The 230,686-nt window shown below is 71.6% G+C and carries 173 protein-coding genes, 1 tRNA gene and 1 pseudogene (2 of these 175 only partly in view); 91 read left to right on the top strand and 84 right to left on the bottom strand.

What is annotated here, in order from left to right; all coding sequences use genetic code 11:
* Positions 1–478, bottom strand: the 5' end (the start) of a protein-coding gene (locus I3V78_RS25475; RefSeq protein WP_204491036.1) for an adenosine deaminase family protein. The gene continues 998 nt to the left of window position 1, outside the view; 478 of the gene's 1,476 nt are visible here — the first part of the coding sequence; it begins with the start codon at positions 476–478; the stop codon falls past the left edge of the window.
* Positions 479–1,036: 558 nt separating this feature from the next.
* Here I3V78_RS25475 and I3V78_RS39455 point away from each other — a divergent pair.
* Both I3V78_RS39455 and I3V78_RS25465 read left to right on the top strand, forming a co-directional pair.
* Entirely contained in the window at positions 1,037–2,563 is a 1,527-nt protein-coding gene (locus I3V78_RS39455) for a hypothetical protein (protein WP_239576597.1), read from the top strand.
* 321 nt (positions 2,564–2,884) lie between these two features.
* Positions 2,885–4,132: a hypothetical protein gene (locus tag I3V78_RS25465; RefSeq protein WP_239576595.1), complete on the top strand. Its 1,248-nt coding sequence runs from the start codon at positions 2,885–2,887 to the stop codon at positions 4,130–4,132.
* Positions 4,133–4,202: 70 nt separating this feature from the next.
* On the opposite strand, the gene I3V78_RS25460 is transcribed toward I3V78_RS25465, so the two are convergent.
* Complete coding sequence (locus I3V78_RS25460) at positions 4,203–6,260, bottom strand: membrane dipeptidase (RefSeq protein ID WP_204491035.1); 2,058 nt, start codon at positions 6,258–6,260, stop codon at positions 4,203–4,205.
* 327 nt (positions 6,261–6,587) lie between these two features.
* Between I3V78_RS25460 and I3V78_RS25455 the strand changes: the two genes are divergently transcribed.
* Both I3V78_RS25455 and I3V78_RS25450 read left to right on the top strand, forming a co-directional pair.
* Positions 6,588–7,070, top strand: a complete 483-nt coding sequence (locus I3V78_RS25455; RefSeq protein ID WP_204491034.1) for a hypothetical protein — start codon at positions 6,588–6,590, stop codon at positions 7,068–7,070.
* A gap of 34 nt (positions 7,071–7,104) precedes the next feature.
* Positions 7,105–7,761: a 2-hydroxychromene-2-carboxylate isomerase gene (locus I3V78_RS25450; RefSeq protein WP_204491033.1), complete on the top strand. Its 657-nt coding sequence runs from the start codon at positions 7,105–7,107 to the stop codon at positions 7,759–7,761.
* Here I3V78_RS25450 and rph read toward each other — a convergent pair.
* From rph to I3V78_RS25435, 3 genes are all read right to left on the bottom strand, one after another.
* Entirely contained in the window at positions 7,758–10,352 is a 2,595-nt protein-coding gene (gene rph, locus I3V78_RS25445; protein ID WP_204491032.1) for a rifamycin-inactivating phosphotransferase, read from the bottom strand. The two genes, I3V78_RS25450 and rph, sit on opposite strands and share 4 nt — an antisense overlap.
* A gap of 490 nt (positions 10,353–10,842) precedes the next feature.
* Positions 10,843–11,964 carry an ABC transporter substrate-binding protein gene (locus I3V78_RS25440; RefSeq protein WP_204491031.1) on the bottom strand — a complete coding sequence of 374 codons (1,122 nt, stop codon included), beginning with the start codon at positions 11,962–11,964 and terminating at the stop codon, positions 10,843–10,845.
* 99 nt (positions 11,965–12,063) lie between these two features.
* A complete protein-coding gene (locus tag I3V78_RS25435; RefSeq protein WP_204491030.1) occupies positions 12,064–14,781 on the bottom strand; it encodes a GH92 family glycosyl hydrolase in 2,718 nt (905 codons plus the stop codon).
* A 170-nt stretch (positions 14,782–14,951) separates the two neighbouring features.
* Here I3V78_RS25435 and I3V78_RS25430 point away from each other — a divergent pair, with 170 nt between their 5' ends.
* Both I3V78_RS25430 and I3V78_RS25425 read left to right on the top strand, forming a co-directional pair.
* Complete coding sequence (locus I3V78_RS25430) at positions 14,952–15,311, top strand: hypothetical protein (protein ID WP_204491029.1); 360 nt, start codon at positions 14,952–14,954, stop codon at positions 15,309–15,311.
* Positions 15,312–15,416: 105 nt separating this feature from the next.
* Positions 15,417–17,063: a DUF4394 domain-containing protein gene (locus tag I3V78_RS25425; RefSeq protein WP_239576593.1), complete on the top strand. Its 1,647-nt coding sequence runs from the start codon at positions 15,417–15,419 to the stop codon at positions 17,061–17,063.
* 48 nt (positions 17,064–17,111) lie between these two features.
* Here I3V78_RS25425 and I3V78_RS25420 read toward each other — a convergent pair whose 3' ends face one another.
* The 5 genes from I3V78_RS25420 to I3V78_RS25395 all read right to left on the bottom strand — a co-directional run bounded on the left by I3V78_RS25420 (position 17,112) and on the right by I3V78_RS25395 (position 24,791).
* Positions 17,112–20,516: a LamG-like jellyroll fold domain-containing protein gene (locus I3V78_RS25420; protein WP_239576591.1), complete on the bottom strand. Its 3,405-nt coding sequence runs from the start codon at positions 20,514–20,516 to the stop codon at positions 17,112–17,114.
* 125 nt (positions 20,517–20,641) lie between these two features.
* A complete protein-coding gene (locus I3V78_RS25410; protein WP_239576589.1) occupies positions 20,642–21,283 on the bottom strand; it encodes a hypothetical protein in 642 nt (213 codons plus the stop codon).
* The gene (locus I3V78_RS25405; RefSeq protein WP_204491027.1) at positions 21,280–22,392 is read right to left on the bottom strand and encodes a hypothetical protein; all 1,113 of its coding nucleotides are present in this window, start codon (positions 22,390–22,392) and stop codon (positions 21,280–21,282) included. Before I3V78_RS25405 ends, I3V78_RS25410 begins: the two co-directional genes overlap by 4 nt.
* Positions 22,393–22,412: 20 nt before the next feature.
* A complete protein-coding gene (locus I3V78_RS25400; RefSeq protein WP_204491026.1) occupies positions 22,413–23,498 on the bottom strand; it encodes a hypothetical protein in 1,086 nt (361 codons plus the stop codon).
* Between the two features lie 6 nt (positions 23,499–23,504).
* Positions 23,505–24,791 (bottom strand): glycosyltransferase family 2 protein, encoded by a 1,287-nt coding sequence (locus I3V78_RS25395; RefSeq protein ID WP_204491025.1) that lies wholly within the window; start codon positions 24,789–24,791, stop codon positions 23,505–23,507.
* A gap of 364 nt (positions 24,792–25,155) precedes the next feature.
* On the opposite strand from I3V78_RS25395, the gene I3V78_RS25390 reads away from it, so the two are divergent.
* Positions 25,156–27,855, top strand: a complete 2,700-nt coding sequence (locus I3V78_RS25390) for a galactose oxidase-like domain-containing protein (protein ID WP_204491024.1) — start codon at positions 25,156–25,158, stop codon at positions 27,853–27,855.
* Positions 27,856–28,010: 155 nt separating this feature from the next.
* Complete coding sequence (locus tag I3V78_RS25385) at positions 28,011–28,721, top strand: 4'-phosphopantetheinyl transferase family protein (protein WP_338023744.1); 711 nt, start codon at positions 28,011–28,013, stop codon at positions 28,719–28,721.
* A gap of 4 nt (positions 28,722–28,725) precedes the next feature.
* On the opposite strand, the gene I3V78_RS25380 is transcribed toward I3V78_RS25385, so the two are convergent.
* Entirely contained in the window at positions 28,726–29,481 is a 756-nt protein-coding gene (locus I3V78_RS25380; protein WP_204491022.1) for a thioesterase, read from the bottom strand.
* A gap of 96 nt (positions 29,482–29,577) precedes the next feature.
* On the opposite strand from I3V78_RS25380, the gene I3V78_RS25375 reads away from it, so the two are divergent.
* Positions 29,578–30,543: a hypothetical protein gene (locus tag I3V78_RS25375; RefSeq protein ID WP_204491021.1), complete on the top strand. Its 966-nt coding sequence runs from the start codon at positions 29,578–29,580 to the stop codon at positions 30,541–30,543.
* A 20-nt stretch (positions 30,544–30,563) separates the two neighbouring features.
* Complete coding sequence (locus tag I3V78_RS25370) at positions 30,564–31,931, top strand: TAXI family TRAP transporter solute-binding subunit (RefSeq protein WP_204491020.1); 1,368 nt, start codon at positions 30,564–30,566, stop codon at positions 31,929–31,931.
* Positions 31,932–31,938: 7 nt separating this feature from the next.
* Here I3V78_RS25370 and I3V78_RS25365 read toward each other — a convergent pair whose 3' ends face one another.
* From I3V78_RS25365 to I3V78_RS25340, 6 genes are all read right to left on the bottom strand, one after another.
* Positions 31,939–32,901 carry a Ppx/GppA phosphatase family protein gene (locus I3V78_RS25365; protein ID WP_204491019.1) on the bottom strand — a complete coding sequence of 321 codons (963 nt, stop codon included), beginning with the start codon at positions 32,899–32,901 and terminating at the stop codon, positions 31,939–31,941.
* Between the two features lie 189 nt (positions 32,902–33,090).
* A complete protein-coding gene (locus I3V78_RS25360; RefSeq protein WP_204491018.1) occupies positions 33,091–34,470 on the bottom strand; it encodes an SET domain-containing histone-lysine N-methyltransferase in 1,380 nt (459 codons plus the stop codon).
* Positions 34,471–34,558: 88 nt separating this feature from the next.
* Positions 34,559–35,644, bottom strand: coding sequence for a hypothetical protein (locus I3V78_RS25355; protein ID WP_204491017.1), 1,086 nt, complete (start codon positions 35,642–35,644; stop codon positions 34,559–34,561).
* 50 nt (positions 35,645–35,694) lie between these two features.
* On the bottom strand, positions 35,695–37,713 hold the full coding sequence (gene mdoH, locus I3V78_RS25350) for a glucans biosynthesis glucosyltransferase MdoH (RefSeq protein WP_204491016.1): 2,019 nt from the start codon (positions 37,711–37,713) through the stop codon (positions 35,695–35,697).
* Between the two features lie 18 nt (positions 37,714–37,731).
* Positions 37,732–38,247, bottom strand: coding sequence for a hypothetical protein (locus tag I3V78_RS25345; RefSeq protein WP_204491015.1), 516 nt, complete (start codon positions 38,245–38,247; stop codon positions 37,732–37,734).
* The gene (locus I3V78_RS25340) at positions 38,235–39,734 is read right to left on the bottom strand and encodes an OpgD/OpgG family glucan biosynthesis protein (RefSeq protein ID WP_204496795.1); all 1,500 of its coding nucleotides are present in this window, start codon (positions 39,732–39,734) and stop codon (positions 38,235–38,237) included. The genes I3V78_RS25345 and I3V78_RS25340 overlap by 13 nt, the downstream gene beginning before the upstream one ends.
* A gap of 548 nt (positions 39,735–40,282) precedes the next feature.
* Here I3V78_RS25340 and I3V78_RS25335 point away from each other — a divergent pair.
* Positions 40,283–40,771 carry a response regulator gene (locus tag I3V78_RS25335; protein ID WP_204491014.1) on the top strand — a complete coding sequence of 163 codons (489 nt, stop codon included), beginning with the start codon at positions 40,283–40,285 and terminating at the stop codon, positions 40,769–40,771.
* On the opposite strand, the gene gloA2 is transcribed toward I3V78_RS25335, so the two are convergent.
* Positions 40,761–41,177 (bottom strand): SMU1112c/YaeR family gloxylase I-like metalloprotein, encoded by a 417-nt coding sequence (gene gloA2, locus I3V78_RS25330; RefSeq protein ID WP_204491013.1) that lies wholly within the window; start codon positions 41,175–41,177, stop codon positions 40,761–40,763. The genes I3V78_RS25335 and gloA2 overlap by 11 nt on opposite strands.
* 128 nt (positions 41,178–41,305) lie before the next feature.
* Here gloA2 and I3V78_RS25325 point away from each other — a divergent pair, with 128 nt between their 5' ends.
* Positions 41,306–42,769 (top strand): HAMP domain-containing methyl-accepting chemotaxis protein, encoded by a 1,464-nt coding sequence (locus tag I3V78_RS25325; protein ID WP_204491012.1) that lies wholly within the window; start codon positions 41,306–41,308, stop codon positions 42,767–42,769.
* Positions 42,770–42,803: 34 nt separating this feature from the next.
* Here I3V78_RS25325 and I3V78_RS25320 read toward each other — a convergent pair whose 3' ends face one another.
* The 4 genes from I3V78_RS25320 to I3V78_RS25305 all read right to left on the bottom strand — a co-directional run bounded on the left by I3V78_RS25320 (position 42,804) and on the right by I3V78_RS25305 (position 46,300).
* Complete coding sequence (locus tag I3V78_RS25320) at positions 42,804–43,445, bottom strand: HAD-IA family hydrolase (protein ID WP_204491011.1); 642 nt, start codon at positions 43,443–43,445, stop codon at positions 42,804–42,806.
* The gene (locus I3V78_RS25315; RefSeq protein WP_204491010.1) at positions 43,442–44,551 is read right to left on the bottom strand and encodes a class 1 isoprenoid biosynthesis enzyme; all 1,110 of its coding nucleotides are present in this window, start codon (positions 44,549–44,551) and stop codon (positions 43,442–43,444) included. The genes I3V78_RS25320 and I3V78_RS25315 overlap by 4 nt, the downstream gene beginning before the upstream one ends.
* The gene (locus I3V78_RS25310; RefSeq protein ID WP_204491009.1) at positions 44,548–45,126 is read right to left on the bottom strand and encodes an LOG family protein; all 579 of its coding nucleotides are present in this window, start codon (positions 45,124–45,126) and stop codon (positions 44,548–44,550) included. The genes I3V78_RS25315 and I3V78_RS25310 overlap by 4 nt, the downstream gene beginning before the upstream one ends.
* Before the next feature lie 208 nt (positions 45,127–45,334).
* Positions 45,335–46,300 (bottom strand): aldo/keto reductase, encoded by a 966-nt coding sequence (locus tag I3V78_RS25305; protein WP_204491008.1) that lies wholly within the window; start codon positions 46,298–46,300, stop codon positions 45,335–45,337.
* A gap of 86 nt (positions 46,301–46,386) precedes the next feature.
* On the opposite strand from I3V78_RS25305, the gene I3V78_RS25300 reads away from it, so the two are divergent.
* Both I3V78_RS25300 and I3V78_RS25295 read left to right on the top strand, forming a co-directional pair.
* On the top strand, positions 46,387–46,911 hold the full coding sequence (locus I3V78_RS25300; protein WP_204496794.1) for a metal-dependent hydrolase: 525 nt from the start codon (positions 46,387–46,389) through the stop codon (positions 46,909–46,911).
* A 127-nt stretch (positions 46,912–47,038) separates the two neighbouring features.
* The gene (locus I3V78_RS25295; RefSeq protein WP_204491007.1) at positions 47,039–47,920 is read left to right on the top strand and encodes an efflux RND transporter periplasmic adaptor subunit; all 882 of its coding nucleotides are present in this window, start codon (positions 47,039–47,041) and stop codon (positions 47,918–47,920) included.
* 59 nt (positions 47,921–47,979) lie between these two features.
* On the opposite strand, the gene I3V78_RS25290 is transcribed toward I3V78_RS25295, so the two are convergent.
* From I3V78_RS25290 to I3V78_RS25280, 3 genes are read right to left on the bottom strand one after another with little or no spacing between them, the layout of a single operon-like run.
* On the bottom strand, positions 47,980–48,636 hold the full coding sequence (locus I3V78_RS25290) for a hypothetical protein (protein WP_204491006.1): 657 nt from the start codon (positions 48,634–48,636) through the stop codon (positions 47,980–47,982).
* A 32-nt stretch (positions 48,637–48,668) separates the two neighbouring features.
* Entirely contained in the window at positions 48,669–49,550 is an 882-nt protein-coding gene (locus I3V78_RS25285) for a helix-turn-helix domain-containing protein (protein ID WP_204491005.1), read from the bottom strand.
* A gap of 29 nt (positions 49,551–49,579) precedes the next feature.
* Complete coding sequence (locus tag I3V78_RS25280; RefSeq protein ID WP_204491004.1) at positions 49,580–51,229, bottom strand: Ig-like domain-containing protein; 1,650 nt, start codon at positions 51,227–51,229, stop codon at positions 49,580–49,582.
* Between the two features lie 139 nt (positions 51,230–51,368).
* On the opposite strand from I3V78_RS25280, the gene I3V78_RS25275 reads away from it, so the two are divergent.
* Positions 51,369–53,795: a carbohydrate binding domain-containing protein gene (locus I3V78_RS25275; protein ID WP_204491003.1), complete on the top strand. Its 2,427-nt coding sequence runs from the start codon at positions 51,369–51,371 to the stop codon at positions 53,793–53,795.
* 27 nt (positions 53,796–53,822) lie between these two features.
* Here the strand turns inward: I3V78_RS25275 and I3V78_RS25270 are convergent, their stop codons facing one another.
* From I3V78_RS25270 to I3V78_RS25245, 6 genes are all read right to left on the bottom strand, one after another.
* The gene (locus I3V78_RS25270) at positions 53,823–56,090 is read right to left on the bottom strand and encodes a peptidase domain-containing ABC transporter (RefSeq protein ID WP_204491002.1); all 2,268 of its coding nucleotides are present in this window, start codon (positions 56,088–56,090) and stop codon (positions 53,823–53,825) included.
* On the bottom strand, positions 56,042–56,977 hold the full coding sequence (locus I3V78_RS25265) for an efflux RND transporter periplasmic adaptor subunit (protein ID WP_204491001.1): 936 nt from the start codon (positions 56,975–56,977) through the stop codon (positions 56,042–56,044). Before I3V78_RS25265 ends, I3V78_RS25270 begins: the two co-directional genes overlap by 49 nt.
* A gap of 147 nt (positions 56,978–57,124) precedes the next feature.
* Positions 57,125–57,325, bottom strand: coding sequence for a hypothetical protein (locus I3V78_RS25260; RefSeq protein ID WP_204491000.1), 201 nt, complete (start codon positions 57,323–57,325; stop codon positions 57,125–57,127).
* A gap of 177 nt (positions 57,326–57,502) precedes the next feature.
* On the bottom strand, positions 57,503–58,423 hold the full coding sequence (locus I3V78_RS25255; RefSeq protein ID WP_204490999.1) for an MsnO8 family LLM class oxidoreductase: 921 nt from the start codon (positions 58,421–58,423) through the stop codon (positions 57,503–57,505).
* Positions 58,424–58,428: 5 nt separating this feature from the next.
* Positions 58,429–59,655, bottom strand: a complete 1,227-nt coding sequence (locus I3V78_RS25250; RefSeq protein WP_204490998.1) for a lanthionine synthetase C family protein — start codon at positions 59,653–59,655, stop codon at positions 58,429–58,431.
* A gap of 193 nt (positions 59,656–59,848) precedes the next feature.
* A complete protein-coding gene (locus I3V78_RS25245) occupies positions 59,849–60,592 on the bottom strand; it encodes a dienelactone hydrolase family protein (protein ID WP_204490997.1) in 744 nt (247 codons plus the stop codon).
* Between the two features lie 153 nt (positions 60,593–60,745).
* On the opposite strand from I3V78_RS25245, the gene I3V78_RS25240 reads away from it, so the two are divergent.
* The 3 genes from I3V78_RS25240 (at position 60,746) to I3V78_RS25230 (ending at position 63,449) form a co-directional block, all read left to right on the top strand.
* A complete protein-coding gene (locus tag I3V78_RS25240) occupies positions 60,746–61,840 on the top strand; it encodes a caspase family protein (protein WP_204490996.1) in 1,095 nt (364 codons plus the stop codon).
* A gap of 115 nt (positions 61,841–61,955) precedes the next feature.
* Entirely contained in the window at positions 61,956–62,600 is a 645-nt protein-coding gene (locus I3V78_RS25235; RefSeq protein ID WP_204490995.1) for a TetR family transcriptional regulator, read from the top strand.
* A gap of 42 nt (positions 62,601–62,642) precedes the next feature.
* Positions 62,643–63,449, top strand: a complete 807-nt coding sequence (locus tag I3V78_RS25230; protein ID WP_204490994.1) for an SDR family NAD(P)-dependent oxidoreductase — start codon at positions 62,643–62,645, stop codon at positions 63,447–63,449.
* A gap of 12 nt (positions 63,450–63,461) precedes the next feature.
* Here I3V78_RS25230 and I3V78_RS25225 read toward each other — a convergent pair whose 3' ends face one another.
* Complete coding sequence (locus tag I3V78_RS25225) at positions 63,462–64,391, bottom strand: peptidylprolyl isomerase (protein WP_204490993.1); 930 nt, start codon at positions 64,389–64,391, stop codon at positions 63,462–63,464.
* 220 nt (positions 64,392–64,611) lie between these two features.
* Here I3V78_RS25225 and I3V78_RS25220 point away from each other — a divergent pair, with 220 nt between their 5' ends.
* The 5 genes from I3V78_RS25220 (at position 64,612) to I3V78_RS25200 (ending at position 110,694) form a co-directional block, all read left to right on the top strand.
* Positions 64,612–65,433 (top strand): peptidyl-prolyl cis-trans isomerase, encoded by an 822-nt coding sequence (locus I3V78_RS25220; RefSeq protein WP_204490992.1) that lies wholly within the window; start codon positions 64,612–64,614, stop codon positions 65,431–65,433.
* Between the two features lie 102 nt (positions 65,434–65,535).
* Positions 65,536–67,167, top strand: a complete 1,632-nt coding sequence (locus tag I3V78_RS25215) for a trypsin-like serine peptidase (protein WP_204490991.1) — start codon at positions 65,536–65,538, stop codon at positions 67,165–67,167.
* Complete coding sequence (locus I3V78_RS25210; RefSeq protein ID WP_204490990.1) at positions 67,164–97,268, top strand: Ig-like domain-containing protein; 30,105 nt, start codon at positions 67,164–67,166, stop codon at positions 97,266–97,268. Before I3V78_RS25215 ends, I3V78_RS25210 begins: the two co-directional genes overlap by 4 nt.
* Positions 97,265–98,113, top strand: a complete 849-nt coding sequence (locus I3V78_RS25205; protein WP_204490989.1) for a peptidylprolyl isomerase — start codon at positions 97,265–97,267, stop codon at positions 98,111–98,113. Before I3V78_RS25210 ends, I3V78_RS25205 begins: the two co-directional genes overlap by 4 nt.
* Complete coding sequence (locus tag I3V78_RS25200; RefSeq protein WP_204490988.1) at positions 98,110–110,694, top strand: RHS repeat-associated core domain-containing protein; 12,585 nt, start codon at positions 98,110–98,112, stop codon at positions 110,692–110,694. Before I3V78_RS25205 ends, I3V78_RS25200 begins: the two co-directional genes overlap by 4 nt.
* A gap of 424 nt (positions 110,695–111,118) precedes the next feature.
* On the opposite strand, the gene I3V78_RS25195 is transcribed toward I3V78_RS25200, so the two are convergent.
* The 3 genes and pseudogenes from I3V78_RS25195 to I3V78_RS25185 form a co-directional block, all read right to left on the bottom strand.
* A complete protein-coding gene (locus tag I3V78_RS25195; RefSeq protein ID WP_204490987.1) occupies positions 111,119–112,369 on the bottom strand; it encodes a hypothetical protein in 1,251 nt (416 codons plus the stop codon).
* A gap of 251 nt (positions 112,370–112,620) precedes the next feature.
* Positions 112,621–112,743 (bottom strand): annotated as a pseudogene (locus tag I3V78_RS25190) (LysR family transcriptional regulator); the annotation flags it as partial.
* Between the two features lie 64 nt (positions 112,744–112,807).
* Complete coding sequence (locus I3V78_RS25185) at positions 112,808–113,449, bottom strand: TetR/AcrR family transcriptional regulator C-terminal domain-containing protein (RefSeq protein ID WP_204490986.1); 642 nt, start codon at positions 113,447–113,449, stop codon at positions 112,808–112,810.
* 79 nt (positions 113,450–113,528) lie between these two features.
* On the opposite strand from I3V78_RS25185, the gene I3V78_RS25180 reads away from it, so the two are divergent.
* From I3V78_RS25180 to I3V78_RS25170, 3 genes are all read left to right on the top strand, one after another.
* Positions 113,529–115,001, top strand: coding sequence for an FAD-dependent monooxygenase (locus I3V78_RS25180; RefSeq protein WP_204490985.1), 1,473 nt, complete (start codon positions 113,529–113,531; stop codon positions 114,999–115,001).
* Positions 115,002–115,050: 49 nt separating this feature from the next.
* Entirely contained in the window at positions 115,051–115,563 is a 513-nt protein-coding gene (locus I3V78_RS25175) for an FxsA family protein (RefSeq protein ID WP_204490984.1), read from the top strand.
* A gap of 309 nt (positions 115,564–115,872) precedes the next feature.
* Positions 115,873–116,304 carry a nuclear transport factor 2 family protein gene (locus I3V78_RS25170; protein ID WP_204490983.1) on the top strand — a complete coding sequence of 144 codons (432 nt, stop codon included), beginning with the start codon at positions 115,873–115,875 and terminating at the stop codon, positions 116,302–116,304.
* A gap of 61 nt (positions 116,305–116,365) precedes the next feature.
* Here the strand turns inward: I3V78_RS25170 and I3V78_RS25165 are convergent, their stop codons facing one another.
* Both I3V78_RS25165 and I3V78_RS25160 read right to left on the bottom strand, forming a co-directional pair.
* On the bottom strand, positions 116,366–118,897 hold the full coding sequence (locus I3V78_RS25165; protein ID WP_204490982.1) for an ABC transporter permease: 2,532 nt from the start codon (positions 118,895–118,897) through the stop codon (positions 116,366–116,368).
* The gene (locus tag I3V78_RS25160) at positions 118,894–119,607 is read right to left on the bottom strand and encodes an ABC transporter ATP-binding protein (RefSeq protein ID WP_204490981.1); all 714 of its coding nucleotides are present in this window, start codon (positions 119,605–119,607) and stop codon (positions 118,894–118,896) included. Before I3V78_RS25160 ends, I3V78_RS25165 begins: the two co-directional genes overlap by 4 nt.
* Positions 119,608–119,698: 91 nt before the next feature.
* Between I3V78_RS25160 and I3V78_RS25155 the strand changes: the two genes are divergently transcribed.
* The 12 genes from I3V78_RS25155 to I3V78_RS25100 all read left to right on the top strand — a co-directional run bounded on the left by I3V78_RS25155 (position 119,699) and on the right by I3V78_RS25100 (position 131,903).
* On the top strand, positions 119,699–120,364 hold the full coding sequence (locus tag I3V78_RS25155; protein WP_204490980.1) for an arylesterase: 666 nt from the start codon (positions 119,699–119,701) through the stop codon (positions 120,362–120,364).
* 147 nt (positions 120,365–120,511) lie between these two features.
* The gene (locus tag I3V78_RS25150) at positions 120,512–123,286 is read left to right on the top strand and encodes an AbfB domain-containing protein (protein ID WP_204490979.1); all 2,775 of its coding nucleotides are present in this window, start codon (positions 120,512–120,514) and stop codon (positions 123,284–123,286) included.
* A 69-nt stretch (positions 123,287–123,355) separates the two neighbouring features.
* Positions 123,356–124,411: a hypothetical protein gene (locus I3V78_RS25145; protein ID WP_204490978.1), complete on the top strand. Its 1,056-nt coding sequence runs from the start codon at positions 123,356–123,358 to the stop codon at positions 124,409–124,411.
* Positions 124,393–125,667: a hypothetical protein gene (locus tag I3V78_RS25140; protein WP_204490977.1), complete on the top strand. Its 1,275-nt coding sequence runs from the start codon at positions 124,393–124,395 to the stop codon at positions 125,665–125,667. The genes I3V78_RS25145 and I3V78_RS25140 overlap by 19 nt, the downstream gene beginning before the upstream one ends.
* Positions 125,664–126,275 carry a methyltransferase family protein gene (locus I3V78_RS25135; protein ID WP_204490976.1) on the top strand — a complete coding sequence of 204 codons (612 nt, stop codon included), beginning with the start codon at positions 125,664–125,666 and terminating at the stop codon, positions 126,273–126,275. The genes I3V78_RS25140 and I3V78_RS25135 overlap by 4 nt, the downstream gene beginning before the upstream one ends.
* Before the next feature lie 6 nt (positions 126,276–126,281).
* A complete protein-coding gene (locus I3V78_RS25130; RefSeq protein ID WP_204490975.1) occupies positions 126,282–127,262 on the top strand; it encodes a fatty acid desaturase family protein in 981 nt (326 codons plus the stop codon).
* On the top strand, positions 127,259–128,488 hold the full coding sequence (locus I3V78_RS25125) for a CapA family protein (RefSeq protein ID WP_204490974.1): 1,230 nt from the start codon (positions 127,259–127,261) through the stop codon (positions 128,486–128,488). The genes I3V78_RS25130 and I3V78_RS25125 overlap by 4 nt, the downstream gene beginning before the upstream one ends.
* A gap of 2 nt (positions 128,489–128,490) precedes the next feature.
* Positions 128,491–129,108, top strand: a complete 618-nt coding sequence (locus I3V78_RS25120; protein ID WP_204490973.1) for an iron-containing redox enzyme family protein — start codon at positions 128,491–128,493, stop codon at positions 129,106–129,108.
* 377 nt (positions 129,109–129,485) lie between these two features.
* Positions 129,486–129,785: a hypothetical protein gene (locus tag I3V78_RS25115; protein ID WP_204490972.1), complete on the top strand. Its 300-nt coding sequence runs from the start codon at positions 129,486–129,488 to the stop codon at positions 129,783–129,785.
* Between the two features lie 121 nt (positions 129,786–129,906).
* On the top strand, positions 129,907–130,032 hold the full coding sequence (locus tag I3V78_RS39975; protein WP_275583503.1) for a hypothetical protein: 126 nt from the start codon (positions 129,907–129,909) through the stop codon (positions 130,030–130,032).
* Between the two features lie 241 nt (positions 130,033–130,273).
* The gene (locus I3V78_RS25105; protein ID WP_239576583.1) at positions 130,274–130,618 is read left to right on the top strand and encodes a hypothetical protein; all 345 of its coding nucleotides are present in this window, start codon (positions 130,274–130,276) and stop codon (positions 130,616–130,618) included.
* Positions 130,619–130,745: 127 nt separating this feature from the next.
* Positions 130,746–131,903, top strand: a complete 1,158-nt coding sequence (locus I3V78_RS25100; RefSeq protein ID WP_204490971.1) for a hypothetical protein — start codon at positions 130,746–130,748, stop codon at positions 131,901–131,903.
* Between the two features lie 239 nt (positions 131,904–132,142).
* On the opposite strand, the gene I3V78_RS25095 is transcribed toward I3V78_RS25100, so the two are convergent.
* Positions 132,143–132,748, bottom strand: coding sequence for a hypothetical protein (locus tag I3V78_RS25095; protein ID WP_204490970.1), 606 nt, complete (start codon positions 132,746–132,748; stop codon positions 132,143–132,145).
* Between the two features lie 619 nt (positions 132,749–133,367).
* On the opposite strand from I3V78_RS25095, the gene I3V78_RS25090 reads away from it, so the two are divergent.
* A tRNA-Arg gene (locus tag I3V78_RS25090) sits at positions 133,368–133,441 on the top strand.
* A 12-nt stretch (positions 133,442–133,453) separates the two neighbouring features.
* Here the strand turns inward: I3V78_RS25090 and I3V78_RS25085 are convergent.
* The 4 genes from I3V78_RS25085 to I3V78_RS25070 all read right to left on the bottom strand — a co-directional run bounded on the left by I3V78_RS25085 (position 133,454) and on the right by I3V78_RS25070 (position 135,877).
* Entirely contained in the window at positions 133,454–133,675 is a 222-nt protein-coding gene (locus I3V78_RS25085) for a hypothetical protein (RefSeq protein ID WP_204490969.1), read from the bottom strand.
* An 84-nt stretch (positions 133,676–133,759) separates the two neighbouring features.
* Positions 133,760–134,230: an SMI1/KNR4 family protein gene (locus I3V78_RS25080; protein WP_420840428.1), complete on the bottom strand. Its 471-nt coding sequence runs from the start codon at positions 134,228–134,230 to the stop codon at positions 133,760–133,762.
* 14 nt (positions 134,231–134,244) lie between these two features.
* Positions 134,245–134,793: a hypothetical protein gene (locus I3V78_RS25075; protein ID WP_338023742.1), complete on the bottom strand. Its 549-nt coding sequence runs from the start codon at positions 134,791–134,793 to the stop codon at positions 134,245–134,247.
* A 217-nt stretch (positions 134,794–135,010) separates the two neighbouring features.
* Positions 135,011–135,877: an MBL fold metallo-hydrolase gene (locus I3V78_RS25070; RefSeq protein ID WP_204490966.1), complete on the bottom strand. Its 867-nt coding sequence runs from the start codon at positions 135,875–135,877 to the stop codon at positions 135,011–135,013.
* A 142-nt stretch (positions 135,878–136,019) separates the two neighbouring features.
* On the opposite strand from I3V78_RS25070, the gene I3V78_RS25065 reads away from it, so the two are divergent.
* The 3 genes from I3V78_RS25065 to I3V78_RS25055 all read left to right on the top strand — a co-directional run bounded on the left by I3V78_RS25065 (position 136,020) and on the right by I3V78_RS25055 (position 140,042).
* Positions 136,020–136,937: a LysR family transcriptional regulator gene (locus I3V78_RS25065; protein ID WP_204490965.1), complete on the top strand. Its 918-nt coding sequence runs from the start codon at positions 136,020–136,022 to the stop codon at positions 136,935–136,937.
* 91 nt (positions 136,938–137,028) lie between these two features.
* Positions 137,029–138,354, top strand: coding sequence for an NAD(P)/FAD-dependent oxidoreductase (locus I3V78_RS25060; protein WP_204490964.1), 1,326 nt, complete (start codon positions 137,029–137,031; stop codon positions 138,352–138,354).
* A 17-nt stretch (positions 138,355–138,371) separates the two neighbouring features.
* Complete coding sequence (locus I3V78_RS25055) at positions 138,372–140,042, top strand: aminotransferase class I/II-fold pyridoxal phosphate-dependent enzyme (RefSeq protein WP_239576581.1); 1,671 nt, start codon at positions 138,372–138,374, stop codon at positions 140,040–140,042.
* Positions 140,043–140,126: 84 nt separating this feature from the next.
* Here the strand turns inward: I3V78_RS25055 and I3V78_RS25050 are convergent, their stop codons facing one another.
* Positions 140,127–140,864: a class I SAM-dependent methyltransferase gene (locus tag I3V78_RS25050; RefSeq protein WP_204490963.1), complete on the bottom strand. Its 738-nt coding sequence runs from the start codon at positions 140,862–140,864 to the stop codon at positions 140,127–140,129.
* 134 nt (positions 140,865–140,998) lie between these two features.
* On the opposite strand from I3V78_RS25050, the gene I3V78_RS25045 reads away from it, so the two are divergent.
* Positions 140,999–141,913 carry a DODA-type extradiol aromatic ring-opening family dioxygenase gene (locus tag I3V78_RS25045; RefSeq protein WP_204490962.1) on the top strand — a complete coding sequence of 305 codons (915 nt, stop codon included), beginning with the start codon at positions 140,999–141,001 and terminating at the stop codon, positions 141,911–141,913.
* Positions 141,914–141,929: 16 nt separating this feature from the next.
* Here the strand turns inward: I3V78_RS25045 and I3V78_RS25040 are convergent, their stop codons facing one another.
* From I3V78_RS25040 to I3V78_RS25020, 5 genes are read right to left on the bottom strand one after another with little or no spacing between them, the layout of a single operon-like run.
* Positions 141,930–142,826, bottom strand: coding sequence for a LysR family transcriptional regulator (locus I3V78_RS25040; RefSeq protein ID WP_338023741.1), 897 nt, complete (start codon positions 142,824–142,826; stop codon positions 141,930–141,932).
* Positions 142,827–142,836: 10 nt separating this feature from the next.
* Entirely contained in the window at positions 142,837–143,520 is a 684-nt protein-coding gene (locus I3V78_RS25035) for a histidine phosphatase family protein (RefSeq protein WP_204490961.1), read from the bottom strand.
* A 1-nt stretch (position 143,521) separates the two neighbouring features.
* Positions 143,522–144,595: a phosphotransferase family protein gene (locus I3V78_RS25030; protein ID WP_204490960.1), complete on the bottom strand. Its 1,074-nt coding sequence runs from the start codon at positions 144,593–144,595 to the stop codon at positions 143,522–143,524.
* 8 nt (positions 144,596–144,603) lie between these two features.
* On the bottom strand, positions 144,604–145,425 hold the full coding sequence (locus tag I3V78_RS25025; protein ID WP_204490959.1) for an SDR family oxidoreductase: 822 nt from the start codon (positions 145,423–145,425) through the stop codon (positions 144,604–144,606).
* Between the two features lie 5 nt (positions 145,426–145,430).
* On the bottom strand, positions 145,431–146,666 hold the full coding sequence (locus I3V78_RS25020) for an acyl-CoA dehydrogenase family protein (protein WP_204490958.1): 1,236 nt from the start codon (positions 146,664–146,666) through the stop codon (positions 145,431–145,433).
* Positions 146,667–146,760: 94 nt separating this feature from the next.
* Here I3V78_RS25020 and I3V78_RS25015 point away from each other — a divergent pair, with 94 nt between their 5' ends.
* The gene (locus I3V78_RS25015; protein ID WP_204490957.1) at positions 146,761–147,669 is read left to right on the top strand and encodes a LysR family transcriptional regulator; all 909 of its coding nucleotides are present in this window, start codon (positions 146,761–146,763) and stop codon (positions 147,667–147,669) included.
* A gap of 37 nt (positions 147,670–147,706) precedes the next feature.
* Complete coding sequence (locus I3V78_RS25010) at positions 147,707–148,714, top strand: Ig-like domain-containing protein (RefSeq protein WP_204490956.1); 1,008 nt, start codon at positions 147,707–147,709, stop codon at positions 148,712–148,714.
* 16 nt (positions 148,715–148,730) lie between these two features.
* Here the strand turns inward: I3V78_RS25010 and thiD are convergent, their stop codons facing one another.
* Positions 148,731–149,531 carry a bifunctional hydroxymethylpyrimidine kinase/phosphomethylpyrimidine kinase gene (thiD, locus tag I3V78_RS25005; RefSeq protein ID WP_338023740.1) on the bottom strand — a complete coding sequence of 267 codons (801 nt, stop codon included), beginning with the start codon at positions 149,529–149,531 and terminating at the stop codon, positions 148,731–148,733.
* A gap of 85 nt (positions 149,532–149,616) precedes the next feature.
* Between thiD and I3V78_RS25000 the strand changes: the two genes are divergently transcribed.
* From I3V78_RS25000 to I3V78_RS24935, 14 genes are all read left to right on the top strand, one after another.
* Complete coding sequence (locus tag I3V78_RS25000; RefSeq protein WP_239576579.1) at positions 149,617–150,915, top strand: CCA tRNA nucleotidyltransferase; 1,299 nt, start codon at positions 149,617–149,619, stop codon at positions 150,913–150,915.
* Between the two features lie 58 nt (positions 150,916–150,973).
* Positions 150,974–152,020: a tRNA 2-thiouridine(34) synthase MnmA gene (gene mnmA, locus I3V78_RS24995; RefSeq protein WP_204490955.1), complete on the top strand. Its 1,047-nt coding sequence runs from the start codon at positions 150,974–150,976 to the stop codon at positions 152,018–152,020.
* A gap of 153 nt (positions 152,021–152,173) precedes the next feature.
* The gene (locus I3V78_RS24990; RefSeq protein ID WP_204490954.1) at positions 152,174–153,058 is read left to right on the top strand and encodes an SPOR domain-containing protein; all 885 of its coding nucleotides are present in this window, start codon (positions 152,174–152,176) and stop codon (positions 153,056–153,058) included.
* Positions 153,059–153,070: 12 nt separating this feature from the next.
* Positions 153,071–154,270, top strand: a complete 1,200-nt coding sequence (manA, locus tag I3V78_RS24985) for a mannose-6-phosphate isomerase, class I (RefSeq protein ID WP_204490953.1) — start codon at positions 153,071–153,073, stop codon at positions 154,268–154,270.
* Between the two features lie 166 nt (positions 154,271–154,436).
* Positions 154,437–154,628, top strand: a complete 192-nt coding sequence (locus I3V78_RS24980) for a ribbon-helix-helix domain-containing protein (protein ID WP_204490952.1) — start codon at positions 154,437–154,439, stop codon at positions 154,626–154,628.
* Between the two features lie 29 nt (positions 154,629–154,657).
* On the top strand, positions 154,658–155,617 hold the full coding sequence (locus tag I3V78_RS24975) for a UDP-glucuronic acid decarboxylase family protein (RefSeq protein ID WP_204490951.1): 960 nt from the start codon (positions 154,658–154,660) through the stop codon (positions 155,615–155,617).
* A gap of 71 nt (positions 155,618–155,688) precedes the next feature.
* A complete protein-coding gene (locus I3V78_RS24970; protein ID WP_204490950.1) occupies positions 155,689–156,615 on the top strand; it encodes an SDR family oxidoreductase in 927 nt (308 codons plus the stop codon).
* A gap of 123 nt (positions 156,616–156,738) precedes the next feature.
* Positions 156,739–158,550, top strand: coding sequence for a translation elongation factor 4 (lepA, locus tag I3V78_RS24965; protein WP_204490949.1), 1,812 nt, complete (start codon positions 156,739–156,741; stop codon positions 158,548–158,550).
* A 3-nt stretch (positions 158,551–158,553) separates the two neighbouring features.
* Positions 158,554–159,792, top strand: a complete 1,239-nt coding sequence (gene lepB / locus I3V78_RS24960) for a signal peptidase I (RefSeq protein WP_204490948.1) — start codon at positions 158,554–158,556, stop codon at positions 159,790–159,792.
* Between the two features lie 109 nt (positions 159,793–159,901).
* Positions 159,902–160,795: an aspartate carbamoyltransferase catalytic subunit gene (locus I3V78_RS24955; protein WP_204490947.1), complete on the top strand. Its 894-nt coding sequence runs from the start codon at positions 159,902–159,904 to the stop codon at positions 160,793–160,795.
* Complete coding sequence (locus I3V78_RS24950; protein ID WP_204490946.1) at positions 160,792–162,096, top strand: dihydroorotase; 1,305 nt, start codon at positions 160,792–160,794, stop codon at positions 162,094–162,096. The genes I3V78_RS24955 and I3V78_RS24950 overlap by 4 nt, the downstream gene beginning before the upstream one ends.
* A complete protein-coding gene (carA, locus tag I3V78_RS24945; RefSeq protein ID WP_204490945.1) occupies positions 162,096–163,214 on the top strand; it encodes a glutamine-hydrolyzing carbamoyl-phosphate synthase small subunit in 1,119 nt (372 codons plus the stop codon). The genes I3V78_RS24950 and carA overlap by 1 nt, the downstream gene beginning before the upstream one ends.
* Before the next feature lie 14 nt (positions 163,215–163,228).
* A complete protein-coding gene (locus I3V78_RS24940) occupies positions 163,229–163,912 on the top strand; it encodes a DUF7986 domain-containing protein (RefSeq protein WP_204490944.1) in 684 nt (227 codons plus the stop codon).
* Between the two features lie 188 nt (positions 163,913–164,100).
* Entirely contained in the window at positions 164,101–164,244 is a 144-nt protein-coding gene (locus I3V78_RS24935) for a hypothetical protein (RefSeq protein WP_204490943.1), read from the top strand.
* 22 nt (positions 164,245–164,266) lie between these two features.
* Here the strand turns inward: I3V78_RS24935 and I3V78_RS24930 are convergent, their stop codons facing one another.
* From I3V78_RS24930 to I3V78_RS24910, 5 genes are all read right to left on the bottom strand, one after another.
* On the bottom strand, positions 164,267–165,031 hold the full coding sequence (locus tag I3V78_RS24930; protein WP_239576577.1) for a hypothetical protein: 765 nt from the start codon (positions 165,029–165,031) through the stop codon (positions 164,267–164,269).
* A 123-nt stretch (positions 165,032–165,154) separates the two neighbouring features.
* A complete protein-coding gene (locus I3V78_RS24925; RefSeq protein WP_204490941.1) occupies positions 165,155–165,895 on the bottom strand; it encodes a hypothetical protein in 741 nt (246 codons plus the stop codon).
* 156 nt (positions 165,896–166,051) lie between these two features.
* Positions 166,052–166,858, bottom strand: a complete 807-nt coding sequence (locus I3V78_RS24920) for a hypothetical protein (protein WP_204490940.1) — start codon at positions 166,856–166,858, stop codon at positions 166,052–166,054.
* A gap of 49 nt (positions 166,859–166,907) precedes the next feature.
* Positions 166,908–167,423, bottom strand: a complete 516-nt coding sequence (locus I3V78_RS24915; protein ID WP_338023739.1) for a hypothetical protein — start codon at positions 167,421–167,423, stop codon at positions 166,908–166,910.
* A gap of 243 nt (positions 167,424–167,666) precedes the next feature.
* Positions 167,667–168,800, bottom strand: a complete 1,134-nt coding sequence (locus I3V78_RS24910; RefSeq protein ID WP_204490938.1) for a hypothetical protein — start codon at positions 168,798–168,800, stop codon at positions 167,667–167,669.
* Positions 168,801–168,953: 153 nt separating this feature from the next.
* On the opposite strand from I3V78_RS24910, the gene I3V78_RS24905 reads away from it, so the two are divergent.
* Positions 168,954–169,223 (top strand): hypothetical protein, encoded by a 270-nt coding sequence (locus tag I3V78_RS24905; protein WP_204490937.1) that lies wholly within the window; start codon positions 168,954–168,956, stop codon positions 169,221–169,223.
* A gap of 6 nt (positions 169,224–169,229) precedes the next feature.
* Positions 169,230–170,003, top strand: coding sequence for a hypothetical protein (locus I3V78_RS24900; protein ID WP_204490936.1), 774 nt, complete (start codon positions 169,230–169,232; stop codon positions 170,001–170,003).
* Here I3V78_RS24900 and I3V78_RS24895 read toward each other — a convergent pair.
* The 12 genes from I3V78_RS24895 to I3V78_RS24840 form a co-directional block, all read right to left on the bottom strand.
* Positions 169,998–170,471, bottom strand: coding sequence for a hypothetical protein (locus tag I3V78_RS24895; RefSeq protein WP_204490935.1), 474 nt, complete (start codon positions 170,469–170,471; stop codon positions 169,998–170,000). The genes I3V78_RS24900 and I3V78_RS24895 overlap by 6 nt on opposite strands.
* Positions 170,468–171,400 carry a COG1470 family protein gene (locus I3V78_RS24890; RefSeq protein ID WP_204490934.1) on the bottom strand — a complete coding sequence of 311 codons (933 nt, stop codon included), beginning with the start codon at positions 171,398–171,400 and terminating at the stop codon, positions 170,468–170,470. Before I3V78_RS24890 ends, I3V78_RS24895 begins: the two co-directional genes overlap by 4 nt.
* Positions 171,400–171,915 carry a phage tail protein gene (locus I3V78_RS24885; protein ID WP_204490933.1) on the bottom strand — a complete coding sequence of 172 codons (516 nt, stop codon included), beginning with the start codon at positions 171,913–171,915 and terminating at the stop codon, positions 171,400–171,402. The genes I3V78_RS24890 and I3V78_RS24885 overlap by 1 nt, the downstream gene beginning before the upstream one ends.
* Positions 171,902–174,490, bottom strand: coding sequence for a putative baseplate assembly protein (locus tag I3V78_RS24880; protein WP_204490932.1), 2,589 nt, complete (start codon positions 174,488–174,490; stop codon positions 171,902–171,904). The genes I3V78_RS24885 and I3V78_RS24880 overlap by 14 nt, the downstream gene beginning before the upstream one ends.
* Positions 174,490–174,924, bottom strand: coding sequence for a GPW/gp25 family protein (locus I3V78_RS24875; RefSeq protein WP_204490931.1), 435 nt, complete (start codon positions 174,922–174,924; stop codon positions 174,490–174,492). The genes I3V78_RS24880 and I3V78_RS24875 overlap by 1 nt, the downstream gene beginning before the upstream one ends.
* Positions 174,921–175,259 (bottom strand): hypothetical protein, encoded by a 339-nt coding sequence (locus I3V78_RS24870; protein WP_204490930.1) that lies wholly within the window; start codon positions 175,257–175,259, stop codon positions 174,921–174,923. The genes I3V78_RS24875 and I3V78_RS24870 overlap by 4 nt, the downstream gene beginning before the upstream one ends.
* A complete protein-coding gene (locus tag I3V78_RS24865; protein ID WP_204490929.1) occupies positions 175,259–176,734 on the bottom strand; it encodes a phage baseplate assembly protein V in 1,476 nt (491 codons plus the stop codon). Before I3V78_RS24865 ends, I3V78_RS24870 begins: the two co-directional genes overlap by 1 nt.
* Positions 176,731–177,468, bottom strand: a complete 738-nt coding sequence (locus I3V78_RS24860) for a CIS tube protein (protein ID WP_204490928.1) — start codon at positions 177,466–177,468, stop codon at positions 176,731–176,733. Before I3V78_RS24860 ends, I3V78_RS24865 begins: the two co-directional genes overlap by 4 nt.
* Positions 177,468–177,671 (bottom strand): hypothetical protein, encoded by a 204-nt coding sequence (locus tag I3V78_RS24855; RefSeq protein ID WP_204490927.1) that lies wholly within the window; start codon positions 177,669–177,671, stop codon positions 177,468–177,470. Before I3V78_RS24855 ends, I3V78_RS24860 begins: the two co-directional genes overlap by 1 nt.
* 628 nt (positions 177,672–178,299) lie before the next feature.
* Positions 178,300–178,788, bottom strand: a complete 489-nt coding sequence (locus I3V78_RS24850; protein WP_204490926.1) for a phage tail protein — start codon at positions 178,786–178,788, stop codon at positions 178,300–178,302.
* On the bottom strand, positions 178,781–179,995 hold the full coding sequence (locus I3V78_RS24845; RefSeq protein WP_204490925.1) for a phage tail sheath C-terminal domain-containing protein: 1,215 nt from the start codon (positions 179,993–179,995) through the stop codon (positions 178,781–178,783). Before I3V78_RS24845 ends, I3V78_RS24850 begins: the two co-directional genes overlap by 8 nt.
* A 1-nt stretch (position 179,996) precedes the next feature.
* Positions 179,997–180,680 (bottom strand): carboxypeptidase regulatory-like domain-containing protein, encoded by a 684-nt coding sequence (locus I3V78_RS24840; protein WP_204490924.1) that lies wholly within the window; start codon positions 180,678–180,680, stop codon positions 179,997–179,999.
* Positions 180,681–181,020: 340 nt separating this feature from the next.
* Between I3V78_RS24840 and I3V78_RS24835 the strand changes: the two genes are divergently transcribed.
* Positions 181,021–182,208, top strand: coding sequence for an RICIN domain-containing protein (locus I3V78_RS24835; RefSeq protein ID WP_204490923.1), 1,188 nt, complete (start codon positions 181,021–181,023; stop codon positions 182,206–182,208).
* Positions 182,209–182,321: 113 nt separating this feature from the next.
* Here the strand turns inward: I3V78_RS24835 and I3V78_RS24830 are convergent, their stop codons facing one another.
* Together I3V78_RS24830 and I3V78_RS24825 are read right to left on the bottom strand one after the other, a co-directional pair.
* A complete protein-coding gene (locus I3V78_RS24830) occupies positions 182,322–183,977 on the bottom strand; it encodes an NHL repeat-containing protein (RefSeq protein ID WP_204490922.1) in 1,656 nt (551 codons plus the stop codon).
* Positions 183,978–184,023: 46 nt separating this feature from the next.
* On the bottom strand, positions 184,024–184,668 hold the full coding sequence (locus I3V78_RS24825; RefSeq protein ID WP_204490921.1) for a TetR/AcrR family transcriptional regulator: 645 nt from the start codon (positions 184,666–184,668) through the stop codon (positions 184,024–184,026).
* A gap of 133 nt (positions 184,669–184,801) precedes the next feature.
* Here I3V78_RS24825 and I3V78_RS24820 point away from each other — a divergent pair, with 133 nt between their 5' ends.
* The 3 genes from I3V78_RS24820 to I3V78_RS24810 all read left to right on the top strand — a co-directional run bounded on the left by I3V78_RS24820 (position 184,802) and on the right by I3V78_RS24810 (position 188,951).
* Entirely contained in the window at positions 184,802–185,743 is a 942-nt protein-coding gene (locus I3V78_RS24820) for an efflux RND transporter periplasmic adaptor subunit (protein ID WP_204490920.1), read from the top strand.
* Between the two features lie 108 nt (positions 185,744–185,851).
* The gene (locus tag I3V78_RS24815) at positions 185,852–186,715 is read left to right on the top strand and encodes an efflux RND transporter periplasmic adaptor subunit (protein ID WP_204496789.1); all 864 of its coding nucleotides are present in this window, start codon (positions 185,852–185,854) and stop codon (positions 186,713–186,715) included.
* The gene (locus tag I3V78_RS24810) at positions 186,705–188,951 is read left to right on the top strand and encodes a peptidase domain-containing ABC transporter (RefSeq protein WP_204490919.1); all 2,247 of its coding nucleotides are present in this window, start codon (positions 186,705–186,707) and stop codon (positions 188,949–188,951) included. Before I3V78_RS24815 ends, I3V78_RS24810 begins: the two co-directional genes overlap by 11 nt.
* Positions 188,952–188,975: 24 nt before the next feature.
* Here I3V78_RS24810 and lanKC read toward each other — a convergent pair whose 3' ends face one another.
* From lanKC to ubiE, 12 genes are all read right to left on the bottom strand, one after another.
* A complete protein-coding gene (lanKC, locus tag I3V78_RS24805; protein WP_204490918.1) occupies positions 188,976–191,768 on the bottom strand; it encodes a class III lanthionine synthetase LanKC in 2,793 nt (930 codons plus the stop codon).
* A gap of 271 nt (positions 191,769–192,039) precedes the next feature.
* Entirely contained in the window at positions 192,040–192,216 is a 177-nt protein-coding gene (locus I3V78_RS24800) for a hypothetical protein (protein ID WP_204490917.1), read from the bottom strand.
* Positions 192,217–192,466: 250 nt separating this feature from the next.
* Positions 192,467–193,867, bottom strand: a complete 1,401-nt coding sequence (pyk, locus tag I3V78_RS24795) for a pyruvate kinase (RefSeq protein WP_204490916.1) — start codon at positions 193,865–193,867, stop codon at positions 192,467–192,469.
* Positions 193,868–194,070: 203 nt separating this feature from the next.
* Positions 194,071–194,811: a bifunctional nuclease domain-containing protein gene (locus I3V78_RS24790; RefSeq protein WP_204490915.1), complete on the bottom strand. Its 741-nt coding sequence runs from the start codon at positions 194,809–194,811 to the stop codon at positions 194,071–194,073.
* A 119-nt stretch (positions 194,812–194,930) separates the two neighbouring features.
* Positions 194,931–195,278 (bottom strand): hypothetical protein, encoded by a 348-nt coding sequence (locus tag I3V78_RS24785; RefSeq protein ID WP_204490914.1) that lies wholly within the window; start codon positions 195,276–195,278, stop codon positions 194,931–194,933.
* A gap of 164 nt (positions 195,279–195,442) precedes the next feature.
* On the bottom strand, positions 195,443–196,744 hold the full coding sequence (locus I3V78_RS24780) for a citrate synthase (protein ID WP_204490913.1): 1,302 nt from the start codon (positions 196,742–196,744) through the stop codon (positions 195,443–195,445).
* An 87-nt stretch (positions 196,745–196,831) separates the two neighbouring features.
* Positions 196,832–198,103: a 3-phosphoshikimate 1-carboxyvinyltransferase gene (locus I3V78_RS24775; RefSeq protein ID WP_204490912.1), complete on the bottom strand. Its 1,272-nt coding sequence runs from the start codon at positions 198,101–198,103 to the stop codon at positions 196,832–196,834.
* The gene (locus I3V78_RS24770; RefSeq protein WP_204490911.1) at positions 198,100–199,170 is read right to left on the bottom strand and encodes a 3-dehydroquinate synthase; all 1,071 of its coding nucleotides are present in this window, start codon (positions 199,168–199,170) and stop codon (positions 198,100–198,102) included. The genes I3V78_RS24775 and I3V78_RS24770 overlap by 4 nt, the downstream gene beginning before the upstream one ends.
* Positions 199,167–200,186 carry a chorismate synthase gene (gene aroC / locus I3V78_RS24765; protein WP_204490910.1) on the bottom strand — a complete coding sequence of 340 codons (1,020 nt, stop codon included), beginning with the start codon at positions 200,184–200,186 and terminating at the stop codon, positions 199,167–199,169. The genes I3V78_RS24770 and aroC overlap by 4 nt, the downstream gene beginning before the upstream one ends.
* Positions 200,183–201,439: a shikimate dehydrogenase gene (locus tag I3V78_RS24760; protein WP_204490909.1), complete on the bottom strand. Its 1,257-nt coding sequence runs from the start codon at positions 201,437–201,439 to the stop codon at positions 200,183–200,185. The genes aroC and I3V78_RS24760 overlap by 4 nt, the downstream gene beginning before the upstream one ends.
* A complete protein-coding gene (locus tag I3V78_RS24755) occupies positions 201,436–202,044 on the bottom strand; it encodes a shikimate kinase (RefSeq protein ID WP_204490908.1) in 609 nt (202 codons plus the stop codon). Before I3V78_RS24755 ends, I3V78_RS24760 begins: the two co-directional genes overlap by 4 nt.
* Entirely contained in the window at positions 202,025–202,714 is a 690-nt protein-coding gene (ubiE, locus tag I3V78_RS24750) for a bifunctional demethylmenaquinone methyltransferase/2-methoxy-6-polyprenyl-1,4-benzoquinol methylase UbiE (protein WP_204490907.1), read from the bottom strand. Before ubiE ends, I3V78_RS24755 begins: the two co-directional genes overlap by 20 nt.
* A 313-nt stretch (positions 202,715–203,027) precedes the next feature.
* Here ubiE and I3V78_RS24745 point away from each other — a divergent pair, with 313 nt between their 5' ends.
* The 6 genes from I3V78_RS24745 to menE are packed head-to-tail and all read left to right on the top strand — an operon-like array spanning position 203,028 to position 210,373.
* The gene (locus tag I3V78_RS24745; protein WP_204490906.1) at positions 203,028–204,329 is read left to right on the top strand and encodes an isochorismate synthase; all 1,302 of its coding nucleotides are present in this window, start codon (positions 203,028–203,030) and stop codon (positions 204,327–204,329) included.
* On the top strand, positions 204,322–206,094 hold the full coding sequence (gene menD, locus I3V78_RS24740) for a 2-succinyl-5-enolpyruvyl-6-hydroxy-3-cyclohexene-1-carboxylic-acid synthase (protein WP_204490905.1): 1,773 nt from the start codon (positions 204,322–204,324) through the stop codon (positions 206,092–206,094). Before I3V78_RS24745 ends, menD begins: the two co-directional genes overlap by 8 nt.
* Entirely contained in the window at positions 206,085–206,951 is an 867-nt protein-coding gene (gene menH / locus I3V78_RS24735) for a 2-succinyl-6-hydroxy-2,4-cyclohexadiene-1-carboxylate synthase (protein ID WP_204490904.1), read from the top strand. Before menD ends, menH begins: the two co-directional genes overlap by 10 nt.
* A complete protein-coding gene (locus tag I3V78_RS24730; RefSeq protein ID WP_204490903.1) occupies positions 206,948–207,865 on the top strand; it encodes a 1,4-dihydroxy-2-naphthoate polyprenyltransferase in 918 nt (305 codons plus the stop codon). Before menH ends, I3V78_RS24730 begins: the two co-directional genes overlap by 4 nt.
* A 4-nt stretch (positions 207,866–207,869) precedes the next feature.
* The gene (menC, locus tag I3V78_RS24725) at positions 207,870–208,910 is read left to right on the top strand and encodes an o-succinylbenzoate synthase (protein WP_204490902.1); all 1,041 of its coding nucleotides are present in this window, start codon (positions 207,870–207,872) and stop codon (positions 208,908–208,910) included.
* Positions 208,907–210,373: an o-succinylbenzoate--CoA ligase gene (menE, locus tag I3V78_RS24720; RefSeq protein ID WP_204490901.1), complete on the top strand. Its 1,467-nt coding sequence runs from the start codon at positions 208,907–208,909 to the stop codon at positions 210,371–210,373. The genes menC and menE overlap by 4 nt, the downstream gene beginning before the upstream one ends.
* On the opposite strand, the gene I3V78_RS24715 is transcribed toward menE, so the two are convergent.
* On the bottom strand, positions 210,357–210,734 hold the full coding sequence (locus tag I3V78_RS24715) for an STAS/SEC14 domain-containing protein (RefSeq protein ID WP_204490900.1): 378 nt from the start codon (positions 210,732–210,734) through the stop codon (positions 210,357–210,359). The two genes, menE and I3V78_RS24715, sit on opposite strands and share 17 nt — an antisense overlap.
* A 212-nt stretch (positions 210,735–210,946) precedes the next feature.
* Between I3V78_RS24715 and I3V78_RS24710 the strand changes: the two genes are divergently transcribed.
* Complete coding sequence (locus tag I3V78_RS24710) at positions 210,947–212,020, top strand: PilT/PilU family type 4a pilus ATPase (RefSeq protein ID WP_204490899.1); 1,074 nt, start codon at positions 210,947–210,949, stop codon at positions 212,018–212,020.
* Between the two features lie 4 nt (positions 212,021–212,024).
* Here I3V78_RS24710 and I3V78_RS24705 read toward each other — a convergent pair whose 3' ends face one another.
* Both I3V78_RS24705 and I3V78_RS24700 read right to left on the bottom strand, forming a co-directional pair.
* Positions 212,025–212,624 carry a hypothetical protein gene (locus I3V78_RS24705; RefSeq protein ID WP_204490898.1) on the bottom strand — a complete coding sequence of 200 codons (600 nt, stop codon included), beginning with the start codon at positions 212,622–212,624 and terminating at the stop codon, positions 212,025–212,027.
* A 15-nt stretch (positions 212,625–212,639) separates the two neighbouring features.
* Positions 212,640–213,002, bottom strand: a complete 363-nt coding sequence (locus I3V78_RS24700) for a cupin domain-containing protein (protein ID WP_204490897.1) — start codon at positions 213,000–213,002, stop codon at positions 212,640–212,642.
* A gap of 138 nt (positions 213,003–213,140) precedes the next feature.
* On the opposite strand from I3V78_RS24700, the gene I3V78_RS24695 reads away from it, so the two are divergent.
* Both I3V78_RS24695 and I3V78_RS24690 read left to right on the top strand, forming a co-directional pair.
* Complete coding sequence (locus I3V78_RS24695) at positions 213,141–213,470, top strand: PilZ domain-containing protein (RefSeq protein WP_204490896.1); 330 nt, start codon at positions 213,141–213,143, stop codon at positions 213,468–213,470.
* 66 nt (positions 213,471–213,536) lie between these two features.
* Complete coding sequence (locus tag I3V78_RS24690) at positions 213,537–214,133, top strand: hypothetical protein (RefSeq protein WP_204490895.1); 597 nt, start codon at positions 213,537–213,539, stop codon at positions 214,131–214,133.
* A 66-nt stretch (positions 214,134–214,199) separates the two neighbouring features.
* On the opposite strand, the gene I3V78_RS24685 is transcribed toward I3V78_RS24690, so the two are convergent.
* Positions 214,200–214,955 carry a hypothetical protein gene (locus I3V78_RS24685; protein WP_204490894.1) on the bottom strand — a complete coding sequence of 252 codons (756 nt, stop codon included), beginning with the start codon at positions 214,953–214,955 and terminating at the stop codon, positions 214,200–214,202.
* A gap of 306 nt (positions 214,956–215,261) precedes the next feature.
* Between I3V78_RS24685 and I3V78_RS24680 the strand changes: the two genes are divergently transcribed.
* The 17 genes from I3V78_RS24680 to rsmI all read left to right on the top strand — a co-directional run.
* Positions 215,262–215,930, top strand: a complete 669-nt coding sequence (locus tag I3V78_RS24680) for a class I SAM-dependent DNA methyltransferase (RefSeq protein ID WP_204490893.1) — start codon at positions 215,262–215,264, stop codon at positions 215,928–215,930.
* A 126-nt stretch (positions 215,931–216,056) separates the two neighbouring features.
* The gene (gene icd / locus I3V78_RS24675) at positions 216,057–217,352 is read left to right on the top strand and encodes an NADP-dependent isocitrate dehydrogenase (protein WP_204490892.1); all 1,296 of its coding nucleotides are present in this window, start codon (positions 216,057–216,059) and stop codon (positions 217,350–217,352) included.
* 22 nt (positions 217,353–217,374) lie between these two features.
* Positions 217,375–218,310, top strand: coding sequence for a malate dehydrogenase (gene mdh / locus I3V78_RS24670; protein ID WP_204490891.1), 936 nt, complete (start codon positions 217,375–217,377; stop codon positions 218,308–218,310).
* A 261-nt stretch (positions 218,311–218,571) separates the two neighbouring features.
* Positions 218,572–220,449 carry a succinate dehydrogenase flavoprotein subunit gene (sdhA, locus tag I3V78_RS24665; protein WP_204490890.1) on the top strand — a complete coding sequence of 626 codons (1,878 nt, stop codon included), beginning with the start codon at positions 218,572–218,574 and terminating at the stop codon, positions 220,447–220,449.
* 17 nt (positions 220,450–220,466) lie between these two features.
* Complete coding sequence (gene sdhB / locus I3V78_RS24660) at positions 220,467–221,300, top strand: succinate dehydrogenase iron-sulfur subunit (RefSeq protein ID WP_204490889.1); 834 nt, start codon at positions 220,467–220,469, stop codon at positions 221,298–221,300.
* Between the two features lie 246 nt (positions 221,301–221,546).
* Positions 221,547–222,710, top strand: a complete 1,164-nt coding sequence (sucC, locus tag I3V78_RS24655; protein WP_204490888.1) for an ADP-forming succinate--CoA ligase subunit beta — start codon at positions 221,547–221,549, stop codon at positions 222,708–222,710.
* Between the two features lie 24 nt (positions 222,711–222,734).
* Positions 222,735–223,634 carry a succinate--CoA ligase subunit alpha gene (sucD, locus tag I3V78_RS24650; RefSeq protein WP_204490887.1) on the top strand — a complete coding sequence of 300 codons (900 nt, stop codon included), beginning with the start codon at positions 222,735–222,737 and terminating at the stop codon, positions 223,632–223,634.
* Positions 223,635–223,673: 39 nt separating this feature from the next.
* Entirely contained in the window at positions 223,674–224,117 is a 444-nt protein-coding gene (gene ndk / locus I3V78_RS24645) for a nucleoside-diphosphate kinase (RefSeq protein ID WP_204490886.1), read from the top strand.
* A gap of 154 nt (positions 224,118–224,271) precedes the next feature.
* Complete coding sequence (gene rlmN, locus I3V78_RS24640; protein ID WP_239576574.1) at positions 224,272–225,435, top strand: dual-specificity RNA methyltransferase RlmN; 1,164 nt, start codon at positions 224,272–224,274, stop codon at positions 225,433–225,435.
* Between the two features lie 88 nt (positions 225,436–225,523).
* The gene (gene rpsP, locus I3V78_RS24635; RefSeq protein WP_204490885.1) at positions 225,524–225,778 is read left to right on the top strand and encodes a 30S ribosomal protein S16; all 255 of its coding nucleotides are present in this window, start codon (positions 225,524–225,526) and stop codon (positions 225,776–225,778) included.
* A 25-nt stretch (positions 225,779–225,803) separates the two neighbouring features.
* The gene (locus I3V78_RS24630; RefSeq protein WP_204490884.1) at positions 225,804–226,082 is read left to right on the top strand and encodes a KH domain-containing protein; all 279 of its coding nucleotides are present in this window, start codon (positions 225,804–225,806) and stop codon (positions 226,080–226,082) included.
* Positions 226,079–226,624, top strand: a complete 546-nt coding sequence (gene rimM / locus I3V78_RS24625; RefSeq protein ID WP_204490883.1) for a ribosome maturation factor RimM — start codon at positions 226,079–226,081, stop codon at positions 226,622–226,624. The genes I3V78_RS24630 and rimM overlap by 4 nt, the downstream gene beginning before the upstream one ends.
* Positions 226,624–227,358: a tRNA (guanosine(37)-N1)-methyltransferase TrmD gene (trmD, locus tag I3V78_RS24620; RefSeq protein WP_204490882.1), complete on the top strand. Its 735-nt coding sequence runs from the start codon at positions 226,624–226,626 to the stop codon at positions 227,356–227,358. Before rimM ends, trmD begins: the two co-directional genes overlap by 1 nt.
* Before the next feature lie 124 nt (positions 227,359–227,482).
* Positions 227,483–227,884 (top strand): 50S ribosomal protein L19, encoded by a 402-nt coding sequence (gene rplS, locus I3V78_RS24615; RefSeq protein WP_204490881.1) that lies wholly within the window; start codon positions 227,483–227,485, stop codon positions 227,882–227,884.
* Positions 227,885–227,988: 104 nt separating this feature from the next.
* Positions 227,989–229,938, top strand: coding sequence for an ATP-binding protein (locus I3V78_RS24610; protein WP_204490880.1), 1,950 nt, complete (start codon positions 227,989–227,991; stop codon positions 229,936–229,938).
* A gap of 35 nt (positions 229,939–229,973) precedes the next feature.
* Positions 229,974–230,336 (top strand): YraN family protein, encoded by a 363-nt coding sequence (locus I3V78_RS24605; protein WP_204490879.1) that lies wholly within the window; start codon positions 229,974–229,976, stop codon positions 230,334–230,336.
* Between the two features lie 12 nt (positions 230,337–230,348).
* Positions 230,349–230,686, top strand: partial view of a 16S rRNA (cytidine(1402)-2'-O)-methyltransferase gene (gene rsmI, locus I3V78_RS24600; RefSeq protein WP_204490878.1) — the 5' end (the start) only. 493 nt of this gene lie beyond the right edge of the window; the window shows 338 of its 831 coding nt (coding positions 1–338); its start codon is at positions 230,349–230,351; its stop codon lies off the right edge, out of view.

Genomic DNA, 230,686 nt, shown 5'->3' with positions numbered 1-230,686 from the left:
CCACCCGGGTGTTGGTGGACGCCACGTCGTCGAAGTACAGGAAGGTGTCGAAGAACTGCTGATCCGGCGGGGGCTGCGACGCGCCGTGGTTGCTGAAGTCCTTGCTGGACCAGCGCTGCAGCAGGGTGCGGTAGGCCTGCTCGTCCGCGATCACGTCCTGGGCGCTGACGCAGCCCTTGGCGTCCGGGCGATGCTTCTGGATCCTGGAGGTGGTCTTGTCCACGCAGTAGCCCTGCGTGTCCACCCACTCGAGGTACTGCTCGGCGTAGATGGCGCCCGAGTAGTGGTGGTGCAGGTCTCCGCCCTTGGGCATCAGGGTCATGAACAGGGACAGCTCGGCGAGCTTCGGCTCGGCGCCCGACACCAGCGACGCGAAGTGGCGCTTGGTGGTCGCCTCGTTGTTGGCCGCCCGCGCGGTGGGGGCGAGGACACCCGTGGACAGCAGGGGGAGGAGCAGCAGGGACAGCGGCTTGTGCATGGACATTCTCGGCGGGATGAGGCGCGGGGAGGGCAGGGGCCCCATTCGCGCGGTCACTTCCCACGAGAGCAAGCGGGATGCCAGCCGCGTCTTCCCCGGGCCCCCTCGTCGGCCCCCGGGGAGCGCGCGGGGCTGACGTGTCGGCGCCGCGGGGCGGATGTGTCAGCGGGTCAGGCGGACACGTCACGGGCCGCGGGGCTCGCTCCAGCCCGCGGGCGTTCCCATCGGAGCCCATGCCGTTAGACGGCCTCGCGGGCCTGGCACGGGAACCGCGGGGCGCTCGTGCGCGCGCGTTTTCTCAAGAGGGACCCCGGCCGCGCCGCCGAGCCTCGTCCCGCTGGTGACTCCACTCATCAGTGGTGACTCGACTCTCCCCGCCCCCTGGTGAGCCCCGTCACCAGTCGGACCCTCCCGGGGGCCCTTCCTCGCGCCAAACACTTGAAAAGACAGGGATTTCGTGGGCGCCAGGGCTTGGCACGCGCGCTGCAATAACCCTTCTCCAACAAGGCGTACTCAGAAACCCCTTCTCTTCTTCCCCTTCCTTCCGGAGCACACGTCATGGGCATCAAACTCGGTGGTGCGAGCAACCTCTTCAAGGGCGGCAGCAACAAGGTTCCCGATTTCAAGCCCAGCACGCCCAAGCCGGATGTGAAGCCCCAGTTCTCGCCCCGCCCGGACATCAACGGCAACAAGCCGGGCGCCAAGCCGGACGTGAAGCCCCAGTTCTCGCCCCGCCCCGACATCAACGGCAACCTGCCCAGCCAGAACCGCCCCGGCTTCTCCCCGGACAGCCTCAAGCCCAGCGGGCTGGGCAACCGGCTGGGTGGCGCGGTGGATGCCTTCGGCGGAGTGGCCCAGGGCGTCGCCGGGCTGGCGGGCGCGGGCCTCGATATCGCCTCCACGGCGGCCATGATGGCGCCCCAGATGATGGGCCCCATGGGTCCCATGGGCATGGCGCAGCAGATGATGCCGCCCCAGCTGATGGGCCCCCAGATGATGCCCCCCATGATGGACCCCATGGCGCAGCAGCTGATGGGCCCCCAGATGATGGCGCCCCAGATGATGCCCCCCATGATGGACCCGTACGCCGGGGGCCTGCCGCCGGAGCTGGGTGGGGCGCAGATGATGGACCCGTACGCCGGGGGCCTGCCGCCGGAGCTGGGCGGGGCGCAGATGATGGACCCCTTCTCGAGTGGCGGCATGCCCGCCGAGCTCGCCAACCCGGCGCCCCGCGGCGCCCCGATGGGGTTCGACACCATGCAGCAGGGCAAGCCCGCCGAGCAGGCCAAGCCCGCCCAGGAGGCCAAGCCCGCCGAGCCGCAGGCGCCGCTCGCCGAGGACGGGACGCCCATTCCCCAGGCCACGGACAAGCGGCCGGAGGGTGACAAGCGCTCGGCCAAGGACATCGTCAACGACACGCCCGCGCTGGCCAAGCTCGGCCGTCAGAAGGACATCAAGTTCGACGAGCTGTGCAAGCAGACCGGCGTGGATCCCAAGCTCGACCTGAAGGACGCGAAGCAGAACCCGGACGCCGTCTACCGCCTGGCCAAGGTGCTGGAGTTCATCGACAGCTCCAAGATCTCCGACGGTGGCGAGCGCACGGGCAAGGTCCAGGGCGGCAAGGGCGACGGCAACATCGAGGGCATCACCAAGGACGGGGACGCCCGGCACGGCACCGAGGCCGGCATGGTCAAGGACTTCGCCGAGAAGGGCTACGCCTCCCTGGGCTCGGATCACCGCCTGCCGACCACGTCCGACACCCACGTGAAGAAGGACGGCGGCAACAAGGACAACTTCCAGTGGTTCGCGGGTGAGGCGGGCAAGCACCTGTGGTTCATGCCGGGCGTCAGCAACGTGCTGACCGGCATCGGCAACTCCGAGGGTGGCGCCGGGGGCGCGATCCTGGGCGGCCTGGGCGGTGTGGTCCAGACCTGGAAGGGCGCCGCCGAGGGCCTGATCGGCGCGGTGGGGACCGGCAAGATCAACCCCGCCTCCGCGCTGCTGGGCGCCTACACGGGCGCGCTGGGCCAGACCGAGGCCGCTCCCCAGGAGGTGAAGGATCTCGTCAACATGCTGCCCTTCTGAGCCGGGTCGCCGAGTGAGCTGAGCTGAACCGAGAGGGTCCTCCACACGGAGGGCCCTCTCGTCGTTTTTGGTGCGCCCTCGGCGCGGCGTCCCGGTCGACTGGTGACAGCGCTCACCAGTGGTGACTCGACTCCGCCCCGCACCTGATGTGCCCCGTCACCAGCGGCGCCCCGCGACACGCCATTCCTCGAAGCAAACCCTTGAAAACACAGGGAATCAGCAGGGGCAGAGGGCTGGCACACGCGCTGCAATAACCCTTCTCCGTCGCAGCGTCCTCGCGAACCTCTTCTTCTCTCGAACCTCTTTCTTCCGGAGCACGTCATGGGCATGAAAATCGGTGGTGGCAGTCTCTTCAAGGGTGGCGGCAGCAAGGTTCCGAGCTTCAAGCCCAGCACGCCCAAGCCCAGCACGCCCAAGCCGGACACCAAGCCCAGCACGCCCAAGCCGGACGTGAAGCCGGACAGCAAGCCCCAGTTCTCGCCGCGTCCCGACATCAACGGCAACAAGCCGGGTGGCAAGCCGGACGTGAAGCCGGACAGCAAGCCCCAGTTCTCGCCGCGCCCCGACATCAACGGCAACAAGCCGGGCGGCAAGCCGGACGTGAAGCCGGACAGCAAGCCCCAGTTCTCGCCCCGTCCCGACATCAACGGCAACACGCCGGGTGGCAAGCCGGGCGCCCCGAACGCCAAGCCCGAGTTCTCGCCCCGTCCCGACATCAACGGCAACACGCCGGGCCTGAACCGCCCCGGCTTCGACCCGAGCAACTTCGCCCCCAACATGCCCAACAACCCCCTGTCCAACGGCCTGGGCGGCCGTCTGGGCGGCGCGGTGGATGCCTTCGGCGGCGTGGCCCAGGGTGTCGCCGGGCTGGCCGGAGCGGGCCTCGATATCGCCTCCACGGCGGCCATGATGGCGCCCCAGATGATGGGCCCCATGGGTCCCATGGGCATGGCGCAGCAGATGATGCCGCCGATGATGGACCCCATGGCCGCCGCGGGCTTCGGCGGGGCGCCGATGATGGACCCCTACGCCGCCGCGGGCGGCCTGCCCCCGGAGCTGGCCGGGGCGCCGATGATGGACCCCTACGCCGCCGCGGGCGGCCTGCCCCCGGAGCTGGCCGGGGCGCCGATGATGGACCCTTACGCCGCCGCGGGTGGTCTGCCGCCCGAGCTGGCCGGGGCGCCGATGATGGACCCCTACGCCGCCGCGGGCGGCCTGCCCCCGGAGCTGGCCGGGGCGCCGATGATGGACCCCTACGCCGCCGCGGGCGGCCTGCCGCCCGAGCTGGCCGGTGCGCCGATGATGGACCCCTACGCCGCCGCGGGTGGCCTGCCCCCGGAGCTGGCCGGTGCGATGCCCTCGGCCCCCAGCGCGGGCGCCGGTGGCCCGTCCGGTCTGGGCGGCCTGCTCGACACGGTGGCCAACGCCGTCTCCACCGTGACCCAGATGGCCGAGGCCGTGACCGGCCTGATGAACCAGGTCGGTGGTGGCGCCGCCAGCGTCGTGCCCTCGCTGCTCAACGCCGCGCTGCCCCAGCAGCAGGACACGCAGCAGACCTCGGTGTTCTAGGCCAGGTTTGACGCCGCGCCACGCCCCGCCGACCCGAAGAGGGGTCGAGCGGGGCGTGTGCTTTTGGGGATCACGGCACGCTGGGGCCTCGGGCCTCGGCGCGCTCCCACACCTGGAGGTAGCCCTCGGCCGAGTTCATCAGCGCCTCCAGGTCCTGACCGCGCAGGCCCTGACGGCGCAGGTCCGCGATGAAGTCCGGGAGCAGGCCGACGTGAGCCAGGCCGTCCTCGTTGATGTCGAAGACCTTGTTGCCCACCGCGCTGCGCTCCAGCTTGGTGGGGCTGTTGTCCACCGCGATGCTCAGCGGGTAGCGCGTGCGGGCCACCTGGGGGGCCGAGCTGCCGCCGTGGCAGGCCTCGCCGCCGAAGCGCGGGCCCGGCAGGCCGGCCAGTCCGTTGAAGTCCGTGCCGAAGCCCACCGACATCCCGGGCAGCTGCTGCGTGAGATAGAGATACGCCTGCGCCCAGCTCTGCGAGGTGTTGCCGCACTGGTGCTCCACCACCGGCTGGCCCGTGCCGCGCCAGGTGGGCACCTCGTCTCGCGAGCCCTGCTCCACGATGAGCGACACCATGCCGCCCACGTCGCGGATGCGCTGGAGCTGCTCGGCCTTGAGACTGCCCTCGTGACGCTTGCCCCCGCGCGCCGTCTCGAACAGCGTGGTGTGGCCGCTCACCACCGGGTAGCCGTGGGGCGCCACCATCGCCAGCGTGTCGTCGAAGGCCCGCTTGGACATGTGGTCGATGTCGATCAGCATCCCGCGGCGCATCATCCCGCGCACCAGCGTGCGGCCCAGGGGGGTGAGCCCCTGAGCGCCACAGATGGGGGCCTTGGTGAGGTCGCGCTTGTACTCGTAGCCCTCCTGGGAGCAGTCGCGCGAGTCCCCCTGGGTGATGAGGTTGGTGAGCGCCGGGCCGCCGAAGGCGTTCTGCTTGAAGTGGATGGGGTAGAGGTGGCGCAGGCCCATGGCCTGGTAGTGATCCAGCCGCGCCTCCACATAGGCGGCGGTGCACGCGCCGTCGCGGCGACAGTCGAAGAGGTAGTCCACCTCGGCGCCGAGCACCACCGCGAGCTTGCCCTGGGCGATGACGGCCCGCGCCTCCGCGGGCGACTTCACGATGCGGTACCACCCCCGGCCCGTGCCCCCGGCCTTCGCGTCGACCGCGGCCTGCATGGCATAGGCCTCGGCGATCTGCAGGTCCACCGCCTCCATGTCCTCGCCGGTGCGGCCCGGGGCCTTCTCCGCGTAGATGGGGGCGCCGAGCAGGTCCTGGTTGTTGACGGCCAGCATCACCATCAATCGCAAGCCGCCCTGCACGGCGCGCAAGAGCCAGTCCTCGTACATGGACTGGTGCGTGTAGCTGTTCCAGCGCGGCCAGCCATCGAACTGGGGATAGCCGCCCACCTTGTGGCCCACGCCGCCCGAGCCATAGCCCAGGGTCGCCATGATGGTGCCGAAGGAGTCGCGGGTGCCTCCGGGCCCGTGGACGCTGTCACACCAGGGCAGCACGGAGGACAGGGGACCGTACGCCTTGCCGAAGAAGGCCTTGCCCCCGAAGGCGAGGTTCGCGAACTGGTGCGAGTGCAGATCCGCGAAGCCCTTCGCGGGCGCCTTGCAGTAGCAGGTGACGGCAAAGTCGCCCTGGTCGGCGGCCACGTCGTCGCAGGACACGCAACTGCCCGCGTGGGGGCCGCTCGTCACCTGGCCCTTCACGCACGCGCCGCGCTGTCCCCAGGCGGCGTCCCGGTTGGCGCAGAAGGCATCACAGCTCACGGCGCCGGTGTTGCTGGGCTTGGTGAAGGTGCCCGCGGGAAGGGTCGAGCTGCACTCCGTCACGGGGGTGCAGGTGGTGTCGACCACCTCGAACTCGCCCCACATGCCCGCGGTGCCCTTGTTCACGCAGCGGGTGGGGCGCAGGAAGGTGTAGCCCGAGACGGTGGCGCCCGTGGCCTGACAGGCGCTCTCCCACGAGGTGTTGCTCGGCACGTTCATCAGCTGCGCCGAGTGTTGGCGCCGGCCCGAGTCCGTGCAGCGGTCCTTCTGGAACGTGCCCCACGAGGCAGCGGCGAGCGCGGGTGAAGCGGTCCACAGCATCCACCCCAGCAGGGTGAAGCGAAGCAGGTGTGTCATGTCGGGTGACTCCGAGGTTGTGTGTCTGCCAGCCCCGCGGCGGGCGTCCACCAGCGCGGGCCGGAGTCAGGATGCGCCGGGTCAGCGCGGCCCCGCCAGCAGGGACGCGATCTCGTGGACCGATTCGGAGGGAAAGCGCTGCTCGGCAAGCCGGGAGCGCGGGACGAGTCGGCTCGCGGGCGCCACCTCGCGGGGGACGGGGGGCGACATGCGGCGGCGCAGCGTAGCAGCTCCCCCTGACAGCGCAGGGGCGGAGTCGAGCGTCGAGCAAGCGGGTGCGGCCCGACGGCTTGCCCTCGCCGCGCGCCCCACGTATGACCAATGCCCATGAGTGACGAGCGCACGCCCACCGAACCCGAGGTGATGGAGCCCACGTTCTGGCGCAAGAACGGCTGGTCGGCCCGGGTCATCAAGAACGAGGACGACGACGGCTGGGCCGTGGAGATCCGCAAGCAGGGGCTCTCCGAGCCCGTGCTGATCAGCCCGTGGGTGATGGGCCGGGACAAGAAGAACCCCAAGCCCTTCGACGCGACGGCGTTCGCGACCTTCGTGAAGACGGCCTCGGAGGTCCTCGACCGCTCGGCGCGGCAGCGCGAGCAGTCCATGGTCAAGAAGCTCTCCATCGCCTGGGAGGGCCTCTGGTACGAGGTGCGGCTCGAGCTCGTGCCGGACGAGTACGACCCCCACGCGCTGCTGTCGGCCATCGACGATGCGGGCGCGACGGTGGCGAAGCATCGCGTGGCGGCGAACTTCAAGTTCACCCGGGACTTCGCCAACCAGTGGGTGCGCGGCGGGTTCTCGGAGCCCTGAGCCAGGCCGTCCCGCCTGATAGACTGCGGAGCCGATGAGCCCCGCGCCCCTCCGCTTCTTCTTCGATTACGTCTCGCCGTACGCGTACCTCGCCTGGACCCAGCTTCCCGCCCTGGCCGAGCGTCATGGCCGCGCGCTGGAGGCCGTGCCGGTGCTCTTCGCGGGCGTGCTCAACGCCCTGGGCACCGTGGGTCCGGCCGAGGTGCCCGCCAAGCGGTTCTACCTCTACAAGCACACCCACCGGCTCGCCCATGACCTCGGCGTGCCCTTCGCCTTCCCCTCGGCGCACCCCTTCAATCCGCTGCTCGCGCTCCGGGTGACGGCGGCGGTCCGGGAGTCGGACGCGCGGAGGCGGCTCGTCTCCGCGCTGTTCTCGGCGGCGTGGGCGGGCGGGGGAGGGCTCCAGGAGCCCGAGCGCGTCGGCGCCTGCGTGGACGCGGTGGGGCTGGAGGCCCCGGCGGTGCTCGCCGCCGCGGGGACGCCGGACGTGAAGGATCAGGTGCGCCGCGACACCGAGGAACTGCTCGCGCTGGGGGGCTTCGGCGTTCCCACGGTCCTCGCGGACGGGGAGCTCTTCTTCGGCGTCGACTCCCTGGGCCACCTGGAGCGCTTCCTGCGCGGGGAGGATCCGCTCTCGCCCGAGGAGCGCGAGCGTCTGCGGACCCTCCCCATGGCAGCATCCCGCCGCTAGGACAGAAGCTCCACGTACCCGTCCGTTCCATGCACGCGGATGCGCTGCCCGTCCTGGATTCGCCGGGTCGCCTGCTCCACGCCGACGACGGCCGGCAAGCCGTACTCCCGGGCAATCACCGCGCCATGGGTCATCAGTCCGCCCACCTCGGTCACCAGCGCCTTGATGGACACGAACACGGGTGTCCAGCTGGGGTCCGTGAAGGGCGTGACCAGGATGTCGCCCTCGGCCAGCTCCGCGTCGGCCATGTTCAGGAGGACGCGCGCACGGCCCTCCACCACGCCCGTGGAGACCGGGAGCCCGACGAGGGCCCCGGCGGGGAGATTGGCTCGCTTGTAAGCCCCCGCGACGATCTCCCCCTCGGACGTGAGGACCCGGGGGGGCGTCAGCTTCCGGTGGCGTTCGTGCGCGTCCTTCCGATCTCGGATGCGCTGCCCATCCAACTGATGCGTGCGCACCACCTCGCGCAACTCCTGGAGGGTGAGGTAGGCGATGTCTTCCGGGTCCTGGAGCACGTGGGCCTGGACGAGCCGCTCGGCTTCCTTCCACAGGGCCTGCTTGTAGAGGAAGTAGCGATTGACGATGCCGTACTTCGGATACTCCCGGTAGCCGATGAAGTCGCGGAGCCGACGGATCATCCGGTGCGCTTCCTCGGCTTTGGGCTGCCCATCCGGAAGCGCCTTCAATCGCGCGAGCAGCTCCTGCTCCTTCTTCAAGGCCTCCTGCCGTCCCTGCTCGAACTTCCGGCCGCTGGCCCCGGGCTCGAAGGTCTTGATGTTGCCGAGGATCAAGGGGACGAGGGTCGTGGGGCTCTCGCGCCACCGCGTCCGCGTCACGTCGATCTCCCCGACGCACCGCATGCCGAACGTGTCGAGGAAGGCGGAGAGGGCATCGTGGGCAACCTGTCCCCCCTCCAAGGGGAGCAGACCCTCCAGGAAGTCTTCGTCCTTCGCGGCGCGCAGATACGCGATCACCTCCGGATGCGGCCGGATCGCGTCCGCGACGTCCAGGAGCGCCAGCCCCATCTCCGAGGTGATGTTGTTCGGCACGGATTGCGAGAGCGTGTCCGCGGCGTTCTTCTCACCCAGCCACGCCAGCATCTTCTCGTTGAGCCAGGAGGACGCGTTCATGGCCGCCAGGAGCACGCGGAAGATCCGAGGTTCGAGCAGGTTCTTCCTCAAGTGCTGAACGTCCTCCAGGATGAAATCCATCAGCTCCGTGCCGGATTTCGTCTGGATGTCTTGCTTCAGCGCTTCGATCGACGCCCGACTGTGCGCGATCAACTCGGCGACGATCGCTGGCTCGTCGTCGACAGGCGGGGGAGGACTCCCGGGCGGCATCCCGGGCTTCGCTGGGGCGGGCGCCGGTGCGATGAAATCGCCCCGCGCGATGAGGGTCTCGAGGGCATCCTTGATGAGCGGATCGGAGCGGCCCATGGCATCCAACAAGGCGCCCCGGCTCGTCGGTGAAGCCAGCTCCTTCGAGATCTCGACGAACAACCGTCCCCCCGCCGCGTACATGGGGCGCGCGGCGGTCAACTGGAACAAGGACAGCCCCAAGGGCTTCATGGGGTCGGTCATCATCTGCTGATGGCCCACGGAGATGAAGACGCGGTTGCCCGGCTCACCCACCTCGGGGATGGGGTACAGGGTCGTGATGGGCCGACTCTGGACGATGAAGAACGCGTCGTCGACCAGACACCACTCGATGTCCTGGGGCTGACCGAAGTGCGCTTCGATCCGCCGACCCAGGCGCTCGAGCCGCACGATCTGCTCGTCCGTCAGCACGGGGCTGTCGCGCCGCTCGGGCTCGAGTTCCCGTTCCTGGGTTCCGCCACCCGTCAGGGCCCACGTGGCCAGCGCCTTGGTGGCGATCGTCTTCTGGGTGACCTGGCCGTCGCGGACCTTGTAGCCATCGGCGTTCACCCGGCCGGAGACCAGCGCCTCCCCGAGACCGAAGCCCGCGTCGATGGAAGACACCTTCCGGTTCGATGTCACGGGATCGGCCGTGAACAAGACCCCGGCCGCCTGGGGGAGGACCATCTTCTGCACCACGACCGCCATGTGGACCTTGCGGTGGTCGAAGCCGTGGCGGAGGCGGTAGGCGACCGCGCGCTCGGTGAAGAGCGAGGCCCAGCACCGGCGGACGTGCGCCAGGACCGCCGACGCGCCGATGACATTCAGATAGGTGTCCTGCTGGCCCGCGAAGGACGCCGTTGGCAGATCCTCCGCCGTCGCGCTGGACCGGACGGCGCAGGCGGTGTGCTCGCCCAGCCGTGAAAGGGCGCGGGTGATGGCGTCCTGGACGTCCCCGGGGATGGGCGCGCTTTCGATGATCGTGCGGAGCTCCGCGCTGAGCGCCCGGAGGCCCTCCCGGTCTTCCACGCTCAGCCGTGACAGCTGCTCGAGCCGTTCGCCCAGCGACGGCACTTCCTCCAGGTGTCGCTTGAAGGCCTCGGTCGATACGCAGAAGCCCTCCGGTACGCCGACGCCCTCCAGCCTGGACAGCTCGCCCAGGCTCGCGCCTTTCCCTCCAACCTCCCGGAGATGAGTGCGGTCGACCTCCTGGAAACCGAGCACGTAGGAACGCATGCGGCACCTCCCTTATCGAAGGGCACCACTATAGGCTCGCCCGTCCCGGAGAGAACGCATGCGCTACGAAGAGGCCTGGAAGGAACAACGACGGCGTGGACGGGTCTTCCTCCTGTGCTGGATAGGGGGCCCGCTCGGTGTACTTCTCGGGTACGCCTTCGTCGATGTGGTGATTGGCCGCTTCCTGAGTCCCCCGCGGAGAAAGAGTTTCGGGGACACGGCCCTTTTCGTCCTTGCACTGACATGGGGGCTGGGAACGGCGTTCGCGCGCTTCAGGCACGCGGACTGGCCGTGCCCCCGCTGCGGACAGTCCTTCGAGCTGAGAGGGACGTTCAGCAATCCACTCACGTCGCGCTGCCTCCACTGCGGCTTGCCCAGAGGCGCCTCGGAGTCGGATGCGAAGTGAATGTCTTGTGTGATGCGCTCCCGAATAGCCCGAGAGGGTTGGGGGAAGCGGCCCCAGCCGGGCGTGTCGGCCGGGGCCTGTTTCTCAGAGGCCGGCGGCGGCGCAGGCGGCCTTGTAGTCGCCCTCGCAGATCTGCGCGACCGTCCAGAAGCCGTCGGCCACCACGGTGCTCTTCACGTTGTCCTTCGTCACCACCTGCGAGGGCAGCAGGATGGAGGGCACGTCCTTCATGCCGTTGTTCACCTGGCCATTCACCCGGCCCTCGGGAGGACGGCCGTCGCGCATGAGCGCCACGGCCACCTCGGCGGCGATCTCTCCCTCCAGCTTGAGGGCCTTGTAGACGGTCATGTACTGGTCGCCCGCGAGGATGCGCTGGATGGCGGCCAGCTCCGCGTCCTGGCCGGTGACGGGGGGCAGGGGCTTGAGGCCCGCGGCCTTCATCGCCGCGATGGCGCCGCCCGCCGTGCCGTCATTGGCCGCGTACACGCCCGCGATCTTGTCCTTGCCCAGCCGCGTGAGGGCCTGCTCCATCTGCTGCTGTGCCTTGTCCGGGCTCCAGTCCGGCGTGTCGTACTCGGCGGCCACCTTCAGGCCGCTCGGGTCGATCACCGCGTGTGAGCCGGACTTGTACAGCCGCGCGTTGTTGTCGGTGGGCGAGCCGTGGATCATCACGATCTGCCCGTCGCCCTTGCCATCGGCCTTGAGCTTGTCCGCGAGCGCCTGGGCCTGGAGCTTGCCCACCTGCTCGTTGTCGAAGGAGATGTAGTAGTCCACGTCCGCGTTGAGGATGAGGCGCTCGTAGCTGAGCACCGCCACCTTGGACTGACGTGCGCGCGCGACGATGGCCGCCGCCGAGGCCGAGTCCACGGGGTCCAACACCAGCACCCGGGCGCCATTGGTGAGCGCCGCCTCGGCCTGGTTCTGCTGCTTGGCCGCGTCCTGATCCGCGTTGCTGTAGAGGATCTCGCAGGTGGGGCAGAGCTCCTTCACCTTGCGCTCGAAGTGCGGCCGGTCATGGCTCTCGTAGCGCGCGGTCTTCGACTCGGGGAGCATCAGGGCGATCTTCCCGCCCGAGACCGGCTTGGCGGCGGCGGCCTCCGGGCCTCCCTTGGCCTCGGGCGGCGTGTCCCGCTTGCAGCCAGGAGCGAGGAGCATCAGCGCGGCGAGCAGGCCCGCGGTACGCGAAGCAGACAAGGATGGGGTCATGGCCCGGCATCCTGGAGGCGGCGCTGGAGCAGTGACAAGTTTTCGGGTGGCTCCGGCGCCGTCTGACACGACGCGGCACCGGAGCCCCGGGACCGCCCACTACCGGCCGAGCAGCTCCCACTCCGCCAGTTGCGTGTTCACGTCGCCGTGGTTCTCGGTGACCTGGAGGCGGTACTGCGAGTAGGACAGGGTGTTGGTGATCGCGAACGCGCGGGTCTGGTAGCGCCACGGGAAGTCCTGTCCGGTGCGCGTGTCCAGGGTGGTCCAGGTGGTGCCGTTGTTGGAGCCCTGGAGCGTCCAGCTCTTCGGGTCGCGGCCGGGGAAGTCATTGCCGGACGTCAGGGTGTACAGCTTCACCGTCTTGGCCGCGGGCAGGTGGATGGCGATCCACGGCGTGTTCTGGAAGGCGAGCCACTTGGTGCGCGAGTTGTTGTCGAACGCCTCGACGATGCCCTCGCCACTGGCCGAGTTCTCCCCGCTGGCGGACACGGTCCCCGTGGAGGCGACGTCGACGAGCGGCTGGGCGACGGCGCTGCCCGAGGTCTGGGAGACGGGCACGTCCGTGGCGCCCGAGCCCCACGTGGACGCGGACGCGCCCATGGTGAAGCTCAGCGTGGCGCCGTTGGCCAGGGACGTGTGGGGCAGGAAGTTGCGCGTGGAGACCATGCCGTTGACGGTGGCGCTCTGGACGTAGCGGTTGGTGTCGCTGACGTTGGGCGCGGTGATGACGATGTCCTTGCCGTTCTCCAGGTGCACCGTCATCTTCGGGAAGAAGGGCGCGCCCACGGCGTACTCGGGCCGGCCCATGCTCACCGGGTAGAAGCCCATGGCGCTGAAGAGATACCAGGCGGACAGCTCGCCGTTGTCCTCGTCGCCCCGGTAGCCATCGCCCGTGCCCAGGCCCGCGTCGTACTGGGTGTTGAGCACGTCGCGCACGCGCTGCTGGGTGCGCCACGGCGTGCCCGCGTAGTTGTACATGTAGAGGCTGTGGTGCACGGGCTGGTTGGAGTGGCCGTACTGGCCCATGTTCACGTCATAGGCCTCGAGCATCTCGTGGATGACGCCGCCGTAGCAGCCCACGTCGTAGTCCCGGGACGCGGAGAACATGGCGTCCAGCTTGTTGGCCAGCCCCGCGCGGCCCGAGTAGAGGTTGGCGAGCCCCTGCCCGTCCTGGGGCACGAGCGTGCTGTAGTGCCAGGCGTTGCCCTCGGTGTACTCGCAGCCCCAGCGGTGGGGTTTGAAGTCCGCGTCCGACGTGCGCCACGTGCCGTTGCTGTTCTTGCCCCGGAAGAAGCCCACCGAGGGGGAGAACAGGTTCACGTAGTTGAGCGAGCGGTTGAAGAAGTACTGGGCCTCCTCGGTCTTGCCGAGGGCCTGGGCCATCTGGGCGATGCCGAAGTCGTTGAGGTAGCCCTCCAGGGACCACGAGGTGGACTCGCCGACGACGTCCTGCGGCGTGTAGCCGAGGAACACGGAGCGCTCCATGCCCTTGCGGCCCTTGGCGCCCTCGGAGCTGTAGGTGGTGGCGTTGCGCAGCATGGAGTCATAGGCCGCCGCGGCATCGAAGCCGCGCACGCCCTTGAGCCACGCGTCCGCGAAGATCACGTCCGAGTTGGTGCCCACCATGATGTTGGCGTAGCCGGGCGCGGACCAGCGCGTCACCCAGCCACCGTCCTTGTAGCCGTTGACGAAGCCCTGGAGCATCTCGCCGGTGAGCGTGGGCATGAGCAGGGCGTACAGGGGCCAGGTGGTGCGGTACGTGTCCCAGAAGCCGTTGTTGACGTACACCTTGCCGGGCTTCACCGGGTGGCCGCTCGCGTAGGGCGACGCGTAGCTCGGGGTGCCGTTCACGTTCTCCCAGGCGGAGTTGGGGTAGAGGAACGTGCGGTACATGTTGGAGTAGAGGATCGTCTTCTGGGCCTCGGTGGCGCCCTCGACCTCGATCTTCCCGAGCAGCGCGTTCCAGGCCGTCTGGGCCTCGGCCTTGACGGTGTCGAAGGACTTGGTGCCAATCTCCTGCGCGAGGTTGGACTGGGCCTGGGCCACGCTGATGAACGAGGTGGCCATGGACATGGTCACCTGCTCGCCCGCGGTGGTGTTGAAGCGCACCCAGGACGTCACCGCGCGCTGGCCGCTCACGTTGAGCGCATCCGCGAAGGGCTTGCTGAACTTCGCGTAGACATACATCCGGGGCGCGGGGCCCCAGCCCGTCGCGTGGTCCACGTAGCCGGAAATGACGTTGTTGGCCCGGTCGATGGACACCGAGCCGTTGAGCCCGTTCACCGAGTCGAACAGCAGGTAGGACGTGGTGCCGGGGAAGGTGAAGCGCCAGGAGGCCGCGTGGTCGGTGGGCGCGATCTCCGTCTGGATGCCATTGTTGAACTTGACGCCGTAGGCATGCGCCCGCGCCGTCTCGTTGGCGTGGCTGAAGGCCGCGGCCCGGCTCGCCCGGTCCACCACCACCGAGCCCGTCTGGGGCATCACCTGGAACGTCTGCCGATCACCCATCCAGGGGCTCGGCATGTGGCTGAGGGTGAAGGCCTGGATGGACGTGCGGCTGTAGTCGTAGATCCAGCTCGTGGAGTTCGCGTCCGTCATCGGCGTCCAGAAGTTGAAGCCGAAGGGCACCGCCGTCGCCGGGAACGTGTTGCCGCGCGAGTACCCGCCGCCGGAGTGACTCCCGCGCAGCGTGTTCACGTAGTCCGAGGGCAGCGCGGCCGCGTCCTGTGCCCAGAGCGGCGAGAGGCACAGCGCACCCACCAGCGTCAGGCCATGAGAACACCGGGAGACGACCCGTCTGGGATTGTTCCGTTGCATCCAGTCACCACCTTTCATGTCACCGCCAGGAATTGAAATTCCGGCTTAACATGAATTCCAGGAGTGTCCTCCGGGATTCCGGTGGCGCTCCGCGTCAACCCGAGGGCATTGGATCTTTCAGATGCCAATGAATCAAGGCGCGGGTGGGGCGGTTGGTCTAGGACGAGCGGATGACCCACCCATCCCGTTGCCTCCGCCTGTTCGCGGTGAGTGTGCTGCTCGCCTGGACTGGCTGTCTTTCCATGCCCGTGATGCCGACGGCCTCACCCGCGGCGCAGGAGTCGGCGCCCGCCGCGCCGCGCGTGAGCTTCCTGCAGTACTACGCCTCGGGGATGGTCGGCTGTCCGCCACCGGAGGTCGTCATCGACCAGGACACGTGGGGAAAGGGCCTCATGACGGTGGCCACCTTCGTCGCGGAGTGCCGGGGCCACCGCTTCTTCTGCAGCTACAGGACCCTGGACGACGTGTACTGCCACGAGGAACTCGCCCCCATCGCCCCGAGCCCCGCGAAGGCGCCTGAAGGCTCCTGACGTCCAGTGACGGACAGGTTCCGATTCATTGGGCCGCGTATGAATCCGGCCAGCGCCTGTCCGCGTAGGGGCTCCCGAACGCCAACCTCGTGGAGCTCCATGTCCTTGAATAGACATCCTCGCCCGCTCATCGCCGCGCTCACCGCCCTGTGCCTCACGGCGTGTGGCCCCGAGACGGACACCCCCGCGCCCCAGCCGCCTCCGACCGAGCCGCCCGCGACCCAGCCGGTGGAGGTGGGGGACGTCGTGGCCCTGACGGCGTCCGGCAAGCTCGTGTCCTTCAACCGCGCGACGCCCGCCACGCTCGTGGGGAGCATCGCGGTGACGGGGCTGCCCGAGGGCGAGTCGCTGCTGGGCATGGACTACCGCCCCGCGGACGCGCGGCTCTACGGCCTCACGAGCGGGGGGAAGATCGTCGTCCTGGCGCCGGAGACCGGAGTGGCCACCGTGAAGTCCACGCTGGCCGCCATGAGCGGGGATGACAAGCCGTTCACCGCCTTGAGCGGAACGGCCTTCGCCGTGGACTTCAACCCGGTGGCCGACCGGCTGCGCGTGGTGAGCGACACCGGGCAGAGCCTGCGCATCAACGTCGACACCGGGAGCACCATCACCGACGGCGACATCAACGGCGGGGGCAGTGGGACGCGGGTCTCCGCGGCGGCCTACACCAACTCCTTCCCGGAGACGGTCAGCACCCGGCTCTTCGTGCTGGATGTGGTCACCGACAGCGTCTACCTCCAGGATCCGCCGAACAACGGCACGCTCTCCACCCCCGTCGCGCTGGGCGTGGATGCCTCGGCGGTGGGCGGCTATGACATCGACGCGCGCACCAACACCGGCTACGCGGCGCTGACGGTCGGTGGCACGCAGCGGCTCTACCGCATCGCCCTGGACAAGGCCCCGGCGGCGGCCTCCGAGCTCTCCGCCATCGGCGAGGACGAGCCCCTCAAGGCCCTGGCCCTGCGGCAGGCGAGCGGAGCCGCGCTCATCGGGCTGACCACCGACAACCGGCTGGTGCGGGCGGCGGTCTCCGCGCCGAACACGCTGCTGGCGACGGTGAACGTCACGGGCGTGCCGGCGGGGGAGACGCTGCTGGGCATCGACGTGCGGCCGTCGAACGGACAGCTCCACGCCCTCTCGTCCGCGGGCAAGCTCTACACCCTGGATGCGCGGACGGGCGTGGCCACGCAGAAGGCCACCCTGAGCGCGGACGCCGCCGACACCACCGCGCCCTTCGCGGGCCTGGCGGGGACGCACTTCGTCATCGACTTCAACCCCGTGGCCGACCGGCTGCGCGTGGTGAGCGACACCGGGCAGAACCTGCGCATCAACGTGGACACCGGCGCGACGACGACCGATGGCACCATCAACCGGGAGTCCGGTGAGGCGCTCGTCTTCGGCGCGGCCTACACGAACAGCTTCGCGGGCACCTCGGCGACGGTGCTGTTCGACCTGGAGCGCAACGGCAACGGGCTCACCCGGCAGGAGCCGCCCAACAACGGCGCGCTGGTGAACGTGGGCGCGCTGGGCGTGACGTGGAAGGGCGCGGCGGGGTTCGACATCGCCGGCGGGGACAATGGCCTGCCGCTGGTGGCGGGTCGCACGACGGACAGCGGGCCCTTCGCCCTCTATCAGGTCAACCTGCTCACGGGCGCCGCCACCTTCTTCCCGCGCACCGCCACCACCGCGGAGCAGGCGGCCATCGGCGGCGCTGCGGGACCGGACCTGCGGGACATCGCCCTCGTGTACTGAGCCGAGGAGGGGCGGCGGGCGTGCGACTCCCGCCGCCCCTCCCGGGGCCTACTTGGGCACCGAGGTGTACAGGGCGTTCACCTCGCTGTCGCTGAGCGCGCGGCTGAAGACGCGCACCTCGTCGACCGACCCCGCCCAGAAGTCGACGTTGGTGCCGTTGTACTTGGCGCGGCCGATCGCCAGCGGACCGGTGCTCACCAGGGCCTCACCCGCGGTCGTGGCGGCCACCCGGGCCCCGTCGACGTACAGACGGATCTCGTTGCCAGCGCGCGCGCCGACCAGGTGGTACCAGCGGCCGAGCACGGGCGTCATCGGGTGCCGGGCGCGGTTGCCGCCGGGCGTGCTGAAGGCGAACGCGCCCTGACCGTACTGGAGGTAGAACGGGTTCTCCGTGCGGCGGCCGTCCTGGCTGGCTGCCGAGGCGTAGTTGCCCGGCAGCTTGTCCAGCGTCACCCACGCGGAGATCGTGTAGTCCTTCTGGGTGTCGAGCACCGGGTAGTCGGTCTCCGCGAAGTCGCCGTTGCCGCTGAACTTGACCGCGCTGCCGCGCACGCCTTGCACCCAGGCGGGATTGCGGTTGAAGCGCATGGGGCTGTTGCCCTCGGAGTCGTTGGCCACCGAGCCCCCGTCCTCGTCGAGCGTCCACGTGCCCACGCCGGGGAACGTCACGTTCTCGCCCGCCTTGGCTCCGGCGGCGATCACCTCGCGGTTGATGGCGCGCACGGGCTCCAGCTCCACCTTCATCACGCGCCGGTCGTAGGTGTAGAGGCCGTTGAGCTCGTTCTCCACGTCGGTGACCTGCGTGTAGACCGAGCCGGACATCTCCGCCTTGGCGGCGGCCAGGTAGTAGGTCCGCGTGTTGTCCACGTACTTCGTCGTCAGCGCCGCCTTGTCGGCCACGCCGCTGTAGATGACCGTGGGGGCGCCTGGCCACTGGTGGCCCGGCATGCGCAGGGTGAAGCCGCCGTGCTCGCCGTCCATGGCCACGCGCGTGGCGTCCGGGTAGGGCGCGGCGTTGTTGCCGTAGTCGTGGTGGTCGATGACGTCACCCTTGCCGGAGTCGCCCAGCGAGTCGCAGCAATTCACGCCACTGTGCGCGTTGACCCACCGCGAGGGATCCTTCGCCTTGACCTGCTCGGCGAGCGCACCCGTCTCGGTCTGGTCCCACTCGCCCCAGCCCTCGTTGAACACCACCCAGCCCACGATGGACGGCGCGTTGTGCAACTGCGTCATCATCGCGAGGCTCTCGGGGATGAACGCCTCCTTGTACGCATCCCGGGCCGCGGCGTCCTGGCGGTTGAAGAAGCCGGAGACGAAGTCCTGCCACACCAGCAGGCCAATCTTGTCCGCGTGGTGGTACCAGCGCAGCGGCTCCACCTTGATGTGCTTGCGCACGGCGTTGTAGCCGAAGTCCTTCTGCACCTGCAGGTCCCAGCGCAGCGCCGCGTCGGTGGGCGCGGTGTAGATGCCGTCGGGCCAGTAGCCCTGGTCCAGCAGCGCGAGCGAGAAGACGGGCTTGCCGTTGAGCATCAGCTTGGGGAAGCCGCCCACCTTCTGGATGGAGACCGAGCGCATGCCGAAGTAGGAGGTGACGCGGTCGGTGCTGGTGCCGTCGGTGAGGGTGACCTCGAGGTCATAGAGGAAGGGATCCTCCGGCGACCACAGGCGCGGCGAGGGCACGGGGAGCGACAGGGTGTCCTTGGCCTCGCCGGAGATCCGGCCGACTTCCGTGGTGCCGATGCGGGCCACGGCGGTGACGGTCGCGCTGCTCGAGGTGGAGGTGACCTTGAGGGCGAGCGTGCTCGTCGTGAGGTTCGGCGTGAGCACGAGGCCGTCGATGGCCGTGGTGGGCACGGGCTCCATCCACACGGTCTGCCAGATGCCCGAGGCCGGCGTGTAGAAGATGCCGCCCGGCCGGCGCGTCTGCTTGCCCGTGGGCAGGTTGGGCCCGGTGATGTCGGTGACCGCGACGACGAGCTCCTGCTCCCCCGAGGCGTTCAGGGCGCTGGTGGCGTCGGCGGTGAAGGCGGTGTAGCCGCCGGTGTGCTCGGCGACCTTCTTGCCGTTGACCCACACGCGCGCGTGGTAGTCCACCGCGCCGAAGTGCAAGAGCAGCCGCTGACCGGAGCCGACGCTCCAGTCCGCGGGCACGGTGAAGAGCCGACGGTAGAACATGTGGTCCTCGTGGCGCTCCAGCCCGGACAGCTGGGACTCCACGGGGAAGGGCACCACGATGCGCTCGGCCAGCGTCTGGTTGAACGGCGGCGCCACGCTCGCGCTCGCCGCGCCGGCGAACTGCCACACGCCGTTGAGGTTGCGCCACTTCTCGCGGACCTGCTGGGGCCGCGGGTACTCGGGCAGCGGGTTGCTCGGATCCAGCTGGTCGGCCCACGGCGTGCGCAGCCGCTGGGTGGACGTGTTGCGCGCCTGGCGCACGATCTTCGGCACGGCCTCACCGCCCACGGCCAGGCCACCGGTGCCGGCATAGGTGACGCGCACGCGCTGGTTGAGCTGGATGGGCTCGGTGAGGGTGACTTCCACGACGGTGTCGTCGGTGGGGGAGATGCGGGCCGAGGTCAGCGGCATGTCGGTGCTGTCGGCCTCCACCGTCAGGTGGGGCAGGGGCGTGCCGAGCGCGGTGACCTTGGACTTGAAGTCGAGCGCCAGCTGGCGGCCGTCCGGTCCGACGGTGAAGTTGACCGGGTAGACCTCGAAGCCCACGGGCGGGGTGAAGGCCGTGGTCGGGACGATCTGCTTGGCGCGGGTGGCGCTCGACCAGCGCAGGAACATGTTCGCGCCGCCGCTGTCCTGGAACAGCTCCATGCGGAACTCATGGGGCTCGCCCGCGACGAGGCGCACCACCTGGCTCGTCTGCTCCACGTCCCAATCGCCCACCCAGTGGTCGATGACGGCCGTGTTGTCCAGGTACATCCGGAAGCCGTTGTCGCCGATGGCGTAGAACGTGTAGTCGCCGGTCTCCGGCGCGGTGAGCCGGCCGGTCCACCGGGCGGTGGTGTCCACGGTGCGGCCGTTGGCCGCCTGGAACGTGGCCGTCAGATCCTGGAAGTCGATGTTCGGCTCGAGCGTGACCGTGCCGAGCTGGGCGAAGTCCCGCTTGCCGGGCGCCGACATCCGGAAGTACTCGCCCATGAGGCCGTACACCTGCTCGGACTCGGGCGGGGTGCCACTGTCCGGCGTGGAGCCGCCATCGGGTGTGGAGCCACCATCGGGCGGGGTGCCACTGTCCGGCGTGGAGCCGCCGTCCGGCGTGGAGCCGCCGTCCGGCGTGGAGCCGCTGTCCGGCGTCTCCGTCGGGGTGCCGCTGTCCGGCGTGGAGCTGCCGGGAGGCGTGGGTTCCGGCTCTGGATCCGAACAGCCGGTCAGGGGATGAATCAAGACAGCGGAGAGCAGCAACAAGAGCAGGCGATGAGACCTGAACCCGGGGCGTGACATAGCGTCCCTTCTGGGGCTTGGAATTGTCTGGGGGGGTAAGGCTTCGCAGGACTTAGACGGCGAAGGACGTGATGTCCACGAGGAAGGACACCCACACGCGGCGCCTCCTCGCCTGGCCACTGCCACTAGGGCGTGGCGCGCAGCTGCACGTCGAAGCGGCCATTGTCCGAGCGCAAGCCCACGGGCCCATCGAAGGCGAACGCCTCGGCGGGCAGCGGCCCTTCCCAGACACGGACGCCATCCACGCACACGCGCAGGCGCGTGCCCCGCAGCTCCGCGCGCAGGGTGTGTGCCACGCCCGTCTGGAGTTCGGGCACGGTCTCGCGGTGCTCGGGTTTCACCGTGAGATAGCCGTGGTTGTCGCAGTCGTCCGAGCGTGACTGTCCGGGATTGGACTTCACCGAGACCACGAGGCCCGCGACGGGCGCGAGGCGCCACATGACATAGACGACGTTGCAGCCATCGCGGGCGCGCAGCTTGAGGCCCACCTGCCGGCGCTGCTCGCCGGAGAGCAGCGCCCGCTGCCGCGCCGAGGGGCCCAGGTAGGTGAGCCGCAGCTCCGCCACGCGCAGGCCCTCGCGCCCCGTGGCATCCACCGCGCGCACCTTGGGCTCCTCGATGCGCTGGCGTCCTCCGGACAGCGGCTCCAGGCGTCCCTGGGTCACCCGGAGCCGCGAGACGGGCGGGGGCTCGCGCGCGGCGTCGGGGGAGGTCGGCGCGGCCAGCAGCAGCCCCCCCAGCGCGAGCAGCGCGGGCGCGAGGCTCATGGGGCCTCGCGCTCCAGGAAGTGGCCCACCGCCTCCACGCGGGCCTGGAGCCAGGCCTGTTCGGCGCGCAGCCGGGTCCACTCCAGCCGCAGGTAGTCCCGGTAGCGGCGCACGCGCACCGTCTCCAGGCCCTCGATCTCCCGCAGCTGGGCGTCCAGGTCCTTCGTCAGCACGTCCACCTCCGCCAGGCGCGTGCGCTCCGCGGCGTGGGTGGCCCGGAGCTCGCGCAGCAGGCGCGAGGTCTCCTGGCTCACGCCCACCAGGTCCTCGTCCAGGGCGCGCTGGCGCCCCTCGCGGGCCTGGTCGTTCGCCGCGGACTGGACGAGACCCCCCAGGCTGTAGCCCACCACCAGCGCACCGGACACGGGCAGTGCCTGGGGCGTCTGGAGCAGTTCGTCGTAGCCGCCGCGCACGCGCACACTCCACGCCTGGGCCGAGCGCAGCGAGCGCTCGCGGGCCTCCAGGGCATCGTCCGCCTCGCGCAGCCGTCCGAGCCACTCCCCCAGGGCCCGCTCCTCGGAGCGGGGCAGGGCGGAGAGCCGTTCGCGCTCCCGCCGCGTCTCGTGCGCCAGCGCGGTGAGGGCATCCAGCCGCAGCCGCAGGGCGTTGAGCTCGGAGAGGGTGGCGAGGCCCGCCTTCACGTCCGCGTTGAGACCCGCCAGGAGCTTGCCCGCGTCGGGCAGGGACTCCTCGAGGATGCGGGCGCGCGCGTCCAGGGCGGCCTCCAGGCCCACGTCCCGGCCCCGCAGGAGCGCGAGCCTGAGCCCCGCGAGCGCCTGGTGGCGCGCGCACTCCGCCTCGGCGCGGCCCCGCAGCGTCAGCCCCCGGTAGAGACCCACCACGTCGTAATCCAGGCCCGCGGACAGCCGGGGCGCGGGGCGGCCCAGGGGCAAGGACGCCGTGCCCGAGAGATCTCCCGCGTTCACCACGCCCGCGCTGGCGAACACCTGGGGCGCCATCAGCAGCGCGGACTCCGCGCGCGCCACGCCCCGGACGAAGGCACAGTGGCCCGGCTCCTGGCCCTCCCGTCCGGACTCCTGGGCCTGGACCGCGCCCGCGCCGAGTCCCACCGCCACGCTCCCCACCCACGCCCATCGCCGCACTCGCATCGTCCCTCTCCCGCCCGCGCTCACAACATCAGGGGCGCGCGCCCCAGGTGCAGCAATTCCTCGCGCGCCCAGCCCTCGTCCGACAGCTCCAGCTCCACCATCACCCCGCGCATCACCGTCTGACGCACCGGGTGCTTGATGCTCACTTCACCGCGCAGCGCGTGGCCCACCTGGCCCACCTGCTCGCACCACAAGAGCTTGAACTCGCAGCGGTAGATGGCCGTGCCGGCCGCCGCGTTCTCCAGGTTCTCGTAGGGCACGAAGCCCACCGTCAGGCCGCGCTCGATGGCCTCGAGCCAGGGCGAGCCGCGGATGGAGGCGAGCAGCGTGTCGTAGCGCGCCACCGCCTCGTCCAGGGAGCGCACGGAGGCCTTGAGGTGCAGCCGCTCGCTCTCCGCGTGCTTCACCTCCAGCACCGAGCGGGTGTACTCGCGCTCCATGAGCAGCACCTCCGCGGTGAGCCCATCCGACTTGCCCCCCAGCGAGGCGTCGAAGCCCTTGAGCTCGCGCTGCAGCTGCTCGAACTTGTTGTGCAGCTCGGCGACGCCCTGGGTGAGCGACAGGTTGCTCTGCGCCATCTGGGCGAGCTGGTGCGTGGCGTTGAGCCGCTCCTCGCTCTCCACCATGCGGGCGTTGTAGAGCGACTCGGTGCGGCCGCGCGCCATGTCCGAGTAGGCCAGGTTCGTCTCGGAGATCTCCCGCGCCGTCTTCTTGTACATGCCGCGCAGGGACGCCAGCTGGCGCAGGGCGTTGGAGCGCGCCCGTCGCTCGCTGCCGAGCGTGGCCCGGAAGCGCTCCTGGAAGTCCTTCTCCGCCTGGAGCAGCCGGTCCGCCTGCTCCAGGCGCGTCTGCACCTCGCGGCGCTCGGTGAGCAGCTTCTCGCGCGCGGCCTCCTGCTGCGCCAGCTGCGCGTTGAGCTGGAGGATCTGCGTGTCCGTGGAGGACACGACGGTGGGCGCGAGCCACGAATGGCTCACGAAGAAGAAGCACTGCACGGCCAGGTAGGACACGAGCCCGAGCAGGATGAGCGCGAGCAGGACGGTGCCCATGGCCTTGTAGATGTTGACGATGAAGGTATTGAGTTGATTGGCGATGCGCTGATTCATGATGCGTTACCCCCCGCCCACGGCTTGCGTGGGCAGATGTGGAAGACGATGGGTGCCGGAGGTGGCCGACACGGACGGAGCGGGCGTGGGGGGCGTGACGGGGGTGGGCGTGGGCGCGGGGGCGGGCTTGCCGCGGGTCTCCCAGCTGCCCGAGTCCAGGGTGAAGAGGGCCAGGGGCGTGAGCAGCGCGTAGGTGATGGGCATCATGAAGGCCATGGGCAGGAAGGACAGCGTCGGCACGCGCATCTCCGGCGGCAGGTTGCGCTTGTCCACGCGGTAGATGACGCCCATGAAGCCCATGATGAGCATGTGCAGGAAGAGCACCTCCCAGAACTGCCCGTTGATGATGTTGTGCAGGATGGTGAGGGGATAGGACAGCAGCAGCGCGAGCTGCGACACGTAGTGGATGCAGACCACCGGGTGCAGCCGCCAGGCGTGGCTCAGGCCGCAGAGCATGTCGACCAGGTTGGAGCGCCGCCAGCGCAGCTGCTGGGACACGTAGCCCGCGAGCGTGGCGGGCGCCGCCGTCTGACACCACGCGGACGTGGTGTAGACCGTCTCGTAGCCCGCCTTGACGATCTGCCGCGTGAGGAAGCGGTCCTCGCCATACTTGATGGGGATGCCGGCGATGTTGCGCGCCTCGAGGATGGGCTCCAGCTCCAGGAGCACGTGGCGCCGGTACGCGGTGAGGCATCCGGACAGACACAGCACCGAGCGGAAGCCGCGCTCCAGGTCCTTGAGCCACTCCTGGGCGAAGTAGAACTTGATCTCGATCATCCGCGTGAGCCAGTTCTCGTTGCGGTTGGTGACGAACGTGCGGCCGCCCACCGCGGCGATGCGCGGGCTGGTGAAGCGCAGCACCAGCTCGCTCACGGCGCTCTCGTGCACCACCACGTCCGAGTCCACCGAGACGATGATCTCCGCGTCGGCCTCGCGCACCGCGCGGGCGATGCCCTTGCGCTTGCCCATGTTGTGGGGGTTGCGCATCACCGTGACGTGGGGGTGGCCCTCCGCGGCGCGCAGCGCCCAGGCGTGGCTGTCATCCGTGGAGCAGTCATCCACCACCCGGATGCTCAGCTTGTCCGCGTCGTAGTCCTGCGCGAGCAGGCTCTTGACCGCGTGGAAGATGCCCTCGCCCTCGTTGAAGAGGGGAATCACCACGCACACGGTGGGCTTGTAGTCCGGGTCCGTGCCATCCATCCGGTTGCCGCGGAAGCGCTTGAGCAGCGGTCCCAGCACGTACCGGTTCATCATCACCAACAGCACCAACAGATGAACTGGAAAGAGTTCCATATCCCCGTCGGCGAGACGTGGTCCCGGGCCCTGCCACCCACACGTGTTCCGTGCGGGGTGCCCCCCGGTCCTTGTTGCCCGCCTTCCCCCCCTCGGCTCCCCACGCCCCCGAGCAACCGCCCCTCGTGAACGCTTGGAACGGGCCTGAAACTCAGCCCGTGACACCCTTTGGACAATGACCTTGGGGGGTGGTGGGTCTGCCCGGCTCCGACTGCGCGGTCCCCCTTCACTGTGGGATGGAGGGACACTTTTCCATCAGGGGGTGTCGTGCGCCCGCCACGGGGACACGACCCTTCGCCAACTTGGCAATAGGGCCATGAACCCTACGTTCAGCGGCTGTAACCAAAGCGAAGGGGATGGGAACATGGGGGGAGCATTCGTGAGGGCGTGGGCGAGGGGTGCGCTCGTGGTGACGGCCTCGCTGCTGGCGCGGGAAGCGAAGGCGGATCCATCGCTCGTGGGAGAGTGGTCGCAGGTGGCGACCTTTCCCATCTCCGCGACACACATGCACCTGCTGCCCACGGGCAAGGTGATGTTCTATGGAGAGTTCGAGGAGGGCGTCAAACCGCCACAGTTGTGGGATCCCGCCACGGGGGGACTCACGCCCATGCCCACGGCGGACTACAACATCTTCTGTTCGGGCCACTCGTGGCTTCCGGATGGTCGGCTGCTGGTGACGGGCGGGCATGTCGAGTCGCACGTGGGGCTGCCCCATACGAGCATCTTCAATCCCTACACGCTCAAGTGGACGCGCGGCCCGGACATGAATGACAACCGCTGGTACCCCACCAGCACCGCGCTGCAGAACGGCCAGGTGGTGGTGTTGTCCGGCGAGACGCATGCCGCGGGCAGCATCAACCCGCTGCCCCAGGTGTGGCAGCCGGAGTCGGGCACGTGGCGCGACCTCACCACCGCCGTGCGCGATCTGCCCTACTACCCGCGCATGTTCCTGTCGCCCACCGGCAAGCTCTTCTTCGCCGGGCCCCAGCGCGCCAGCCGCTGGTTGGATCCCGAGGGCACGGGCACCTGGTACGACGGGCCGCGCAGCGACTTCAACGGCCGCTCCTATGGCTCGGCGGTGATGTATGGCTCCAAGGTGCTCATCATGGGGGGCGGCTCGCCGCCCACCAACACCGTGGAGGAGATCGACCTGGCGTCGCCCACGCCCACCTGGCGCGCGCGCGCGCCCATGAAGTTGGCCCGGCGGCAGATCAACGCGACCCTGCTGCCCGACGGCAAGGTGCTGGTGACGGGCGGCAGCGGGGGCCGGGACTTCGATGACGACACCCAGCCGGTGAAGGTGCCCGAGCTGTACGATCCGGAGACCGACACCTGGACGACGTTCGCGCCGGCGTCGGAGTACCGCGGCTACCACTCCACGGCGCTGCTGCTGCCGGACGGACGGGTGCTCAACGCCGGTGGCCGCAAGCGGCGCACGGTGGAGATCCTCTCGCCGCCCTACCTCCACAAGGCGGGCGCGCCGCGGCCCACGATCGAGTCCGCGCCGCCCGCCCTCGCGCCGGGTGAGGACTTCTTCCTCCAGACGCCGGACGTGCAGCGCGTCGCCCAGGTGACGATGCTCGCCCTGGGCTCGGTCACCCACGCCTTCGACCAGAACCAGCGCTTCCTGCGGCTGGCCTTCACCCCGACGGAAGGCGGCCTCACCGTGAAGGGGCCGGGCGACAACTTCCAGGCGCCCCCGGGGCACTACATGCTCTTCGTGGTGGATGACCGGGGCGTGCCCTCGGTGGGGCAGATGGTGCGCGTGGTCACCGCGGTGCCCCGCGCGCGCAAGCAGATCTCCTTCAGCAGCGCGTGGAAGTACGACGACCGGGGAATCGACCACGGCACGGGCTGGCACGCCCCGGACTTCGATGACTCGGGCTGGAAGAGCGGGCCGGGCCAGCTGGGCTATGGCGACGGGGACGAGGGCACGGAGCTGCGGCCCGGCGCGCCCTCGGTCTACTTCCGCAAGAAGATCACCCTGGACAGCCCCGTCACCGCCGCCACGCTCGAGGCGCTGTATGACGATGGTGTCGCCGTGTGGATCAACGGCACGCTCGTCTTCTCGCGCGAGATGGGCAATGGGTTGGACTTCGGCGTCTGGGCCACGGCCTCGGTCACCAACGCCCATGCCCGCGCCGACGTGCCGCTCGAGCCCAATCCCTTCCGGGTGGGCGAGAACGTGATCACCGCCATGGTCAAGCAGGTGTCCGCCTCCTCGCCGGATCTCACCTTCGCGCTGTCCCTGGACGTGGAGCAGACCGCCACGCCCCTGCTCGACTCGGTGATGCTCACCTCGCCCGATGGCGGCGAGGTGTTCGAGCCCGGGGCCTCCGTGCCCATCACCTGGTCCAGCGTGGGCCACCTGCCCGGGGTGAACCTCGAGTACTCCGCGGATGGCGGGGCCACCTGGACGGAGATCGCCACGGGACTGCCCGACACCGGCGTGTTCTCCTGGCGCGTGCCCAACCTGAGCACCTCCACCGGGCTCCTGCGGGTGTCGCGTCTGGGCAGCCCGGGCGTGTCGGACGTGAGCCAGCGGCCCTTCACCGTCCGGCGCTCGCAGAGCATCGTCGCCATTCCCTTCCACTCCACCTGGCGCTACCTGGACACGGGCGCGGATCCGGGCGTGCAGTGGTCGCAGAAGGTCTTCAACGACACGGGCTGGAAGAGCGGCGCGGGGCAGCTGGGCTACGGCGATGGGGACGAGGCCACGGTGCTCCAGGTCGTGGCCCCGGCGCAGACGAGCGTCTACTTCCGCAAGAAGCTCCTGGTGAATGGCACCATCACGGACGCGCACCTCAACGTCCTCTTCGATGACGGCATCGTCGTGTTCGTCAATGGCACGCAGGTGTTCGCCCGCAACGTGGACAAGGGCATCGAGCACGACAAATACGCGAGCGCCTCCACGGAGAACGAGCTCGCCGGAGGCGCCATCCCCGCCAAGGTGTTCGTCCAGGGGGAGAACACCGTCGCGGTCATGGTGAAGCAGGCGGGAGCCACGTCGCCCGACCTGTCCTTCGACCTCGAGCTGCACCTGAGCTTCGTGCCCAACGAGTGACGTGGCGGGTGCTGGCGCGCCCGGCCGTGACGCGGTAGGGGATGGGCACTACCCCCGTCCCCGTCATGATCCCACCCGACGACCGCCTGCCGCCAGAGCCCCTCGGGCTCCCTCGTGCCGATGAAGTCCACCTCTGGGTGGTGGAGCCGGAGGCCGTGACCGAGCCCCGGCTGCTCGCCGCCTACCGGGAGCTGCTGTGCGAGGACGAGCGGGAGCGACACCTGCGCTTCCGCTTCGAGAAGCACCGCCACCAGTTCCTCGTGTCCCATGCCCTGGTGCGCGTGTGCCTGTCGCGCTACGCGCCGGTGCCCGCGCGCGACTGGCGCTTCCAGCGCAACGCCTACGGACGCCCGGAGATCCTCGTGCCCCGGGGCCTGCCGCCCCTGCGCTTCAACCTGTCCCACACGGATGGCATGGCGGTGTGCGCGGTGGCGCTCGGGGTGGACGTGGGCGCGGACGTGGAGCACGCGGCGCGGCCCGGGCAGACGGTGGAGCTGGCCGAGTCCTTCTTCGCGGCCTCGGAGGTCCAGGCCCTGCGCGCGCTGCCCCCGGAGCGCCAGCGCGAGCGCTTCTTCGACTACTGGACGCTCAAGGAGTCCTACATCAAGGCGCGGGGCGCGGGGCTGAGCCTGCCGTTGGATCAGTTCGCCTTCCACCTGGAGCCGGGACGGGCGCCCACCATCTCGTTCGACGCGCGGATGAAGGACGACCCCGGGGCCTGGCGGTTCGTGCAGGTGCGCCTGGGGATGGATCACCCGGCGGCGGTCGCGGTGCGCCGGGCGCGGGAGCTGCCGTTGACGGTGCGCTGCCAGCGCACGGTGCCCCTGGGGCTGGACGGGCCCGCGTGGTTCGTGCGGGCCGGGTGAGGCGTCAGGAGGCCAGCTCGGGGGCCCAGCGCGTGAGGTCCTCGCGCAGGGCCTCCAGCAGGGGCACGCGCTCGGTGCGCAGGAAGAAGTGCTTGCCGGCGAAGTGGCGGGCGCGGAACTCCCCCGTCGTCAGCTCCCGCCAGCGCTCCAGGTCGGCGATGGAGACGTGGGAGTCCTCCAGGCCGCCATAGGCCACGATGGGGACACGCACGGGCGTGGCGGGCAGCACCGAGTCCGCGAGGGCGAAGTCCGCGCGCAGGGTGGGCAGCACCATCTCCATGAGCTCCTTGTGGGCGAAGAGCTCGGCCGGGGTGCCCTCGTACGCGCGCAACAGCTCGATGAAGTCCTTGTCGTTGAGGTTGCCCCGGGACATGCGCTGCATGTGCGGGGCGCCGCCCGCGGCCACCACCAGGCCGAGCGGCAGCGGCTCGCCCCGCGCCTGCCAGCGCTGGGTGAGCGCCAGGGCGATGCGCGTGCCCATGCTGTAGCCCATGAGCACGAAGGGCTTGTCCAAGAGCGGCCGCATCTCCGGCTCCAGCGCCTCCACCAGCCGGGCGATGTCGTGCACGGGCTTCTCGAGGATGCGCCGCTCACGGCCCGGCGGCTGGACCGACACCAGCTCGACCGTGGGGGGCAGGGCGGCGCTCCAGGTGTTGTAGATGGACGCCCCTCCGCCCGCGTAGGGAAAGCAGAAGAGCCGCAGGCGCGCCTGGGGGTTGGCCTGACGGAAGGGAAACCAGGACGGAGGAGGGGGAGGCACGGGAGTATGGATACCGTGATTTTCCTCCGTCTTCCCTGAATTTAAGTGCCGCGGGCCCGTCCAGCCTCCGAGTTGTTTGAGCTCCCGAGGTCGCCCATGCGCCGCTCCCTCCGTCTGTTGTCCTCCACGCTGCTCGCGGGCCTCTTCCTGACGGCCTCCCAGGCCGAGGCGCGCTTCGGCAAGCGCTCCGCCCCCGAGTCCTCGTCGAGCGAGGACCGCTCGGAGCGGGACACGGACAAGGGCCGCGACTCGGACGCCCACGACGCCTCCGCCGTGGACGACAGCACCCACGACGCCACCCCGGTGGACCGCTCCCCGCCCTCCCGCCGTCCCGCGCCCTCGCGGCGCCCTGACCGCTCCGAGCCCTCCCAGCGCCCCGCGCCCCGGCCCGCGCCGTCCCGCGGGTACTACACGGAGCCCTACACGGAGCCCTCCTACGACGACACGGAGGAGGAGGTGTACTACCCGGCCCCCGCGAGGCCCCTGGCGCCGCTCCCGGACGGTCCCGCCTATGGCTCGGAGGCCTACCGGTCCCGCCGCTCCAAGAACTTCCAGGTGGGCTACGAGGGCCAGCTCTTGCCTGGGGGCCGCGCCTCCGGCTTCCACCTGGGCGTGGAGGGCGAGTCGGTGGGGGCCATGCTCCGGCTGAGCGCCCTGGCGTTGCGCCCGGACGATGGGAGCCTGGGCGAGGATCGGATCTCCGTGGTGGGCCTGCACATGACCTGGGCCGCCTTCCAGGGCCGGAGCGGACGGGTGCGGCTGGAGGGCGGCCTGTCCATCGCCCGGGCGCCCGACGTCACCTTCGTGGGTCCCAGCCTGGGCCTGTCCTCGGAGTACTACCTGCTGGACTCCCTGGCGCTGGAGGGCCGCGTCCACGTCACGCCGGTGCCCTACCGGCAGCTCGACGCGGCGGCCGGCGCGGTCTGGTACGTGCTGGGCAATGTGATCGCCCTGCGCGGCGGGGTGCGCACGCTGGTGCTGGACGACGCGGGCGCGGTGGATGGTGTCGTCCACCGGGACGTGCTGCCGGGGCCCTATGTGTCCATCGGCCTCGCCCTCTGAACTGTGATAGGCCGCGCCCCATGCGGGGAATCCGGGAACGATTCAAGGAGCAGCTTCAACGCAACCAGCGGCGCGATCTGTGGATCATCCTCGCGCCCTCGCTGTTGCTGGTGGGTCTGGCCTTCGCCACCACCTTCTATTTCATCAAGCCCGCGCCTCCTAAGACGCTGGTGATCGCGGCGGCCCAGGACGAAGGCGGCTTTCGCTACTACGCCCGGCGCTACCAGGAGATCCTCGCCCGCGACGGCATCACCCTGGAGATCCGCGGCACCCAGGGCTCGCTCTCCAGCCTGGGCCTGCTCGCCGAGGAGCGGGGTGGGGTGGACGTGGCGTTCGTGCAGAGCGGCGCCTCCGCGGCGGGCGGCAAGGCGGCGAACGTCGTGTCGCTCGGCGGGCTCACCCACATCCCCCTCTGGGTCTTCTACCGGGGCGAGCCCATCGAGGACCTGCGGGAGCTGCGCGGCAAGCGCATCGCGGTGGGCCCCGCCGAGAGCGGCACCCATGCCCTGGCCCTCACGCTGCTGCAGGCCAACGGCGTGGAGAAGGAGCCCACCCAGCTCTTGTCGCTCGAGCGCGACGAGGCCCTCGCCCGGATCAAGAAGGGCGAGCTCGACGCGGTGTTCCTCGTGGCCGCCGCCGAGGCGCCCTTCCTCCAGAAGCTCGCCGCCGAGCCCGACCTGCGGCTGCTGAGCTTCTCCCGGGGCGAGGCCTATGCGCGCCGCTACCCGTACCTGTCCCGGCTCACCTTGCCCCGGGGGGTGCTCAACCTCGCGGCGGACGTGCCCTCGCGGGACCTGGTGCTGCTCGCGCCCACGGCGAGCCTGGTGGCGCGCGAGTCCCTCCACCCGGCGCTCGCCTACCTGCTCTTGCGCGCCGCGAGCGAGGTGCACGGGGGCGCGGGGCTGCTGGATCGCGCCGGGGAGTTCCCCACCGGCAACGCGACCGAGTACCCCCTGAGCAGCGAGGCCCGCCGGTACTACCAGTCCGGACCGCCCCTGTTGCAGCGCTACCTGCCGTTCTGGGCGGCCAACCTGGTGGACCGGCTCTGGCTGATGCTCGTGCCCCTCATCGCCGTGCTCGTGCCCCTGGGCAAGGCCGTCCCCGCCCTGTACGAGTGGCGGGTGCGCTCGCGCATCTTCCGCTGGTACGCGCGGCTCAAGGAGATCGAAATCCAGATGGAGGAGAAGCCCGAGCGGCCGATGCTCCAGGACATGCTCAAGCGGCTGGACGAAGCCGAGTACGCGGTGAACCGCATCCCCATGCCGCTGTCCCACGCGGAGAACCTGTACTTCTTCCGCGAACACCTGGACATCGTGCGCCGACGCATCCTGCGGCGCCTGGACGAGGGCGCGGAGGCCCCCGCGCCGGGCGCGTCCCTGGTGAGCTGAGGGGCCTTCAGCCCACGGCGAGCGTCCCGAGGAAGCCGGGCAGGGCCCTCGGGGGCGTGGTGCCCAGGCCGGCCGAGAACAGCTCCACGAGCATGCCGTCGCGCAGGCCCCGCTTGATGGCGCTGATGCCCTGCAGGCCGAGGTGCCGCATGCTCTCCTCCAGCAGGAGCGCGCCCGCGACGATGACCTCGGCGCGCCGGGGCTCGAAGTGCTCGCTCCGCTCGCCCGGCGACATGGCCGCCAGCGCCTCCACGGCGTGGGTGAGCTGATCCGGGGTGGCGTAGCTGTCGCCCTGGGCCGCGAAGCGCACCACGGCGCGGATGGTCCCCGAGGAGCCCAGGGCCACCGGGGGCAGATCCATGGCCGCCACGGGGAAGGCCGCGTGCAGCCGCTCGCGCACGGCGCCGCGCATGCGCCGCAGCTGGAAGGGGGTGACCTCGCCCGCGGTGTCGAACTGCTCCGTCAGGCGCACCGCCCCCAGGGGCAGGCTCCAGAGGCCCTCGGGACGCTGGCCGGTGGCGAGCACCACTTCCGTGGAGCCGCCGCCCAGGTCCATCACCACCGAGCGCGTGCGCGGCAGGGCGCGGTTGAGCACCCCCAGACAGATGAGCCGCGCCTCGTCCTCTCCGCTGATGATCTCCAACTCCAGGCCCGCCTCGTCCCGCACACGCTGGAGGATGTCCGAGCGATTGCCCGCCTCGCGCATGGCGCTGGTGGCCACCGCGCGCACCCGGGCGCCATGGCGACGGCTCAGGGTGGCGTAGCGGCGCAGGGCCCCCACGAGCCGATCCGCCGTCTCCCGGGGCATCACCCCGTGGGTGAAGACGCCTTCGCCCGGACGCACGGCGTCGCGCTCGCGCAGGAAGGTCTCCAACGTGCCATCCGCCTCCGGACGGGCCAGATCCATCCGGACGGCGTTGGTGCCCACGTCGATGGCGGCGAAGACAGGCCGGCGGGTCGAAGAAGCCATGGTCGAAGAACCCTCGGGTGAGAGGCGATGCGCTCTACCTGCTCGTCAAACTAAAGGGCCTTTGTGACAGCGCCGTGGAGGAACACCGCTGTTCACCCAAAGTTTGCACAGCCCTTCCCGAGGGTTCACCGGAGGCCCGTCCACCGAGCAACCAGGCGTCCTGCCTTCGCCCGTCATGTCACGGGCGTGTCACGCCGTGGGGGCGCCGCGCACGAGCTCGAGCAGGGTCTGGCGTGCGTAGCCGTCGTACCAACCCCAGGGCGAGGCCGTGGCCGCTGCTTGACGCTCGAACTCCTCGCGGGGCAGCCGCAGCAGCGCCTGGGCCGTCTGGGCGAAGCCGAGGTAGTCGCGCAGCACGCGCTTCTCCTCGCGCCGCACGAGCAGACAGTTGCGCGCGTTGGCGCCGAGGGAGTCCTCGCGCAGCCGCCGCTCGTCCTCTTCGAAAGAGGTGTCGAAGCCCGCGAGCCGCGCCTCGCACGCCGCCGCGAGGGCCTCCATCACCCGCGCCTCGTTGGGCACGCCGAGGGGCTCGATCGTCTTGGCGCCGCCGATGAGCCGGTTGGCGAGGATCATGATCTCCTCGGGCGTGGCGCGCGCCACCCGGAGGAAGGACAGCATCAACTGGGTGGACGCATTCGCCACCTCGCGCGGCACCTTGAAGGGCCGGAACGCGGTGGGCGAGGGCAGCGCCAGGAGGGACTGCTTCATGGCCCCCAGCGCATCGCCCTCGGGCAGGCCCAGGGAGAGGAACACCTCGTCGCGCTCGTTGTGCTCGGTCACGAAGCCGAAGTGCAGGAGCATGAGATCGTTGCTCTTGGCGCCATAGCTGTCGTGGACCTCGAGGCCCGCGGCCACGGCGTTCTGCGCCGTCATCTCGAAGAAGCGGCCATCCTCCGACGTCTCCCAGAGCACGTCCGGGGGCCGCCGGTGGTTGAGCATGTCCGCCAGGGGCACGAGACACGGGCCCTTGAGCCCGCCCTTCTTCACACCGAACAGGCGCGAGGAGACGGACAGGCGCGCCCAGACGAACTCCCCGAGCGTGAAGCGCTCGTAGCCGGGCACCTTCGCGCACAACTGCTGGTAGTCGTTCTGGAGCGACTGCGCCTGGAACTCCAGGAGCGTGAGCACCAGCGAGCCCTGGAGCAGGGCGCGCTCGGCCTCGCCGTAGAAGAGGGGCAGGTGGGGGAATGCCTCGGGAAGGCTGTCGAGGAAGGGCGTCCAGAAGGAGCCCTCGCGGTGCTTCTCCTGGAGGAGGAAGGAGGCGAGGTACAGGTCCTCGTTGTCCGGGTTGAGCCCGGCCTGGACCGCGCGGCCGATCTCCGAGGTGCGCGCGAGCTCCAGGGTGAGCATGTGCGAGTGGGGGACCTGGAGGACGACCTCTCCCGGGGCGATGTCCGTCGCGGCGAGGACCGAGCGCTCGCCATTGTCCTGGCGGACAACACGCAGCTTGGGGAAGCGGGCGCCGCCCTCCTCGAGCCAGCGCAACAGGTTGGACAGCTTGCGCTCCGAGTCCTCGGGGGCGGTTCTCAACTCGGCGGAGGCGGGGGCGGTCGGAGGGGAGGCGCTCATGGGCCGCGGACGCTACTCCAGTTCGAGCTCATAGCGTTGGTCGAGCTCGACCTCGCGCACCCCGCTGTCCTCACCGGCTCGTGCGGATTCACTCCGGTCGGTTCGCCACGAGGTGTTGGCCATGGGTCCGCCACCACGCGCGCCAGCGCGGCCGGACCTGATTCCAAAAGGCCTGCTCATCCCCGGCCAGGGCGATCCCAATCCCTCGCAGTTCGTCACGCAGCTCCACGTCCGGTCCCGTCCAGTGGGGCTCCGCGGGGAAGGGCGCGAGCCAGACCCGCTCCGCCACGCGCGTCTCGGCCGAGAGGTAGGCGGGGTCCTGAAAATCATCGGCCCAGTCGTGCGAGAGGTTGCGCTCCAGTCGCTGGGCATACCGGGCCATGGGCAGCCGGAGCCACTCCCATTTCGGCGGGAGGGGATCGTTGGGCGCGTCCGATCGGATGATCCGGATGATGCGCTCGTTGAAGTCTCCGTAGACCGGGACCTCGCTGACATCATCCTCGAGCCGGGCCAGGGCATCCCGGCCGGGGCGCAGGCGGAGGGCATCGGTCAGGGCGATGCCCGCGAGCCGCTGCTCGGGCGTGCCGGTGAGGAGCAGGTGCTCGAGCGCGGGCAGGGCCAGCCCGCCCAGGGGCTTGAGTTCCTCGCGAAGGCGCAGCAGCCGCCAGTCCCGGAGGAGCAGGGTCGGGGGCAGGGCGCCCTCGGCGCAGCGGGAGGCGTAGCGCGTCGCCTGGAGCGCCAGGCCCGGCCCCGTCTCGCGCCACGCGGCCACGAGCCGGTGGCCCTCGTCGACCTCGGGTTGGCTCAACTCCGCCAGCCGGGGATGGGCGAGCAGCCGCTCCACCCGCGTACCGTGCAGCGTCAACAGCCGCAGGAACTCCCGCAGGTAGCCGCGCTCGTCCTCGTTGTTCCCGGCGCTGAGCGCGAGGTGGTCCACCTGGGCGAGGAAGCCGGGCGGCAGCCACTCATGCGCATGAGGCAGGAGCCGCACCTGGGCCTCGGCGCGCTGTCCCGGTTCGGGCGCGAGCAGCCAGAGCAGCAGCGTCTCCGGCGTCTCCTGGCCCTGGGCGGGCTGGATTTGCTCCAGGGGAGGCAGGTCCTCGGCCATGGCCCGCTCCGGGCCGAGGAGCGCGACCCCGAGGACGAACAACCACTTGCTCGAAGCGGACGCCATGCTTCCTCGCGGGCTCGGACGGAGGCCGCGAAGGCTAGCACGGCCCGGCTTCAGGCGTCCGCGTAGCGGCCCCGCGCCTCCACGAGCGTGTCCGCGTCGAGCAGCACCGCCGTCTTCTCCTGGGCGGACAGCTCGGCGGGGACGCCCTCGAACAGCTTGCGGCGGGCGGCGGCCAGCACGGGGGCGGGCGCCTCGCCGCCGGAGGTCTCCAGCAGCGCCAGGTGCAGCGCGTGGGCGCGGGGGTCCTTGAGCACGTGCTCCAGGCCGTCCGTCACCGGCTCCAATTCCCGCTCGGCGAGTTCCTGCGCCCGGGTGAGGACCGCGGGGGGCGTGGTCTCCTCGGGGATGAGGAACAGGCCGAGCCGCTCCATCCATGCGCCCAGGGACGCGCGCGAGGTCCACACCGACAGGGGAATGGAGAGCATCAGCCCGGTCACCACCGGCGCCAGCCAGCCCAGCAGGCCGGGGTTGAGCACGAACACGAGCGCGGCCACGAGCGCGCCCACGGCCGTGTGCACCGCGTGGCGCCGCGCCGCCTCCGCCCAGGGCAGGGCCTCGTCGTCGCGCTGCTGGCTCGACCAGGACACGCGGTAGCCGAGGATCGTTCCGAAGACGAAGTGGGACTGGAAGAGCATCATCACCGGCGCGAGCAGCGTGGACACGGCGCTCTCCAGCAAGACGCTCAGCACCAGCCGCGCCCGGCCGCCCATGCGCGCCACGAGCGCCCCGTCCGTCAGGGCGAGCACCAGCCCGAAGGCCTTGGGCAGCATCAGCATGCCGAGCGACACCGCCATCAGCCGCAGCGCGCCGTGGTGGTCGAACTGGGACTCCTCGGCGAAGGGGGCGAAGCGCTCGATGAGGTCCTCCGCGCCGAGGAGCTGGTCGTGCACCGTGGCGAGCAGGCCAGCGCCCAGGAACAGCAGCCACAGGGGCGAGGCCACGTAGGACATGACGCCCATGAGGAAGTGGCCCCGGCTCGACGGGTGCAGCCCGCCCGCGACCACCAGCCGCAGGTGCTGCAGGTTGCCCTGGCACCAGCGCCGATCGCGCTGCGCGTAGGCCAGCAGATGGGGCGGGCTCTGCTCGTAGCTGCCGCCCAACTCCGGCACCAACCACACCGTGTAACCCGCGCGCCGCATGAGCGCCGCCTCCACGAAGTCATGGCTGAGGATGTGGCCGCCGAAGGGCTGCTGTCCGGGCAGCACCGGCAGCCCGCAGTGCTCGGTGAAGGCCGCCACGCGCAGGATGGCGTTGTGGCCCCAGTAGTTGGACTCGCCGAGCTGCCAGGCCGCCGCGCCCGCGGCCACCAGCGGCCCGTACACGCGGCCGGCGAACTGCTGCAGCCGGGCGAAGAGCGTGGTGCCGCCCACGCACAAGGGCGGCGCCTGGAGGATGCCCACGCGCGGGTTGAGGTCCATCAGGCGCGCCATGCGCACCAGCGTGTCCCCCGCCATGAGGCTGTCCGCGTCCAGCACCACCATGAAGTCGTAGCGGCGGCCCCAGCGCTCGCAGAAGTCCGCCAGGTTGCCCGCCTTCTTGCCCGTGTTGTCCGAGCGCCGGCGGTAGAAGATGCGCCCCTGGCCTCCCACGCGGCGGCACAGGTCCGACCACGCCAGCTCCTCGGCCACCCACGCCTCGGCGCGCGTGGAGTCGCTGAGCACGTAGAAGTCGAAGGCCTCCAGGTGGCCCGTGGCCGCCACGGACTCGTACGTGGCCTGCAGGTTGGCGAAGACCGAGGCGGGGTCCTCGTTGTGGATGGGCATCACCACCGCGGTGCGGCGCGCGAGCGGGGCCGCTTCCTCCGCGGGCTCCGGCCAGCGCAGGCCCGGGGGCCTCCGTCCAGACACCGACTGGACGAAGCCCGCCACGGCCGCCCAGAAGGAGAGGGCGATCCACGCGAAGCACAGGGTGAAGAGCCCCAGCATCGCCCACTCGGGCACGGACGTGCCCTGGGCGCTGAGCAGCCGCGACATCTCCCACGTCGCGGCGAGGGTCGACAGCGCGGCCGGAACGAGGACGCCCGCCCGCCGGAGCCCGGCCGTCGTGGGCGAGAAGGAATGCGCGTGCATGGGGACTCCGGAAGGGGCCTAGCGGGAAACGGAGACGTCGGGCGTGCCCACGGCACGCCACCCGAAGCGGCGCAGCAGCTCGCGCAGGGGCGAGAGCACCACCTGCTGCTCGGGCATGGTCGTGGGCATGGGGCGCGGCGCGGGCACCGGCACCGCGTCGCGCAAGACGCGCACCTGCTCGAGCGACAACGCGCCCAGGCCCTGCGTCACCGCCCGCGCGCCCCAGCGCGCGCCGTCACTCAGCACGAACGCCGCGCGGCCCCGCGCCAGGGGCGAGCCCTGACCGCCCACGAGCGCCGGGCCGAGCACCGCCATCAGCCAGCCCTCCATGCGCACCCGGGCAAGCACCAGCGCCTCGTGCGGCTCCACACCGGGGCGCGTGTCGAGCGCCCAGTCGGCCAGGCGCGACAAGTCCTCGGGCGCGCTGAAGCCGAAGGAGCGGAAGAACCCATCGAGCGCCGCGCGCGTCCCGGCGGAGACGGCGTGCAGGGACGGGGAGGTGGAGGTGAAGGTCTGCGTCATCACGGCGTCCATGGATAGCTCCAGGTCTCGGTCAGGGTGTCGGATCCGCTACGAAGGAAGCAGCGCAGCTCGGCGGGCGTGTGGCCCTCCGGCACGAGCTCGAAGGTGGCGCGCCAGCCTCCGGTCATCTCGTTGCGCTGGGTGATGGGGTGCACGATGCGGCCCGAGGTCGTGGAGACCACGGCCTCCACGGGGGCCTGCGTCGGGGTGCCCTCGCCCGGGGAGAAGTCGAGCACGAAGCGCCGGGCGCCCGGCGTGCTGCCCGGGGCCACGCGCGTGGCGGTGGCGAGCGCCTCGCGCGCCCGCTCGGGCGAGCCGCTGCCCCAGGTGAGCTTCCATCCCAGGCGCAGCGTGGTGCCCGCGGTGACGGGCGTCTCGGGCACCCAGTAGGCGACGATGTTGTCGTCGAACTCCTGGTGCGAGGGAATCTCCACGAGCTGCACCGCGCCCCGGCCCCAGTCGCCCACCGGCTCCACCCACACGCCGGGCCGCTTGTCGTAGCGCGCCTCCAGGTCCTCGTAGGAGCGGAAGTCCCGGTCGCGCTGCATCAGCCCGAAGGCGTGCAGGCCGTCCACCTGGAAGCTGGACACGCTCAGGTGGGAGGGGTTGCGCAGCGGGCGCCACAGGTGCTCGCCGTTCTTCATCCACAGCGCGAGCCCGTCCGAGTCGTGCACCTCCGGCCGGAAGTCCTCCAGCGTGCCCCGGTCGTTCTCGCCGAACAGGTACATGCTCGTGAGCGGCGCCACGCCCAGGCGCTTGATGGCCTTGCGCGCGTGCAGCTCCGCGTCCACCTCCATCACCGTGCGCTCGCCCGGGACGATGACGAAGCGGTAGGCCCCGGTGACGCTCGGGCTGTCCATCAGCGCGTGCACCACCACCCGATCCGCCCCCGCCGTCGGCTTCTCCAGCCAGAACTCGCGGAAGACGGGGAACTCCTCGCCCTCGGGCAGCGCGGTGTCGATGGCGAGGCCGCGCGCGGACAGGCCGTACACACTGCCGCGGCCCAGGGCGCGGAAGTAGCTGGCGCCCAGGAACGCGACCAGCTCGTCGTAGTAGTCGGGCCGGTTGAGCGGATGGGACAGCCGGAAGCCGGCGAAGCCCGCGATGGGCGCCGCGGGCAGCTCCTTCACCAGCGGGCCATAGCTGAAGAGCTCCGGCGAGAAGCGGATGGGCTCGGCGCGGCCCGCGTCCACCTCGTGCATCGGCACCGGCGACGTGTAGTAGAAGCCCGGGGCGAAGAACTGCGCCTGGAAGGGCACCCCCGCGTCACGCCAGCGCGCCCGCTCCGGGCGGAAGCGGATGTCGCGGTACTGATCATAGGTGAGCTGCGCGTAGGCCGGGGGCAGCGAGGCCACGGGCTTCTGGTAGGGGGTGCGCGCGAGCACGCGGGCCCGCTCGCGCACCGTCTCCGGACCAAAGGGCGCCGTGGTGGCCCGGGGGCCGGCACACGCCGTCAGCGTCCACATCAGTCCCAGCGCACAGGCGCCTCGCGCCCACATCGTTGACCTCACCTCGGCGCTCCTCCTGGAAAAAGGGTGTCGATGGACCGACCCGCGCCGGGGCTAAGCAGCCCGCGTGCCAAGCGGCCGGTTTGCCCCGGGTCTCCAGGAGTTACGCGGGTTTCCCCCACGGGACGTGCGGCAACTGGTTGGCGTTCAAACGATTTGGCGCACTTGCGGTGAGGTTGGGCCGAGCCGGTCCCTGGCGCGGCGCGGCAGGGTTGGGGAGCAGAGGAACAGGCGCGAACCGGGCCTTGTCCGTTTGCTCCACATGTCCGGTGGCCGACACGTGAGGGCATGTCGTCCAAGAGACGATACGGCGACGCGGCCCGAGCGCCCTCCCGTTGGCAAACAGGCCCGGCGTGACGAAGTAGGGGGTGGGAGGCGTCAGGGGCATGTGGCGGAATGCCTCATGCGGCGGCCCGCCCCGCCCCACTTCATTCGTCGGCCCTCCGACAATAGAGGTGTCCTTCCTCGGGCCGCTCGTGGGAAGATACGTGGAACGCAACGGCACGACTTCTGCTAAACCGGTTCATCGGAAGGACTCCATGGCCGTCACGCATTCGCCTCCGGTGTCAGCGCAGAACAAGAACGCCTCGGGCTCACGCGCGGAGCGTCGGCCGCGGCGCGATGGTGTCGACGGCGGGCCGCCCCGGGTGGTGGTGATGGAGAACCTGCGCGAGCGGGGCCACTTCCTGCACGAGCGGCTCACCCAGGAGCGCTTCGAGGTGGGGCTGCTGGAGGACGGGCCGGACGCGCTGCGGTGGCTGTCGGAGAACCTCGCGCGGCGCACCGAGGTGGACCTGCTCGTGTGCAACGCGCGGATGCTGGGCGACGCGGGCCTGGCGCTCCTGGAGCGCTGGTGCCAGACGCACCCCCAGGTGTCCGTGCTGCTGGTGAGCGCCTTCACCAACGCCAAGCTCCGCGCGCGCATGGCGCGCATCCCCGGCGGCGTCGTGTTGGATCAGGACTTCTCCGTGGAAGACGTGTGCGCCACGGCGGTGTCGATGGTGGCCGAGTCCTCGCTCACCTCGTAGTGGGCTCTTCGCCCATCTCGTAGAGCTCCAGCGGCAGGCCGTCTGGATCCGCGAAGAAGGTGAAGCGCCTGCCCGTGTGCTCGTCCACGCGCACCGGCTCGGTGGGCACCCCCCGCCGGTGGAGCTCCGCCACCACGGCGTCGAGCACCGGCACGGCGAAGGCCAGGTGCCGCAGACCGCGGGCCTCGGGCCGGGTCGCCCGGGGCGGAGGGTCCGGGAAGGAGAACAGCTCCAGTTGCACGCCCGGGCTCACCTCCAGGTCCAGCTTCCACGAGTCGCGGGCCTCCCGGTACACCTCCCGGACGACGCGCAGGCCGAGCACCTGGCTGTAGAACGCCTTGGAGCGGGCGTAGTCCGAGCAGATGAGGGCCACGTGGTGGAGGGCGGGCAGCAGCGGCGGCGTCATGCCTCCAGCCTGACAGGCGCCGCCCGGCACGGCCAGGGGCAGTGAGTCCGTGGAGAAAGGCGGGCACTCACGTAGACTGGCGCCGCGCAGCCGGGGCGGAGCGTTCCCTCGGCCGAGGAGACCTGACGATGTTCTCGAGATGGACCGTGGGCCGGCAGTTCCTGGTGGGCTTGTTCCTGTTGGCGTTGATGATTGGCACCTTCGTCTACCTGACCCGCATGCGCGTGCAGGCCTTCTCCGGCGCGGCCACGCTCGTGTCCACGAGCCAGAAGACGCTGCGGCAGCTCGAGCGCATCCACTCCAAGTTCAAGGACGCGGAGAGCGCGCACCGCGACTACCTCCTGACGGGCGGAGAGGCCGCGGCCCTGTCCTTCCAGCAGGCGCGCGCCATGGTGGACACGGAGCTGCAGGCGCTCACGTCCTCGCCGGACCCCGAGCACCAGAAGCGCATCACGGCCCTGCAGGAGACCGTCGCCCAGGAGCTCAAGCGGATGGACGAGAGCCTCGAGGCGCGGCGCGTCCAGGGCTCGCTGGACTCGCCCTCCGCGAGCAACGCCCAGAGCCGTCAGCGCCAGGAGCGCGTGCGCGAGGCGGTGGGCAAGGCGCGCGAGGCGGAGGAGGCGGTGCTGAGCAAGAACGAGCTGCAGCAGGAGGAGGAGCTCAAGGCGTTCGGCACCTTCTTCTGGATCGACGGGCTCGGCATCATGCTCGTCATCACCACCACGGCGCTGCTCATCGGCCGGGCCCTGGAGCGCAAGCTGCAGACGGCCATCTCCCAGGTGCAGAACTCCTCGGCCGAGCTGCACTCGGCCGCCACCCAGCAGGTGACGGGCGCGCGCGAGCAGGCCTCGGCCACCACGGAGATCTCCACCACCGTGAAGGAGCTCCTGTCCACCTCGCGGCAGATCGCCACCAGCGCCCAGCAGGTGTCGCGCGTGGCGGACGAGACCGCGGGCGCGGCGCGTCAGGGCAATGACACCGTGCAGCGCTCCCAGGAGGCCATCGACGCGGTGCGCCGCCAGGTGGACTCCGTCGTCACCCACATGCTGGAGCTGGGCAAGCGCTCGCAGGAGATCGGCGGCATCCTGGACATCATCAACGAGCTGAGCGAGCAGACGAACATCCTCGCCATCAACGCCACCATCGAGAGCGCGGGCGCGGGCGAGCACGGCCGCCGCTTCGCCGTGGTGGCCGAGGAGATCCGCAAGCTCGCCGACCGCGTGGGCGGCGCCACCAAGGACATCCGCGCCCTCATCGACGAAATCCGCGCCGCGTCCAACACCACCATCATGGCCACGGAGGACGGCTCCAAGGCGGTGCAGAGCAGCGCCAAGCAGTTCTCCGAGGTGGCCGGCAGCTTCCGGCGCATCTCCGAGCTGGTGCGCACCAACCTGGACGTGGTGCGGGAGATCGAGCTGAGCACCCAGCAGCAGACCACCGCGGTGGAGCAGGTGAACATCGCCATCCTCGAGGTGGCGCAGACGGCCCAGCAGTCCGAGGTGAGCTCCTCGCAGACGCTGCAGACGGCCAACCGGCTCTCGCAGCTGTCCCAGCAGCTCACCGCCATCCTCGACGCGCGCACCTCGGCCTGAGGCGCGCGGGAGGGGGGGGCCCCTCGAGGGGCCCTCAGTCGGCCAGCAGGGCGGTGAGGTCGCGCATCACGCCCTCGCCGCCCGGGCGTTTGCCCGCCCGGTCCAGCAGCCAGGCGCGCATGCCCACCCGCCGCGCGCCCTCCACGCAGTCCGGACGGTCATCCACGAAGAGGCAGTCCTCGGGCCGCTGGCCGAGCGCGCGCGCCATGGCCAGGTAGGTCTCCGGCGCGGGCTTGGAGGCGCCCAGCATGGCGGCGGACAGGGCCGCGTCCAGCAGCGGCGTGAGGCCCAGCCACGCCAGCGAGCCCGGCAGATCGAAGAGCGCGAAGTTGGACAGCACGCCCACCCGGTAGCCCTGGCGCCGCGCCCGCTCGATCGCCGGCCGCGCGTCCGCGAAGAGCCGCAGCGTGCGGCACGGCTCGAAGCGCAGCAGCCCCGCGCGCGCGTCCGCGTCCAGGCCGTGCGCGTCGCACAGCTCCTCCCAGAAGGCGTTCCAGAAGGCCCGCTCGCTCGTGGCGCAGGTGACGCGCCGTCCGGAGCGGGGCGCCCAGTCACGCAGGTGGGTGCCGAGCTGCTCCAGCCCGAAGGGCAGCAGGTGCCCCAATTCCTGGCGCACGCCCTCCAGGTCGAACTCGGCCAGCACCCCGTCCCGATCGAAGATGACCGCGCCCGTCACGCCGCCTGCTCCAGGCCCTCCAGGGCGCTCTCCAACTGCTCCTCGGTGAAGAGCGTGTTGCCCGCGCAGCGCCGCAGCCGGTCCATGCAGGTGTGGGTCATGTCCCGCATGAGGGGCCGCAAGGAGGGCGGGGCGGTGGCCACGCACTCGCGGTAGTCGTCGATCATCAGCTTCACGGTGCCGGGGATGCCCACCTCGCGCATGGCCTGGTAGAGCGGCTGGTAGAGCCGCTCGATGGTGGGCTGGGTGTGCGCGGGCATCTTGTGCACCGCCATGGCGGACGAGCCCGTCATGGCGCGGCACACCCGCCACAGGTTGGCCACGTCGGCGCGCAGCGCCGGGTAGCGCGCGAGCGTCACCATCAACGGCCGCGTCACCGTGCCCATCAGCACGTCGTCGTTCTCGCCGTCGGCGCGCCGGTCCTCGAGGATGCTCACCAGGTCATCCACGTCCTGGAACACGCGCGAGAAGGCCTCGGCCATGGGCAGGGGCGTGGGCGGGTGGCCGTTGAGCAGCAGCGCCGCGTCCATGCAGTAGCACACCGCCACGCGCGTCTCCTCGTAGCGGTTGTGCAGCCAGCGGTCGAACATGCCCTCCAGCGGGTAGAGGTTCTGCTTCTCCCAGAGCTGCCGCGCGTACAGCTCGGTGGTCAGGTGCAGCATGCCGTCGAGCAGGCGCGGATCCACGCGCGCGGCCATCTGCGCGGACATCGCCCCCAGGGCCCCCACGAAGGGCGTGGCGCTGATGTCGCCGAAGCGCAGCGCGAACGTGCGCCGCCCCGAGCGCATGGGCGTGCGGTCCACCGTGTCGTCCACCGTGGCGCACGCCTCCATGCACAGCATCATCGCCGGCAGGTAGCGGCGGTGCGCGGCCTGGATCCCCCCCGAGGCCTCCGCGAAGGCCAGGAAGATGAGCGGCACCAGCAGGAACGACGGCTGGGCGTTGTCGCGCACCACCGTGTCGTAATAGGGCCGCAGCGCCTCGGGCACCTCCAGCCCCTGGAGCACGTGGCGGGCCTCGTCGATGAGCGGGGCGAAGCGCTCCTGGCGGCGCGCGAAGATGCCCTGGAACATCTTGGGGTATTGCAGCGGCGGCAGTTCACTCATGACTGGACCTCGTCGCCCGCGGGCGGGGGCGGAGTGGCCACCCCCAGCGCGCGGAGGACATCCTCGAGCCGAGACGTGACGGTGAAGAGCGTGTCGGCACGCGCGTGCGCGAAACCCTGACGGGTCATCTCCGCGACGAGTGCCACGAACGGTTGGTAGAAGCCCTGGGTGTCGAGCAGCACGATGGGCTTGTCGATCATCCGCATCTGCTTCCAGCTGATGATCTCCAGCATCTCCTCCAGGGTGCCGTAGCCTCCCGGCAACACCACGAAGGCGTCGGAGCGCTCGGCCATGCAGCGCTTGCGCTCGTGAAGGTCTTCCGTCCAGATGAGCTCGGTGAGTCCCCGGTGGGCCACCTCGTAGCGCTCCAGGCCCCGGGGCATCACCCCCACGACCCGGCCGCCCCGCGCCAGCGCACCATCCGCCACCGCGCCCATCAACCCCACCCGGGCACCGCCGTACACCACCTGCAGGCCGCGCTCGGCCAGGAGCGCTCCCAGCTCGGAGGCCACCTTCATGTGCTCCCCATGCACCCCCGGAGCGGAGCCACAAAACACGCAAACGGAATTCGTCATGAGTCCCACGTCAGGAGCCCGTCATCGCGGGCGGCGCTCGATTTTCTCCAGATCGGCACTGAACCACAACGGGCACCTCCCCGAGCCGACGCGACAGGTCGTCTCCCGTCGTGCGGATGACACGTGCGCCGGGGTCCACGCGAGGAGTGAAGGGCTTATCCACCTGGGGTGCCTCCAGGCGGTCGGCTCCCTGGTCTCCCGCCCCGCGCTACAGGTAGCCGCGCGACAGCTCCTCGAGCCGGCGCGACTGCTCGGGCGTGAGCGTGAAGCCCATGGCGCCCACGTTCTCCTCGGCGTGGCGCCGCTTGGTCGCGCCGGGGATGACGACCACCGTGTCGCCGTGGAACGTGGCCAGCCAGTTGAGCGCCACCTGCGACGAGGTGACGCCATGCGCCTGGGCGCACGCGCGCAATTCCTCGATGAGCGGGCGGCTCTTCTCCATGCCCGAGGCCCGGAAGGCCGGCAGGTACTTGCGCGGGCCCACGCGGCTCTTGATGAGCGAGGGATCCTCGTGGAACTTGCCCGACAGCAGGCCCTGCGCCAGCGGCGAGTAGGCGATGATCGTGATGCCCAGCTCCTTGGCGGCCGCGAGCACGCCGTTGGACTCGATCTTCCGGTCCATCAGGCTGTAGCGCATCTGGTTGGACACGAGCGGCACGCCCCGGCGCGCGAGCGCGGCGTGCATGGCGCGCATCCGCCTGGCGGAGAAGTTGCTCACCCCCACCGTCTTGATCTTCCCGGCCTCCACCAGGTCCGCCATGGCGTTGGCCTGGGCCTCCACCGTGGCGAGCGCGAAGGGCTGGTGGATTTGGTGCAGGTCGATGGGGTAGGGGTTGAGCGCCGCCAGCCGCGCCCCGATGGTGGCGCCGATGCTCGCGGCGGTGCGGGGAAAGGGCTGCCACTTGGTGGCGACGACCACGTCCCCGGGCTTCTTGCCCAGGCGCGACAGCGCGGCGGCGAGCGCCCGCTCCGAGCGGCCATCGCCATAGGCCTCGGCGGTGTCGAACCAGTTGATGCCGCCCTGGAGCGACGCGTCGACGATCTCCTCGACGAGCGGCGCGGGCAAGGTCTCCCAGAAGGCACCCACCAGGCCGGAGCCCTCGGAGAACTGCCAGCACCCCAGCCCGATGGGGGAAATCTCGACGTCCGACCGACCCAGTCTTCGCAAGTTCATCGCGTGTTCCTCTCGCCGGGGACTCTCCTCCGCTTCGTTGGCGCGGGCAACAATCCGGAGGCGCGCTCCGCGCTATGCTCGACACCATGAACCCCATCGTCCACGCGGAGCTGTCCTGGTTGTTGGCCCAAGGCCTGCGCGAGCGGCGGGATCGGGTGCTCGTCACGCTCGCGGGACTGGCGCCGGACCTCGATGGCTTGTCCCTGCTGGGCGGCGTGGACCTCTACGGCCAGTACCACCACGTGCTCTTCCACGGCTACGTGGGGGCGCTGGTGGTGGTGGGCGTGTGCACCGCGCTCGCGCGCCAGCGCCTGGCGGTGGGGCTGCTCGCCGCGCTCGCCTTCCACCTGCATCTGGCGTGTGACCTGGTGGGCAGCGGCCCGGGCTGGCCCATCCACTACTTCTGGCCCACGTCCATGCACGAGTGGTTCTGGTCGGGCCAGTGGAACCTGGCCTCGTGGCAGAACAGCGTCATCGGCATGGCGGCCACCTTCGCCTGTCTCGCCTGCGCCCTGCGCTGGCGCCGCACCCCCGTGGAGCTCGTGTCCGTGCGCTGGGACGCCGAGGTCACCCGGGCCCTGCGCGCGCGGGTGCTCGGCGAGACGTCCTGAGCCGTTTTTCCGAGCCGTCTTCGCGCCCGGCCGTGGACATGTCCCTTGGCCCGGAGGGCAGGGTTCGGGTTCCCAACGGTGGTGCCAGATTCCCAGCTCTTGAGAGGGCGGAGGGAATTCCATCGTGATGCGACGCACCATCATCCTCGTGGGCTGGATGGCCGGGAGTGCCCTGGCCGCGGAAGTACCGCGCGCGGCCTCGGCACCGGGGCCCGTGCCCGTCCGGCCCCCGCGGGCCGCGCCCTCGCTCGTGGGGGTGGTGTCGGCGACGCAGGCGCTGGATGTGCTCGCCCAGGTGGAGGGCCGCCTGGAGTCGCTCGACGTGCACCTGGGCGAGCACGTGGAGGCCGGACAACTGCTGGCCTCGCTGGACACGCGCACGCGCCAATGGGAGCTGGCGTCCCACCAGGCGCAGGTGCGCGCGGCCGAGGCCGAGCACCGGCGCTGTACCCTGTTGCTCCAGCAGGCCCGCCAGTTCCTGGAGCGCCAGCGCCAGGTGCGCCAGTTCACGGCCGCCGAGGAGTACGAGAAGGCCCAGCACGCCGTGTCCCTCGCCGAGGCGGACGTGGCGCTGGCCAGGGCGCGGCTCGGCGCGGCGAAGGCGGAGGCGTCCCTGGCGCGCGAGAACCTGGAGCGGGCGAGCCTGCGCGCGCCCTTCCGGGGCGTGGTGTCCGAGGAGTACCTGCAGCCCGGCATGGTGGCGGGCCCCACCACGCCCATTGTCCGGCTGGTGAGCGAGGACCGGCTCTTGCGCTTCGCCATTCCGGAGGCCTGGGTGGGCGCCATCCGCCCGGGGCACGAGGTCTGGGTCCGCGTGGAGGGCGCGCCGGCCTTCCGGGGCGTGGTGGAGCGCATCTCGCCCGAGCTGGATGCGACGTCACGTCAGCTCAAGGCCGAGGCGCGCCTGGACCTGCCCGAGCGCGCGCGGGAAGCGCTGCCCCTGGGGGCGGTGGTGCCCGTGGAGTGGGCGCCCCCCACGCCCACCGGCGCCCTGTCTCCGGGCGATTAGGCGTGCACCGCGCTGCACGCGCCTGTGCAGCGCGGTGCGGCGTCCTGCACAGGCGCGCTCTAGAAGCGTCCGCCGAGCCCGAGCAGCGCGCCCTCGCGGGACACGGACACGAGGGGCTGGAAGCGGGGACGGGCGAAGTCCACGGACGCGGGCGGGGTGCGCTGGGACAGCTCGTAGCCCACCACGCCGCCCGCGATGCCGAGCACCCAGGGCGTGTAGGGCGATTGGAGGATGGAGCTGCCCCGCCGGGAGAACGGCAGTCCGGCGGCGACGCCCACGCCCGTGCCGAGCATCGCGGCCCACAGCCGGCCGTCTCCGCCCAACAGCTCGCCGCCGCCCCAAACGCCGAGGGGGTAGCCCACCAACAGGCCCGCGGTCCCGCCCAGGACGGACGCGGCCCCCGCGCCACACCCCAGGACCCCAGAGCCCACGCCCGTGGCGTAGCAGAACGCGGCGCCTCCGAGGTAGCCGACGAGGCCCGCGCCCAAGGCCGTGAGGCCGCCGCCCCCCAGCTCGCCCAGGATGCGCACGCTCCGGGGGGCTCGCCAGCGCGCGGAGGGCGGGGGCGCTGGGGCGGGGACGTCCTGCTCCGTCACCGGGTCCGCGGACAGGAGCCGCGCGCGCAGGGGCGCATCCTCGGCGGCGAGGCCCGCTCCGGGCGCGAGCAGGACGAGGGACAGCACGACAGCGGGGAACGACAGGGGAGGGCGGGTCATGCCTCGCCCGATTGCAATCGGAGGACCAACCTTCACGCCTCGGGAGGAGCTTCGCCTCCGGTGCCGTGGCGGTAGCGGGCGCGCCACGCGGTGGGCGTGACGCCATGGGCGCGCCGGAACAGCCGGATGAAGTGGGTGGCATCCGCGTAGCCCACGCGCTCGGCGATGACGGCGACGATCTCATCGCTGTGCAACAGCCGCCGCCGCGCCTCGCTCATGCGCCCGGAGATGATCCACTCCTGCACCGAGCGCCCCGTGGCCCGCCGCACCGCCGTGGTGAGGTGCGCGGGCGAGCGGTGCATCGCGGCCGCCACGTCCCGGGGGGACAAGGGCTCCAGGCAGTGCCGCTCGATGTAGCGCAGCGTCTCGGTGACGAGGCCATCCGCCGCGCCCGAGCGCGCCTGCCAGTCGGCCGCCCGGGACACCTCGGAGATGATGAGCGTGAGCAGGCTGCGCTCCACGGCGGGCGAGGCGCCCCCGTCTCGCTCGGACTCGTCGCGCAGCTCCTCGAAGAGGTGCTCGAGGAAGGCGCGCCGCGGCTCGGGGATCTTCACCACCGCCGAGGCCCCCGAGCGCACGTGCTCGAAGGGCGTGAGCAGCTCCGCGCTGGCCTCGTCGGCCAGCAGGCACACGGGACAGAAGCCCAGCATCCAGAACTCCGGCTGCTGGACGTCCAGGTGCCGGTGGGGCTCGCCCGCGGGGATGAGCAGCACCTCACCCGCCTGGAGCGTGAAGTGTCCCCGCTGCTCGAGCGTGGTGGTGCCCGCGGTGCAGTAGCCGAGCACCGCGTAGTCGTGCGTGACGGCCCGGGGCGCCGGCTCGTGGGCCTTGTGCAGGGCCCAGCGCGACACGAAGACCGGCCGGCCCTTTCCTCGCGCGTCCTCGATCCGGATGCCCCTCTGTCGCTCCGCCATGCGCCTCCTTGGGTCCTGCCTGTATACCCCTAGAAGTTGGGGACCCAGAGGTCGTCGGACAGGACGATGGGACGGCCCCGGGCATCGAACTCCAGGGCCACCGGCTTCCACGAGCCGCACTTGACGGCCCCGGACAGATCCTCCCACGCCGCGCCCGTCCAGCGCAGCACCTGGAAGACCGCGACGTCACTCACGCGCCGGTGCACCAGGACGACCAGCGCGCCCGTGCGGTCGCGCCGGAGCACCGACAGGTCGGCGACCTCCCGCAGGTCCGGGAGCGGCGCCCACGTGCCCTGCTCGAGGCGCACGACATGCAGCGTGGTGCCCTCCAGCCAGGCCACCACCGGCAGCCCCGCGGCATCCAGCGTCAGCTCGAAGGGCGGGGTGTCGAGCGGCGGGGGTCCGTCCGTCCACACCGGCGCGCCCAGCGGCGCCCAGTCCGAGCCCGTCCAGCGCGACAGCTTCAAGGCGGTGCCCTCGTTGGCCACGGGACGCTCGACGCGCGCGATGACCGGGGCGTCGTCCGCGCCCAGGGCGAACTTGAACCCCACGACCGGCGTGTCCAGCGTGCCCAGGGAGGTCCAGGCGCCGTCCCGCCAGCGTTGCACGCGCGGCATGTTCCGCCCCAGGAAACGTCCGTCCTCCCACTCCGTCTGGGTCCAGGCCAACACGGGCGCGCCCGTGGAGTCCAGGAACAGGTCGACGAGCCGCGCGTCCCTGCGCTCCGGCCCCAGGGGTTCCCAGGCCGAGCCCGTCCAGCGCTGCGTGGTGGTGGTCTGGCTGTGGCCCGTGTGCGGTGAGGCGCTCTCCGCGAAGAGCGCCAGCACCGGGAGGCCGACGCCATCGAACTGGAGCACGGCCCGGGCGGTGTCCCACAAGGCTTGCGCGCCGGGCGCGGGCGCGAACAGGGGCTTCCAGAGGGCACCCGTCCACCGGCGGACCACCACGTTCAGCGACCCATGCGACGGCTGCTGCACCATCACGGGCGCGCCCGTGGGGTCGAGCGCCATCCCTTGAACGTTGAAACCGTTGTCCAGGCGCAACATCGACGTGACGCGCCACGTCCAGGCTTCCGTGGGCCGCACGAGCGCGTTGCCCGCCCGATCCGTGAGGCCCGCGTCCAGGCGCAGCGTCAGGGAGGCCGGTGCGGTGAGCACCGCGGGATGCACCTTGAGCACCGTGTTGTCCTCGGCGAGCGCCCAGGTGGACTCCACCGGCTGGCCGTCCCGCTCGAGCCGCACCGTCTCGCGCGTGAAGGACTCCGGACGCATCGCCTCGGAGAAGCGCACCTCGAAGTCCGCGCGCACGGAGACGTGGGTGTTCACCGGGTCGGGCGTGAGCTTGATCACCCGAGGCGCGGTCCGGTCCACGATCACCTCGTGGCCCAGGCTGAAGGCCTCCTGCTTCTCGCGCCGGGCCCGCGCGGTGAGCACGTAGCTGCCCTCGGGCAGCGCGCGCATGTCCCAGTCATGGGTGTACGGAGCGGACAGGGGGGTGAGCAGCGCGCCGTCCACCCACAATTCGACCTCTTCGGGCTGCCCGGTGGTCTTCACCTGGACGGTCACGGTGTCGCGGGTGGAGGTGGCGTGCTCGGGGGTGACGAGGGTCACGCTCAGGCCGGGGTCACAGCCCCCGACGAGGACGAGCAGCGGGAGCAACCAGGAGCGGAGCGGGCGCATGCCCATGACGATAGAGCATTTCCCACACGCTCCGTCTCGGGGAGGCCTTTCAAACCGGCTGCGTCCTGGGATATCCCCCGGTCCCGGCGTGAAGTCATTTCATGCCCAAGGTTCACTGTATTCCGAGAGGTCGTACGACATGACGTGGACGAGGAAGAGCACCTGGACGCGGGGCGTGCTGGGCGCGGCGCTCTGGGCGCTGCTGGGGGCGTGCGGCAACACCGAGACGCCGCCCCCCGGGCCCGAGCAGCCCGGACCCGAGCAGCCCGGACCCGAGCAGCCGCCCGTGGTTCCCCTGTGCCAGGCGGCGCCGCCCGCGGAGCCCCCGCCCTTGCCCCCGCTCATGATGGCGGGACAGCCCTACTCCCTCACGTGGGAGGACGACTTCGGCGGCCCGCTGGGGGAAGGCCAGCCCCGCGACTTCCTCAACAAGGACTTCTGGGTGAAGGAGAACCTGGGCGTCAACAACGAGCAGCAGGCCTACACCAACCGCGAGTGTCCGGATCATCCCAACGACTGGAACTACTGCGTGGAGAACGGCCGGCTCACCCTGCTGGCGCGTGAGGAGCGGCTGGACTGTGTCGTCTGGCAGCAGTGCACCCAGAGCAGCGATTGTTTCAACGGCGGCACGTGCGCGAACACGGGCTACTGCCTGAACGACCGCAACAAGAACGGCGTCTGGGACCACGAGGAGTGCGCGGCCTTCAACGGCACGGGCAACGCGCCGCAGAACGATCGGCTCTACACCTCGGGCCGCATCAAGAGCGACGAGCGGGTGGAGTTCCGCTACGGCTACGTGGAGTTCCGCGCGCGCATGCCCTTCGCGGACCTGCCCGCGGGCGCCACGCCTCCGGGCGGCCTGTGGCCGGCCATCTGGATGCTCGGGGCCAACGGCGCCATCACCAATGGTGGCCGCGATGACAGCGCCGACTGGCCGATGATCGGCGAGGTCGACATCATGGAGTACAGCCAGATCAAGGAGAACAAGGCGCTCTACGCGCAGAACGACTCCATGGGGCTCAACGTCCTGTGGCGCGAGAAGCCCGAGGCGGGCGACGCGGCGGCGCGGCCGGGCGCCTGGGAGCCCAACGCGTGCAGCTCCTGGCCCAACGGCGGCGATGCCAAGTGCGACGGGGACGTGGGCGGCGCGCGCGCCACCTGGAACGGGTTCGCCATCGACTACCACCAGTGGCACACCTGGGGCTTTCTCTGGGACGAGAAGGGCTTCCAGATCTACGTCGATGACCTGCCGCAGAACGGGGGCACGCCCGTGGCCCGCTTCTCCATCGGGGATGGTGCCACCGAGTTCAACCAGCCCATGTACCTCATCCTCAACAACGCGGTGGGCGGCACGCTGGGCTGCACCGGTTGGGACTACCGCACCTGCACGACCAGCGCCGAGTGCGCCAACAACGCGGCGTGTGTGGGCGGCCGGTGCCAGGAGACCGCCAGCACGTGCGTGAACGTGGACTGGGCCACCCAGGGCGCCATGGCGGGGCTCGAGGTGGACTACGTGCGCTGGTTCCACCGCGACGCGGGCTATCCCCAGACGCCCGCGGCCGCGTGCCAGGACGGGGATGGGGATGGCCAGCCGGACAACCTCATCCAGAACTGCGGCTTCAACGAGGACTTCACCTCGCACCGCACGGACCTCTTCTTCGAGGGCGGCGGGGGCCTCACGGACGTGGTCGACGAGGGCGGCGAGCACGGACATGTCCAGTGGGTGCGCGTGGACAACAGCGGCCGCGAGAGCTACAGCGTCCAGGTGCGTCAGGAGCCCATCACCCTGACGGCCGACACCACGTACGCGTGGAAGGTGGACCTCAAGTCCAGCACGCCGCGCACCGTGCCGGTGAAGATCGTCCAGGCCCACGAGCCCTGGACGATCATCGCCGCGCTCGACTGCGAGGTGGACTCGGTCTGGACGACGTGCGCCGCGCCGAACTTCACCGTGCGCACCACGGACACCTACAAGTTCGAGATCGACCTGGGCACCTACGCGGGCACCTACAGCAACACCGAGGCCTACATCGACAACATGTACCTGGGCACGGTGGCGCGCTCCTGCCAGGCGGACTGCACGGGCAAGCTGTGCGGTGACGACGGCTGCGGCGGCACCTGCGGCACGTGCCGCGCGGGCACGTCCTGTGGCGAGTGGGGCCAGTGCGTGGCGCCCTCCGCGGAGAGCCTGCGGCCCAAGCGCCTGGAGGCCGAGGCCGCCACGCTCGTGGGCGCCAAGGTCGAGGCCGACGAGAACGGCGGCGCGATCGTCACGGACTTCAAGGGCGGTGACTCCATCTGCTGGAGCGGCGTGGACCTCACGGGCATCACCCACGTGACGGCGCGTGTGGGCTCGGCCCACGGCCAGGGCCAGGCCCGGGTGCGCTTCAACGACACGGAGCTGTGCTCGCTGCTCCTGGCGGAGGCCACGGGCGGCTGGACCAGCGCGAACCTCACGAACGTGCCCGTGGCCCTGTCGGCCAGCGGCACCGGCACGCTGTGCCTCGTGGGCGTGCCGCACCCCGAGGGCGCCATCTTCTCGGTGGACTACCTCGACCTGCGCTGACGTCGCTCGAAAAGAGGGAGCACCCCGTCAGCCCGTGGGGGCGGCGGGGTGCTCCTGGGCGGAGACCAGCCCGAAGTAGTGCCCCCGCAGGGCCATGAGCTCCGCGTGGGTGCCTTGTTCCACCAGGCGGCCCTTGTCCATCACCAGGATGAGGTCCGCGTCCTGGATGGTGCTCAGCCGGTGGGCGATGACCACCCGGGTGCAGCGCAGCCGCTCGAGCGCCTCCTGCACGGCGCGCTCGGTCTTCACGTCCAGGGCGTTGGTCGCCTCGTCGAGCAGCAGGATGGCCGGGTCGTGCACGAGCGCGCGGGCCAGGGCGAGCCGCTGCCGCTGCCCGCCGGAGATGGAGCCGCCCATCTCGCTGAGCAGGGTGCTGTACTGCATGGGCATCGCCATGATGTCGTCGTGCACCTGCGCGCGCCGCGCCGCCTCGATGACCGCGTCCAGGGACAGGTCCGTGTCGTGGTAGGCGATGTTGCGGCGGATGTCGCCGCGAAAGAGCATGGGGTTCTGCATCACCACGCCCATCTGTCCGCGCAGGTCGTACAGGTCCAGCTCCACCAGGGAATGGCCGTCGTAGCGGATGGCGCCCTCGCTGGGCAGGTAGAGCCCCAGCAGCAGGTGGGCGAGCGTGGACTTGCCCGCGCCCGAGCGGCCGACGATGGCCACGAACTGCCCGGGCCGCACCTGCAGGGACACGTCCTTGACCACCAGCGGCGCGAGCGGCCCATAGCGGAAGGAGACGTTCTCCAGGGCGATGCCCCCCTCGAGCGCGTGCGGCCGTCGCGGCCCCCCGGGTGCCTGCTCCGGTGGCGCCTCCAGCACGTCGTCCACGCGCTCCAGGTAGCTGCCCACCAGTTGCAGCCGGAAGCACGCCGCCACCAGGCTCGCGATGGGGGTGAGGAAGCCCACGCCCAGGGCGTTGAGCGCCAGCATCTGCCCCAACTGGAGGTGCTGGTGGAGCACCTGGAGCGTGCCCGCGAGCAGCAGCACCAGCGGGGAGATCATCCGCAGAGCGCCGTTGAGCGCCTCCACGCTGGCCTCCAGCCGGCCGCGCTCCAGGGACACGTTGAGCGTGTCCACGTAGAGGTTGGACCAGTGCTGCACGCTGCGGCCCTCCACGCCCATGCCCTTGATGGTCTGGATGCCCGTCATCATCTCCACCTGGTAGTTCTGGGCAGCGGCCGAGACCTCCAGATCCTTGGCGAGCAGCTCCCGCTGCCGCTCGCGCGCCCCCAGGAAGACCACGACCTGGAGCGCGGCGAGCCCCACGGCGAGCAGCCCCATCTGCCAGTTCATCGCCAGGAGCACCACGAGGTAGAGCGAGGCGAGCGAGCCGTCCAGCACGGCGGAGAGGGCGCCCGAGGTGAGGATCTCCCGGATGGTGGTGTTGCTGTTGAGCCGGGCGATGAGATCCCCCGTGGAGCGCACGTGGAAGAAGGAGAAGGGCAGGTGGATGAGGTGATCCAGGAAGCCGATGGTGAGCCGGGCATCCAGGTGCGTGCGCAGGTGCAGGAGCAGGTGCGTGCGCACGAGCAGGGAGAGCACCTGGAAGACGAGCAGCACCGCCATGCCCGCGCCCATCACGGCCAGCAGGGACGCGTCCCCGGTGGGCAGCACCTGATCCACCACGGCGCCGGTGAGCACGGGCAGCCCCAGCGCGAGCACCTGGAGCAAGAGGGACGTGAAGAGGATGCGCCCGAGCAATGGCCGCGATTCCAGGAGCAGCCGCAGGTAGCGGTGGGAGCCCCGGGGCGCGTCCCCCGTCTCGAAGGTCTCCGTGGGCTCGAAGACGAGCGCGATGCCGGTGAAGGCCTTGCGGAACTGCTCCAGCGTCACGTAGCGCCGGCCATGCGAGGGATCCAGGATCGTGACGCCCCGGCGCGTCCTCCCCTCGAAGACGACGAAGTGGGCGAACTCCCAGTGGAGGATGGCCCCCATGGGCAGCAGGTGGATTTCCTCCACGTCCACCTGGGCCGCGCGTCCCCTGAGCCCGAAGGACTGGCCCGCGGTGAGGATGGCGCGCGCGCTGACGCCCTCGGTGCTCACCAGGCCCGTGACGCGCTGGACCTCGTCCAGCGTCATCTTCCGGCCCCAATAGCCGAGCACCATGGTGAGGCACGCGGCGCCACAGTCCACCGCCGTCACCTGGGCCACGAAGGGCAGCCGCCGACCCCTCCACCGCTGGCCCAACGCGCGCAGCGCGGGATACCGCTCGAGCAACGAGGAGAAGGAGAGGGTGTCCGTCACGGGGTCCCCCACAGCGCGTCGAGCGCCGGGATGAGCAGCATCCATCCACTCCGGCTGCGCACCTGGACGCGTCCGGTGCCCACCATGCCGGTGTAGTACTGGAACGAGTCCCCGTGCGCGCGCAGGCCCGCGTCCGGCAGCCGCGCCTCCACGCGCACCATGGGCCCGTCGATCTTCAGGATGTCCCCGAGCGCCGCGCCCAGGTAGCGCCGCACCTCGGTGGGGCCGAGCAGCTCGTCGCTCACGGCCGTCACGGTGACGTCCTGATAGAGGTAGGAGAAGCCCTGCAACTCCAGGCGCAGGGGCTGGCCGGGCTTGAGCCGGGGCCGGTACTGGCCCGGCACGAGCAGGAGCGCCTTCACCTCGGTGTCCTCCTTGGCGAGCGTGGCCACCACCTCGCCCGCGCCCAGGTACTGGTTCTCGTGCACCCGCACCTCGCGCACCACGCCGTCGAAGGGCGCCACCAGGGTGCGCTCGGAGACGAGCGCGTCGTTCAAGTCCAGTTGGGCGCGCAGCGTGCCCAGGGACTGGCGGGCCGTGGCGTTGAGGGGATCCGTGAGCCGCACCGCGAGCTGGGCGCGGTACTCCTGCGCCACGCGCTCGCGCTCGGCCGTCTCGCCCCGGGCGTACAGCTGCACCAGCGGCTCGCCGGCGCGCACCCGCTGCCCCCGCTGCACGTGCACCCGGCTGATGCGTCCGCCCGCCGTGGCGGGGATGTCCTCCACGCCCGCCACCTGGATGAGCAGGGGCCCTTGCGCGTACTCGTGCACCCGCACCACCGCGAGCACCACCGCCGCCGTGAGCGCGAGCGCCACCAGGTTCCAATAGGTGAAGCGCACCCAGAACGGCGTCAGCTTGAGCAGACTGCCCTTCTCCTCGCTCAAGGTGTAGTGCTCGAGCGCTTCCCGCCGGAACAGGTCTCGCGGTGTCATGAAATCCGTGAGGGTTTGAGGGATGTGTCAAGACAGCGAGAGGGACGACCTGCCGGTCATCCCTCATGGATGGCTTTCAACTCGACTTCATGACTCCGGGGAGGTGTTCTCCCCGGGATTCATCGCTGCTCCGCCTTCGTGTCGGGCTCAGTCGTTGTCGTTGTCGTGGCCCGTGGTGTTGCAGCCGCCGCCGCGGGTGAAGAGGCACTGGCAGCGGCCCTTCTTGTTGCCACCCACCACCCCGTCGAGGAGATCCAGCTGGCTGTCGTCCAGCGTGCGCAGCGTCTCCTTCTTGAAGGACAGCTTCAGGGTCTGGGGCTCGGTCTGGGTCTTGGTGTCGTCGCTCATGGTCTTCTCCGTGTTCGCTTTCGCGCCGGTCAGTAGGAGGTTTGTCCTCATCGCCGCCGGTGAAGGAATATTCGTGACGGCACACGGATTCCTGAACCCGTCCCGAGAAACCATTGCCCTGACAATTTCCATTCTCTTGGAAAGGTGTCTGGGATTTCTCGGGGACCGAGCCTGACTTCACGCCGTCTGTTGGAGCGGGGGCGCCGACGTGGTCAGTCCCAGCGCGGCCGACAGCAGCCGGTAGCAGCGCAGCCGCGAGGCGCTGTCGGGGGCGCGGTCGTGGAAGACGAGCTCGTCTGTCTGGTAGCGGTGGGCGATGGCCTCCAGCTTCTGGCGGCACTGCTCGGGATTGCCCACCACGGACAGGTGGGGCGCGGCGTTGCCCACGTGCTCCACCGCGAGCGCCCGGGCCTCCTCCTCCGTTTCCGCGCACAGGCCACTGACGGCCACCACCAGCTCCGGCCGCGCCAGCCACCGGTTGGAGCGGAACGCGTCCAGGTAGCGCGCGGCGATGCTCGGATCGTCCTTGCTCTGGGCATGGGCGAGCGAGAAGCCGAAGCTGGCGCCGTGCTCGGCCGCCAGGCGCGCGGTCTCGGGACGCGACAGGCCCAGCATCCAGAAGGGAGGGGCGGGCGTGCCCAGGGGCTGGAAGGCCGGCGCGACCTCGCCCCGCATGAGCGAGAGCAGGTGCAGGGTGCGCTGGGCATGCGCCTCGCGCACCTCGGCCAGGGGCGGGCCCCCGTCGCGCAGCGCCGCGACCACGTCCGGCGCGGCCTCGCCCCCGCCCACGCCCAGGTCGATGCGGCCCGGGAAGAGGGACTCGAGCAGCCGGAACGCCTTGGCCACGCGCAGGGGACTGTGCAGCTTGAGCAGCATGCCCGCCACGCCCACGCGGATGCGCTCGGTGGAGCCCGCCACCAGCGGCACCATCATGTCGGGCGCGTGTTGCGCGTACTCCAACTCGTGGTGCTCGGCCATCCAGAAGCGCGAGTAGCCGAGCTTCTCCGCCTCCTGGGCGAGGAAGAGGGTCTCGTGGAGACTGTGAAAGGGTTTGAGCCCTTCACGCATCGGACAGAAGTCGAGGATTCCCAGGCGCATGGGCGTCAGACCTCCGGGGGGGTGGGGGGAGAGTCGAGGGAGAAGAGGAAGGTCTCGTCCCAGTCGGGGGGCTGGTCCGTGGCGGCCGCCATCAGCATCAGCGCGATGCCCGCGGCGCCGAACTGCACGTCGGTGACGGGGGCGTTGGGATCCTGCTCGTGGCAGTACCCCCCGGGGCCGACGCCCGGCCGGCGCAGGGCCAGCGTGTGTTCGATCCACCGCCGCGCGGCCTCCCCGAAGACGGACTGCCCGGTGGCCTGGTACAGGCGCAGGAAGACGTGGGCGGTGCCCGCCGTGCCGCAGCACAGGTTGGCGCTGGGGTGCGAGGGCGCGCGCTCCAGCGCCTCCAACGCCACGCGCGTGGCCCAGTCCAGGGTGCGCGCCTCCCACGCGGCGTCCTTCCAGGTATGCGCCGCCCACCACAGGGCCGCGGTGATGCCGGGGTTGCCCACGCACCAACTGAAGCGCGTGTCCGTCACGGGCTCGGCGCCGTTGAGGTAGTGCGGAAAGCGCGGGTGGCCCGGCGCGGCGTGGTTCGCCACCCACCGGAAGCCCTCCTCCAGCAGGGGCCGCGTGTGCTCGCGCGACACGCCATGCGCGTGCGCCAGGCTCAACAGGCACAGGGCGCCGGGAATCCCGTGCGCCAGGCCCATCGTGTAGAGGCCCTGGGGGAAGGTGGCGTCCGCGCCGTAGAGCGACCAGCGGCTCGGGGGCATGGGCCAGGTGGCGCCCAGGGCCGAGCGCTCGGCGGCCTCGTGGGCCCGCGCCACCGCGCGCTCGAGCAGCCGCCGCCCGCTCGGGTGCGGCATGCGTTTGGCGGCGTACAGCCCCATGCCCGCGAGCCCATCGCGGATGTCGCACGGGTGGGGCCACGGCGAGCGGTTCATCTCCACGTCCAGGGACTCGTCCACCCAGACGCACAGCTCCTCCACCTCCAGCGCGGGGTGGCGGGCGGCCAGGTGGGACGCCGCCCAGCCCACCCCGGCCAGTCCCTCGTGCAGGCTCAGGGGCGGACGCGCCCGGCGGGTGAAGAGCGCCGCGGCGCGCTGGAGGCTGCGCGCGGCGTGGTCGAGCCACTTGGGGGCGAGCGAGCGGGCGGCGGCCTCGTAGAAGAGGGCGTAGCCCGTGTGGCCCGCGATGAGTCCAGGCGTCTTGCCCAGGGGAAAGGCCGCGGTGTCCTCGACGATGGCCTCGGCGACTTCCAAGGCCTGACTCCGCAGGGAACCCGACAACAATGGCTTCCAGGAGTGGTTCATGCGCACCCGCTTCCGAAAGGAGGGGGGCACATTACGGTTCGCCTGGCGGCTCGCGCAGGCCCCGCGCCCCGGCTCCGTCTTGAATTGGGCGGGCGAGCGTCGGTCGGTGTCGGGGCCTCGGCGGAGGGGCACTCCGCCAGGGTGATGCGGGGATGTGTGACGGGGTCGGTCAGGCGCGCAGTGTGCGGCCCCACAGCTCCAGCATCCGCGTCCAGTGCTGCGCGGCGGCGTCCGCGTCATACGCCTCCGAGCCCTCCACCGCGAAGCCGTGGCGCGCGCCCACGTAGAGCTCGGAGCGGTGCTTGACGCCCGCCTCCTTGAGCGCCGCCTCCAGCCGGGCGATGGCGTCCGCGGGCATGGAGCCGTCCTGATCCGCGTGGCCGAAGTACAGCTCGCCCCGCACCTGTCCCACCACCCGGTGGGGGCTCTCGGGCGCATCCGTCGCCAGCCGCCCGCCATGGAAGGAGGCCGCCGCGGCGACGCGCTCGGGGAAGGTCGCGGCGATGTGCACGGCCATGCCGCCGCTCATGCAGTAGCCCACCACGCCCGCCTTGCCCACCACGCCCGGCTGGCGCGCGAGGAAGTCCAGCGACGCGGCGGCATCCAGGCGCACGCGCTCGGGGGACAGCGTGGCCATGAGGCCGAAGATGCGCTTGCGGAAGGCCTCGTCGTGCTGGAAGGAGCCCTGCATGTTGGGCAGGGGGGCGCGGCCCTCGCGGTAGTAGACGTGGGGCAGCAGCACCACGTAGCCCGCGTCCGACAGCCGCTGGGCCATGGACTCGAACGCGGGCCGGGTGCCCCCGGCATCCGTGAGCAGGAGCACGGCCGGCCACGGACCCGCGCCCTCCGGGCGATACAACTGCGCGTCCATCGTGCCATCCGCGGTGGGGATCTCGACGTCCTGCCGGGCCATGGGTGCCTTTCGGTTGAGCCAGGCCCATCGTTCGCCCAACGGCACGGACGAGGCAAGCGGATCCACCGGGGTGTTCGCGGGACGTCACAAGCGGCGTGGGCCGTCTCTCTCCGGACGACCCACGGAGACGAACACAGGGCGACGGGAGTTCCCATGGCGACAGGCCTTTCGATCCACATCGGGCTCAACCACGTCAATCCCGCGGCCTACGGCGGCTGGGACGGCGCGCTGGCGGGCTGCATCAACGACGCGCGGGACATGCAGCGCATCGCCGACGGGCTGGGCTACCGCTCCCTGCTGCTCGTCGAGCACCAGGCCACCTCCGCCCGCGTCGTCCAGGAGCTGGGTCTGGCCGCGCGGCGGCTCACCTCGGGCGACATCCTGCTGGTGACCTACTCGGGGCACGGCGGACAGACGCCGGACGTGAACGGCGACGAGGCGGACGGCCAGGACGAGACGTGGGTGCTGTGGGATCGGCAGTTGGTGGATGACGAGCTCTACGCGCTCTGGTCACGCTTCGCCCCGGGCGTGCGCATCGTCCTCCTGTCGGACAGCTGCCACAGCGGCACCGTCCTGCGGATGCGCGAGGCGCCGCCGGGCATGGAGACCTCGCCCCGGCTGGAGGCCGTGCGGACGATGCCGCTCGACGTCCGCGAGGCCCTCGCCGCGCGAGACGCGGCCGGGCTCGCCACGGCGCAGTGGGTGGCCGGACCGGCGGAGCGCGCGCCCGTCCAGGCGAGCGTGCTGCTCATCTCCGGCTGCATGGACCATCAACTCTCGCTGGACGGCGCGGCCAACGGCCTCTTCACCGAGAAGCTCAAACAGGTCTGGAACAGCGGCGGCTTCACCGGGGACTACCGGAGCTTCCACGCGGCGATCGTCTCGCGCATGCCCGCGTCGCAGACCCCCCACTTCGCGACGGCTGGCGTCCCCCACCCGCGCTTCGAGGCCCAGCGGCCCTTCACGCGCGCGGCCCCGAGCGAGTCCCCAACGGTCCGGCCCACCGTGCGCTATGGCGACAGCGGCCCTCATGTCCTCTACCTGCAGCAGCGGCTGAGCGCGTGGGGGGACGTGCTCCTCCTGGATGGCGAGTTCGGCCCCACGACCCATGCGTGTGTCCTGAACTTCCAGCGCGTCCGCGGCCTCATGGCCGATGGGGTGGTGGGCCCGCTCACCTGGCGGGCCTTGGAGGGACGCGCCCCGATGTCTCCCGACGTCTCGGACGGCGCGGAGCAGCCCGCCTGCTGACCCGGCCCGCGTCCTCCCCCTCGTGCCGCGTTTTAAGTCGGTTGACTTCATCAGTCGTCCGACTTAATCGTGTCGGCGTGGGTGGATGGGAGAGACCCTTTCCGGAGGTGGTGGCGTGCGCCCGAGCAAGTCCGACCGAGGCAGCGAGACGCGGGAGCAGATCCTGATCACCGCGGAGCGGCTGTTCGCCGAGCACGGCGTGGAGGCCGTCTCCAACCGACAGGTGAGCGAGGCGGCGGGCCAGTCGAACAACTTCGCGGTGGGCTATCACTTCGGCTCCAAGGACGAGCTGGTGCTGGCGATCGTGCGGCGGCACGCCGAGTCGGTGGAGCGGCGCCGCGCGGAGATGTTCGAGACGCTCGCCGGCTCGACCGACCTGCGCGACTGGGTGTCGTGCCTCGTGCGGCCGACCATCGAGCACCTGGAGTCGCTGGGCAGTCCGACCTGGTACGCGCGCTTCATCGCCCAGGTGACGACGAACCCGACGCTGCGCGAGCGCGTCACCCAGGAGGCCTTCGCCTCGAGCACGCTCCAGCGGCTCGTGGAGGGCATGTTCCGCCTGGTGCCGCGGCTTCCCGAGCATGTGCATCAACAGCGCGGGGTCATGTGCCGGCTGCTCATCGTGCAGCTGTGCGCCGAGCGGGAGCGTGAGCTGCAACAGGGCACCGCCGCGCCCCACGCGACGTGGGCCGCCACCGCGGACGTGTTGGTCGACGCGCTCGTGGGGTTGTGGCTGGCCCCCGACACCTCCCGACGCTGAGCCCGAGCGGATGACCGTGACGAGAGAGGCCGTGAGAAGACCATGAGAATCCAGGACAAGGTGTTCGTCGTGACGGGGGGCGGCAGTGGCATGGGCCGCGCGTTGGTGCACGCGCTGCTGGCCAAGGGGGCGCGGGTCGCCGCGGTGGACATCAACGCGGCCGCCCTGGAGGAGACGCTCACGCAGGCGGGCGCGCGGCGGGATCGGGTGGCCCCCTTCACGGTCAACGTCGCGGAGCGGGCCCAGGTGGAGGCGCTTCCCGAGCAGGTCATCGCCCGCTTCGGGGCGGTGGATGGCCTCATCAACAACGCGGGCGTCATCCAGCCTTTCGTCAAGCTCAAGGACCTGGACTACGCGGCGATCGACCGGGTGATGAACGTCAACCTGTTCGGCACGCTCTACATGACCAAGGCGTTCCTGCCCCACCTGCTCGCGCGCCCCGAGGCCCACCTCACCAACATCTCCAGCATGGGCGGCTTCCTGCCCGTGCCAGGGCAGACCATCTACGGCGCGACCAAGGCGGCGGTGAAGCTCCTGACGGAGGGGCTGCACTCGGAGCTCCAGGACACGAACGTCCGCGTCATGGTCGTCTTCCCGGGGGCCATGAACACCAACATCATGGTGAACTCGGGGCTGACGTCCGGGCCCTCCGCGCAGGGCGACGCGGGCGCCATCAAGACGCTGGCGCCGGATACGGCCGCGCGGCTCATCCTCGAGGGCATCGAGCACAACCGCTACCGGGTGCTGGTGGGCTCGGATGCCCGGTTCATGGACGCGCTCTACCGGCTCAACCCCCAGCGCGCCGCGGGCTTCATCGCGAAGCAGATGGCCGCGCTGCTGTCCAAGTAACCCCCACGGGCGTCAGGGAACCGTCCGGGCGTTGCCCGCGTCGTCTCCCTGGAGCGTGACGGCGTCGAGCGCCTGCTCGTCGATCCGGATCTCGCCCTTTTGCTTGAGGGCGGCGGTGAAGGCGTCCAGGCCCTGGGAGCGCTTCTCCTGGAGGAGCCGGTTCTCGATGCGCGCGCGGGCGCTCTCCAGGCTCTGCTCCTGTCGCGGTTGCCGCGCCAGCAGCTTGAGCAGATGCAGTCCCCGCTCCGAGGCCACCTCCGACAGCTCACCGACCGACTTCAGCCCGAAGGCGGCTTCCGCCACCGGCGCGCCCCACTGGGCGGCGAGTTCCTCGCGCGTCTTGAAGCCGAGGTCGCCCTCCACCTCCCGGGTGGCGGCATCGTCCGAGCGCGCGCGGGTCAGTTCGCCGAAGGCCCGCGTGTCTCCGCCGGCCTCCCGCCGCCGCGCGTCCGCCAGCAGGCGGGCCGCCTCCTGTTGCACCTGGGCCCGCCGGGCATCTCCACGGGCCGAGGCCAGGAACACCTGGCCCACCCGCACGCGCTCGGGCCGCACGAACTCGGTGAGGTGGTCCTGGTAGTACGCCTTCAGCTCCGCTTCGCTCACCGTCCCGGCCGCCGCGGCCTGCTTCTGGATGAGCTTCTGCACCATCAGCTTCTCCAGCGTGGCCTTCACCTCGGGATCCTGGTCCAACCCCTGACGCCGCGCCTCCTGGGCGAGCACCTCGAAGCGGATCATGCCGCCCAGGAACTCCTTCTTGGACTCCAGCGAGGTGTAGCGCGAGCGGATGAACGCCGGCTGCTCCTCCAGCTTCGCCTTGAACGCGCGGGCGGTGATGGCGCCGTCACCCACCCGGGCGACAAGGGTCTCCCCGGGGGCCACGCCGGAGGTCTCGTTCCCAGCCCGCCCACCGCAGGCCTGCAGGAGCATCAGTGCGGCGGCCATGGCGGTCTTCGACGGAGTCATGAGCGGGGACGCAGTCTACCCAGGGGCCTTCTCGCCATTCAACCCGGAGTAAAGCGCGCGGCTTGTCCCTCCGGGGAGCCCGCGTCACAATCCACCGCGGGTCTTCACCTGGGGTGTGCGTCTGCGTCGGTCCATCGTATCGAGGGGACTTGTCCTGCTTGTCCTGGGAAGTGGCTGTGGAGCGGGGACGACCCCGCCCGTGGCCCCCCCTCCTTCGTCCGCCGACGGCCCCCAGGTGGCGCGCTTCGTGGGAGGAAGCCTCTCGCTCGAGGAGTTGCGGCGCGAGTCTCAGCGCTTGCCCCCGTCCTTGCGCGAGCAGTTCGAGAGCGAGGCGGGACGGCGCGAGTTCGTGGGGGCCCTGGTGGACAAGCGGCTGATGGTGCTGGAGGCCCGGCGGCGGGGCCTGGCCGAACAGCCGGAGATCGTCCGGCAGGTGCGGGAGTTGGAGGAGCGGCTCGTGGTCCAGGCCCTGCTCGCGCAGGAGGAGCGGAACCTGGGGCCCCCGAGCGAGGCGGAGCTGCGCGCCTATCACGAGGCGAACAAGGACAGCTTCCGACAGCCCGAGCGGCTTCGCGTCACACGGGTGTTGGCCGCGGTGGGGCCGGGGCGGGGCTCGGCGGAGCAGGCCCGGGCGCGCGTCCGGGCGGAGCAGTTCGCGCGGCGCCTGCGCGCGGGTGAGCCCATGGCACGCGTGTCCTCGGAAGGAGAGGGGCCGGAGCGGGCGCGCCAGGGGGAGCTGGGACTGCTCGTCCGGGGCGCGGGGCGGGACCCCCGGCTGGAGCGGGCCGCGTTCGCGCTCACCCGGCCGGGCGAGGTGTCGCCCGTCGTGGAGCTCGAGGACGGCTTCGCGGTGCTCCAGCTCGTGGAGCGGCTGCCAGGTCGGACACCGCCCTTCGAGGAGGTCCGCTCGGAAGTGGAGGGCCGGCTGGCGCCCACGCGTCAGCGCGGGGTCTTCGATGCCCTGCGCGCGCGGCTGCGGAGCACGGCGGAGGTCCAGGTCGAGCTGACACCGACGCCCTGATTGCCACCCAGAACCTCCTGTGCGTAAGGTTGGCTTCACTTTCCGTGAAGCCCTGGGGGCGGCGGACAGTCACGAACCGTCAACGACAGAGGGGAGGGCGGGATGCGGTCCTGGGTCACATGGCTCGGCGTTGCGCTCGTCCTGCTCGGGGGCGGATGTCGCGACACGCCCTCCTCCAGGGAGGATCCGCCGCCCGGGAAGACGGCCCAGGTGCGTGACGCCATCATTCACGGCGTATCGGGCCGCCAGGACGTGTTCCAGGTCGCCGACAACACCCTGCGCGAGCGGGCCATGCGCTCCAGCGTGGCGCTGGTCCACGCGAACGCGCTCGATGCCCGCGATCCCGAGAACATCCAGTTCCTCGCGCGGAGCGTGTGGGACGTTCATCGGCTGTGCGATCCGCCCTACAGCACCACCCGCGACCTCGCCCCGGCATTCTGCTCCGGAACCTTGATCGATGACGCGCTGGTGCTGACGGCCGGCCACTGCGTGCCCACCGCCGAGGCCTGTGCCCAGACCCGCCTCGTCTTCACGTTCTACCGGGCCGATTATTACGGCCTCGCGCCCCGCACGCACGAGGATGTCTTCCAATGCCAGGACGTCGTCGTGCGCGCCCGGGGACAGGTGGCCGGGCGTGACCTGGACTACGCCATCCTCCGGTTGGATCGTCCCGCCACCCCGCGCTTCGCCTCCGCCCCCCTGCGCGCGGGCGCGCGCCCCATGGCGGCACGCGAGCCGGTGGCGGTCATCGGCACCAGTGGTGGCACCGCGCTCACCCTCGACGCGAGCGGCACGGTGCTCTCGGCGCGCGCGGAGGTCCGGGACTATTTCGTCGTCGACGCGGACATGGCCGTGGGCAGCGCGGGGGCGGGGGTCTACGAGCTGCGGGGCCACGGGCTCGCGGGGGTCCTGGCGCGTGGCGAGCTGGACCATGTCCTCGCCCCGGGACGTGACTGCTGGACGGAGCGCGTGTGTACCGGGCCCGTGGGGTGCCGGGGCCAGGACGTCACCTACGTGCGCCCGGCCCTCGAGGCCTACTGCCAGGCCGAGTCCAACCCCCGCCTGTGTCCGCCCCCGGAGGCGACCCCCTCGCCGGAGGCCCAGGACTTCACCGCCACCGGCACTGGCTCGGCGCGACACGACACCTTCAATTACACGGTGCGCTTCACGGCGGGAGACCGGGTCCTGCTCGGCACCTGTGGCGTGCCGCTCGCCTCCGCCCACGGCGACACCAGCCTGCGGCTGATGTCCCCCTCCGGCACGGAGCTCGCGTTCAATGACGATGCCTGCGACAGCCGTGGCTCCCAGGTCGAGTTCTTCGCCACCGAGACGGGCGACTACGAGGTGCGCGCGGGCTGCCACGGCGAGGAGTCCTGTGGCGGCACCGTCGCCTGGAGCAAGTCCTCGGCCCATGGCAGCCGGGACTACAGCGCGAGCGATACCAACAGCGCCTCCAGGAACACCGTGAACTGGACCCTCCGTCTCTTCGCCGGGCAACACCTGGTCCTGGGCACCTGTGGTGTTCCAGGCGCGAGGGATTGGGGCGGCGCCGTGCTCCGCCTGGAGGGACCCTCGGGGTCCGAGGTGTCCTCGAGCTACACCTGCAGCAGCCCGGGCAGTGGAGGCAATCTCACCTACACCGTTCCCCCGGAAGGCGGTGGCGAGTACCGGGTCCGCGCCGGCTGCTTCGGCTCCGCGTCTTGTGGGGGCACGGCCGCCTGGAGGATCCAATGAGCCGCACGCTCAGGGCTCGGGGCGCGGGGTGGGGGGTCCTGCTGGCCCTCGTGCTGCCCCTCACGGCCTGGTCCGCGACGGTGACGTCCACCTTCCCCGTGGTGCCGCTCGCGCCGGGACTCCAGGCCGTGGAGGTGGGGGTCGAGGTGCGGGGCCCCACGGAGCAGGTGTTGATGTCCGTGCGTGGGCTGTCCGCCTCGCGGGGCGCCTTCGCCGCGCTGACGGACGTGGTCGTGGATCGCGACCACGCGGGGGCCTTGTCCTTCCACGTGCTCGTGCCGCTCTCCCAACCCTTCCCGGAGGACGGGGTGCTGGAGGTGGTGGCCCGGCCGGTGGGGGAAGGGGAGGGCGAGGCACTCACCACGCGCTTCGAGGCCTCGGCCCCGCCGCCGCGCTTCGGGGGTGTACCGGTGCGCGTGCGCGCCGAGCCCTCGCGCCAGGTGCTCACCCTGGAGCTGGCCTACGAGGGCGCCGTGGTGGCCGCGCGCGCCTCCGTGGTGGGCGCCTCCGCCGAGGCGCTGCGCCGCGTCCACGGCAGCCTGGAGGACGTGGGACCCGTGGCCTTCGTCCAGGTGCACCGCCTCACGGCGCGTCCGTCCTCCGCCACCCCGGGCCGTGTCTTCTTCTCCGTCCCGCTTCCCGCCGAGCCCCTCCCGCATGACGGCGTGGTGATCGCCGACGTGTCGCTCGAGGACGCCTTTGGCCGCACGGTGCACGCCTCTGCCGTGGAGTTCACCCAGTCCACGACGTTCGATCCCGTGGTGGGCGTGTCCGTGCAGCCCTCGCCCCTGTTGCTCTCCGAGGGCTTCGGCCAGCGCGTGCCCCTGCAGGTGACGGGCGCGTTCGTCCTCGCGGGCGAGGTGGACCTGTCCGGGCCCCACCGCGGCGTGCGCTACCGCTCGCTGGATGAGGGCGTGGCCTCGGTCACCGAGGACGGACAGGTGGTGGCGCGCGCCAACGGCGAGACGGACATCGAGGTCGTCTACGCCGGGCTCACCACCACCGCCCACGTGCTCGTGGACTCCAACGTGGAGGTGGTTCAGTGGGAGGTGTTGCCCGTCTCCGCGGTCATCCCCCGCGTGGGGGACGTGCTGCGGCTGGGGCTCGAGGGGGTGCTCAGCGATGGCCGGCGGGTGGACCTGTCCTCGCGCGCCCTGGGCACCACGTGGACCAGCCTGGATCCGGGTGTGCTCACCGTGGCCGCGGACGGCCGCGCCGTGGGCCTGCGTCCCGGAACCGCCCGGGTGGAGGCCCATCACGCGGGCTACTCGGCCCAGCGCCTGGTGGAGGTGCGGGACGGGCCTCCGGAGATCGTCCTCACCGCGCCCGGCACGGTGCGGGCCGGCTCCTCCTTCGAGCTGCGCGCCCGCGCCGAGGACGACGTGGCCCTGGCCCACGTGGAGTTCCTGGTCAACGGCGTGGCCGCCTCGCGGCTGACCGCGCCGCCCTTCGTGCTCAAGCTGCATGCGCCGCCAGTGGCCGGAGCGGCGATGGTGCTCGGCGCGGTGGCCGTGGACTCGCGGGGCAACCGCACCCGGGCGGCGGACGTCACCGTGAAGGTCCTGCCGGGGCAGGTGCCCAGCACCACGCCCGTCGTCCCCGAGCTGCCCCTGCCCGGCGCCCTGATGCTCGAGGGCCTGCCCCAGACGGTGAGCGTCACCAGCGGGGACTGGACGCAGGGGCTGCTCTCCCCCCAGGACTTCCAGCTCGTGAGCTTCTACGCGGATGGGGTTCTCCTGGGCACCAGCCGGGCGGCGCGCGTGGAGCTGCGCGAGTTCCAGCCGCCGCCCCCCGCGCCGAAGGAGTTCATCGCCGTGCCCGTCTGGGAGGTGAGCTTCGTGCCGCGCGTGGGGACCGCGGGCACCGTCGTGCCGCTCTACGCCGAGGTCGTGGATGCCCGCGGCGCCACGGCGCGGGGCCCCACCGTGCTGGCCCGGGTGGCGCGGGATGGGCCGCCGCTCGTCTCCGTCCGCAAGCCCTCGGGGCCCCGTGTCCACGCCACGGTGGGCCGTCCCGTGCGGCTGGAGGGCCTCGTCGAGGACGACGCCATCACGCTCGGCGTGGAGTTGTCCTTGCTGGCGGATGGCGCCCAGGCGAGCCGGACCCGGCTGGTGGGCGCGGGCCTCGCGGGCTCCCGCGCGGGCTCCTCGGCCTTCTCGCTCGAGTGGGTTCCACCCGCCGCGAGCGTGGGCCGCCTCGTGCGCTTGCAACTGGTGGCCCGGGACGCGGCGGGCAACGAGACGCGCGCCTCGCTGGAGGCGAGCGTCGTCGCGGACGCTCCGCCCCAGGTGGCCCTGCTGACCCCGGTGCCCGGGGGACAGGTGCTCGCGGGGACGTCGCCGGGGCTCACCGCCTCGGTGGTGGACGACAGCGCGGGGCCCGTGGAGGTGACGTGGCGCATCGACGGGGTGCCCGTGGGTGCCTCGAACGCGCCCCCCTACCGCGTCGCCTGGACGGTGCCCGTCTCGGCCGCGGGCCGGACCTTCCAGGTGCGCGCCACCGCGCGGGACTCCGCGGGCAACGAGGCCCAGGCCCAAGGCGAGGTCTTCGTCGTCTCCGACACCTCGCGCCCCTCCGTGTCGCTCGTCGTGCCACGCCCCCTCACCGAGGCGCCCGAGACGCAGGATCTCGTGGTGACGGTGGCCGGGCAGGACGATGCGCCGGTCACGCGCGTGGAGGTCCTGCTCGACGGCGAGCTGCTGTTCACCGACACCGCCCCCGGGCCCAACGGCGCGCTGCCGGGCTCCTTCCTCACCCACACGCTGCTGCGCTCCGCCCAGTTGCGCGGGCGCCAGCAGGTGCGCCTGGGCGCGCGGGCCCAGGACGCCTCCGGCAACGTGGGGACCTCGCCCGAGGTGCTCGTCAAGGTGCTGCCCGACACCGCCCCCACCGTGCGCTTCGTGACGCCCGGGGTCCCGGCGCGCGCCACCCTCGGCACCGTGCTGGAGATGAGCGCCGAGGCCGAGGACGACGTGGCCGTGGCGGCCGTGGAGTTCTTCGCCGACGGGAAGTCCGCGTGCCGCGCCGTCCTGCCGCCCTACCGCTGCGCCCTGCCGCTCGCGGGGGCCGCGCGCACCCTCGTCCTGCGCGCCGTGGCGTCGGACTCGGGCGGGCAGTCCAGCGCGGTGGAGCGCACCGTCCAGGTGAACGAGGACACCGAGCCGCCCCTGGTCGCCTTCCGCGCGCCCGCCGAGGGGGCCTTCGCCTTCGCGGGCCGGGAGCTCGTGGTGGAGGTCGCCGCCACGGACGACGTGGGCGTGCGCGAGGTGCAACTGTCCTTGGAGGGTCGCTCCCTCGGCACCCGGAGCGGGGGCGTGGCCGAGGGCCTCTACCGGCTCTTCAGTTGGCGGGTGCCCATCGCCCTGGAGGCCGCCGGACGCACGCTGTCGCTCCAGGCGGTGGCCACGGACACCTCGGGCCTCACGCGCTCGCGCGCGCTGGAGGTGCGCGCCCGCCGTGACGAGCCCCCCGCCGTCTCCCTCACCTCGCCCGCGCCCCACAGCGCCTACAAGGAAGGCGAGGACGTCCGCCTGGTGGTGACGGTGGCGGAGGACGACGGCGTCGTCGGGCTCGTGGGCCTCTCCGGTGGCAAGCGCCAGGGCCCGCTGCCCGAGACGGGGCCGCTCGTGGACGTGTCCAAGCCGCTCGCGCTCACCGTCCGCGCGCCGTCCATCAGCCGGGGCGAGCCCCCCACCGTGGGCGTGGAGGCGCGTGACACCGCCCGCCAGACGGGTCTGGCCCAGGTGATGCTCCAGGTGGCGCGCGACACCGAGGCGCCCACCGTGGTCTTGACCTCACCCCTGCCGCCCTCCACGGGTCGGCTCCAGGTGAACCAGGGCGGGGCGCTCTCGCTGCGCGTGGACACCCAGGACGACGTGCGGGTGGTGCGCGTCGCGGCGGTGGTGGATGGTCAGGAGGTCGCGGCGGTGGAGGGCCGCGAGCCGCTCGGCCCTCAATCCGAGCGCTTCGAGGAGGTGCGCCAGCCTCACCCCTCGCTGCCCGGGGAGTTCCTCGTCAGCCGCCGCTACCTGGGCACCTTCGCCGGCACGGTGGGCTTGGGGGCGCTCGCGCCGGGGCTCCACACGCTCGCGGTCCGCGCCCAGGACGCCGCGGGCAACACCACCACCACCCCGAGCCTGTCGGTGGAGATCCTCGAGGTGCGTGACCTGCTCCCGCCCCGGGTGACGCTGGCCCTGGTGGACGTGCCGGACGAGCTCACGTGCGTGGCCGGCGCGCGGGTGAAGCTCCAGGTGGAGGCCTCGGACGACGTGGCGATCCACGAGGTGGCGCTCAGCTTCGAGGGCGTGCCGGTGCCCCTGGTGAAGCCTCCGCGCGGCGCGCCCACGCGCTGGAGCGAGGAGGTCTCCTTCGTCCTGCCCGCGCTCGGCGCGGAGGACCGACGCGACGTGACCTTCCTCGCGCGGGTGACGGATGGGGCCCAGCACGTGAGCGTGGTGCGGCGCACCTGTCGGTTGAGCCCGGACACGCCGCCCCAGGTGCGGTGGGTGGGGCCCGGGGCGGGGAGCGTCCTCACCGAGGAGCGCACCGAGCCCGTGCAGGTGGAGGTGAAGGACGACGTGGGCGTCCGGCGGGGCCTGCGGGTGCTGTCCACCTCGGCGGTGGCGGTGCCGGGCCTCGCGGACCTCGAGCTCGAGGCGCCGGCGGCCCACACGGGCCTGGGCGTGCCGCGCGCGACCCTGGTGCTGGGCGGGGGCACGGGCTTCTCCGTGGAGGCCCGCGAGGGGCGGCTCCGGGTGACGCCCGCCGCGGAAGGGCAGGGCGGCGAGGGGAGCACGGAGGGGCGGTTGCTGCTGAGCGTGGAGCCCTCGCCGGAAGGGGAGGGCGCCCAGGCGCAGGTGCGCTGGCGCTACACGGTGAAGGCGGGCCGCGAGGACAGCGCCGCCCTCCAGGCCTTTCGTCAGGCCTATCCCGAGGGCACCGCCCGGCGCCCGCTCGCCGCGCCCACGTACGCCACGGCGCTGCTCTTTCCCGCCCAGGACATCGAGTTGGAGGAGGTGGACATCCAACTGACCCAGGTGTCCGAGGAGGCCCGGGCGCTGGCGGTGACGCGGCTGGGCCTGCGGGGCTGGGGCTCGCCCCGGTTGCAACTGCGCGCCGAGGCCGCCGGGGAGCGCGTGGCCTTGCAGCGCTGGTCGCCCTCGCCCGTCACCCGTCCCGGTGAGGCACGGCGGGTGGAGGAGACGGTGTGGGTGCCCGCCGGGATGGCCCCGCGCGACGCGCGGCTGACGGTGCTCGCCGAGGACACGGGCGGCCGGGTGGGCGTCGCCTCCACGGTGTTCGCCACGCGCGCGGACACCGAGCCGCCCCGCGTGTCCATCCGCTCGCCCGGCAGTGGCGCGGTGGTGGTGGAGGACACCGTCTTCGAGGTGCGCGCCGAGGCCGAGGACAACGCGCGCCTGGAGCAGCTCGAGCTGTGGGTGGATGGGGTGTCGCGTCAGGCGGTGCGCGTGGGGGCCACGGGCGCGGCCGTCTCCCATGCCTTCTCGCTCTCGCTGCCGCCGCGGGCCTCGGGGCAGCCCGCGGAGCTGTCGGTGGTGGCGCGTGACGGGGCGGGCAACGCCACCGCGTCCGCGATCACCTACGTGAACGTGAAGCCGGATGGGGCGCCGACGGTGGCCTTCCAGGCGCTCTCGTCCCCGGTGGAGCAGTTCACCCGCGCCGAGCTCGACAGCGGCTACGTCCTCATGCTGCAGGGGGCCGCCGCCACGCTGGACCTGCTGCTCGAGGACGACGCGGGCCTGGCCTCCCTGCGCGTGCTGTTCGGCGACCAGGTGATCAAGGAGGCGGCCTTCACCGGCGCCCCGCGACGGCTCACCCAGCAGGTGACGTTCACCCCGCCCGTGGGCCGGGACGGCGCCCCCTATGTCCTGCTCGTGTCCGTCACCGACACCGCGGGCCAGACGAAACAGGGGCGGTTGATCATCGAGTCGCGCCGGCCCCGTGCCCCCGCGCTGGCCCTGGCCGCGCCCACGCCCGGCGCCACGCTCGCCGAGGGCAGCATCCAGCTGCTCTTCGACGCCGTGGCCGTGGACGACACCGGCATCGCCCGGGTGGAGCTGTTCCTCAACGGCCAGCCCGCGTTGAGCCTCTCGCGGGGACTGGACATCCCCTGGACCGACGACGGCGCCGGCCACGTCGTCATCACGGATCCCGCGCTCCGGCGCGCCTTCGAGTCGCTGCCCGCCGACGTCGCGGACCTCCAGCGGGTGAAGCACTTCCGTGGCCGGGTGGAGCTGCCTCCGGGCTTCGTCTCCCTGCGGCCGGGCCAGACCGACGAGGCCCTGCACCTGCGCGCCGTCGCCATCGACCAGGAGGGCCATCGCACGGTGCTCGAGCAGCCGCTGCGCATCGAGGCGGACGTGACGCCGCCGCTGGCGGACCTGCTGCGGCCCACGCCGGGCCGCAACGTGGTGGAGGGCACCTCGGTGCTCATCGAGGTGGCGGCGCACGACAACGTGCTCGTGGATCGCGTGGAGCTGCTGGCCGGCCCGAGCGCCAGCGCGCTGCGGGTGGTGCACGTGGCCGCGGGCTTCCCGCCCACCAACGCCGTCCCGGACTCTCCCTTCGACGTGTACGCGCCCGTGGTGCGCTACGCCTTCACCGTGCCCACGCTCGCGCAGCTCGGCTCCCCGCTGCCCGTGCCCTACTTCATCGCCGCGCGCGCCCGGGACCTCAGCGGCCACTGGACGGCGCCCGCCGACATCCTCCTGCAACCCATCGACATCGTCCCGGACCAGCCGCCCGGGGTGTCCATCCTCTCGCCCGCGGACGGCTCGCCCGCCGTGGCCGGCAGCCGGCTCACCGTGGTGGTGCTGGCCGAGGACGACGTGGCCGTGGGCAACGTGCGGCTCGAGGTGGATGGCACGCCCCTGCCCCTCACCCTGCAAGCGCCTCCCTTCAGCTTCCAGGTGCCCGTGCCCGACCGCTCGGGCGAGTTGCGGCTGCGCGCGGTGGCGGTGGACTCGGGGGGCCACGAGGTGGGCTCCCAGGTGCTGGTGCTCCCGCTGCGGGGAGATCAAGCCCCCACCGTCGCCGTGGCCCAGCCCCGTCCGGAGCAGCACCTCACCGAGGGCCGCGACTTCGCCCTGGTGGTGGCCGCCCAGGACGACGTGGCGGTGAGCAGCGTCGAGGTGCTCGTGGAGGGGGGCCTGTCGGGCCCGCAGCGCTTCGTGGCCTCGAGCCCTCCCTATTCCTTCCGGGTGCCCCTGCCTCCGGGCTCCGCCGGGCGCACGTTGCGCGTAACCGCCCGCGCCCGCGACTCCGCGGGCCACGAGTCCGTGTCCCCCGAGGTCTCCGCCCTGGTGGTGAAGGACACCGCGCCGCCCACCGTGTCGTGGCTGCGTCCCGTCGCGGGCGCGCAGGCCCTGGAAGGCTCGGTGCTGGAGCTGGAGGTGGACGCGCGCGACGACGTGGCCGTCACCAGCGTGGAGCTGAAGTTGGATGATCAGCCGCTCGCCCTCATGCCCGCGGCGCCCTTCCGGCTGTCGTACCACGTGCCCGCGAGCGCCAGTGGCCGGGCCCTGGTGTTCTCCGCCACCGCGAGGGATCCCTCGGGCAACACCACCGTGGCCACCCGCCGCCTGGAGGTGGTGGAGGACGAGCCCCCCACGGTGGCGGTGACCGCGCCCGCGCGGATCGTCGTGGGCAGTCCCGCGCTGCTGCGCGCGCGCGCCAGTGACGACGTGGCCATCACCGAGGTGGGCTTCCACCTGGGCGCCGACGCCGCCACCTCGCGCGAGGTGGCGCGGCGCTACCTGCTGCCCCACGAGGTCCGCTACACCGCCACCGAGGAAGAGGTGGGCACGGTGTTGACCCTGCGGGCGCGGGCGCGGGATCTCGCCGGGCACGAGGCCTGGTCGTTGCCCGCCTCCATCCAGGTGGTGCCGGACCAGCCGCCCGTCGTCGCGCTCACCAGGCCCCTGCCGGGCGAGTCCATCTTCGAGGGCCAGCGGCTGCGCCTGGAGGCCGAGGCCACGGACGAGGAGGGGCCCTTGCGGCAGGTGACCTTCTTCGTGGACGGGCGCAAGGTGCACGTGGCCACCCAGCCCGCGGGCATTCCAGGGGCGCCGAACCGCTTCGCCACCCACTACAGCCCGCCGGTGGGCACGGGCAACCGGCTGCTGCGGCTCACGGCGGTGGCGGTGGACGCGGTGGGGCAGGAGACGGAGTCCGCCCCAGTGGTGATTGGCACCGTGCGCGACACCGTGCCACCCGAGACCCAGCTCGCCCAGCCGCTCGCCGGAGACGTCGTCACCGAGGCGGAGCCCGTGCTCCTGAGCGCCGCGGCGATCGATGAATCGGCCGTGGTGGGCGTGAGCTTCCGGGTGGAGGGGACGCAGGTGGGTCCCCCCTCCACCGTGCCGCGCCCGGGCCCCTCGCAGCGCCCGCTGTATGACGGCACGTGGCTGCCGCCCTCGGGCTTCGCGGGCCAGCCGCGCACGATCGTCGCCGAGGCGGTGGACCCCTCGCAGAACCCGGGCCGCTCCGAGCCCGTCACCGTGGAGCTGGGCCTGCGCGCCGAGCCCGCGCTGGCGCTGGTGCCGGAGTCCTCCTCGCAGCGGCAGCGGGGCCTCTCGGGGGATGGCGAGGGGCTCGTGCTCCACGGGGTGACGGTCGAGCGGGTGGGTGAGCTGCCGCCGCCCTGGCCCCGGGGACGACTCGCGCTGGGGCGGTTGGACGCCAACGGCCTCGCGCGGCTCGGGTCGGTCAAGCTGCCCGGGGAGCCGGTGAGCACGACGATGCTGGGACGGCTGGCGCTGGTGGCGACCCGCCCCGTCTTCAATCCGGACAACAAGCAGACGACGCCCTCGCTGCTCCAGGTGGTGGACCTGTCCAACCTGGCGATTCCGCGCATCCGGGGCTCGGTGGAGCTGCCGGGCTCCGACGTGCACGAGGTGGTCGCCCGGGATCGGCTCGCCTTCGTGGCCAACGGGAGCGCGGGTGTCACCGTGGTGGAGCTGGGCAATCCGGACGCGCCCCAGCGCGCCTTCACCCGGCCGATGGTGGGGTCGGCGCGGGGCGTGGCCCTGGCGGACAAGTGGTTGCTGGTGGCCGCGGGGTCGGGGGGCCTGCGCGTGCTGGACGTGCGGGACCCGACCCTGCGCGAGCTGGGCTTCGTGGCGCTGCCCGGCGAGGCCACCCGCGTGGAGGTGGTGGGCTCGCGCGCCTACGTGGGGTGCTCCAGCGCCCAGGCGCCGCTCGCGGTGGTGGACCTGTCCACGCCCTCGCGGCCCCGGCTGCTGTCCCTGCTCTCGCACGCGCCGCGCCGCGCCGACCTGCTCGCCCGGGACGTGACGGACGTGGCCGTCTCCGGCGGCGTGGCCCTGGTGGCCACCGCGCTCACGGATCAGGAGTCCAAGCCCGTGAAGGGCCTCTTGTCCGCCGCGTGGGTGAAGGAGGACGGCACGGCCTCCACCTTCGTCCGGGCGAACCTGCCCGGGGCCCGGGACGTGGCCTTCAGTCAGGGGCGGCCGGTGGCGCTGCTGGGAGACGCGGCGCTCGGCGTCTTCACGCTCCCGCGCCTGACGGTGACGGGGATGGAGCCCGTGGCGGGGGCCGAGCAGGTGGCGCTCGACGCGCCCGTGCGGCTGACCTTCTCGCGCCCGCTGGACGCGGCCACCGTGACGGAGCAGACGGTGGTGCTGCGCTCGCGCGACGCCGTGCTCGGCCCGGTGGTGTCGGCGAGCGTGACGGTGGACGAGACCCAGGTGCGCCTCACGCCCCGAGCGCCCCTGGCGCCCCACACCGAGTACTTCGTCACCGTACTGCCCTCGGTCTCCGCCGAGGGGGGACTCGCGCTGGGCGAGCGCTTCGTGTCGCGCTTGCGCACGCGCACGGCCGCGGGTGAACCCCCCCGGGTGGCGGATGTGCGGCCGCCCGCAGGCCCGGTGGAAGGCGGCACGCGGGTGCGGGTGTGGGGCCAGCACTTCGCCCCGGGCGCCAAGGTGTTCTTCTCCGGCCAGGAGGCCACCCAGGTGAAGGTGGACGCGGACGGGCGGGGCCTGGAGGCCCTCTCGCCGCCGGGCCTGGAGGGCGCGAGCGTGGTGTCGGTGCTCAACCCGGACGGGCTGGAGGGCTCGCTGCTGGGCGGCTTTCTCTACCTCCAGGTGTTGGACGTGGGGGCGGTGGTGCCCGCCACGGGCAGCGTCGGCGGAGGCCAGCTCGTGGAGCTGTCCGGCTCGGGCTTCCAGCGGGGCGCCTCGGTGCACTTCGACGGGGTGCCCGCCACCGACGTCCGGGTGCTGTCGCCGGGCCGCCTCTCCGCGCGCACGCCGCCGGGGCGCTTTGGCACGGTGGACGTGCGGGTGGACAACGCGGACGGCCGGTACGTGGTGAAGCCGGACGCCTTCCTCTACTCGAACCTCGTCGTGTCGCGGGTGCTCGGACGCCACGTTCCCCTGCCGGACCACGACGGCCCCGTGCGCCCCGCCGAGAAGCTGCCGCGCGGCGTGCCCCGGGCCGTGGTCCTGAAGAATGGCCTCGCGTGGTTGCTGAGCGAGGGCCGGGTGCTCGAGAACGCCCGCTCTCCCGAGGAGCTGCTCCAGCGCAGCCTGCACGCGGCCCTGACGGTGGTGGACGCGACGGTGCCGGAGAACGCCGTGGTGCGCGGAGGGGTGTCGTTCTCGCCGCCCTACCAGCCCCGCGCGCTCGCGGTGCGTGACGCCCTGGCGTACGTGGTGGCGGACGCCAAGGAGTTGCCCTTCGTGGACGTGGTGGGGGAGGGCGGGCCCTCGCTGCTGGTGGTGGACGGGGCGGTGCTCCAGGCGCCACGCGTGGTGACGGCGGTGCCCTTCGAGGGCCAGGCGCGCGCGGTGGCCCTGGCGGATGATCTGCTGCTGGTGGCCGCGGGCCCGGGGGGCCTCGCTCTCTTCTCCGTGGCCGAGCCCTCGCGGCCGGTGCTCGTGCGCGCCGTGCAGCGCATGCGCGTGCGGGGCGAGGTGCGCGCGGTGGACGTGCTCGACGTGGCCGTCTCCGGGCGCCATGCCCTCGTCAGGGTCGCCACCAGCGCCGGTGGGTCCTCGCTGGTGCTGGACCTGGCCGCGCCCGGCCTCGAGGTCATCGGCGAGGCGGGGGACCTGGGCCCCGTGGCGCTCCAGGGCCCGCGGGGGCTCGCGCTCTCGGGCGGGCGGATCCACACGCTCTCGCTCTCGCCGCCCACGTGGCCCCGCACCCTCGTGGGCATGACCTCGCTCGTTGGCAACTCGCCCCAGGTCGTCGCGGTGGGCCCCCACGTGGGCGCGGTGGGCGCCGAAGGCGCGGTGGGCGCCGAGGGCGGCTCGCGCTCGGGCACGCTGGAGGTCTCCCTGAGCGCGGATCCCTCCCGGCCCCGGGCGGTGGACGCGGTGGATCTCCTTCCCGCCGCGCGCTTCGGGGGCGTCGCGGTGGAGCGGGACGTGGCCGTCGTCTCCGTGTCCGCCACGCTGATGCGGGAACCCGGAACCGGGAGGCTCACGGTGTCCGAGGGCCCCATGCCGGAGGATCCGAACAGACCGGTGCCGCCCGCGGATGGACTGGCCGTGGTGCGCATGCCCTTCCTCATGGGCGTGGGCAGCCAACCCGCGGATGGCGACACCGACGTGCCCACCTCCACGCCCCTGCGGCTGGAGTTCAACCGCGAGGTGGCGGGGGCCTCGGCCGAGACGGTCCGACTCATCCGCCAGGATGGCTCGGTGAACGGCGTGGTGGAGTCGGCGGGAGTCCAGGTGCTCGGGCGCACCGTGCTGCTGCTGCCCGGGCAACCGCTCGCCCCCGCGACGCGCTACCGCGTGGTGGCCGAGGCGCTGACGGATGCCGACACCCAGGCGCGGATGGCGGGCCCCTTCACGTTGGAGTTCTCCACGGCCAGCGGGCCCCACGCCCTGCCCGTGTCCGTGGTGGGCCTCACGCCGCGCGAGGGCCCCGCCACGGGGGGCACGCTCGTGAGCGTGACGGGCACGGGCTTCGAGGCCGGCGCCAACGTGCGCCTGGGCGGGGTGCTCGCCACCGAGGTGGGGGTGTCGCCGGATGGCACGCGGTTGACGGCGCGCACGCCCGCCAATGTCGCGGGGGCCGCGACGCTCGAGGTCCTCAATCCCTCGGGGAGCGTGGCGCGGCGCCTGGGCGCGTTCCTCTTCACCCAGCCGCTCTCCCTGCTCGCGGCCACTCCGGCGCGGGGTCCCGCCTCGGGTGGCACGCGGGTCCTGCTCACCGGCACCGGCTTCTCCTCGGAGGGGAGCGTCCAGGTGCGCTTCGGCGGCGTGCCGGCGTTGCGCACCCGGGTGCTCGGCCTGGACAGGCTCGAGGTGTACACGCCCCGGGGCCTGCGCGGTCCGGTGGACATCCAGGTTCTCCAGGCGGACGGGCAGCGGGCCACCCTGACGAAGGGCTACGTCTTCGATCAGCCGGGCGGGGCCTCGGTGGCGCTCAAGAACCGGCCCGTGGACGTGGTGGTGGTGGGCGACTCGGCGCTCGTGCTCCAGCGCGATGGGCTGTCGGTGGTGGACCTGTCCGGGCTCTACCGCAAGGGCCCCCTGCGCGACACGCCCATTCCCCCGGACCTGGCGGATGGCCTGGTGGACGAGGATCGCGACGGCGTGGATGACCGGTTCGTCTCCTTCCTCGCGATTCCCGACGCCCTGTCCCTGGCCTATCCGCCCTCGTGGGGCCACCGGCTCTTCGTGGGCACGGGCGGCTGGGACGCGCGGGCGCAGCGCTGGACGCCAGGCGAGGTGCTGGAGGTGAACCTGGGCGACCTGGCCCGGCCCGCCGTGGTGGCCCGCACGGGCGCGGCCCGGGCGCCCGTGTTCGGCCTGGAGACGCGGGACGAGCGGCTCCTGGCCGCCACCGGAGAGCAGGGCTTGAGCAGCCTCGACGTCTCCCATGAGGCGTTCCTCGTGGGCGGCATGTCCGTGACGGGCTCCGCGCAGACCGTGGCCGCCTCCGGGGAACGGGCGGCGCTGGGTCTGGGCCAGCGCGACGCCACCTTCGCCGTGTCCCAGGGCGAGCTGCGGCTGGTGTCCACCGAGGCGGCCCCCGTGGCGCGCGGGGCGGTGCCGCTGCTCGACGCGCAGCGGACGCGGTGGAAGGGCGAGGTGGCGGTGGTGGCCGCGGGCAGCGCGGGCCTGGTGCTGGTGGACGCGGCGGACCTGATGGCGCCCCGGGTGCTCGCCACGGTGCCGGTGGGCGGCTTCGCGTGGGACGTGCGGCTCCAGGGGGACCTGGCTTATGTGGCCGCGGGCAGCGCGGGCGTGGCGGTGGTGGACCTGACGGATCCCGCCCACCCGGTGGTGCTCTACCACGTGACGGGGGCCCAGGGCGGCGAGGCGAAGCTCGTGGAGCTGTCCTGGGGCGGGCGGCTGGTGAGCCTGCGGGATCGCGGCGTACGGGGCTGGTCCGTGGACTTCGGACGGCCGGCGGAGCTGGCGGTGGTCTCCGCGAGCGTGGCGCCGGGCGAGGTGGTGCCGCTGTCGCTGCCCTCGGTCACGGTGACGCTGTCCGCCGCGCTCCTGCCGTCCTCGGCCCCGGGCGCGTTCTCGTTCACGGCGGAGGGCGTCCCCGTGCCGGGCACCCTGGAGGCGGGCACGGCGGAGCTGCCCGTGAGCACGCTGGTGTTCCGCCCCTCGGCGCCGCTGCCCGCGGGGGCGCTCTTGAAGGTGGCGCTGAACACGTCGCTGCGCTCGCTGCTGGGAGACGCCCTGGTGGCGCCCCACGAGGTGCGCTTCCGGGCCGCGGCGAGCGCGGGAGAGCGGCCGGTGCTCTCCCAGGTGGTGCCGCGCGTGGGCCCGTCCGCGGGCGGCACGGCGTGCGAGTTGCTCGGCGCGGGCTTCGTGCCGGGGACCCTCGTGCACATCGGCGGCGTGCCCGCGCCCATGCTCACGCTCGCCTCCCAGCGGATGACGGTGCGGGTGCCCCCCGGCGCGCCCGGCCTCGCGGACGTGCGGGTGACACACCCCTCGGGCGTCAGCGCGTGGCGCGCGGGCGGCTATTTCTACGCGGCGCCCCTGTGGGTGGACTCGGCGGCGCCGCGCTTCCTCGATCCCCGGGGGGGCAGCGGCGTGCGCCTCACCGGACGGGGCTTCCTGCCGTCCTGGTCCAGCCCGCTGGGCTCCACGCGCGTGCTGCTGCGCGGCCTGCCCGCGCGCGAGGTGCGGGTGGAGTCCACCACGTCCCTGACGGCGGTGGCGGGGCCCGGCTCCTTCGGGGACGTGGACGTGGAGGTGGTGGCGGCGGAGGGGTCGCCCCGCGCGAGCGCGCCCTCGCCCCTGGGTTACGGGCTGCCGTTCTCCGGCAAGAGCGTGGGCGCCTCCGTCGCGCCGGTGGCGCTGGCCTCCAACGCCGAGCAGCCCCTGTTGCCGTTCGCCGCGGCGGGCGCGGCCATGGAGGGCAACCGCTTCCCCCAGCCGTACACCGGTCCCCTCACCGGGGGCGGCACGGTGCCCGAGTCCTTCCGCATGGTGGCCTATGACGTGAGCCGCGCGGGCCGTCCCGAGCTGGTCGGGGCCTCGGTGGTGGATCCGCCCGATCACCGGGTGGACGAGCTCGTGGGCCGTCTGGCGGAGCTGCTGGAGAAGGGGCTGCCCCTGCCCGAGGTGGAGCTGATGCCGGACTCCATGGACGTGGCGGCGCGCGGCGCCCAGCTCCTGGTGGCCAACGGCGCCAGCGGCCTGTCGGTGATCGACGTGTCCGGCACCACGCAGGAGCAGTGGCCGCTGCGGGGCCGGGGCGGCATCGGCAGTGTGCACGGTGATTCGTACGCCACGCGCCTGCTGCCCACGCCCACGGGCGCCTGGGTGCTCACCCACTCCCTGGCGGGCAACGTCGAGGAAGATGAACGGATCTGCGTGAACTCGCCGACCTACGCGGCGGCGGGCGAGGGCGGTGAGCTGGTGCTCTTCGACACCCGCGACCCGGCGGATCCGGTGCGCGTGGGCCACGTGGGGAGTGGCGCGATCGCCCAGGAGCCGTATGGCGCCACGGTGGCGGGGGGTCGGCTGCTCGTGGCCATGGGCAACCACGAGGGGCTCATGCACTGCACGGACCAGGCGTTTCCTCCGCCGCCATGGGCCTCGCTCAAGAGTGGCCCGCGCACGAAGTTCGTGGGCAAGAGCCACGACTACACCGCCGAGGGCACGGACATCGAAAACATGGCGGGCCCCCATGGCTCGCTGGAGCTGTATGACGGCGCGGGCGTGGGGGCGCGGCGGCTCGCCCGGCGGCCCTATCCCTACAGCCTCACGGACGTGGTGGTGGTGCGCGACGTGGCCATCGCCGCCGCGGCCGAGTACGGCCTGCTCTTCTTCGACGTGCGCGCCGACGAGCCCCAGGCGCCGCGCGAGCTGCTGCGCCTGCCCTTCGATCACACGCTGTCCAACACGCCCGGCCAGCCCCTGCGCCTGCGGCTCGTGGGAGATCTGCTCTTCGTGGCCGCCTCCTCGGGCGGGGTCTACATCCTGGACGTGGCGGACCCCCGTCACCCCGAGTGGATCAGCGGGGGCAACACCGAGCGCGCCCTGGACGTGATGCCGGTGGGAGACCGGCTGCTCGTGGCGGGCCGCACCGAGCTCACCGAGCTGGCGGTGCCCTTCCTCATGCCCCTGTCCACCTCACCCGAGCGGGACGCGCTCGTGCCGCCGGGGCTGGCCTGGCTCGAGGTGCGCTTCAACCGCCCCCTGGCGCCCGCCACCGTCAACGCCACGAGCGTGACCCTGACGGGGCCCGAGGGCGCGGTGCCCCTGACGCTGTCCGTGGTGGCCGAGCCCGCCACGCTCACCTACGCGCTGCGCGCCCGGCTCCCCGAGGCGGGCCTCGCGCCCGGCGCCACCTACGCGCTGCGCGTCGAGTCCACCGTGGCGGATCAACGGGGCGGGGGGATGATCCGTCCCCTGAGCACCTCGTTCCGCACGGGCGCCACGGGCAGCCTCCAGCCAAGGGTGGACACGGTGCGGCCGACCGCCGTGTCGCTCGGGGGGGGCCAGCAGGTGGTGCTCCGGGGCGCGGGGCTGGGCCATGTGGGCCGGGTGCGCGTGGGCGGCGCGGAGGCGAGCTTCCAGGCCGTGGGGGACTCGGAGCTGCGTGTCACGGCGCCGGCCTCGAGCCGCGCGGGACCGGTGGACGTGCGCGTGGAGGACGCGGGCGGACCGTGGGCGGTGCTGCCGCACGGTCTGCTCTACCTGTCTCCGTTCGCGGGCGCGCATGCGGTCCTCACGCCGGACCATGGCTCGGTGGAGGGCGGCACCGCGGTGACGGTGGACTTCGGCGCGGCCTCGCCCGTGGCGCCGGGCACCCGGGTGCTCGTCGGGGACCGGGACGGCGTGGACGTGGACGTGGTGAGCCTGTCCTCGGTGCGCTTCACCACGCCGCGGCCGGAGGGGGCGGGGCTGGTGCCGGTGCGGCTCGTGCGCCCGGGCGAGGCGCCGGAGACGGTGGGCTTCTTCTCGTATGACCTGCCCACCGGAACCACGGTGAAGCTGCCGGGCTTCCCGCCTCGCGAGACGTCCGAGGTGGTGCTCGCGGGAGAGCTGCTGTACGCGGGCGTGCCCACCCTGGGCCATGAGGGGCTCGAGCTGTTCAACCTGCGCGTGCCCGAGTCCCCCATCCGCCTGGGCGGCTTGCGCACGGACGGCCCGGTGCGGGGCGTGGAGGCCCGGGGCGCGCTGGCGCTGCTGGCCACGGACGCGTTCGGCCTGGTGGCGGTGGACGTGCAGGATCCCGCGCATCCCTTCCTCGTGGGCCGGGCCGTCACCGCGGGCCTCGCCACCGGGGTGCGGCTGGAGGGCGGGCTCGCCCACGTCTCGGTGACGCAGCTGGACGCGGGCGCCGGGTACGTGCAGACGTTCGACGTCTCCCAGCCCTCGCTGCCGCTCGTCGCCACCACGCCGCTCACCGAGGACGCGCTCGCCCTGGAGCCCACGCCCGGGCGCTTCTACGCGCTCACCTCCAACGTGCGCGAGGGCGCGCGCGATGCCCTGCGCCTGTCCATCTTCTCGCGCCAGGGCCAGCGCCTGGGTGGCATCGTGGTGGACGCCACCCCGCGCGACTACGCGGAGCTGGTGCGCAGCCGGCTCACCGTGCGGGGCGATCGCGCCTACGTCACCCTGGGCTCGCGCCTGTACGTGTTCGACGTGAGCGACGAAGCCGCGCCGCGTGTCCTGCACTCCACCGAGCTGGGCGCGCCGGCGCGGGGGCTCACCTGGTCGGGCGGCTCGCTGCTCGTGTCCCTGGCGGGGGAGGGCGCCACGCTCGTCACCCTGCCGCCCTCGGAGCTGCTCGGGGTGGGCCATGCGCCCGAGGACGGAGCGCTCGCCTCGCCCTTCGCCTCCGTGCGCGTGGACATGAGCCTGCCCGTGCAGCCGGACTCGGTGACGGCGGACACCTTCCAGGTGATGCGGGTGGGCCCCGGCGGCCCCGAGCCGGTGGCGGGTGCGCGCGAGGTGGTGTTCGCCACGCGGGGCTCCTCGCTCGTGTTCACCCCGGCGGCGCCGCTCCCGCCCGGCGCGCGCATCGAGGTGGAGGTGGAGGGCGTGCGCGCCTTCGACACCCGGCTCCTCGCGCGGCCCGTGTCCTTCGCCTTCCAGGTGGCCCCCGAGGACGCGCTCCAGCCGGTGGTGGAGCGGCTCGAGCCCTCCTCGGGCCTCGTGGGCGGCTTCACCGTCACGCGGGTGCGCGGCGCGGGCTTCCGTCCGGGCGTGACGGTGAAGGTGGCCGGACAGGAGGCCACGGTGCTCTCCGTGGAGCCAGAGGCGCTGGAGCTCGTCGTCCCGCCGTCGCTCTCCACGTCGGGTCCGGCGGCGGTGGAGGTGCGCGACCCGAGCGGCCTGTCCGCGGTGCGGCTCGGGGGCTTTCTCTACCGCGAGCCCCTGCGGCTCACGCTGCTGGCGCCGGATCGCTCGCCGCAGCAGGGCGGGGTGGCCGTGGAGCTGCGGGGCACGGGCTTCATGCCCGGGCTCGAGGTGAAGTTCGGCGGCACGGCATCCTTCCAGGTGGACGTGACGCGCATGGAGCGCGCGGTGGCGGTGGCGCCGCCGCATGCGCAGGGCCTGGTGGACGTGGAGGGGGTGCTCGGCGCCCAGTCCTCCCGCAAGACGCGCGCCTTCCTCTATGGCACGGGCGCGGTGGCCCGGCTGACCACGCCGCCGGTGCGCGACGTGCGGGTGGACGGCTCGGTGGCCTATGTGGCGCTCGGGGGCGAGTCGGACATCGTCGGCCTGGACGCCGAGGGCCACCTCGTCACCCACGAGGCCGGCCGCCGCTCGGAGGAGGGCGGCCTGATGGTGGCGGACATCGGCGAGCCCACGGTGGCGCGCGAGGTGAAGCGGGTGGACGTGCCCGTGCGCGGCGGCGTGCGCCGCATCGCGCGAGCGGGCAACACCCTGTACCTGGCGGCGGGCTCGAAGGGCGTGGTGGCGGTGGACGTGACCCAGCCGGCCAACGCGACGAAGCTGTGGGAGCGGCTCTCGCGGGGTGAGGCGGCGGACGTGGTGGTCGCGGACAGCTTGATCTTCGTGGCGGACGCGGTGGGCGTGCAGGTGTTCCGCACGGGCGAGACGGAGCAGCCCCTGCTCGTGGCCGAGCGCGCCCTGCCCGGAGGCGCGAGCGCGCTGGCGCTGCACGGGGGCCTGCTGCTCGTCTCCAACGCGAGCCCCACGGACGCGCGGCTGTACGTGCTGGACGCGCGACGCGGAGACCTGGCGATGCTGGGGCCGGACGCCTCGCTGGGGCTGTCCGCGCCCGCGCGGCACATCACCGCGGAGGGCACGCGGGCCTTCGTGTCGCTGGGACGCGCCGGCCAGGTGGCGCTGGTGGAGCTGGCGGATCCCGCGCGGCCCGCGCCGGCGGGCACGCTGGTGCTGCGTGACGAGCTCCAGCAGGGCTGGGTCTCCGCCGAGCAGGCGCTGGTGGCGGGAGACGTGGTGTGGGTGGCGGCGGGAGGGGGCAAGGTGCAGCGCTTCGTGGCGCCGGTGGGCCAGACGCCGCGCTGGCTGGAGACGGCGGCGGTGCCCGGCGACGCCAAGGCCGTGGCGCGCGCGGGACGCTACCTGCTGACGGGCACGCTGCTGCTGGACCTGCTGGGCGAGGCGGTGGAGATGCCCCTGTCGGCCGCGCAGGGCAATGGGCGGGACGCATCGTTGACCGGCGGGCTCGTGTCGGTGGCGGTGGACCACCTGGAGCTGCGGGGCACCCTGCCGCGCGCGGGCGAGACGGTGCCGGTGGGGGTGGCGCCGGAGGTGGCGCTCAGCGCGCTGCCGGACATGGCCACCGCGGGCGCGGTGCGGCTGGAGCGGGGGGATGGCACCGAGGTGCGCGTGGCGCGGCAGGTGCGCGCCGAGCCCGAGGGCGCGCGGATGTGGCTGCTGCCGCAGGCGTCGTTGGACGTGGACACTCCGTACGTGCTGCGCGTGGGGCCGACGCTGGCGGACCTTGGAGGCCGGGCGCTGGGGGCGGAGGTGGCGGTGCGCTTCCGCACGGGCCCGAGCGCGGTGCCCGAGCGGCCGGAACTCCACGCGCTGGTGCCGGCCTCGGGCCTGGAGGAAGGTGGGGACGCGGCGGTGCTCTCCGGCGCGGGCTTCCTGCCGGGCTGTCAGGTGTGGGTGGGGGATGCGCTGGCCCCGGGCGTGACGGTGTCGGCGGAGGGCACGCGGGTGCGCTTCACCGTGCCCCCGGGCGTGGCGGGGCCGGCGGCGGTGCGCGTGCGCAACCCCAACGGACTGGAGGCGATGCGCCTGGGCCTGTACCGCTACCTGGTGCCGCCCGCGTTGACGAAGGTGTCCCCCGCCCACGCGCCCTTCCAGAGCCGCGAGCGGGTGACGCTGACGGGCCGGGGCTTCTCGGCCACCACCCAGGTGTCCTTCGGGGGCCGGCCGGCGCTGCACCCGCTGCTGGACGCGCACGGGGCGCTCTCCGTGGAGGTGCCGGACGAGGTGACGGGCGTCGTGGACGTGGCGGTGGCGACGCCCACCGCGGGCGGCGCCCGGGTGGCCACCGCCCCCGGGGCCTTCACCTACACGCTCAAGCCCCTGGGCAGCGCGGGCGGCGCCGAGGCCCTGGCGGTGGCGGGCCGGGTGCTGTTGGTGGCGCGGGCGGGGCGACTGGTGGCGATGGACCTGACGCGTCCGGGAGACCTGCCCGAGCTGGCCAACGTGGAGGGCGTGTCCAAGGCGAGCGGCCTGGCGGTGGCGGGGGACGAGGCCTGGCTCGCGGGCGGCGGACAGGTGGCGCGCTACGCGCTGGACGACTGTGGCGCGGGGCTGCCGGTGGGCTGCTCGCCGCGGCTGCTCGAGCGCATCCCGCTCGTGTCCTCGGCGCCGAGCCGCGTGGCGGTGGGGCCGGGCACGGCCTATGTGACGGTGGCGGGCGGCGGCGAGGTGGTGCTGCTTGGCCGCGTGGACGGGGCGACGCGCGTGGTGGCCCAGGTGAGCGTGGGGCCCGGCGTGGTGCGGGGCGTGGCCATGGCGGGTGCGGTGCTCGCGGTGCTGGTGGAGGACACGGCCACGTGGAAGGGCCGGTTGGAGCTGCGCGACGTGGCGGATGGCTCGCTCGCGCTCGTGGGCCAGGTCTCCGGCTTGCCCGGGCCCCTGTCCGCCCTCTCCGCCGAGGGCACGCGCGTGGCGGTGGCCTCGACGGCCGGCGTGCGCCTGTTCGAGACGGTGGAGCCCGCGCGGCCCTTCCTCCTGGGCGCGTGGGAAGGCCAGGGCGCCTCGGCGGCCGTGACGCTGGCGGGCCCGTGGGCGCTGGCCTCGGGAGCGCACGGGCTCGCGTGGCTGGACACCACCCAGGGCGTGACGCGGCGCACCCGGAGCATCACGCTCGGTGACGCGCCGCTGCTGGCGGTGGGCGCGGGCGTGGCGGTGGCGGCCCGGGAGCACGAGCTGCGCACCTTCGAGCTGCCCTATCCCACGCTCTTCGCGCAAGGGCCCGCGCCGGGCGGTGCGCTGCCGTGGGGCGCCGCCGTGTCGGTGACGCTCGCGGATCGTCTGCCGCCCTCCGTCTCCCAGGGCACGGGACTGGAGCTGGTGGGCGCGGGGGGACCGCTCGCGGGCACGCTCACGCATCAGGGCGCGGCCGTGGTCTTCCAACCCACGGCGCCGCTGACACCCGGCGCGTCGGTGCTCGCCCGCGTCGCCTTCGCGCCCACGCCGTATGTGGGCGGCACGGTGCGCGCGCCCTGGACCTGGTCGGTGGTGCCCCAGGCGGAGGGGGGGACGGCGCTCCGGGTGGACGCGTTGACGCCCGGCCATGGCGGCGTGGCGGGCGGCTTCCCGGTGGTGCTGCACGGCGCGGGCTTCGACGCGAGCACCGAGGTCTTCTTCGGCACCCGGGCGGCCCCGGTCCAGGGGCCGGTGATGGCGGACACGCTCGAGGTGCGCGCTCCGCCCTCGGCCCTGCCGGGCCCGGTGCGGGTGCGGGTGCGCTCGGGCGCCGGAGGCACGCCGGTGGATGTGCCCGGAGGCTTCGTCTACGTGGCGCCGCTGTCGCTCGCGCGCGTGACGCCACCCGGACGGGTGGACCTGACGGGCGGCACGGTGGCGGTGGAGGGCACGGGCTTCCACCTCGGCCTCCAGGCGCGGCTGGACGGGCTGGGCACCTCGGTGAGCGACCTCACCCCCACGCGCTTCACGCTGCGGGTGCCTCCGGGGCCGAGCGGATGGTTGGACCTCGAGGTGTCCCAGGCTGGCACGCCGCCGGTGTCGCTGGCGCGCGCCGTGCTGCGCGCGGACAGCGTCGCGCCCCGCGTCGTCGCCTGGGAGCCGTTGGACCTGCTCGGCACGAGCCCGGTGCCGCTCGACACCGTCTTCACCCTGCGCTTCGACGAGCCCATCGATCCGGCCACCGCCGCGTCGGTGCGGCTGCTGCGGGGGGCGGGCGTCGAGCCCGGCACGGTCTCGGTGGCCGCGGACGAGCGGAGTGTCACCTTCACCCCGGCCGCGGCGCTGCCCTCGACGAAGGACTTCGTCCTCACGGCCGCGGGCGTGGCGGACCGCTACGGCAATGCCCTCGGGGACTCGGAGGCGTCGCGGCGCGCCTTCTCCTCGCGGGACGTGGTGCCTCCCAGCGTGTCCCTGCGGCTGGAGGACGCCACGCAGCCCCTGTCCCCGGGCACGCTGCTGGCCGCGGAGGTGGACTGGGCGCTGCGGCTGGTGGCCGCGGATGACGGCGGCGCCCTGCGCGAGCTCCTGCTGTGGGTGGATGGGGTGGAGAAGGCCGTGACTCCGCAGGGGCGGGCGGTGCACCGCTGGCCCGCGAGCATGCGGGCCCAGATCTCCACGCTGCGCGCGCGCGCGGTGGACCGGGCGGGCAACGCCAGCGAGTTCCAGGTGACGGTGCAGGTGGTGGACGACACGCCGCCCACGGTCACCCTGACCCAGCCCGCCACCGCCCACGTCCAGGTGGAGCAGGGCACGGCGGTGCCCGTGGCGATGTCGGCCCGGGACAACCACACCGTGACGGTGGTGGAGCTGCGGTTGGATGGCGTGCCATTCAAGCGCGCCTCGGGCCTGTCCGCCGCCTCCACCACGCTCGCCCATTCGCTGCGCGTGGACACACCGGGCGAGCACGTGCTGAGCGCCCTGGCCATCGACGAGCGCGGGCAGATCGGCACCTCGGGCAGCGTGACGCTGACGGTGACCCCGGACACCGCGCCCCCCGAGCTGGCCTGGTATACGCCCGCCTCGGGCGAGCGGCTGACGGGCGGAGTGCCCACCTCCCTCGGCGTGAACGCGCGGGATACGAGCGGCGTGGAGCGCGTGAGCTTCTCGGTGGACGGCGTGCCCTTGAAGACCCTCGTGGCGCCTCCGTGGCGCGTGGCGTGGACTCCGCCCGCCGTGACCGAGGACACCCCGCGCACGGTGGTGGCCCGGGCCCGGGATGGCCGGGGCAACGAGTCCACGGTGAGCGTGCCGGTGATGCTGGTGCCGGCCTCGGCACCGCCGCCCGTGATCACCCTCGAGAACGACTACACCTATGGCTCCATCACCGAGGGCGCGCGGCTCACCCTGTCCGCCCTCGTCCAATCGACGACGGGGGTGTCGCGCGTGCGGCTGTCCCTGGGCGACGCGGAGGTGACGCTCACCCGACCCCCGTGGCAGCACACCTTCCGCGCCCCCCGGCTCGTGGACAACGTGCCCACCGTCCTTCATGCGCGCGCCCGGGTCTGGGACGCGAGCGACCGCGAGGGCACGCAGGACGTGAAGTCGTACCTCGTGAAGGACGATGGCCTGTCGTCCAGTGGCACCTCGCCGCTCGTGCACCCCGTGGGGCCCGAGTGGCTGGGCGGCTCGGGGCTGCGTGCGCGAACGGCGGCGGGTGTCCCCGTGGCGGGCGTGGCGGTGCGCGTGGGGGGCACGCGGCTGACCCCCGAGGTGGAGGGGGGCTACACCCTGCCGCTCGGGCCGGACGGGGCCCCGGTGCGCCTGTCCGCCGCCCACGAGACGCCAGACGACGGGTGGTTGTTCGACGAGCGGCAGGGGACGTTGACGGCCTTCGCCGCGGGCCCGGTGGCGCGGACGCCGGACGTGGACGAGCCTGGGGTGGGCGTCCACGCGCGGGGCCCGTGGCGGGTGGTGCTGCGCGATCGCGGCGGTCTCACCCGGGTGGAGCTGTTCGACGCGGCCACGCGCCTCAAGGTGGCCGAGCAGACGCTGGAGGGGGTCGCGGCGGGCGTCGCCCTGGTGGGCGAGCGGGTGGTGGTGGCGCTGCGCGCGGGCACGGGGGGACGGCTGGACGTGCTCGCGCTGCCCACGCTGGAGGCGGTGACGTCCTGGCCCGTGGCCCGTCCGCCCCGCGCGCTGGAGCCCGTGGGCGCCGGGCTCGCGGTGGGCACGGACGAGGGCCTCGAGCTGTGGGACGCGGCGGGGCGGGTGGCGGGCCGGCTCGCGCTGGGGCCCCTCCAGACGCTGTCGGCCGAGGGCGAGCGCCTGGCGGTCCTCTCCGCCGGGAGCCTGTACGAAGTGGACGCCCACACGCCGCACGCGCCCGTGGTGGTGGCCTCGGTGCCGGTGCCGGGGGTCGTCGCGGTGGCGGCGCTGGCGGGGGGCCGACGCTGCGGGGTGGGGGACACGGCGCGCTGCTTCCAGGTGGAGCCGGCGAGCCTGCGCCTGGTGGGGGAGACGCCGCTGCCGGGCCGGGCCACCTCCGCCCAGGGCCAAGGCCCCTGGCTGCTGGTGGGCACGAGCGACGGGCTGTCCGTGGTGGACACGCGCGCGGCGCCCGTGACGGTGGGGCACTACCGCGCGATGCGGGGCGAGGTGCGGGCCTCGGCGGGACGGCTCTTCGCCGTGGCGCGCGGCGAGGTGTCGTGGCTGGACCTCAAGCGGAGCGCGGGTCCGCTCACGCCGCACCTGTCCCCGCCGGTCGCGGCGGCCCCGGGCGCGCGGGTGGCCCTGGGCGCGTCGGTGACGGGCCTCACGGATTCACGGGACAGCTACGAGGCGGAACTGCGCGTGGAGGGCCACCGCGTCGAGACGCGGGACGGACGGCCGCCGGAGTTCGTGGACCTGCCACGCACGGGCACCCGGGCGCGCGTGGAGCTGCGGGTGGTGGACCTGGCCGGCCACGCGTCCACCGCCTCCGCCGAGGTGCGCCTGGAGGAGGACGCCTCGGGCCCCGCGCTGGTGGAGTTGCGCGCGCGGAGCGAGGTGCCCTCGGGCGCGCTGCTGCCGGTGGTGGCGGTGGCGGCGGAGCCCTCGCGCGTGGCGCACGTGGAGTACACCCTGGACGGCGGAGTGCCGGGCCATGCGTGGGCGCCGGCGCTGGCGTGGGAGTCGCGCATGCCCACGGTGGCGCTGGACACGCCGGTGACGCTGAGCGCCGTGGCGGTGGATGCCGCGGGCCGCCGGGGTCCGCCCCTGACGCGCACGGTGCTCGTGCGTCCGGACGTGTTCTCGCCCTCGCTCACCCTGGCGCGCGTGGGGAGCGGCCCCCTGATCGAGGGAGCCTGGGTGCGGCTGCGGGCCACGCCCACGCCCACGAGCGCGCAGGTGCGCTTCCGGGTGGAGGGCGTGGAGTTCCAGCGCGCGAGCCTGCCGCCCCACGAGGCGCTGCTGCGGCTGCCCGTGGGCACGGGCTCGCGCACGCTCGGGGTGGAGGCGGTGGCGGTGGATGCCGAGGGCCGCGAGTCCGCGCCGGTCGCGCTGTCGCTCACGGTGGTGGATGACCTGACGCCGCCCGCGCTGACGCTCACCCTGGAGCCCTCGGGCACGCTCGTGGCGGCGGGGGGCGGGGTGCGCGCGAGCCTCACGGTGACGGACGCCGCGGAGCTGGAGTCCTGGGGCTTGCGCGCGACGGTGGCGGGCGTGGAGGTGGCGAGCGGCGGCACCTCGCTGGCCTTCACCGTGCCCGCGTCGACGCCGCCCGGAGTGGAGCTGGAGGTGGTGGCCAGCGCGAAGGACCTGGGGGGCAACGCGGCGGTGGCGCGAGCGCGGCGCACCGTGGTGTCCGGAGTGCACGCGGGCCCGGGCTCGGTGACCGGGGGCTCCTTCGTGGGCGCCCTGCGGCTGGCGCGCGTGGGCCGCACCGTGTACGCGACGACCCCGGCGGGACTGGCGGTGGGTGAGGTGGTGGACGAGGCCTCGCCGCGAGTCGAGCCCCTCGGCTTCCTGCCGACCGGGGCCGCGCCCACCGCGCTGGCAGTGCGTGGCGGCCTGGCGGTGCTCGTGCTGTCCAACGGCCTGTCGTGGGTGGTGGACGTCTCGGACCCGGCCCGTCCGAGGGCGGTCGGCTCGCTCTCGAACGTCACCGACGTCGTCGCGGGGGATGAGTTCTACGCCTCGATGTACAGCGGCTCGCTCTATCGCTTGAACCTGGACACCCCCTCGTCACCCTCCACGGTCTTCCTCTCGCCCTCGTACAACGACAACCGCTACTACGAGAATCTGACGGCCCTGTTCGGGATGCCGGAGGGCCTCGCGTGGATTCCTGGCACGGGCGGGTTCTTCTTGCGCTCCGTGAAGAGCGATGGCCGCGAGGGCCTCTTGAACGTGTGGTACCCGCCGGCCTCTCCGCGGGTGATGCGGTGGCATGACGGGCGACTGCTGGTCGGCACGGCGAACTCGCTCGTGGTGCTGCCGCGCCAGGACGACACCCTGAACGGGTCCACCTCGCTCCCGCTGCCAGCGAGCGTGCGCGCCATGGCGGTGGTGGACGGCCGGGTGTGGCTGGCGTGCGAGGATGACCGGCTGCGGGTGGTGGACGTGCGCGACCCCTCCACGCCCCAGCTCATCGCCTCCGAGGCGCTCGCGGTCACCGGCGTCGAGGTGTCCGGAGGCGTGCTCATCCTCTCCACGCCCCAGGGGCTGGTGACGCGGCGGCTGCCCTCCGAGGGCGCCTCGGGCGCGGCGCTGACGGTGGCGCTGGGCGGCGTGACCCTGGACGACGCGGCCCGGGGTCTGACGGCCTTCCGCCGGAGCGTCCTGGTGGCCTCCGGACTGACGGGCGTGCAGGCCGTGTCCCTCGACAACCCCGCCGCGCCGGTGCGCACCCGCCAGGCCGTGGCCGGATTGGCGTCGCGTCAGGTGGAGCGCGCGGGGCTGGACGTGCTCACCCTGGACAACCAGACGCTCACGGTGAGCCGGGAGGTGACCGATGGGAGCCTCTCCGCCGATTCGACGCGCACCGCGCGGGTGCGGGCGCTGGGCAACACCGAGCGCTTCGCCGTGTCCCCGCGCCGGCTGTGGACGGTGGCGGGCGGCAAGGTGTCCACCGTGACGCTGCCCGAGGCGCTCTCCCCGGCCTCGCTGCTGCTCGGCTCGGGCACGGTGGACGTGGCGGGAGACGAGTCCCGCGCGGTGGTGGCCCTGGGCGGCGCGGGCGCGGCGATCGTGGGTCTGGACGCCGTGGGGACGCTGCGGCAAGCGGCGCTGGTGGCGGACGCCCCCGTGGACGCGGTGGCGCTCGACGGGCCCCTGGCGGTGCTGGGCGGCAACTCGGGCCTGGCGCTCGTGGACGTGAGCGACGTGACGGCGCCGGTGCGTCGGGCCTCCGTGCCCACCGCGGGGCCCGTGCGCCGGGTGCGGCTGGTGGGCGGGCTGGCCCTGGTGAGCGAGGGCGCCGCCGGTGTCGAGCTCTGGGACGTGACGGCGCCTGGCGCGCCGGTGCGACTGGCGCTGCTGCCCGTGCCGCGCGCCGAGGACGCCGTCGTCGCGGCCGGGCTCGTGGTGGTGGCCGACGGCGGGGGCGGGGTGAGGACCTTCCCCCTGCCCGCGGCGGCGCTCGGGCTCGTGGCGCGCCTGCTGCCCGGCGTGGAGGAGGCCCAGCCCGGGGACATGGTGGACGTGCCGGCGTTGGCCTCCGGCGTGGGGCTGGATGACGCCGAGCTGCTGGTGGATGGTCAGGTGGTGGGCCAGGTGGATCCGACCGCCGCCCGCATGCGCTACCGCGTCTCGTCCCAGGCCTCCATCGGCCATGCGTTGGGCTTCCAGTTGCGGGTGCGCTCGGTGTCGGGGGCCCAGGCGCTCTCCGAGGTCCGGCGCGTCCGGGTCGTCCGGGCCACGGAGCCGTCCGCGCTCTCCCTGTCCCTGCCGTGGTACTCGTCCTCGCTGGGCACGTACGCCTCCGGCTCGGTCTTCCAGCTGAATGGCTCCATCTCGGGCGGACGCCCGCCCTATTCGGCGCGGATCCGCTGGGGCGGCCAGGAGGTGGGCGTCCTGGAAAATCTCTCCATCTATTCGTTCACCACGCGATTGACGCTGCCCGTGGTGACGGCGGACACCACGGCGCCCCTCGAGGTGGTGGTGGTGGACGCCGAGGGCCGGACCCTCAGCCGCTCCCTCCCACTCGAGATCACCGCCCCGGGCCCGGCCCCCAGCGCCCCCACCGGGCTGCCCGCGGTCCTCTACGCCGCGCCCTACCTCCACGAGCTCGAACTCCGCATCGCCTCCGGGCCGCGTCCGCTCATCCTCTGGCTGGAACTCGATGGCGTCCCCATGGGCCGGGCGATGTCCGAGTTCGTCCTGACCTCGAGGCTCGTGCTGCCCACGGCGAAGTACCCGGTGGGCACGCGGGTGAAGCTGGCGGCGGTGGCCGAGGACGTCCTGGGCAGAAGGGCCCGGACCGAGCGCGAATACGTCGTCCAACCGGACGACTTCAAGCCCGCGGTGGCCGTGACCGCCCCCCTCGCGCCTTTCGAGCGGACCTCGCATGGGATCAAGGCGTACGCCAACCTGCCCCCGGGCCATCAGCTCCGCTCGATGCGGCTGCTGGCCAATGGCGTCGAGCTCGCCTCCACGACCAAGGAACTCTCCGTGGGCGCTTCCTATCTCTTCGCCGGGGTGGGCCCGGTCATCTTCGAGGCCGTGGTGGTGGACCACCTTGGGCGCGAGGGCCGGGACTCGCGCACGGTGATGGTCCAGAAGGACCAGCCTCCGAGCCTCAGGGTGTTCGTCCCCACCTACTCCGAGCCCATCACCCGCGGAGGCGCCTTCGTGGCCTGCGTCGAGGCGAAGGAGGACGTCGAGATGAAGGGCCTGCGACTGTTCGTGGACGGTGCGCTGGTCTGGAAGTGCGAGAACGCCGCCTGCTCCAGCGAGGCCACTAGGTGCATGGACGTCACGGCGCCCGCCGCGGAGCAGGTCATCGTCCGTGCCGAGGCCACGGACCGGTTCCAGACGGCCACCGCCTCGCGCACCTACGGCCTCGGGCCCGACCTGCCGCCCACGGTCAGCGTCTCCGCGGGAGGGCCCGTGGTGCGAGGCGCCTCCTTCTATGCCCAGATCACCGCGAACGACGACGTGAAGCTGGCGAGCGTGCGGCTGCGGGCGAACGGAGTGCTGGTCTGGCAGTGCGAGGGGGCGGAGTGCCCTCGCCAGATCTCGCGCTACGAGTCGCTCCCTCCCCCCGACGCGGACCAGGTCGTCGTCAGTGCCGAGGCCACGGACAGTCTCGGTCGGACCGTCACCGACTCACGCGAGTACCCGGTCCTGGCCCACCGTCCGCCCGACGCGTACGTTTCGATCCGGTCTGATTTCGGGTGGCTCAAACGGGGTTCCTTGTTCAACGCGTGTGTCTACGCGGAGGACGACCTTGGGCTCGCGAGCATCAAGCTACGGCTGGACGGGACGCTGCTCTGGGAGTGTGCGGGCGCCTCCTGCGTCATCCCCGACTGGGGGTACTGCGTCCCCGCCACCGCGCCGCATGCGGCCGAGATGGTCCTGAGCGCCGAGGTCACGAACACCTTGGGGGCCACGAACAACGTCTCGCAAACGCGTGAACTGCCGGATAGACCTCCAGAGATCTTTGGCTTCGCGATTCCGCGCCCCCCCCTCGCCCGGGGGGGGCTCTTCGAGCTGTGTTACGTCGCGGTGGATTATGAGGCGCTGGAGAGTGTCCAGGTCTTCTTGAACGACACGCTCGCCGAGGAAATCCACCCGAGCTACGAATACCATCAGCAATGCCTGATGCTCACCGCCCCCGACGCGGACCACGTCGTCGTGCGCGTGAAAGCCACGGACGCCGAGGGCCAGGTCGCCAACCAGTCATCGCCAGAGTTCCCCCTCCAGGCCGATGGGCCCCCGAGCGTGCGGGCCTGGACGCCGCGCGACCCGCTGCTGCGAGGCGCGCCCTTCGAGGCCTGTGTCAGCGCGGTCGATGACGCCCGGCTCACGCACGTGCGCTTGCGGCTGGGCGACACCCCGCTGTGGAGCTGCGAGGACGCGGCCTGCTCGTACACCGCCCAGCGCTGCCTGGAGGCCGTCGCCCCCGACGCGGACGCCCTCGTCTTGAGCGCCGAGGCCACCGACTCCCTGGGCCACACCGTCACCGCCTCAAGCACCTACGCCGTCGGGACGGACCAGCCGCCCCGGGTGGAGCCGTGGGTGGAGGGCAAGCCGCTCGTCGTCGGCGCGCCGTTCAAGGCGTGCGCCAGCGCGGTGGATGACGTGGGCGTCTCGGCCCTGCGCCTGCGGGTGGACGGGGCGCTCGTCTGGGAGTGCACGGAGGCGTGCACCACCTGGCGCCAGTGCGTCTCCGCAACCGTGCCCGCCGCGCCCCACGTGGACGTGAGCGTGGAGGCCCTGGACACCCACGGACACGCGGTGGTCCAGTCCAAGCGCTACGTCCTCGAGTCTTCTTCTCCGTCGAGCCGCGACACCACCAGGAGCGCCCCCCGCCCATGACGTCTGGATTTCTCGTTCGCCGCCGCCTGGGTTGGCTCGTGGGGCTCGTGGGGCTCGTCGGCTGCGAGGACGCGGACACCGTGGCCCGGGTGGGCCGCGCGTCGCTCACCCGCGAGGACGTGGGGCTCGCGCGCGCGGGGCAGAGCCCCTCCGTGCGCGCCACGCCCGAGCAGGCGCTCGAGGTGCTGGTGGACGAGGCGCTCCTGGCCGAGGAGGCGCGGCGGCAAGGGCTCACGGACGAGCCCACGGTGAAGGCGCGGCTCGCGGCCCAGTCGCGCGCGCTCTTGGCGAACGCGCTGTTCGAGCGGACGGTGGCGGAGCGGGTGACGGAGCAGGCCCTGCGGGAGCGGTACGCGGAGGAGCGCGCGCGTCTGGAGCGCCGCGAGGTGCACGTGGCGCATGTGTTCGCCCGGCTCACCGAGAACGCGGACGAGGCCACGCGGCGCCAGGCCCAGGCGCGCATCCACCGGGCCTACGCGCGGCTCGCGGGCGGGGAGTCCTTCGAGGCCGTGGCGCGCGAGCTGTCCGAGGACGCGGTGAGCGCCGAGCGCGGGGGGGACCTGGGGGTGGTGCGCGAGGGCGAGGTGGACGCGGCCTTCTTCACCCAGGCGGTGGGGCTCGTCGCGGGGGCCTGGTCCAAGCCCTTCGAGAGCCCCTTCGGGCTGCACGTGGTGAAGGCGCTCGAGGCGCCCCGCGCGGTGGTGCCGCCCTTCGAGGAGGTGCGCGGCAAGCTCGAGACCCGGGCGCGCGAGGAGGCACGGACGGCACTGCTCGAGCGGCTGCGCGGGGAGATCTCCATTCGCCGCCATCCCGAGCGGCTCGCCGTGCCCGGGGAGGCGAAATGAACGGCGCGCCTCGACTCCGGGCGTGGCTCGCCGTGCTCCTGGCGCTCTGGGCCGCCGGGTGCGAGCCCACGCCGTCCCCGCCGCCCCCGGGCCCGCCGGAGGTGCCCGCCGAGGGCCCTCCGCCGACCGTGGACGTGGAGGGGGTGGCCGAGGGCCAGGTGTCGCGCGAGCCGCTGCGGCCCACCTGGCGGGTGACGGGGCGCGAGCCGCTGACGGTGGAGGCCCGGCTGGACGGGGCGGACTTCGCCCAGGGGGCGGAGGTGGGCGCCGAGGGCACGCACGCGCTGGCGGTGACGGCGCGGGATGGCCTGGGCCGGGAGGCACGGGCGCGGGTGGGCTTCGCGATCGACACCACGGCGCCGCGCATCACCTTGTCCGGGGTGGAGGAGGGCGAGCGGCGCAACACGCCGGTGGTGCTCGGCTGGACGGTGGAGGAGGCGCACCCGGGCCCGGTGGAGGCCACGCTGGACGGCGCGCCGGTGGCCGTTGGGGACACGGTGTCGGCGGAGGGCGAGCACGTCTGGCGCGTGGTGGCCACGGACACGGTGGGCCATCGGACCGAGGCGCGGCGCGCCTTCACGCTGGACCTGACGCCGCCGGGGCTCACGGTCCTGTCGCCGGCGCCGGACTCCGTCACGCGCGAGGCGTCCGTGGAACTGGTGGTGGCGGTGGACGAGCCGGGGAGCACCGTGTGGCTCGGCGGCCAGTCCTTCTCCCAGGACGCGGACGGGCACTTCCGGGGCACGGTGATGCTGGAGGAGGGGGGCAACGTGTTGGTGGTGCTCGCGCGGGACGTGGCGGGCAATGGCACGCGCCTGCCGTGGCAGGTGACGCGCGACTCGACACCGCCCCGCCTCACCCTCACCGCGCCCGAGGAGGGCGCGAAGGTGGCCGGGGACTCGGTGCGCGTGGAGGGGCGCGCGGAGGACGCCACGCCGCTCACCGTGCGGGTGGGCGGCCAGCGCGCGGCGGTGGATCCGGACGGGCACTTCCAGCTCCCGGTGGCGGTGGCGCCGGGGGCCGTGTCACTGGAGGTGGTGGCCACGGACGCGGCGGGTAACGCCACCCGGCGGGTGCTCGCCGTGCGCGTGAACACCACGCCGCCGCGGCTGGAGTTGACGGCACCGGCCTCGGGGACCGTGACCGAGGCGTCCTCCATCTCCGTGTCCGGCTTCGCGCGGGCGGCGGATCGGACGGACGCGGTGACGCTCGAGGTGTCCGGGCACACGCACGCGGTGGGGGCGGACGGACGCTTCTCCGTGGAGGCGCCGCTGGCCCCGGGCCCCAACACCGTGTCCGTCACCGCGGTGGATGGGTATGGCCTGCGCACCTCGCGCGCCGTGCGTGTGGAGCGCCAGGGCGCGGGGCCGGGGCCCGTCGACGGGGGCAGCGGGGGCGAGACGCCCGACGCGGGAGCGCCGCCTCCGGCCGACGGGGGCGGTGGGACGCCGGACGCGGGCGGGCCACCCGACGCGGGCGGGGAAGGGGAGGCGCCGCCGGAGCTGGTGCTCGTCTCACCGGCGGAGGACAGCTTGTGGGGGCAGGCGCGCGTGCCGGTGCTGGGCCGCGTGGAGCGGGGCACCGCGCCGTTCCAGGTGACGGTGGAGGAGGTGCCCGTGGCGGTAACGGGACGCCAGTTCTCCACCGCGCTGGCCCTGCCCGAGGGCGCCACCCTGCTGCGGGTGCGGGTGGTGGACGCGCTCGGCCGGAGCGCGGAGGCGCGCCGCGCGGTGCGGGTGGACCAGACGCCGCCGTTCCTCGAGGTGCTCCAACCCGAGCAGCCGGTGACGGTCGTGTCCGAGTCTCCCTTGCTCGTGGAGGGCCTCGCCGGGGATGCGCACCTGGCGGGCGTGAGCGTGAACGGGGAGCCCACGCCCGTGCTGGGCGGACACTTCTCCGCCTCGGTGCCGCTGACGCCCGGGGACAACACGCTCGACGTGGAGGCGGTGGACCTGGCGGGCAACCGCTCGCACGTGAGCCGCACGGTGCGCGTGGACGGAATGCCGCCGAGGCTGCGCGTGCTGGAGCCGGCGGAGGGCGCGGAGGCGCGCGAGCCGGTGGTGCGGGTGACGGTGCGCGTGGAGGCCGTGAACCCCCTGGCCGAGGTGCACATCGGCACGGGCCTCGCCACCCTGTCGGGCCCGGGCGAGTACACGGCCCAGGTGCCGCTGGCGCTCGGGGAGAACGTCATCGCCCTGCGGGCGCGCGACTCGCTGGGCCTCACCGGCACGGCCTCCGTACGAGTGCGCTACCGGGATGCCCGCACCGAGCCGCTGACCGTCACGGGCGTGGATCCGCCGGACCAGCGCGAGGGCGTGGCGCCGGACGCGCTGGTGAACGTGGCCTTCAACAAGCCGGTGAAGGCGGAGTCGGTGCGGGGCGGCTTCACGGTGCTCGCCCAGGGCCTGCCGCTCGCGGGGGGCTGGTCGGTGGCGCCGGGAGGCCAGACGGTGTCCTTCATCGCCCGCGAGCCGCTGCCGGAGTCGGCGACGCTCCAGGTGCGCGTGGCGGGGGTGGAGGCGGTCCAGGGGCCGGGGATGCAGGGGGAGTTCCGCAGCGGCTTCACGGTGCGTCGGCCGCTGACGCGGTTGAGTGGCGCCGTGGTGGACGAGCACCACGAGCCCCAGCCGGACGTGCGGATCGAGGTGGAGGGGCAGGGGGTGTCCACGCACACGGGGCCGGACGGCACCTGGGCGCTGGCGGGCGTGACGGCGGGCCCGGTGGTGCTGCGCTACGAGGGCGGCGCGGCGGCCCCGGGGACGCAGTACCCCACGGTGCGGCGCGGCTTCGCGGTGGAGGCGGAGCGGGACAACGTGGACGCCCCGCTGATGCGGGTTCCCGTGGACCTGGCCTCCGCCGAGACGGTGGACACGGCGGGGCCCGTGCACCTCGCTTTGGGTGGGAAGCACGGCGCGCTGGAGGTGGACATTCCCGCGGGGGGACTGACGTTCGCGGACGGCACCACCCGGGGCGTGGTGACGGCCACCGCGCTGCCCGCGCTGGCGCGACCGGTGCCCTTCGAGGGGACGGTGGGCCCCGCGAGGCTGTGGCAGCTCCAGCCCGCGGGCACGCGACTGGTGGCGCCCGTGACGCTGCGCCTGCCCAACCGCGACGCGGCCCCTCCCGGCCACCAGGCCTTGCTGTTCGCCTACGCGCCCGACGCGCTGCGGCTGCGTCCGGTGGGCCTGGCCACCGTGAACGCGGACGGCACGCGGCTCGTCTCCGCGGCGCCCGTGGAGGCCGGCTCGCTCGAGTACTTCGGCTATCTGATGCTCCCCGAGGCGTCGGCGCCTCCAGCCAGTGCCTCGCCGGGCCGCACCGCCCAGGGCCTGGTGCCGGGCGCGTCCTGGCTCAATCCGCCGGGCATCACCCCCGTCCAGGTGGTGGCGTCCGGGTACGTGGCGGGACCGCGCGAGCAGGCCGTCGCCCTCACGCTGGACTCGGGCCTGCTCGTCGAGGGCCAGTCCGTGGTGTTGACGTCGGGCGGGAGCTACCGCCTGCCGCTCGCGTTCATGGCCCGCGTCCTCTCGCCCCCGGCCGCCGGAGCGGAGTCGCCGCTCGTCGCCACGGTGACGGCGAAGGGACCCGGGGGCCAGGTGCTGGGTCCGCCCGCGGGCCGTCCGTGGCGTCAGGAGAGCCCCCAGGGCACCCGGGTGGAGCTCTCCTCCGAGGTGGAGCTCGTGCCGGGCACCACCCAGCTGACCCTCGCGGCGAGCACCGCGCGGGGCCGCGACTCGGTGCGCGTGGACGCCGAGCTGACGGTGGATCCCCGCGCCGCTCCGGACGGAGGCGCCGCGTGGCGGTTGCGTGTGCACCGCGTGTCCGCGTCCTCGGCCGAGGGCTTGGAGGCCAACGGCCTGGTGCGCTTCGCGGGCATGCCCGTCTTCCTGGAGGGCACGTGGGGCAATGGCGCCGCGGTGTCGGGTCCGGACGGCCGCTTCGTGACGACGATCCCGCACCTGAGCAGCTTCTTCCTGCCGCCCACGCTCGTGCGCGCCTGCGTGAACCTGCCCCCCTGGCCGCGCGTGCGGGCCTGGACGGACGCGGCGGGCCGGGTGCAGACGCAGCTCTTCACCAACGCCGCCATCGCCGAGTGCGCCCCCGTCAGCGAGGTGTGGTTCACCCAGGAGCAGGTGGCCACCGGCGTCATCTCCCTCGACGCGCGCTACCTCCACGGCCAGCTCACCTTCGTGGACCGGGAAGGCCACCCCCTGCCTCCCGCGTGCGAGTCCTCGCGCGAGCCCGGCACGGGGCGGGTGCTGGGCCTGTCTCCCGAGGAGGTGCGCACCACCGAGGTCCACTTCTTCCTCGAGCAGGATCCGCGCGAGCCCATCGCCACCTACACCGTGGCGCACCCGTTCGACTGCGACGCGACGCCGGCCTCGGGCGCCCAGGCCCGCTATGCCCAGCTGCGCATGGGGCCCTCGGCGCTGCGGTGGATGGGGGACGCGGTGCCTCCCTCCCTGCGGCGCAACGCCACGCGGCTGGTGCCCGGAGACCGGCTGGTGGTGTTCGCCATCAACCACGCCACCGGCCACGCCGGACTGGACACCGTCACCGTGCCGCCCATCGTGGGCTCGACCCGCGACGCGGACGGGCGCTGCGCGGCGGACGATGCCGCGGGAGGACCGCTCACCGTCATCGAGGGCGGCCAGAGCGTGCCGCTCTCGCGCTGCACCCTCCAGGAGCTGGGCATCCCGGCGGACCTGCGGCTCTACCCGCCGGAGATCGACGTGCGTGTGGATCGCCGCGCCCGGGCGCAAGGGGTGGAGCGGCCGATGGAGGCCAGCCTCGTGCGGCACGGGGGCGCGGCCACCACGCGGGACGAATTCATCCGCATCGTCACCGACTGGCGCGTGCGCCGCGCGCCCGCCCCCGCGCGGCCCGCGCCCGTGCCACGGCCCCCGGCGGAGGCGTCGTGTGACGGGGGCGTCAAGGAGGATGGTGGCGGCTGCGCGCCCGGCCGCCTCGTGGACGAGGGCCTCCCGGGCCACGTGCTCGAGCGCTACTGCGCCGAGTTCACCCCGCCGCTCACCGACGAGCAGCGCGCCGTCTGCTTGAAGGACGACCGCGCGCTGTCCCCGGTCCCCGCGGGGGTGCCGCCGCTGGCGGGGCGCGTGGTGCGCATCACCGGCTCGGCGGTGGAGGAGCCCGTGGTGGCCACCTTCCCCGTGCCCCCGGGTCGCTCCACGTCCACCGTGCAGACCGCCTTGCGGCTCGTGGGCCAGGACGGCCGCGCGGTGGAGCTCAACAACCTGCCGCGCGCCAACCACTACGTGCAGGTGGTGGGACACTCCGTCTTCCCGCGCGACCTCAACCACGACGGCGTCCTCCAGCCCGCCGAGCGCAACGCGCCGCCGCCGGACTTCAGTGACGGGGTGGGCGCGCCCGGACTGCCCCGGGCCGCGGTGCAGCTCAAGAACGTCTACCGGAGCCTGGAGACGGACGGGGGCGCGCGGGTGGAGCGCTACGACCGGGCGCGCGAGCACGAGTTCCGCGTGCTGGAAGTGGGCTCGGCCGAGGTGTCGGCGCGCACGGATCGCGAGACGCGCCCCCTGTGGGATGGAGGCACGTCGGGCACGCCTCCCGCCGCGAGCCTCGAGGACGTGTCCTATGCGTTCCTGCTGCACCTGCTCGCGCCGGGGGATCCAGGACGCGCGGAGACCCTGAGCGGCGAGTACGCGCTGCGGCTGGGCAGCGACGCGTTCGGCATCGAGTGCCCGATCGAGGTGGATGCCGCCCGGGGCACCCTGCGCGGCTCGTGCGAGGGCGAGTACGTGCCCGAGGTGCTCAGCGCCAGCGACGTCGTCTACCTGGAGGTGTACCTGCGCGGCAACGCGGAGAACGTGCTGTACCGCTTCAACTTCGACGGGTTGTCCCTGCGCGAGGACTACGTCGGCGTGGCCAGCGCGTTCACCGCGGCGCGCTCGGTGGAGGAGGCCCAGGGCAGGCCGGTGCTGGATCGGCCCATCTCCCAGTTGAACGAGGCGCACTTCTTCCTGGGCCCCCAACAGCTGGAGCGCGGACGCGTCCGGCTGTGCACCACCGAGGACTGTGGCGGGAGCAACGCCCTCATCAAGGAGGCCTTGCTGCACTGGACGGGGACGGGCGGCTACACCGTCCAGGACGTGGCGGGCGGCCGGGCCACGGCGCGGCTGGTGCAGGAAACGGCCGCTGGCGCGGGGGGCGCCCGCCACCTCCGGCTGGCCCTGCCCGCGTCCCTCACGGCCATGCCCGGCACGGACACGAGCCCCTCCGGCATCTACCTCGTCACGGACGCCGAGCTGCCCCGGCCCAAGCACGACTCGCTCCGGCTGGGCATTCCCCGGGGCCGCTTCCAGGGCCTCACCGCGCGGGCGCCCGGCCAGCCCTCCGTGGACGGCATCGGCCTGGCGGACCTGCGGCTGTCCTTCACCCACACCGACTTCTCCGTGCCGCAGTACGCCGAGACCGTCTCCTTCTCGCGCACCTACTCCAACCAGAACGATCTGCCCTCCGCGCTGGGCGTCGGCTGGCGGCACGAGCACGACGGCTTCGTCTGGGAGGAGACGCTCGGGCGCTACGTGGTGGTGCTCGGCGGTCAGGCCTGGGGATTCAACACGTGCCTGCAGGTGGACGCGGCGGCGCTCACCGCGCGCCAATGCCAGACGGACAAGACCCACGGCATGTCGCTGGAGGTGACGGGCCGTGGGGTGGAGGTCACCACGGAGTACGGCCACGTGTACCGGTTCGACCGGCCGGCCGTGAAGCGCGACCAGGAGGGGCGCCGCAAGTGGCTGCTCACGAAGTTCCATGACGGCCACGGCCGCGGCGAGTCCGAGGGGTGGACCCACTTCACCTATGCCGAGGAGACCAACCGCCTCACCCGCGTGGAGCGCACGCCCGGCGCGCTCGCGCTGGAGTTCAAGTACTGCGCGGACTTCTCCCAGGAGGACTGCACCGGCCTGCCCGCGGACGCCTCGGGCCTGCTCAAGGCCCTGGCGCGCCGCGAGGGCTTCAAGCTGCTCGCGGGGGTGGTGCTCTCCCAGGGCGGCGCGCCCCTGCACACCGTGCGCTTCACGCACGACACGTGGGGCAACCTGTTGGAGGCCGAGCGCACCACGGATCCTCCCGCCCAGCGCTGGCGCTACACCTACGCGCCGGTGCCCGGGGGCCTGCCAGGCCGGGACGCCTCGCGGGCCCTCAACGAGCTGTCCGAGGCCCGCCTCGAGGTGGCCGGCCAGCCTCAGTGGAAGGCCGTCTACACGCGGGGGGGCGCGGAGTGCTACGCGCACCTCGAGGACTTCGAGTGCGTCACCGGGGTGACCTCCACCGGGAGCCAGGGCCAGCCGCTGACGGTGCGGGGCTCGACGGGCGAGCGCACGGTGACCCTGCCCGAGGGCGCGCTCACCCGCATGGGGCTCAACGACTACGGCAACGCCCTCACCACACGAATGGGGAGCCTGCCCGCGCGCACGATGACGTGGCCCAGCTCCACACGCGGGGGCGAGGTGCGTCTGGCGTCTTCCCGCTCCGCCAAGGGCCGCACCGTCGAGTTCCTCGCCGACGAGCGGCTGCGCGCCCAGGGGCTCCAGGTGCCGGGCGCCTCGGACGTGGCGGGGCTGACGGGCCCCCTCGTCTCCGTGACGTCCCGGAGCGCCCGGGGCCAGCCCGAGGCGGGCACGCTCTCCACCGCCGCCGGCTCCACCGCCTGGTCCACGCCCCGCACCGTGGCGGGGGACGTGATGGGGATGACGGTGGGGACGGGCAAGGACGCGGTGTCCCTCTTCTCGCGCACGCTGGACGCGGAGGGCCGGGTCCTCACGGAGACGGACGCGACCGGCACGACCAGCACCTGGTCCTTCGGCGGGCCGCTGCAACTGCCCCTCTCGGCCCAGGTGCGCCGCGGGGACGACGCGCGGGGGCTGGTGCTGGAATACGACGCCTTCGGGCGGTTGACCCGGCGCCGCGACCAGCGCACGGGCGCGGAGGAGACCTGGACCCATGACGGCCAGGGCCACGTGCTGCGGCACGCGCGCTCCGGAGAGCCCGCCGAGGTCTGGACCTACGCGTACGCCTACGGCGACCAGCGCCTCACGGTGACGGAGCGCCTGGAGGGCGTGGCGTCCACGCGCACCTCGGTCTTCCAGGAGGGCCTGCTCACCGGAGAGACGGTGGCTGCCGCGGGGGCCTCCCTCACGCGGGCCTACACCTACGAGGGCGGCCGGCTGACGTCGAGGACCGACGAGCGCGGAGTGGTCTGGGCCCACACCTACGACGATGCGGGACGGCTCACGGCCCTCACCGCCAACGGCCAGCCCGCGGAGTCGTATGGGTTGGACGCGGACGGTCAGGTCACGGCGCTCACGGACCGCGAGGGGCGCACGATCCACATCGGCTACGACACGCTCGGCCAGCCCATCTCGTGGCGCTACGAGGATGGCCATCAGGAGCAGGTGCGGCGGGACGCCCGGGGCGCCATCGTCTGGCAGCGCAGCGGCTCGCCGGGGGCCGCGTCGGAGCACGTGTTCGACCAGCAGGTGGACGCCCTCGGGCGCGTGCTCTCCACGCGCAGCGCGAGCGGCGGCGCGGGCGGCGTGGACCTGCGGGCCACGTACGACGCCGCGGGACGGGTGCTCACGCGGGAGGACCTGACGCTGGGGCTCCGCGAGACCTTCGCGTACGAGGACGCGCTGGGCCGGCTCACACGGCACACGCGCGACATCCGCTCCGGCGCGGGCGTGCTGCCGTGGGAGGAGCTCCGCGCGTACACGGACGAGGGGGGCCGCACCCAGATCGCCATCCAACGCACCATCGGCACCGGCGAGGGCGCGCGCACCGAGTCCCAGACGCGGGTGCTGGACGCGCTCGGGCGGGTGCTCTCCGAGGAGGTCCCCGGCGAGGGCCGGGTGGACTTCACCCATGACGCGCGGGGCCGGGTGCTCACGCGCCAGCACCCGGTGCTGGGGACCGTCACCCAGACCTATGACGGCCTGGGCCATCTCCTCTCCCGGGACGAGCCCGGGGGCGTGCGCACCACGTACACCACGGACGCACGGGGCCTGGTGCTCACCCAGCAGGGGCCCCACGCGCAGGAGCGGTGGACCTTCGCCTACGACGACTTCGGCCGGATGCAACGGCGCGAGCTCGCGGCGGCGGGGAGCACGCCGGCGGCGGTCTGGAGCTACACGTATCCGGGCGCCGGCGACGTGGTGGAGACCAATCCCGTGGGGACGATCGTCACCCAGCGCTTCAACTCGCGCGCGCTGTTGCTGTCCGAGCAGCGGGGGCCGCGCACCACGGCGTATGCCTATGACGGCACGTGGGCCCGGTCGCGCACGGTCACCGAGGGGAACTGGACGTCGCGTGAGACGCGCGAGTTCGACGACCTCGGCCGGGCGCTCGCCGAGGTGGAGCATGGCGAGCCCTTCTACACCTACTCGGCGACGACGCGGTGGACGGGACGCAGCGCCACCCGGACCGAGCGCTGGGCGAGCTCGGGCGCGCAGACGCGGGAGAGCACGTCGGGCGTGGAGGTGGACAGCCTGGGCAACGTGGTGGCCGTGGAGCAGGGCGGACTGCGCGATGCCTGGACCTACGACGCCGCGGGGGTGCTGGCGCGCGAGGCGCTGGCGGGCCGTCCCGAGACGCGCTTCGCCTATACGGAGGGTCGGCTGGCTCGCCGGGAGCAAGGCCCGGAGACGACACTCTTCGGGTACGACGGCGCGGGTCGGCTGGTGTCGGAGCTGGACCCGTCCGGCCGGGCGCGGACGCTCCAGTACGACGCCCAGGGCCAGGTGAAGCAGGAGCGCTTCGGCACGGAGGCCGAGGGGCTCACGACGGAGTACACGTACGACCCCGGAGGCTTCCTGGCGAGCGCGACGCGCGGCGGGGCCCGGCGGGTCTACACGCACGGCCCCCGGGGCGAGCTCCAGTCGGTGGAGCAGCCAGGCGGACTGGGCCGCTTCGTCTACCAATACGACGCCCTGCTCCAGCTCACCTCCCTCACGCCTCCGGCGGGAGGCACGGCGCCCGAGACCTTCGCCTACGACGCGCTCGGCCGGACCCTGCGGCGCACCCGGGGGCTCTCGGTCTGGGTGACGCACTGGGCGAACGGGACGAGCACCACGCTGGATCCGAACGGGGACCGCGTGGAGCGCACCTACGACGGCCGCGAGCGCGTGGCGCGAGAGCAGTACCAGCCCGGGAGCCAGAGCCAGCCGTACACCGACCTGACGGCGGTGACGTATGCCTATGACGGGCGGGATCGACTCCTGTCCGCCCAGGAGACCCGTCAATCGGGACCGGTGTCCCAGGTGTATGGGTATGACGCGCGCCACCGGCTCGTGTCCCTCCAGCGGGGTGGAGACCTCGTCACGTATGCCTATACGGACAGCGGACAGAAGCGGACGGTGACCTCTCCGTCCGGCACCGTCCACTATGCCTACGACGCGCAGGACCGGCTGCGGAGCGTCACCAGCAGCCAGGGGCCCGCGGTGACGGTGGAGTGGGAGCCGGGCGGACTGCTGTCGAAGGTGAGCGGGAACGGGGTGGTGGAGCAGTATGTCCACGATGGCGCCGCGCGGGTGCGCTCCATCACCTCCACGCGCGAGGCGAGCCCGCTGCTGCGCTACGAGTACACCTACGACGATCGGGGAAACCAGACGGAGGAGCGGTACACGGGACCGACGTCCTCCACGCCCGAGGTGACGCGCTATGGCTATGACCTGGCGGACCGGCTGACGGGGGTGGGCTACCCCACGGGCGAGGCCGAGCTGTATGGCCTGGGCGGGGAGGGCTCGCGGCGGGAGGAGAAGCGCGTCGAGGGCTACCTGGGAAGCCTGGGACCGGATGGGCTGGCGCAGGCCTCGAATCCGACCCGGCACTGGAAATACTCCTATGACAGCTCGGGCGGGTTGCACCGCATCGAGGACGTGCTGACGGGCGGCGTGGAGGCCCAGGTCACCACGGACGAGGGGGGACGGGTCGTCTCGGAAGTGCGGGGGGGCACCACGCGGCGGTACGGGTGGGACGCGGGTGGCCGGTTGACCCGGATCCAGCGGCTGGGCGCGGAGCCGACGGTCGAGGCCACGTACTTGTATGGCTTCGATGGCCTGCGGCGGAGTCGCTCGTCAGGCGGCGGGACGACGCGGTACGTGTGGGGCGCGGACGACGAATTGCTGGAGGAGGGCCCCGCGGCCGGTCCCCGGCTGCTCTACGCGGGCTCCACGGTGGGCGTGGTGGCCGTGGGCGGCGAGCGGCTGCTGCACGACGCCCTGGGCAGTGTGGTGGGCCGGGTGGGAACGTCCACCCAGGTGTCGAGGTATGGCGCCTGGGGAGACGTGCGCGCGGGCGGGACGCCGGATGCCTCGGGGCCGAGCCTGGCCTACGCGGGGCAGTCCCTCGATGCGGTGGCGGGACTCAGCTACGCGCAACAGCGCTGGTACGACGCGGGGACGGGACGCTTCCTGAGTCAGGATCCCGTCGCGGGCAAGCTCGACACACCCGAGGGCCTCCATGCCTGGGCCTATGCCCAGGGCAATCCGACCCGGTTCGTCGACCCCCGGGGCGAGGCCGCCTTCCTGGCGTATGCGTATGGAAAGTACCTGCGCAACCGCGATGCACGGGAGTCCGTCCACCAGAACGTCAAGGCACTGCACGAGAAAGCCACTCAGAAGACCGAGGCGGTGGCGGACTATGTCCTCGAGAAGACCGGAAGCCCCGCGTTGGCGGCGATTGTCCATACGGGAGGGACGATTGTCGTTGGCGTGCCTTTTGGTGGCGCGGCCATGGTCGCGGATCCCATTGCTTCGGCCAAGGAGAACATCGCGGACATTAAGGTGCCGTCCACCTTGCGTGAGCGCCTGCCGGGCCAAGGCCTCGATTCAGAAACAGGCATATACCAAAACAATCACCGCAATTACCCGCCGGAGATCAGGCGCCATGCCGAGGCCGACCCGATCAGCCTCCAGGGGGGGGCCAACCTGTACGCATATACTGACGCAAACCCCAAGTTGCGCTCTGGACCTCTTGTGCTCACGCCAAAAGTGCCCGTGCCGACAGTGGTCACAGATGTCAGGAAATTGTCGCAGGCGCTTACTCAAAAGCCGATCGTCATCGTCAATGCGGACCATGGCGCGCAATGTGCGAGCGATGAGTGCAAGAAGGCGGGCAACACCAACTTCGGCATCTTCAGCACCATGGGGTGGTTTGGGTTCGGGGAGAAACACTTCTTCTGGCCGAACAACATGCCCGCGAGCGTCAAAACGAAGATCTTCGTGAACCTCCTCTGCTGGGGAGGCGCTGGAGCCATGGGCCCACAATTCCTCGAAGCGGGTGGGCGGGTCTACATTGGCGCGGTGAACCAACCGTCGGCCTTCACCACCAGCAAAAACATCGAGGGCATTACCAACCTGCTGAATCAAAAGCCCAATGTTACGGGGAGTCAGATGGCCGACGAGCTCAACATGATGAGCTGTCGGGGGACGAACCCAAACATCTCCCTTGAGGAATGCCGTCGGCACCAGACACGGCGGATGGCGCCGAACTGGGTCTGCCAGGGCAACTGTGACACTCCTCTATCCGACGTGTTCAGCCAGTAGCGTCCGCGAAAGGTGAAGAAGAACAAACCACGGAACCGGGCAAGAGGGCATGCGGCAAGGCGACGCCAGCGTCGAGCGGCAGACGCGTGTAGTTACCCTGGCACAAAGGGAGCTGGACAGGAACGAAAGGCCGTGGCGAAACCAGCCAGCCAACGTCGCCAGAGGTGTCGCGGCGCGGAGTTGTCGCACAGCTTGAACCCCCTCGGCCAGAGCCTTGGACTGCAATGGTGCTTCGCGTTGGCGGTGGCGTGTGACGTCTTGAGTCCCGTGAAAACACAACGCGCTCGCTGCCAAGTGGTGGCCGCGAGCGCGTGGTACGACTCATGCGTGTACTGGGTTTACCCCAGGCGAGGGAGGCCCATCTCTTGGTGGAGCGGCCTACACGCCAGGGAAGCCGAGCGGCAACCCCTGGCGGACCACTCGCTCACCAGGGCAGGTGGCGCTGGATCCAGGACTGCTCGGGCTGCAGGGTCTGCCCGGGGACGGCCGCGCCCGTCGCGGCGGCGATGCCGGGGCGCAGACCGGCGGCGATGCCCGGCTTGATGTGGTGGCGCAGGTCGAGGGCGGCGTCCGCCTGGACGGAGGTGCCCACGCCGGCCGCGGCGTTCACGTTCGCCCCGGTCTTGAGGAAGCCGTTCTCGATGCCGAACTTGCCGCCCGCCTGGGCCGCCGCGCCGGCCACCGCGCCGCCGGTGATGGAGCCGTGCAGCCGACCCAGGTGACCGCCCGCCGTGCCGTACACGCCCGCCGTGGCGCCCGCGCCCACCTGGCCGGAGACCATGGCCGTGGCCGTGCGGGGATCCACCGTGGCCACACCCTCGGCGTAGGCCGAGGCGCCGGCCTTGGCCTCACCCTTCACGTAGCCGCCCACGTGGCGGTTGAAGTCGTGGTTGGCGCTCGCCGTGACGCCCACGCCCGTCTCCGCCTTGCCGGTGATCGCGGCCGTGTAGGCGTGGCTGTTGGTGTCGGCCGAGACGCCCGCCTGGGCCTGGCCCTTGAAGCTGGTGGCGTTGGCGGTGACCTGGCCGCTCGTCACGCCGAACCGGCCGGCGTGGGCGCCCTGCGCCTGGTAGGAGGCGCTGGGCCCCTGGATCTCGGTCTGGGCCGAGTAGTGGTGCTGCCCGTTGCCGCTGTAGGCCGTGGTGGAGGCCTGCGCCGAGCCGGTGCTGTTGCCGCTCACCGTGCCGCCGAAGACGTCCTTCGCGAAGGGCTTGCCCTGCTTGTCCAGGTACATGTTCGGCTGGGCCATCGGGGGCGCCGTGAGCTTGTTGTCACCACCGCTCACCGCCACGTCGCCCGCCGCGCCGGTGGTCTGCGACCAGGGGCTGTAGGTGGGGCCGCCCGCGGGCGCGCCGGGGTGCTTCACCGGGGCTCCCGCGGTGGCCGCGGGGGTGTTGGCGGCGCCGGGGGTGGCGGTCGCGCCGGGGGTCGTGGTGGCGGGAGAGGTCACCGCGGGGGACGTCGCGCCGGGGGTGGTGGGCCGCGTCGCGGGAGAGGTCGCGCCGGGGGTGGTGGGCCGCGCCGCGGGAGAGGTCGCCGCGGGGGTCGTGGGCCGCGCGGTGGGCGCCGACGTCGGGAGCGTGGAGGCGCGGGGAGGCGTGCTCGTCTGCGGCGTCTTGGGGGTGTTGGTGGGGAGGGTCGAGGAGCGGAAGGGGTTCGAGCGGATGCGGGCCATGGGAAGCTCCTTCAAGAGGTTCGGAGAGGGTGGGGTGCGGTGCGTTGCGGCGATGTCCTGACCTACTGCAGCCGCTGTGCCAGCCCTCGGAGCACCGGATGGAAACGGCGCCCTTCGTGGTTTCAAGGGGTTACGAAACGAGGGGGGCGCGAGGGGGGGCGCGGCGCGTGATGACTGCCGTCACCAGCCCGGGACCCCAGTCACCACGGTCCCTGGGACCGTTGTCACCAGGCCGGCGGGGACTTCACGGACGAGCCCACCACCACGAAGCGGAAGGACTCGGTGAGCCGCACCTGCACCATGTCCCGCTCGATGGCCTCGCTCAACCGCCCGCCCGCGTCGCAGCCCTCGGCCACGATGTCCACCAGGCGGTTCCAGGGCGGGCCCCGCGCTCTCCAGGAGCCGCCGGCCCGCGTCCGTCCTGGCTGCGCTACAAGGTCAAGCGCTGAGCGACAGGTCGGCGCGCAACCCGGTGACGAGCCGCTCGAGGCCGAAGGCGAACCGGGCCTCCAGGTCCTCGTCGAAGATGTCCGCGAGCGCGGCGAGGACGTGGGGAAACTGGCCGGGCGGGAAGGCCGCGAAGTGCTCGCGGCGCTCGTGGAACCGGGACGCCTCGGGATTCGAGCGGGGATCCAGCCCTTGCTCCTCCAGGGTGAAGCCGAGGACGTAATAGACGAGGGAGAAGCTGCCCCAGGCCGCCACACGCGAGCTGGCACCCGCGCGCCGCAGGGCGCCCATCATCGCCTCGCTCACGCGCAGCACGTTCTCCGTGACCACGTAGGTGCCCGCGAACACCCGCGCCCCGTCCCGACGCGAGCGCAGCGCCTGCCTCAGTTGGGCCGTCACGTCGCGCACGACCGCGTCCCACGGGGCCTTGGGGTCCACGCCGCGCGCCACGTCCTCCAGCAGCGCATCCGCCATCCCATCCAGCAGTGCCTGCTTGCTGGCGAAGTGCCAGTAGAGCGACGGCGCCTGGACCTCCAGCCGTTGCGCCAGCTTGCGCATCGTCACCCCCTCGATTCCCTCCTCGTCCAACAACGCCAACGCGGCCTGGACCGCCCGCTCCCGCTGGATGCGCATGACCGACCCTCGACTTGACGGTCTAAACTAACACCGTTAGGTTAATCTAACGCCGTTAGTTTCCAGGAGGAGGCCGGGCATGCGCAGCGAGGTGGATGTCGCCGTGGTGGGTGGAGGGCCGGTTGGCTGGATGGTGGCGTGTGAGCTGGCCCTGGGCGGGGTCCGGGTCTCGGTCCACGAGCGCCGGACGGAACGGGTGTCGCAGTCACGCGCCCTGACGCTGCATCCCCGCTCGTTGGAGATCCTGGCGCTGCGCGGGTTGGCGGACCGATTCCTCGCCCGGGGCCGGCCCCTGCCCTTGGGCCACTACGCCCAGCTGGACACCCGCCTGGACTTCTCCCCGCTCGACACGGCGTTTCCCTATACCCTGTTCATTCCCCAGTCCCAGACGGAGGCGCTCCTGGAGGAGCGCGCGCGGGAACTGGGCGTGGACATCCAGCGGGGCTGCCGGGTCACCGACCTGCGCGAGGACGCCGAGGGGGTGGACCTGGAGGGCACGCGCGAGGGGGGTGACACCTTCCAGGTGCGGGCCCGGTACGTGGTGGGCGCGGATGGGGCGCGCAGCGCCGTGCGGACCCTGGCCGGCATCGCGTTTCCGGGCACCCCCGCGACGCGGAGCATGATGCTAGGCGATGTCGTCCTCGCCACGCCTCCGGCCACGCCGGGCTGGAGCACGGTGACGGCCGCGGGCGGCATGATGCTGGCGCCGCTCGGCGATGGTCTGCACCACCGGCTGGTGGTGAATGATCCGCGCCGCGCGGGCGCGCCGCTCTCCGAGCCCGTGACGCTGGAGGAACTGGCCGGCTCCGTTCGCGCCATCGCGGACACGGACTTCGGGATGCACTCGCCGCGATGGTTGTCCCGCTTCGGAGACGAGACCCGGCTGGCCGCGACCTACCGCGCGGGCCGCGTCTTCCTGGCGGGGGACGCGGCCCACATCCACTTGCCCGCGGGTGGCCAGGGCCTCAACGTGGGCCTCCAGGACGCGATGAACCTGGGGTGGAAGCTGGCGGGGGTGTTGCGTGGACGCGCCCCGGACGCACTGCTCGACAGCTACCACCGCGAGCGCCACGGGGTGGGGGCGCGCCTCCTGCGCAACACCCTGAGCCAGACCGCGCTGCTCTCCGACTTCGGGCCCGCGGGATTGGCCCTGCGCGAGGCGGTCTCGGGCCTGCTCACGCTGCCCGAGGCCAATCGCAGGCTCGCCGAGCAGATCGCCGCCTTCGACGTGGCCTACGCCGGGTCGTTCCTGCCCGCGCCCCCCGGCGTGGAGGGGACGGGCGGACTCGTGGGGCGGCGGTTGCCCGAGCTGACGTTGCGAGGCCCGAGGGGGGAGGTCCGCTCCCTCTACGCCCTGATGCACGAGGGCAGGTGGCTGGTGCTCCAGCGCGAGTCCACGGCTCCGCGTCCCGCGCTGAGTTCCGCCTGGGCGGACTGGACGACCGTGGTGACCGCCGACGTCCCGGAGCGCGCCGGGGAGTGGGGGACGTGGTCCTCGCTGTGGGTGCGTCCCGATGGCCACGTGGGCTACGTGGACCGAGGGAGGGGCTGACGCGCATGAGGAGGGGGCGCGGGGCGCGGCCGGGGGTTAAATTGAGCGGATGCTCCGCTTCCTCATCTTCGCGCTCGTGTGCCTGCCCTTCGTGGAGCTCTACCTGCTGTGGCGCATCGGCCACGCGGTGGGCTGGGAGGCCGTGCTCGCCCTGGTCCTCGTCCCGGCGATGATCGGCTCGTGGCTGGCCCGCCGGGAGGGCACGCGGGTGTTGCGCCAGTGGCAGGCCGCCCTGGCCCGGCGCCAGGTGCCCGAGGAGGGGTTGCTGGGCGGGCTGCTCGTGCTCGTGGGCGGCGTGCTCCTGATGCTGCCCGGGGTGCTGTCGGACGCGGTGGGGCTCGTGCTGCTGCTGCCTCCCACGCGTCGGCTCGTGGCCCGGTGGGTGCGCCGCGAGGTCGAGCGCCGCATCGCCACGGGCTCGGTGCGGGTGGTGTCCTTCTCCACGACGCGGATTCCGGACGAGCCAGCGGCCCCGCCGGCCTCGCCTCCGCGCGGGCGGCTCGGGCCGCGCACCGAGGGCGAGGTGGACGCCGAGTTCACCGAGACCGACAAGCCCAGCTGAAGCCCGCGCGGTGTCCGCTGGCCCACAGTCTCCGGGCGCCTGGCTCATGCGCGCTCTGCGGCCCGCCCAGGGGCTCCGCATCTTCGCGGCATGTTCTTCTTCTTCTCCAACAAGTTCGGCGTGCTGGGGTCCATCCTCATTTCGATCGCCCTGTCGGCGCTGCTCTACCTGATCTTCTTCGCGCGCTGAGCGGGGGCGTCCCGCGTCTGTGACTGCGTGGCACAAGAGCTGTGCTACGGGGCCTCCTGGTCCGCGCGGGTCGGGGACGGCATGGTGGCGGCCTCTCGTCACTCCTCACGGAGAAGCCCCATGCCCACGACCCTCTCGCGCGCGCTCCTCAGCGTGCTCGCCGCCACCCTCCTCGCCTCGTCGTCCCACGCCGCGCCCCCGAGCACCCAGGAGGTCTGGCGCCACCACATCCAGGCCTGGGAGGCGCGGGACCTCGCGGCCATCACCGCGGACTACACGGATGGCTCCGTGCTGATCCTCAACAACCAGACCTTTCGGGGCAAGGCGGCCATCACGAGCGTCTTCCGGCAACTGTTCCAGCTCTTCGACCAGGGCCAGAACGTCGTGGACACGCCGACCGTGGACGGCCGCACCGTCTACATCACCTGGCACTTCACGCCGAAGGGGGAGGGCACGTTCTTCGGCAGTGACTCCTTCGTGGTCGAGAAGGGGAAGATCCAGATCCAGACCATCGCCTCGGAGCTGTACCTCGGTCATCCCATCCAGCCGTGACGCGGGTGGGGGCGCCCCTCGCGCCCCGTGGATCCAGGTCGAGGGGACGGGCGGCGTCCCCTCAGCCCTGCAGCTCCCGCAGGGTCACCGAGGGCGGGGTGTCCAGCACGCGCCGGGTGGCGAACAGGCCCGCGCCGACCGCCGCCAGCACCCCCAGCCCGCCGCCCACGCCCACCAGCCGCCAGTCCGGCGCCCAGGGCAGGTTGAAGACCTGGGTGGCGATGACGCCGGCCAGCACGGAGGCGGCCACCGACGCGGTGAGGCCGGACAAGAGACCGATGGCCGCGAACTCCGAGGCCTGCGCGAGCCGCAACTGTCGGCGACTGCCGCCCAGCACCCGCATGACGCCGCCTTCCAGCAGGCGCTCGTCCTGACTGGCGCTGACCGCCGCCATCAACACCAGCAGGCCCGCGAGCAGGGAGAAGTAGAACACCACCTCCACCACGGTGGAGACCTGATCCGCGATGGCGCGCACCTGCTTGAGCAGCGCATCCACCTCCACCACCGAGAGGTTGGGGAAGCGCGCCACCAGCTGCGCGGTGAAGCGCGTGCGCTCGGGGGGCACGCGCACCGCGGTGATGTAGCTGGCCGCGTAGCCCTCGAGCGCGCCCGGCGACACCAGGACGATGAAGTTCGTCCGGAAGCTCTCCCACTCCACCTCGCGCAGGCTGGTGACGGTGCCCTCGAGCCGCTGGCCCGCGATGTCGAAGGCCACGCGGTCCCCGAGCTTCCAGCCCATGTTGCCGGCGAAGCCTTCTTCCACCGAGAACTCCGGCGTCTCCGGGCGCCGCTCACCCCAGAAGGCCCCCGAGGTGATGCGGTTGTCCTCGCGCAGCGTGTCGGCGCTGGAGAGGTTGTACTCGCGGTCCCTGCGCCGCTGGCCGGAGCGCTCCTCCTCGGTGGTGCCCGGCGGCGTCTCGGCGGGCACTGTCTTCACCGGCTCGCCGTTGTGCGCCACCAGCCGGGCCCGCACCATGGGGGAGAGCACGGGGGCGGGCAGCCCCTGCTCGACCATGAACGCACGGACGGCCTCCTGCTGGCCTTCCTGCAAGTTCACGATGAACCGGTTGGGGGCGTCCTGGGCGATCGCCGTCTGCCAGCGATCGAGCAGGTCGGTGCGCACGAAGGTGAGCAGCAGCAGCGCCATCAGCCCCAGGCCGAGCGCGGACACCTGGGCGACGCTGGTGGCCGCGCGCCGGCTCACGTTGGCCAGGCCGTAGCGCAGGCTCCCGCGCAGCCGCGAGCGCACCCGCCGCACGACGTGGATGAGCCCCCACGCCAGGCCGGCCAGCACCCCCAGCGTGACGAGGATGCCCAGCAACATCACCAGCGCCAGCTTCGCCGAGCCGGCCTTCCACCAGAGCAGCGCGGCCAGTCCCACCACGCCCAGGAATCCCACCAGCCAGGCGCTGGGCTCGGTCCGGTCGAGATCCCGGCGCAACACGCGCAGCGCGGGCACCCGGCGCAGCGCGAGGATGGGGGGCGCGCCGAAGGTCAGCAGCACCACGAGGCCCACCCCGTACCCCTGCACCGCGGGTACCCAGCCCGCCGCCGGGATGTTCAGCTTGAGCGTCTGGGCGAGCCACTCGCCCACCACCCACTGCATCCCGAAGGCGAGCAGGACCCCCAGGGAGCTCGCGAGGAGGCCCACCAGGAGCAATTCGCCGCCGTGGGTGGCCACCAGCGTGCGCTGGCTCGCGCCCAGACACCGCATCACCGCGGTGCTCGACAGGTGCCGCTCGCTGTGCCGACGCGCCGCCATGGCCACCGCCACCGACGCCAGCACCACCGACACCAACGCCGCGAGACTCAAGAAGCGATCCGCCCGCTCCAGCGCCGAGCGCATCTCCGGACGCGCGTCCATCACCGTCTCCAGGCGCTGGCCCCGGACGAGCCCCGCCCGCGCGGTGCGCACGAAGCGCTCCACCGCGTCGGGCTCTCCGGCGACCACCAGGCGGTAGCGCAGCCGGCTGCCCTCTTGAATCAGTCCCGTCGCGGGCAGGTCGGCGAGGTTGAGCAACACCCGGGGCGCGATGTTGAAGGCGTTGAGGGAGGTGTCCGGCTCCTGCACCACCAGCGCGGCGAGCTTCAGCTGGGACTCGCCCAGACCAATCATGTCCCCCAGCCGGGCGTCCAGCGCGTCCGCCCCCGCGCGGCTCATCCACACGGTGCCCCGCTCGGGAATACTCGGGGCCTCGAGCTCGGGGCCGCCCACCGTCCGCACGATGCGGAAGTGGCCGCGCAGGGGATAGCCCTCACCGAGCGCCCGGAGCTCGCCGAGCTGGAGCCGCTCGTCGTCCGCGTCGCCGACCCGGATCATGCTGGTCAGCTCCCACGTCTCCGTCTTCTTCAGTCCGGGGGCGCGCGCCGCCTCGTGCACGGACTCCCCGAGGGGCGAGTCCCCCTGCGCCACCGCGTCCCCGCCGAGCAGCCGGTTGGCCTCCAGGGCGAGCGCGCGCTCGGCGCGGTCGGTGACGAAGCCGATGGCCGTCACGGCCAGCACGGCGAGCACCAGGGCGGCCAGGAGGATGCGCAGCTCCCCGGCGGCGAAGTCGCGGCGCAGCTGGCGCCAGGCCATGGAGAGCAGCCTCATGACGCGTGCGGCTCCCCAGCCACCAGACGGCCCCCGTCGAGCCGCAGCCGCCGTCCACAGCGCGCCGCGAGGCGCTCGTCATGGGTGACGAGCACCAGGGTCGTCCCGGCTTCCGCGTTGAGGGAGAAGAGCAGCTCGACGATGGCCTGGCCCGTGCGGGTGTCGAGGTTGCCCGTGGGCTCGTCGGCGAAGAGCACCGCCGGCCGGGTGACGAAGGCGCGCGCCAGGGCCACGCGCTGCTGCTCACCGCCGGACAGCTGGCGCGGGTAGTGGCCCAGCCGCTCCCCGAGCCCCACCTTGTCGAGGATGGCCCGGGCGGGCGTCTGCACGTCCGCGTCGCCGCGCAGCTCCAGCGGCAGCATCACGTTCTCCAGCGCCGTCAAGGACGGCAGCAGCTGGAAGCTCTGGAAGACGAAGCCCACCTTCTCGCCGCGCACGCGCGCCCGGCCGTCCTCGTCCAGCGAGGACAGGGGCGCGCCGTCCAGCAGCACGCTGCCGGAGCTGGGCGTGTCCAGCCCGGCCAGCAGCGACAGCAGGGTGCTCTTGCCCGAGCCGGAGGCGCCGATGATGGCCACGGTGTCGCCATGGGCGATGGAGAAGCCCACGCCGTCGAGGATGGTGAGCGCGCCGGAGGGCAGGGGGACGCGTCGGCCCAGGTCGGTCACCTGGAGGGCCCACCGCTGGGGGTCGGGCTGGATTTGGGGGTGCATCGCGCGGTCGTGGGGCATATGGGAGTCTGGGTCAGGGGCGCGTCTGCTCGCGGAGCGGGCTTGTAACGGCGGCCCCGAGGAGATGCAGCGAATGAATCGAGACTACATGAGGCAGCGCACCGGGATCGCCCGCATGTTCGGTCAGCTCGCGGTGACCCTGGCGGTGGGCCTGGCCGTGGTGGGCGCGACGTCCGCGCGGGCCGCCCCCCCGCGCACGGTGCTGGTGATGGGCGACTCCCTGTCCGCCGCCTACGGGATCGCCCCGGAGGAGGGGTGGGTGGCGCTGACGGCCGCGCGGGTGGCCCAGGAGGCGCCGGGCTGGCGGGTGGTGAACGCCAGCGTCAGCGGGGAGACCACGGCGGGCGGCGCCGCGCGCATCGAGGGCGAGCTCAAGCGCAACCAGCCGGAGGTGGTGGTCATCGAGCTGGGGGGCAACGACGGCCTGCGGGGCCTGCCGCTCAAGCAGACCCGGGCGAACCTGGAGAAGATGGTGAGCGCGGCCAAGGCCGCGGGCGCCCGGGTGTTGATCGTGGGCATGCGCATGCCGCCCAACCTGGGCAAGGCCTACACAGAGGGCTTCGCGGCCAACTTCCGGACCGTGGCCGAGGCGCAGAAGGTGTCCCTGCTGCCATTCTTCCTGGAGCCCATCGCCACGGACCGGGCCGCCTTCCAGCCGGACAACATCCACCCCGTCGCCGCGGCGCAGCCCAAGCTGCGCGACCATGTCTGGCCGGCGCTGGCCGCGCTGCTGAAGTGAACGGCCCCGGTGCCCTTCTCCCACGGGAGCTGACACCGCGGTCTCATCTCCTTGATTTCCTGGAAATTCAGCTAAAAATCGTCTAGAGAGGGTTTCCACCGAACCGAGCGCCGAGACACTTCTCGCACCGGCTTCGTGGAGACCCCCATGATTCGACTCCCTGGCTTCACGCGAAGGCGCCGTGCCGTCTCACGGCTGCTGCCCTTGTTCTGCGCCCTGTTGTCGCTCCCGAGCGCGCAGGCGGCCTGGTCCCTCAAGGCCCCACCCCTGACCACCCAGTGGACCTCGCAGGTGTCCCCCACCAACGCGCTGCCGGAGTACCCCCGGCCGCAGCTGGTGCGCACCGACTGGCTCAACCTCAACGGCGAGTGGCAGTTCGGCAACGCCACCGCGGGCCAGACGCCGCCCTTCGGGCAGACCCTCGCCGAGAGCGTGCTCGTCCCTTATCCGATCGAGTCGGGCCTCTCCGGCATCAAGCGGCACCAGGACCGCATGTGGTACCGCCGCACCTTCACCGTGCCCTCGGGCTGGAGCGGTCGGCGCGTGCAGTTGAACTTCGGCGCCGTGGACTGGGAGGCCAACGTCTACGTCAACCGCCAGCTCGTGGGCACGCACAAGGGCGGCTTCGACGGCTTCAGCTTCGACGTCACCCCGTACCTCAACGGCGGCGCCAACGAGCTCATCGTCGGCGTGTATGACCCGACGGACGCGGGCGGCCAGCCCGTGGGCAAGCAGACCAACAACCCCCAGGGGATCGAGTACACGGGCGCCTCGGGCATCTGGCAGACGGTGTGGCTGGAGCCCACGGCCTCGGCGCGCATCACGCGGCTGGACATGACGCCGGACGTGCCCGGGGGCGCGCTGCGCCTCACGGTGCGGGGCGAGGGCCTGTCCGGCCAGACAGTGGAGGCGGTGGCCTTCGACGGCTCGACCCAGGTGGCCAGCATCACGGGCGGCGTGGGCGCGGAGATCCGCCTCCCGGTGCCCAACGCCAAGCTGTGGAGCCCCGACAGCCCGTTCCTGTACGACCTGCGCGTGTCCCTCAAGAGCGGCGGCACGGTGGTGGACCAGGTGACGAGCTACTTCGGCATGCGCTCCATCGGCCTCAAGCTGGTGGGCGGCGTGCCGCGTCCGGTGCTCAACGGCCAGTTCGTCTTCCATGTGGGCACGTTGGACCAGGGCTACTGGCCGGACGGCGTGTACACCGCGCCCACGGACGCGGCGCTCAAGTTCGACATCCAGAAGCACAAGGATCTGGGCTTCAACATGATCCGCAAGCACATCAAGGTGGAGCCCCAGCGCTGGTTCTACTGGGCGGACAAGCTGGGCCTGCTCGTGTGGCAGGACATGCCGTGCATGGACTCGGGCAAGACGCCCACCGCCGCGGCGCGCACCCAGTTCGAGCTGGAGATGCGCGAGATGTTCGACGAGCACCTCAGCTCGCCTTCGATCGTCGTCTGGGTCATCCAGAACGAGGGCTGGGGCCAGTACGACCAGGCCCGCCTGGCCGACCTGGCCAAGAGCTGGGATCCGAGCCGGCTCGTGGACAACATGAGTGGCATCAACTGCTGTGGCGCCGTGGACGGAGGCAACGGCGACTTCGCCGACTGGCACGTCTACGTGGGCCCGGGGTCCCCGCCCGCCTCGGCCACGCGCGCCGCGGTGCTGGGCGAGTTCGGCGGCCTGGGCCTGAAGATCGACGGCCACTACTGGAGCCCCAATGGTCAGGTCTTCGTCTACGAGATGCTGCCCGACAGCGCGACGCTCACCAGCCGTTTCGTGGCGATGGTGCAGGGCCTGCAGACGCTGATGAACCGGCCGGGCCTCAACGCCTCCGTCTACACGGAGATCACCGACGTGGAGGGCGAGCTCAACGGCCTGTTCACCTATGACCGCGCCATCCTCAAGGTGGACGCGGCCCAGGTGCGCACCGCCCACCAGAACCTCATCGCCGCCTCCAAGGCGCTCAACGGCCAGGGCCTCCTGGGCGCGGGCGCGCACCGCTCGCTGCAGGTGATGTCGCCGGGCTACACCAATCGCTACCTGCGCCACATCGAGAGCCTGGGCGTCACCGAGGCCGTGGACAGCGGCTCCAACGGCACGCTCAAGCAGGACACGACGTTCCGCATCGTCCCCGGCCTGGCGGACGCGTCCTGCTACTCCTTCGAGCCGCGCAACTTCCCCGGCAGCTACCTGCGCCACTTCAACAGCCGCATCCGCCGGGACGCGCGCGATGGCTCGGCGCTCTTCGACCAGGACGCCACCTTCTGCGCCCGCGCGGCGCTCGACGGCTCCCCCACGGGAGTGTCCTTCGAGGCCCGGAACAAGCCCGGCGCCTACCTGCGCCACCGCAACAGCGAGGTCTGGGTGGACGCGCTGGAGAACACCACGGGCTTCCGTCAGGACGCCACGTGGGGCATCGGCGCGCCCTGGTGGCGCAGCGAGGCGAACGCGCCCCAGGGCTCGTTCCAGTCCCTCCAGGTGACGACGTCGGGCTACACCAACCGCTACCTGCGCCACATCGACGGGGCGGCCAAGACCGAGGTGGTGGATGGGGGCAGCGCGGCCGTGCTCAAGCAGGACGCGACGTTCAAGCTCGTGGCCGGTCTGGCCGACTCGAGCTGCTACTCCTTCGAGTCGAGGAACTACCCGGGCCAGTACCTGCGCCACTTCAACAGCCGCGTGCGCCGGGACGCCAGCGATGGCTCCACGGTCTTCGCGCAGGACGCCACCTTCTGCGCCCGGCCGGGCCTCTCGGGCGGCGGGGGGGTCTCGTTCGAGTCCTACAACTTCCCCGGCAAGTACCTGCGGCACTACGCGTCCGAGGTGTGGATCGCGGCGGGGTTCGGCAAGGACTGGGACTCGGGCAGCGGCTTCAACGCGGACGCGACCTGGAATGTCGTGGCCCCGTGGGCGCCCTGAGCTGACGTGACGTGATCGGAAGGAGGGGGGGCATCCCGGCGGGCCCTGTTGGTACATTGCGAACACGCCATGTGCCAGGATCGCGCCGCCCCCCTTTTCGACGGCCTTCGCGCCGCCCCGCCCAGCGAGCACACCCGCTGGCTGACGGAGCCCGATGAGCCCGCGCTGCGCGAGCTGCTCCACGCGCGCTACGCCGGGAGCTACGCCTACCGCTTCCTCCATGAGCCGGGAGGGGCCTCGCGGCTCTGGAGGGATGGCGCGCTGCTCAGCCTGGGGGAGTTCGACGCCCAGGGCACGCTCCTCTGGCACACGGGGCTGTGGTGCACGCCGGGGCGGGACTCCCTGGACTCGGGGCTCTCCCTGGCGCTGCCGAGCCGGCGCACCGCCATGGACCGCGCCGAGCACGCGCGGCTGTGGAGCCACCTCCTCGAGCGGCTCGCGGCGCGCGTGGGCTTCCTGCACCAGCAGACGTCCACGCTGCACCTCATGGCGCAGCGCTACGCGTCGCGCTTCATGCGGGCCGTGCCGGTGGGCCTCCTCGTCGACTACACCGAGGGGGAGACGCTGGTGGGGGTGGAGGGCTCGGGCCTGCCGATGCAGGCGCTGGCGATGACGACGGTGCTCGCGCCGCCGCCTCCGCGCCGGCGCTTCCTGCCCGCGGGGCCGTGGGGGGAGTGGCTCGCGTCCCTTGTCGCCGCCGCGGGCCTGCCGGGGACGGTGGAGCTGACGCCGCTGGAGCGCCGCCCCCACGCCGGGGGCCTCGGGGTGCGCCCGCTCGACTGGAACGCGTCCCTGCGGCTCGAACGGCGGGAGCTGGTGGCGTCCGCCGGGGAAGGGCAGGGGGCCCCGGCGCTCTCGCTCCCGTCCCCGCGGGCGCGCGTGGACCTCGTCCACCTGTCCATGGGCGAGCCCCAACGGGTGGCCGAGGCCACGCCCGTGCTCCTCGCGGCGGGCTACCTGCCGACGGGCCTGCGCCCGCGCCTGGACGCGCCCGACGACATCGTCTTCCAATACCTGCCGGCGCCGGAGCGGGCGCGCGAGGCGGTGGGGCGGGCGCGGCTGGACGGCGAGGCGGCCCGGGCCCTGTGGAGCGGATGGATGGAGCGATGCGCGCGAACTTCGTAGACACGCTCCTCGCGCGGCTGGACGGCGAGGTGGCCACCATCTGGGCCACGGTGCTGCTGCGCATCGACGCGCGGCCCGACGGGGCGCGGCTGCGCGGGGCCTTGCGCGCCCTGGTGCGCGAGAGCGAGCGCCTCCAGGTGGCCTGGGACGACGCGCGGGGGGCGTGGGTGCCCGCGCCGCGCACGGACGCGGCGGTGGACGCGGTCCTCCTGGAAGGCGCCGAGCCGCTGGACGAGCCCGAGGCGGTGACGCGGGTCATCAACACCCGGGTGGACCTGGCGAGGGACGTGCCGCTGCGGCTGCACCTGCACCCCCTGGCCGATGGCGCGCCGGGCCCGTGGCTGCTCGCCGTCCAGCTCCACCACGCGATCGGGGACGCCAAGGCGCTCGCCCACCTGCTGGAGCGGCTGTGGCTGCACTGCGCGGGGCGCGCGTCGGAGTCGCCCCCCCTGGGCCCCTCGGCGCTGACGGATGGCGCGGTGCTGCGCGCGGCGCTGCGCGGGCCGGGCCCGGTGCTGGGCCTCGCGAGCCCCCGCCGCCGGCTCCTCGCCCCGCGGGGCCTGGGCCTGGGCCGCAGTGGAGACACCGCGGGCCGCGCGTTGATGGCGACGGCGCGCCTGACCCTCCCGGTGGGCCGCACGGACGTCCAGGCCTCGGAGGTCTTCTTCGCCGCGCTGCTGGCGGGCGTCGCGTTGCGCGAGCCCACGCGGGACGGACTCATCCGCCTGCGGGTGCCGGTGGACCTGCGGCGCATGCTGGGGCTGGGGCGGATGCTGGGCAACGGCTGCTCGACGGTGCCGCTGGAGCTTCCCCTGCGGGAGGTCCGTGCCCGGCTGGAGGACGCGCCCGCCCTGGCGGCGCTGGTGCGCGAGGCGCTGCGGCGCGTGCTCGACGAGGGCGTGCACTGGACGACGGCGCTGGAGTGCCTGGCGGTGGCGCGGCTCGCCCCGGGGTCCGTGCTGCGGCGCAACGCGCGTCCCGGGCTGGTGGCCGAGCCCCGCACCAACACGCTGGTGGCGACCTACCTGGGGCGGCTCGACACGCACTTCGTGGACGCGCCCTTCCGCGTCCACTCCCTGCGCAGCCACACGGCCACCTGGGGCGCGACGGGCCTGGGTTTTGGCGACACGCTCAGCATCAACACGGCGACGTTCGAGGGACTGTGGACCCGGGACGAGCTGCGCGACTTCACCGAGCGGCTCGCGGGCTGGGCGTCCTCGGGCTTCGGGATTCTGGCGGAGGTGGTGGGACCATGAAGGGGCTTCACGACGCGCCCATGCTGTACCTGGGCTTCATCTCGCTGCACCTGCTGCTGGGGCACCTGGGCGCCAGCCTCGTCTACCGCCTGCGCTTCGGCCGCGGCCCGCTGGCCTACCGGCGCACCGGGGCCGACCCGGTCCACACGCGCCTCATGCGGCACATCAGCGGCGCCTCGGCGGTGTGGGCGGGCTCGGTGGTGGCGGCGGCGCTCTGGCCGCGCTGGTCCGAGCTGCCCTGGGGCCGGCCCCTGCTGACCCTTCCGCCGGAGGTGGGCTGGGCGCTGAGCGTGCTCGGGCTGGTGGGCATGCTGGCGGCGCAGTACGGCATGGGCGCGACGTTCCGCATCGGCGTGGACGCGGGGGATGACGCGCCCGTGCTGCACGCGGGCGGACTCCACCGCCGCTCGCGCAACCCCATCTACGTCTTCTCCTACCTGTACCTCGTGGGCTCCTCGCTCTGGGCTCCGTCGTTGGTGACGCTCGGGTCGTGCGCGGTGCTGGGGGGGCTGTTCCACGGGATGGTGCTCCAGGAGGAGCGCTACCTCTCCGCCCGCCTCGGCGAGGCCTACGCGCGCTACCGCCAGCGCGTTCCCCGCTACCTCTGAGGCCCCATGCCGCCCGCCCTCGCCCCCGTCTCCGCTCCACCCGCTGCCCCCGCCGGGCCGGGCCCCTCCCGCGACGAGCTGGTGGAGCTGCTGCGCATCCGCCCCGCGCGGGCCCTGGGCATGGCGGCCCTGCACCTGGGCGTGTGGGGGCTGGCCGGGGTGGGGCTCGCGCACGTCAGCGGCTTCTGGCTGAAGCTGCCCTTGTGGTTGCTGGCGGCCCAGGGCGTCATGGGGCTCATCCAGCTCGCCCACGACGCGTGGCACGACACGCTCTTCCCGCGACCCTGGCAGAACCGCCTCTTCGGCAATGGGCTCAGCCTGCTCGTGGGCATCGCCTACGAGCCGATGCGGCACGGCCACCTCGCGCACCACCGCTGGAACCGCACCGAGAAGGACCCCGACGCCTACAACGCGGGCCGCCGCTCGCCCGGGCTGTGGGCCCTCTTCTACGCCACCGTGCTGCTGGGCCTGCCGCTCAGCCTCGTCTACTTCAACGTCCTCTACCCGGTGCAGCACTTCGACGCCGCCCGCCTGCGCCGCCATGCGCTCGTGCTGCTCGGCTACGGGGCCTTCTACGCGCTGCTCTTCTGGTTGCTGGCGGACCACGGGCTGATCGGGAGCGCGGTGGAGTGCTGGCTGCTGCCGGTGCTCTTCGCCAGCCCCCTCAACGGGCTCAAGTCCATCGCCGACCACCACGCCAACGTCTGGCGCGGCGACCGCTTCCACACCGCGACGACGGTGCGCGGCACCCGGCTCGTCACCTTCCTGTGGAACGGCCTCAACCACCACCTGGACCACCACCTCTACCCGCGGGTGCCCGGCTACAACCTCGCGCGGCTGCACGCGCGCCTGCGCCCCGAGCTGCTCGCGCGCGGGGCCCCCGTCTTCGACAGCTACCTGCACGTCATGTGGCACGCCCTCCGGGCGGGCCCCTTGGTGGTGGAGGACGACGTGCGACTCGTCACCCTGGAGCGCAAGCGCCCATGAACGCCCTGCGTCGGCTGTACGCGGACATCCGCTACGAGGACGGCCGCTGGCCGCTGTCCCGGTGGGACCTCAACCTGCGCTACCTCACCAAGAGCCTCCTGCACGTGCCGGAGCCGCGCTCGGCCGAGACCCGGGAGCACTTCGCGCGCGTCGCCCGGCACCTCGCCTCGGGGAGCTGGCGGCACGCGGGCGCGCCGGAGCTCCGGCTGAGCGCGGTGGGCGACATGATGTGGATTCGCAGCGGCTTCCACCGTGCGCTCTCTCCCGGCGTCCGGGAGGTGATGGCGGGGGACGCGGTGGCCTTCGCCAACCTGGAGACGCCAGTGGACCCGGCGCGGCCCGTGCCCCGGCTCGTCTACGAGACGTTCCACTACAACGCCCCGCCGGACTACCTCGCGGCCTGGGAGGGCACGGCGCGCCACCGCGTCTTCTCCCTCTGCAACAACCACGCGCTCGACCAGGGCGCCGAGGGGCTGGCGCGGACCCGGGAGACGGTGCTGGCCTCCTCCCGGCACCGCTGCGTGGGAGGCCCCCGGCCGGAGGACGCGGTGGCCGCCCTGGAGGTGGACGGGGTGCGCATGGGCATCGCCGCCGTGACGTATGACATCAACCACCGGGAGGGGGCGCCGCCCGCCGGGGTGCCGGTGACGCGGCTGGGCAGCCCCCTGCACGCGCCGGACTGGGAGCGGCTGGGCGCGCTCATCGACGCCGCGCGCGCGGTGGGGCCGGACCTGGTGGTGCTGATGCCGCACTGGGGCTTCGAGTACGAGTCCTGGCCCGAGCCCCTCCAGCGCGCGCACGCCTACCGGCTCCTCGAGCGCGGGGCGGACGTCCTCCTGGGCGCCTCGCCGCATGTGCTCCAGCCGGTGGAGTGGGTGTCCATCGACGGCGCGGACGCCACCTGCCCCACGCAGGTGCGCCGGGGCGGGCCCGCGCGGATGGGGCTCATCGCGTACTCGCTGGGCAACTTCCTGAGCATCATGCCCACGCGGGCGTGCCAGACGGGGGCCGTGCTGAAGCTCGCGCTCGCCCGGGACGCGCGGGGCGTGCTCCAGCCGGTGGACGTGCGCGCGGTGCCCACCGCCTGTGGACGGGGACTCGGAGGGGAGGGGTGGCTCGACGCGGGCGTGGTGCGCCTGGACGAGCTGTCCCCTCAGCGGGCGGCGCCGCACCTCGCGCATGCCCGGCGGACGTTGGGCGCGCTGCTGTCGGATTGGAGGGACTGAGGATGGCGTCGATCGAGGACCAGTTGGAGGCGCTCACCGTGGGGATGGCGCGCCAGGTCGCGAGCTGGCTGCCGGAGGTGACGCCCGAGCGCTACGTGGCGTTCCTCGACATGATGTTCCACTACACGCGGCGCAGCGGAGACCGGCTGCGGCTCGCGGCCGAGCGCGCCACGCGGCCCGAGCTGAAGGCCTTCTTCGCGGAGCTGGCGGGGGACGAGCAGTCGCACTACCTGCTGGCCCAGGCGGACCTGGCGGCCTTCGGGCGCGAACCCTCGTCCGACACGCCTCGCGAGGTGGCCGACTTCCACGCCTTCTGGGAGGGAATCGGGCCGGAGCGGCAGCTCGCCTTCCTGGGCGCGCTGCGCGTGCTGGAGGGCGTGGCGCGGCACCTGGGAGGCGAGGCCCGCCAGGGGCTGGGGCGGCTCGGGCTGGAGCGGACGCAGGCGCGCTTCCTCCTCGTCCACCTCGACGTGGATCTGGAGCACGGCGCGCGGGCCCAGGCGCTCTGCGAGGCGCTGGGGGCGGGGCACCCGGAGCCGCTGCTCGACGGGGCCCGGCGGGCCGCCGACTTCTGGGTGGCCATCCACCGCGCGGCGCTGGTCGGCGAGGCACGGCCCTGAGCGGGCGCCTCGGCGCACGGAGAGGACGCGGCGCTCCTCGTGGAAGATGCTCGCGGTGCAGCCACTTGCCAAGGCAGGCCTCGGTGGTACCCGCCTTCGCTGCGGCGATGCGCTTCACCGCGGGGTAGCCGCGAGCGCGAGCTTGCACCGCGCCGAGCGATCCAAATTTGAGTCGGACTCGCGGTTTTTGGGGGGGAGTGGGCCCCCGGGGATGCCAACAGATGGCATCCCCTGTGCATTCATTCTCCTGCTCTGCGAAGGCCCTCAAAGCGAGGGCCGGTGTCGCAGAGACGTGTCAGTACTGCTTGGTGTCCGTTGCTAGGCCGGTGCCTCCCCGCACTGGCCTAGGTTCCTCAAGTGCAGAACGGAGATGGCTCATGAATCTGGAGAGATTTGAAATCCTTGACAACGTCCTTGACGTGTTGGCTGAACTCGGTTTTCGGGCCACTTACGGGGCGCTCGCTCGCGTTCTTGGCGTTGCTAGTGGTCAGCAAGTTGGCTCGATTCTTTCCCTCAGACCCAGGGATCCTCGTCATTCCTGGGTCGTTGCGAAAAGAACAGGTCTCCCTACGGGCTACGTTCCCGAGCAGTGGCATCCAGGGCTGTTTGCGCATGAGGTGGTGATTGAAGACCCCGCCATCCTGGCGAGTCTGCGGCCTGCCTGCGGCGAGAACTAGAACTCACTGTTGAGATCGAGGATGGGCGATCGCTGGCTCCAATAGCCAAGGCGTTCGCCCCTCTTCGGCGGGCATGAGCACGCCGTCTGAGTCGAAGCCTTCCCCGTGGCCGACGCTGGCCGTGACCCTCGCCGTCACGCTGGCCGGTATCACCTGGCAGTGGGGCACGCTGGGTTCGGACGTGCGCCACCTCGAGCGCCGCGTCACCACGGCTGAGGCGGAGCTGGCGCGCGTCTCCTCCGCCTAGTCCAGGGCCGACACCCAGGCCGCGCGCATCGAAGCGCGACTGGAAGGCGTGAAGGAGGAGTTGACCCGGCTCGCAAAGGCCGTGGAGTGCCTGTCCGATGAGCCCGCGCCGACCCGCTCGGCCCGCTCCGTCCCTTGACGCCCTTCACCCGGGCGGACCTTGGGGCCCGCCCGCTTCCCCGGAGCACCCATGCGCCGCATGTCCTTGCCGTCCCTCTCTGCAGGCCCAGGCCGATGCGCTCGTGCCCATGGATGAGGTGGGGGTGGTGCAGTCGCTCTCCTCGCGCAACTGGGGCCTGCTCGCGTGCGCCCTAGTGCTGGGCGCGGTTTGGGTGGTGCGCTGCTTCCTTGCCTCGCGCATGCCGTGGCTCTACTTGGACGTGGCCGGCGTGGTGCTCTCCATGGCCACCGCCGTCTCCACGTACCTGGTGGGCGCGCTCAAGACGGGCACGCCGCTCACCTTCACCCTGGTGCTCGGCGCCCTGCTCACCGCCGCTGGCGCCTCGGGCCTCTTCTCCTGGGGGAAGAAGCTCTCCTCTGCGGCGAAGGTGACGGCCCAGCGCGCGGTAGCCATGTCCATTTGCTGAGGACGCTGTCTGACGATGCGTGATGGGCCCGGTCTCCAACGTGGAGGTCGGACCTTTGGCGTTTTCAGGAGTGGCGTTTTCTTGCCAATGAACGACAGTCACATCGAGCAAGCGCTGCGCATGCACCTTGATTTTCAAGGCGCCCTGCACAAACATCGTCAATATGGGCGCTTGGATACCAATTTTCGTTCTCCCGAACGTGTCGCTCGACTCCTCAATCGAGAATGATGTCGCAGCACTGGCTCCTCTAGACGATCCGCGTGCGCTTGCTGCTAGTGATGCAGATTCCGTCTTCAAGTGTTTTTCTGAACAATTTAGTGATGCGTTTGGGCGGAAGGTTGAGCCGTCCGTGCTCCTACTTCGCGCAGATGCGAATCGTGCGTTCTTTGATGTTGGCGCAGTTTCAAGCTTTCGGGACGCCATTGCTATCTCGGCCATTGGGTACAGCAGGGCTCTCGAACTTATCTTTCCCCGGGGACACCGTGTTCTCTATGGTGATGCGCTTGCCTTTTATCCATGGACTCCTTCGGCAGGAGTGGCCTCAATGGTCATCCGTACGCCCGCGTACGCTGGGATTGATGAGGTCAAGCGTTTTCATGGGCAATCATCACCCGTCATCCCCACAATGAGACTGCAAGGCGATCATTTGGATATGCATCTGCTCCGCGAGCTTTTTTCTCGCTGGTGTAGACTCTATGGCAGTTCGAGTCCGCGTCGTGATGATGTTGCTCTATTTAGGTCTCTGAACATGGCATTCCATGCATCGCTAATGCCAGCGGGCGCCGACGAGACCTTCTATGATCGTGGCCGCCTTATTTCCTTGTGGGTCAGCGCGTTCGAGATCCTCGTTCACCCTGGTCCTGGAGGGAGCGCAAATAAACTCAGTGTGTTTAACCTGCTTGAAGACTTCAAGTGGTTGAATCCAAAAAGCGCTGCCAGGACATATGAGACCAGCTACAGGAGAGTGATTAAGCGACGAACTCTAGCGTCGTGGCTGTACGAGAAGATTTACGAATGCCGATGCAAGTTTCTCCACGGAGAGGTAGTGTCTCCCTCCGACTTTAATGTGCCGCGCCCGGAGGGGTGCTTGGATGAGTACGCTGCGCCTTTGTATAGGATGGCACTGGCGGCATTTCTTCCGATTGTGGGTGATGCATCCGTCTGGGTCGTGGATGGGGATGTGCAGTCAGTGGCTGCGTTGCTCGATGAGCGAATCTCCCTGGAGCGCACGCAGAACGAATTTGAGGCGGCGCTATGGACTGCTTTGCCGCCGGAGCCTCAGTGACGTGACAGGCCTGGGTGGTGTGAGCCATGGCTTTTGCCACTGCGGTGAATGAATGGCAGGCATCCTGGAGGCAGTCTGCCTGGGGCATCTGGAAGTCCACCTCTGGGCCGACCTGCTTGGTGTCGCGCTTGTCCTCGTCAAATACCCTCCGCATTTGTTGAGTCGCACCTCCTACTGAAAAATGAAGGGTCCGGCCTCCGAGGTGGAGACCGCGCTTTTCTCGCGTCTGGTGCTGGCGACTACATGCCCTGGTGCGAATCCGCCTTCTTCGTTGGGTCGTACAGGTAGGCGGGATTAACGAGGAGGAGCGCGCCGGACGGCACGCCCTCCACCACGAACTTGGGGCCCGCGACACTCACCGCGTGCTCGACGAGCACCCCCGCGGGCATGCGCCCCCGGTAGACGCGCGAGACGTAGTCGAAGTTGGGAGAGGACGTGAAGGCACGAGACTCACCGACCTCATCCAGGCGAGGCAGGCGGAGCGTAATGCCGTTCGCCTTCATGACGTTGTTCATCTTGTCCGAGCCGTCTCTAACCCCTTCGTTCTCGCACCAGTAGTACGACATGCGCCGCAGGTTACCGAGGTCGCTCTCGATGTGCTGAATGGACAGCAGCGCGAACGACGAGTGCGTGCTCGACACGAGGGCCTTGTACGCTACCATCCAGAGGTGGATGAGCGTGCACTGCAGGCTGGCCTCGCTGAGCTTCTCCTTCGCGCGCTGCATGGCGGGGTGGGACATCACCTTATGGATGCCTAGCAGGGTGTCCTTCTTGAGCCGCGCGGGCGTCTTGAGCTGGGAGATGGCCGCTTCGATCGGCGTCCTGGGATCGAGGGGCACGTCCATCGCGCACGTCACCTGGGGAGGGAGGAGGGGGGCGAAGGAGAGGGCGGCGAGGGGGGAAGCGCTTGAAACAGGGGACAGCTTCATAGGGTGCGAATCCTGGGCGTCGACGCGAGGGGTTCGGCCGGGCCCAGGAAACAGAAGGGGTGCCCTTCACCGGGTTGGTGGATGCGCACGCGCCTCTATCCCTCACACGCTGGGCAGGCCACTCCCTCCAGGACGCTCTCCGGCGCGAGGCGGGAGTCTTCCCCCGTGCCCCGGCAGGCCGCGCAATGGACGACGCCCAGGGCCTTGCGCTGGCGAGCCCAGACGAGCGCGACCTCCCGGCTCTCGCGCAGCACCGCCTCGTCCACGGCGAGTTGGTGCCAAGCGAGGCGCGCGGCGGAGACCACGAGTCGGAGACGTAGACCCTGTCCGGGCGGGCGCCACCGGGGCACAGCCCGGCTGGACCGGAGTCGGCGGTGAGCGGGTCGGCGGTGCCCGTGACGGACGGCGGGAGGACGTCACCGCCGACCTTCAGCCCCACTCGCCCACGGAGGTCACGGTCGAACAGTGCCGCGTGGCAAGGGCCTGAGTTTCGTTGCGAGCCCCCTTCGGCCTGCTATAACGGGCCCGTTCAGCCGGTCCCGTAGCTCAGTTGGATAGAGCGGCGGTTTCCTAAACCGCAGGCCACTGGTTCGATTCCAGTCGGGGCCACTCGCCCTGCTTCTAAGTCCTCGGAAGCAGGGCGTTTTTCTGTCCGGTGCCGTTCAGGCGTGTTCGCCCGATGAGCGTATCCAACCGGGCCATCCGTTCGGGCGTGCACATGGCGTCCCGCTTCTTCTTCTCGGTCAGGCGCACTCGCGCCGAGCCTCCATGGGGATTGGCCACCAGCTCGCCGAAGGCGGCTTGCGCCCGCTTGTTGAGCTGACGCTCCATCTCGTTGATCAAGTCGATGCCTTCACGGGCGCCTTCCGGAGCGCTGTAGCGGCCGAAGAAGGCGTAGAAGATGAAGCTCAGCGGCAGCAGGGCCGCTCACTTCTCGTGCCGGTCCAACCAGAACGGGCGTCCGTTGCTCCGCAGCGCCTCGGCCAGGAACTCGGAGAAGGAGGAGGCGAGCGGCCAAGTGTATTCCTTGTTACGCCATGCCTCCTTCCAGCCGTCCACGAGGGGGTAGCAACCCTCAACCTGTCGGCTCACGTCCAGCATGACGTAATCACCATCTTGCACGTCGCAGATCGCATAGATGTATGCAGGGCCCCACGGGTCGTCGTCTTCACCGAAGATCGCCGCTCTTCCTCTCTCGATTTCGGACAGCGGGAGGATTCTGAATGGGGCGAAGGGAGGTGGCTCGAACAACCGTGCCCCATTGCAGTGCAGGTAGAAGGCCCGCAGGTCCGGGTCCAGCTTCCAACCCACCCCTCGCTCGAACTCCTCGATCTCCTCGGGAGTGGCAGGGGGAGACGGGAAGTGGTCGCGGGAGACCTCTTCGAGCAGGCTGCTCATCGGGGGGGTCATCGTCAATTGTCTGTGTAGGGCAGGTTGTGACCCACCGAATTCCAGGGGGCCTGTCCATCGTAACACTTCGGGTACTCTCGGTTGAACACCTCGTGGACTGTTGGCTCCGCTGGAATGATGTTGTTCCCGTCGAGCGGAGCACCCCAGTGCCAGAGGTCTCGGATGTGATGCCCTGGCCAGGCCCTGCCGCTCTCGACGGGCCACTCTCCGAATTTCTCGCTCCACACCTTCCGAAAGGACCTCATGCCGTTGCGCCACTCGTTGCGTGCGGCTTCATTCTCCACCTTCGTCCGCGTGGGGAATTTGCAGCAGCAGTGATAGATGCCGTAGCGGCTCCCGGCCTTCACGGGAACGGGAGGGACGACGAGCCGTCCCTCCCAGTCGAACTTGAGATCGGCCAGCCACATGCAGCCCATGAGTGGATGGCCCTCGCTGGCGCACTCCCTCTGGCACCCGTTCATGAACTCCTGGCGGCACTGCCAGGGGCCGTAGAAGAGGGTCGTCTTCATCTGCCCGCCCAGCACGTTCACCGAGGGCAGTTCCTTCTTCACGGCGGGCCTGGCTCCCGGTGAGGGCGAAGGGCCAGAACCTCCCGTTCCCTGGGTTGTCGCGCATCCGGTGAGGAGCACCCACAGCACCACCGCTTCGGCCAGCTTCATGGGAAGTCCCCGTGGGGATGGTCACCCCCTGATGGGTTGCCAGACAAGGAAATACTCCTTGGGTCTGGCACACGCCGGAGCCAGACCCTCTTGACCGATGGAGTCCTCGTCAGCGCTTCGCCTTCTTCGCGAGCGCCGCCTGCGTGCTGAAGTCGAGGATCATGGGCAGCTCGAACGTGCCGTACTTCGCGAGCACCGGGCGCTTGACGGCCTCCGCGTCATCGGACGCCGCGAGCGAGGTCTCGAAGTCGCGGATGTAGGCCGCCGTCTCGCGCAGGGCCGTGGTGCCCGGGGGCGCCTTCTCCGAGCGGTGCCCCGGGATGACCGTGGTGGCGCCGCGCTTGTCGAGCTGCTCGATGTTCTTGAGCCACTTCGCCCGCCAGACGGCATCCGTGTTCGCGAGGTAGGGGTGCACCTGCTGGTAGGCCACGTCCCCCGCGATCAGCGTCCGGGTGGAGGGAATCCACACCGCCGTGGCGGCCTCGCTCTCCCCGGCTCCCAGGGAGAGGAGCTCCAGCCGCTGGCCCTCCAGCTCCAGGTGATCCTCCGCGAGCGGGGAGGGCGTCACCGGCGCGGTGGTGAGGTTGGCGCCGTACATGGGCTTCCACTGCGCGACATGCTTGGGCGCCAGCGCCTTGATCTCCGCGATGACGGCGGGCGTGGCGACGATCCTCGCCTCGGGGAAGGCCGCGCGCACCACCTCGAGGCCGAAGTAGTGGTCCGGGTGGCCGTGGGTGATGAAGACCGTCTTCAGCGTCTTCTTGGAGTCGAGGACTTTCGCCACCAGGCGGTGGGCCTCCGAGAGCGTGAACTGCGCGTCGACGAGCACCGCGTCCTGCTCGCCGGTGATGAGGGTGGACGTGACGCGAAAGCCCTCGGGCGACGCGGTGAAGACCTCGGTCTTGAGCGGCGCGGCGGCCTGGACCGGAGCGGCGAGCGAGAGGGACAGGGCGAACATCGGCAGGGCGAGCTTCATGGCGTTCTCCAGCGAGGAAGGGTGTCCCGGGGCCGAGCGCCTCGAGACCCCGGCAAGATGCGCGAGCCGCCTCGGGGAAGAAATGGCATGAAAGTCATCGCACTGTTGACGCTCCGTCACGAATCACGCGAGCGTGGTCCGCATGGACACCTTCTCGGAGATCGCGGTCTTCACGCGGGTGGTGGACCTGGGCGGCTTCGCGCGGGCGGCCCAGAAGCTGCGGCTCACGCCCTCGGGGGTCAGCCGGATCGTCTCGCGGTTGGAGTCCCGGCTGGGCGTGCGGCTGCTCAACCGGACCACCCGCAGCCTCAGCCTCACGGACGAGGGGGCCGCGTACTACGAGCGCTGCACGCGCATCCTCGCGGACCTCGACGAGGCGAATGCCTCCCTGGCCCGGAGCCGGGTCACCCCTCACGGGCGGCTGCGCGTGGACGCGCCCGTCGCCCTCGCGGACTACGTGCTCGGCGCGGCCCTCCCGCGCTTCCTCGAGCGCTACCCGGAGGTGTCGATCGATCTGACGGTCCGCGATCAGCTCATCGACCCGACGGCCGAGGGCGTGGACGTGGTCATCCGCCTCGCGGCGGCGCGGGACTCCGAGCTCGTCTCGCGCAACCTCGCCCCCGCGCGCTTCCTCCTGGTGGCCTCGCCCGCCTATCTCGCCGCGCGGGGGCGGCCCCGCACGCTCGCCGCGCTGCGCGAGCACACCTGCCTCGCGTACCTGTCGAACACGGGCCCCCTGCCGTGGCGCCTCAAGGGCCGGGCGGGGGAGGAGAAGTACGTCGTGGACGGCCGGCTCGTCGCGGGCTCGGGCAACGTGCTCACCCGGGCGGCGGTCGCCGGGCTCGGCATCGCCCAGACCATCGAGTACCACGTGGCCGCGGAGCTCGCCCGGGGCGAGCTGGAGGTCGTCCTCGAGGAGTACGAGCCCGAGCCGCGCACGGTCCACGCCCTCTTCGCGCGACAGAAGTCCGCCGTGCCCAAGGTCCGGGCCTTCATCGACTTCCTGGCGGAGCTGTTCGCCTCCCCCCCGGCGGGCCTGGCGGGCCGGACGCGCCGGTAGGCCGCGCGGCGAACGTCCTCGCTTTCCACCCCGGGTTGAGTTCTGAACACAAAACCTGCTATTTCCCCAAAATCTTGAAAAAGGGGAATTCATGTTCGATGCGATCGTGATCGGGGGCCGGTGCGCGGGGGCGGCCACGGCGATGTTGCTGGCGCGCAAGGGGCACCGGGTGCTGATGGTGGATCGCTCCACCTTCCCCAGCGACGTCATCTCCACGCACTTCCTGTGGCCGCACGGAACGTCGTACCTGAACCGGTGGGGGCTCTTGGAGAAGGTGCTCGCCGTGACGCCCTCGCACACGGAGCTGGAGCTGGTGCACGACGGCATCTCCCTGAGCGGCGGCGTGCCGGAGGATCTGCTGCGCCAGTCCTTCCAGCAGCTGCACGGCGATGACACGGGGGTGGTGCGGCGCTACTGCTCGGTGCGGCGCCGGGTGCTGGACAAGATCCTGGTCGACGCCGCCGGGGAGGCGGGGGTGGAGGTGCGTGAGGGCTTCACCGTGGAGGAACTGCTCACCGAGGGCTCGCGCGTGGTGGGCATCCGGGGCCGCACGCGCGAGGGCACGCGGGTGGAGGAGCGGGCGCGCATCGTCATTGGCGCGGATGGGCGCAACTCCTTCGTGGCCCGGACGCTCAAGCTGCCCCGGTTCGACGAGCGCCTCCAGTGCACGTTCGCCTACTGGGGCTACTTCTCCGGGTTCGACGCGGGGCGGGCGCACCTGATGCGCCGGGGGCGGATGGGCGCGGCGATCGTCCCCACCAACTTCGGGCAGAACATGACGCTCGTCTTCGGCCCCAGTGAGTGGTCCGAGGCCTTCCGCCGGGACATCCCCGGCAACTTCCAGCGCGCCCTGGACTTCGTGAGTCCGGAGTTCGGCGAGCAGGTGCGAACCCAGGGCCAGCGCGAGGAGCGCCTGTACGGGACCCTGGATCAAGCGGCCTTCCTGCGGCCCTTGCATGGCGCCGGCTGGGTGCTGGTGGGGGACGCGGGCTGCTTCAAGGACCAGTGCACGGCCACGGGCATGACGCACGCCTTCCGGGACGCGGAGCTGGTGTCGGCGGCGCTCGACGGGTGGCTGGCCGGGCGCCAGCCGCTGGACGCGGCGCTCAAGCACTACGAGGACCGGCGCCGCAGCCAGTCCGCCGCCGCCTACTACGACTATGTCTGCACCCTCGCCGAGATGAAGCCCTTGCGGCACGACGAGCTCCAGCTCTTCGTGTCCCTGCGCGGCAACCAGGAAGAGACCAACCGCTTCATCGCCACCCACGCGGACATCTCCCCGGTGTCCGAGTTCTTCCAGGCCTCCAACCTGCTGCTCATCAACGACGCCGCGAAGGAGTCCTCGCGCGGTCACGCCATCTTCGAGCAGTTCGAGTCCACCTCCCGCCAGTACCTCCACAACCCGTTCGCCGCCTGAGCCCGGAGACCCCACCCATGAATCCCATCCAACCGCGTGAGGACGATGAGCTCATTGGCGCCATCCTGGGAGCGGCCGACGAGGCGTCCCGGTGCATCCAGGGCCGCTCGATCGACGAGGTGCTCGCCACCCCCGACGCCCGGGAGACCCTGCGGCGCTGTGCCACGGACCTGGGCACGGCCGCTCGGGAAGTCTCGGAGATGATGCGCAACTGGGCCAGCCACATCCCCTGGGAGTCGATGACGGCCATCGGCGAGGACGCGCCCGCGGCCGACGACGGCGCGGTGCGCGCCCTGTGGGGCTTCATGCACCAGCAGCTGCACCAGGTGCGGGGAGACCTGGAGGAGATGTGGCGGCCCGCGCACCTGCGCCGCGAGGTGGACCCGGACGAGACGTACGCGCTCGACAAGAACGCCTATGACTTCTACCGGCCGGTGGGGAGGAACCTCCTCCAGCGCACCGAGGAGTTCCATGGCTGGGTGGAGGCGCGCCGCCGGACCGAGACCTGGCAGTACTCGCGGGTGCTGGAGGCCTCCCCGGGCAGCATCGCCCGCATCACCAACGACGTGGGCCGCCGCACCCAGGGCATCAACTTCAACTCCCAGGACTACCTGTCCTTCAATGCCCATCCCGCCATCCGGGAGGCGGCGGCCCGGGCCCTGCACGACTACGGCCCGCACAGCGCGGGCTCGCCCATGGTGCTCGGCAACACGCGCATCTCCGACGCACTGGAGGCGGAGCTGGGAGATTTGCTGAAGATGGAGCACCTCACGCTGTTTCCCACCGGCTGGGGCGCGGGGTTCGGCTCCATGGTGGGGCTGGTGCGCCAGGAGGACCACGTCGTCATCGACCGGCTGGCGCACGCGTGTCTGCAACAGGGCGCGCGCGCGGCCACCCGCAACGTCATCCGCTACGAGCACCTCAACCTGGAGTCCGTGCGCCAGCACCTGAAGGACATCCGCGCGCGCGACTCGCGCAACGGCATCCTCGTGGTGACCGATGGCCTGTTCTCCGTGGACGCGGACTGGCCCGACCTCGTCATGCTCCAGGACATCTGCCGGCAGCACGACGCCACCCTGCTGGTGGACGTGGCGCACGACCTGGGCGCCATGGGGCCCGGCGGCACGGGTGTGATCGGCATGCAGGAGCTGCTGGGCAAGGTGGACCTGGTGATGGGCGCCTTCTCCAAGACGTTCGCGTCCAATGGCGGCTTCCTGGCGTCGCGCTCGGCGGCGGTCAAACAGTACGTGAAGATGTTCGGCGGCTCGCACATGTTCTCCAACGCCCTGTCGCCGGTGCAGTCGGCGGTGGTGCTCGAGGCCACGCGCATCCTCCGCTCTCCCGAGGGCGAGGTTCTGCGCGGGCGGCTGTTCAAGGCCATCCACGCCCTGCGCGACGAGCTCTCCCGGCGAGGCCTCACGTGCATGGGCTCGCCGTCGCCCATCGTCCCGCTGCTCATCGGCAACGAGAAGCTGGCGCGCATCGCCAACCGGCGGCTGTTCGACCGGGGCGTGCTCGCGTTCATGGTGGAGTTCCCCGTGACGCCGACGGGCTCCTCGCGCTTCCGGCTCCAGGTGCAGGCGGCGCACGAGCCCCAGGACGCGCTCGAGGCCGCGCGCATCATCGACGAGTCCATCGCCGAGGCGCGCGCCTACCTGTCGAGCGCCTTCGGCTCCGGACTGGCGTGAGGCGGAGCGGGCGGAGTTGAAACCGCCCACGCGACACCTCTTCTGCACGGACCCTGCGTCCTCGGGTCCGAATGCCGTCGGGTCTCACCGCTCGCAGCGCAGGGCCACCGCGTGCGGATTGTCGAGGTAGTCCCGCCAGAACGCGGGGCCCTCCTTCCGCAGTCCCTCCGGGGAGCACTCGGGGAGGAGCCAGGTGAGGGTCTGGAAGCCCGCCGCGCGCAGGGCCCGCTCGTAGGTGCTCCGGCTCCAGTGCGCGAAGTGGATGGTGAACGGGCTCTTCGTGTGCAGTGTCGCGGAGATCGTCTGGCCATCCACGGGCGCCTCCGGGTAGTCCCGCAGGGTGATGCCGTAGCGGGTGAACGCGGGGCCCTTCGCGCGGAAGTCGGGATTGAACGCGTAGGTGACGAAGCGGCCTCCCGGCTTCACGTGATCATGGATGTTCTGGCACATCCGCAGCAGGTGCTCGGGCGAGGTCGCGTAGTGCAGCAGGTAGACGGCCGTCACGACATCGAAGGCCCCGAGCGCGGGCATCTCGGCCACATCCGCCACGTGGTAGGTGAGGCCCAGGGGATGGGCGTCCTCCTGACGGCGCGCCCCGCGAATCATCTCCTCGGAGATGTCCACGCCCACCACCCGCGTGGCGCCCCGCGCCTTGAACTGCCGCGTGTACAGCCCGTCGCCACACGCCAGATCGAGCACGCTCTGGCCCTCCACGGACCCCAGCGCCTTGAAGAGGGTGTGGCCTTCCAGGTGCTCGGAGCGCACGGGCAGCACGTCCCAATCCGCGACCTTGTCTCCGAGCTGGTCATACTGTGCCGCCATGTCTGGGTCCTTTCGAGGGAGGGGTGTTCCAGGATGGGAACACAGTAATGCGCTTCGTTCCCCTAGCGCGACGCCCGGGTCCCCGGCACATATGCTCCCGAGCGCCCCCGGACGGGCGCCTGGAGGAGTCGCACATGAGTCACGAGGATGAAGCGGGCGTCACGCGGCGCGCGGCGCTGGTGGGCGGTCTGGCGGGCGCCGCGGGGCTCACCGCGCTGGCCCAGGGGCAGGGGACGGCTTCGGCGCGGCCCGAGCGCATGCCCGTGGTCTTCATTCCCCATGGCGGCGGCCCCTGGCCGTTCGTCGACATGGGCTTCAACGATCCCCAGGAGTTCTCCGCCCTGAGCGGCTACCTCCAGTCCCTGCGCGCCGTGCCGAAGACGCCGCCCAAGGCGCTCCTGGTCATCTCCGCGCACTGGGAGGAGGCCGTGCCCACGGTGATGACGAGCCCCCGGCCGCCCATGCTCTACGACTACTACGGCTTTCCCCCGGCCTCGTACCAGATCACCTGGCCCGCGCCGGGCGACCCCCAATTGGCGGCCCGGGTGCGCGAGCTGCTCGGGGCGGCGGGCTTCCAGACGGCCAGCGACGCCCAGCGCGGCTATGACCACGGCACCTTCATCCCGCTCAAGCTGACCTACCCGAACGCGGACGTGCCCACGGTGCAGCTGTCGCTCAAGCACGGGTTGGATCCCGCCGAGCACCTGGCGATGGGACGGGCGCTCGCGCCCCTGCGGGACGAGGGCGTGTTCATCATCGGCAGCGGCATGTCGTACCACAACCTGCGCGCGGGCTTCGGCCGGGGCGCCCAGCGCGTGGCCGAGGACTTCGACGCCTGGCTGCGGGAGACCGCCGTGCTCGACGCCCCGGCGCGTGATGCCCGACTGAGCCAGTGGGATCAGGCGCCCGCGGGCCGTCAGTCCCACCCGCGCGAGGAGCACCTGCTGCCCCTGATGGTCATCGCCGGCGCGGCGGGCGCGGACCGCGGCACCATCGCCTACAACGGCACCTTCATCGGCACGCGGCTGTCCGCGGTCCACTTCGCCTGAGCGGGCGCCGGGCGGCCTACTCCCCGCCCGTCACCAGCGGGTTCGCCGCGAGGTAGGCGATGACGCAGTCCCGGAAGGCGGCGACCTTCCGGGGCACGTGTTCGGTGCGCGGGTGGACGAAGAAGAGGTGACCCACCTTGTGCGACCACCCGGGCAGCACGCGCACGAGCCGGCCCGCCGTCACGTCCTGACGCGCGAGGAAGGTGGGCAGCATGGCCAGGCCCAGGCCCTCGCACACCGCCCGGTGCGCGAAGAGCAGATCGTCCGTGACGAGGCGCGGCCGGGTAGGAGCCACGAGCGGCGCGGGCAACTGCTGCACCCGGCGGTGGATGATCCAGTCGTGCGCGCCCACCTCCGCGGCGCTCCGGGGCGTGCCGCGCCGCGCGAGGTAGGTGGGGGCCGCGTAGAGGGCGGACTCCAGCGCGCTGAGGCGCCGGGCCACGAGCGTCGAGTCCGAGAGCCGGACGGAGACCCGCAGGGCCGCGTCGAAGCCCTCGCCCACCAGGTCCACCGTCTGGTTGGTGGGGCGGATGTCGAGCTGCACCGCCGGGTAGCGCGCGGAGAACGTCGCCGCCAGCGGGGCGAGGAAGGTGAGCCCCATGTCCACGGGCGCGGTGAGGCGCAGCGCGCCGGACGGCTCGTCCTCCTGCTCGGGCAGGCCCGCGGTGATGTCGCGCAGGGCGGCCACGAGCGGCCGGACCTTGTCGTGGAAGGCCGTGCCCGCCGTGGTGAGCGCCACCTGACGGGTGGTGCGGTGGAAGAGCTGCACGCCCAGGGACTCCTCGAGCGCCGCCACGCCCCGGCTCACCGAGGACTTCGGCAGCCCGAGCCGCCGGGCCGCCGCGGACATGCTCCCCGTCTCGGCCACCGCCACGAACACCGGCAGGAGGTTCAAGTCGGGCGGGGTGCTCACGGACGGGGCCTCAGCGGTAGGTGAGGAGCGCCCGCCGGGCCCCCTCGAAGTGGGCGTGCTCGTTGAGCGTGGACAGGTAGCGGCCCCGCGCGCTGTGGATGACCTTGGTCACCGCCGCGTTGGCCATGGTCCAGTTGAGCTGGAAGGCGTGCGCGTCCGGGATGTGCAGCAGCTCCTGGCACACGGCGCTGATGGGCCCCGCGGAGGTGAACACCAGCACCGTGCCGGAGGGCGTCTGGAGGATGGTCTCCAGCGCGTCCAGGCAGCGCTGGCGGAAGGCGGACCAGGACTCGGTGTACCCGCCCGTGGTGTCCAGGACCCAGCGCTCCACGGCCTGGGCGAACAGGGCCTGGAAGGCCCGGCGGGGATCCGCCTCCCGCATCATCTCCTCCTGGAGGACGACGGGGTCCGCGTAGCGCGGCGTGTGGCGGCGGATGAGCTCCTCGTGGTCGAACTCGTCCAGGCCCGCGAGGATCCGGGGCTCGGCGCTCACGCCCAGCACGCCGAGGCACGTCTCGGCCGTCTGCCGGTGCCGCGCCATGCGGCCCATGAACACCGCGTCCACGCCCGGCAGGCGCGCGCGCAGGGACTCGCCGAGCACCCGGGCCTGCTCGAAGCCCGTCTCCGAGAGCTGGTCGTAGTCCTTCCGCCCGAACGACGCCTGCCCGTGCCGCACGAAGTACACGGCGCCCATGTCAGCGGCCTCCGCTCCGGATGAGCTTGCGGCAGCGCCAGTGCAGGTAGTTGATGAGCACCCAGAAGTTCTTGAACGCCGGGTTGCGCGTCTGCTTGTGGTGGTAGCGGTAGTAGATCTGCTGCGCGATGACGGCCAGGCGGAACACGCCGTACACCTCGTAGAAGGTCCAGTGCTCCGGCTTGAGCCCCGTGCGCTCCAGGTAGTAGGCGACCACCTCGTCGCGCCGGAGCATGCCGGGCAGGTGCGTGGGCTGGCGGCGCGTGGTGCGCAGGAACACGTCGTCGTCCGCGTGCACCCAGTAGGCGAGCATGCTGCCCAGGTCCATCAGCGGATCGCCCACCGTGGCCATCTCCCAGTCGAGCACCCCGATGACCTCGGTGGGCCGCTCGGGCGAGAGCACCACGTTGTCGAAGCGCCAGTCGTTGTGGATGACGCGGGTGGCGATGTCCTCGGGCGTGTGGGCCTTGAGCCAGTCGCGCACGTAGCCAAAGCGCGGCACGTTCCAGGTGCGCGCCTTCTCGTAGCGCTCGGACCAGCCCTCGATCTGCCGCCGGGGGTAGCCGGGCCCCTTGCCGAGCGACTCGAGCCCCGCGGCCTTGGGGTCCACCTGGTGCAGCTCGATCAGCTTGTCGATGACGTGCAGGCACAGCTCGCGCGTCTGGGCGCGGTCCAGGGTGAGGCCCCGGGGCAGGTGCTTGCGGGGGATGAGGCCCGGGATGCGCTCCATCACGTAGAAGTCCGCGCCGATGACCGAGGCGTCCTGGCACAGCCCCACCATGGTGGGCACCGCCGGGTAGACGGGCTTGAGCGCCTTCTGCACGGAGAACTCGCGCGCCATGTCGTGCGCGGACTTCGCCTTGGTGCCCGCCGGAGGGCGGCGCAGGATGAGATCGCGCGCGGGGTACTCGAGCCGGTAGGTCCAGTTGGACGCGCCGCCCGAGTACTGCGTCACCGTGGGCGTGCCGTGCAGCGTGGGCTCCTGGCGCTTGAGCCAGGCGTCCACGGCGGCGACGTCGAGTTCCTCGCCCGAGCGGACGGCTCCGGCCTGATCAGTGGGGGGCGGCTGGGACATGGGAGACCTCAGGCGGACGGCGCGGAACCGACGCCGCGCATCTTGCGCGTCTGCGTCTTGAGCAGCTCGGTGTAGATGCGCCGGGGCAGCAGGCGCTTGGCCAGCCACGCCTGGAGCCCCTCGATGTGGGGCAGCACGTAGAACTCGCGCTTGTCCACGGCCTGGTAGATGCGCTCGGCGACGTCGTCCGCGGTGATCTTCGAGCGCTCCAGCAGTCGGCTCATCATCTTGTGCATGCCGGGGCGGGGCGTGCGCAACGAGTCGGTCAGGTTCGTCTTGAAGAAGGACGGGCACACCAGGCTCACGCCCAGGCGCGTGTCGGCGAACTCGTTCTGCAGCGTCTCGGACAGGGAGACGACGGCCGCCTTGGTGGCGTTGTAGCTGCTCATCATCGGCATATCGAGCAGGCCCGCCATGGAGGCCACGTTGACGAAGTGGCCGTGGCCCTGGCGCTTGAAGACGGGGGTGAACACGTGGCAGCCGCGCACCACGCCCAGCAGGTTGATGTCCACGATCCACTGCCAGTCGGCCACGGACACCTCGTCGATGGCCCCCGCCTGGGCGACGCCCGCGTTGTTGACCAGCACGTCCACGCCGTCCCAGTCGGCGGTGAGCCGCTCGGCCACCGCGCGCAGGTCCTCCTCGCGTGTCACGTCGCAGGGGACGTACAGGGACGTGGGGGAGAGGGCCTGGAGTTCCTTCAGGGTGTCCGCGCCGCGCTGGGCGTGGACGTCGCCGATGCACACCCGCCAGCCCGCCCGGGCGTAGCGCAGCGCGATGGCCCGGCCGAGTCCACTGGCCCCGCCGGTGATGAAGATGCGCTTGCTCATGGTCGTCAGCTCCTGGAGAAACCGCGCTTGGCGAGTTCGATGCGGGCGATGACGCCCTTGTGCACTTCGTCCGGCCCGTCCGCGATGCGCAGGCTGCGCGCCTGGGCGAAGAAGCCCGAGAGGGGCGTGTCGCTGGAGACGCCCGCGCCGCCGTGCACCTGGATGGCGTCGTCCACCACCTTCTGCAGCACGTTGGGCGCCACCACCTTGATGGCGGAGATCTCCGTCATGGCGCCGAGCGCCCCCAGCTCGTCCAGCTTCCACGCCGCGTAGAGCGTGAGCAGGCGCGCCTGATCGATGGCGATGCGGGCCTCGGCCACGCGCTCGCGGTTGCCCCCCAGGTTGAGCAGCGGCTTGCCGAAGGCGGTGCGCGCCATGCCCCGGTCGATCATCAGCTCCAGGGCCCGCTCGGCCGCGCCGATGCAGCGCATGCAGTGGTGGATGCGTCCCGGACCCAGCCGCCCCTGGGCGATCTCGAAGCCCCGGCCCAGGCCGCCAATGACCGCGTCCTGGGGCACCCGGACGTTGTCGAAGCGCACCTCGCCGTGGCCGTGCGGCGCGTCGTACTCCCCGAAGACGGGCAGCATGCGCTCCACCGTCACGCCGGGCGCGTCCAGGGGCACGAGCACCATGGAGTGCTGCTGCCGCCGGTCCAGATCCGGGTTGGGGGTGTGCGCCATGAAGATGGCGACCTTGGCGTTGGGGTGGCCCAGGCCGCTCGACCACCACTTGCGGCCGTTGAGGACCACTTCGTCGCCCTGGAGCACCGCCGTGGCCTGCATGTTGGTGGCGTCCGAGGAGGCCACCTCCGGCTCCGTCATGCAGAACACCGAGCGGATTTCACCGGCGAGCAGCGGCTGGAGCCACTGCTTCTTCTGCGCCTCGGAGCCGTAGCGCCAGAGCACCTCCATGTTGCCGGTGTCCGGGGCGTTGCAGTTGAAGACCTCGGGCGCGAGGAAGCTGCGGCCCGTCTCCTCGGCGATGGGGGCGTACTCCAGGGTGCTCAGCCCGGCGCCGAGCGTCGCGTCCGGCAGGAACAGGTTCCACAGGCCCTCGGCCTTGGCCCGGGCCTTCCACTGCTCCATCTCGGGCGGCACGCGCCAGCGACGCCAGTCCCCGCCCGCCTGCGCCTCGTGCAGCCGCGCCATGTAGCGCGCCTCCGCGGGCTCGATGTGCTCGCGCACGAAGCGCTTCACGCGCTCGAGGTAGTCCTTGCTCCTGGCGCTCGGCTCGAAGTTCATCGCGACTCCCTGGGTGGGTGGCGGGGTGGGGGGCCTGGGCGCATCCTCGTCCGGTGGGGTTGATGAAGCCAGTGAATGTTGGTCATGTGTGGTCATGAATCAGGCTCAGGAGTCCTCACGCCTCGCGGGGTTGGACCTCAACCTCTTCCGGGTGTTCGACGTCGTGCTCCAGGAGCGCAGCCTCACGCGCGCCGCGGAGGTGCTCTTCCTGAGTCAGTCCGCTGTGAGCCATGCGCTGGCGCGGCTGCGGGAACAGCTCGGCGAGCCGCTGTTCGTCCGCGAGGGCCGGGGCGTGGCGCCCACGCCGCTCGCGGAGCGGCTCGCCCCGGAGATCCGCGAGGCGCTCACGCTGCTCCAGCAGGCGGTGCACCGCACCCGCCAGTTCGAGCCCGGGCGCGACGTGGTGGAGCTGGTGCTCGCGATGAACGACGAGCTGGAGCCCTCGCTGCTGCCCGGGCTCGTCGAGCGGCTGCGGGTCCACGCCCCCAAGGTGCGGGTCTCCAGTGTGCGGGTGGAGCGCACGAAGCTGGAGCGCGACCTGGCCTCGGGGCGGTTGGACCTGGCGATCGACGTGGCCCAGCCGACGAGCCCCGGCCTGCGCCACGCGCCCCTGCTGCGCGACGACTTCCGTGTGGTGGCGGCGCGCCGGCGCAAGCTGGACCTCGCGGCCTACCTCGCCGCGCGGCACGTCACCGTGTCCTCCCGGCGCACGGGGCTCGCCCTGGAGGATCTGGTGCTCAACCGCCTGGGCCATCAGCGGGAGATCGCCGTGCGCTGTCAGCACTACGAGGCGGCGTGCCGGGTCGTGGCCGGCTCGGACTGGCTGTTGACCATGCCCCGGCGCCATGCCGAGGCCATCGCGCGGCCCCTGGGCAACCACCTGCTGCCCATGCCGCTCGCGCTCCCGCCCCTGGAGATCCACCTCTACTGGCACCGCCAGACGGAGCTGGACCCCCGGGGCCGGTGGTTGCGCGAGCAGGTGCTCGCCGCCTCGGAAGTGTGACGGCGCTGGAACGGGGCCCGCGTGCGATAGTGGAGGCATGCGCACGCTTCGCTCGAGTCGATGGATGTCCGCGGGGTGGCTCCTGTGGGGCCTGGGATGTGGAGACACGCCGGACGCGCCCGCACCGGAAGGGGAGCCGAAGGCCAACCGTCCTCCCATCATCCGTCAGGTGACCGCGGAGCGGACGTCGATCGACGAGGGTGCGAGCCTCCGTCTGTCCGTGGACGCCGAGGATCTGGAGGGTGATCCGCTCACGTACGCCTGGGTCCAGAGCCCGGCGCCGCCGCTGGGCACTTTCGTGGCGGAGGGCTCGGGGTGGCGCTGGACGGCGCCGTTCCTCCCCCGTGACACGGACTTCGTGCTGCGGGTGACGGTCTCGGACGGCCAGGGGGGCAGTGTCCAGGACTCGGTGCCGGTCCGGGTGGTGAACGTGCCCGCGCTCAACCACCCGCCCGACGTGTACGCCGACATCTCGATGGATGCCCAGCGGACCGTCCCGGGAGACCTGGTGCGCCTCTTCATCGGGGCCTCGGACCAGGACGGGGATGCCCTGACCTATGCGTGGTCCACGGAGCCCGCGGGGCTCGGGGTCTTCACCAATCCCACCCGCGCCTCGGCCGAGTGGCGCGCCCCCGAGAGCGCCACGGCCACCGCCTACACCCTGCGGGTCTCCGTGTCGGATGGCGCGAGCAGCGTCGCCCGTACGGTGCGGGTGAACGTGGCCCTGCCGTCCTACGTCCAGGACATCCAGCCGCTCTGGGACGCCCGGTGCGCGGATTGCCACAACGCCCACGGGAGCGAGGGCTTGAACCTGGAGTCCGGTGCGTCCTACGCGTCGCTCGTCAACGTGACGGGCGTGGGCGGCTGCCGACCCATGGCCCGGGTGGCGCCCGGCAAGCCCGAGGAGTCCTTGCTGCTCTGGCGCATCATCTCCGTGGAGTGCGGCCCCCGGATGCCGCTGGGCGGCTCGGACCACTTCGACCGCAACCCCGGAGAGCTCAGCCGACTCCGCTCGTGGATCCGCGCGGGCGCGCCGAACAACTGAGCCCTTGAGCCGGGCCTCAGACCTCGGGCTTCACCGTGTGGGCGTGGTTGAGGGGCCCGTTGCCGCCGCCCAGGCCGGGCGCGCTCTGGATGGCGGCCCACACGTAGGCATGGGCGCGGGCGACCGCCTCGTGCAGCGCCAGCTTCTGGGCGATGCCCGTGGCGATGGCGGACGCGAGGGTGCACCCCGTGCCATGCGTGGAGGTCGTGTGCAGCCGCGCGCTGGAGAACTCCTGGCGCCCCTCGGGCGTCAGCAGCACGTCGCGGACCTCGTCGCCGGGAAGATGGCCGCCCTTGAGCAGCACCGCCCGGGCGCCCAGGGCGAGCAGCCGCTCGGCGGCGCGATCCTGCTCGGCGAAGGACGTCACCGGCAGGCCCGTGAGCACCTCCGCCTCCGAGGCGTTGGGGGTGATGAGCGTGGCCCGGGGCAGCAGCCGCTCGATGAGGGCCCGCTCGGCGCCGGCGTTGAGCAGTCGGGCGCCGCCCTTGGCCACCATGACGGGATCCACGATGAGCGGCACGTGCGGCGCGTGCTGGTCGAGCTCCTCGCGCACCGCGGCGATCACCTCGCCCTTGGAGAGCATGCCCGTCTTGACGGCGTCCGCGCCGATGTCCTTGAGCGACAGTTCGATCTGCAGCCGCACGAAGGACAGGGGAACGTCGTGGATGGCGTGCACGGTGTGCGTGTCCTGGGCGGTGAGGGCCGCGATGGCCGTGGCCGCGTAGCCCCGGAGCGCCGTCACCGCCTTGATGTCCGCCTGGATGCCCGCGCCGCCGCCCGAGTCCGACCCCGCGATGATCAACACACGCCCCTTCACGGCCTGTCCTCCTTCTTCGTCGTCATGCGCGCGATTGTGCCCGGATCCGCGAGCGCATCCAGTGCTTGCCCGTATGAATGAGGGCATGCCAGCGTCCCGGCGCGCGATGATTCCACCTCCCACCGCCTTGATCGAAGCGCCCGTTCCCGCCCCCATCCGGGAGGTCGTCGCCCGTCTGCGGGAGTTGAACCACGCCGTCTACCTGGTGGGCGGGTGCGTCCGGGACATCCTCCGGGGCGTGCCGCCCAAGGACTTCGACGTCGCCACGAGCGCCTTCCCCGAGGAGGTCCAGAAGGCCTTCCGCAAGGTCATCCCCACCGGGCTCCAGCACGGCACCGTGACCGTGCTCGCGGGGCAGGAGCACGTGGAGGTCACCACCTTCCGCAGCGAGGGGGACTACCACGACGGCCGCCGCCCCAACACCGTCACCTTCGAGCGCGACATCACCAAGGACCTGTCGCGCCGGGACTTCACCATCAACGCCATGGCGTGGGATCCCCTGGGCCTCCAGTTCGTCGACCCCTTCGGGGGCCGGCATGACCTGGACGCGCGCCTCATCCGCTGCGTGGGCTCGGCCCTGGCGCGCTTCTCCGAGGACGGACTGCGGCCCCTGCGCGCCGTGCGCTTCGCCGCGGTGCTCGGCTTCACGCTCGACGCGGAGACCCAGGCGGCCATTCCCCAGACGCTGCCCGTGTTCCGCAAGGTGTCCCTGGAGCGGGTGCGCGAGGAGTTCGTCAAGCTGCTGATGTCCCCGCGCGCGGAGATGGGACTGGAGCTGCTCGCCTCCACGGGGCTGCTCGAGGTGTTCCTGCCCGAGCTGGCCGGAGTCGACGCCGAGGCCGCCCGCCTGGCGCGCGCCACCGCCGCCGCCGCGCCCGCCGAGCTGGAGGTGCGTCTGGCCGCGCTGCTCGCGGACGTCGTGGACGGGGCGGGGGCCGAGGCCATCTGTGTGCGCCTCAAGTTCCCCACCAAGGTGGCCGAGCGGGTGCGACTGCTGGTCTCGCTCGCGGCGCTGGAGCAGCACCTGGAGTCCGAGCCGCCCGCCCTGCGCCGGTTGCTCGCCCGGGTGGGGCCCGCGCAACTGGAGGCGCTCCTGGAGGTTGCCCGGGCCCGGTTCGAGGTCCGGCTGGCGTCCCGGCGGGGGGACTTCGAGCGGCTCCAGGCGCGACTGCGGGACGTGGCCGCCGGCAAGCCGCCCCTATCTCCCAAGGAGCTGGCCCTCAACGGGGGCGCCATCATGGCCGCCCTGGGGGTGGGGCCCTCGCCGCTCGTGGGGCAGGCGACGCGCTTCCTCATGGAGTGGGTGCTCGACGAGCCCTCGCGCAACACGGCGGAATCACTCCGGGAAGCGCTGGAGGCCTGGAAGAAGACCCAGGGGGCCTGAACACCCGGGACCTCCGGGGGGGTCGCGCCGGGGCGGGCCGCCGTGTAGAGAGGACTGCATGCGAGTCGTCGTTGCCATGAGTGGAGGAGTGGACTCCTCGGCCGCCGCCGCCCTGCTCAAGGAGCAGGGCCATGAGGTCATCGGAATCACCCTCCGGGTCTGGTCCTACGAGGGCAAGGCCCAGTGCGGCAGTTGTTGCAGCCCGGATGACATCGACGACGCGCGCGCGGTGGCCCAGACGCTGGGGATTCCCTTCTACGTGGCCAACGCCGAGGAGATCTTCAAGGACCGGGTCATCAACCCCTTCGTCCAGTCGTACCTGGGCGGGCGCACGCCCATTCCGTGCGTGGCGTGCAACCGGGACGTGAAGTTCAACTTCCTGCTCAAGCGCGCGCGGGCGCTCGGGGCGCGGCTGGCCACGGGCCACTACGCCCGGGTGGAGCAGGAGGACGGCCGCTACGTCCTGCGCCGCGCCGTGGATGCCGCGAAGGATCAGAGCTACTTCCTCTTCACGCTGGGCCAGGCGGAGCTCGCCGACATCCTCTTCCCCGTGGGCGGCATGACGAAGGCCGAGGTGCGCGCCGTGGCCGAGCGTCACGGGCTGACCACCAGCCACAAGCCCGAGAGCATGGAGATCTGCTTCGTGCCGGACGGGGACTACGCCGGCTTCGTGGAGAAGGTGGCCGGGCCGCAGCCCGCGGGCGAGATCGTCGACGCGGAGGGCGCGGTGCTCGGCACCCACGCGGGCGTGCACCGCTTCACCGTGGGGCAGCGTCGGGGCCTCAACCTGGGAGGAGGGGAGGCGCGCTACGTGCAGCGCATCGAGCCCGAGTCCCGCCGGGTCGTGGTGGGCCCCGCCGAGCAGAACGCGCGTGACTCGTTCGGCCTGCTGCAGCCGCACTGGGTGGAGGGGCCGCCGCCGCCGGAGAAGTCCGTGATGGTGCGCATCCGGCACCGCCACCCCGGAGCCACGGGCCGCGTGGAGGTGTCTCCGCACGGGCTCGTGTCCATCCGCCTGGAGTCCCCGGCGCGCGCGGTGACGCCCGGACAGGCCGCCGTGGTCTACGAAGGCGACCGGCTCCTCGGCGGCGGGTGGATCGTCTGAGCAGGCGGGCGAGCGTCGTGAGGCCTCGCCCCCTGCCGCACTGAATTTGACCGGTCAAGAGGGGGGGCGTACCTTCCGCCGCACCTCGACGCTACAGGCCGCGACACTCGTGTGGCCGGGCCGGGGATCCGTCCACTCAAGGGATCCATTGCAATGCGCGACGCCCACCGGATGAAGGAGAAGTTCGATGTCTCGCTGGATAACCGGCAGGTCGTCAGCCTGCTGATCGCGGGCATCATCGTCATGGGGGCCGTGTTCGTGCTCGGCGTCGTAGTGGGCAAGAAGCTCGCGGGCGACGCCCAGGCCACCACGCCGCCGGACCTGCTCTCCTCGCTGGACGCCAACGCCCAGGCCCTGCAGCAGGCCCGGGAGACCCAGGCCGCGCTGACCTTCCAGGACGAGCTCACCCGCAAGGGCGCCGCGCCCGAGCCCTCCAAGCCGCGCACCGTCACGGTGGCCATCCCGCCCCCGGCGCCGCCGCCCCAGCCCAAGCCGGCCGAGGCTCCCGCCGCCGCGCCCACCGAGGCCGCGCCGCCGGCCGCCAGCCCCACGGACGACGACTACGCGCCCGTCGCCGAGGCGAAGCCCGACGCCAAGCCCGCCGCGAAGCCAGAGAACAAGCCGGACACGAAGCCCGCGGCCAAGCCCACGGATCTGCCGCGCCTGGCGGAGAGCAAGCCCGCGCCGCTTCCCGGCAAGGTGGCGTCCGAGCCCGTGCCCACGCGCACCACGGCCCCCGGTACGGGTACGCAGGAGGCGATCGCCCGGGCCACCCAGACGCCCACGGGCGCCGTGGCCGGTGGCGCCTTCACCCTGCAGCTGTCCGCGTTCCAGAACCGTCCCGAGGCCGAGCGCTTCGCCTCCAAGCTGCGCGACCGGGGTTATGCGCCCTTCATCGTGCCCGCCGAGGTGCCCAACAAGGGCACCTGGTACCGGGTGCGCATGGGCAGCTTCCCCTCCAAGGACGCCGCCTCGCGCTACCTCGCGGACTTCAAGCGGGAGACGCAGCTGCAGGCCTTCGTGGCCGGTGTGAACTAGGCGCTCGCGGTCATGCACCTGCTCGACAACGTCATCCAGCCCTACGCCTGGGGCTCGCGCACGGCCCTGGCCGAGCTGCTCGGCCAGCCCTCGCCCTCGGCCACCGCGCAGGCGGAGCTGTGGATGGGTGCCCACCCCGGCGCGCCGTCGCGGGTGCACCGGGACGGGCAGGGGAGCACGTTGCTCGAGCTCATCCGCGCCGCGCCGGAGCGCGAGCTGGGTGAGCGCGTGGCCCGCCGGTTCAGCGGCGAGCTGCCCTTCCTGTTCAAGGTGCTCGCCGCCGACACGCCCCTGTCCCTGCAGACGCACCCGAGCCTGGCGCAGGCGCGCGAGGGCTTCGCGCGGGAGAACGGCCTGGGCCTGGCCCCGGGCGCGCCCCACCGCAACTACAAGGACGCGAACCACAAGCCCGAGCTCACCTGCGCCCTGACGCCCTTCGACGCCCTGTGCGGCTTCCGGCGCGCGGACGAGACGCTCGCGCTGTTCGACGGCCTGGGCCTCGCCTCGCTCGAGCCGCTGCTCGCGCCCCTCCGGGCCTCCGTGGACGCCCAGGGCGTGGCGCGCATGTTCGAGCGGTTGATGACCGGCCCCCGCGAGTCGCTCGCCGTCCAGGTCGCCGAGGTGGTGGCGGCCTGCGCCGAGCGGGCGGAGCACGCGGGCCCGTTCCGCGAGGAGCTGCGCCAGGCGGTCCGGCTCGGCGCGCTCTACCCGGGGGATCCGGGCGTGGTGGGCGCGCTGATGCTCAACCTCGTGCGGCTGCGGCCCGGCGAGGCCATCTACCTGCCCGCGGGCAACCTCCACGCCTACCTGGGTGGGGTGGCGGTGGAGCTGATGGCCAACTCGGACAACGTGCTCCGGGGCGGCTGCACGCCCAAGCACGTGGACGTGCCGGAGCTCCTGCGGGTGCTGGACTTCCAGTGCGGCCCGGTGCGCACGCTCGTGGCCGAGCCCGGCGCGGACGCCGAGTCCGTGTACCCGACGCCCGCCGAGGAGTTCCGCCTCTCGCGCTTCGAGCTGCGGCCGGGGCTCGACGTGCGGCCCGTGCGCCGGGGTCCGGAGATCCTCCTGTGCGCGGCGGGCGCGGCGCGGCTCACGCTCGCGGACCAGACGCTCGCGCTGCCCCGGGGCGCCTCGGTGTTCGTCAGCGCGGCGGACGGCGCCTATGCCCTCGAGGGCGAGGGCCTCGTGTTCCGCGCCACCTCGGGTCTCTAGTCGAGTCGGGGCCGCAACCACACAGACCCACCTGGAGTCAAGCCCTCCACCCCCCGCGGGGTGTCGAGGGCTTCATTTTTGGGTCCAACGGGCCGCCGGGAGGCGGACAGGACGCCAAATCAGGGCTTCATGGGCCATGTCACTCCATATATTTTCACGTATCGCCATGGCCCGAAAGAAGATCAGTACGACCATCTACATCACGCCCGAGCAGAACGAGATGCTCAAGGCGCTGAACACGAAGACGAAGGTTCCCGTGGCCGAGTACATCCGGCAGGGGATCGATCTCGTTCTGGAGAAGTACAAGGCGCAACTGCCGGGCCAGGCTTCCTTCGACGAACTGGGGTCGGGTCAATGAGCGGCGCGCAGACGGGTGGTGTGCGGAGCATGAAGGGCCAGCGGGTGGTGGTGCTGGGGGGCGCGGGCTTCCTCGGCTCGCACCTGTGTGAGCGGCTGCTGGAGGACGGCGCCGCGCGCGTGGTGTCGGTGGACAACTACATCACCGGGGTGGAGTCCAACGTGGCGCACCTGGTGGGCCGCGCGGGCTTCGAGGCCCTGCGCCAGGACATCACCGAGGGGCTGTCGGTGGAGGGGCCGGTCGACTACGTCTTCAACATGGCCTCGCCGGCCTCGCCCATCGACTACGCGAACCTGCCGCTCGAGACGATGCGCGTGGGCTCGGTGGGCACGGAGAACGGGTTGAAGCTCGCCGAGGCCAAGGGCGCGGTGTTCCTCATGGCCTCCACGTCGGAGATCTACGGGGATCCGCTCGTGCACCCCCAGCGCGAGGAGTACTGGGGCAACGTGAACTCCATCGGGCCGCGCGCCTGCTACGACGAGGCCAAGCGCTACGCGGAGGCGCTCACCATGGTGTACGCGCGCTCGCGCGGCGTGAAGACGCGCATCGTGCGCATCTTCAACACCTATGGCCCCCGGATGCGCCTGAACGACGGGCGCGTGGTGCCGGCCTTCGTGGGCCAGGCGCTGCGCGGCGAGGACTTCACCGTCTTCGGGGACGGCACCCAGACGCGCTCCTTCTGTTACGTGCGTGACCTGGTGGACGGGCTGGTGCGGCTGGCGCTCTCGGACGAGACCGAGCCGGTGAACATCGGCAACCCCCGGGAGATGACCATGCTCCAGTTCGCCGAGGCGGTGCGCGCCGCGGCGGGCGGGGGAGGGCGCATCCTGCACAAGCCCCTGCCCAAGGACGACCCCAAGCAGCGTCAGCCGGACATCACCCGGGCCCGGCAGCGGCTCGGCTGGGAGCCCCGGGTGTCGCTGGAAGAGGGTTTACGGGAAACCATCTCGTGGTTCAGGAAGGTTGCGGCGCCGAAAACGGGCTCCTAACTTCGCCGCACGTTTCACGACCTTCCTCAATCTGATGGGCCACCCGCCACGGGTGGCACGGGAGCCTTGCCTTGAAAGTCCTGGTGACGGGTGGTGCGGGTTTCATCGGCTCGCACGTGTGTGATGCGTTCGTTCGGTCGGGCCACGAGGTCATCGCGCTGGACAACCTGTCGAGCGGGAAGAAGGAGAACCTGGACCCGCGCGTGCGCCTGGAGGTGGCGGACATCCGCTCGCCCGAGGCCGCGGCGCTGGTGCGCGCCGAGCGCCCGCAGGTGCTCTTGCACCTGGCGGCCCAGATGGACGTGCGCCGCAGCGTGGAGGATCCGCGCTTCGACGCCGACGCCAACATCCTCGGCTTCCTCAACCTCCTGGAGGCCGGGCGCGCCTCGGGGGTGCAGAAGGTGGTGTTCAGCTCCACCGGCGGGGCCATCTACGGCGAGCAGGACGTCTTCCCGGCGCCCGAGTCCCACGCCACGCGGCCCATCTCGCCCTACGGCGTCTCCAAGGCGTCCGGCGAGTTGTACCTCAACTATTACAAGGCCCAGTACGGGCTGAAGTACGTCGCGCTGCGCTACGCCAACGTGTACGGCCCCCGGCAGAACCCGCACGGGGAGGCCGGCGTGGTGTCCATCTTCAGCACGCGCCTGCTGGCCGGCCAGGACTGCACCATCTACGGCGAGGGCAAGCAGACGCGCGACTTCGTCTACGTGGAGGACGTGGCGCGCGCCAACCTGCTCGCCGCGGAGAAGGACTACTCGGGGCCCATCAACATCGGCACCGGCGTGGAGACGGACATCAACCGGCTCTTCTCCCTGCTGGCCCAGTCCGCCGGGGTGAGCAAGCCGCCGGGCCACGCCCCGGGCCGCCCCGGCGAGCAGATGCGCTCGTGCATCGACAACCGGCTCGCCCGGGAGGTGCTCGGCTGGCAGCCCACGGTGGACCTCGCCGAGGGCACCCGGCGCACCGTGGCCTTCTTCCGCGAGAAGGCCGCCCACTAGCCGTCCCGGGAGCGGACGGGGGCCGGGCGGCGGCCCGGCCGCATGCCCTACATGCCCGGCATGGATTTCAGGGGGGTTCGGTGTTAGTCAAGCCGGCTTCGACGTCGCCCGAGACCCCTGATCATGCCGGCTGAAAACGCTCACATCCGCAACTTCTCGATCATCGCGCACATCGACCATGGCAAGTCCACGCTGGCCGACCGCCTGCTGGACGCCACCGGGACGGTGACCAAGCGCGAGGCGCAGGACCAGTTCCTGGACAACATGGAGCTGGAGCGCGAACGCGGCATCACCATCAAGGCCCAGTCGGTGCGGATGAACTACACCGCCAACGACGGGCAGAAGTACGTCTTCAACCTCATCGACACGCCGGGGCACGTGGACTTCGCCTACGAGGTGAGCCGCTCGCTCGCCGCGTGCGAGGGCGCGCTGCTCGTGGTGGACGCCTCCCAGGGCGTCGAGGCCCAGACGCTCGCCAACGTCTACATGGCGCTGGATCACGACCTCGCCATCATCCCGGTCATCAACAAGATCGACCTGCCGAGCGCCGACGTGGAGCGCACGCGCACGGAGATCGAGGACGTCATCGGCATCGACGGCTCGGACGCGGTGCCGGCCTCCGCCAAGGAGGGCATCGGCATCCGGGACATCCTCGAGTCGGTGGTGCGCATGGTGCCGCCGCCCTCGGGCGAGCCCCAGGCCCCGCTCAAGGCGCTCATCTTCGACAGCTGGTACGACAACTACCGCGGCGTGGTGACGCTGGTGCGCGTGCTCGAGGGCACGCTCAAGCTCAAGCAGAAGATCAAGCTGTGGAGCAACAACAAGGTCTTCGAGGTGCAGGAGCTGGGCGTGTTCAACCCCTTCTCCCGCCCCGTGACCCAGCTCATCGCGGGCGAGGTGGGCGTGCTCGTGGCCAACGTGAAGGAGCTGCAGGACGCCAAGGTGGGTGACACCATCACCGAGGAGCTGCGCCCCACGGACGCGCCCTTCCCGGGCTTCAAGGAAGTCAAGCCCATGGTGTTCTCGGGCATCTTCCCCGTGGACTCCGCGGAGTACGAGGGCCTGCGCGACGCGCTGGGCAAGCTCAAGCTCAACGACGCGGCCTTCACCTACGAGCCCGAGAGCTCCACGGCGCTCGGCTTCGGCTTCCGCTGCGGCTACCTGGGCCTGCTGCACATGGAGATCGTCCAGGAGCGCCTGGAGCGCGAGTACAACCTGTCGCTCATCACCACGGCGCCCTCGGTGGTCTACCGCATCACCGACTCGCAGGGCGGGGTGCTGCTGGTGGACAACCCGGCCAAGCTGCCGCCGGTGCAGCGGATCTCCAAGTTCGAGGAGCCCATCCTCACCTGCAACATCCACGTGCCCAACGACTACCTGGGCGCGGTGCTCAAGCTGTGCCAGGAGCGGCGCGGCGTGCAGAAGGACATGAAATACCTGGGCACCAGCGGCGTACGGGTCCAGGTGACCTACGAGATGCCGCTGGCCGAGGTGGTGTTCGACTTCTTCGACAAGCTCAAGAGCGTGTCGCGCGGCTACGCGAGCCTGGACTACGAGCTGGCCGACTACGTCGAGGCGGACCTCGTGCGCCTGGACATCCTCATCAACGGCGATCCGGTGGACGCGCTCAGCGTCATCGTCCACAAGGACCGGGCCTACCAGCGCGGCCGCGAGGTGTGCCAGAAGCTCAAGGAAGTCATCCCCAAGCAGATGTACGAGGTGGCCATCCAGGGCGCCATCGGCGCGAAGATCATCTCGCGCGAGACCATCTCCGCCATCCGCAAGAACGTGCTCGCCAAGTGCTACGGCGGTGACATCAGCCGCAAGCGCAAGCTCCTGGAGAAGCAGAAGGAGGGCAAGAAGCGCATGAAGCAGGTGGGCTCGGTGGAGATCCCCCAGGAGGCGTTCCTCGCGGTCCTCAAGACGGAGGAATAGCGCATGACCGTCTCCGCCAACCCGCCCGCGACGTCCGAGTCCGCGCCCGCCGTTCAGCGCTCGCCCGAGCACGAGCGGGCCCTGCGCGCGCTGCTGTGGCGCGACCGGCTCACCAGCCTGTGGATGCCGCTCATCGTGCTGCTGGTGGCCTATGTGCCCTACCTGCCGCTCATCGAGTTCGTGCCCGACTCGGCCTCCTGGGCCCAGCCCTTCATGCAGGGTCTGGCGCTGGTGTTGCTCGTGGCCTTCGGCGGCATCCTCGCCTGGCGGTTGGCGGTCCCCCGCGAGCGGGTGTTGCGCGCGCTGCGCCACGACGCGCGCGAGCTGATGGAGGAGATGGAGCGCATCCACAAGCGGCTGCCGGGGAAGATCGCCCCCGAGGCCACCGCGCGCCTGGACGAGCAGCAGCTGCGGCTGGAGGAGGCCTTCCTCTCCGCGGACGCGGCGCGCATCGAGAAGGAGACCAAGACGTACGACGCGGTGGCCACCCAGACGCTGGGCGTCTTTCGCAAGCAGACGGCGTGGGATCTGTTCTCCGGCTTCGGCAAGGCGCTCGCGGTGGCCTTCGTGGTGCGCATCTTCATCATCGAGCCGTACAAGATTCCCTCCGGCTCCATGTTCCCCACGCTGGAGATCGGGGATCAGGTCTTCATCAACAAGTTCATCTACGGCGTGCGCCTGCCGCTGACCAACACCGTGCCCTTCCAGATCGTCCGGGCCCCGGCGCGTGGGGACGTCATCGTCTTCAACAACCCGATGCAGACGGACCTGGACTTCATCAAGCGCGTGGTGGGCGTGCCCGGCGACAAGGTGGAGCTCATCGACGGCGTGGTCCACATCAACGGCGATGCGCAGGAGCGCACGCTCGTGAAGGACGACCTGGTCGTCTTCAACAAGCACGACAGCATCGGTTGGTTCCCCGAGCACCGGCGGCTCTACGAGGAGAACCTGTCGGGCCACAAGCACGCGGTGCTCCAGGACGCGCCCACGGCGCGCTCCGAGCACGAGGGGCCCTACGTGGTGCCCCCGGGCCATGTCTTCGTCATGGGTGACAACCGCGAGAACAGCTCCGACAGCCGCTATGGCCTGGGCACCGGCGGCGGCGTGGCGTTCGTGCCCTACGGCTTCATCAAGGGCAAGGCCATGGTCATCTGGTTGTCGCTCGGCTACGGCGGCTGGTTCAGCGGACTGTTCGACGGAACCGGGCTGCGCACGGACCGACTCTTCCTGCCGGTGCGGTGAATCCCGCCCCCGGTGCTTGCTCGGTGCTTGACGCCCCGCGCATGCCGCTGGTAGGCGGGGGCCTCATGCGTCATCCCCGTGGGACGGCCCGCTTTCACCCGAGGGCCGGATGAAACACCTGTTGGGAATCGAAGGCCTCACGCGCGCCGACATCGAGTCCGTGCTCCGCCGTGCCGAGGCCCACCTGCACGGTGCCCCCGACGCCTCGCACGTGCTGCGGGGCAAGGTGGTGGCCAACCTCTTCTTCGAGGACTCCACGCGCACCCGCACCTCCTTCGAGATGGCCGCCCACGCCCTGGGCGCCGAGGTGCTCAACTGGACGACGGCGGGCTCCTCCGTCTCCAAGGGCGAGACGCTGCTGGACACCGTTCGCAACATCGAGGCCACTGGCCCCGTGGCGCTCGTCATCCGCCACCGCTCCTCGGGCGCGCCCCACCTGGCGGCCCGGCACGTGCGCTGCGCCGTCATCAACGCCGGGGACGGCACCCACGAGCACCCCTCGCAGGCCCTGCTGGACGCCTTCACCCTTCAGCGGCGCTGGGGGGAGGTGGAGGGCCGCACGGTGCTCATCATCGGCGACATCCTCCACAGCCGCGTGGCGCGCTCCAACCTGCACTGCCTGAAGGCGCTCGGCGCGCGGGTGGTGCTCTGCGCTCCCCCCACGCTCCTGCCCGCGGGCATCGAAGCCCTGGGCGCCGAGGTGACGTGGCGCCTGGATGACGTGCTGCCCCAGGCGGACGCCGTCATGTGCCTGCGCGTGCAGTCCGAGCGCCAGGGCGAGAGCTTCTTTCCCTCGGCGCGCGAGTTCTCGCGCCTGTTCGGCCTCAACGCCGCCCGCGCCGAGCGCCTCAAGCCCGGGGCGCTCGTCCTGCACCCCGGCCCCATGAACCGCGGGGTGGAGATCGCCCCCGCCGTGGCCGACGGCCCCCACAGCGTCATCCTGGATCAGGTGGCGCACGGGGTGGCCATCCGCCGCGCCATCCTCGAGGAGGTGTGCCAGTGAGCCCTGGGAGCACGCTGCTGCGCCGCGGACGGGTGATCGATCCGCGCAATGGGGTGGATGGCGTGCGCGACGTGCTCGTGCGCGACGGCCAGGTGGTGCGGGTGTCCGAGGCGCCCCTGGACGTGCCGGACGCCCACGGGGTGGAGGCCGAGGGCAAGTGGGTGCTGCCGGGCTTCATCGACCTGCACGTGCACCTGCGCGAGCCGGGCGAGGAAGGCAAGGAGACCATCCTCACCGGGTGCCGCTCGGCGGTGGCCGGCGGCTTCACGGCCGTGGTGGCCATGCCCAACACCAAGCCCGTCAACGACAGCGTGCTCGTCACCGAGTACGTGAAGGCTAAGGCGCGCGAGGCGGACCTGTGCCGGGTGTACGTGGCGGGCGCCATCACCAAGGGCCTGCAGGGCGAGGAGATGGCGGAGATGGGCGCGCTCGTGGCCGCCGGCTGCGTGTGCATCACCGATGACGGCCGCCCCGTGATGAACGCGGGCCTCATGCGCCGCGCGCTCCAGTACGCCACCCAGTTCGACCTGCCCGTCATGGTCCACGAGGAGGACCTGACGCTCTCCGGCAAGGGCGTCATGCACGAGGGCCGCACCTCCACGCGCCTGGGGCTCATCGGGATTCCCCCCTCGGCCGAGGTGGCCATGGTGGCGCGCGACCTCGTCCTCCTGGAGGAGACGCGGGGAAGGCTGCACGTGGCCCACGTGTCGTGCGAGGGCAGCGTGCGCCTCCTGCGCGAGGCCAAACGCCGGGGCCTGCGCGTGACGGCCGAGGCGACGCCGCACCACTTCACCCTCGAGGACGAGGCGGTGGGCGACTACGACACCCACGCGCGCATGAATCCGCCCCTGCGCACCCGCCGGGACGTGGAGGCCGTGCGCGAGGCGCTCGCCGACGGGACGATCGACGCCATCGCCACCGACCACGCCCCCCACGGCGTGCTGGAGAAGCAGGTGGAGTTCGACAAGGCGTGGAATGGCGTGGTGGGACTGGAGACCGCCCTGGGGCTCACCCTGGGCGCGGTGCGCGAGGGGGCGCTGAGCCTCTCCCGGGCCGTGGCCCTGCTCACGGACGGGCCCGCGCGGGCATTCGGGCTGCCAGGCGGTCACCTGGCTCCCGGGGCTCCAGCGGACATCACGGTGGTGGAGCCGGACGTGGAGTGGACGGTGGATGCGACGCGGTTCTTCTCGCGCAGCCGCAACACCCCCTTCCATGGCCGGCGTCTGACGGGCCGGGTCACCCAGACATGGGTCGGCGGTCGGCTCGTCTTCGAGAACGGGCAGATGAAGGAGTCCAGGTGATGAATCGGGCCGTGCTGGCGCTGGCGGATGGCACCACCTTCGAGGGTCGCGCCCTGGGCGCGTCCGGCGAGACGGTGGGTGAGGTGGTCTTCAACACGTCGATGACCGGCTACCAGGAGATCCTCACGGATCCCTCCTACGTCGGGCAGATCGTCACCATGGCGTACCCGGAGATGGGCAACGTGGGCGCCAACCCCGGGGACGAGGAGTCCGACAAGCCCCACGCGGTGGGCATGGTGGTGCGCAACGCCTCGGCGCAGCAGTCCAACTGGCGCGCCCAGGAGACGCTCGACGCCTACCTCAAGCGCCACGGCATCACCGGCATCGAGGGCCTGGACACGCGCCGGCTCGTGCGCCACCTGCGCACCCACGGCGCCCAGATGGGCGTCATCTCCTCCGAGGCCCACTCGGCCGCCGCCCTGGTGGAGCGCGCCCGGACGGCCCGGGGCATGGAGGGCCTGGACCTGGCCACGGGCGTGTCCACGCAGAAGCCCTACCTCTTCACCACCCCGTCGCCGGACCTGCTCGGCGGCACCGTGCGCGAGGCGCCCGCCCACCGCTTCGACGTGGTGGCCTACGACTACGGCCTCAAGCGCTCCATGCTCCACTTCCTCGTGGACGTGGGCTGCCGGGTGAAGGTGGTCCCCGCCGGCACCACCGCCGAGCAGGTGCTCGCCGACAAGCCCCACGGCGTCTTCCTCGCCAACGGCCCGGGGGATCCGGCGGCCGTGGTGGGCGCGGACAAGGTGGTGGCGGGCCTGCTCGGCAAGGTGCCCGTGTTCGGCATCTGCCTGGGCCACCAGATCCTCGCGCTCGCCCTGGGCGGCCGCACCTACAAGATGAAGTTCGGGCACCGGGGCGCCAACCAGCCGGTGAAGGATCTGCTCACCGGCAAGGTGGAGATCACCTCCCAGAACCACGGCTTCGCCGTGGACGACGCCAGCGTCAAGGGCAAGGCGGTGGTGAGCCACATCAACCTCAACGACGGCACCGTCGAGGGCCTGCACGTGCCCGACGCCCGGGCCTTCAGCGTCCAGTACCACCCGGAGGCCTCCCCGGGCCCCCACGACGCGCGCTACCTCTTCACCCGCTTCGCGAAGCTGATGGCCGGAGAGTAGGATCGGCCCGCCCCATGGACTCTCCTCTTTCGCCACTGTCGTACCAGCCCTACCTGGATCAGCTCATCGCCTTCGGGAGTCAGGAGGCGCGCAAGCCCGACCTGCTCGCCGCCAAGGCCGAGTACCTGCGCCTGACGGGCGAGGTGTTCGAGGACGACCAGCTCTTCGAGCTGCGCATGGCGTCCTTCCTGGACTACTACCTGTATGACCGGGTGTCGCCCACCTCGGGCCTGACGCCCGCGGCGGAGTTCTACCAGCAGCGCCTCCAGGGATCCTCGTCCGAGGAGGCGGGAGCCTTTCGCTGCTTCACGGAGACCGTGCACGGGCTGTTCGAGGTGCGCAAGCTGGGCAAGGGCCTGGTGCGCCTGCGCGAGCTGTACTCGGGCAAGGACTTCGACGTCACCGAGCGGCGGCACATGGTGGGCCTGGAGACGGGCGACGTGCTCGAGGCCCGGCTCATCCCCTTCGCCGGGCACCTGCTCTTCTCCTCCGCGTTCTGCTTCCACCCCCGCGTGGCCGTGAAGGCCATCAAGGCGGAGGTGAAGCGGCGCAAGAAGAAGGAGCCCCAGCGCACCCCCGGGGAGATGGTGTGGGAGTGCGCCCGCCGCGCCGTGAAGGTCGAGCGCTACAAGCAGATCGCCATCGAGCGCATCTACGATTTCTCACAGACGACCCCCTGGCTCGCCTCGGCGAGCTAGCGCGTCCGTGAGTCTCGGAGGGAGGATGACCCCACCATGGGCGCGTCCTCCTCCCGCCGTCGCCTCCTGATTCCCCTGCTGCGCTCGGCGCTGGTGCACCTGGCGCTGGGCTTCTGGCTGTGGCGGGACGTCTCGGACCCGCCCGTGCCCGCCCGGGTGCGCGCGGTGTCCGAGCCCCTCTGGGTGGAGTGGGCCGTCCGGGACGCGCCCGCGGCCCCGCCCAGGCGCTCGAGACGCTCCAGGCCCTGGAGAGCCGGGGGGCGCTGCTCACCGTGAAGCTACTGGATCCCCCCACGTTCGACTACCGGGCGAAGCTGATCGGCGTGTACTGAGCCCTCGGGCGGCGCGGCACGCTCAATGCCTCTCCAATGCCCTGTCCCAGTCGTACAACAGTCCATTCACGGCATACACATCGGCACTGGAGGCGTCCTCCCAATCTTTCGGACCGAGCGAGGCGAGGCTTTCGCGCAAGAATCCCGGATCGACGAGGACCTCGGGATGCTTGAGGTCGGTGTTCGTCCGCACCACGAAAGGAATCACACGAAGGATCGCTTGTAGACAGTCCTCGCGAGTGGCGTGCGCCATGCGCTCCACCGTGAGCTTCAGGTGCTCACGCACCGAGGCAGGGCCCCCAGGGCACCAGGCCTCCATCGTCTCGCGGTAGATGCGCGCCATGAGGCTATCGAGCGTATGGAGGGTGTCGTCCGCACTGTACGCGTAACGTGGGCCCTGGAGCACGTCCCAGAAGCGCATCAATGCGGTGAACCGTCGGGCCATGCGCTCCGCGCTTCGCGGCGAGGTCGGATTCACGGCTTGGTGGAGTGCTCCCCAGGGCGTGTCCAGGCAGAAGGATTCGAACACTGCCTCCAGGCGCTCGTCTTGTTCTTGGGGGACACCTTGGATCAAGCCCCACAGGGTGTCGGCGAAGATCTGGATTCGCCATCGTGCACGGGGAATGACGTCGAAGAGGGATCCCGACGTCAATTCCATGATCTCACCAGGCGCGACCTGACGCATCCTCGGTTGGGTGAAGGCACCGGTTTCACGGTACTCCCGAGCCCACCGTTGGCTCTGTGCCTCCACCTCGTGGATGACATCCTCGGTGAAGCCATGGAGCATGGCTGGAAACTCCAGGCCCTGGGACTGTGGCATGGTCATTTTTCGAGCCCTACCATAGCGGTCAGATGTGACTCAAGCACCCACTCGGGGCTTCGCTTCCCGCGACAGACGCACCCCTCGCGTTCACTGGCAGTCCACGGGCAGATAGACATGGCCTGGGAACTCGCCAGGAATGCCGCCTCCGTCGAAGGCATCTCGGAGCAACTGCTCGACCATTTGCCCGCGCCGCTCCACTTCATCGAAGGGCAACTCCAACTGCGCCTGGGCCGCGCGCTCCTTCCATGTCGCCTCGGGTTTCTTTCGCCGGTAGCTCCAGCGGTAGAGCGTCACACCGGGCTCGGGGGTGCGCCAGGACAACTGCCAGAGGGCGCCCCCTTCCTCGAAGTCGAGGAAGAGCGAGCCGTCGAAGGCCGTGCCTCCCACGAATGGTTTGTGCGGGTCGGCGACGGCGTTGAGCGCCGCCAAGTAGCGCCCCGCCTGGAGCCGGGCTTCTTCTCGACCCACTCCATTGTCCGGCTTGATTTCGAAGAGGACCCGCGCACTCGTATCGGTGATGTCCGGGCGCAAGCGCCCGACGAACTCCGGAACACGCCTGGGATCTCCCAACTTTCCCTCCGTCACGATAGTGGTGAGGGGAACGGGGTCGAGAAAGACGATGCTCTTCGGGTGTTGTGCCCGGTATTGCCTGCCGATGGCGAGGTGCGCGGCCCGGCCAAGAAAGACGCCCCAGGGCTCCTTCGAGTCGGGTTTGCGGCCTGGAAGTGTGGACGAGGGCGGTCCCGCCTGGGCGAAGAAGGCCACCCCGAGGACCAGGAGAAGGGTCACACTTCGCCAAGACGTTTGCCTCCATTGCGTCATGTTCATCTTTCGTATCCAGTTGGGGCCTCGCGCACGGCATTCACGAAGGCCGCCGGAGCCGTGGACTCCACGTGGAAGGCCATGGTGGCCCCCGTCGCGTCCCGGAACGCCCTCACGTGTCTCTCCCGGGAGCGCCGACCCCAAGGTAGTCAGTGCTTGATTTCAATGCCTCTCCAAGGCCCTGTCCCAGTCGTACAACAGTCCATTCACCGCGTAGACATGGGCGCCCGAGACATCTTCCCAATCCGTTGGGCTGAGCGCGGCGAGGCGCTCGCGCAAGAAGTCGGGATCGTCGAGCGCCTCAGGATGTTTGATGTCGTTGTCCCGCTTTGTCACGACAGGCGCCAGTCGAAGGATGGCCTGGACACAGTCCTCATGGGTGGCGCGCGCCATGCGCTCCACCGTGAGCGTCAGGTGCTCACGCACCGAGGCGGGTCCCCCGGGGCACCAAGCCTCCATCGTCTCGCGGTAGAGACGCGCCATGAGTTCATCGAGCGTATGTCGATAGGCACCGAACTCCCTGTAGGCGTAACGCGGGATGTCGAGCACGTCCCAGAAGTGGAGGAGCGCGGTGAATCGTCGGGTCATGCTCCTGACGCTTCGAGGCGGGGATGGCAGCACGACCTGCTCGAGCGCGCCCCAAGGCGTGCTCAGGCAGAAGAATTCGAAGTCCTCTCTGCACTTGTCTTGCTCTCGAGGGACGCCCTGGAGCAACCCCCAGAAGATGTCGGAGAAGAGATAGATTCGCCAGCGGGCGTGGGGGGTGATGTCGAAGAGGGTTCCCGCCGTCACTTCCAGAAGCTCACCGGGAGCCACCCGGCGCATCCGCCTCGGTCGGGTGAAGGTACCGCTTTCAAGGTACTCCCGAGCCCACCGCTGACTCTGTTCATCCACCTCGCGGATGACGTCTTCGGTGAGGCCATGGAGCATCGCTGGAAACTCGAGTTCCAGGGACTGGGGCAAGGTCATGGTCGGGGCCCTACCACGGAGGTCAGATGTGACTCAAGTGCCCACGCGCTCAGTGGCAGTCCACGGGCAGGTAGACATCGCCTGGGAACTCGCCAGAAATGCTTCCCCCATCGAAGGCGTCTCGGAGCAACTGCTCGACCACTTGACCGCGCTTCTCCACTTCATCGAAGGGCAGCTCCAGCTGAGCCTGGGCCGCGCGCTCCTTCCAGGACGCCCCGGGTCGCTTTCGCCGGTAGCTCCAGCGGTAGAGCGTCACGCCGGGCTCGGGTGTGCGCCAGGACAACTGCCAGAGCGCGCCCCCTTGCTCGAAGTCGAGGAAGAGCGAGCCGTCGAAGCCCGTGCCTCCTGTGAATGGTGGGTGCGGCTCGATGGCGGCGTTGAGCGCCTCCAGGTAGCGCCCCGCCTGGAGGCGGGCTTCCGCACGGCCCTCCGCGTTGTCCGGCTTGATCTCGAAGAGGACGCGCGCTTTCGTATCGGTGATGTCCGGGCGCAAGCGCCCCACGAATTCCGGAAGACGGTTGGGGTCTCCCAACTTGCTCTTCTCCACGATGGTGGAAAGAGGCACGGGATCCAGAAACACGGAGTGCCCCAGGTGTTGCGCCTGATATTGCCTGCCAATCGCGAAGTGCGCGGCTCGGCCAAGAAATGCGCCCCAGGGCTCCTTCGAGTCGGGCTTGCGGCCGGGGAGGGTGGAGGAGGGCGGTTCCGCTTGGGCGGCGAGCGCTACCCAGACCGCCAGGAGAAGACTCATCCGTCGCCAGGAGACTCCAATCCATGTATTTCTCATGCTCACGCCTCGATCCAAAGGTCAGGGCGCGGGCGCCAGGTCCGGTGACACGGGCACGCGGCGCGTCCCCGGGCCATTGGGCGTCGTGGCGCTGTTGTTCGTCACCCGCCGCATCTTCGAGCGCAACAGCGGCAGGTCCTTGCGCAGGGCGCTCACGAACGCGGACGGGGCCGTGGGCTCCACGTAGAAGGCCACCGTGGCGCCCGTCGCGTCCGTGACGTAGGCGCCGTAGTCCCGCAGGGCCTCGGCCACCATCCGGCCCTGGGGCGTCAGGCCCAGCGTGTCGAGGTCCACCGACGGCGGAATGGCGAAGTAGGCCCCCATGGGCACCTGGCCCTTGTAGGTCGTCTCGCTCCCCCAGTCCTGCTCCGTGGCGGGCCACACGTAGCCCTTCGCCGTGCCGTAGCCCTTCGCGTCGTAGCCGCTCGTGCCCCCGCTGTAATACAACTGCACCCGGTCCACGGCGACCGCCAGCGCGTGCTGGATCTTCCCCGTGTACTTCGGATGGCTGGGATTGCTCTCCCACTCGCGCAAGAGCCCGCCAATCGCCGAGCCCCCATAGGCCCGCACGCCGTTGCGCGGCCCGATGCCCGTTCCGTACAAATCAATCGTGTGGTGGCGTCCGACCCGGTAGGCCGTCTCGGATTGGCGGGTGGTGCTCCACGCCTCGTCGATCGTCTTGCGCCCGGGCTGGACGACATGCATGTGTTTGTCCGAGCCCGTGGCGATGGGCGCCGTCGCGGGGATGTAATACGAGCCGCTGCGCCAGGAGTCGTTGGTGTCCGTGACCTGCGCCCAGGGATCACCCGTCGTCGCGAACGCGATGGGGTGGGAATAGCTCGTCGAGTTGGCCCAGGTCGTGAGGGTCACCCCGTTGAGTGACGTGGCGATGAAGTCCCGGGTCGCCGGATCGGTCGTGCCCGCGTACGTCGCCCCGGTGCCGATGGGCAGGTTCCAGACGGAGTCCGAGCGGAAGGGGTGCAGCGTCGCATCCCGGGTGCCCGCCAGCGTCGTGCTCGCCTCCACCCGAGGGAGGGGGGCCTCCGTGCGCGCCTCGTCCGGGGCCTCCCCCCCACACGCCCCCAACGACAACACCGGGAGGAGCGCGCGGGCGGTGGCGAGGGGTCGTGAACGCGCGAGGGCAGGGCGGGGCATCGGAGTCTCCGGGAGGGGGCGGGTCATGTGTGGAAGTCGGATTTTACACGTTTCCAGTCACATCCCGCGCCCCGGCCCTCCAACGAGAAAAAGAAGGAGGGTGTGCCCATGGTGGCAGGAACATCCCGACGTGCATTCAGTCCCCAGTCGATCGTGGCGTATGCCATTGCCTATGGCCTGGCCGCGGTGGTGCTCATCATCGGTCTGGTGTCCATGGCCGTGCCCTGGCTGGCGCTCGGCGCCTGGATGCTGGCCAGTCTGACCGTGCTCGTCATCGACCGGGCGGCGGGCGAGCGGACGCCCCGGCCCGGTCATCCCGAGGACAACCTGGGCGCCATCTTCCACGGCAGCACGACCGCCCTCATCATCATCTGCGTGCTGGGCGTGGCCGCGCTGGTCGTGGGCCTCGTCGTCGCCCGTTAGACGGACATGTCACTCCACCGGACCTGGTTCGTCGTGGCCCTGGTGTTGCTCGCTCTGTGTGTCCTCGTGGAGGGGGGCGCCTCGGTCGTGCTGCCGCGCCCGGTGGCCAGCCGCGCGGACATCGAGGCCAGTCTGCGCGCCGAGAACGCCGAGGAAGACCTGAGCGTGGAGGACGTGCTCGCGATGCAGCGCGAGCACCCCCCCACGCCGGGCGTGGGCATTCCCTCGCTCGCGCTCGTGGATGGCTTGCTGCTCTTCTCGCTCGGGCTCATGGGCGCGAGCCTGCTGCTCTCCGAGCGGCTCCATGGGCAGGTGCAGGGCGCGGTGAGTCTGCTCGTCGCCGTGCTCGCCCTGCTCGCGGGCATCGTGCTGGCCCTCGTCCTCTTCGCCTTGCTGATGACGATGGTGTCCCTGCTGCTCTCCGCGCCCTTCGGCACCATCGCCTACCTGGCCCTCTGGGGCTTCTTCAACCGCTCGGGGGCCGCCGCCACGCTCGGGCTGCTCCTCCTGCTCAAGCTGGCCGCCGCCCTCTGTCTGGTGATCGCCCAGCCGCGCTTCCTCCAGAACAAGGGCCTGGTGCTGCTCTTCCTCACCTCGCTGCTCGCCCAGGCCCTCGTCGGCTTCCTGCACGGGTGGGTGCCGTCGATCCTCGTGAGCATCGCCGATGCCGTGGGCGGCCTCGTCGTGCTCGTGCTCGGCCTGCTCTGGGCCGTCGTGCTGCTGCTCGGCGCGCTCGTCTCCCTCTTCCGCGTGCTCAAGCTCAAGCGCACCGCCTCATGAGCTCCCCCGCAGCGACACCGGGCACTCGGCGGTGGCGGCCACGGGGCGGGTGCACGTGAGCCGCACCCGGGCCCCCGCGCCAGGGATGTCGAAGCCCCGGCGTCCCGTCACGTCCTTCACCGTGGCGGGCAGCGCGGGGCCCTCGTGGGGCTCGAGCCGCACGTCCACCCGGCCGCCCGACAGGGGCTCCAGCTCCAACGTGCGCACCCGCGCGCCCGCGCGTGCGATCTCCAGCTGACACGGCCGTCCGGGCTCCACGCGCACCGTGTCCCCGGTCCGCCCGCAGCCCGTGACCGCCATGTCCGCGCGCGCCACGGGCCCGGGTCGCAGCAGGCGCTCGCGCCACCGCTCGCGCGCCTCCGGGGACAGAGGAGGACCGCCGCCCCGGGCCCCCAGGCCCACGCCCAGCAAGGACAGCGTGACGCAGGCGAACACCCCGAGCAGCAACAGGACGGTGACGGGCTTCATGGCGGAGACGGCTGGACGAGGGGGTGGGGGAGGGGCTGCCGGATCCGGCTGAACTCCTCGAGCAGGCGCGGGTCACGGACGACGATGGAGAGGTTCTCGCACCGGCCCTCGCGGCAGATCTCCCCGGGGCGGCAGCGCGGACAGCGCACGATGTTGGGCGTGCACTTGCCCCCGACGCAGGCGCCCGTCGTGCATTGGGACGTGTCCGTGCACACCTCCCCGAGGGGCAGCAGGCAGCGCGAGGCCAGGTGGCACGTCAGGGGCGAGCGGCAGTCGTCCGCGCTGTCACACGCGTCCCCGAGCGTCAGGCGCTCCTTGCATTCGGTCGCCTCGCAGCGGCCGGTGACGCACTGCCCGGCCTGCTCACAGGGCTTGAAGCCCGCGTTTCCCCGGCAGAGGCCTTGCTCACAGGCCAGGGGCGAGGCACAAGCCTTCTGGGCGTCGCACGCGCCTCCGAGGACCACCTTGGGCGGGGGCGGGCTTCCGCGCGAGAGGAAGAGGGCCAGGCCCCCGCCGCCGATGAGCAGCACGCCCGCGGCGAGCGCGACGATCCACCACGGGAAGCGCTTTTTCGCCACTGGCGCGGCGGCCACCACGCGGAAGGCCACCGCGGGGCTCCGGTCGTAGTGCTCGTCCGGGTTGGCCTGGCTGGCCACCACCACGGAGAAGCCGTAGGCCCCGGGGGGCGTGCCCGGCGGCACGGTGATGCGCACGGGGAGCACCGCCGTGCCGTCCGGCGCGAGCGCGCGCTCCGCGCCCTCGGGGAAGGTCATCCATCCGGCCGGGGTGCCGCCCGAGGGCTCCACTGTGGCGCGCACCCCCACGGCCGTGCCCAGCCGGTTGGACAGCGTGAAGGCCACCTCGCCGTGGCCCGAGGCGTCGAGGTCCACCTGGGGGGTGGTGGCGGTGAGATCGAAAGCGCGTGGCATCAGCTCGCTCCTGGGGAAGGCCGCTCGAAGAGCAGCTCGTGGGTGAGGGAGGCGGGCTTTTCCCGGGCGATGATGGCTTCCAGCATCGCCCGGTGGGGCTCCAGCGCCGCGGGGGCGCGCACCCGCAGGTGGAAGGGACGGGGACGTCCGTCCGGGCCGGGCACCCGCTGCTCGAGCACGAAGTCCGAGCGGCCCGTGGCCGTTTCCAGGAAGAGCGACAGGCCCCGGGCCGTGCCACGCCAGCGCGACAGCTCCACCGCCGCGGCCACCAGCTCGCGCAGCCGGCCCAGGCCCGTGGTGACGGGCAGCTCCAGGTCCACCCACCGCGCCAGGAAGGGCACGAAGCGCTCGGGCGCGCGCGCCGGGTGGAAGAACGTGGGCAGCTGCGCCAGCGCCGCCTCGGCGGGCGCGTGCAGGGCCTCCATGACGCCCAGCAGGCCCTCCAGGAGCGTGCCCTCGCCCCGGGTGCGCTGGAAGATGCCCGGCAGGAGCCGGGCGATGTCATCGCGCTTCATCGACCGTCACCACCTCGAGCGCGTGCGCGCCCGACACGAGGAGCCAGGTGGGCGGCAGCGTCACCTTCTCCGTGAACTCCTCGGTGGAGCAGGGCACATAGCCGCCCCCCGGTGCCCCACGCCGCCGCCAGCAGCCCGCCTGGCCGCCCACGAGCAGCAGTCCGCCCTCGGGCGCCGCCGCCAGGGCCTGCACGGGCTGGAAGAGCCGCTCGCGCTCGCGCAGGGGCAGCCCACTGTCCACCCCCGGGCGGCTCCACGCGGCGTCGCGCCGGCTCGCGTCCATCCACAGCACGCCCGCGCGGTGCGTGGCGGCATGGGCCACGTTCCCCTCGAAGGCGAGCGCCAGGCAGCTCCCCCCGTCCCAGCCCTTGTCCTGCGCGAGCCACCCGTCCGGGGGATCCGCCGCGCCGAGCAGCTCGCGGCGCAGGCAGCCCTTGCCCGCGTCCTCGCCGCTGGCCGCCGCGAGCCCCGCCCAGAGAAAGGCCCGGGGCCCGTCGTGCTGCACCTCCAGCACGCGCACGTCCTGATCCTTCAGGCCGATGGGCCGGAACCCCTGGCCGCCCGAGTGGGAGAGGTAGACGCCGCGCATCCCCAGGCCCGCCACCGCCAGGCTCACGCCCCCGCGCGCATCCGGCGCCGAGGCCACGCAGGCGAAGCCCAGATCATGGTCCGCCGGCTCCACCAGCACCTGCAGGGGCGTGGTGGCCTCGGCGCCCACCGTCAGCTCGAAGAGGCCCACGCGCGTGGCCAGCCACAACACCGGCACCCCGTCGCGCAGCGTCCAGGCGAGATCCTCCACGTGATCCAACGTGTGCGTGGCGCGCTCCCACGTCTCGCCGCAGTCGCGCGACAGGTGGACGCGCGAGTGCTGGGGCGCGTCCGCCACGCGCGCCGCCACGGCCACCCACCCCGCGCGCTGGGGATGCGTCTCGACCACCTCCACCTGCTCGCCCGGGAAGCGGCCCACGCGCTCCCAGCCGTCCGCGCCGCTCACGGTGCGCAGCAGGGCCTCGCCGCCTCCGGCGAAGAAGGTCCTCGGCTGGAAGGCGTCCTCGCACAGCGTGCGCACCTCCCGGGGCACTTCGTCCACCCGCAGGCGCACCTGGTCCACGTAGCTCACCCCGGGCTCGGCCAGGAGGATGTCGTAGACGTGCGAGGCCCGCAGCGCCTCGCCGAAGGGCCAGCCCTCGGGCCGCGCGGGCGTGGGCAGCGGGGAGAGCGCCTGGTGCAGCCGCGCGAGCGAGCGACGCTCCAGGGCGGCCAGGTCCTCCGCCGCGTGCGCCACCACCCGCGCCCGCACGCACACTGTCTTGTAGCGCGCGTGGCTCACCTGGCACGCGGTGCCCAGGGCGATGCGCTCGTCGAGCACGGCGCGCACCCGCGCCAGCGCCTCGTCCGTCTCGTGCTCCCGCAGGGCCTCCTGGGTGACGCCCTCGTCGGCGGGCCCGCGCACCTGGGGCGGCAGCGCGGGCACCAGCAGCACCTCCACCGTGCCCGGCACCGCGTGGGCCCACAGGTGGGCCTGGGTGAAGGCCCGGGCACGTGCCGCCCCCGCGCCGCGCAGCGCCAGGCGCTCGTAGTCCTGGGCGGTGATGGCGCGCCCGAGCGAGTGCAACTCCTGCGGGCCCCGGACCAGCGCGTTCTCCAGCGTCTCGGCGGCGCGGCCTCCCACCGCGGGGGCGGGGTTGGTCACCCGCACGCCCGGCAGGGCCACCTTGAGCGTGTCCAGGGCCCCCGCGGCCACGTTGCCCGCGAGCCCGCCGCCGCGCAGGTACCACACGACGATCACACGCCCCGCGCCAGGACTGGCCGCCAGCGTCCGGGGCTCGGCGGACAAGGCGCCGTCCGGCTCGAGCATCCGCGCCGCCGGCGCGAAGGTGAGGGTGCCCGTCATCCGGTCGACCATGAAGGCGGGCTCGTCCGGCGGCAGGTGGGTGAAGCTCTCCACCTCGTGCCACAGCCGGAAGGTCTTGCCGCCCCACGTGCGCGCCGGCACCCGGCCGGTGAGCTCCTCGGGCCGCGCCTCCACGCCCACCACCAGATCCCGCCCGTCCCCCGTGGGCGCCACGATGGGCGGACGCCGCACCGTCACGCTCAGGCCGGGCTGGCCCGTGCCCACGCCCACCGCTTCCCCCTCCACCTGCTCGCCATGGTGGGCGAGCCCCTCCGCCTCCACGGCCCCGGGCGGAATGCGCACCGGCTCGGCGGTGAGGAAGACGATGGGCTCGGCCCCGGCCGGAGGGCGCGAGGTGGTGACCCCCGTGCCGCGCGGAATCTCCACGGGCCGCTCGGCGGGACGCGGCAGGGTGAAGCGCAGGCGCGCGGTGGCGGCGCTCGGCGACTGCAAGCGCACGCCGAGCAGCCGCAGGAACTCCACGTAGGCCTTCTCCGGCAGCCGGTTGAGCCGGTAGAGCAGCGTGTCCGTCAGGTACGCGAAGAGCTCCAGCAGCACCTGGCCGGGGTCATGCGGGCTCGGGTCCGTCCATTCAGGACAGGCGCGGGCGAGGTGCGCGCGCGCGTCCTCGAGCAGGCGCTGGAAGTCCCGATCATCCAGGTGGGGAGAGGGCAGGGGCATCAGAGGGTTCCTCCAGCGAGGTGCAGCCCGAGCGACACCCGGTCCGGGCGCTGGGTGGCGCGCACGCGGTACTCCAGGAAGAGGTCGAGCCGGCGGGCGTCGTCGGCATCGCGCCAGGCCTCCACGTGGAGCCGATCGATCCGGGGCTCCCAGCGCTCCAGGGCGCGGCGCACATAGTGGATGGCGAGCCCGGCGGTGGTGTCGTCGTTGGGCGCGAAGGCGAGCCGGTACAGCTCGCAGCCATAGTCCGGGCGCATGACGCGCTCGCCGGGCACGGTGGACAGCAGCAGCAGTACCCCCTGGCGCACCGCGGCCTCGTCCCGCGCCAGGGCGATGCCGCCCGAGGCCGACAGGCGCAGGCCCAGGGGTCCCCCGTCCCCGGCGTCCAGGTCCGGGTGGGGGAAGCACCAGGCGCGGGAGCGGGGCGCGCTCATGGCTCCTCCGAGACGAGCGTCTGGCCGGGCGCGGTCACGTGGTACGTCACGACGCCGGGCGGGGTGCCGTCGGTGAGGCCGGTAACGGCGTCGAGGACGACGGGCGCGCCGTCCACGTGGATCCACGCGGAGTAGCCCGAGCGCACCGCGAGCGTGGTGGTGCACGGCTTGATGGTGGGCCCGATGTTGGGACAGCCCGAGAGGGGGCGGCCCACGGGGTCCGCGCGCACGAGCACCGGACGGTCCTCGACCGTCACCCAGGTCTGCGCGGCGGTGAGCCTCGCCACGCCCAGGTGCGCGCACTTCAGCACCGCGTCCAGGGTCACCCAGCGCATCAGTCCCTCCTCCGGAAGTCGATGCGGGCCGCCTCGATCCGCAGGGGCTGGCCCGGGGCCTCGATCTCGAGCGCCGTCTCGGCGTGCAGCCGGACGACTCCGGGGGACAACTGGAGGTAGCTGCCGCGCGTGTCCTCCACGCGCAGGGTGCGCGTCTCGTCGTTGAAGCGCAGCTTGAGGCCCTCCGGGGTGAGCAGGTTGAAGCGGCGCACCGCCGTGCCCGTCACGCCCGCGTCCGGCGGCGCGTGGGGCCCGTACAGGCCGCCCATCACCACGCCGCAGGCGGGGTCTTCCTCCGCGAGCAGGAGCAGCACGTGGTCGCCCACGTCCGGCAGCACCACCAGGCCCTTGCCCGCGCCCGCGCCCAGGCAGAGCACCTGCATCCAGTCCGTCTCCACCTCGCCGCAGGTGGACAGCGAGACACGCACCCGGCCCAGGCCCTCCGGATCATCCACCCGGCTCACCACGCCGGGCACCACGGGCGAGGCGCGCGTCCGGGCCCGCCGGGGCGGTGGCGCGGAGGACACCTCGCTCAGGAATCCGTGGCGTGCATCCAGCGTGTGGGTGACGGTGGTGAGCACGTAGCGGCCCTCCGCGCCCGGCAGGACACCCTGGAGATCCACGCGCGTCCCGGGACGCAACCGGGGATCGCCCCGCGCCACCCCCGTGAGCACGCGCTCGCGCGCCCGTTGGTAGGCCCACTCCGCCCGGGCCCGGGCCTCGGCGTGCGCGGCGCTCTCCGTGCGCCCCTCCACGAGCGTGCGCCCGGGTCCGCTCCCGGCGTCTCCCGCGCGGGCCGTGTACACCTCCCCCCGCGAGGCGTTCCACCCGGCCGACGCCACCGCGCGGCACGCGGACGGGCCCCGCGCCTCCACGCTCGCCTCCACCAGCGACTCGCCCCAGCGCAGGGGCAGCGCCTCTCCGTGGCCCTCGAGCGACAGCAGCCGCAGCACGCGCCCGTCGAGCACCCACCACAGGCCCCAACGCTCGCTCTGGTCCACCAGCCACTCGAGGTCCGATTGGCCGTGCTGGATGAGGTGCTGGCCGCGCGGTCCGGCCTCCGAGGCCTCGACACTCAGGCCCAGGTCCGCCACCAGCTCCCGCGCCAGGTCCTCCACCGTCACCTGCACGTGCGCGCGCACGGGTTGCCGCTCGCGCAGCCGGTGCATCACCTCCTGTCCCCGCACCCGGAGCTGGCACGTCCCCGAGGCCGCGTGCACGGAGTCCACCGCCGTCACCTCGCCCTCGAAGAGCGGCTCGCGCCACGCCCCGAGCGACACCCGCAGCGCGGCCCCCGGCGCCAGGCGTTGGAGGGCCCCGGGTTGTCTTGGCGCGGCGAAGACGAGCTCGCACCCGGCGGGCAGGGACAGGGCCTGGTGGACGCGCACCGACTCCAAGCCGCGCAGGGCCTCGGCGTCCAGGCGCAGGCCCTCCACCTCGATGCGCGGCTCGGGCAGGCCGTGGAGAGACGTCATGACGGGCTCCGGAGCGCGGTGGCGGGAGGCAGGCGCAAGAGCGTGCCCGTGGGCAGGTGCAGGGGATCGTCGATGCCGTTGAACGCGGCGATGAGCCGCCAGCACGAGGGGTCGCGGTAGCGCTCCCAGGCCAGCTCGTCCAACCGCTGTCCCGAGCCCGGTTCGGGTCCGCCCACCAGCGCCTGGGTGTCGAGGTCCTCGGCCTGGGGCGGGGGGGCGAGCGCCGAGGGGTCGACGACCGGGGGCCGAGGCGCTTCCTCCAGACGGCGGGCGGCGTCGTCCTCCACGCGCAAGAGGCGCAGGGACAGCCACGAGCGCCGGGGCGTGCCGGTGGCGGTGAAGTGCTCCAGCCGCTCGGCCACCGAGGCCACCACGCACGCCAGGTTGATCGACTTGCCCCACACGACGCGCAGCACCGAGGGCAGGCCCTGGCCCGCCTCCACGGGGCCGCCCTCCGCGAGCCGCCACAGGGGCCGGGTCAGCTCCCGCACGTCCTCGGTCGTCAGGGGCGGCTCCACCCGCGACACGTCGAAGAGCAAGTCCAGGAGCAGCTCGGTGGTGCCGCCGCCGGTGAAGAGCAGGGGCGTCTCCACGTGCCCCCCGCTGGAGATCGCCCCGGTCCAGGCGCGCCAGGGTCGCACGCCCGCCGTGCGGCGCAGGCACAAGGACTCCGGATTGAGCAGGGCACTGAGCCTCAGACCCTCGGGCTCGATGAGAAAGGCCACGCGTTCCATCACAGCGCTCCTTGTTCGTGGTCCAGGCGCCGCCGCCGTTCCCACTCACGCAGCAGGGCCTGGGGTTCCTCGGGCTCGGAGGCGTCGAGCGGCGGCGGCTCGGGCCAGGACGCGGGCGCCTCCGGGACGTTCTCGGGAGGTGGGGCCTCGGCGAGTGCGCGCGGCGGGGGCCGGGTCTCCTCGTGCACCTCTGCCCGAGCCACTCGCCGAGCTTCTCGCCGAACCTCTTTCCGGGGCGCGGCGGGGGACGAGGGTGAGGGAAAGGGCGAGGGTGAGGGGGAGGGGGAGGGCTCCCACGGGGGAACGGGGAGCGGCTCGCGCGGAGCGGGCGCGTCCGGACGTGCCTCGGCGACCGTGACGCGCGCGGGCGCCGGGGCGGGCGCGGCGGCCGGGACGGAGGCGGAGGCGGAGTCCGCGGACGCGGGGACCCGGAGAAAGGCGGGGGCGCGTGGCCGGACACGCGGGGCGGAGGGCCTCGGTGGGGGCGGCGCGACGCGCGGGGGCGGCGCGGCCTCCGGCTCCGGGACGGCGGCCGGGAACGGGCGCTGGAGCGAGGGCGAGGGCGAGGGCGAGGGCGGTGTGTCGTGAAGCTCCGGGACGTGCGACGGCTCGAGCATCCAGGGCGCGGTCCGCCGCACGAGCTCCACCCAGTGCGCGGGAGGTCCCCGCCGCGTCGCCTCCACGAGCTGGCGCCAGTGGGCGGGGGGCTCGTCGGGCGCGGGCCGTCGGGAGGACCGGGCGTGCGCGTCCTCTTCCAGGACCCGCTCCGCCCAGGCCTTGAGCCACCGCGCGAGCGCGAGGGTGAGCGCGCTGCGGCGCCGTCCGTGAAGTTCAGCCGCCACGGTGGAGGGACTCGAAGACGAGGGTGAGGGACTCGATGGCCACCATCTGCTCGAGCGCATCCAGGCCCGGGCCGTGCCATTCCGAGGGCCAGGCGTCCACCAGGTTCCAGCGGAACACCTCGGTCATCCCGTCGGGCCCCGTCATGAGGATGGAGACGTTCTTGCGGCTGGGGGTGCCCTGGAGCGAGTCCTGGAACCAGGTCCACAGCGCGCGGGACGTGGTCACGCCGAAGCGCAGGGTGACATCCCCATAGGCCACGGGCCCGGCGAGCCGGCGCACCACGGTCCCCGCGCCGCCTTCGCGGTAGCGCAGCGCGGTCACCTTGGCCTCCAGCCCCACGCACGCGGTGAAGTGGCCTTCGCTCACCCCGTTGATGTCCAGCTTGAAGTTGTACACGCGCAGGGGATCCTCCCGCGCGCCCGGTTGGGCTCCCGAGGGCTCGGGGGGTGGGGTGTCCGCTTGTCTGGGCTCAGCCACGGCTCGCCTCCTCTTGCGCCACACCGCCCGCGTACTGGCCGATGCGGAAGATGATGAATTCGGCGGGCTTCACCGGCGCCAGGCCGATCAGCGCCACCAGTTGCCCCGCGTCCACGACCTCGGGGGGGTTGGTCTCCTCGTCGCACTGGACGAAGAACGCCTCCTGCTCGGTGCGCCCCACCAGGGCGCCGTCGCGCCACAGCCGCCGCAGGAAGGCGCCCACGTCGCGCACCACCGAGCGGCGCAGCGTGAGATCGTTCGGCTCGAACACCACCCAGCGCGTGCCCCGGGCGATCGCCTCCTCCACCATGCAGAAGAGGCGGCGCACGTTGAGGTAGCGCCACTCGGGATCGCTCGAGAGCGTGCGCGCCCCCCACACCTTGATGCCCTCCTGGGGGAAGAAACGGATGCAGTTGACGCCGCTCTGGTTGAGCACCCCCAGCTCCTCGCGCGTCAGGGACACGGCGAGGCCCTCCGCGGCGCGCACCTGCTCGTTGGCCGGGGGCTTGTGCACGCCCCGCGTCCCATCCACCCGGGCGTAGATGCCCGCCACGTGTCCGGAGGGCGGCGCGTTCACCAGCTTCCGGGGATCGAACGGGTCATACAGCGACACCCAGGGCGTGTAGTACGCGCCGTATTTCGAGTCCCGGGCCCGGACGCCCGGCGCGCGGCGGGGAGTGGCGTCCGGCGCACCGGCCTCGGTCCGCTCCCGGTTGACCGCGCCCACCTGGCACAGCTGCTCGACGGTGGCGTCCTCGGGCGCGTCCAGCACGGCCACGCGCTGCTGCATCTGCTCGGCGTGGGTGAGCAAGGCATTGTAGGCGCTGGGATCCGTGAAGCCGGGCGCCGCGACGATGGCCACCTCGTCCACCTCGCGCAGCACGTCCAGTCCGCCCCGGCGCGTACCCCCGCCCCCCACGAGGCTGGGGCTGTCCCCGATGTTGACGACGAAGCAGCGCCGCCCGCCGTTCTGGAAGAAGCCATGCACCGCGAGCGACAGGGGCGTGCTCTGGGGCTCCTTCGTCTGGCAGAACTCCTTCACGAAGTGGGACCAGTGATGGATGGCCACCGCCTCGTGCAGGTGCGCCGAGAGGTCCGGCGCGCGGCCCACGAAGCCCGCGGTGCTCGTGCCCCCGGCCTCCAGGGGCTTGGGTCCCCGGGAGACCTCCTCCACATAGATGCCCGGGGTCAGATAGGTCGTCGCCACGTCATGCCTCCTTCAATGCCAGACGGATTCGCAGGGCGCCCGCCTCGGTGGGCAGCTCCTCGGGCCGCACCGAGAGCACCTCGCCGCGCGCGCGCACTTCCAGCCGCCCGAGCGGCGTGCCCGCGGGCACCGAGGCGAAGTGGAACCGCCCCTGGGCGTCCGTGGGGACGCACAGGTCGAGCGAGGGCAGGGCCACCTGGGCCTGGGCGATGGGCACGTCCCCGGGGCCCAGCACCCGGCCGCGCAGCGCCACCGCCGGTACGGCCCGGACGACGAGCGGCTGGGTGACCCGCGGCACGGACGGCGCGGGGCGCTCGCGCGTGACGGGCACCCGCAACCGGAAGGCCGGCTGGGGGAGCACGCCCAGGGCCGCCCACACCGCCAGCGGCGGAGGCGCCAGCTCCACCTCGAAGTCCGCCTGCTCCTGGGCCGCGAAGACGAGCGCGCCGAGCAGCGCATGGGCGCGCTCCGGGGACTCGCCCCCCGTGGTGACCAGGTAGCAGAGCTGAAGGCGCGTGGCGGGCCGACCCTGCTCTCGGGGCAGCGGCGCGGGGCCGAGCTCCAACAGGTAGAGGCCCACCCCGGCGGCCCCGGCCGCGCGCTCGGGCGGTCCGAACGAGACCGGAGCATGGCGGACCACGCCCTCCACCCAGGCCTTCACGCGTTGATCGGCTGTCTCGATCATCCCCGCACCACCCACCGAAGAAAATTGAACCGCGAGCCGAAAAGCCTGACAGCCACGGCGTCAGGCATTGGCGGCGCGCGTCATGTTTCGTCTGGGTGGAGGCGGCCCGGGGCGTTTGTGATGGTCTGTACAGTTCGCCCGGGATTCTGGGATTGGCGCTTTCTCAGATGACACGAGCCATCAGGAAGTGATAATCAGCGATTCCAAGCCAGAGCGGACTTTCGCGCAAAAGCGCCAAATCACGCCATGCCTGTAAAACTCCAGCGTACTGGGAGGGCCGGGCGGGTCCGCGGGGCGGGTGGGAAGCGCCACCGCTTCAATTCCTTACGTGGAGTTCAACATGTCGCGAATGACCGTACTGGGCTGTGTGTCCGTGCTGGGCGTGCTGGGTGGACTGACGGGCTGCAACGTCTCCGAGGCGGAGGGCGTCGAGGAGAGCGGGCAGGTGGAGAGCGCCGCCATCGTGGGCAGCATCGTGGAGGGTGACTATGTCATCCGCTCCGCGATGACGGGCAAGTGTATGGACGTGGCCTCGGGCAGCAACGCCGACGGCGCGAAGATCCAGCAGTGGGACTGCAACGGCACCACCGCGCAGAAGTTCCGCATCTCCCCGACGTCGGGCGGCTACTGGAAGATCATCAACGCGGCGAGCGGCAAGAGCCCCGACATCGAGGCCAACAGCACCGCGCAGAACGCCCGGGTGCACCAGTGGACGTACCTGGGAGGCAACAACCAGCAGTTCAAGTTCGTGGGCCGGGGCAACAACCAGTTCAGCATGCACCTGCGCCACACGGACATGGCCGTGGACCTGTACTGGGGCTCGGCCAACAACGGCACCGAGTACGTGCAGTACCCGTACACGGGCGCGGCCAACCAGCACTTCACCTTCGACCGGGTGGACGGCGGCAGCACCACGCCGCCGCCCTCCTCGGGCACGGGCTGTCTGGCCCGGGGCGATGGCCGCACCAACCTGCGCTTCATCAACCGCTGCTCGTTCCCGGTGACGTTCGCCGGCAACAACATCACCGGCGGGGACCTGGCCTCGGGCGGCGAGGCGTGCCGCAACCTCGGAAGCACCACGGAGATGATGCTGACCAAGCGCTACTGGGGCTTCCGCAAGGGCGAGGACCCGGGCTTCGAGCACCACTCGCTGGCGGAGTTCGGCTTCAACGAGGTGTTCTACCAGTACAACAGCTGGGACTGGTTCAACCTCAGCCACGTGGACGCGGTCAACCTGCCCCTGAAGATCGTCCCCTATGATCTGGCGGGCGGGACGACCTGCAACGGTCAGACGCGCAGCTGCCCCATGGACATCCTCGCGGGCTGCCCGGACGTGGGCAAGCTGCGCAACGCCGCCGGGCAGGTCATCGCCTGCGTGAGCCGCGACCGCGACAACCCCAACAGCCCCGTGGCGCGCCACTTCGACGCCATGTGCTCGCAGTCCTACTCCTGGTCCGGTGACGACGCGGGCCCCATGGCGGCCTGCAACGCCGAGGACTTCGACATCGTCTTCTGCCCCCCCAACTAACCGACGGGCGAGGCACCGGACATGCGAGGCACGGTGGGCTCCCGGTACAGCGCCGGGAGGCCATCGCGCCTCGGTCGTTTCTCCCCAGGGGTGAGGGCCCCCCGAGGCCCGCGTCAGCGCACGGGCACGAAGCGGTAGAGCGCGCTCTCCTTGTCGGAGGACATGTAGATGGTGCCCGAGCCGCCCACCGCGACGCCGGTGGGGAGGTAGCCCGGCGGCAGATCCCCCACCCGCGGCAGCCCGATGTTCAGGTCCTGGGCGATCACCGTGGAGCGCCCCGTGGCCGGATCGATGCGCACCAGCCGCTTGGCGCCCACCTCGGCGACGATGAGCCCGCCATCGGGATGACGGGCGATGCCCTCGGGGGCCTTGAGGCCCTTGGCCACCGTGCGCTTGTTCCCGTCCGCCAGGCGCACCCGCGTCACCTTCCCCGAGTCCACCTCGGTGACGTACACCCCGGGCTCCGCGGCCTCCGTGTCGGCCACGAGGCCCACTGGACCCGCGAGCCCCTCGGCGAGCACCGTGCTCGTCGCGGCCTCGTCGGCGGCGATGCGCACGAGCCGGCCCTTGGCGGCCTCGGCGACGAGCAGCGTGCCATCGGCGAGCTCCAGCGCGCCCTGGACGCCGTTCGTGTTGGGGATGGTGCGCAGGATGTCGCCCGAGGCCCGGTCCAGCACCTGGAGGCTGGCCAGGTAGGCGCTGCTGAGCACCACGTGCTGGGCGCTCAGGCTCACGTTCATCGGGAAGGTCATGCGGCTGGAGAGCACACGCGTCGTCTGGGAGATGGCGCCGTCCTTGCCGCCCACGCGGCGCAGGGCGTACACGTCCGCCACGTACAGCCGCTCCTCGGGATCATCCGGCGCGACGGCCAGGCCCGAGGGCACGCTCAGCCGCGCCTCGACGACGGGCTTCACCGAGCCGTCCGCGGGGTTGACCACGCGGATGTCGTTGTCGACCATGTTGGACACGTACACGAGGTTGTCGGGACCGACCGTCAGGTTGTCCAGGCCCGTGGGCAGCTTCGCGACGACCTCCTTGTCCCCCGTGGCCACGCGCACGCGCACCAGCTCGCCCTTCACCGAGTCGAGCACGAAGAGGTGCTCGCGGCTCGTGTCGAAGTTGACCGCGACCGGCATCGCGAAGCCTCCCGCCACGGTCTCGAGGGTGCCCGTGTCCACGTCCACCCGGACGACCTGCCCCTTGAGCAGCAGCGGGCCGTAGAGGTTGTCGTCCGGACCGAACTCGAAGCCGTTGAGGAAGCCCGGATCGGCGATGACCGTGCGGGGCGGCTTCTTGCCGCTGGGGTCCGCCTCGGACAGCGCGTCGACGCCCCGGCCCAGCTGGGTGACGTAGAGCCGGCCGTCCTTGCGGAACGCCAGCGAGTTGAGGCCCGGCAGGTTCTTGGCCAGCACGCGCGTCTTGCCATCCGGCGTGCGCCGCATCAGTTGGCCGGCGAAGTAGCCGGTCCAGTAGACGGAGCCATCGGGGCCCACGGTCACGTCGTCCGCGCCGCCCTGCGGCGGGCCCACCAGGGGGGACACCTTGCCGGTGGCCAGGTCGATGGTGTGCACGGTCTGGCCGAGCAGGTTGCTGGCGAGCAGATGCCCCTTCCCATCGAGCGCGAGGCCATGCACGCCCTGGAAGGGCGAGCCGGCGACGACCACCTCCTGGCGGTAGGTGGGGGCGGCGGGGGCCGGCGGGGCGGCGAGGACGGAACCGCTCGTCAGGGTCAGACAGGTGGCCAGGGTCAGGGGGAGGCTTCTGCGCATGCTCGTCTCGTGGGGGGAGTCAGGGTCGGACTGCGACGGGCCCGGCTCATCGCCGGGAACGGGGGGCGCGGGTCGTGCGCCGTTTCTTCTCGGGAGCGGGGGGCGCCTTGAGCAGCCGCAGCAACACCTCGAGCGGAGGCGGGGGCAGGTCCTCGTCCACCGCCCGGCTGAGCGCGAGCCCATGCAACAGGGCCATCAAGGCGCGCGCGAGATCCAGCGGGGCGCCGGGCAGGACCGAGCCCGCGCGCTGGCCCTCCTCGATGAGCGCCGCGACCTGCTCGAGCACCCGCTGCCGGTAGAGGCGCAGCGCGTCGCGCACCAGCGGGGGCGCGTCGTCCTCGGTGAGCGCGCGCACGACGAGGAAGAGCGACTCGGGGCTCTCGTGCACGCCGTGGATCATCCGCGTGCACACCGTCTCCAGCCGCTCCCAGGGCGTGTGGGCCTGGCGCCGCACCTCCGCGAGGAACACGTCCCAGTGCTGCAGGGTGTCCTCGAGCGCCGCGGCGAACAGCGACTCCTTCTGGGGGAAGTAGTGGTAGACGAGCCCGTAGCTGATGCCCACCTCGGCGGCGATCTCGCCAATCTTCGTGGCGGCCAGCCCCTTGCGCGCGAACACCCGGCGCGCCACCGCGAGCAGGGCCTGTCGGCGCTCGCCCTTGAGCTGCTCCACCTGCTGTGCCGTGCGTGGCATGTCCTGGCCCATCCCGTGTTTTCGACTGACACGTCTATCAACCGCAAAGGCCCGAGGCAAACCTTCCCAGGCGAGCGGGCGGCGCACCTGGGCATAGGAGGGCGTGAGAGCGCTGGGATATGCTGGAGGGCACATGGGGCCACGAGCGTTCATGGGTGGGCTGGGACTGGGCGTGCTGGCCCTCGTGGGCGCCGTGGCCTCGCTGCGCCAGACGGCGCCCCCCGCTCGTCCGGCCGAAGCGCCCCGTGTGGTGGCCCCGGAGCGTCCGGCGCTGCGCGCGGCCGAGAACGGGGAGGGGTGGCTGGGCGTGCTCGTCGCCGAGGAGGCGCTGGACGTGGCCTCGCGGCTGGAGGCGCGGGTGGACAGCGTGCGGGTGCAGGTGGGCAGCGTGGTGCGCCAGGGCGACGTGCTGGTGACGCTGGATGCGCGGCGGCTGCGCGAGGACCTGGCCATCGCCGAGGCGGGCCAGCTCTCGAGCAAGGCGGAGCTGGAGATGGCGGGGCTGTCACTGGAGCAGTCGCGCGAGCGCCTGGAGCGGCGCGAGTCCCCGGAGCAGCTGCGCCTGCAGGCGCTCTCGGCCGAGGAGCTGTCCGTGGCGCGCTACGAGCTGCGCATGGCGGCGGCGAAGCTGGAGGTGGCGCGCGCCAAGGTGCTCGAACAGGAGGCGCGCGTGAGCCAGCTGCGCCAGCAGGTGGGCGAGGCGAGCCTCCGGGCCCCCTTCGACGGCGTGGTCGCCGGCCGCTACGTGCACGCCGGAGCGCTGGCCCGGGCGGGACAGACGCTCGTGCACCTGCTGCGCAGCGGTAAGTCCCAGGTGCGCTTCGCCATCCCCATGCGGGAGATGCGCGCGGTGGCGGTGGGGCAGCCGGTGCGCGTGCGGGTGCCAGAGGGGGGCCTCGTGCTCGAGGGGCAGGTGACGCAGGTGGCCCCCGAGGTGGACGTGGCCACGCGGATGGTCTTCGCGCTCGCGGACGTGACGGTGAGGCCGGGCAGCCCGGTCCCCGCGGGCTCGGTGGTGCGGGTGACGGTGTCCGGCGAGCAGGCGCGGGCCGCGAGCACGGGCACGGGCAACTAGACTCCAGCGGAAGCGGAGGCAGCGAGCGTGGAAGGCAAATCGTCCATATTCCGGAAGGAAGCCCTGGACTACCACCGGCAGTTCCGCCGCCAAGAGGGCGACGTGCTCATGCTGTCGCCGGGCTGGACGCGGTGGACGTTCTGGGTGCTGGTGGCGATGCTGGGCACGGGCGTGCTCATGTGCCTGGTGGGCACGGTGTCCGAGTACGCCACCGGGCCGGCCATCATCCGGATGAACCAGCGCCGGGACGTGATGGCGCAGGGGGCGGGGGTGGTGGTGTCCGTGGAGGTGCAGCCCGGCCAGCGCGTGGCGGCGGGCCAGGTGCTGGTGACGCTCCAGACGGAGGAGGAGCGCTCGTCGCTGGTGCGCATCGAGCACGAGATGGAGATGCTGCTGGTGCGCTACATGCGCGACCTGTCGGACCAGTCCGCGCGCCAGGCGCTCACGGCGCTCGGGGCCGAGCGCGAGCAGGCCCAGGCGCGCATCGAGGCCCGGGCCCAGCGCGCGCCCGTGGCGGGCATCGTGGGGGACGTGCGCATCCAGCCGGGCCAGTACCTCACGGTGGGCACGCTCGTGGCGTCCATCGTGGAGGACAACGCGTCGGCGTACCTGCTGGCGCTCTTGCCCGGCTACTACCGGCCCTTTTTGAGCCCCGGCATGCCCCTGCGCGTGGAGCTGGACGGCTTCCAGTACGAGTACCGCGAGCTGCGCATCGAGTCCGTGGGCGAGCAGCTCATCGGCCCCGGCGAGCTCAAGCGCTACCTGGGGCCGGACCTGGCGGACACGGTGGAGACGAAGGGGCCCATCGTGCTGGTGCGCGCGGCCATCCCCTCGCGGACCTTCTCCGTGCGCGGCCGCACCCTGGGCTACTTCGAGGGCATGCCCGCCCGGGCCCAGGTCGCCGTGCGCGCCGAGCCCATCTTCCTCGCCATGATTCCGGGCCTCAAGGTGCTCTTCCCCCATGACGACTGAGCCCAAACCCGCCGCGCCCCCGCCTCAGCCCGGTGGGGTGTGGCAGCGCTTCCCGGCGCTCCAGCGGTTGCGGCAGCGGCTGCGGCGCGTGCCCGAGGTGCGCCAGTTGGCCGCCACGGACTGCGGCGCCGCGTGCCTCGCCATGGTGCTGGGCTACCACGGCCGCGAGGTGACGCTCGACGAGGCGCGCGAGGTGACGGGCCCGGGCCGCGACGGCGTCTCCGCGCGCCTGCTCTTGGACTCCGGCCGCAAGCTGGGCCTGCGCGGACGGGCCGTCTCCATCGACCTCAACCGGCTGCCCTTCCTGCAGCCCGCCTCCATCCTCCACTGGGACTTCAACCACTACGTCGTCTTCGAGCGCATGGTGGGCGAGCAGATCCAGATCGTGGATCCCGCCCAGGGCCGGCGGCTCATCACCCGGGAGGGCTTCAGCCGGCACTTCACCGGCGTGGTGCTCCTGTTCGAGCCGAGCGAGGACTTCCAGAAGCTCAACACGCCGCGCGCGGGGGCCTTCCGCTACCTGATGCCGCTGCTCAACCAATCGGACACGCTCGGGCGCATCGTGGTGCTCTCGGCGGTGCTCCAGCTGTTCGTGCTCACGGTGCCCGTGCTCACGGGCATGGTGGTGGACCGCGTGGTGCCGCGCGGGGACTACCAGCTGCTCTCCGTGCTGGGCGTGTCGCTCGGCTCGCTCGTGCTCTTCCAGTGGGTGTCGTCGCTCTTGCGCGGCCACCTGCTCCTGGAGATGCGCACCCGCATCGACGCGAGCATGACGCTCGGCTTCCTGGATCACCTGGTGGACCTGACGTTCGCCTTCTTCCAGCTGCGGCCCGCGGGCGATCTGATGATGCGCATGGGCATGCAGGCCACCGTGCGGGAGATCCTCTCCTCCACGGCCATCTCCACGCTGCTCGATGGCACCATGGTGCTCATCTTCTTCGCGCTCTTGTTCGTGGCGAGCCCCTGGACGGGGCTCGTGGTGCTGGTGCTGGGCCTCCTGCAGTTCCTGCTCTTCCTCTTCACCCGCGAGCGCCGCCGCAGCCTGCTGTCGCAGAACCTGGAGCTGGACGCGAAGAACCAGAGCTACCAGATCGCCATGCTCACCGGCATCCAGACGCTCAAGGCGTTCGGCGCGGAGAAGCGGGCGGTGGAGAACTACTCGCACCTGTTCGTGGACGTGCAGAACGTGACCCTGGACCGGGGACGGCTGCAACTGCACGTCGACTCCATCCTCGGCGCGCTGCGCATGGCCTCGCCGCTCATCCTGCTCAGCCTGGGCGCCTGGCAGGTGCTCCAGGGCCAGCTCACACTCGGCGAGATGCTGAGCCTCAATGCCCTGGCGGGCAGCATGCTCTCGCCCCTGGGCAACCTCATCGGCTCGGCGGCGCAGTTCCAGCTGCTGGGCGGCTACCTGGAGCGCATCAACGAGGTGCTGGACGCCTCACCCGAGCAGTCCCGGGACAAGCCCGGCTTCTCCCCCGAGCTCAAGGGCGCCATCGAGCTGGAGAAGGTCTCCTTCCGCTACAGCGCGCACTCGGCCCCGGTGGTGCGCGACGTGTCCCTGCGCATCGAGCCCGGGCAGATGGTGGCGCTCGTGGGCCGCTCGGGCGCGGGCAAGTCCACGCTGGCCAACCTGCTCCTGGGCCTGTACCTGCCCACCGGCGGACGGGTGCTCTACGACGGGGTGGATCTCAACAGCCTGGATTTGCGCTCGATGCGCGCGCAGATGGGCATCGTGCTGCAGGATCCGTCCTTCTTCGGCTCGTCCCTGCGCGACAACGTCACGCTCGGCAGCCCTGGCCTGCCGCTGGAGCGTGTGGTGGAGGCGTGCAAGCTCGCGCACGTCCACGACGACATCCTCGCCATGCCCATGCAGTACGACACGCTGCTGGTGGATCGCGGCCTGGCGCTGTCCGGCGGGCAGCGCCAGCGGCTGGCCCTGGCGCGCGCCCTGGTGCATCGCCCGGCGGTGCTGCTGCTGGACGAGGCCACGAGCGCCCTGGACGCCATCACCGAGGGGCAGGTGCAGCAGGCGCTGGCGGAGCTGCGCTGCACGCGCATCGTCATCGCCCACCGGCTGAGCACCATCCGCCGCGCGGACCTCATCGTGGTGATGGACGCGGGGCGGCTGGTGGAGATGGGCCGCCACGAGGAGTTGCTCGCGCGGGGTGGCCCCTACGCCCAGCTCGTCCGGGCGCAGGTGGAGCAGACCGAGCCCCTGTCCCAGGCGAGCTGAGAGGCCCGGCTCGGGAAGCCCGGCTCAGCTGCCCGTCCGCAGGCCCGGGCCCTTGGCGCCCGCGGCGTTGGAGACGAGCAGCTCGTCGAGCATCATGAAGCGGGGCTGCTCCGGGTGCAGCAGCCGGTGCAGGAACATGCCGATGCCGGCCGAGCCTCCGCCCAGGTCGCAGCTGATGCGGAAGAGTTCCTCGGAGGCGAAGGCGATGCCCTCCTCGCGCTCGATGCGGTGCGGGAGGATGCCCTCGGCGAGGAAGTGGGCGCAGTTCAGGTACTCCTCGCCTCCGAGCAGGCGGTACATGTCGAGCAGGAACTCGCCGTAGCCGGAGATGCCGTAGTTGAACCACAGCTTGTTGGAGTGCCGGTCGGACACGGTGTTGGCGCACCGGTCCGCGAACGCGCGCAGCCGCGTCTCGCCCGTGGCCACGTAGGCGCGCACCATGCTCGTGCCGATGCCGGACGTGCCAAAGCGCATGTGGGGGGACTTGGGCTCGCTGGGCCGCGCGTCCACGTGCGGGTACCACAGCAGCATGTTGCTGAGCACCTGGCAGTGGGCGATCTCGAAGTCCAGCGCCTTGACGGCGGTGTCCAGGTAGCGCGCGTCCTGCTTCACCTGCGCCAGGTAGATGAGGAAGAGCGCCACGCCCGCCTGGCCATGGCCGAAGCCCAGGCGCGTCTCGCCGTCCGTCACCCAGGAGGCGCCCTTGGCCGACTCCTGCTTCGTGCTCAGCAGGTACTCGGCCGCCTCGCTGGCGCGCGTGAGGTACTTCTCCTCGCCGGTGTGCCGCCAGAAGTGCAGGTTGGCGAGTCCCCAGCCCGCGTCGCCCCAGTACAGGTCCGACTTCTGGTGGAGCAGTTCCGAGCGCGCCGCCGTCTCCATGGCCTCGCGCGCGGCCGCCGTCTGGCCGATCTCCTGGAGCACCATCGCGATGCCGCCCAGACCGCTGTAGAGCCCCGGCGGGTAGCGGTGGCCCTGGCCCTCCAGCCGCTGGAGCATCCAGTCCACGACGGGCGCGGGCACCTGCCCGTTCTGGCGCTGCAGGAAGGCCGCGGTCCCCGCCGCGCCGTAGTCCAGGTTGAGGGGGTTGGTGCCGTACACCGTGCCCTGCGTCGGCCAGAGCCGGTCGGTGCGCGAGTAGTCCGCCTTGGCGAGGATGAACCGGCTGATGCCCTCGAGCGTGTTCGCGATCTCGGCGCGGCGGCCCTCGGGGGGCGGCGCGCGCGGCGGGGGGACGTCGCCCATGGGCACGAGCGGGGCGTCGTGCTGGGGCACGGGGATGGCGCTGAAGGCGGCGATGACCCGGTCGGTGTCCCAGCGCTTCGCCGGATCCTGCTCCAGCAGCCCGAGCACGATGTCGTAGACCTCGAGGGGCAGGTGGTAGTCCTCCAGGGACTGCTTGAAGGACTGCAGGATGCCCTCGCGGTTGATGTCCAGGCCGGGCGCGGTGAAGACGATCTGATCGAGGATCATCGCGCCGAGCGAGTAGCAGTCGTCTCCGGGCTTGGGCCGCTCCCAGCGCCGCTGCTCGGGCGAGCTGTGCCCGTCCGTCCAGCTGCGCACGAAGGGCTCGTCCCGGTCGAGCTCGAAGGCGAACTCGAGATCGATGAACTTCACCTGCTGATCCGAGGTGAACATGATGTTGGAGCGCGTGAGGTCGCGCAGCACCACGCCGTGCTCGTGGATCGTCTTGAGGCCCCGGGCGATCTTGAGCACCGTGTCCCGCATGCGCGTGAAGAAGTGCGAGACGCGCAGGTCGGGCGACGCGCGGCTGAACCCGATGGCGTAGCCCCAGAGCGTCTCCGCATCGAGCTTCTCCTCGACGAGGAAGCGGTGCTCCCAGTGCTGGAACAGGTCCACGAACCGGGGCGTCAGCCCGGTGTCCCCCAGCCGCTGGAGGATGCGCGCCTGCTTGGCGAGCAGCTGGAACGCCTCGTCCTTGTCCGGATCCTTGCTCGTCAGCGGGCGCGCCTCGCGGATGACCACCGCCGCGCCCGTCTGGGTGTCCGTGCCCGCGTAGATGCCACCGCTGGTGTTGAACTTGAAGGCGGACTCCACGCGGTAGCGGTTGTTGAGCAGCGTGCCGGCGCCCTTCTTGGCGGCCGGGGCGGGCCTGGTCGGCGCGCTGTCCGGGGCCTCCGCCTTGGGCGCCGGGGCCGCGGGGCGCGCCTTGACCGGAGCGGGGGCGGGGGGGAAGGGATCCTTCACCCAGGCCGGCGTCTTGAAGACGGGCACCCGCTCGTCCTCCACGAAGGTGCCGTCCGGGGCGAGCATGCCCGAGAGCCGCTGGCCCCGGTGGTTCACCTGCTCCCGGGCCCAGTGCGTGCCGTAGCGGTAGAAGACCACCTTGCTGCCGTTGTAGGGGCGATCCGTCAGCAGGTACGGGCCCCAGAGGTCCCGCGTCGCCTCGTGGAGCGCCTCGAGCTGCGTCTTGAAGTCCGCTTCCGTGTCTGGATAGACGGTGACGAACTTGCCCGCCCCCGTGCGCGGGGCGTTCTTGTTCAGCGACAGCCGCAGCATGGTGGGATCGGCGCAGAACTTGAAGGCGACCTTGAAGCCCACGAGCACCGGCACCGTGCGCTCGAGCACTTCCTGGGCGGTCTCCTCCGCCGCGGCCAGGTGGATCTTCCAGCCCTGCTCCAGCCGGGTGCGCGACGCCTCGCGCCAGCAGTGCGTCCAGTAGCCCCCGGGCTTGAAGTGCCAGGAGTCATCCACGTGGCGCTTGACGATGTCGAGGTACTGGGCGTCCGGTTGGTAGCGCTCGATCGTCTCGAAGTACTCCGGATCGAGGAAGGCGTAGAAGAAGGAGCCGTCGGCCATGATCGTTGCTCACGCGGGGGGTCGAGGAGATCTGCGTGTCCTGGGAAGACGATAGCAGAGACTCCGACATCACCCTCGTGACGGTCGGCGAGTGGCCCGCGTACCCTCCTCACCAGGTGCCAGGGATTGAAACGGGGAGGGGAGCCTTGGCTCGACCCTGATGCACGGACATCATGCGCGAAAGCCGACCGCCTCCCGAGGGGCGGCCGGCTCGCGTTTTCTGGCGGAGGAGGGCGCGTGACTCTCGCCCGCGCCCCACCGCCAGGTGCGACTAGTTGGAGCGGCTGCTCACCGACGAGGTGCAGCTGCAGAAGGACACGCAGGCGTCCTTCTCGCGCTCGAGCGCGAGACCCTGGAGCGCGAGAACTTCGGCGCCACCGACCACCTGCTCGAGCTCGGTCTCATCGAGCTGCACCTCTTCGATGTTGTTGGGCTTGTTCTCGCTCATGGCTGTCTCCAGTTAGGGACTGCGGGGGGAGTTGGCTTCAGGTGGGGATTTCCCGCCACCCAGGAAAGAACACTACATCCATCTTTCCTGGCGTATCAAGACCCCCCCGGACGATTTCCCAGACATTCAGTCCAGACGTCGGGTGTTGCCGTGGGAGCCACATCCGGGGCCGACAGGGATTGTTGCCTCCCAGGCCACGCGAGGGGAGGGCGTGTGGCCTGGGCGGCAATGACAGACATCCCGGCGCCGCTCAGATGCGGTGCACGGAGATCATGTTGGTATTGCCCGGCTCGTTGAGGGGCACGCCCGCGACGATGATCACCGGCGTGCCGGCGGGGCAGTAGCCCTCGTCCCGGCACAGGCGGCGCACCTGCTTGAGCATGGCGTCGGTGGATTGCAGTCGGCCCACCTGCCGCGCCGTCACGCCCCAGTAGAGCGCCATGCGGTGCACGGTCTGCGGGTTGGGGGTGAGCGCCACCACGCGCGCCTCGGGGCGGAACTCGGAGATGAGCCGCGCGGTGTGGCCGCGTTCGGTATAGGCCACGATGGTGCCGATGCCCATCTGCCGCGCCGCCGCCACCGCCGCCGCCGCCACGCCCGTGGAGATGTCGTCGCGGGCCTCGTCGAAGGGGGCATCCATCGCCCCGCGCTCCGAGCCGCCCTCGGTCTCCTCCACGATGCGCGCCATGGTGGCCGCGGCCTCCACGGGGTACTTGCCCGCGGCCGTCTCGCCCGAGAGCATCACCGCGTCCGCGCCATCCAGGATGGCATTGGCCACGTCCGACACCTCGGCGCGCGTGGGCCGGGCGTTGTTCACCATGCTCTCGAGCATCTCCGTGGCCACGATGGTGAGCCCGCCCATCCGGTTCACCACCCGCAGCATGTGCTTCTGCAGCCCGGGCAGCTTCTCCAGGGGCATCTCCACGCCCAGGTCGCCGCGCGCCACCATGATGCCGTCCGCCGCGCGCGCGATGGCCTCCAGGTGCTCCACCGCCTGGGGCTTCTCGATCTTCGCGATGAGGGGGGTGTGCTCCGCCACGAGCTTGCGCGCCCGCTCGATGTCCTTCGCCGTGCGCACGAAGCTCAGCGCCACGTAGTCCACGCCCAGCTCCTGGCCGAACGCCAGGTCCTCCTCGTCCTTGCGCGTCACCGTGGGCACCGACACGTGCGCCCCCGGCAGGTTGAGGCCCTTGTGATCCTTGAGCACGCCGCCTTGCTCCACCGCGCAGGTGACGTCCCGATCCTCCACGCGCTCCACCCGCAGGCGCACCCGGCCGTCATCCAGCAGGATGGCGTCCCCCGGCTTCACGTCCCGGGGCAGCGAGCGTACGGGTGTGGGGATGAGTGCGCCCTGGCCCAGGACGTTGCGCGTGGTGACCACCACCCGCTCGCCCGCCTTCACCTCGGTGCGGCCCCCGTCGAAGCGGCCCAGGCGGATCTTCGGCCCCTGGATGTCCTGGAGGATGGCCACCGACACCCCGAGCCGACGCGCGGCCTGGCGGATGCGGAGGACCCGCTGGCGGTGCTCGTCATGGGTGCCGTGCGAGAAGTTGAGCCGGGCCACGTTCATGCCCGCGCGGATCAGGGCCTCGATGACCTGGGCGGAGTCCGAGGACGGCCCCAGGGTGCAAACGATTTTCGCCTTGCGCATGGATGCCCATCCTAGGAGCGGGGGGGCACCTTGACAGTTTCCCGGCCTCGGGAATACTTGGCGGCGCACGCGGGCGAGAGCAACGGCGCCGGCGAGTGGCTTTTCGTTGCAATTTCGTGGGGTTTTCCGCCCGCGATCGTTGCGAGAAAGCCCGGCACTCCGGGAGGGGGGGCCGGGCTTTCGCTGTGGTACCGCCGTGAGGACTAGAGCCGGATTTCGCCCGTGCGATCCGGCATCAGGTTCAACCCCGGCGACGTCTTCTGGCCGTGCGGCGAGGGCACCCGTGAGGGCTCCAGATCCGCGTCGCCACCGCCGCCCACACCCGGGCCGTCGCCGCCGCGCAGGGAGTCGATCTCCTCGCGGGTGATGCCCGCGGCGTCCAGCACCTTGCGCGTCACGCGGATGCGCGCCTGTCCATCCAGCGCCATGGCGATGGAGTCCGAGGGCCGGGCGTTGAGGGTCATCTGCTTCTTGCCCTGGGTGAGGAAGATGCGGCCGACGTAGACGTCATCGCGCAGGTCGTCGATGCGCACCTCGGTCACCTTGGCGCCCAGCTCCGTCACCATCGAGCCGAGCAGATCCTGCGACAGGGGCTGGGGCGAGCGCAGGTGGGCGAGGCGGAAGGCGATGGCCACCGCGGCGGACTCGTCCACGAAGATGGGCAGCACCATCTTGCCGTCCGAGGTGCTGAGCACCACCGCGTGCGTCTTGGCCTCGACGAGCGGAATGACGTCCCGGACTTCCAGCTCCACCAGCTCCCGGCACGCGGCGTTGCCCCCCTCGCCCGGGGTGCACACCGGGGTGTCCGCGGCGACCGCGGTCGCGGCCAGGGCTTCCGGCGCCGCCACGGGGCTGAGGCCCGGCAGCAGCAGGGCGCCCACGGCAAGCAGCGCGACGGACAGCGGACCTACGAGGAAGGTGGCGGCGGGAATGGGCGTTTTCACCTCACAAACGTGTGCATGTGTGAGGGGTCCGGGAGGGCGGCGCTCACGCCTGCCTGCCCTCCGGGCTCACGGCCCCCGTGCGCGCTCCGCCCGGCGAGCGGGGGGTAGACAAGCGAGCGTCAGCGCTCGGTCTCGTCCTCGTCGTAATCCTCCTCGTCGGACTCCTCGTCTTCGTCCTCGTCGAAGTCGAGCTCCTCGTCGTCGTCCTCGGACTCCTCGTCCGACTCCTCATCCGCGTCGTCGTCCAGCTCCTCGTGCTCCAAGGTGACCGAGACGGCGAACTTCTTGCCGAGCGAGGCGATCTGCGCGCGCATCTCCGTGAGCGCCGCGACGAAGTCCTCCGAGAGGTTGCTCGGCGCCTTCGCATCGCAGTGGGGGCAGACAATCTTCTCCGTCCCCTCGATGAGATCCTGGATCTCCAGCTCGAAGCTGGCCTCGCACTTCTGGCAGGTGAAATCGATCGACATGTTCGAGGCGCGGAATATCCACGGCTCCGGTGCCTGTCAACGGGCGACGCGCGAGGCGGCGGGGTTTCTCGTCCAGTGCGCGAAACGCCGAGAGGGCCGGGGAAGGACGCCCTCACAGGCTCCCTTCCCACGGCCCTCCCGGGGACTTCAGTACGGCGCGGAAGCTACTTCTGGTTGCGCTCGCCCATGGGCACGTACTCGCGGCGCTTGGAGCCCGTGTACACCTGCCGCGGACGGGCGATCTTCTGCTCGGAGTCCTTCACCATCTCCTCCCACTGCGTCACCCAACCCACGGTGCGCGGAATGGCGAAGAGCACGGGGAACATCTCCACGGGGAAGCCCATGGCCTCGTAGATGAGGCCCGAGTAGAAGTCGACGTTGGGGTAGAGCTTGCGCTTGACGAAGTACTCGTCCTGCAGCGCGATGCGCTCGAGCTCCACGGCGATCTCCAGCAGGGGGTTCTTGCCGGTGATCTCGAAGACCTCGTCGGCCACGCGCTTGATGACCTTGGCGCGCGGATCGTAGGACTTGTAGACGCGGTGGCCGAAGCCCATGAGCTTGGAGCCGCCCTCGCCGCCCTTCACCTGCTTGATGAACTCGGGCACCTTGGAGACGTGGCCGATCTCGCGCAGCATGCGCAGCACGGCCTCGTTGGCGCCGCCGTGCAGCGGGCCGTAGAGCGCGGAGACGCCGGAGGCGACGGCCGAGAAGGGATCCACCTCGGAGGAGCCCACGGTGCGCACGGACGTGGTGGAGCAGTTCTGCTCGTGGTCGGCGTGCAGGATGAAGAGCACGTCGAGCGCCTTCTCCAGCGTGGGGTGCACCTTGTAGGTCGTGGTGCCGATCTTGCGGACCATGGCCAGGAAGTTGCCCACGTAGGACAGGTCGTTGTCCGGGTAGACGTAGGGCAGGCCCATGCTGTGGCGGTAGGAGAAGGCGGCCAGCGTGGGCATCTTGGCGATGAGCCGCGTCATCTGGATGCGGCGGCTGCGCTCGTCCTTGGTGTGCTTGGCGTCGGGGTAGAAGCCCGAGAGCGCGGCCACCGTGGAGGACAGCATGGACATGGGGTGCGCGTCGTAGCGGAACCCGTCCATGAACGTCTTGATGTTCTCGTGCACGTAGGTGTGGTGCGTGACGAGGTAGCGGAACTCCTCGAGCTGCTTCTCGGTGGGCAGCTCGCCGTTGAGCAGCAGGTAGGACACCTCGAGGAACGAGGAGCGCTCCGCGAGCTGCTCGATGGGGTAGCCCCGGTACTCCAGGATGCCCTTGTCACCGTCGATGAAGGTGATGGCGCTCTTGCAGTTGGCCGTGTTGAGGAACGCGGGGTCATACCCCATCAGACCGAAGTCCTCGTCCGAGGTCTTGATCTGCCGCAGGCTGTTGGTCCGAATACAACCGTTCTCGATGGGGACCTCGTACGTCTTCCCCGTACGGTTGTCCGTGATGGTCAGCGTGTCCTTGGGCATGCAGGGACTTTTCATAGGCGGCGGAGCGCTTTCAACAAAAAAGCACCTCACCCGGTGGGGCCGCGTCTCCCTCCGGGCACACTCGGGTCAGGAGAGGCGGACCCCGGTGCGCTCCAACTGGCGCCAGAAGCCGGGAAAACTCTTTTCCACGCACTCGGGGCCGGTGAGCGCCAGGGGCACGCCCGAGAGCACCGAGAGGGTGGCGGAGACCATGGCCAGGCGGTGATCGCCCCGGCTGTCCATGGCGAAGCGCGCGGGGCGGGTGGCGGGCGGGTGGACCGTGAGGGCCTCGCCCTCCAGGACCGTCCGGCCGCCAAAAGCGTCCACCAGTGTGCGGATGCCCTCCAGCCGGTCGCTCTCCTTGAGCCGCAGGATGCTCACGTCGTGGAGGGTGGAGGGCGCGGGCAGCACGCAGGCGAGCGCGGCCAGGGTGGGCAGCAGGTCCGGACACTCGGTGCCGGAGGCCACGAGCCCGCCCCGGGCCTGGCCCGTCAGGCGCAGGGTGTTGCCCAGGCCCACCTGGGACTGGAGCCCCACCTGCTCGACGATGCGCACCAGGGCCTGGTCCGGGTGGGCGCTGGCCAGGTCCGCCCGCTCCACGCTGCCGCCCGTGTGCCAGGCGATGAGCAGGAGGTAGCCCAGCGAGGACCAGTCCCCGGGCATCGCCGGCGCGCGCTCGGGGGCCTGGTACGCGGCCACTTCGTAGCGGCCCTCGGTCTGGTGCACCGTGAAGCCGAAGCGGCGCAGCCAGGACACGGTGAGCTCCAGGTAGCCCGCGCTGGTGAGGGCCCCGAGGATCTCCACGCGCCACGGCCGGCGCTCGCGCAAGAAGAGCGCCGCGCAGCCGAGCAGCAGGCTGGAGGCGTACTGGCTGCTCTGGGCCCCGGGGACCCGGAAGACGGGCTCGCCGGTGGACGTGGGCGCGGTGAGCTCCACGGGCCAGGGCGCTCCTTGGGTGAGGGAGAGCCCGGCGGGCCCCAGGGCCTCGCGCAGGCTGTCGAAGAGCGGCCCATGCGGGCGCTCGCCCAGGCGGGGCGTGCCGGTGAGGCGCACACGGGCGCCGGGCGTCACCGCGGCCTGGGTGACGAGGATGCGGAAGGGGGCCCCTCCGTCCGCGCAGTCCACGTCCCGCACGGGGCCGGGGGGCAGGCGCAGGGCCTCGATGCCCCGGCGCAGCACCCGCACGTCCGCGGGGAGGAACTCCTCGGGCTCGTCCTGGATGTCCGACAGGGGCCAGGCGCCCGTGAGGTGGGCGAGCACCAGCGCCCGCTGGGCGTCCGACTTGGAGATGGGCGGCGTGAGGACCGAGGGCATCAACGGGCCCGGATCCACGTGGAGCACGGTGGTGGAGGTCGTCATGGGCGGACTCCCTGGGTCCAGGCGGGCCAGAGCGCGCGCCATTGAGGGGCAGTGACGTCGCGGACCTCCGCGACGCCGATGTCGGTGAGCAGCACCATGCGCAGTTCGCCGCCGGCGCCCGTCTTCTTGTCCGCGGCCAGCAGCACCTGGATGTCCTTGAGCGACGCGCGGGCGAGCAGTTGCGCCGTGCGCTCGCGGCCCAGCACCCCGGGCCCCTTCTCCAGCGCCGCCTCCACCCGCTCGGCCACGTGCGGCGGGGTGACGCCGAGCGCGCGGCCCACGTCGAGCGCGCAGAGCATGCCCAGGCCCACCGCGTCGCCGTGCGACAGCTTGAAGCGCGACACGCTCTCCAGCACGTGCCCGAAGGTGTGGCCGAAGTTGAGCACCCGCCGCAGGCCCTGCTGCTCGTACGGATCCTGCGCGCACACCGACTCCTTGAGCCGGCGCGCGTCCTTCACCAGCCGCTCGAGCGCGGGCGCCCGGCGCGTGTACGCCTGGAAGAGCTCCGCGTCGAGGCTCGCCACCATCTTCCACGCCTCCAGCGCGCCCTCGCGCCGCTGGGTGTCCGACAGGCTCGCGAACAGCTCCGGGCAGAGCCACGCCTCCTCGGCGTAGTGGAAGACGCCCACGGGATTCTTCACCACGCGGCCGCGCACGGTGACGTCCACCGCGCCCTTGCCGCCCAGGCTGCTGTCCACCGCCGCGAGCAGCGTGGTGGGAACCTGCACCAGCCGCACCCCGCGCTTGAGCAGGTGGGCCGCCATGGTGGACACGTCGCCGATGGTGCCGCCGCCCACGGCCATGAGCGTGCCCGAGCGCGGCAGGGTGAGGCCCGCGGCGAGCACCTGCTCCAGGGACTCGAAGGACTTGGCCCGCTCGCCGCCAGTGAGCTGCACCACGGCGTGGGGGCGGCGCGCCCGGAGCGCCGTGAGCAGGGCGGGGTGCAGCTTGCCCACCGTGCGGTCCAGCACGACGAGGCTGCCCTCGGGGAGGTTCGCGCTCAGGCGCTTGAACGGACCCCACCGATCATTGGCATGGCGATAGGCGCCAGGAGGGGAGGGGATCATGACGAGTGGGGCCGGGCGTTGAACTGGAGGACGAGATCGGCCAGGACGAGCGACACCATGGCCTCGAGCACGGGCACCGCGCGGGGCATGATGCACGGATCATGACGGCCGCCCTTGGCGTGCTCGGCGAGCGTGGCGGGCGGCTTGAAGAAGACGCGCAGGGCCACGGGCTCGCCGTTGGTGAGGCCGCCCTGGATGCCGCCGTAGGTGTCCTTGCGCGCGTGGAACGCCTTGCCGGGCTGCGCGATGCGCGCGAGCAGATCCGGCGGACCCCACACCACGCCCGTCACCGCGCCCACGCTGCCCATGGCCTGCGCGAGCAGCGCCTTGAGCTTGCCGAAGATGGGCTCGCCCAGGCCCACGGGCAGCCCCTCCACGCGCACGTCGATGCAGCCCCCGAGGCTGTCGCCCTCCTCCTTGGCCACGAGGATTCTCCGCGACATCTCCTCGCGCGCCCCGGCGTCCGGACAGCGCGTGGGGTGCGCGTCCACCTGGGCGCGCGTCAGGCCCGGCTCGGGCACCGCCGACACCAGTTCGCCCACCTGGGACACCCACGCCACCGTGTTGAGTCCGGGCAGCGCCTGGGCCAGGTACGCCTCGGCCACCGCGCCGCCGATGACCCGGCAGAGCGTCTCGCGGCCACTCGTGCGCCCGCCGCCCCGGTGGTCGCGGTGCTTGAAGCGCTCGCGCCACACGGCGTCCGCGTGGCCGGGCCGGTCCTCGGCCTTGAGCTTCTCGTAGTCGCCCGAGCGCTGGTTCGTGTTGCGCACGATGGCGGCCAGGGGCGTGCCGAGCGTCTTGCCCTCGAACACGCCGGAGAGGATCTCCACCTGATCCGGCTCGGAGCGGGCGGTGGTGATGGAGGACTGGCCGGGCCGGCGCCGATCCAACGCGGCCTGGATCTGCTCGGGGGCGAGCGGCACGCCGGCCGGGCAGCCATCGATGATGGAGCCCAAGGCGGGGCCGTGGCTCTCGCCGAAGGTGGTGAGGCGGAACAGGGTTCCGAAGGTATTCATGTGGAGGTCTCCCAGAGGGCCCGCTGCTTGCGGGCCTGGGCGATGAACCATGCCGCGCCGAGGAGCACGGGCGTGCCCCCGCGTCGGCGGATGTCGTGGGCGATGCGTCGGGCCGGAGCGCCATAGGCGATGACCGCGACGCGGGCGCCCTCGAAACGAAGGGCGTCCGGAGGAGTGACGCGGTCCGGCCAGGTCCAGATGCCGGTGCCGCTCAAGGGGGTGGAAATGGCGGCGCGGCGCAGGAAGCGCGGCGAGAGGCCCTGCTCGGCCGCCACGGTACGGAGTGCGGCGCTGGCCCCTCCATCACCGAGCACGAAGAGATCCCGGGTCCCGAGCCGTTCGATCACGGCGCGGGCCCCCTCGGTGTCGGTGTTGAAGGACTCCCAATGATCGCCGCGGCGCACGAGGGTGTTGATCGCGTCCAGGGACGCGCCGGTGTGCCGGGCGAGGCGCAGCTTGAAGGGACTGGTGATGGCGAAGCCCCGGTAGTGGGGCAGGAGCGCGTCCACGACGGACTCGATGGGCGCGTCTTCGGGCAGATCGATGCGGTCGAAGGGTTGGAAATGGATGCGCGGGGAGCGCGAGTGGGCGATGGAGGTGCCGAGGATGCCGAGCCGGCCGGCGTGGCGGGACGCGGGGGCGCGGGCCTCGCGCGCGGCGTCCGCGAGCAGGCGCTGGCCCGGGGCCGCCTTCCACTCCCCGCCCACGGCCACGTAGTCCAGCGTGTTCTGGCGCGCGAGCACCGCGCGCACGGGCAGGGCGGTGTCGCTCATGGTGAGCAGCGTCACCCGGCCCTCGCCGAAGCGCTCGCGCAGCCGCGCCTGGGTCTCCAGCAGCTCCGCCACGCGCTCGCGCGACACGGGGCCCAGGGGCTCCACGTGCTTGACCTGGGCGCCCTCGGGCAGCGCCACGTCCCACAGGCGCAGCGCCTGGGCGGTGTTGAGCGGGCCGCTGGCGTGGTGCGAGGCGAGCAGCTTGCCCGGGGGGGCCGCCAGGTCCCCCGCGTGCACCACGTCCCGATCCACCCACCGGGCGGCCGCCACCCACGCGGGGGGCAGGGGCGTGCCGCGCTCGGAGACGAGCAGCTCCAGGGTGGCGGCCAGGGCCGCCGCGTCCACCGCGTCCGCCGGGTGCAGGTCCGTGCGCACCTCCAGCACGTCCGCGCCGTGCCGCCGCGCGTCGGCGGCGAAGCGCACGGCATCGGGGCCGCGCACACCGGGGGGAAGGGTGACGACGCGGCGGGCGGTCTTCATGCCGGCAGCTCCGGGCTCCAGGTGGACATGGCGCGCAGGAACTCGCCGAGGGCCACCGTGTTCAGCCGGTCATGCAGCGCCGTGCGCTGCGCGTAGATGCTGGTGAGCTCCTCCTCCAGGGACAGCTCCGGACGCAGCCGCGGCCGACGGGTGTCCTGCGTCAGGCGCTCGCGGTAGGTCTCCAGGGAGATGGGCACGAGCAGGGTGTAGCAGGACGCGAGCGTCTCGGGGTGGTGGGAGAGATAGCCGCCCCCCACCGCCACGCAGCTGCCCGGGGGCAGGGACAGGAACAGCGCGCGTTCCGCCGCCCGGAAGCCCGCCGTGTCCGTGAGCACCCACTCGCGCAGCGCGCGGCCCGTGCGCCGCTCCAGCTCGATGTCTAAATCCACCCCGGGCCGGCCGAGCAGCGCGCTCACCAGGGGCAGCAGGCGCGACTTGCCCGCGGCCCGGTGGCCCCCGAGCACGACGGTGCGCGCCGCGTGGGGAGGCTCGGCGGGGGCCCGGCGGGAGAACTCCGCCCGGACTCCCACGGCGAGGCGTGGGTCCACGGCGTTGAGGATTCTCTCGATGAGGTGCTGCCGCTGTTCAGCGGACGGTCCCGACATAGATGTAGGATGTCCCGAAGGTCAGGGGATGGGCCACTCTTTCCTGATAGGCGCCGGCTTCCTCCATCATCGCCAGGAACCGCTCGCCCGCGGGGAAGGCGGCGGACGTGCGGGGCAGGTACTCGTAGGCGGCCCGGTTGCCCGTGAGCAGCCCGCCCACGCGCGGCATGACGACCTTGCTGTAGAAGCGGAACAGGGCGCCGAAGAACCCCGTGGGCTGGCCGAACTCGAGCACCACCACGCGGCCGCCCGGGCGCACCACCCGGGCCATCTCCCGCAGGCACTTGACCGGATCATCCACGTTGCGGATGCCAAAGGCGATGGACGCCACGTCGAAGGCGTCGTCCGCGAAGGGCAGGTCCATGGCGTCGGCGACCTGGAACTCCACCTGGAGCCCCTCGCGCGCGGCCTTGGCGGGCGCGCTGTCGAGCATCTCCTTGCAGAAGTCGGTGCCCACCACCCGGCCCGCCTCGCCCACCCGCCGCTTGAAGGCCAGGGCCAGGTCCCCCGTGCCGCTGGCGCAGTCCAGCACGCGATCCCCGGGGCGCGCCTGACTCAGCCGCACGGCCTTGCGCCGCCACAGCCGGTGGATGCCCAACGACAAGACTTCGTTCGTCACGTCGTAGCGCGTGGCGATGGAGGAGAACATCTGCCGCACTTCGGTGCTCATCGGACCCCCAGGTCCTGGCTCGGTGGTGGACCCCGCCGGGCGCGCGCGGGAAGGCAGCCGACTCCCACCCGCCGTGAGGCGCGGGCCAACACGCGCCGTCCGGGTCCGTGAAGCTCCTCGGTGGCTCGGGAGGCTGGCGTTCGCGCTGGCCGCCTGTTTCGTGCCGCTCGCCCTGCGCTCATCGCCGCCTCCCGTCCCTTGTGGAGTTCACGTTGTTTTGAACCGTGTCATGCTTGTATAGCCAAACCCGCTGGTGGAACAACATCGAGGTGGAGACTCCACTCGGTGAGGCGGAGACCCATGAGGACGGCTGATGACGACACTCGGATCCCCTGACGCGAGCCGTTGGGTGGCGGGGTGGAGCGTACTGCACGCGGCGGATCCGCTCGCGGGGGCGGACGTGTGGGGAGAGCCGTGCGTGTACTGGGAGCAGCCGAGCCGGGGCGAGGCGGTGGCGGGGTGGGGCGAGGCGGGGCTGGCCCGGGCGGAGGACGCCCCGAGGGCCCAGGACGTGCTGCGGCGGCTGTCGGCGCCGGACGGGGTGCGCTGGCTGGAGACGCCTGCCCAGGACATGCCGGGCCCGTGGTTTGGCGGCATGCGCTTTTCCTCCCACGGCGAGGACGCGGCGTGGGCCCCCTTCGGTTTTGGCCGGTGGACCCTGCCCGAGTGGATGGTGTGGCGCACGGCGGAGGGCCTGCGGGTGGCGGCCTTCGCGCCCGAGGGGCCCGGGGCCGAGCACGTGGTGCGCGAGCGGCTGGCGCGGGTGACCAGCTTCTTTCCCACCCAGGCGCGCGCGCCCCGGGACGTGTCGCGCGCGCTGCGGATGAGCGCGGCGCGCCCGGCGTTCGAGCGCCAGGTGGAGCATGCGCTGGAGGCCATCCGCGCCGAGCGCTTCCATAAGGTGGTGCTCGCGCGCGCGGTGGAGGTGGAGGCCGACGGGGACTTCGACCGGGTGGACATCCTCGCGCGCCTGCGCGAGCACTACCCGCGCTGCGCCACCTTCCTCTTCCGGGCCCCGGACGGCGCGGCCTTCCTCGGCGCCACGCCGGAGACGTTGTGCCGGGTGGAGGGGGGCCAGCTGGAGACCGAGGCGCTCGCGGGCTCCGCGGCCCCCGCGCTCGCCGAGCGGTTGGGGACGAGCGACAAGGATCGCCGGGAGCACATGGCCGTGGTGCACTACATCCTCCGGGCGCTCAAGCCGCTCGCCGCCCAGGTCGAGGCGGACCGGGAGCCCGGCGTGCTCGCCCTGCGCAACGTGGTGCACCTGCGCACGGGCATCCGCGCCGGGCTGGACCAGGGGGTGGGGGTGGCGGAGGTGATGGCGGCCCTGCACCCCACGCCCGCGGTGGGTGGCACGCCCCGGGAGAACGCGCTGGCGTTCATCTCCTCGCACGAGGCGCTGGACCGGGGCTGGTACGCCGGTCCGGTGGGCTGGGTGGGGCCGGGACGGGCCCATCAGATGGTGGCGCTGCGCTCGGCGTGGGTGAAGGGCGCCCGGGCGCGGCTGTTCGTGGGCGCGGGCATCGTGGCGGGCTCCAGCGCGGAGTCGGAATGGCGGGAGACGGAGATGAAGGGCCTGGCCATGCTGCGCGCGCTGGGAGGCGGCCATGTCTGAGGGCAACCTGAACCAGCTCTGGGCGCGCGGCCTGATGGAGGAGCTGGTTCGCGGCGGACTGCGGCACGCGGTGGTGTGCCCTGGCTCGCGCTCCTCGCCCCTGGCGCACGCGTGCGCCACGACGGAGGGCCTGCGCGTCTGGTCCGTCATCGACGAGCGCAGCGCGGGCTTCTTCGCGCTGGGCCTGGCCAAGCAGTCGCGCGGGCCCGTGGTCCTGGTGGCCACGAGTGGCACGGCCGGCGCGCACTTCTACCCGGCCGTCATCGAGGCGGCCCTGTCCCAGGTGCCCCTGCTGGTGCTCACCGCGGACCGGCCCCTGGAGCTGCAAGGGTGGGGCGCGGCGCAGACGGTGCCCCAGGCGCGCCTGTTCGGCGAGTTCGCCCGCTGGTTCGTGGACCTGGGCATGCCCGAGGCCCACGAGGGCGCGCTCCTGCACTTGAGGGCCAGCGCCTCGCGGGCCCTGGCCACGGCGACGCGCGCGCCCCGGGGCGCCGTGCACCTCAACGTGCCCATGCGCGATCCGCTCTACCCCACGCCCGAGTCCGTGGACGTCAAGCACCTGTCCGAGCTCGCCCGGCACGGCCGCCCGGGCCAGCCGCTCACGCGCATCGTGCCGCCCGCGCGCCCGCCGGAGCCCCAGGCGCTGGAGGCGGTGCGCGAGCGCATCCAGGCCACCGAGCGCGGCCTCATCGTCTGCGGCCCGCGGGACGAGAACGACGGCTTCGCCGAGGCCATCACCGAGCTGGCCGAGGTCACGGGCTACCCCGTGCTGGCCGAGGCCACCTCGCAGGCGCGCTATGGCGGTGGGCCCTTCACCATCTCGCTCTACGACGCCATGTTGCGCCACGAGGCCTTCGCCCGGGCGCACCGGCCCCAACTGGTGCTGCGCTTCGGCGGCGGGCTCACGGCCCGGGGCCCGCAGACGTGGCTGGATGGCTCGGGCGCGGAGGTGGTGCTCTTCAGTGACGAGGGCGCGCTGTTCGATCCCCAGCACCGGGCCTCGCGCGTGGTGGAGGGCTCGGCGGTGGCGGCGTGCGCGGCCCTGACCCGGGGGCTGTCGCGGCGCGGGTTGGGGACGTGGGCGCGCGGCTTCCTGTGGGCCGAGCAGTGGACGCGCGCGGCCCTGGAGTCGGCCTTCTCGGAGGAGGGCGGGCTCACGGAGATGCGCCTGGCGCATGACGTGGTGGGCGCCCTGCCGGACGGGGCCAACCTCTTCGTCTCCAGCAGCATGCCCATCCGCGACGTGGATGCCTTCGCGCCCTCCACCACCCGCTCGCTGCGGGTGCTGGCCAACCGGGGCGCCAACGGCATCGACGGCATCGTCTCGAGCGCGCTGGGCATGGCGGCCGCCTCGACCCGGCCCACCGTGCTGCTCACCGGGGATCTGGCGCTGCTGCACGACGTGGGGGGCCTGCTCACCGCGCGCCGCTGTGGCATCCCCCTCACCGTGGTGGTGGTGAACAACGACGGGGGTGGCATCTTCTCGTTCCTGCCCATCGCCCAGGCCGAGCAGACGCGCACCCATTACGAGTCCCTGTGGGGCACGCCCCATGGGGTGGACTTCTCGCACGCGGCGGCGCTCTACCAGGCGCGCTACCGCCGCCCCGACTCCCCCGCGGCCCTGCGCGCGGCGGTGCTCGAGGGGCTCAAGGGCGGACTGAACCTCATCGAGGTCCGGGTCCCCGAGCGCGATCGCAACGTGGAGGCACACCGGCGGCTGTTCGCGCGGATGACCGCCGCACTGGGAGAGGGCCCATGGCTCTGAAGATGGCCTATGAGGCGTGGGGCGAGGGCGCGCAGCCCTTGCTGCTCGTGCACGGATTCACGGGCAGCCGCACGTCGTTCGATCACCTGCGCGCGGTGTGGAGTCCGCACGTGCGCGTCATCGCGGTGGATCTGCCCGGCCACGGCCAGACGCCCCTGCCCACGCGCCCCGGACGCGACGGCTTCCTGGAGACGCTGGACGCGCTCTTCGGGGTGCTGGACGAGCAGGGCGTGCAGCGCACCCACCTGTTGGGCTACTCGCAGGGGGCACGCTTCGCGCTGGCCGCGGCGATGCAGCGCCCCGAGCGCTTCATGCGCCTGGTCATGGAGAGCGGCTCGCCCGGCCTGCACCGTCGGGTGGCGCGCACGGAGCGGCGGGTGAAGGACAGCGAGCTGGCGCTCTTCCTGCGGCAGAAGGGGCTCTCGGCCTTCATGGACTACTGGGAGGCGCTGCCGCTGTTCGCCGGCCTGCGCGGCATGGACGAGGAGCGGCGCGCGGCCCTGCGGGCGCGGCGGCTGGCCAACACGGCCGAGGGGCTCGCCGGCGCGCTGGAGTGCCTGGGCCTGGGCGTGCAGCCGGACTACTGGCCGGAGCTGCAGCGCCACCGGCTGCCCACGCTCCTGCTCACCGGCGCCCTGGACGAGAAGTTCACCCTGACGGCGCGGCGCATGGCCGAGGAGCTGCCGGTGGTGTACCGCCACGCCTTCGAGGGCTGCACCCACGCGCCCCACCTGGAGGTGCCCGAGGCCTACGCCCGCGAGGTGCTCTCCTTCCTCCAGACGCCCTGGTACGACGCGCCCGAATTCGAGACCACCGATCCCGGGTCTCCCTCTCCCTCTTCCCGGTCTTCCCCATGAGTTCGATGTTGGCCCCCGCCGCCGCCCCGGCGCCTCGCCCCACCTTGAAGACGTGGCTCATGGCCGCCCGTCCCAAGACGCTCACCGCGGCCCTGGTGCCGGTGATGGTGGGCACGGCGCTCGCCTTCGGGCTGGGCGTGGGCCGCTGGCTGCCGGCGCTCGCGGCGCTCGTGGGCGCCATGTTCATCCAGGTGGGCACCAACCTCACGAACGATTACTTCGACTTCAAGAAGGGCGCGGACACGGAGGAGCGGGTGGGCCCGCGGCGGGTGACGCAGAGCGGGCTCATCGCCCCGGAGACGGTGCTGGCCAGCGCGCTCGCGTGCTTCGGCCTGGCGGTGCTCACGGGCGTGTACCTGGTGGGCGTGGGCGGCTGGCCCATCGTGGCCATCGGCGTGGCGTCGGTGCTCTCCGGCTACGCGTACACGGGCGGCCCCTATCCCCTGGCCTACCACGGGCTGGGCGACGTGTTCGTCTTCGTCTTCTTCGGCCTCGTGGCGGTGCCGGGCACCTTCTACGTGCAGGCGCTCACGGTGAGCCCGGCGGCCTGGAGCGCGGCGGTGCCCGTGGGCGCCATCGGCACGGCGCTGCTCGTGGTCAACAACCTGCGGGACGCCGCCACGGACGTGAAGGCGGGCAAGCGCACCCTGGTGGTGCGCTGGGGCACCACGGCGGGCAAGGTCGAGTACGCGCTGCTGCTCGCGCTCGCCTACGCGACGCCGCTCGGGATGTGGGCCCTGGACCAGGCGAGCCCCGGGGTGTTCCTCGCGTGGCTCAGCGCGCCGCTGGCGGTGCCGCTGCTGCGTCAGGTGGGGGGCCAGCGGGGGGCGGCGCTCAACCCCACGCTGGGCGGGACGGCGCGGCTGCAGCTCGTGTTCGGCGTGCTCTTCTCCGTGGGGCTGTGGTGGAGGTAGGCCCATGCGGATCATGGAGGCGACCCTCGAGCGCTCGCGCCTGGAATTGCTGCAACCCCTGAAGACGGCGGGCGGGACGTACGTGGCGCGCGAGGGCTTCCTCGTGCGCCTGGTGGACGCGTCGGGCCGGGTGGGGTGGGGCGAGGCGATGCCGCTCGTGGAGTTCGGCACGGAGTCGCCGGAGGCGTGTGAGCGGGTGCTGCGGGCCTGGCTCGCGGCGTCGGGCGACGGGACGGACCCGGCGCTCCCCGAGGGACATCCCGCCGCCCGGCATGCGCTGGAGCAAGCCCGGGTGGATCTCCTGTCGCAGCACGAGGGGCTCCCGTTGAGCCGGTGGTTGTCGCCCGAGGCGCGCGAGGAGGTCCAGGTCAACGCGCTCCTGGGCGGCGCGACCCCGGAGGCACTGGCGCGGGAGGCCGGGCACGCGCGGGACTCGGGATACGAGACCTTCAAGCTCAAGGTGGCGGGCCGTCCCTGGGAGGAGGACACGCGGCGGTTGGAGGCGGTCCAGGACGCGGTGGGCCCGACGGGCCGGGTGCGGATCGACGCCAACGGTGGCTGGACGGAGGCCGAGGCGACGCGGGCCCTGGACGCGTGGGCGGATCGGGGGCTGGAGCTGTGTGAGCAGCCGGTGGCGGCCGAGGCGCTCGAGGCCCTGGCCCGGGTGAGCGCGCGCGCCCCGTGCCCCATCGCGGCGGACGAGGCCCTGGCCGTGCCCGGCGCCGCCGAGCGGCTGCTCTCCCCGCCCGTGGGGGTGCGTGTGCTGGTGCTCAAGCCCATGGTGCTCGGGGGGCTGTTGCCCGCGTTGGCGCTGGCGCGCGAGGCGGCCCGGCGGGGCGTGGCGGCGTATGTGACGAGCGCGCTGGATGGCGTGGTGGCCCGGGCGGGAGCCGCGCACCTCGCGGCGGCATTGCCGTCGGGGCGCCATGCCTCGGGGCTCGGGGTGGGCCACCTCTTTCGAGACGAGCCGCCGGAGCATCCGTTCCGTCCGGTGCGCGGCCGCATCGTGTTGCCGCGGACGCCGGGCCAGGGGGTGCCGCGATGACGGAGGCCTGTCCCATCCGCGAGGGGGCCGGTGCGCACCCGGACGCCCTGGCGCTCACGTTCGCGGGCCAGGGCTGGACGTACGCGGCGCTGGACGAGGCCGTGGGCCGGTGGGTGGCGGCGCTCCGCGCGCGGGGCGTGGGGAAGGGCGAGTGCGTGGGCGTGCTCTCGACGAACCACGCGGCGCTGGTGCACCTCTTCTTCGCGCTCGGCCGGGTGGGGGCGGTGCTGGCCCCGTTCAACGCGCGGCTCACGCCCTCGGAGCTGGGGCCGATGGTGGAGGACGTAGCGCCCCGGCTGTTGCTGGCGCTCTCGCCCTTCGTGTCCCTCCTGCCCGGCGCCGAGCCGCTGGAGTCCTTCGCGGACACGGTGGCGCGGGCCTCCCCGGACTGTCCGCCGCTGGAGTCCGGGGCCGCGCGCGTCATCCTGTTCACCTCCGGCACCACGGGGCGGCCCAAGGGCGCGGTGCTGACGGAGGGCAACTTCCGGGCCTCCGCGCGCGGCTCCCGGGCGAACCTGGGCGCGCACCCCGCGCCGCGCTGGTTGGGCACGCTGCCGCTCTTTCATGTCGGCGGGCTGGCCATGCTCACGCGCACCGCGTACGACGGCGGCTGCCTGGTGCTGCGCGAGCGCTTCGACGCGGACGACACCAACCGCGCGCTCGACACCGAGGGCATCACCCACGCGAGCTTCGTGGCCACCACGCTCGAGCGGATCCTGGACGCGCGCCAGGACGCGCCCGTGCCGGCCTCCTTCCAGTGCGCGCTGATTGGCGGAGGCCCCGTGCCCGCGCCGCTGCTCGCGCGCGCCCGGGCGGCGGGCATCGTGTCGTTGCAGACCTACGGCCTGACGGAGTCGTGTTCCCAGGCGGCCACCGAGCGCCCGGACGAGGCGGATGGCCTCACCGCGGGCCGGGCCCTGCCCGGGCTGGAGGTGCGGGTGGTGGGACCCTCGGGCGAGCCGCTCGCGCCGGGCGAGGAAGGGGAGCTCGAGGTGCGCGGCCCCACGGTGATGGCGGGCTACTGGAACCGGCCCGAGGCCACGCGCGAGGTGTTGCGCGAAGAGGGCTGGCTGCGCACCCGGGACCTGGGCCGGCTGGACGCGCGCGGTCGGCTCACGGTGCTCGCGCGCCGCACGGATCTCATCCTCCGGGGCGGAGAGAACGTGTACCCGGCGGAGGTGGAGAAGGTGCTCGCGGATCATCCCTCGGTGCGCGAGGCGGCGGTGGTGGGCGTCCCGCATGCGCGCTGGGGCGAGGTGCCGGTGGCCTTCGTGGTGCCGCGCGACGGGGCGCCGCTCGCCGCGGACGTCCTCGAGGCGTGGTGTCAGGAGCGCCTGGCGCGCTTCAAGCTCCCCACGCGCCTGCTGCCGCTCGACGCCCTGCCGCGCAACGCCATGGGCAAGGTGGAGCGCGGGGCGCTGCGTCAGCGGGCGCTCGCGCCGGGACTCACTCCAACTCCATGAGCCAGCGCCACGCTTCCTCGTGATCGTGGAAGCGCCGCAGCATGCGATCCATGCCGCTCTGCCGCGCGATCCGGTTGAGCTGCAGCACCGTCATCTCGCTGCTCACGATCTCCGCGATGCGCTGCATGCCCGCGCGCATGGCGGCCTCCTGGCCCTGGCGCAGCACCTCGGCGGCCTCGGGCGACGTGGCCCGCAGCTTCCGGAAATCCGACAGCACGCGAATGCTCCGGCCCTGCGCGATCAGCTCGCTCGCGTCCTCCAGGGCCTGCTCGATGAAGCGCCGCATCTCGTCCTCGCGGATGCTGCCCTCCAGTGTCAGCTCCATGAGCGCCCGTTCCTGGTCGACCTGAATCTTGAACACGGGCGCGCTCCTCCGGCGGCGGGGTGACATCGCGGAAGTGGATTTTTCCATCCACGGGCTTCCGTGCACGGACTCCACGCGCGCGGGAGATAACACGGGGCTGTTGAACGACGAGCGGAAAGCGAGGCCCGCGCGCCGCCAAGGGCGTCAGGTTCTTGGAGGTGGCGGGAAGCTTTCCTACACTCCACGCCACACGGGAGAGAGCGAGACGAGTGGATCAGGCAACCTTCAACAAGCTGCTCACGGTGGGCGTGCAGAACGGCGCCTCGGACATTCACTTCCGGCCGGGAGATCCCCCCATCTACCGGGTCAACGGCGTGCTGCGTCCGCTGAAGATGGAGAAGCTGCATCCGGATCACACCCGGCAGGTGGCGCTGCACGTCATCTCGGATCCACTCACCAAGTCGCAGATCGACTCGGTGCAGGAGTACGACACCTCCTACGGCCTGGCGGGCGTGGCGCGCTTTCGCGTGAACCTCTACCGGCAGCGCGGCACGCTCGCGTGCATCCTGCGCATCATCCCGGACGAGATTCCCTCCATCGACGGGCTGGGTCTGCCGCAGGTGCTCAAGTCGATCGCCAACAATGATCGCGGGCTCGTGCTGGTGACGGGAGCCACGGGCTCGGGCAAGAGCTCCACGCTCGCGGCGATGATCGATCACATCAACCGCACGGAGAACCTGCACATCCTCACCATCGAGGACCCGATCGAGTTCATCTACAAGAACGTGAAGTCCTCCATCTCCCAGCGGGAGATCGGCCCGGACACGGAGAACTTCGCCACGGCGCTGCGCGCGGCGCTGCGCCAGGATCCGGACGTCATCCTGGTGGGCGAGATGCGCGACACGGAGACGATCGACATCGCGCTCAAGGCCTCGGAGACGGGCCACCTGGTGTTCTCCACGGTGCACACCACGGATGCCTCGCGCACCATCAACCGGCTCATCTCGGTGTTCCCCGCCGAGGAGCAGTCCATGGTGCGCATGCGCCTGGCCGACAGCCTCCGGGCCACCATCTCGCAGCGGCTCTTGCCCAAGGCGGACGGAAAGAGCCGCACGGTGGCGCTGGAGATCATGGTCCAGACCAAGTCGGTGGAGGAGTACATCCGCGAGGACCGCGCCAACGAGCTCAAGGACGTCATCGAGAAGGGCCGGGACATGTTCGGCACCCAGTCCTTCGACCAACACCTGAGCCAGCTCTACCGCGAGGGCGTCATCACCCTGGAGACGGCGCAGAGCGCGGCGAGCAACCCGGCGGACTTCCAGCGCGCGCTCGAGTTCGAGTGAGCGGCTACGTCCAGGACACGAGGTAGGAGCACCGCGCGCCGCCCCGGTCGCGGCAGCGCGCGGTCTCCAGATGGACGAGCGAGGCCGAGGGCTCGAAGCGCCGCGCCAGGGTCAGCAGCAGGCTCTCGTCGAAGCAACACGGGTAGGGGACCGAGCACTCGCAGAGGAGCTGCTTCTGCTCGGCCATGCTCCGGGTGAGGTAGTGGCCGATGCCCTCCTGCATGACACCCGTGAGCGGATCGAACAGGGGCCGTCCCTCGAGGCCATGGTTCATGTGGTAGGCCATGTCCAGCCGCTGGAACGCCGAGTGGATGTCGACGACGTCGGGCGGGTAGAGGGCGTGCATGGGGACGTAGGCGGCGGCCTGCCGCACGGCCACCTCGCCCATGTCCCGCCGCACCCGCTCCAACACCCGCAGCTGGCTCACCATGGGGTACCAGTGGCCCAGCTCGAAGCGGATCAACCCGTCGGGCCCCGAGGTGCCCAGGCCCTCCTCGATCATGTACCGGTTGGCCAGCCGCCAGAACGAGCCGAGGCCCGAGATGATGTTCTGCAGGTTGTTGCCCCGGACCTGGAAGCGCGCATACGCGTCGAAGGAACGCATCGAGGCGCCGGGCCGCTAGCGGACGAGGTTGAAGAAGGACTTGCGCAGCCGGGGCGTCTTCACGTCCCAGAGGATGCGCTCGCCCTGCCGGATGAAGTAGCTGTCACCCGGACCCAGCGTGCGGGTGGTGCCCGTCTCGTCGGTGAGGGTGACCTCGCCCTCCAGGATGGTCGCGTGCTCGGTGAAGGGAAAGACGATCTCCACCTTGCCCGCGGTGGCCTCGAAGATGCCCGACGTCTCGCCCTGGGACTGGTGCTCGACATGGAGGGTGAGCCGCACGTCACCCTCCAGCACCTTGCCGCCCAGCGCGTCCGCTCGGGCCTGGAGGGGAGGGCGCTCGGCGGCGGGCGGGGACATGTTTGGGGTGTAGATCTTCATCCAGGATCCTCGGGTTGGGGAGACAGCGGGTGGGAATTCATCCACGAACCTCGGGGTGCTGCCAACCAAGGGGGATGGACGAATGGGCGGAGTGCAATAAACTCGGGAGCGCGAGGCGTGCACTCCCCAGGAGCGTGGATGTCGAACGAGCACGAAAGACGCCGCTTCCGGCGCTACCCCCTGCGGATGCGGGCACGCGTCCGCCACGAGGCCCAGGAGGTGGACGCGGATGTCCTCAATGCATCGCTGGGCGGATGCCTGCTGGTGGCCCACCTGAACGTGAGCGCGGGCGCCACGATCGAGGTGTCCATTCCGCAGCTCCAGGTGCCTCCCACGGCCATGTGCGTGGTGCGGTGCGCGCCCACGGAGGGCGGCTTCCTCATCGCCACCTGCTTCGAGGCGCCGCTCGCCGATGAACCCTCGCTCGCCCAGGCGGCGGCGTCACCGCTTCCCCCGCGCGCCAACTAGCGCGCCCCGTTGTTCCGGTCGCAGCGTTTCATCTCAACCCCCGTACGTCGTGAAGGCCCCCTGACTATGCAGACCTTTGAGCAGTTCTCGGATGTGAGCGTGTTGGGCTCGAATCTCCAGGCCATCGTGGATGGCTTCGGCACCTTCTCCATCCTGGGCAACCGCATTCTGTTGGATGAGGGGCTGGGCAACGAGGGCCGCGATGGAAGCATCAACTTCCAGAAGGATCAGTGGTACCCGCTGGCCACGTTCCTGCGCGCCTTCGATCGCATCGGCAAGGAGTTTGGCGGCTACATGCAGCGCCAGGTGGGCCTGTCCATTCCGAAGAACGCCCTGTTTCCGCCCACGGTGGTGGACATCGACAGCGCCATCCAGGCCATCGACGTGGCGTACCACATGAACCACGCCATCAACGGCGTGCCGCTCTTCTCGCCCGCGACGGGCCGGAAGACGGATCGCATCGGCAACTACGGCTACGAGCGCCAGCCGGGCAAGAAGCTCATCGTCAGCCGGTGCACCACGCCCTATCCGTGCACGTTCGACGAGGGCATCCTCACGTCCATGGCCCAGCGCTTCGATCGCACGTCCTCGGTGACGCACGTGCCGGGCGCGTGCCGCTCGCGCGGCTCGAGCCACTGCATCTACCACATCGCCTGGAAGTAGCCCGCGCGCGGGCGCGACCCGGGGGGGGGGCCTCCGTCGGTGCGACGGAGGCTCACGCCCGGCGCCTCAGGCCGCGCTGCTCTTGTTGACGGTGCGCATGCGCACGGTGGGCATCACCGCGGACTGCGCGCCCGGCTGCTGGCGCTGGGCGTAGGCCATCCACTCCTCGAACATGCGGTGGAACAGCTCGAACACCTGGTCCACCAGCCCGAGCGCCTCGCGCTCCATCTCGGGGGACATCTCGATGGCCGACACCTTGGCCTCGATGTCCTCGGTGCCCATGGCGTGCCCGCTCTCCAGGTCCTTGTGCAGGGCGCCGAAGTAGGCCAGCGTCTCGCCCGTCGACTTCTCGAACTCGGTCGCCAGCGCGCTGAAGCGGGTGAAGGCCACGTCGCCCGTCGCCTCGATGGCCTCCACGACGGCCATGCGCACCGCGGGGGTCGTGTTCTCGATGAGGCCCATCAGGCTGTAGATGGTCTGCCGGGTCTTCTGGCGATCATCGCCCCACAGCAGGCGCAGCGCCCCGTTGAGGTCCAGCTGCGCGTTGAGGCCCAGCGTGCGCAGATCCTTGAGGTACATGCCCCAGTGGTGATCGTCCTCCTGGCTGTGCACGTTGATGAGGTGCTGGATGGGATCCTGCGAGCCCTCGTCACGCAGCGCGTACTTGTTCACGTCCGAGAAGCCCATCACGAACGGCGCCATACAAGGCACGAAGCTGAACCGCCGCCGGGGCTCCACGCTCGCGTCCTGCACGAACATCATGAGGGCGGACTGGTCCAGACGACGCTTGTTGCTCTCGATACGGTCCGTGATGCGCTTCATGGTGGGTCTCCTCTAAGTGGGTGGCCCTTGACCCCCCGAAACGAATGGTGAACGGGGGAGGGTGACTTGCGTGGACTGCTTTTCCCCCCGGCCAGCGACTGAACGAGCATGTGTATAAAGGATTTTTCTGGGCTGGTCAAAACCTACCCTGCTTTTTGCCGCTTTTTGTCGTCTATCCCTGTTTTTACATGTCGGGCAAGGTAGGTTTCTCCTCGGACCTGAGGGGTGGACGACACCAGACCTGGAAGAATGGGTCGTCTCTGACTCACCACGTGAAAATGACCCACCCCCCTGAGGAAAGCGGACATGAATGACGGAAGCGATGGCGGGCGGCAAGAAACAGGCGTGCGGCGGGCCTTCGGGCAGATCGCCGAGGTGTACGAGGCCTTCTTCCCCATGCTCGGCCGGTACGAGGGGCGGGTGGAGGCGTTCCTGACACGGGCGGTGGGTCCGGGCATGCGGGTGCTGGACATGGGGTGTGGGCCGGGGCTGTTCACGCGCGGGCTGCCGGAGGACGTGGAGGTGGTGGGGCTGGACGTCTCCCCGGAGATGGTGGCGGTGGCCCGGCGCGCGCGGCCCGCGGGGCGCTACGCGCAGCACAGCTACCACCACCCCCTGGACCCGGCCTGGGGGCGCTTCGAGGTGGCGCTGGCGGTGGGCTGCCTCGACTTCTGCGAGGACCTGCCCGGCGCGCTCGGGCACCTCGCCCAGGCGCTCCAGCCCGGGGGGCGCCTGCTCTTCACCGTGCTCGAGCGCCGGCCCGGACTGGAGGCCCACACCGAGGCGCGCGTGCCCGTGCCCCAGTCGGAGCCGCCGGTGGACTTGTGCTTCTGGTCCTTCGCCGAGTGCGCGCGGGCACTGGAGGCCGCGGGGATGGTGCCCGCGCGCTACACGCATGCGCCGGGTTGGGTGCGGCTGGGGGACGGGCGGGTGATGCACTTTGGCTGGTGGGAGGTGATCCGCCAGGACGGGTGACCCGGCGGGACTGGCTCCGATAAGTCGGGCCGCTCGCAGGGCAGCCAAACTCCTTGACGCCAGGGGCCCAAGGCGCAAAGCATCCGCCGCCCGTAAAGTCCCCCCTACCCATCAGGAACTTCGTTCATGGCCCCTCCGAGCGGCGAGAAGATCACCCTGCAGAACGGCAAGCTGACCGTGCCGAACCACCCCATCATCCCCTACATCGAGGGGGACGGCACCGGCCGTGACATCTGGCGCGCCTCGCAGAACGTGTTCGACGCGGCGGTGGAGAAGGCCTACGGCGGCCAGAAGAAGATCTCCTGGTTCGAGGTGCTCGCCGGCGAGAAGGCCTTCAAGTCGGTGAACAACTGGCTGCCGGACGAGACGGTCACGGCGTTTCGCGAGTACCTGGTGGGCATCAAGGGCCCGCTGACGACGCCGGTGGGCGGTGGCATCCGCTCGCTCAACGTGGCGCTGCGCCAGATGCTCGACCTGTACGTGTGCCTGCGGCCCGTGCGCTACTTCAAGGGCGTGCCCAGCCCCGTGAAGACCCCCGAGAAGGTCGACATGGTCATCTTCCGGGAGAACACCGAGGACATCTACGCGGGCATCGAGTTCGAGGCCGGCACGCCGGGCGCCGCCAAGGTGCTGGAGATCCTCAAGAAGGAGTTCCCCAAGGACTTCGCGAAGATCCGCTTCCCCCAGGACGTGGGCCTGGGCCTCAAGCCCGTGTCGAAGGAGGGCAGCGAGCGCCTCATCCGCTCGGCCATCGACTACGCCCTGGAGCACAAGCGCAAGAGCGTGACGTTCGTGCACAAGGGCAACATCATGAAGTTCACCGAGGGCGCCTTCCGCAAGTGGGGCTACGAGCTCGCGGCGCGCGAGTACGGTGACAAGGTCTACACGTGGGACCAGTGGGAGGCCACCAAGGCGGCCAAGAACGAGGAGGCCGCCAACGCCGAGCAGAAGGCGGCGCTCGCCTCGGGCAAGGTGCTCATCAAGGACTCCATCGCGGACATCACCCTGCAGCAGGTGCTCACGCGTCCGGACGAGTTCGACGTCATCGCCACGCTCAACCTCAACGGTGACTACCTGTCCGACGCGCTCGCCGCGCAGGTGGGCGGCATCGGCATCGCGCCGGGCGGCAACATCAACTACCTGACCGGCCACGCCGTGTTCGAGGCCACCCACGGCACCGCGCCCAAGTACGCGGACCTGGACAAGGTGAACCCCGGCTCGGTCATCCTCTCGGGCGAGATGATGCTGCGCCACCTGGGCTGGAACGAGGCGGCCGACCTCATCATCAAGGGCATGGACAAGGCCATCACGAACAAGACCGTCACCTACGACTTCGCGCGCCTGATGAACCAGGAGAAGCAGGCGGGCGTGTCCGAGGTGAAGTGCTCGGAGTTCGGTCAGGCCATCATCAAGAACATGTAGTCGTCACGAGGAGACAATTCACATGGCGAAGAAGAAGATTGGTCTCATCGGCGGCGGTCAGATCGGTGGCAACCTGGCCCTGCTCGCGGTGCAGAAGAACCTCGGTGACGTCGTCCTCTACGACATCCCGGCGGCCGAGGGCCTCGTCAAGGGCAAGGCGCTGGACATCAACCAGCTGTCCGCGGTGGACGGCTACGACAGCCGCGTGCTCGGCACCACGGACTGGAAGGACGTGGCCGGCTCGGACGTCATCATCATCACCGCCGGCGTGCCCCGCAAGCCGGGCATGACGCGCGAGGACCTGCTCGACGTCAACCTGAAGATCATGCGGGACGTGGCGGGCAACATCAAGCAGCACGCCCCCAACGCGTTCGTCATCAACGTGGCCAACCCCCTGGACGCGATGGTGTTCGCGCTGCACAAGATCGCGGGCCTGCCGGACAACATGGTCGTCGGCATGGCGGGCGTGCTCGACACCAGCCGCTTCAAGTGCTTCGTCGCCGAGGCGCTCCACACGTCCATCCGCGACGTGGAGGCGCTGGTGCTCGGCGGCCACGGCGATGACATGGTGCCGCTCGTGCGCCACAGCACCGTGGGCGGCGTGCCGCTCACCGAGCTGCTGCCCAAGGACAAGCTGGACGCCATCATCGACCGCACCCGCAAGGGCGGCGCCGAACTGGTGGCCCTCTACAAGACGGGCAGCGCCTACTTCGCGCCCGCCGCCAGCTCCATCGCCATGGCCGAGAGCTTCCTGTTCGACCGCAAGCGCGTGCTCCCGGCCGCCGCCCTGCTCAAGGGCCAGTACGGCATCAACGACTTCTTCTTCGGCGTGCCGGCGCAGATCGGCGCGGGCGGCGTGGAGAAGATCCACACCGTGGAGCTCAACGAATCGGAGAAGGCGGAGATCGCCAAGTCCTTCGCCTCGGTGAAGGGCACCGTGGAGCTCGTCAAGCTGTAGCTTCCTTGCCTCCCCGGCCCACCCAGGTCCCTCGCGCGACGAGCCGTTCGCGAGGGACCGGGCCGAGGGGGGCTGATGCCGGAGATGGCGTGCCCTTATCCGCGTGATCCGGTAATCTTTGCGGCTCGCTGAATTGATCAGTTAACTAGTCCAGAAGGCTTGCACTGGAGGTCCGGCGAAGGGCGCCCGAAGAGGGCGCCGCGGAGCCGGTCCATGCCCCTCGCGGGGCGTCGGGCCCATCCAGTCCTCAAGGAGAGCGGCATGGCAGCAGCGCGATTCACGGTCGTGGGCGGCGGACTCGCCGGGCTGATGACCACCATCAAGCTGGCGGAGGCGGGACACCAGGTCGACATCCTGTCGCTCGTGCCGGTGAAACGGTCCCACTCGGTGTGCGCCCAGGGTGGCATCAACGGCGCGGTGAACACGAAGGGTGAGGGGGACAGCCCCGACATCCACGTGAAGGACACGCTGCGCGGCGGAGACTTCCTCGCCGAGCAGGTCTCCGTGAAGGGCATGTGCTACGCGGCCCCGGGCATCATCTACCTGCTCGACCGCATGGGCGTGACGTTCAACCGCACGCCCGAGGGCCTCTTGGACTTCCGCCGCTTCGGCGGCACGCTGCACCACCGCACCGCCTTCGCGGGCGCCACCACCGGCCAGCAGCTGCTCTACGCGCTGGACGAGCAGGTGCGCCGCTGGGAGGCCGAGGGCCGCGTCACCAAGTACGAGTCCTGGGAGTGGCTGGGCACGGTGAAGGACGGCTCGGGCCGGTGCATCGGCAGCGTGGCCATGGACCTGCGCACCAACGAGGTCCGCGCGTTCCCGGCCGAGGCGGTGTGCCTGGCCACGGGTGGCCCGGGCATCGTGTTCGGGCGCTCCACCAACTCCATCATCAACACGGGCACGGCCGCGGGCCGCGCCTACATGGAGGGCGCGCTCTACGCCAACGGCGAGTTCATCCAGGTGCACCCCACCTCCATCCCGGGCGAGGACAAGCTGCGCCTGATGAGCGAGTCGGTGCGTGGCGAGGGGGGCCGCGTGTGGGTGCCGCGCAAGAAGGGCGACACGCGCGACCCGCGGCAGATCCCCGACAGCGATCGCTTCTACTTCCTCGAGGAGAAGTACCCCAAGTACAAGAACCTCGTGCCGCGCGACGTGGCCACGCGCGAGATCTTCACCATCTGCCGCGAGATGGGCCTGGGCATCGGCGGCCGTGACGCCGTGTTCCTCGACGTCACGCACATCCCCGCGCAGAAGCTGACCGAGAAGCTCGGCGGCGTGATGGAGATCTACGAGAAGTTCGTGGGGGACGACCCGCGCCACGTGCCCATGCAGATCTTCCCGGGCATGCACTACTCCATGGGCGGCCTGCACGTGAGCTTCGAGGCCGACAAGAAGACGATGACGCCCCTCGTCGGCAGCCCCGTCAACCACTCCACGCGCATCCCCGGCCTCTACGCCGCGGGCGAGGCCGAGTACGCCTACCACGGCGCCAACCGCCTGGGCGCCAACTCGCTCCTGTCGTGCATCTACGCTGGCATGATCTCCGGCCCGGCCATGGCCTCGTTCGCCAAGAGCCAGTCCAAGAGCGCCACGGACGCGGACCACCAGAAGTACTTCGCCGAGAGCAAGAAGTACTGGGAGGACCGCTTCGCCTCCATCAAGAAGATGGACGGCAAGGAGAACGCCTACGGCCTGGCCAAGGAGATGGGCGATCTCATGACGGAGAACGTCACGGTCGTGCGCTACAACGACCGGCTCCAGAAGACGCTCGAGAAGCTGCGCGACCTCAAGGACCGCTGGAAGAACATCAACGCGCTGGACACGGGCAACGTGGCCAACCGCAGCATCTCCTACGCCAACCAGCTCTGGAACATGTTCGAGCTGGCCGAGGTCATCACCAAGAGCGCCCTCATGCGCGACGAGAGCCGCGGCGCGCACTACAAGCCGGACTGCTCGCTGCCCGAGCCCGCCACGAAGGACCCCACGCAGGATCCCAACTGGATGGGGCTGTGGAAGAAGCGCCACGAGAAGTGGGCCAAGACGACGCTGGCCGCCTACTCCCCCGAGACGCCGCAGATCAGCTACGAGGACATCCCCACGCCCGTGCTCGATCCCGAGCCGCGCTGGTACGCCTGAGCGACGGAGACAACCACATGGACAACGCGACCACGACACAGGCGCCGGTCAGCACCCGGACCAAGAAGGTCACCTTCCGCATCTGGCGTCAGGACGCTCCGGATCAGCCCGGCCGTTTCGACGAGTTCGAGCTGGAGTGCCGCCCGGGCGCCAACGTCGTCTCCTGCCTCATGGAGATCCAGCGCAACCCCGTCACCAAGGACGGCCGCAAGGTCGCCCCGGTGGTGTGGGACGCCGCGTGCCTCGAGGAGGTGTGCGGCAGCTGCGCCATGAACATCAACGGCCGGGTGCGCATGGCCTGCTCGGCGCTCATCGACCGGCTGGTGGGTGACGGCGAGGCCGTCATCGAGCTCAAGCCGATGAGCAAGTTCCCCGTCACGCGTGACCTGTCGGTCAACCGCGACCGCATGTTCGACGCCCTCAAGCGCGTCAAGGCGTGGATCAACATCGACGGCACGCACGACCTGGGCCCCGGCCCGCGCCAGTCCGCCGAGGACCATGGCGTCATGTACAAGCTGTCCACGTGCATCACGTGCGGCAGCTGCCTGGAGGCGTGCCCCCAGGTGACGATCGACAACGACTTCATGGGCGCCGCCGCCATCAGCCAGGCGCGGCTCTTCAACATGAACCCCACGGGCAAGATGAACGCCGAGGAGCGCGTGCGCGGCCTCATGGGCCCGGGCGGCATCCAGGACTGTGGCAAGGCCCAGAACTGCGTGAAGGTGTGTCCCAAGGAGATCCCGCTCACCACCTCCATCGCGGTGATGAACCGCCAGGTGACCAAGCAGATCATCAAGGACATCTTCTTCAACCAGGACCACGAGAAGAAGGCGTCGGGCGGTCCGGGCTAGTCCCCGCGCGCCCCACCCACGCGTCCCCCTCTTAGTCCCCCTCTTAGAGGTGTGTGGTACCCGAGGCTCCGTGTCCGGCCTGTGTCCGCCGGCCCGGGGCCTCGGTTCTTTCCGGTTCTCTTGGCCTGGGCCCTTGACAATAGGGCCTTGCCAAGCGGGCCATTCTGCGCGAGAGAGGCAGCCGTCCCGGGGCAAAACGCCTCCGGGTCACAGACTCGCGCGTTACTCGCGTCACCCGGAGCTTCGATGAAGATCCACGAGTACCAGGGCAAGGAAGTCTTCCGGAAGTATGGCGTCCCCACGCCGCGAGGCATCCTCGCGCACACGCCCGAGGAGGCCGAGAAGGCCGCCCAGGAGTTGGGCACGGCGGTGGTGGTGGTCAAGGCCCAGATCCACGCCGGTGGTCGCGGCAAGGGCGGCGGCGTGAAGCTCGCCAAGAGCCCCGCCGAGGCGAAGCAGCTCGCCCAGCAGATGCTCGGCATGAAGCTCAAGACGATCCAGACCGGGCCCGAGGGCCAGACGGTCAACAAGGTCTACATCGAGGAAGGTCTGGCCATCGGTCAGGAGCTCTACCTCGGCGTGACGCTGGATCGCGCCACCTCGCGCATCACCTTCATGGCGTCCCGTGAGGGCGGCGTGGAGATCGAGGAAGTGGCCGAGAAGCACCCGGAGAAGATCCTCCGCGAGGCGGTGGATCCCATCTCGGGCTTCCAGGACTTCCAGGGCCGCAAGCTGGCCTTTGGCCTGGGCCTGACGGGTCCCACGGTGAACAAGTTCGTGCAGTTCTGCGCGGCGCTCTACCGCGTGTTCATCGAGTCGGACGCCTCGCTCGTGGAGATCAACCCCCTGGTCATCACCAAGGAGGGGGGCGTGGTGGCGCTCGACGCGAAGGTGGACTTCGAGGAGAACGCGCTCTACCGGCACAAGGAGCTGCAGGCCTACCGGGACCTCGCGGAGGAGGAGCCGCGGGAGATCCAGGCCAAGGAGCACGACCTGGCCTACATCGCGCTGGACGGCGACATCGGCTGCATGGTGAACGGCGCCGGTCTGGCCATGGCCACCATGGACACCATCAAGCTGGTGGGCGGCAGCCCGGCCAACTTCCTGGACGTGGGCGGCGGCGCGAGCAAGGAGAAGGTGACGGCGGCCTTCAAGCTCATCCTCGCCGATCCGGCGGTCAAGGCGGTGCTCGTCAACATCTTCGGCGGCATCATGAAGTGCGACATCATCGCCGAGGGCATCATCGCGGCGGCCAAGGAAGTGCAGTTGAAGATCCCGCTGGTGGTGCGCCTCGAGGGCACCAACGTGCAGCAGGGCAAGGACCTCCTGAGCAACTCCGGCCTCGCCATCACCCCCGCCGACAACCTCCGCCAGGCCGCCGAGAAGGCCGTCGCCGCGGTGAAGAAGTAGTCCCAGGCAGAGAAAGGTCAAGCCATGAGCATCCTCGTCAATGAGAACACGAAGGTCCTCTGCCAGGGCATCACCGGCTCGGCGGGCTCGTTCCACTCCAAGCAGATGCTGGAGTACGGCACCAAGCTGGTCGGCGGTGTGACGCCGGGCAAGGGCGGCACCGACTTCGAGGGCAAGGTCCCCGTGTTCAACACGGTGGCCGACGCGGTGAAGCAGACCGGCGCCAACACCTCGGTCATCTTCGTGCCGCCGCCCTTCGCCGCCGACTCCATCATGGAGGCGGCCGACGCGGGCATCTCCCTCATCATCACCATCACCGAGGGCATCCCCGTCAACGACATGGTGCGCGCCAAGCGCTACATCCAGGGCAAGCAGGGCGTGCGCCTCATCGGCCCGAACTGCCCGGGCGTCATCACCCCCGGCGCCAAGTGCAAGATCGGCATCATGCCGGGCCACATCCACAAGCCGGGCCGCATCGGCGTGGTGTCGCGCTCGGGCACGCTCACCTACGAGGCCGTGCACCAGCTCACCCAGCTGGGCCTGGGCCAGTCCACCGCGGTGGGCATCGGCGGCGACCCGGTCAACGGCACGGACTTCGTGGACGTGCTCAAGCTCTTCAATGACGATCCGGAGACGGACGCGGTCATCATGATCGGCGAGATCGGCGGCAGCGCCGAGGAGGCCGGTGCCGAGTACGTGGCGCGCGAGTTCAAGAAGCCCATCGCGGGCTTCATCGCCGGCCAGTCCGCCCCCCCGGGCAAGCGCATGGGCCACGCGGGCGCCATCATCTCCGGCGGCAAGGGCACGGCCACCGAGAAGATCAAGGCCATGGAGGCCGCGGGCTTCGTGATGGCCGCGAGCCCCGCCGAGCTCGGCACCACGCTGCAGGAGGCCATCAAGCGTGGCCCCCCCAAGAAGCGCTAGTTCCTAAACCCGCTGTCCCGACATACCAGGAGCCATTCCATGGCCATCGAGCGTACGCTGTCCATCATCAAGCCGGACGGTCTTCAGAAGGGCGTCATCGGTCAGATCATCGCCCGCTTCGAGGAGAAGAACCTCAAGCCCGTCGCCATCCGCCTGCAGCACCTGTCCCAGGCCCAGGCCGAGGGCTTCTACGCCGTTCACAAGGCTCGCCCCTTCTTCAAGGATCTGGTGAGCTTCATGATCTCCGGCCCCGTCGTCCTGATGGTGCTCGAGGGTGAGAACGCCGTGCTGGCCAACCGCGACCTGATGGGCGCCACCAACCCGGCCAACGCCGCCCCGGGCACCATCCGCCGCGACTTCGCCACCAGCATCGACCAGAACACGGTCCACGGCTCGGACAGCCTGGAGAACGCGAAGAACGAGATCGCGTACTTCTTCCGCGAGACCGAGGTCCACGGCTACGAGTACGCCGGCAAGAAGTAGTCCGGACGGGCTCCCTCGAGGAGCCCTGCCTGGAGCCCGGCCCGGTCCCCGCGCTCCGTCGCGGGACCGGGCCGTCGTCTTTTCCGGGGGCCATTTTTGACTCCGCCTCCCCGGATGTGGGAAGGGACGCTGTCTCCTGCCCGTTGGAACCCTGATGACGCCGACCGAGCCCTCCAGCGCCCCCGCCGAGATCCCGGCCCCCGTCCTGCCCGTCGCGGCCCCCGCGCCCGCGAAGCTCACGGAGGTCTCCAGCCTCACGCTCGAGGGGCTCACCCGCTTCCTCACCGAGCAACTGGGCGAGAAGGCCTTCCGGGCCGGGCAGCTCTACCGGTGGATGCACCAGCGCGGCGCCACCTCGTTCGACGAGATGACGGACCTGTCCAAGGCCCTGCGCACGAAGCTCAAGGAGCGCGCGGAGATCGTCCCGCTGGTGAAGGACGCCGAGCAGCGCTCGGTGGATGGCACCATCAAGTACCGCTGGAAGACGCGGGATGGCCGCTACATCGAGTCCGTCTACATGCCCTCCGCGGACCGCAAGACGCTGTGCGTGTCCACGCAGGTGGGCTGCGCCATGGCGTGCACCTTCTGCATGACGGGCACCCTGGGCCTCAAGCGCAACCTGACGCCCGGGGAGATCGTCGCCCAGGTGCACGCGGTCAACCGCGAGGTGCGCAAGAACGAGGGCCTGGAGACGCTGCGGCCCCTGTCCAACCTGGTGTTCATGGGCATGGGCGAGCCCCTGCACAACTTCGAGAACCTCAAGACGTCGCTCGCCATCCTCCAGTCCGGGGACGGGCCGAACTTCAGCCACCGCCACATCACCGTGTCCACCGTGGGCCTCGTGCCGATGATCGAGCGCTTCGGGCAGGAGACGGACGTGAAGCTGGCCATCTCGCTCAACGCGAGCACCGACGAGCAGCGCTCCCAGACGATGCCCGTCAACCGCAAGTGGAACATCGCGGCGCTGCTCGACGCCTGCCGCAAGTTCCCCCTGCGCCAGGGCCGCCGCATCACCTTCGAGTACGTGCTGCTGCGCGACTTCAACGACACCGACGCGGACGCCGCGCGGCTCATCGAGCTGCTCAAGGGCATCCCCGCCAAGGTGAACCTCATTCCCTACAACGAGAACCCCGGCCTGGGCTTCCAGACGACCATGGAGCAGCGGGCCGAGCGCTTCCGGGAACTCCTGTGCGAGGGCCACGTGGCGGCCTTCATCCGGCAGAATCGCGGGCGGGACATCGCGGGGGCGTGCGGCCAGTTGGCCAACCGGGGAGGGGAGAGCGCCTCGGAATCGGCGCAAAGCCCCGAGCTTCCTTGACAATCCGCGCGTGGGGGGGTTAAGAGCGCCCCCCTCCAAGCTGATCACCTTCTTGTCTCACCTTCAGTCTTCACCTGGAGCATCAGAAATGGCCGTTATCCTCCGTCTCGCCCGCGCGGGCTCCAAGAAGAAGCCGTACTACCACGTGGTGGCCACTGACTCCCGCAGCCCCCGGGACGGCAAGTTCATCGAGGCCGTGGGCTCCTACGATCCGAACCACACCCCCGCCAAGGTGGAGTTCGACGCGGAGCGCCTGGCGCACTGGCAGAAGGTCGGCGCGCAGGAGTCCGAGACCGTCAGCGAGCTCATCAAGCGCCACAAGCGCGCCACGCCCGCCACCTAGTCCCCCTCGGGGCTGAGTCGACAGCGTGGAGCCACTCATCCTCTACCTGGTGCGGTCCCTGGTCGATCATCCCGACCAGGTCGCCTTGCGCGCGTCCGAGGTGGACGGGGCCCGGCTCTACGAGCTGAAGGTCTCCCCCGAGGACGTGGGCAAGGTCATCGGACGTGATGGGCGCACGGTGGGTGCCCTCCGGACGCTGATCGGCGCCGCGGCCCAGAAGCATGGGCAGAAGGTCCGTCTGGAGATCCAGGACGACCGTCGCGTGCCGCCGGGCCCCGCCTCTTCCCCTCCCGACAACCCGTGACGCTCAAGCCCCATCTGGAGTTGGGCTACGTGGCACGGGCCCATGGTCTCAAGGGCGAGGTGGCCGTACGCGCCTTCGACCCGGCCTCCGAGACCCTGGACTTCGTCGAGCGCGTGCTCGTGCGCACCCGCGCCGGGCAGGAGCGCCTGCTGCGCATCGAGTCCGTGCGGCCCACCCCCAAGGAGACCCTCGTGGTCTTCGAGGACGTGGAGCGCCGCGAGGACGCCGAGGCGCTCGTGGGCGCCACCGTGCTCGTGTTCCGCGAGGACCTCGAGCCTCCGTCCGAGGACGAGTACTTCCAGGGAGACCTGGTGGGCCTCACCGCGGTGGATGCCGCGGGCAACGTGCTCGGCCGCGTGGAGGAGCTGTGGGACACCGGCGAGGTGCCCAACCTCGTCATCCGCGCCGAGGGCCGCGAGGAGCTCGTGGTGCCCTTCGCCGATGACTTCGTCTCCACCGTGGACATCCCGGGCGGCAAGCTCGTGGTGAAGCCTCCGGAGTACCTGGAGGTGGGCGGCGGCGGGCGGGACGAGGAGGCGTGATGTTTCCCGTGGAGGTGCTGACGCTCTTCCCGGACAGCGTGCAGGGCTACCTGGGCGCGAGCATCCTCGGCAAGGCCCGGGACAAGGGCCTGCTCGGCGTCACCGTGACGTACGTGCGCGACTACGCCGAGGGCAAGCACCGGGTCACCGACGACGCGCCCTACGGGGGCGGCGCCGGCATGGTGATGAAGCCCGAGCCCCTGGTGGCGGCGCTGGAAGCCGCCCGGGCCCGGGCCCCCGCGGGCACCAAGGCCCTGCTGATGAGCCCCCGCGGTCCCACCTTCACCCAGGCGCGGGCCCGCGAGCTCGTGCGCGAGCCCGGGCTGATCCTCGTGTGTGGCCGCTACGAGGGCGTGGACGAGCGGGTCATGCCCTTCCTGGACGGGGAGTTGTCCCTGGGGGACTTCATCCTCACCGGGGGCGAGGTGGCCGCCCTGGCCGTGGTGGACGCCGTGGCGCGGCTGTTGCCCGGGGTGTTGGGCAACGAGGCCTCCAGCGTCACCGAGAGCTTCGAGGAGAACCTCCTCGAGCACCCGCACTACACCCGGCCGCCCGTCTTCCGGGGCGCCGAGGTGCCCGCCATCCTCCAGGAGGGAAACCACGCGCGCATCGCCCGGTGGCGGCGCTGGCACGCGCTGCGGCTCACGCGCGAGCGGCGGCCGGATCTGTTCGCCCGCCTGACCTTGGGCAAGGCGGATCTCAAGTTGTTGTCCAAGGCCGAGGAGGAGTTGTAAGCCTCCCGGAGGCATTCTCCGAGGGAAGTGGCCTCTCCGGGCTTGATCCGGCTCCCGCCACTCTGGTAGGACGGCCCGCTCTCAAGTTTTCGTACCCCAGTCTGAGCTTTTCTGGAGTCAGTCCATGCGTCGCAGCGCTATCGAGTACGTGGAGGCCAAGCACCTCCGCCAGGACGTCACCGTGTTCCAAACCGGTGACTCGGTTCGGGTCCACTGGAAGGTCAAGGAAGGCGACAAGGAGCGCGTGCAGGCGTTCGAGGGTCTCGTCATCCGCAAGACGAAGGGCTACAACCGCGCCACCTTCACCGTGCGCAAGGTGTCCTTCGGCGTCGGCGTGGAGCGCATCTTCCCGGTGCACAGCCCCCGCTACGAGAAGATCGAGGTCCTCACCCGCGGCCACGTGAACCGCAACCGCCTCTTCTACATCCGCAACCTCAAGGGCAAGGCCTCGCGCGTGGAGAGCGTGGAGGACGTGGAGATGCGTCGCGCCGCCAAGGCCGCCAAGGTCGTCAAGGCCAAGGCGTAGTCGGCGTCCTCCGGTCCGCTCGCGGGCCGGTGCCTTTCCGGGGAGTGTCCTTTTTCAAGGACGCTCCCTTTTTTCATGTTCACGCGCGCTAGAATGGGGGGCGCATGCACTTCGTCGAGCTTGCCGTCCAGAATGTCCGGGGGTTCTCTCCGACCGGCCGTTTCGCCTTGAAGACGGGCTATCTGGTCCTCAAACCACCCGCGACGGACCCGAGCCCGATGGCCGGGCTGTCGCTCGCGCTGCTCTTCCCGGATGGCCGGGGCGGGGACGCGGCGTTCTCCGCCTCGCCGCAGAAGCCGGGCAAGGCCGCGCTCACGCTGGTGGGCCAGGACGGGGTCACCTACCGCGTGCTGCGGGAGCTGGGCGGTGGGGGCTCGCTGCACCGGCTCAACCCCACCACGAAGCAGCCAGAGCTCGTCACGCAGGACACCGCCGAGGCCAACCAGTTCCTGCGCGGCCAGGTGGGACTGCCGCCGCGGGGCACCTTCGAGTCCATCTTCTGCCTGCAGGCCGGGCAGCTGCCCTCGCGTCGCCCGCGGGGTGGCGTCCGCGCGACGACCTCCAGCGGCGGTCTGCGCACCAAGTCCTCGCCGGGCATGCCCGCCGTGCGCACGCAGTCCTCGCCGGGGCTCGCCCTGGGCGGGCTCGCCAGCGCCCAGGCGGTGCAGCCCGCCCACGACATTCCCGCCGCCGAGGCCCGGCAGAAGGAGCTCGAGAAGGAGCTGCTGCTCTGCAAGGAGGTGGACAACCTCCAGTTCGAGGTGGACGGGCTCAACTCCCAGGTCTTCGATCTGGAGCAGAAGCTGCGCGGCACGGAGGGCCTCAAGGAGAAGGTGCGCGAGGCCGAGGCGCTCTGGAACGCCGAGCCCACGCCCGAGAAGATGGGCCTGCCCGCGGACATCGCCGCGCGTGCCGAGCGCTACGGCCGGGTGCTCGCCCGGCGGGACGAGGCCATCGCCCGGCTGCTGGCCGACAAGGATCTCGCCGAGGAGGAGGCCGCGCGGCTGCCGGAGATCAAGCCGCTGGTGAAGAACCGCAACTTCTGGATCGCGGTGGCCGCGGGCGTGCTGTTCTTCGGCCTGAGCTTCTTTCTGAGCAAGAGCGCGCGCTACGTGGCCCTGCTGGACGTGCCGGCCTTCGGCTTCGCCGCCGTGCTCGCCCTGCGCTACGTGGAGGATCTCCAGGAGAAGGATCGGGTGGATCGCCGCAACGAGACGTTCACCGCCCGCGAGAAGAAGATCACCGAGGAGTTCGAGGCCGAGGCCGCGCCCGTGCGCCGTGCCATGGAAATCTTCGACGTGGACACGCCCGGGGACATTCCTCCCCGGCTGCAGCGGCGCGAGCAGCTCGGCTCCGAGGTGGCGCAGCTGCGCACCCAGCTCATCACCCAGGAGCGGCACCCGGAGTTCGTCGCCGCGGGCGAGCAGCTGCCGCTCATCCGCCAGCAGATCGAGCTGCTCAACGCGAAGATCGAGCAGAAGGGCACCTTCGTGCGCGACATGCGCGAGGTGGAGCGCGAGCTGTCGCGCCTCAAGGAGTCCATCGCGCTCGCGCGCAACCCCCAGGCCATGGCGTCCCTGTCCGGGCACGACGTGTCCAGCGGGCCGGAGCCCCTGGAGGATCCCTCGCCCCTGTTGCTCGGGCAGGCGGGAGACTTGCTCACCCTGGACGTCCACGCCGTGACGGGGGTGATGCGCGAGCGCTGCACCCAGTACTTCAGCGCCCTCACCGAGCGCCGCTACGTCGGCGTGGAGTGGGACCGGGACGGCAACACGTCGGTGGTGGGCGCGTCGGGTCGGCGCCAGTTGCTCTCGGAGCTGCCCCCGCGCGAGGTGGACCTCTTCTTCCTGAGCCTGCGGCTCACGGTGGTGGAGAAGGTGAGCGCGCGCGTCAAGATGCCGCTGCTCGTCGAGGATGCGTTCCTCGGCGTGGACGAGTCCCGATTGCCGCTGCTCGGCCGCATGCTCAAGCACCTGGGCACGCTGACCCAGGTCTTGCATGTCACGCCGCTCGGGGGCTTCGCGCAGGTCGCGGACGCGACGATTCCCCTGTAGAGCGGGGGGCGCGGCGGGAAAGGCGAGGGGCGAGGGTGGAGCGCAAGCAGTGGGGGAACGAGGGCGAGGCGGCGGCGGTGCGCTACCTGGAGGCCCAGGGCTACCGAATCCAGGCGCGCAACTACGCGTGCCGCCATGGGGAGCTGGACGTGGTGGCCGAGCGCGAGGGCACCCTGTGTTTCGTGGAGGTGCGCATGCGCTCCACGGCGGCCTGGGGCGATCCGTCCCAGACGGTGTCCTTCGCCAAGCAGCGCCGGGTGGTGAAGACGGCGCTGCACTACCTGGGCACGCAGGGCGTGCGCGGCCGCATGCTGCGCTTCGATGTCATCTCGGTGGTGGGCCGCGGCGAGCGCGCGACGGTGGAGCATCTGCCGGGCGCGTTCGACGCCGGCATGTGAGGACTCAGGGTTATGTCGGGAACGCTTTATCTGGTGGCCACGCCCATCGGGAACCTGGGGGACGTGTCCACGCGGGCCCTGGAGACCTTGCGGCAGGTGGCCTTCGTGGCTTGCGAGGACACGCGCCACTCGCGCGTGCTGCTCGATCACTTCGGCATCGCCGCGGACACGGTGAGCCTGCCCGCCTTCGCCGAGGGGCAGCGCGCGGGCCGCATCCTGGACCGGCTCGAGGCCGGGGAGGACTGCGCCCTGGTGACGGACGCGGGCAGTCCGGGCATCAGCGATCCCGGCGAGAAGCTGGTGGCCGAGGCGATCGAGCGGGGCGTGAAGGTGGTGCCGGTGCCGGGGCC

It is taken from the genome of Archangium primigenium, from assembly GCF_016904885.1.
Taxonomy (GTDB): domain Bacteria; phylum Myxococcota; class Myxococcia; order Myxococcales; family Myxococcaceae; genus Cystobacter; species Cystobacter primigenius.
Note: the sequence above shows the minus strand (reverse complement) of the source record. Positions and strands in the feature narration are given on the sequence as shown.

Bases quoted from the DNA above. Each gene is read 5' to 3' on its own strand.
- I3V78_RS39455 (WP_239576597.1), top strand. From the start codon at position 1,037: ATGGGCATCAAACTCGGTGGTGCGAGCAACCTCTTCAAGGGCGGCAGC.
- I3V78_RS25465 (WP_239576595.1), top strand. From the start codon at position 2,885: ATGGGCATGAAAATCGGTGGTGGCAGTCTCTTCAAGGGTGGCGGCAGC.
- I3V78_RS25460 (WP_204491035.1), bottom strand. From the start codon at position 6,260: ATGACACACCTGCTTCGCTTCACCCTGCTGGGGTGGATGCTGTGGACC.
- I3V78_RS25455 (WP_204491034.1), top strand. From the start codon at position 6,588: ATGAGTGACGAGCGCACGCCCACCGAACCCGAGGTGATGGAGCCCACG.
- I3V78_RS25450 (WP_204491033.1), top strand. From the start codon at position 7,105: ATGAGCCCCGCGCCCCTCCGCTTCTTCTTCGATTACGTCTCGCCGTAC.
- rph (WP_204491032.1), bottom strand. From the start codon at position 10,352: ATGCGTTCCTACGTGCTCGGTTTCCAGGAGGTCGACCGCACTCATCTC.
- I3V78_RS25440 (WP_204491031.1), bottom strand. From the start codon at position 11,964: ATGACCCCATCCTTGTCTGCTTCGCGTACCGCGGGCCTGCTCGCCGCG.
- I3V78_RS25435 (WP_204491030.1), bottom strand. From the start codon at position 14,781: ATGCAACGGAACAATCCCAGACGGGTCGTCTCCCGGTGTTCTCATGGC.
- I3V78_RS25430 (WP_204491029.1), top strand. From the start codon at position 14,952: ATGACCCACCCATCCCGTTGCCTCCGCCTGTTCGCGGTGAGTGTGCTG.
- I3V78_RS25420 (WP_239576591.1), bottom strand. From the start codon at position 20,516: ATGTCACGCCCCGGGTTCAGGTCTCATCGCCTGCTCTTGTTGCTGCTC.
- I3V78_RS25410 (WP_239576589.1), bottom strand. From the start codon at position 21,283: ATGAGCCTCGCGCCCGCGCTGCTCGCGCTGGGGGGGCTGCTGCTGGCC.
- I3V78_RS25405 (WP_204491027.1), bottom strand. From the start codon at position 22,392: ATGCGAGTGCGGCGATGGGCGTGGGTGGGGAGCGTGGCGGTGGGACTC.
- I3V78_RS25400 (WP_204491026.1), bottom strand. From the start codon at position 23,498: ATGAATCAGCGCATCGCCAATCAACTCAATACCTTCATCGTCAACATC.
- I3V78_RS25395 (WP_204491025.1), bottom strand. From the start codon at position 24,791: ATGGAACTCTTTCCAGTTCATCTGTTGGTGCTGTTGGTGATGATGAAC.
- I3V78_RS25390 (WP_204491024.1), top strand. From the start codon at position 25,156: ATGGGGGGAGCATTCGTGAGGGCGTGGGCGAGGGGTGCGCTCGTGGTG.
- I3V78_RS25375 (WP_204491021.1), top strand. From the start codon at position 29,578: ATGCGCCGCTCCCTCCGTCTGTTGTCCTCCACGCTGCTCGCGGGCCTC.
- I3V78_RS25370 (WP_204491020.1), top strand. From the start codon at position 30,564: ATGCGGGGAATCCGGGAACGATTCAAGGAGCAGCTTCAACGCAACCAG.
- I3V78_RS25365 (WP_204491019.1), bottom strand. From the start codon at position 32,901: ATGGCTTCTTCGACCCGCCGGCCTGTCTTCGCCGCCATCGACGTGGGC.
- I3V78_RS25360 (WP_204491018.1), bottom strand. From the start codon at position 34,470: ATGAGCGCCTCCCCTCCGACCGCCCCCGCCTCCGCCGAGTTGAGAACC.
- I3V78_RS25355 (WP_204491017.1), bottom strand. From the start codon at position 35,644: ATGGCGTCCGCTTCGAGCAAGTGGTTGTTCGTCCTCGGGGTCGCGCTC.
- mdoH (WP_204491016.1), bottom strand. From the start codon at position 37,713: ATGCACGCGCATTCCTTCTCGCCCACGACGGCCGGGCTCCGGCGGGCG.
- I3V78_RS25345 (WP_204491015.1), bottom strand. From the start codon at position 38,247: ATGGACGCCGTGATGACGCAGACCTTCACCTCCACCTCCCCGTCCCTG.
- I3V78_RS25340 (WP_204496795.1), bottom strand. From the start codon at position 39,734: ATGTGGGCGCGAGGCGCCTGTGCGCTGGGACTGATGTGGACGCTGACG.
- I3V78_RS25335 (WP_204491014.1), top strand. From the start codon at position 40,283: ATGGCCGTCACGCATTCGCCTCCGGTGTCAGCGCAGAACAAGAACGCC.
- gloA2 (WP_204491013.1), bottom strand. From the start codon at position 41,177: ATGACGCCGCCGCTGCTGCCCGCCCTCCACCACGTGGCCCTCATCTGC.
- I3V78_RS25325 (WP_204491012.1), top strand. From the start codon at position 41,306: ATGTTCTCGAGATGGACCGTGGGCCGGCAGTTCCTGGTGGGCTTGTTC.
- I3V78_RS25315 (WP_204491010.1), bottom strand. From the start codon at position 44,551: ATGAGTGAACTGCCGCCGCTGCAATACCCCAAGATGTTCCAGGGCATC.
- I3V78_RS25310 (WP_204491009.1), bottom strand. From the start codon at position 45,126: ATGACGAATTCCGTTTGCGTGTTTTGTGGCTCCGCTCCGGGGGTGCAT.
- I3V78_RS25305 (WP_204491008.1), bottom strand. From the start codon at position 46,300: ATGAACTTGCGAAGACTGGGTCGGTCGGACGTCGAGATTTCCCCCATC.
- I3V78_RS25300 (WP_204496794.1), top strand. From the start codon at position 46,387: ATGAACCCCATCGTCCACGCGGAGCTGTCCTGGTTGTTGGCCCAAGGC.
- I3V78_RS25295 (WP_204491007.1), top strand. From the start codon at position 47,039: ATGCGACGCACCATCATCCTCGTGGGCTGGATGGCCGGGAGTGCCCTG.
- I3V78_RS25290 (WP_204491006.1), bottom strand. From the start codon at position 48,636: ATGACCCGCCCTCCCCTGTCGTTCCCCGCTGTCGTGCTGTCCCTCGTC.
- I3V78_RS25285 (WP_204491005.1), bottom strand. From the start codon at position 49,550: ATGGCGGAGCGACAGAGGGGCATCCGGATCGAGGACGCGCGAGGAAAG.
- I3V78_RS25280 (WP_204491004.1), bottom strand. From the start codon at position 51,229: ATGCGCCCGCTCCGCTCCTGGTTGCTCCCGCTGCTCGTCCTCGTCGGG.
- I3V78_RS25275 (WP_204491003.1), top strand. From the start codon at position 51,369: ATGACGTGGACGAGGAAGAGCACCTGGACGCGGGGCGTGCTGGGCGCG.
- I3V78_RS25270 (WP_204491002.1), bottom strand. From the start codon at position 56,090: ATGGATGCTGCTCATCCCGGCGCTCGACGCGCTGTGGGGGACCCCGTG.
- I3V78_RS25265 (WP_204491001.1), bottom strand. From the start codon at position 56,977: ATGACACCGCGAGACCTGTTCCGGCGGGAAGCGCTCGAGCACTACACC.
- I3V78_RS25260 (WP_204491000.1), bottom strand. From the start codon at position 57,325: ATGAGCGACGACACCAAGACCCAGACCGAGCCCCAGACCCTGAAGCTG.
- I3V78_RS25255 (WP_204490999.1), bottom strand. From the start codon at position 58,423: ATGCGCCTGGGAATCCTCGACTTCTGTCCGATGCGTGAAGGGCTCAAA.
- I3V78_RS25245 (WP_204490997.1), bottom strand. From the start codon at position 60,592: ATGGCCCGGCAGGACGTCGAGATCCCCACCGCGGATGGCACGATGGAC.
- I3V78_RS25240 (WP_204490996.1), top strand. From the start codon at position 60,746: ATGGCGACAGGCCTTTCGATCCACATCGGGCTCAACCACGTCAATCCC.
- I3V78_RS25230 (WP_204490994.1), top strand. From the start codon at position 62,643: ATGAGAATCCAGGACAAGGTGTTCGTCGTGACGGGGGGCGGCAGTGGC.
- I3V78_RS25225 (WP_204490993.1), bottom strand. From the start codon at position 64,391: ATGGCCGCCGCACTGATGCTCCTGCAGGCCTGCGGTGGGCGGGCTGGG.
- I3V78_RS25215 (WP_204490991.1), top strand. From the start codon at position 65,536: ATGCGGTCCTGGGTCACATGGCTCGGCGTTGCGCTCGTCCTGCTCGGG.
- I3V78_RS25210 (WP_204490990.1), top strand. From the start codon at position 67,164: ATGAGCCGCACGCTCAGGGCTCGGGGCGCGGGGTGGGGGGTCCTGCTG.
- I3V78_RS25205 (WP_204490989.1), top strand. From the start codon at position 97,265: ATGACGTCTGGATTTCTCGTTCGCCGCCGCCTGGGTTGGCTCGTGGGG.
- I3V78_RS25200 (WP_204490988.1), top strand. From the start codon at position 98,110: ATGAACGGCGCGCCTCGACTCCGGGCGTGGCTCGCCGTGCTCCTGGCG.
- I3V78_RS25195 (WP_204490987.1), bottom strand. From the start codon at position 112,369: ATGGCCCGCATCCGCTCGAACCCCTTCCGCTCCTCGACCCTCCCCACC.
- I3V78_RS25185 (WP_204490986.1), bottom strand. From the start codon at position 113,449: ATGCGCATCCAGCGGGAGCGGGCGGTCCAGGCCGCGTTGGCGTTGTTG.
- I3V78_RS25180 (WP_204490985.1), top strand. From the start codon at position 113,529: ATGCGCAGCGAGGTGGATGTCGCCGTGGTGGGTGGAGGGCCGGTTGGC.
- I3V78_RS25175 (WP_204490984.1), top strand. From the start codon at position 115,051: ATGCTCCGCTTCCTCATCTTCGCGCTCGTGTGCCTGCCCTTCGTGGAG.
- I3V78_RS25170 (WP_204490983.1), top strand. From the start codon at position 115,873: ATGCCCACGACCCTCTCGCGCGCGCTCCTCAGCGTGCTCGCCGCCACC.
- I3V78_RS25165 (WP_204490982.1), bottom strand. From the start codon at position 118,897: ATGAGGCTGCTCTCCATGGCCTGGCGCCAGCTGCGCCGCGACTTCGCC.
- I3V78_RS25160 (WP_204490981.1), bottom strand. From the start codon at position 119,607: ATGCACCCCCAAATCCAGCCCGACCCCCAGCGGTGGGCCCTCCAGGTG.
- I3V78_RS25155 (WP_204490980.1), top strand. From the start codon at position 119,699: ATGAATCGAGACTACATGAGGCAGCGCACCGGGATCGCCCGCATGTTC.
- I3V78_RS25150 (WP_204490979.1), top strand. From the start codon at position 120,512: ATGATTCGACTCCCTGGCTTCACGCGAAGGCGCCGTGCCGTCTCACGG.
- I3V78_RS25145 (WP_204490978.1), top strand. From the start codon at position 123,356: ATGTGCCAGGATCGCGCCGCCCCCCTTTTCGACGGCCTTCGCGCCGCC.
- I3V78_RS25140 (WP_204490977.1), top strand. From the start codon at position 124,393: ATGCGCGCGAACTTCGTAGACACGCTCCTCGCGCGGCTGGACGGCGAG.
- I3V78_RS25135 (WP_204490976.1), top strand. From the start codon at position 125,664: ATGAAGGGGCTTCACGACGCGCCCATGCTGTACCTGGGCTTCATCTCG.
- I3V78_RS25130 (WP_204490975.1), top strand. From the start codon at position 126,282: ATGCCGCCCGCCCTCGCCCCCGTCTCCGCTCCACCCGCTGCCCCCGCC.
- I3V78_RS25125 (WP_204490974.1), top strand. From the start codon at position 127,259: ATGAACGCCCTGCGTCGGCTGTACGCGGACATCCGCTACGAGGACGGC.
- I3V78_RS25120 (WP_204490973.1), top strand. From the start codon at position 128,491: ATGGCGTCGATCGAGGACCAGTTGGAGGCGCTCACCGTGGGGATGGCG.
- I3V78_RS25115 (WP_204490972.1), top strand. From the start codon at position 129,486: ATGAATCTGGAGAGATTTGAAATCCTTGACAACGTCCTTGACGTGTTG.
- I3V78_RS25095 (WP_204490970.1), bottom strand. From the start codon at position 132,748: ATGGACGTGCCCCTCGATCCCAGGACGCCGATCGAAGCGGCCATCTCC.
- I3V78_RS25080 (WP_420840428.1), bottom strand. From the start codon at position 134,230: ATGAGCAGCCTGCTCGAAGAGGTCTCCCGCGACCACTTCCCGTCTCCC.
- I3V78_RS25070 (WP_204490966.1), bottom strand. From the start codon at position 135,877: ATGAAGCTCGCCCTGCCGATGTTCGCCCTGTCCCTCTCGCTCGCCGCT.
- I3V78_RS25065 (WP_204490965.1), top strand. From the start codon at position 136,020: ATGGACACCTTCTCGGAGATCGCGGTCTTCACGCGGGTGGTGGACCTG.
- I3V78_RS25060 (WP_204490964.1), top strand. From the start codon at position 137,029: ATGTTCGATGCGATCGTGATCGGGGGCCGGTGCGCGGGGGCGGCCACG.
- I3V78_RS25055 (WP_239576581.1), top strand. From the start codon at position 138,372: ATGAATCCCATCCAACCGCGTGAGGACGATGAGCTCATTGGCGCCATC.
- I3V78_RS25050 (WP_204490963.1), bottom strand. From the start codon at position 140,864: ATGGCGGCACAGTATGACCAGCTCGGAGACAAGGTCGCGGATTGGGAC.
- I3V78_RS25045 (WP_204490962.1), top strand. From the start codon at position 140,999: ATGAGTCACGAGGATGAAGCGGGCGTCACGCGGCGCGCGGCGCTGGTG.
- I3V78_RS25035 (WP_204490961.1), bottom strand. From the start codon at position 143,520: ATGGGCGCCGTGTACTTCGTGCGGCACGGGCAGGCGTCGTTCGGGCGG.
- I3V78_RS25030 (WP_204490960.1), bottom strand. From the start codon at position 144,595: ATGTCCCAGCCGCCCCCCACTGATCAGGCCGGAGCCGTCCGCTCGGGC.
- I3V78_RS25025 (WP_204490959.1), bottom strand. From the start codon at position 145,425: ATGAGCAAGCGCATCTTCATCACCGGCGGGGCCAGTGGACTCGGCCGG.
- I3V78_RS25020 (WP_204490958.1), bottom strand. From the start codon at position 146,666: ATGAACTTCGAGCCGAGCGCCAGGAGCAAGGACTACCTCGAGCGCGTG.
- I3V78_RS25015 (WP_204490957.1), top strand. From the start codon at position 146,761: ATGAATCAGGCTCAGGAGTCCTCACGCCTCGCGGGGTTGGACCTCAAC.
- I3V78_RS25010 (WP_204490956.1), top strand. From the start codon at position 147,707: ATGCGCACGCTTCGCTCGAGTCGATGGATGTCCGCGGGGTGGCTCCTG.
- I3V78_RS25000 (WP_239576579.1), top strand. From the start codon at position 149,617: ATGCCAGCGTCCCGGCGCGCGATGATTCCACCTCCCACCGCCTTGATC.
- mnmA (WP_204490955.1), top strand. From the start codon at position 150,974: ATGCGAGTCGTCGTTGCCATGAGTGGAGGAGTGGACTCCTCGGCCGCC.
- I3V78_RS24990 (WP_204490954.1), top strand. From the start codon at position 152,174: ATGCGCGACGCCCACCGGATGAAGGAGAAGTTCGATGTCTCGCTGGAT.
- manA (WP_204490953.1), top strand. From the start codon at position 153,071: ATGCACCTGCTCGACAACGTCATCCAGCCCTACGCCTGGGGCTCGCGC.
- I3V78_RS24980 (WP_204490952.1), top strand. From the start codon at position 154,437: ATGGCCCGAAAGAAGATCAGTACGACCATCTACATCACGCCCGAGCAG.
- I3V78_RS24975 (WP_204490951.1), top strand. From the start codon at position 154,658: ATGAAGGGCCAGCGGGTGGTGGTGCTGGGGGGCGCGGGCTTCCTCGGC.
- lepA (WP_204490949.1), top strand. From the start codon at position 156,739: ATGCCGGCTGAAAACGCTCACATCCGCAACTTCTCGATCATCGCGCAC.
- lepB (WP_204490948.1), top strand. From the start codon at position 158,554: ATGACCGTCTCCGCCAACCCGCCCGCGACGTCCGAGTCCGCGCCCGCC.
- I3V78_RS24955 (WP_204490947.1), top strand. From the start codon at position 159,902: ATGAAACACCTGTTGGGAATCGAAGGCCTCACGCGCGCCGACATCGAG.
- carA (WP_204490945.1), top strand. From the start codon at position 162,096: ATGAATCGGGCCGTGCTGGCGCTGGCGGATGGCACCACCTTCGAGGGT.
- I3V78_RS24940 (WP_204490944.1), top strand. From the start codon at position 163,229: ATGGACTCTCCTCTTTCGCCACTGTCGTACCAGCCCTACCTGGATCAG.
- I3V78_RS24930 (WP_239576577.1), bottom strand. From the start codon at position 165,031: ATGCTCCATGGCTTCACCGAGGATGTCATCCACGAGGTGGAGGCACAG.
- I3V78_RS24925 (WP_204490941.1), bottom strand. From the start codon at position 165,895: ATGAACATGACGCAATGGAGGCAAACGTCTTGGCGAAGTGTGACCCTT.
- I3V78_RS24920 (WP_204490940.1), bottom strand. From the start codon at position 166,858: ATGACCTTGCCCCAGTCCCTGGAACTCGAGTTTCCAGCGATGCTCCAT.
- I3V78_RS24910 (WP_204490938.1), bottom strand. From the start codon at position 168,800: ATGCCCCGCCCTGCCCTCGCGCGTTCACGACCCCTCGCCACCGCCCGC.
- I3V78_RS24900 (WP_204490936.1), top strand. From the start codon at position 169,230: ATGTCACTCCACCGGACCTGGTTCGTCGTGGCCCTGGTGTTGCTCGCT.
- I3V78_RS24895 (WP_204490935.1), bottom strand. From the start codon at position 170,471: ATGAAGCCCGTCACCGTCCTGTTGCTGCTCGGGGTGTTCGCCTGCGTC.
- I3V78_RS24890 (WP_204490934.1), bottom strand. From the start codon at position 171,400: ATGCCACGCGCTTTCGATCTCACCGCCACCACCCCCCAGGTGGACCTC.
- I3V78_RS24885 (WP_204490933.1), bottom strand. From the start codon at position 171,915: ATGAAGCGCGATGACATCGCCCGGCTCCTGCCGGGCATCTTCCAGCGC.
- I3V78_RS24880 (WP_204490932.1), bottom strand. From the start codon at position 174,490: ATGCCCCTGCCCTCTCCCCACCTGGATGATCGGGACTTCCAGCGCCTG.
- I3V78_RS24875 (WP_204490931.1), bottom strand. From the start codon at position 174,924: ATGAGCGCGCCCCGCTCCCGCGCCTGGTGCTTCCCCCACCCGGACCTG.
- I3V78_RS24870 (WP_204490930.1), bottom strand. From the start codon at position 175,259: ATGCGCTGGGTGACCCTGGACGCGGTGCTGAAGTGCGCGCACCTGGGC.
- I3V78_RS24865 (WP_204490929.1), bottom strand. From the start codon at position 176,734: ATGACGTCTCTCCACGGCCTGCCCGAGCCGCGCATCGAGGTGGAGGGC.
- I3V78_RS24860 (WP_204490928.1), bottom strand. From the start codon at position 177,468: ATGGAACGCGTGGCCTTTCTCATCGAGCCCGAGGGTCTGAGGCTCAGT.
- I3V78_RS24840 (WP_204490924.1), bottom strand. From the start codon at position 180,680: ATGATCGAGACAGCCGATCAACGCGTGAAGGCCTGGGTGGAGGGCGTG.
- I3V78_RS24835 (WP_204490923.1), top strand. From the start codon at position 181,021: ATGTCGCGAATGACCGTACTGGGCTGTGTGTCCGTGCTGGGCGTGCTG.
- I3V78_RS24830 (WP_204490922.1), bottom strand. From the start codon at position 183,977: ATGCGCAGAAGCCTCCCCCTGACCCTGGCCACCTGTCTGACCCTGACG.
- I3V78_RS24825 (WP_204490921.1), bottom strand. From the start codon at position 184,668: ATGCCACGCACGGCACAGCAGGTGGAGCAGCTCAAGGGCGAGCGCCGA.
- I3V78_RS24820 (WP_204490920.1), top strand. From the start codon at position 184,802: ATGGGGCCACGAGCGTTCATGGGTGGGCTGGGACTGGGCGTGCTGGCC.
- I3V78_RS24815 (WP_204496789.1), top strand. From the start codon at position 185,852: ATGCTGTCGCCGGGCTGGACGCGGTGGACGTTCTGGGTGCTGGTGGCG.
- I3V78_RS24810 (WP_204490919.1), top strand. From the start codon at position 186,705: ATGACGACTGAGCCCAAACCCGCCGCGCCCCCGCCTCAGCCCGGTGGG.
- lanKC (WP_204490918.1), bottom strand. From the start codon at position 191,768: ATGGCCGACGGCTCCTTCTTCTACGCCTTCCTCGATCCGGAGTACTTC.
- I3V78_RS24800 (WP_204490917.1), bottom strand. From the start codon at position 192,216: ATGAGCGAGAACAAGCCCAACAACATCGAAGAGGTGCAGCTCGATGAG.
- pyk (WP_204490916.1), bottom strand. From the start codon at position 193,867: ATGCGCAAGGCGAAAATCGTTTGCACCCTGGGGCCGTCCTCGGACTCC.
- I3V78_RS24785 (WP_204490914.1), bottom strand. From the start codon at position 195,278: ATGTCGATCGATTTCACCTGCCAGAAGTGCGAGGCCAGCTTCGAGCTG.
- I3V78_RS24780 (WP_204490913.1), bottom strand. From the start codon at position 196,744: ATGCCCAAGGACACGCTGACCATCACGGACAACCGTACGGGGAAGACG.
- I3V78_RS24775 (WP_204490912.1), bottom strand. From the start codon at position 198,103: ATGACGACCTCCACCACCGTGCTCCACGTGGATCCGGGCCCGTTGATG.
- I3V78_RS24770 (WP_204490911.1), bottom strand. From the start codon at position 199,170: ATGATCCCCTCCCCTCCTGGCGCCTATCGCCATGCCAATGATCGGTGG.
- aroC (WP_204490910.1), bottom strand. From the start codon at position 200,186: ATGAATACCTTCGGAACCCTGTTCCGCCTCACCACCTTCGGCGAGAGC.
- I3V78_RS24760 (WP_204490909.1), bottom strand. From the start codon at position 201,439: ATGAAGACCGCCCGCCGCGTCGTCACCCTTCCCCCCGGTGTGCGCGGC.
- I3V78_RS24755 (WP_204490908.1), bottom strand. From the start codon at position 202,044: ATGTCGGGACCGTCCGCTGAACAGCGGCAGCACCTCATCGAGAGAATC.
- ubiE (WP_204490907.1), bottom strand. From the start codon at position 202,714: ATGAGCACCGAAGTGCGGCAGATGTTCTCCTCCATCGCCACGCGCTAC.
- I3V78_RS24745 (WP_204490906.1), top strand. From the start codon at position 203,028: ATGACGACACTCGGATCCCCTGACGCGAGCCGTTGGGTGGCGGGGTGG.
- menD (WP_204490905.1), top strand. From the start codon at position 204,322: ATGTCTGAGGGCAACCTGAACCAGCTCTGGGCGCGCGGCCTGATGGAG.
- menH (WP_204490904.1), top strand. From the start codon at position 206,085: ATGGCTCTGAAGATGGCCTATGAGGCGTGGGGCGAGGGCGCGCAGCCC.
- I3V78_RS24730 (WP_204490903.1), top strand. From the start codon at position 206,948: ATGAGTTCGATGTTGGCCCCCGCCGCCGCCCCGGCGCCTCGCCCCACC.
- menC (WP_204490902.1), top strand. From the start codon at position 207,870: ATGCGGATCATGGAGGCGACCCTCGAGCGCTCGCGCCTGGAATTGCTG.
- menE (WP_204490901.1), top strand. From the start codon at position 208,907: ATGACGGAGGCCTGTCCCATCCGCGAGGGGGCCGGTGCGCACCCGGAC.
- I3V78_RS24705 (WP_204490898.1), bottom strand. From the start codon at position 212,624: ATGCGTTCCTTCGACGCGTATGCGCGCTTCCAGGTCCGGGGCAACAAC.
- I3V78_RS24700 (WP_204490897.1), bottom strand. From the start codon at position 213,002: ATGAAGATCTACACCCCAAACATGTCCCCGCCCGCCGCCGAGCGCCCT.
- I3V78_RS24695 (WP_204490896.1), top strand. From the start codon at position 213,141: ATGTCGAACGAGCACGAAAGACGCCGCTTCCGGCGCTACCCCCTGCGG.
- I3V78_RS24690 (WP_204490895.1), top strand. From the start codon at position 213,537: ATGCAGACCTTTGAGCAGTTCTCGGATGTGAGCGTGTTGGGCTCGAAT.
- I3V78_RS24685 (WP_204490894.1), bottom strand. From the start codon at position 214,955: ATGAAGCGCATCACGGACCGTATCGAGAGCAACAAGCGTCGTCTGGAC.
- I3V78_RS24680 (WP_204490893.1), top strand. From the start codon at position 215,262: ATGAATGACGGAAGCGATGGCGGGCGGCAAGAAACAGGCGTGCGGCGG.
- icd (WP_204490892.1), top strand. From the start codon at position 216,057: ATGGCCCCTCCGAGCGGCGAGAAGATCACCCTGCAGAACGGCAAGCTG.
- mdh (WP_204490891.1), top strand. From the start codon at position 217,375: ATGGCGAAGAAGAAGATTGGTCTCATCGGCGGCGGTCAGATCGGTGGC.
- sdhA (WP_204490890.1), top strand. From the start codon at position 218,572: ATGGCAGCAGCGCGATTCACGGTCGTGGGCGGCGGACTCGCCGGGCTG.
- sdhB (WP_204490889.1), top strand. From the start codon at position 220,467: ATGGACAACGCGACCACGACACAGGCGCCGGTCAGCACCCGGACCAAG.
- sucC (WP_204490888.1), top strand. From the start codon at position 221,547: ATGAAGATCCACGAGTACCAGGGCAAGGAAGTCTTCCGGAAGTATGGC.
- sucD (WP_204490887.1), top strand. From the start codon at position 222,735: ATGAGCATCCTCGTCAATGAGAACACGAAGGTCCTCTGCCAGGGCATC.
- ndk (WP_204490886.1), top strand. From the start codon at position 223,674: ATGGCCATCGAGCGTACGCTGTCCATCATCAAGCCGGACGGTCTTCAG.
- rlmN (WP_239576574.1), top strand. From the start codon at position 224,272: ATGACGCCGACCGAGCCCTCCAGCGCCCCCGCCGAGATCCCGGCCCCC.
- rpsP (WP_204490885.1), top strand. From the start codon at position 225,524: ATGGCCGTTATCCTCCGTCTCGCCCGCGCGGGCTCCAAGAAGAAGCCG.
- trmD (WP_204490882.1), top strand. From the start codon at position 226,624: ATGTTTCCCGTGGAGGTGCTGACGCTCTTCCCGGACAGCGTGCAGGGC.
- rplS (WP_204490881.1), top strand. From the start codon at position 227,483: ATGCGTCGCAGCGCTATCGAGTACGTGGAGGCCAAGCACCTCCGCCAG.
- I3V78_RS24610 (WP_204490880.1), top strand. From the start codon at position 227,989: ATGCACTTCGTCGAGCTTGCCGTCCAGAATGTCCGGGGGTTCTCTCCG.